The organism is Streptomyces spiroverticillatus (assembly GCA_014650415.1).
GTDB classification, from domain to species: domain Bacteria; phylum Actinomycetota; class Actinomycetes; order Streptomycetales; family Streptomycetaceae; genus Streptomyces; species Streptomyces spiroverticillatus.
In genome coordinates, this window is record BMUX01000004.1 from 459433 (window position 1) to 690118 (window position 230686).

187 protein-coding genes, 3 pseudogenes and 1 riboswitch (2 of these 191 running past the window's edge) are annotated in these 230686 nt (G+C 70.6%); of the genes and pseudogenes, 63 read left to right on the plus strand and 127 right to left on the minus strand.

The genetic code is table 11. From position 1 onward, the window contains the following. On the plus strand, positions 1-440 hold the 3' portion of the coding sequence (locus IE269_RS13475) for a GNAT family N-acetyltransferase (protein WP_189823115.1). It extends 433 nt beyond the left edge of the window; the window shows 440 of its 873 coding nt (coding positions 434-873); its start codon lies beyond the left edge, outside the window; it ends in the stop codon at positions 438-440. On the opposite strand, the gene IE269_RS13480 is transcribed toward IE269_RS13475, so the two are convergent. Then, positions 398-2650 carry an ATP-binding protein gene (locus tag IE269_RS13480; protein ID WP_189823116.1) on the minus strand — a complete coding sequence of 751 codons (2253 nt, stop codon included), beginning with the start codon at positions 2648-2650 and terminating at the stop codon, positions 398-400. The two genes, IE269_RS13475 and IE269_RS13480, sit on opposite strands and share 43 nt — an antisense overlap. A gap of 145 nt (positions 2651-2795) precedes the next feature. Between IE269_RS13480 and IE269_RS13485 the strand changes: the two genes are divergently transcribed. Continuing rightward, a complete protein-coding gene (locus tag IE269_RS13485) occupies positions 2796-3233 on the plus strand; it encodes a hypothetical protein (RefSeq protein ID WP_189823117.1) in 438 nt (145 codons plus the stop codon). An 80-nt stretch (positions 3234-3313) separates the two neighbouring features. On the opposite strand, the gene IE269_RS13490 is transcribed toward IE269_RS13485, so the two are convergent. Together IE269_RS13490 and IE269_RS13495 are read right to left on the minus strand one after the other, a co-directional pair. Beyond that, positions 3314-5605 (minus strand): bifunctional salicylyl-CoA 5-hydroxylase/oxidoreductase, encoded by a 2292-nt coding sequence (locus tag IE269_RS13490; RefSeq protein WP_229897670.1) that lies wholly within the window; start codon positions 5603-5605, stop codon positions 3314-3316. Between the two features lie 95 nt (positions 5606-5700). Then, complete coding sequence (locus IE269_RS13495) at positions 5701-6528, minus strand: enoyl-CoA hydratase family protein (RefSeq protein WP_189823119.1); 828 nt, start codon at positions 6526-6528, stop codon at positions 5701-5703. 236 nt (positions 6529-6764) lie between these two features. Here IE269_RS13495 and IE269_RS13500 point away from each other — a divergent pair, with 236 nt between their 5' ends. After that, positions 6765-7211, plus strand: coding sequence for an ATP-binding protein (locus tag IE269_RS13500; protein ID WP_229897614.1), 447 nt, complete (start codon positions 6765-6767; stop codon positions 7209-7211). 3 nt (positions 7212-7214) lie between these two features. On the opposite strand, the gene IE269_RS13505 is transcribed toward IE269_RS13500, so the two are convergent. The 8 genes from IE269_RS13505 to IE269_RS13540 all read right to left on the minus strand — a co-directional run bounded on the left by IE269_RS13505 (position 7215) and on the right by IE269_RS13540 (position 20591). Continuing rightward, a complete protein-coding gene (locus tag IE269_RS13505; protein ID WP_189823121.1) occupies positions 7215-8624 on the minus strand; it encodes an amino acid permease in 1410 nt (469 codons plus the stop codon). Positions 8625-8766: 142 nt separating this feature from the next. Beyond that, positions 8767-9810 carry an ornithine carbamoyltransferase gene (gene argF / locus IE269_RS13510; RefSeq protein WP_189823122.1) on the minus strand — a complete coding sequence of 348 codons (1044 nt, stop codon included), beginning with the start codon at positions 9808-9810 and terminating at the stop codon, positions 8767-8769. An 85-nt stretch (positions 9811-9895) separates the two neighbouring features. Next, a complete protein-coding gene (locus IE269_RS13515; protein WP_189823123.1) occupies positions 9896-11128 on the minus strand; it encodes an arginine deiminase in 1233 nt (410 codons plus the stop codon). Positions 11129-11283: 155 nt separating this feature from the next. Then, positions 11284-14349, minus strand: a complete 3066-nt coding sequence (locus IE269_RS13520) for a DUF4132 domain-containing protein (RefSeq protein ID WP_189823124.1) — start codon at positions 14347-14349, stop codon at positions 11284-11286. 179 nt (positions 14350-14528) lie between these two features. Continuing rightward, positions 14529-17093 (minus strand): polynucleotide kinase-phosphatase, encoded by a 2565-nt coding sequence (locus IE269_RS13525; protein WP_189823125.1) that lies wholly within the window; start codon positions 17091-17093, stop codon positions 14529-14531. Next, positions 17090-18577 (minus strand): 3' terminal RNA ribose 2'-O-methyltransferase Hen1, encoded by a 1488-nt coding sequence (locus tag IE269_RS13530; RefSeq protein ID WP_189823126.1) that lies wholly within the window; start codon positions 18575-18577, stop codon positions 17090-17092. Before IE269_RS13530 ends, IE269_RS13525 begins: the two co-directional genes overlap by 4 nt. 104 nt (positions 18578-18681) lie before the next feature. Then, positions 18682-19590: a homocysteine S-methyltransferase gene (gene mmuM, locus IE269_RS13535; RefSeq protein ID WP_189823127.1), complete on the minus strand. Its 909-nt coding sequence runs from the start codon at positions 19588-19590 to the stop codon at positions 18682-18684. 77 nt (positions 19591-19667) lie between these two features. After that, entirely contained in the window at positions 19668-20591 is a 924-nt protein-coding gene (locus tag IE269_RS13540; protein WP_189823128.1) for an LLM class F420-dependent oxidoreductase, read from the minus strand. 246 nt (positions 20592-20837) lie between these two features. Between IE269_RS13540 and IE269_RS13545 the strand changes: the two genes are divergently transcribed. Next, positions 20838-21227, plus strand: coding sequence for a hypothetical protein (locus tag IE269_RS13545; protein ID WP_189823354.1), 390 nt, complete (start codon positions 20838-20840; stop codon positions 21225-21227). A gap of 11 nt (positions 21228-21238) precedes the next feature. Here the strand turns inward: IE269_RS13545 and IE269_RS13550 are convergent, their stop codons facing one another. From IE269_RS13550 to IE269_RS13600, 11 genes are all read right to left on the minus strand, one after another. Next, on the minus strand, positions 21239-21775 hold the full coding sequence (locus tag IE269_RS13550; protein ID WP_189823129.1) for a DUF6099 family protein: 537 nt from the start codon (positions 21773-21775) through the stop codon (positions 21239-21241). Positions 21776-21908: 133 nt separating this feature from the next. Then, the gene (locus IE269_RS13555) at positions 21909-22244 is read right to left on the minus strand and encodes a nucleotide pyrophosphohydrolase (protein ID WP_189823331.1); all 336 of its coding nucleotides are present in this window, start codon (positions 22242-22244) and stop codon (positions 21909-21911) included. A gap of 104 nt (positions 22245-22348) precedes the next feature. After that, positions 22349-23503 carry an AAA family ATPase gene (locus IE269_RS13560; protein ID WP_189823130.1) on the minus strand — a complete coding sequence of 385 codons (1155 nt, stop codon included), beginning with the start codon at positions 23501-23503 and terminating at the stop codon, positions 22349-22351. Positions 23504-23559: 56 nt separating this feature from the next. Beyond that, positions 23560-23949 (minus strand): cell division protein SepF, encoded by a 390-nt coding sequence (locus IE269_RS13565; protein WP_189823131.1) that lies wholly within the window; start codon positions 23947-23949, stop codon positions 23560-23562. A gap of 212 nt (positions 23950-24161) precedes the next feature. Beyond that, positions 24162-25505 (minus strand): carbohydrate-binding protein, encoded by a 1344-nt coding sequence (locus IE269_RS13570; protein WP_189823132.1) that lies wholly within the window; start codon positions 25503-25505, stop codon positions 24162-24164. Positions 25506-25681: 176 nt separating this feature from the next. Next, the gene (locus IE269_RS13575; protein ID WP_229897615.1) at positions 25682-26635 is read right to left on the minus strand and encodes a heparin lyase I family protein; all 954 of its coding nucleotides are present in this window, start codon (positions 26633-26635) and stop codon (positions 25682-25684) included. Positions 26636-26825: 190 nt separating this feature from the next. Beyond that, complete coding sequence (locus IE269_RS13580) at positions 26826-28838, minus strand: outer membrane protein assembly factor BamB family protein (protein WP_189823133.1); 2013 nt, start codon at positions 28836-28838, stop codon at positions 26826-26828. Between the two features lie 62 nt (positions 28839-28900). Then, positions 28901-29881 carry a hydroxyacid dehydrogenase gene (locus IE269_RS13585; RefSeq protein ID WP_189823333.1) on the minus strand — a complete coding sequence of 327 codons (981 nt, stop codon included), beginning with the start codon at positions 29879-29881 and terminating at the stop codon, positions 28901-28903. Positions 29882-29916: 35 nt separating this feature from the next. Next, on the minus strand, positions 29917-30843 hold the full coding sequence (locus IE269_RS13590; protein WP_189823134.1) for a carbohydrate ABC transporter permease: 927 nt from the start codon (positions 30841-30843) through the stop codon (positions 29917-29919). Beyond that, on the minus strand, positions 30840-31757 hold the full coding sequence (locus IE269_RS13595; protein WP_189823135.1) for a carbohydrate ABC transporter permease: 918 nt from the start codon (positions 31755-31757) through the stop codon (positions 30840-30842). The genes IE269_RS13590 and IE269_RS13595 overlap by 4 nt, the downstream gene beginning before the upstream one ends. After that, complete coding sequence (locus IE269_RS13600; RefSeq protein ID WP_189823136.1) at positions 31754-33103, minus strand: ABC transporter substrate-binding protein; 1350 nt, start codon at positions 33101-33103, stop codon at positions 31754-31756. Before IE269_RS13600 ends, IE269_RS13595 begins: the two co-directional genes overlap by 4 nt. 273 nt (positions 33104-33376) lie before the next feature. On the opposite strand from IE269_RS13600, the gene IE269_RS13605 reads away from it, so the two are divergent. Beyond that, positions 33377-34480 carry a substrate-binding domain-containing protein gene (locus tag IE269_RS13605; protein WP_189823137.1) on the plus strand — a complete coding sequence of 368 codons (1104 nt, stop codon included), beginning with the start codon at positions 33377-33379 and terminating at the stop codon, positions 34478-34480. Here IE269_RS13605 and IE269_RS13610 read toward each other — a convergent pair. Next, positions 34416-35318 carry an MDR family MFS transporter gene (locus tag IE269_RS13610; protein ID WP_189823138.1) on the minus strand — a complete coding sequence of 301 codons (903 nt, stop codon included), beginning with the start codon at positions 35316-35318 and terminating at the stop codon, positions 34416-34418. The two genes, IE269_RS13605 and IE269_RS13610, sit on opposite strands and share 65 nt — an antisense overlap. Before the next feature lie 291 nt (positions 35319-35609). On the opposite strand from IE269_RS13610, the gene IE269_RS13615 reads away from it, so the two are divergent. Further along, a complete protein-coding gene (locus tag IE269_RS13615; RefSeq protein WP_229897619.1) occupies positions 35610-36614 on the plus strand; it encodes a DUF3800 domain-containing protein in 1005 nt (334 codons plus the stop codon). Positions 36615-36659: 45 nt separating this feature from the next. On the opposite strand, the gene IE269_RS13620 is transcribed toward IE269_RS13615, so the two are convergent. Genes IE269_RS13620 through IE269_RS13635 form a run of 4 tightly spaced genes read right to left on the minus strand, consistent with a single transcriptional unit; the run spans position 36660 to position 46823 of the window. Continuing rightward, on the minus strand, positions 36660-38816 hold the full coding sequence (locus IE269_RS13620; protein ID WP_189823139.1) for a DEAD/DEAH box helicase: 2157 nt from the start codon (positions 38814-38816) through the stop codon (positions 36660-36662). Further along, the gene (gene brxD, locus IE269_RS13625; protein ID WP_189823140.1) at positions 38813-40147 is read right to left on the minus strand and encodes a BREX system ATP-binding protein BrxD; all 1335 of its coding nucleotides are present in this window, start codon (positions 40145-40147) and stop codon (positions 38813-38815) included. Before brxD ends, IE269_RS13620 begins: the two co-directional genes overlap by 4 nt. After that, a complete protein-coding gene (pglZ, locus tag IE269_RS13630) occupies positions 40144-42891 on the minus strand; it encodes a BREX-2 system phosphatase PglZ (protein WP_189823141.1) in 2748 nt (915 codons plus the stop codon). The genes brxD and pglZ overlap by 4 nt, the downstream gene beginning before the upstream one ends. Next, complete coding sequence (locus IE269_RS13635) at positions 42891-46823, minus strand: BREX-2 system ATPase PglY family protein (protein ID WP_189823142.1); 3933 nt, start codon at positions 46821-46823, stop codon at positions 42891-42893. The genes pglZ and IE269_RS13635 overlap by 1 nt, the downstream gene beginning before the upstream one ends. Positions 46824-47089: 266 nt before the next feature. On the opposite strand from IE269_RS13635, the gene IE269_RS13640 reads away from it, so the two are divergent. Next, positions 47090-47953 (plus strand): hypothetical protein, encoded by an 864-nt coding sequence (locus tag IE269_RS13640; RefSeq protein ID WP_189823143.1) that lies wholly within the window; start codon positions 47090-47092, stop codon positions 47951-47953. After that, the gene (locus tag IE269_RS13645; protein WP_189823144.1) at positions 47950-49260 is read left to right on the plus strand and encodes a 7-cyano-7-deazaguanine synthase; all 1311 of its coding nucleotides are present in this window, start codon (positions 47950-47952) and stop codon (positions 49258-49260) included. The genes IE269_RS13640 and IE269_RS13645 overlap by 4 nt, the downstream gene beginning before the upstream one ends. A gap of 7 nt (positions 49261-49267) precedes the next feature. Here IE269_RS13645 and IE269_RS13650 read toward each other — a convergent pair whose 3' ends face one another. Further along, positions 49268-49726 carry an ATP-binding protein gene (locus tag IE269_RS13650; protein ID WP_189823145.1) on the minus strand — a complete coding sequence of 153 codons (459 nt, stop codon included), beginning with the start codon at positions 49724-49726 and terminating at the stop codon, positions 49268-49270. Between the two features lie 161 nt (positions 49727-49887). Here IE269_RS13650 and IE269_RS13655 point away from each other — a divergent pair, with 161 nt between their 5' ends. Further along, positions 49888-50748, plus strand: coding sequence for a helix-turn-helix domain-containing protein (locus IE269_RS13655; RefSeq protein ID WP_189823146.1), 861 nt, complete (start codon positions 49888-49890; stop codon positions 50746-50748). After that, positions 50745-50954, plus strand: a complete 210-nt coding sequence (locus IE269_RS13660) for a DUF397 domain-containing protein (RefSeq protein ID WP_189823147.1) — start codon at positions 50745-50747, stop codon at positions 50952-50954. Before IE269_RS13655 ends, IE269_RS13660 begins: the two co-directional genes overlap by 4 nt. Before the next feature lie 54 nt (positions 50955-51008). Here the strand turns inward: IE269_RS13660 and pglX are convergent, their stop codons facing one another. Continuing rightward, a complete protein-coding gene (pglX, locus tag IE269_RS13665; protein ID WP_229897621.1) occupies positions 51009-54740 on the minus strand; it encodes a BREX-2 system adenine-specific DNA-methyltransferase PglX in 3732 nt (1243 codons plus the stop codon). A gap of 344 nt (positions 54741-55084) precedes the next feature. On the opposite strand from pglX, the gene IE269_RS13670 reads away from it, so the two are divergent. Together IE269_RS13670 and IE269_RS13675 are read left to right on the plus strand one after the other, a co-directional pair. Further along, positions 55085-55639 (plus strand): DUF6932 family protein, encoded by a 555-nt coding sequence (locus tag IE269_RS13670; protein WP_189823149.1) that lies wholly within the window; start codon positions 55085-55087, stop codon positions 55637-55639. Continuing rightward, on the plus strand, positions 55636-56682 hold the full coding sequence (locus IE269_RS13675) for a hypothetical protein (protein ID WP_229897622.1): 1047 nt from the start codon (positions 55636-55638) through the stop codon (positions 56680-56682). The genes IE269_RS13670 and IE269_RS13675 overlap by 4 nt, the downstream gene beginning before the upstream one ends. Before the next feature lie 57 nt (positions 56683-56739). Here the strand turns inward: IE269_RS13675 and pglW are convergent, their stop codons facing one another. Beyond that, positions 56740-61194 carry a BREX system serine/threonine kinase PglW gene (pglW, locus tag IE269_RS13680; RefSeq protein ID WP_229897623.1) on the minus strand — a complete coding sequence of 1485 codons (4455 nt, stop codon included), beginning with the start codon at positions 61192-61194 and terminating at the stop codon, positions 56740-56742. A 248-nt stretch (positions 61195-61442) separates the two neighbouring features. On the opposite strand from pglW, the gene IE269_RS13685 reads away from it, so the two are divergent. Together IE269_RS13685 and IE269_RS13690 are read left to right on the plus strand one after the other, a co-directional pair. Beyond that, a complete protein-coding gene (locus IE269_RS13685) occupies positions 61443-63452 on the plus strand; it encodes a DNA/RNA helicase domain-containing protein (protein WP_189823151.1) in 2010 nt (669 codons plus the stop codon). Positions 63453-63586: 134 nt separating this feature from the next. Next, positions 63587-65494, plus strand: coding sequence for a DUF2075 domain-containing protein (locus tag IE269_RS13690; RefSeq protein WP_189823152.1), 1908 nt, complete (start codon positions 63587-63589; stop codon positions 65492-65494). A gap of 782 nt (positions 65495-66276) precedes the next feature. Here the strand turns inward: IE269_RS13690 and IE269_RS13695 are convergent. Together IE269_RS13695 and IE269_RS13700 are read right to left on the minus strand one after the other, a co-directional pair. After that, positions 66277-67641: a class I SAM-dependent RNA methyltransferase gene (locus IE269_RS13695; protein ID WP_189823153.1), complete on the minus strand. Its 1365-nt coding sequence runs from the start codon at positions 67639-67641 to the stop codon at positions 66277-66279. A gap of 129 nt (positions 67642-67770) precedes the next feature. Beyond that, a complete protein-coding gene (locus tag IE269_RS13700; protein WP_189823154.1) occupies positions 67771-69825 on the minus strand; it encodes an APC family permease in 2055 nt (684 codons plus the stop codon). 241 nt (positions 69826-70066) lie between these two features. Here IE269_RS13700 and IE269_RS13705 point away from each other — a divergent pair, with 241 nt between their 5' ends. Both IE269_RS13705 and IE269_RS13710 read left to right on the plus strand, forming a co-directional pair. Then, positions 70067-70732: a potassium channel family protein gene (locus IE269_RS13705; RefSeq protein WP_189823155.1), complete on the plus strand. Its 666-nt coding sequence runs from the start codon at positions 70067-70069 to the stop codon at positions 70730-70732. Beyond that, positions 70732-71412 (plus strand): potassium channel family protein, encoded by a 681-nt coding sequence (locus IE269_RS13710; RefSeq protein WP_189823156.1) that lies wholly within the window; start codon positions 70732-70734, stop codon positions 71410-71412. Before IE269_RS13705 ends, IE269_RS13710 begins: the two co-directional genes overlap by 1 nt. Before the next feature lie 68 nt (positions 71413-71480). Here IE269_RS13710 and IE269_RS13715 read toward each other — a convergent pair whose 3' ends face one another. From IE269_RS13715 to IE269_RS13760, 10 genes are all read right to left on the minus strand, one after another. Continuing rightward, positions 71481-72263 carry a DUF3159 domain-containing protein gene (locus IE269_RS13715; RefSeq protein WP_189823157.1) on the minus strand — a complete coding sequence of 261 codons (783 nt, stop codon included), beginning with the start codon at positions 72261-72263 and terminating at the stop codon, positions 71481-71483. A gap of 3 nt (positions 72264-72266) precedes the next feature. Further along, positions 72267-72665, minus strand: coding sequence for an OB-fold nucleic acid binding domain-containing protein (locus IE269_RS13720; RefSeq protein ID WP_189823158.1), 399 nt, complete (start codon positions 72663-72665; stop codon positions 72267-72269). 101 nt (positions 72666-72766) lie between these two features. Then, positions 72767-73453: a response regulator gene (locus IE269_RS13725; protein ID WP_189823159.1), complete on the minus strand. Its 687-nt coding sequence runs from the start codon at positions 73451-73453 to the stop codon at positions 72767-72769. Between the two features lie 50 nt (positions 73454-73503). Beyond that, entirely contained in the window at positions 73504-76047 is a 2544-nt protein-coding gene (locus IE269_RS13730; RefSeq protein WP_189823160.1) for a DUF4118 domain-containing protein, read from the minus strand. Between the two features lie 162 nt (positions 76048-76209). Beyond that, positions 76210-76944 carry an ABC transporter ATP-binding protein gene (locus IE269_RS13735; protein WP_189823161.1) on the minus strand — a complete coding sequence of 245 codons (735 nt, stop codon included), beginning with the start codon at positions 76942-76944 and terminating at the stop codon, positions 76210-76212. Positions 76945-77056: 112 nt separating this feature from the next. Further along, entirely contained in the window at positions 77057-77995 is a 939-nt protein-coding gene (locus IE269_RS13740) for an ABC transporter ATP-binding protein (RefSeq protein ID WP_189823162.1), read from the minus strand. Beyond that, the gene (locus tag IE269_RS13745; protein WP_189823163.1) at positions 77992-79137 is read right to left on the minus strand and encodes an FtsX-like permease family protein; all 1146 of its coding nucleotides are present in this window, start codon (positions 79135-79137) and stop codon (positions 77992-77994) included. The genes IE269_RS13740 and IE269_RS13745 overlap by 4 nt, the downstream gene beginning before the upstream one ends. Positions 79138-79444: 307 nt before the next feature. Beyond that, on the minus strand, positions 79445-80209 hold the full coding sequence (locus IE269_RS13750; protein WP_189823164.1) for a DUF3710 domain-containing protein: 765 nt from the start codon (positions 80207-80209) through the stop codon (positions 79445-79447). Position 80210: 1 nt separating this feature from the next. Beyond that, positions 80211-80765, minus strand: coding sequence for a dUTP diphosphatase (gene dut / locus IE269_RS13755; protein WP_189823165.1), 555 nt, complete (start codon positions 80763-80765; stop codon positions 80211-80213). Next, positions 80762-81388 carry a PaaI family thioesterase gene (locus tag IE269_RS13760; protein WP_189823166.1) on the minus strand — a complete coding sequence of 209 codons (627 nt, stop codon included), beginning with the start codon at positions 81386-81388 and terminating at the stop codon, positions 80762-80764. Before IE269_RS13760 ends, dut begins: the two co-directional genes overlap by 4 nt. Before the next feature lie 58 nt (positions 81389-81446). On the opposite strand from IE269_RS13760, the gene IE269_RS13765 reads away from it, so the two are divergent. After that, positions 81447-81896, plus strand: a complete 450-nt coding sequence (locus tag IE269_RS13765) for a DUF3093 domain-containing protein (protein WP_189823167.1) — start codon at positions 81447-81449, stop codon at positions 81894-81896. Positions 81897-81914: 18 nt separating this feature from the next. Here IE269_RS13765 and IE269_RS13770 read toward each other — a convergent pair whose 3' ends face one another. From IE269_RS13770 to IE269_RS13785, 4 genes are all read right to left on the minus strand, one after another. Continuing rightward, on the minus strand, positions 81915-82919 hold the full coding sequence (locus tag IE269_RS13770; RefSeq protein ID WP_189823168.1) for a hypothetical protein: 1005 nt from the start codon (positions 82917-82919) through the stop codon (positions 81915-81917). Between the two features lie 13 nt (positions 82920-82932). Continuing rightward, positions 82933-83229, minus strand: a complete 297-nt coding sequence (locus tag IE269_RS13775) for a DUF4193 domain-containing protein (RefSeq protein WP_185026814.1) — start codon at positions 83227-83229, stop codon at positions 82933-82935. Positions 83230-83642: 413 nt separating this feature from the next. Then, positions 83643-84884 (minus strand): sensor histidine kinase, encoded by a 1242-nt coding sequence (locus tag IE269_RS13780; RefSeq protein WP_189823169.1) that lies wholly within the window; start codon positions 84882-84884, stop codon positions 83643-83645. A gap of 7 nt (positions 84885-84891) precedes the next feature. Beyond that, positions 84892-85545, minus strand: a complete 654-nt coding sequence (locus IE269_RS13785; RefSeq protein ID WP_185026810.1) for a response regulator transcription factor — start codon at positions 85543-85545, stop codon at positions 84892-84894. A gap of 373 nt (positions 85546-85918) precedes the next feature. Here IE269_RS13785 and IE269_RS13790 point away from each other — a divergent pair, with 373 nt between their 5' ends. After that, positions 85919-86089: a hypothetical protein gene (locus IE269_RS13790; RefSeq protein ID WP_189823170.1), complete on the plus strand. Its 171-nt coding sequence runs from the start codon at positions 85919-85921 to the stop codon at positions 86087-86089. Between the two features lie 81 nt (positions 86090-86170). Here the strand turns inward: IE269_RS13790 and IE269_RS13795 are convergent, their stop codons facing one another. Next, positions 86171-86989, minus strand: a complete 819-nt coding sequence (locus IE269_RS13795; RefSeq protein ID WP_189823171.1) for an inositol monophosphatase family protein — start codon at positions 86987-86989, stop codon at positions 86171-86173. Positions 86990-87057: 68 nt separating this feature from the next. After that, a complete protein-coding gene (locus IE269_RS13800) occupies positions 87058-88227 on the minus strand; it encodes a ferrochelatase (RefSeq protein WP_189823172.1) in 1170 nt (389 codons plus the stop codon). Between the two features lie 161 nt (positions 88228-88388). On the opposite strand from IE269_RS13800, the gene IE269_RS13805 reads away from it, so the two are divergent. Both IE269_RS13805 and IE269_RS13810 read left to right on the plus strand, forming a co-directional pair. After that, positions 88389-89636 (plus strand): MFS transporter, encoded by a 1248-nt coding sequence (locus IE269_RS13805; RefSeq protein ID WP_189823173.1) that lies wholly within the window; start codon positions 88389-88391, stop codon positions 89634-89636. Beyond that, positions 89599-90915 carry a D-arabinono-1,4-lactone oxidase gene (locus IE269_RS13810; RefSeq protein ID WP_189823174.1) on the plus strand — a complete coding sequence of 439 codons (1317 nt, stop codon included), beginning with the start codon at positions 89599-89601 and terminating at the stop codon, positions 90913-90915. The genes IE269_RS13805 and IE269_RS13810 overlap by 38 nt, the downstream gene beginning before the upstream one ends. Positions 90916-91056: 141 nt before the next feature. Here IE269_RS13810 and IE269_RS13815 read toward each other — a convergent pair whose 3' ends face one another. After that, positions 91057-91959, minus strand: coding sequence for a hypothetical protein (locus IE269_RS13815; RefSeq protein WP_229897624.1), 903 nt, complete (start codon positions 91957-91959; stop codon positions 91057-91059). Between the two features lie 543 nt (positions 91960-92502). Between IE269_RS13815 and sepH the strand changes: the two genes are divergently transcribed. Then, complete coding sequence (gene sepH / locus IE269_RS13820) at positions 92503-93594, plus strand: septation protein SepH (RefSeq protein WP_189823175.1); 1092 nt, start codon at positions 92503-92505, stop codon at positions 93592-93594. A gap of 68 nt (positions 93595-93662) precedes the next feature. Here the strand turns inward: sepH and IE269_RS13825 are convergent, their stop codons facing one another. Then, positions 93663-94490 (minus strand): sulfurtransferase, encoded by an 828-nt coding sequence (locus IE269_RS13825; protein ID WP_189823176.1) that lies wholly within the window; start codon positions 94488-94490, stop codon positions 93663-93665. 248 nt (positions 94491-94738) lie between these two features. On the opposite strand from IE269_RS13825, the gene IE269_RS13830 reads away from it, so the two are divergent. Then, on the plus strand, positions 94739-95512 hold the full coding sequence (locus tag IE269_RS13830; RefSeq protein ID WP_189823177.1) for a VOC family protein: 774 nt from the start codon (positions 94739-94741) through the stop codon (positions 95510-95512). A gap of 374 nt (positions 95513-95886) precedes the next feature. Continuing rightward, positions 95887-96870, plus strand: coding sequence for a helix-turn-helix transcriptional regulator (locus tag IE269_RS13835; RefSeq protein WP_438817553.1), 984 nt, complete (start codon positions 95887-95889; stop codon positions 96868-96870). Between the two features lie 40 nt (positions 96871-96910). Here the strand turns inward: IE269_RS13835 and IE269_RS13840 are convergent, their stop codons facing one another. The 7 genes and pseudogenes from IE269_RS13840 to IE269_RS13870 form a co-directional block, all read right to left on the minus strand. Beyond that, the gene (locus tag IE269_RS13840) at positions 96911-97171 is read right to left on the minus strand and encodes a hypothetical protein (RefSeq protein WP_189823179.1); all 261 of its coding nucleotides are present in this window, start codon (positions 97169-97171) and stop codon (positions 96911-96913) included. Then, positions 97168-99195, minus strand: coding sequence for a TOMM precursor leader peptide-binding protein (locus IE269_RS13845; RefSeq protein ID WP_189823180.1), 2028 nt, complete (start codon positions 99193-99195; stop codon positions 97168-97170). Before IE269_RS13845 ends, IE269_RS13840 begins: the two co-directional genes overlap by 4 nt. Next, positions 99192-99947: an ABC transporter permease gene (locus tag IE269_RS13850; RefSeq protein WP_189823181.1), complete on the minus strand. Its 756-nt coding sequence runs from the start codon at positions 99945-99947 to the stop codon at positions 99192-99194. Before IE269_RS13850 ends, IE269_RS13845 begins: the two co-directional genes overlap by 4 nt. 52 nt (positions 99948-99999) lie before the next feature. Then, on the minus strand, positions 100000-100929 hold the full coding sequence (locus IE269_RS13855; RefSeq protein WP_189823182.1) for an ABC transporter ATP-binding protein: 930 nt from the start codon (positions 100927-100929) through the stop codon (positions 100000-100002). Positions 100930-100952: 23 nt separating this feature from the next. Continuing rightward, positions 100953-101480, minus strand: a pseudogene (locus IE269_RS13860) (peptidase M50); the annotation flags it as partial. Between the two features lie 240 nt (positions 101481-101720). Next, positions 101721-103421 carry an ABC transporter ATP-binding protein gene (locus IE269_RS13865; protein ID WP_189823183.1) on the minus strand — a complete coding sequence of 567 codons (1701 nt, stop codon included), beginning with the start codon at positions 103419-103421 and terminating at the stop codon, positions 101721-101723. After that, positions 103418-105328 carry an ABC transporter ATP-binding protein gene (locus IE269_RS13870; protein WP_189823184.1) on the minus strand — a complete coding sequence of 637 codons (1911 nt, stop codon included), beginning with the start codon at positions 105326-105328 and terminating at the stop codon, positions 103418-103420. Before IE269_RS13870 ends, IE269_RS13865 begins: the two co-directional genes overlap by 4 nt. Before the next feature lie 192 nt (positions 105329-105520). On the opposite strand from IE269_RS13870, the gene IE269_RS13875 reads away from it, so the two are divergent. Next, a complete protein-coding gene (locus IE269_RS13875; protein WP_189823185.1) occupies positions 105521-106195 on the plus strand; it encodes a TetR/AcrR family transcriptional regulator in 675 nt (224 codons plus the stop codon). Here the strand turns inward: IE269_RS13875 and IE269_RS13880 are convergent. From IE269_RS13880 to IE269_RS13935, 12 genes and pseudogenes are all read right to left on the minus strand, one after another. Continuing rightward, positions 106192-106353, minus strand: a pseudogene (locus IE269_RS13880) (Imm49 family immunity protein); the annotation flags it as partial. The gene IE269_RS13875 and the pseudogene IE269_RS13880 overlap by 4 nt on opposite strands. A gap of 109 nt (positions 106354-106462) precedes the next feature. Continuing rightward, the gene (locus tag IE269_RS13885; protein ID WP_189823186.1) at positions 106463-107101 is read right to left on the minus strand and encodes a hypothetical protein; all 639 of its coding nucleotides are present in this window, start codon (positions 107099-107101) and stop codon (positions 106463-106465) included. Between the two features lie 120 nt (positions 107102-107221). Then, positions 107222-107506: an Imm49 family immunity protein gene (locus IE269_RS13890; protein WP_229897625.1), complete on the minus strand. Its 285-nt coding sequence runs from the start codon at positions 107504-107506 to the stop codon at positions 107222-107224. A gap of 4 nt (positions 107507-107510) precedes the next feature. After that, complete coding sequence (locus tag IE269_RS13895) at positions 107511-107858, minus strand: Imm49 family immunity protein (protein ID WP_189823187.1); 348 nt, start codon at positions 107856-107858, stop codon at positions 107511-107513. Positions 107859-107902: 44 nt separating this feature from the next. Continuing rightward, a complete protein-coding gene (locus IE269_RS13900) occupies positions 107903-108766 on the minus strand; it encodes an immunity 49 family protein (RefSeq protein ID WP_189823188.1) in 864 nt (287 codons plus the stop codon). Then, positions 108763-109509 (minus strand): hypothetical protein, encoded by a 747-nt coding sequence (locus IE269_RS13905; protein WP_189823189.1) that lies wholly within the window; start codon positions 109507-109509, stop codon positions 108763-108765. Before IE269_RS13905 ends, IE269_RS13900 begins: the two co-directional genes overlap by 4 nt. Positions 109510-109535: 26 nt before the next feature. Then, positions 109536-110414: a hypothetical protein gene (locus tag IE269_RS43090; RefSeq protein WP_229897626.1), complete on the minus strand. Its 879-nt coding sequence runs from the start codon at positions 110412-110414 to the stop codon at positions 109536-109538. 401 nt (positions 110415-110815) lie between these two features. Next, complete coding sequence (locus IE269_RS13915) at positions 110816-111685, minus strand: immunity 49 family protein (protein WP_189823190.1); 870 nt, start codon at positions 111683-111685, stop codon at positions 110816-110818. A gap of 12 nt (positions 111686-111697) precedes the next feature. Next, positions 111698-114484, minus strand: a complete 2787-nt coding sequence (locus IE269_RS13920) for a hypothetical protein (RefSeq protein WP_189823191.1) — start codon at positions 114482-114484, stop codon at positions 111698-111700. Beyond that, complete coding sequence (locus IE269_RS13925; RefSeq protein WP_189823192.1) at positions 114481-114894, minus strand: DUF6507 family protein; 414 nt, start codon at positions 114892-114894, stop codon at positions 114481-114483. The genes IE269_RS13920 and IE269_RS13925 overlap by 4 nt, the downstream gene beginning before the upstream one ends. A gap of 207 nt (positions 114895-115101) precedes the next feature. Continuing rightward, positions 115102-115413, minus strand: coding sequence for a pore-forming ESAT-6 family protein (locus tag IE269_RS13930; RefSeq protein WP_189823193.1), 312 nt, complete (start codon positions 115411-115413; stop codon positions 115102-115104). A gap of 31 nt (positions 115414-115444) precedes the next feature. Next, positions 115445-115777 carry a hypothetical protein gene (locus IE269_RS13935; RefSeq protein ID WP_189823194.1) on the minus strand — a complete coding sequence of 111 codons (333 nt, stop codon included), beginning with the start codon at positions 115775-115777 and terminating at the stop codon, positions 115445-115447. Positions 115778-116116: 339 nt separating this feature from the next. Between IE269_RS13935 and IE269_RS13940 the strand changes: the two genes are divergently transcribed. From IE269_RS13940 to IE269_RS13960, 5 genes are all read left to right on the plus strand, one after another. Next, on the plus strand, positions 116117-116374 hold the full coding sequence (locus IE269_RS13940) for a hypothetical protein (protein WP_189823195.1): 258 nt from the start codon (positions 116117-116119) through the stop codon (positions 116372-116374). 11 nt (positions 116375-116385) lie between these two features. After that, positions 116386-117723: a type VII secretion integral membrane protein EccD gene (gene eccD, locus IE269_RS13945; RefSeq protein WP_189823339.1), complete on the plus strand. Its 1338-nt coding sequence runs from the start codon at positions 116386-116388 to the stop codon at positions 117721-117723. Between the two features lie 77 nt (positions 117724-117800). Next, positions 117801-119045, plus strand: a complete 1245-nt coding sequence (locus IE269_RS13950; RefSeq protein ID WP_189823196.1) for a MinD/ParA family ATP-binding protein — start codon at positions 117801-117803, stop codon at positions 119043-119045. 81 nt (positions 119046-119126) lie between these two features. After that, positions 119127-123107 carry a type VII secretion protein EccCb gene (eccCb, locus tag IE269_RS13955; RefSeq protein ID WP_189823197.1) on the plus strand — a complete coding sequence of 1327 codons (3981 nt, stop codon included), beginning with the start codon at positions 119127-119129 and terminating at the stop codon, positions 123105-123107. Positions 123108-123219: 112 nt separating this feature from the next. Beyond that, positions 123220-124668 carry a DUF6177 family protein gene (locus tag IE269_RS13960; protein ID WP_189823198.1) on the plus strand — a complete coding sequence of 483 codons (1449 nt, stop codon included), beginning with the start codon at positions 123220-123222 and terminating at the stop codon, positions 124666-124668. A gap of 33 nt (positions 124669-124701) precedes the next feature. Here the strand turns inward: IE269_RS13960 and IE269_RS13965 are convergent, their stop codons facing one another. The 4 genes from IE269_RS13965 to IE269_RS13980 form a co-directional block, all read right to left on the minus strand. Beyond that, a complete protein-coding gene (locus tag IE269_RS13965) occupies positions 124702-125352 on the minus strand; it encodes a thymidine kinase (RefSeq protein ID WP_189823199.1) in 651 nt (216 codons plus the stop codon). A gap of 63 nt (positions 125353-125415) precedes the next feature. Continuing rightward, positions 125416-126606, minus strand: a complete 1191-nt coding sequence (locus tag IE269_RS13970; protein ID WP_189823200.1) for an alkaline phosphatase family protein — start codon at positions 126604-126606, stop codon at positions 125416-125418. After that, positions 126606-127202 carry a DUF5998 family protein gene (locus IE269_RS13975; RefSeq protein ID WP_189823201.1) on the minus strand — a complete coding sequence of 199 codons (597 nt, stop codon included), beginning with the start codon at positions 127200-127202 and terminating at the stop codon, positions 126606-126608. The genes IE269_RS13970 and IE269_RS13975 overlap by 1 nt, the downstream gene beginning before the upstream one ends. Positions 127203-127266: 64 nt before the next feature. Next, complete coding sequence (locus tag IE269_RS13980) at positions 127267-130275, minus strand: bifunctional acetate--CoA ligase family protein/GNAT family N-acetyltransferase (protein ID WP_189823202.1); 3009 nt, start codon at positions 130273-130275, stop codon at positions 127267-127269. Between the two features lie 149 nt (positions 130276-130424). On the opposite strand from IE269_RS13980, the gene IE269_RS13985 reads away from it, so the two are divergent. After that, positions 130425-130706, plus strand: a complete 282-nt coding sequence (locus tag IE269_RS13985; RefSeq protein ID WP_189823340.1) for an HPr family phosphocarrier protein — start codon at positions 130425-130427, stop codon at positions 130704-130706. A gap of 151 nt (positions 130707-130857) precedes the next feature. Here IE269_RS13985 and IE269_RS13990 read toward each other — a convergent pair whose 3' ends face one another. The 4 genes from IE269_RS13990 to IE269_RS14005 form a co-directional block, all read right to left on the minus strand. Beyond that, complete coding sequence (locus IE269_RS13990) at positions 130858-131517, minus strand: GntR family transcriptional regulator (protein ID WP_189823203.1); 660 nt, start codon at positions 131515-131517, stop codon at positions 130858-130860. Between the two features lie 151 nt (positions 131518-131668). Further along, complete coding sequence (locus IE269_RS13995) at positions 131669-132460, minus strand: M23 family metallopeptidase (protein ID WP_189823204.1); 792 nt, start codon at positions 132458-132460, stop codon at positions 131669-131671. Between the two features lie 14 nt (positions 132461-132474). Continuing rightward, a riboswitch (cyclic di-AMP (ydaO/yuaA leader) is annotated at positions 132475-132641 on the minus strand. Positions 132642-132838: 197 nt separating this feature from the next. Then, positions 132839-134203 (minus strand): M16 family metallopeptidase, encoded by a 1365-nt coding sequence (locus tag IE269_RS14000; protein WP_189823341.1) that lies wholly within the window; start codon positions 134201-134203, stop codon positions 132839-132841. Between the two features lie 47 nt (positions 134204-134250). Further along, positions 134251-135603 (minus strand): M16 family metallopeptidase, encoded by a 1353-nt coding sequence (locus tag IE269_RS14005; protein WP_189823205.1) that lies wholly within the window; start codon positions 135601-135603, stop codon positions 134251-134253. Between the two features lie 273 nt (positions 135604-135876). Here IE269_RS14005 and IE269_RS14010 point away from each other — a divergent pair, with 273 nt between their 5' ends. Next, positions 135877-138330, plus strand: coding sequence for a DNA gyrase/topoisomerase IV subunit A (locus IE269_RS14010; RefSeq protein ID WP_189823206.1), 2454 nt, complete (start codon positions 135877-135879; stop codon positions 138328-138330). 69 nt (positions 138331-138399) lie between these two features. On the opposite strand, the gene IE269_RS14015 is transcribed toward IE269_RS14010, so the two are convergent. Then, complete coding sequence (locus IE269_RS14015) at positions 138400-139536, minus strand: CobW family GTP-binding protein (protein ID WP_189823207.1); 1137 nt, start codon at positions 139534-139536, stop codon at positions 138400-138402. A 321-nt stretch (positions 139537-139857) separates the two neighbouring features. Between IE269_RS14015 and IE269_RS14020 the strand changes: the two genes are divergently transcribed. From IE269_RS14020 to IE269_RS14030, 3 genes are all read left to right on the plus strand, one after another. Beyond that, positions 139858-140331 (plus strand): DUF6082 family protein, encoded by a 474-nt coding sequence (locus tag IE269_RS14020; RefSeq protein ID WP_229897627.1) that lies wholly within the window; start codon positions 139858-139860, stop codon positions 140329-140331. A gap of 292 nt (positions 140332-140623) precedes the next feature. Next, on the plus strand, positions 140624-140866 hold the full coding sequence (locus IE269_RS14025) for a hypothetical protein (RefSeq protein WP_189823208.1): 243 nt from the start codon (positions 140624-140626) through the stop codon (positions 140864-140866). Positions 140867-141013: 147 nt separating this feature from the next. Next, complete coding sequence (locus tag IE269_RS14030; protein ID WP_189823209.1) at positions 141014-142681, plus strand: sensor histidine kinase; 1668 nt, start codon at positions 141014-141016, stop codon at positions 142679-142681. On the opposite strand, the gene IE269_RS14035 is transcribed toward IE269_RS14030, so the two are convergent. The 5 genes from IE269_RS14035 to IE269_RS14055 all read right to left on the minus strand — a co-directional run bounded on the left by IE269_RS14035 (position 142602) and on the right by IE269_RS14055 (position 148988). Beyond that, positions 142602-144200: a solute symporter family protein gene (locus IE269_RS14035; protein ID WP_189823210.1), complete on the minus strand. Its 1599-nt coding sequence runs from the start codon at positions 144198-144200 to the stop codon at positions 142602-142604. The two genes, IE269_RS14030 and IE269_RS14035, sit on opposite strands and share 80 nt — an antisense overlap. Then, complete coding sequence (locus IE269_RS14040) at positions 144197-144658, minus strand: DUF485 domain-containing protein (protein ID WP_189823343.1); 462 nt, start codon at positions 144656-144658, stop codon at positions 144197-144199. The genes IE269_RS14035 and IE269_RS14040 overlap by 4 nt, the downstream gene beginning before the upstream one ends. Before the next feature lie 131 nt (positions 144659-144789). After that, the gene (locus tag IE269_RS14045; RefSeq protein ID WP_189823211.1) at positions 144790-145509 is read right to left on the minus strand and encodes a response regulator; all 720 of its coding nucleotides are present in this window, start codon (positions 145507-145509) and stop codon (positions 144790-144792) included. Beyond that, on the minus strand, positions 145506-146774 hold the full coding sequence (locus tag IE269_RS14050; protein WP_229897629.1) for a sensor histidine kinase: 1269 nt from the start codon (positions 146772-146774) through the stop codon (positions 145506-145508). The genes IE269_RS14045 and IE269_RS14050 overlap by 4 nt, the downstream gene beginning before the upstream one ends. Positions 146775-146870: 96 nt before the next feature. Next, positions 146871-148988 carry a DNA gyrase/topoisomerase IV subunit B gene (locus IE269_RS14055; protein ID WP_189823212.1) on the minus strand — a complete coding sequence of 706 codons (2118 nt, stop codon included), beginning with the start codon at positions 148986-148988 and terminating at the stop codon, positions 146871-146873. Between the two features lie 450 nt (positions 148989-149438). Here IE269_RS14055 and IE269_RS14060 point away from each other — a divergent pair, with 450 nt between their 5' ends. Next, positions 149439-149669 carry a DUF7455 domain-containing protein gene (locus IE269_RS14060; RefSeq protein WP_189823213.1) on the plus strand — a complete coding sequence of 77 codons (231 nt, stop codon included), beginning with the start codon at positions 149439-149441 and terminating at the stop codon, positions 149667-149669. Between the two features lie 477 nt (positions 149670-150146). On the opposite strand, the gene IE269_RS14065 is transcribed toward IE269_RS14060, so the two are convergent. The 7 genes from IE269_RS14065 to IE269_RS14095 form a co-directional block, all read right to left on the minus strand. Then, positions 150147-150977: a S1 family peptidase gene (locus IE269_RS14065; protein WP_189823214.1), complete on the minus strand. Its 831-nt coding sequence runs from the start codon at positions 150975-150977 to the stop codon at positions 150147-150149. A gap of 144 nt (positions 150978-151121) precedes the next feature. After that, positions 151122-152705 carry an RNA polymerase sigma factor gene (locus IE269_RS14070; RefSeq protein ID WP_189823215.1) on the minus strand — a complete coding sequence of 528 codons (1584 nt, stop codon included), beginning with the start codon at positions 152703-152705 and terminating at the stop codon, positions 151122-151124. A 407-nt stretch (positions 152706-153112) separates the two neighbouring features. Next, positions 153113-154000, minus strand: a complete 888-nt coding sequence (locus tag IE269_RS14075; RefSeq protein WP_189823216.1) for a FadR/GntR family transcriptional regulator — start codon at positions 153998-154000, stop codon at positions 153113-153115. Positions 154001-154160: 160 nt separating this feature from the next. Beyond that, entirely contained in the window at positions 154161-155939 is a 1779-nt protein-coding gene (locus IE269_RS14080) for an ATP-binding cassette domain-containing protein (protein ID WP_189823217.1), read from the minus strand. A 246-nt stretch (positions 155940-156185) separates the two neighbouring features. Continuing rightward, positions 156186-157046 (minus strand): NUDIX hydrolase, encoded by an 861-nt coding sequence (locus tag IE269_RS14085; protein ID WP_189823218.1) that lies wholly within the window; start codon positions 157044-157046, stop codon positions 156186-156188. Between the two features lie 119 nt (positions 157047-157165). Next, a complete protein-coding gene (locus tag IE269_RS14090; protein WP_189823219.1) occupies positions 157166-159196 on the minus strand; it encodes a glycogen debranching N-terminal domain-containing protein in 2031 nt (676 codons plus the stop codon). Positions 159197-159318: 122 nt separating this feature from the next. After that, positions 159319-160881, minus strand: a complete 1563-nt coding sequence (locus IE269_RS14095; protein ID WP_189823220.1) for a DUF4192 domain-containing protein — start codon at positions 160879-160881, stop codon at positions 159319-159321. 112 nt (positions 160882-160993) lie between these two features. On the opposite strand from IE269_RS14095, the gene IE269_RS14100 reads away from it, so the two are divergent. Further along, a complete protein-coding gene (locus IE269_RS14100) occupies positions 160994-163213 on the plus strand; it encodes a RecQ family ATP-dependent DNA helicase (protein WP_189823221.1) in 2220 nt (739 codons plus the stop codon). Between the two features lie 253 nt (positions 163214-163466). Further along, the gene (locus IE269_RS14105) at positions 163467-164096 is read left to right on the plus strand and encodes a hypothetical protein (protein ID WP_189823222.1); all 630 of its coding nucleotides are present in this window, start codon (positions 163467-163469) and stop codon (positions 164094-164096) included. 133 nt (positions 164097-164229) lie between these two features. On the opposite strand, the gene IE269_RS14110 is transcribed toward IE269_RS14105, so the two are convergent. From IE269_RS14110 to IE269_RS14140, 7 genes are all read right to left on the minus strand, one after another. Next, complete coding sequence (locus IE269_RS14110; RefSeq protein WP_189823223.1) at positions 164230-164850, minus strand: hypothetical protein; 621 nt, start codon at positions 164848-164850, stop codon at positions 164230-164232. 112 nt (positions 164851-164962) lie between these two features. Beyond that, positions 164963-165673, minus strand: coding sequence for a ribonuclease HII (locus tag IE269_RS14115; protein ID WP_189823224.1), 711 nt, complete (start codon positions 165671-165673; stop codon positions 164963-164965). 220 nt (positions 165674-165893) lie between these two features. Further along, positions 165894-167654, minus strand: a complete 1761-nt coding sequence (locus IE269_RS14120; RefSeq protein WP_229897631.1) for a DUF4153 domain-containing protein — start codon at positions 167652-167654, stop codon at positions 165894-165896. 279 nt (positions 167655-167933) lie between these two features. Further along, the gene (locus tag IE269_RS14125) at positions 167934-168842 is read right to left on the minus strand and encodes an ADP-ribosylglycohydrolase family protein (protein ID WP_189823225.1); all 909 of its coding nucleotides are present in this window, start codon (positions 168840-168842) and stop codon (positions 167934-167936) included. 11 nt (positions 168843-168853) lie between these two features. Next, positions 168854-169513 carry a histidine phosphatase family protein gene (locus IE269_RS14130; protein WP_189823226.1) on the minus strand — a complete coding sequence of 220 codons (660 nt, stop codon included), beginning with the start codon at positions 169511-169513 and terminating at the stop codon, positions 168854-168856. Positions 169514-169629: 116 nt separating this feature from the next. Beyond that, positions 169630-170235 (minus strand): YdbC family protein, encoded by a 606-nt coding sequence (locus tag IE269_RS14135; RefSeq protein ID WP_189823227.1) that lies wholly within the window; start codon positions 170233-170235, stop codon positions 169630-169632. Positions 170236-170268: 33 nt separating this feature from the next. Beyond that, positions 170269-171096 (minus strand): arylamine N-acetyltransferase family protein, encoded by an 828-nt coding sequence (locus IE269_RS14140; protein ID WP_229897632.1) that lies wholly within the window; start codon positions 171094-171096, stop codon positions 170269-170271. A 16-nt stretch (positions 171097-171112) separates the two neighbouring features. Here IE269_RS14140 and IE269_RS14145 point away from each other — a divergent pair, with 16 nt between their 5' ends. Beyond that, positions 171113-172075, plus strand: coding sequence for a DUF1152 domain-containing protein (locus tag IE269_RS14145; protein WP_189823346.1), 963 nt, complete (start codon positions 171113-171115; stop codon positions 172073-172075). Positions 172076-172152: 77 nt separating this feature from the next. Beyond that, on the plus strand, positions 172153-172683 hold the full coding sequence (locus IE269_RS14150) for a TerD family protein (protein ID WP_189823229.1): 531 nt from the start codon (positions 172153-172155) through the stop codon (positions 172681-172683). 79 nt (positions 172684-172762) lie between these two features. Here the strand turns inward: IE269_RS14150 and IE269_RS14155 are convergent, their stop codons facing one another. Further along, the gene (locus IE269_RS14155) at positions 172763-175654 is read right to left on the minus strand and encodes a vitamin B12-dependent ribonucleotide reductase (RefSeq protein WP_189823230.1); all 2892 of its coding nucleotides are present in this window, start codon (positions 175652-175654) and stop codon (positions 172763-172765) included. Positions 175655-175818: 164 nt separating this feature from the next. Next, complete coding sequence (nrdR, locus tag IE269_RS14160) at positions 175819-176331, minus strand: transcriptional regulator NrdR (protein WP_189823231.1); 513 nt, start codon at positions 176329-176331, stop codon at positions 175819-175821. Positions 176332-176923: 592 nt separating this feature from the next. On the opposite strand from nrdR, the gene lexA reads away from it, so the two are divergent. After that, the gene (gene lexA / locus IE269_RS14165) at positions 176924-177709 is read left to right on the plus strand and encodes a transcriptional repressor LexA (RefSeq protein WP_189823232.1); all 786 of its coding nucleotides are present in this window, start codon (positions 176924-176926) and stop codon (positions 177707-177709) included. Positions 177710-177793: 84 nt separating this feature from the next. Here lexA and IE269_RS14170 read toward each other — a convergent pair whose 3' ends face one another. The 5 genes from IE269_RS14170 to IE269_RS14190 form a co-directional block, all read right to left on the minus strand. Further along, positions 177794-179776, minus strand: a complete 1983-nt coding sequence (locus tag IE269_RS14170; protein ID WP_189823233.1) for an ATP-dependent DNA helicase — start codon at positions 179774-179776, stop codon at positions 177794-177796. Between the two features lie 74 nt (positions 179777-179850). After that, positions 179851-181779 carry an IucA/IucC family protein gene (locus IE269_RS14175; protein ID WP_189823234.1) on the minus strand — a complete coding sequence of 643 codons (1929 nt, stop codon included), beginning with the start codon at positions 181777-181779 and terminating at the stop codon, positions 179851-179853. Between the two features lie 90 nt (positions 181780-181869). Continuing rightward, on the minus strand, positions 181870-182655 hold the full coding sequence (locus tag IE269_RS14180; protein WP_189823235.1) for a GNAT family N-acetyltransferase: 786 nt from the start codon (positions 182653-182655) through the stop codon (positions 181870-181872). A 114-nt stretch (positions 182656-182769) separates the two neighbouring features. Next, positions 182770-184794, minus strand: coding sequence for an IucA/IucC family protein (locus IE269_RS14185; RefSeq protein WP_189823347.1), 2025 nt, complete (start codon positions 184792-184794; stop codon positions 182770-182772). A 115-nt stretch (positions 184795-184909) separates the two neighbouring features. Then, the gene (locus tag IE269_RS14190) at positions 184910-186427 is read right to left on the minus strand and encodes a diaminobutyrate--2-oxoglutarate transaminase family protein (protein WP_438817548.1); all 1518 of its coding nucleotides are present in this window, start codon (positions 186425-186427) and stop codon (positions 184910-184912) included. Between the two features lie 302 nt (positions 186428-186729). Between IE269_RS14190 and IE269_RS14195 the strand changes: the two genes are divergently transcribed. Beyond that, a complete protein-coding gene (locus IE269_RS14195) occupies positions 186730-187953 on the plus strand; it encodes a trypsin-like serine peptidase (RefSeq protein WP_189823236.1) in 1224 nt (407 codons plus the stop codon). Between the two features lie 199 nt (positions 187954-188152). Next, the gene (locus IE269_RS14200; RefSeq protein ID WP_189823237.1) at positions 188153-189352 is read left to right on the plus strand and encodes a trypsin-like serine peptidase; all 1200 of its coding nucleotides are present in this window, start codon (positions 188153-188155) and stop codon (positions 189350-189352) included. Positions 189353-189492: 140 nt separating this feature from the next. On the opposite strand, the gene hflX is transcribed toward IE269_RS14200, so the two are convergent. The 6 genes from hflX to miaA all read right to left on the minus strand — a co-directional run bounded on the left by hflX (position 189493) and on the right by miaA (position 197681). After that, entirely contained in the window at positions 189493-190971 is a 1479-nt protein-coding gene (gene hflX / locus IE269_RS14205) for a GTPase HflX (RefSeq protein WP_189823238.1), read from the minus strand. 238 nt (positions 190972-191209) lie between these two features. Further along, positions 191210-192679, minus strand: a complete 1470-nt coding sequence (locus IE269_RS14210) for a M1 family metallopeptidase (protein ID WP_189823239.1) — start codon at positions 192677-192679, stop codon at positions 191210-191212. Between the two features lie 141 nt (positions 192680-192820). Then, positions 192821-195013: a RelA/SpoT family protein gene (locus IE269_RS14215; RefSeq protein WP_189823240.1), complete on the minus strand. Its 2193-nt coding sequence runs from the start codon at positions 195011-195013 to the stop codon at positions 192821-192823. Positions 195014-195175: 162 nt separating this feature from the next. After that, entirely contained in the window at positions 195176-196081 is a 906-nt protein-coding gene (gene dapF, locus IE269_RS14220; protein WP_189823241.1) for a diaminopimelate epimerase, read from the minus strand. 50 nt (positions 196082-196131) lie between these two features. Next, the gene (locus IE269_RS14225) at positions 196132-196635 is read right to left on the minus strand and encodes a hypothetical protein (protein ID WP_229897677.1); all 504 of its coding nucleotides are present in this window, start codon (positions 196633-196635) and stop codon (positions 196132-196134) included. Positions 196636-196742: 107 nt separating this feature from the next. Then, positions 196743-197681 (minus strand): tRNA (adenosine(37)-N6)-dimethylallyltransferase MiaA, encoded by a 939-nt coding sequence (gene miaA, locus IE269_RS14230; protein WP_189823243.1) that lies wholly within the window; start codon positions 197679-197681, stop codon positions 196743-196745. Between the two features lie 182 nt (positions 197682-197863). Between miaA and IE269_RS14235 the strand changes: the two genes are divergently transcribed. Together IE269_RS14235 and IE269_RS14240 are read left to right on the plus strand one after the other, a co-directional pair. Further along, positions 197864-198196, plus strand: coding sequence for a hypothetical protein (locus tag IE269_RS14235; RefSeq protein WP_189823244.1), 333 nt, complete (start codon positions 197864-197866; stop codon positions 198194-198196). Positions 198197-198269: 73 nt separating this feature from the next. Further along, the gene (locus tag IE269_RS14240; protein WP_189823245.1) at positions 198270-198518 is read left to right on the plus strand and encodes an antitoxin; all 249 of its coding nucleotides are present in this window, start codon (positions 198270-198272) and stop codon (positions 198516-198518) included. Positions 198519-198678: 160 nt separating this feature from the next. On the opposite strand, the gene IE269_RS14245 is transcribed toward IE269_RS14240, so the two are convergent. The 4 genes from IE269_RS14245 to IE269_RS14260 form a co-directional block, all read right to left on the minus strand. Beyond that, positions 198679-199395 carry a class III extradiol dioxygenase subunit B-like domain-containing protein gene (locus IE269_RS14245; RefSeq protein WP_189823246.1) on the minus strand — a complete coding sequence of 239 codons (717 nt, stop codon included), beginning with the start codon at positions 199393-199395 and terminating at the stop codon, positions 198679-198681. A gap of 66 nt (positions 199396-199461) precedes the next feature. Continuing rightward, positions 199462-199791, minus strand: coding sequence for a hypothetical protein (locus IE269_RS14250; protein WP_189823247.1), 330 nt, complete (start codon positions 199789-199791; stop codon positions 199462-199464). After that, positions 199791-201299: a tRNA (N6-isopentenyl adenosine(37)-C2)-methylthiotransferase MiaB gene (miaB, locus tag IE269_RS14255; protein ID WP_189823248.1), complete on the minus strand. Its 1509-nt coding sequence runs from the start codon at positions 201297-201299 to the stop codon at positions 199791-199793. The genes IE269_RS14250 and miaB overlap by 1 nt, the downstream gene beginning before the upstream one ends. Before the next feature lie 22 nt (positions 201300-201321). Further along, positions 201322-203007, minus strand: a complete 1686-nt coding sequence (locus IE269_RS14260; RefSeq protein WP_189823249.1) for a recombinase family protein — start codon at positions 203005-203007, stop codon at positions 201322-201324. A 347-nt stretch (positions 203008-203354) separates the two neighbouring features. On the opposite strand from IE269_RS14260, the gene IE269_RS14265 reads away from it, so the two are divergent. The 8 genes from IE269_RS14265 to IE269_RS14295 all read left to right on the plus strand — a co-directional run bounded on the left by IE269_RS14265 (position 203355) and on the right by IE269_RS14295 (position 208122). Further along, positions 203355-203615: a hypothetical protein gene (locus IE269_RS14265; protein WP_189823250.1), complete on the plus strand. Its 261-nt coding sequence runs from the start codon at positions 203355-203357 to the stop codon at positions 203613-203615. Between the two features lie 62 nt (positions 203616-203677). After that, complete coding sequence (locus IE269_RS14270) at positions 203678-204235, plus strand: helix-turn-helix domain-containing protein (protein ID WP_189823251.1); 558 nt, start codon at positions 203678-203680, stop codon at positions 204233-204235. 461 nt (positions 204236-204696) lie between these two features. Next, positions 204697-205035 (plus strand): helix-turn-helix domain-containing protein, encoded by a 339-nt coding sequence (locus IE269_RS14275; protein WP_189823252.1) that lies wholly within the window; start codon positions 204697-204699, stop codon positions 205033-205035. Continuing rightward, entirely contained in the window at positions 205028-205438 is a 411-nt protein-coding gene (locus tag IE269_RS14280) for a hypothetical protein (protein WP_189823253.1), read from the plus strand. Before IE269_RS14275 ends, IE269_RS14280 begins: the two co-directional genes overlap by 8 nt. A 37-nt stretch (positions 205439-205475) precedes the next feature. Then, positions 205476-206408, plus strand: coding sequence for a major capsid protein (locus tag IE269_RS14285; protein ID WP_189823254.1), 933 nt, complete (start codon positions 205476-205478; stop codon positions 206406-206408). A 148-nt stretch (positions 206409-206556) separates the two neighbouring features. Then, positions 206557-206793, plus strand: coding sequence for a hypothetical protein (locus tag IE269_RS14290; protein WP_189823255.1), 237 nt, complete (start codon positions 206557-206559; stop codon positions 206791-206793). Between the two features lie 913 nt (positions 206794-207706). Further along, complete coding sequence (locus IE269_RS43770; RefSeq protein ID WP_438817549.1) at positions 207707-207934, plus strand: FDXHR family putative zinc-binding protein; 228 nt, start codon at positions 207707-207709, stop codon at positions 207932-207934. Further along, entirely contained in the window at positions 207931-208122 is a 192-nt protein-coding gene (locus IE269_RS14295) for a hypothetical protein (RefSeq protein WP_189823256.1), read from the plus strand. Before IE269_RS43770 ends, IE269_RS14295 begins: the two co-directional genes overlap by 4 nt. Positions 208123-208564: 442 nt before the next feature. Here IE269_RS14295 and IE269_RS14300 read toward each other — a convergent pair whose 3' ends face one another. The 4 genes from IE269_RS14300 to IE269_RS14315 form a co-directional block, all read right to left on the minus strand. Then, a complete protein-coding gene (locus IE269_RS14300) occupies positions 208565-208762 on the minus strand; it encodes a hypothetical protein (protein ID WP_189823257.1) in 198 nt (65 codons plus the stop codon). Between the two features lie 66 nt (positions 208763-208828). After that, positions 208829-209671, minus strand: coding sequence for a helix-turn-helix domain-containing protein (locus IE269_RS14305; protein ID WP_189823258.1), 843 nt, complete (start codon positions 209669-209671; stop codon positions 208829-208831). Further along, positions 209661-210185 carry a DUF6879 family protein gene (locus tag IE269_RS14310; RefSeq protein ID WP_189823259.1) on the minus strand — a complete coding sequence of 175 codons (525 nt, stop codon included), beginning with the start codon at positions 210183-210185 and terminating at the stop codon, positions 209661-209663. Before IE269_RS14310 ends, IE269_RS14305 begins: the two co-directional genes overlap by 11 nt. Next, positions 210169-210387, minus strand: coding sequence for a hypothetical protein (locus tag IE269_RS14315; RefSeq protein ID WP_189823260.1), 219 nt, complete (start codon positions 210385-210387; stop codon positions 210169-210171). Before IE269_RS14315 ends, IE269_RS14310 begins: the two co-directional genes overlap by 17 nt. A 411-nt stretch (positions 210388-210798) precedes the next feature. Between IE269_RS14315 and IE269_RS14320 the strand changes: the two genes are divergently transcribed. After that, the gene (locus IE269_RS14320) at positions 210799-211797 is read left to right on the plus strand and encodes a TAXI family TRAP transporter solute-binding subunit (RefSeq protein WP_189823261.1); all 999 of its coding nucleotides are present in this window, start codon (positions 210799-210801) and stop codon (positions 211795-211797) included. A gap of 36 nt (positions 211798-211833) precedes the next feature. Here the strand turns inward: IE269_RS14320 and IE269_RS14325 are convergent, their stop codons facing one another. Together IE269_RS14325 and IE269_RS14330 are read right to left on the minus strand one after the other, a co-directional pair. Further along, a complete protein-coding gene (locus IE269_RS14325) occupies positions 211834-213246 on the minus strand; it encodes a sensor histidine kinase (protein ID WP_189823262.1) in 1413 nt (470 codons plus the stop codon). 6 nt (positions 213247-213252) lie between these two features. Further along, positions 213253-214014 carry a response regulator transcription factor gene (locus tag IE269_RS14330; protein ID WP_189823263.1) on the minus strand — a complete coding sequence of 254 codons (762 nt, stop codon included), beginning with the start codon at positions 214012-214014 and terminating at the stop codon, positions 213253-213255. A gap of 281 nt (positions 214015-214295) precedes the next feature. Here IE269_RS14330 and IE269_RS14335 point away from each other — a divergent pair, with 281 nt between their 5' ends. The 8 genes from IE269_RS14335 (at position 214296) to IE269_RS14365 (ending at position 220734) form a co-directional block, all read left to right on the plus strand. Then, positions 214296-215081: an amino acid ABC transporter ATP-binding protein gene (locus IE269_RS14335; RefSeq protein WP_189823264.1), complete on the plus strand. Its 786-nt coding sequence runs from the start codon at positions 214296-214298 to the stop codon at positions 215079-215081. 83 nt (positions 215082-215164) lie between these two features. Further along, the gene (locus IE269_RS14340) at positions 215165-215995 is read left to right on the plus strand and encodes a glutamate ABC transporter substrate-binding protein (RefSeq protein ID WP_189823265.1); all 831 of its coding nucleotides are present in this window, start codon (positions 215165-215167) and stop codon (positions 215993-215995) included. Positions 215996-216073: 78 nt separating this feature from the next. Beyond that, on the plus strand, positions 216074-216748 hold the full coding sequence (locus tag IE269_RS14345; protein WP_189823266.1) for an amino acid ABC transporter permease: 675 nt from the start codon (positions 216074-216076) through the stop codon (positions 216746-216748). After that, positions 216745-217626 (plus strand): amino acid ABC transporter permease, encoded by an 882-nt coding sequence (locus IE269_RS14350; protein WP_189823267.1) that lies wholly within the window; start codon positions 216745-216747, stop codon positions 217624-217626. The genes IE269_RS14345 and IE269_RS14350 overlap by 4 nt, the downstream gene beginning before the upstream one ends. 225 nt (positions 217627-217851) lie before the next feature. Further along, positions 217852-219501 (plus strand): FAD-dependent monooxygenase, encoded by a 1650-nt coding sequence (locus IE269_RS14355; RefSeq protein ID WP_189823268.1) that lies wholly within the window; start codon positions 217852-217854, stop codon positions 219499-219501. Positions 219502-219572: 71 nt separating this feature from the next. Further along, the gene (locus IE269_RS43775) at positions 219573-219620 is read left to right on the plus strand and encodes a hypothetical protein (RefSeq protein ID WP_387543268.1); all 48 of its coding nucleotides are present in this window, start codon (positions 219573-219575) and stop codon (positions 219618-219620) included. Positions 219621-219724: 104 nt separating this feature from the next. Beyond that, positions 219725-220270 (plus strand): cupin domain-containing protein, encoded by a 546-nt coding sequence (locus IE269_RS14360; RefSeq protein ID WP_189823269.1) that lies wholly within the window; start codon positions 219725-219727, stop codon positions 220268-220270. Between the two features lie 50 nt (positions 220271-220320). Continuing rightward, positions 220321-220734: a rhodanese-like domain-containing protein gene (locus tag IE269_RS14365; RefSeq protein WP_229897636.1), complete on the plus strand. Its 414-nt coding sequence runs from the start codon at positions 220321-220323 to the stop codon at positions 220732-220734. A gap of 100 nt (positions 220735-220834) precedes the next feature. On the opposite strand, the gene recX is transcribed toward IE269_RS14365, so the two are convergent. From recX to IE269_RS14385, 4 genes and pseudogenes are all read right to left on the minus strand, one after another. Continuing rightward, on the minus strand, positions 220835-221635 hold the full coding sequence (gene recX / locus IE269_RS43100) for a recombination regulator RecX (RefSeq protein ID WP_229897637.1): 801 nt from the start codon (positions 221633-221635) through the stop codon (positions 220835-220837). Between the two features lie 3 nt (positions 221636-221638). After that, a pseudogene (recA, locus tag IE269_RS14375) lies at positions 221639-222726 on the minus strand (recombinase RecA). Between the two features lie 269 nt (positions 222727-222995). Further along, a complete protein-coding gene (locus IE269_RS14380) occupies positions 222996-224141 on the minus strand; it encodes an AI-2E family transporter (RefSeq protein WP_189823349.1) in 1146 nt (381 codons plus the stop codon). A 215-nt stretch (positions 224142-224356) separates the two neighbouring features. Beyond that, positions 224357-224551 (minus strand): DUF3046 domain-containing protein, encoded by a 195-nt coding sequence (locus IE269_RS14385; protein ID WP_189823271.1) that lies wholly within the window; start codon positions 224549-224551, stop codon positions 224357-224359. 80 nt (positions 224552-224631) lie between these two features. On the opposite strand from IE269_RS14385, the gene IE269_RS14390 reads away from it, so the two are divergent. Further along, on the plus strand, positions 224632-225573 hold the full coding sequence (locus IE269_RS14390) for a hypothetical protein (protein WP_189823272.1): 942 nt from the start codon (positions 224632-224634) through the stop codon (positions 225571-225573). A 19-nt stretch (positions 225574-225592) separates the two neighbouring features. Here IE269_RS14390 and IE269_RS14395 read toward each other — a convergent pair whose 3' ends face one another. From IE269_RS14395 to IE269_RS14405, 3 genes are read right to left on the minus strand one after another with little or no spacing between them, the layout of a single operon-like run. After that, positions 225593-225901 (minus strand): AzlD domain-containing protein, encoded by a 309-nt coding sequence (locus IE269_RS14395; RefSeq protein ID WP_189823273.1) that lies wholly within the window; start codon positions 225899-225901, stop codon positions 225593-225595. Further along, complete coding sequence (locus IE269_RS14400) at positions 225898-226668, minus strand: AzlC family ABC transporter permease (protein WP_189823274.1); 771 nt, start codon at positions 226666-226668, stop codon at positions 225898-225900. Before IE269_RS14400 ends, IE269_RS14395 begins: the two co-directional genes overlap by 4 nt. 10 nt (positions 226669-226678) lie before the next feature. Next, positions 226679-227554 carry a helix-turn-helix domain-containing protein gene (locus IE269_RS14405; RefSeq protein WP_189823275.1) on the minus strand — a complete coding sequence of 292 codons (876 nt, stop codon included), beginning with the start codon at positions 227552-227554 and terminating at the stop codon, positions 226679-226681. A gap of 91 nt (positions 227555-227645) precedes the next feature. Here IE269_RS14405 and IE269_RS14410 point away from each other — a divergent pair, with 91 nt between their 5' ends. Further along, positions 227646-230686: the 5' portion of a DEAD/DEAH box helicase gene (locus IE269_RS14410; RefSeq protein ID WP_189823276.1), read on the plus strand. The gene runs 1651 nt beyond the window's last position; the window shows 3041 of its 4692 coding nt (coding positions 1-3041); it begins with the start codon at positions 227646-227648; its stop codon lies off the right edge, out of view.

Genomic DNA, 230686 nt, shown 5'->3' on the forward strand with positions numbered 1-230686 from the left:
TGATACCACCGGCCCGGCTGCCCGCGGGGCGGGCCCGGCTCGCGGCACCGGAGGACCGTGGGGTGCTGGTGGACTGGGTGCGGGCGTTCGCCGCGGACACGGGGCAGCCCGGGACCCGCGCGGAGGCCATCGTCGACGAGCGGTTGGCACACGGCGGCCTGACCGTGTGGGAGGACCCGGAGGGCATACCGGTGTCGATGGCCGGCGTCACGCCCCCCGCAGCGGGGATGGTGCGGGTCTCCCTGGTCTACACACCTCCTGAGCTGCGCGGGAACAGGTATGCGGCGGCGGTGACGGCGGACGTGAGCGCGGCAGCGGTGGCTGCGGGTGTGGGCGAGGTGCTGCTGTTCGCGGATACGGCGAACCCCCTCAGCAATCGGATCTACCAGCGTCTCGGCTACGAGGAGGTGTCCACCCGGGTGGTGGTCACGCGGGAGTGAGGCTCGGCGACGGGAGGCGCGGCCTCGCCGGGACGGCGATCGGCGGGGCGGGCACGGGTGGGCGGGGGCTCGGTGGAGAGTTCCTGCTGCCACAGCAGCGTCGTCAGCCGGTCCGTCCCGGCGGCCAGGTGCCTTCGGTAGGTCGTCATGGGCAGGCCGAGCAGGTCGGCGGCCCGCTGCTGGGTGCCGGCCGGGCGGAGAAAGGTGTGGTGCAGGGCGCGGAAGCCCCGGCGGTCGGCGACGGACGCCTCCAGTTGGGCCGCGGCCGTGGCGATCGCCTCCCGCAGCACGGTGGCCCGCTCGCGGGGTCCGGCGTGGGCTGCGCACTGGGTCCGGACCAGTCGGGTGTCGAGCAGCGGGGAGTCGTCAAGGCCGTCCACCCGGTCGAGCCGGCGCAGGGCTTCCCGTACGGCCGCCGCGAACTGGTCCTGGTCCAGGACGGGTTGGTCCGGGAAGGCCGGGGGTGCCGGTGACGGTACGGGGGTGGTCGTGGCTCCCTGGGCGGTGAGCTGCCGCAGCCAGACGTCCCGGGGGTTGCGTCGCCAGTCGTGGACGAACATGCCGTAGGTGATGCCGCCCACGGTGAAGTCCGCCTCCGGCAGCCGGCCGAAGCCGACATAGGCGCACCCCTCGGCCCAGGCGTCCGGGTCGGCGAAGGGCAGCAGGGTGAGGGCGGGGCTGCGGGCGGTCAGGTAGTGGTGGGTCAGTCGCAGGGTGATCAGCAATTGGACGGGAGAGGGACCTTGGTAGATCTCGGCGTCGAGCCAGAAACGTACGAACAGCGCCTGTTCTCCCGCGCGCAGACCTCCGGGGCCTGCCAGCCAGCGGCGTACGGCATGCACGGCCGGATCGTCCACCTCCGCGGCCGTCCCTTCGGGGCCGGCGGCCGTCCCCGGCCCGTCGTGGTCGTTGCCGTCGTTGCGGTCGCCGCCCGAGAGCCACAGCAGTGCGTAGCAGCCGGAGGGCTCCGGGGCTCCCCCGTCGGGCCGGATGGTACGCGCCCGGATCGCGTACGGCTCGAACGCCGGGTGCCCGCGGGACCAGTCGCGCAGGAGGTCCGCGGACTGTGCACCCTCGTGCCGTCGGACCATCGCGCACAGGGCGTCCAGGTCCGCCGGGGTGCCGGGGGCGACGGCCAGCCGGTCGAGTCCGTCGTCGGAGGGCGGCAGGGCCGAGGTGAGCACGGGGCCCACCACCGGGCTCTCCCGGTGCAGATAGGCGTAGTCAGGCAGCACGGCACGCTGCCGGTCCAGGTCGGTTTCGTCGAAGAGCCGGAGGTAGTACGCGCCGGCCCGCTTGCGCAGCTTGGTCCGCAAGTCGGGGTGCCGCCACCGCAGTTCGGCGTCGAGGGCGTCGCGCACCAGGTCGTGCGGGCGGATGCCGTGGCGTACGTGGTCCATCGCCGACAGCGTCCGCAGCCAGGCGAACACGGGGCCCGCGTCCGGTACGTCGAGGAGTTCGGCGAGCAGGGACTCGGTGGTGACCAGGACTTGGGCCGTGGCCTCCAACGCGGTGCGGTGCAGGGGCGAGGGTACGGACTCCAGCAGGCAGTCCAGCAGGGTCCGGACGATCTGCGGCGAGTCGGCGGGCGACAGGTCGCCGGACACTCCCCCGTGCGCCTCGATGTCGGCCGCGAGTGCCAGGGCCAGGGGGTGGCCGCGGGCGAAGGCCAGGATCCGGTTCTCCTCCTGCTGCCCGTGCACCCCGGGCATTCCGCGTCCGCGGAGCAGGCGCAGGCTTTCCTCGGTGTCGAGCGGTCCGAGCCGCAGGCTGTGCAGGAGTTCGCGCCAGGCGGGGTCGACGCGCCAGGCGACCGGTGGGGCGTTGCGTGCCGCCAGGACCGTCACCAGGTCGGGGAGCGGCAGGGTGGGCAGTTCCTGGCGCAGTGCCTCCTCCGGCAGGGCGTCGGCGGCGTCCAGCAGCAGGACACGGCCCGGCCCGTGTGCTTCCGGTCCCCGCTCCGGACCTGTGCCGGGAAGCAGCACGTCGCGGGCGTCCCGCAGCACCGGCTCGTGGCCGCGCTGGGCCGCCAGGTGGGCGAAGTGGTGCAGGAGGGTGGTCTTGCCGATGCCACCGGGACCGTGCACGAACAGCACGGAACCGGAGTTGCGTTCCAGCAGGTCGCCGAAGAGCGCGGACTCCTGCCTGCGCCCCACGAACCCGCGTTCCCGTGCCGCCTCGAACCACTCGCCCGACCGGATGTCAGCCACCTTCCCAGTATGGCCTTCGCGGCCTGGACACAGTGGGGGTGCATCGGACGGAAAGTGGACGCCGATCGGTCTGCAATGCGGCTACCGGCCGCTCGTAGCGTTTCCTGCGTCGGATCGAACAGCCAGCGCAGGAGGCACGGGAACCATGAACACCACGACGATCACGAAGAGCCGCGGGATCCGCACCGCGAGCGGGCGCGGGAAGGCGCTCACCGCCGGTGCCGCGGCGGCCGGGGCAGCCGCCCTCGCCCTGCTGGCCGCGGCCGGCCCGGCGAGTGCCGCCCAGTTCTACGGCGGCACCCTCCACCCCGGCGAGCAGCGCTGTGTGCAGCAGCACGCCGAACACAAGGTGCGGGCGGACGGCACCGCCACCCAGCAGGGTGCCAAGTTCAAGCTCCAGTACCAGGGTGTGACGGTTCCCGGCACCGGCTCCCCGGGCCTGGTCTCCGCCTGGGCGGTGGAACTCCGGGACACCAACGGCACGTTCCCCGGGGCCGGCGACTACACCGCCTGCGTCACGAACAACGGCACGGCGAACACCAACGTCCGTCTCAACCTGAAGACCGACGGGGAGTTCGTCTGAGCGTGCGGGAGGAGCAGGAGGGGTCCGTCCCCGCCCTCACTGCGGCGGGGACGGACCGGCTCGCACCGGGCCGGCCGCTCTCACACCGGTTTCGGACTGTGCAGGCTGAGCCGGGGTTTGGGGCCGTCGGTGCGGCCGGTCGGGGGCTTGCGGCTGCCGGCCCGGTACGGGAGCGGCCAGGGTGCGCCGGGGCCGGAGTAGTCCTGTTCGGCGGCGGCGTGCAGGGTCCAGTGCGGGTCGTAGAGGTGGGGCCGGGCGAGGGCGCAGAGGTCGGCGCGGCCCGCGAGGAGCAGGGAGTTGACGTCGTCCCAGGAGGAGATCGCGCCGACTGCGATCACGGGGACACCGAGGGCGTTGCGGATGCGGTCGGCGTACGGCGTCTGGTAGCTGCGGCCGAACTCGGGGGCTTCGTCGGAGACGACCTGGCCGGTGGAGACGTCGATGGCGTCGGCGCCGTGGTCCACGAAGGCACGGGCGATCTCGACGGCCTCCTCCTCGGTGGTGCCGCCCTCGGCCCAGTCGGTGGCGGAGACGCGGACGGTCAGGGGTTTGCCGTCAGGCCAAATGCCGCGGACGGCGTCGAAGACTTCGAGGGGGAAGCGCAGGCGCCGGGCGAGGGTTCCGCCGTAGGCGTCGGTGCGCCGGTTGGTGAGGGGGGAGAGGAAGCTGGAGAGGAGGTAGCCGTGGGCGCAGTGGAGTTCGAGGAGGTCGAAGCCGCAGCGGGCGGCGCGCCAGGCGCAGGCGGCGAACTGCTCGCGGATGTCGATGAGTCCGGAGCGGTCGAGCTGGGCCGGGACCTGGTTGACGCCGGGTTGGTAGGGCAGCGGGGAGGGCGCGACGAGGGGCCAGTTGGCCTCGGTGTCGGCTGCGTCGAGCGGCTGGTCGATGCCGTCCCACATCAGTTTGGTGGAGCCTTTGCGGCCGGAGTGGCCGAGTTGGACGCCGATGGCGGTGCCAGGGCTCTGCCGGTGCACGAAGTCGGTGATCCGCCGCCAGGCGGTGGCCTGTTCGGGGGTGTAGAGGCCGGTGCAGCCGGGGGTGATGCGGCCCTCGGGGCTGACGCAGACCATTTCGGTCATGACCAGTCCCGCCCCGCCGAGGGCGCGGGAGCCGAGGTGGACGAGGTGGAAGTCGCCGGGGACGCCGTTCTCGGCGGAGTACATGTCCATGGGTGAGACGACGACGCGGTTGCGCAGGGTCAGGTCGCGCAGCCGGAAGGGGGTGAACATCGGTGGGGTGTCGGGCGAGGGGCAGCCGAAGTCCGCCGCGACGGCCTCGGTGAAGGCGCTGTCGCGCAGGCGCAGGTTGTCGTGGGTGACGCGGCGGCTGCGGGTGAGGAGGTTGAAGGCGAACTGCCGGGGCGGCTGGTGGACGTATCCGGCCAGGTCCTCGAACCAGCGCAGGCTGGCGGCGGCCGCCCGCTGCGTCGACTCGACGACGGGCCGGCGCTCGGTCTCGTACGCGGCGAGGGCGGTGGGCAGGTCGGGCTGTTCCTCGATGCAGGCGGCGAGCGCGAGGGCGTCCTCGACGGCGAGCTTGGTGCCGGAGCCGATGGAGAAGTGGGCGGTGTGCGCGGCGTCGCCGAGCAGGACGGTGTTGCCGTGCGCCCAGCGGTCGTTGACGACGGTGCGGAAGGCGATCCAGGAGGAGTTGTTGCCCTTGAGCGCATGTCCGCCGAGTGCGTCGGCGAAGATCTTGGCGCAGCGTTCGATGGACTCGGCCTCGTCGCAGGCGTCGAGCCCGGCGGCCCGCCAGACCTCCTCACGCATTTCGACGATGACGGTCGAGGAGTCCTCGGCGTACGGGTAGCCGTGCAGTTGCATCACACCGTGCTCGGTCTCCGCGATCTCGAAACGGAAGGCGTCGAAGGCGAAGTCGGCGGCGAGCCAGATGTAGCGGCAGCGGTGGGAGGTGATGCGGGGCCCGAAGACGTCGGCGTGGGCCTGCCGGGTGAGGCTGTGCACCCCGTCGGCGGCGATCACCAGGTCGTACGCGGTGGACAGTTCGGCGGTGGGCGGGGCTTCGGTACGGGTGCGGAGGTCGACGCCGAGGGAGCGGCAGCGGGCGTGCAGGATCTCCAGGAGCCTGCGCCGGCCGAGGGCGGCGAACCCGTGACCGCCGGAGGTGAGGCGTCGGCCGCGGTGCACGACGTCGATGTCGTCCCAGCGGACGAACTCGGCGGTGAGCGCCCGGTACACCTCCGGGTCGGCGTGCTCGATGCCGCCGAGGGTCTCGTCGGAGAGGACGACCCCGAACCCGAAGGTGTCGTCGGGTGCGCCGCGCTCCCAGACCGTGACCTCACGGCGCGGGTCGAGCCGCTTGAGCAGGGCTGCGGCATAGAGCCCGCCGGGGCCACCGCCGACGACGGCGATGCGGAGTGGGGGGAGGGAGGCGGAGGGGGTGGGAGGGGAGGGGGTGGGTGGGTGGGGGGAGGGGGGGAGGGGGCCCCCGGAAGTGCTGGTCACCGTCACCGCCCCCGCCACTTCGGTGCCCGCTTCTCCGTGAACGCCGCATGGAATTCGGCGTAGTCCTCGCCGTTCATCAGCAACGCCTGGGTGGCGGCGTCCATCTCGATGGAGGCCGCGAGCGGCATGTCGAGTTCGGCGGTGAGCAGGGCCTTGGTCTGGGCGAGCGCCAGGGCGGGGCCGTCGGCGAGTCGCCGGGCCAGTGCGGCGGCGCGGGCGTCGGCCTCGCCCTCCTCGGTCAGCTCGCTGAGCAGTCCGATCCGCTCCGCCTCCGGCGCGCGCACCGGCTCGCCGAGCATCAGCAGCCGGGTGGCGTGCCCGAGGCCCACGACCCGGGGCAGCAGATAGGCGGCGCCCATGTCGCCGCCGGACAGTCCGACCTTGGTGAAGAGGAAGGCGAATTTGGCCGTCGGGTCGGCGATCCGGAAGTCCGCCGCGAGCGCGAGGACGGCCCCCGCCCCCGCCGCCACCCCGTGCACGGCCGCGATCACCGGGAACGGGCATTCGCGCAGCGCCCGTACGACCTGTCCCGTCATCCGGTTGAAGTCGAGGAGCTGCGCGGTGTCCATGGACAGGGTGGCCCCGATGATCTCGTCCACGTCGCCGCCGGAGCAGAATCCGCGCCCCTCCCCCGCCAGCACCAGCGCGCGCACGGAGCGCTCCCGGGCGAGTTCGGCGAGGAGGTCGCGCAGGTCGGCGTATGCGCCGAAGGTCAGCGCGTTCAGCTTGTCCGGGCGGGCGAGGGTGACGGTGGCGACCCCCTCGTCGAGGGTCAGCCGCAGATGGCGCCACTTCTCGGTGCGCTGGGCGGAGCTGAGGAACGGGCTCATGGGCGCAGCCTCCCGGTGCCGGTGCCAGTCCTTCGAAGCTATCACCGGTCCGTGACTCCCGTCACGAGTACGCGATAGCCGGAGCGCGCGGGATGGGGAATCGGCAGCTCGCGCGCCCAAGGTCCCGTAGGACTGTGGCGCAGGTCCCATCCGTTCGCGGCGAGCGGCCCTACTGGAACAGGCTTTCGCTTCGTACCGTTGAAAGCAGGAAATCTGCTCCCCGAACGGACCTCGCCTTGCCCCCTGCCACCGGCCCCCTCTCCGGCCCCGCCCCCGGCCCCGCCTCCTGGCGCATCGAGCTGCCGCACTCACCGGCCGCGGTGCCGATGGCGCGCGCCCTGATCCGTACGGCACTGGCGGAACTGGAGGCTCCGGCCGCGGACAGCGACACGGCCGAGCTGCTGACCGCCGAGCTGGTGGCGAACGCCGTCGAGCACACCAGCGGCTCCACCCCCATCGAGCTGGTGGTGGAGCTGCTGCCGACGGGCTGCCAGGTCGAGGTGCACGACGGGGATCCCGGCCCGCCCGGCAACCTGGAGTCCTCCGAGGCCGACCAGTGCCCGGACCCCTGGCAGGAACACGGCCGCGGGCTGCTGCTGATCCGCACCCTCAGCTCGGACTGCGGACACCGGCGTACGGATTCGGGCAAGGCGGTCTGGTTCCGCCTCCCCGCACCGCACTGACCCTCAGCCCTCAGCCCTGCCCTCCGCCGCCCCCAGCCGCGAGTGCCGGCGCCCGTAGAGCCCGTACACCAGCGCCCCGACCACGAGGAACGCGCCGAACTGGAGCCACGTCCGCCAGCCCGTTCCGTAGATCAGGTAGAGGCAGAACAGCACGCCCAGCGCCGGCAGGACCGGGAAGAGCGGCACCCGGAAGGACCGCTGGAGGTCCGGGTTGCGGCGGCGCAGCGCGATGACGGCGATGTTGACGACGGCCATGATGGCGAGGGTGCCGATGGTCGTGAGGTTCATGACGACGTCGAGCGGCACGACCGCCGCCGGGATCGCGAACACGGCGGCGACGATCCAGGTGTTGGCGACGGGCGTCGAGGTCTTCGGCGAGATGCGTTCGAAGATCCGCGGGATGAGGCCGTCGCGGGACATCGACATCAGGATGCGGGTCTGCCCGTACATCACGGCGAGCACGACGGACGCGATGGCGACGACCGCGCCGAAGGCGATGATGCCGCCGCCGAGGGTGGAGTCGGTGACCTTGTTGACGATCAGGGAGAGCGCGGCGGGCTTGGAGGCGACGTCGTCGGCGGACATGGCGCCGATGGCGGCGACCGCGACCAGGCAGTAGAGCAGCGTGACCACTCCGATGCAGATCATGATCGCGAGAGGGATGTTCTTGCGCGGGTTCTTGACCTCTTCACCGGCGGTGGTGATCGCGTCGAAGCCGATGTACGAGAAGAACGCGACGGACGCCCCGGACGTGACGCCCATCAGCCCGTGTGCGGCGAACGGCGAGAGGTTGTCGGAGTTGAACGCGGTGAAGGCGATCGCGCAGAACAGGATGAGTACGGCGATCTTCACGACGGCCATCACGGCGGTGGCGCGGGCGCTCTCGCGGATGCCGCGCACCAGCAGCAGTGCGGCGAGCAGCATCACGACGACGGCCGGGATGTTGACGACGCCGCCGTCGCCGGGCGGGCTGGAGAGCGCGGCGGGGAGCTGCCAGCCGACGAGGCTGTTGAGGAGTTCGTTGAGGTACTGGCCCCAGCCGACGGCGACGGCCGAGACCGAGATGCCGTACTCAAGGAGCAGGCACCAGCCCACCAGGAAGGCGATGCGCTCGCCGAGGGTGGCGTAGGCGAAGGAGTACGAGCTGCCGGAGACCGGGATCGCGCCGCCCAGCTCGGCGAAGGAGAACGCGGTGAAGATGCAGGTGATCGCGGCCAGGACGAAGGAGACGACAACAGCGGGACCGGCTTCGGCGACGCTGTCGGAGAGGCCGACGAAGATGCCGGTGCCGACGATGGCGCCGACGCCGAAGCAGACCAGCTGGAAGAGCCCCATGGTGCGCTTCAGGCCATGTCCCTCCAGGTCAGCGCCGGATTCGGCGACGAGGAGGTCGGGTGACTTGATGCGTTGCATGGGGGGTGGTTCTCATCTCTGGTGCCTGTGTGGCAAAGCAAATTGCGACAAAGCAAATGGGGTCCGGGCATGTGCGCCCGAACCCCATCAAGCACCGCAATGGTAACCACTGCACTGCATATTCACCCAATCGGGCGTATTGCTATTCAGTCGGCCCGTTCGCCGCAACGTCGGCCAGCGTCGCGACCAGCACTGCCTTGATGGTGTGCAGCCGGTTCTCGGCCTCGTCGAAGACGACGGAGTGTGCGGACTCGAAGACCTCGTCGGTGACTTCGAGGGAGGTCAGGCCGTACTGCTCGTGGATCTCGCGGCCGACCTTGGTGCCGAGGTCGTGGAAGGCGGGCAGGCAGTGCAGGAACTTCACGTCCGGGTTGCCGGTGGCGCGCAGCACGTCCATGGTCACGGCGTACGGGGCCAGCGCCTCGATGCGCTCGGCCCAGACCTCCTTGGGCTCGCCCATGGACACCCAGACGTCGGTGACGACGAAGTCCGCGCCGCGCACGCCCTCCTCGACCTCTTCGGTGAGGGTGATGCGGGCCCCGCTCTCCTCGGCGAGCTTGCGGGCCTGGTCGACGACCTCCTCGGTGGGCCAGTAGGCGCGCGGGGCGACGATCCGCACGTCCATGCCGAGGAGGGCGCCGGTGACCAGGTAGGAGTTGCCCATGTTGAAGCGGGCGTCGCCGAGGTAGGCGAAGGCGATGCGCTCCAGGGGCTTGTCGCTGTGCTCGGTCATGGTGAGCACGTCGGCGAGCATCTGAGTGGGGTGCCAGTCGTCGGTGAGGCCGTTGAAGACCGGCACTCCGGCGTGTTCGGCCAGTTCCTCGACCGTCGCCTGGGCGTCGCCGCGGTACTCGATGCCGTCGAACATCCGGCCGAGCACCCGGGCGGTGTCCTTGGGCGACTCCTTGTGTCCGATCTGCGAGCCCGCGGGGTCGAGGTAGGTGGTCGACGCCCCCTGGTCGGCGGCGGCGACCTCGAAGGCGCAGCGCGTACGGGTGGACGTCTTCTCGAAGATCAGCGCGATGTTGCGACCGCGCAGCCACTGCACTTCGGTGCCGTTCTTCCGCGCCGCCTTGAGTTCGGCGGCGAGGTCGATCAGTCCGCGGAACTCCGCGGCGCTGAAGTCGACTTCCTTGAGGAAGTGGCGGCCCTTCAGGGAGTGGCGGCCTTCGAGAAATGACGTCATGGGGACGCTCCAGGGGGCGACTGGCGGACTGCGCGGGCAGGATCGACCGCGCGAACACTGAAACTATATACATGGAAGCGCATCACTATACGGCCTCACGTTCGATCGGACAGCTCATGCAGCGCGGTCCGCCGCGTCCCCTGCCCAGCTCGCTGCCCCGGATCTCGATCACTTCGATGCCCTGTTTCCGCAGGTGGGTGTTGGTGGTCACGTTCCTTTCGTAGGCGACGACGACGCCCGGCTCGACCGCGAGGACGTTGCAGCCGTCGTCCCACTGTTCGCGTTCGGCCGCATGCACATCCTGGGTGGCGGTCAGGACGCGGACGGAGTCCAGGCCGAGGGCGGCGGCGATCGCACGGTGCATGTGCTCCGGCGGGTGGTCGGTGACCTTGAGTTCGCGCTCGCCGACGCCGGGTTCGATCGTGTACGAGCGGAGCATGCCGAGCCCCGCGTACTGGGTGAAGGTGTCGCCGTCGACCATGGTCATGACGGTGTCAAGATGCATAAAGGCCCGGCGCTTGGGCATGTCGAGCGCCACGATCGTCTGCGCTGATCCGGCCGCGAACAGCCCTCTGGCCAGCATTTCCACCGCCTGCGGTGTGGTGCGCTCGCTCATCCCGATGAGGACGGCCCCGTTGCCGATGACCAGGACGTCGCCGCCCTCGATGGTGGACGGGTAGTCGCTCTGCCCCTGCGACCAGGTGTGGAAGCTGCCCGCCTCCGGCCCGGTGAACAGGGGGTGGTGCTTGTAGATCGCCTCGAAGTGCACCGTCTCGCGCTGCCGGGCGGGCCAGCGCATCGCGTTGATGGACACCCCGTCGTAGATCCAGGCGGAGGTGTCGCGGGTGAAGAGGTGGTTGGGCAGCGGTCCCAGGAGGAAGTCGTCCAGGTCCATGACGTGGAAGCGCACCGAGGCCGGCTCCGGGTACCGCTCCAGGTACTCCCGCTTGGTCATGCCGCCGACCAGTGCCTCGCAGAGTTCGGCGGCGGGCAGTTCGTCGAACGCGGCCCGCAGGTGGTCGGTGGCGAGCGGCCCGTACTCCTTCTCGTCGAAGACCCGGTCCAGTACGAGCCGTCTCGCCTCCGGCAGTTCCAGGGCGTCGGTGAGGAGGTCGCCGAAGAGGTGCACCTCGACTCCCCGGTCGCGCAGCACGTCCGCGAACCCGTCGTGCTCCTGCCGCGCCCGGCGGACCCAGAGCACGTCGTCGAAGAGGAGTGCGTCCTTGTTGCTGGGCGTGAGGCGCTTCAGTTCGAGGTCGGGTCGGTGGAGGATGACGCGGCGCAGCCGCCCGGTCTCGGAGTCGACATGGAATCCCATGGCCCAATCCTGACCGCCCGGACCCCGCTTCACCCGTCGAACACCGCCTCCGCATCGAACACGTCGCGTCCTGCCCGCCCCCGCACCCGACCCGGAACCCGCCCCCGAACGCTGCCCGGAACCCCCACCCGACCCCGCACACCGCGCCCCGCGCGTCACCCCTCCAGCGCCTGCGCGGGTATGCGCAGGCTCCGCTGCCACACCTCGCAGGCGATCACCGAGGTCAGCGCCCCGTCGAACCGCCGGCGGCACCAGTGGTCGGACAGCCCCGGCAGGTGCCGCTCGACCAGGGACTCCAGCAGTTCCTGGAGGCGCGGGTCGTCCAGCTTGAGGTAGCGGCCGATGCGCTGTGCGGGCGCCTTGTCGAAGTCCGAGGCGCACAGTGCCCTCAGTTCCTCGCCCACCGAGGCCAGCAGCTCTCCGGCCCGCTCGCCGGTCAGCCTCTGGACCGGGCAGGCCGCACCGGCGTCCTCGTCGCCCTCCGTCTTGTGCGTGGTGTCCGCGCACCGGGTGGCGACGGTCTGCGCCAGCACCTGGGCCAGGTCGGTGTCGAGCGCGGTGCGCACCGCCGCCGCGAACGGCTCCGCCGCCCCGCCCAGCACGAACGGTTCGACGTGCTGGATCAGCTCCTGGAACGCCGGCAGCGCGTCCCTGGCGCCCTCGCCGAGCCGCCGCACCTGCCCCTCCAGCAGTGCTGTCGCCCACTCCCGCAGCGGCGCGCATTCCACCAGCCGCGCCGCCGCCTGCGGGAAGACGGCCAGTTCGTGCCGTCCGCCCGCGAAGTGCAGGTCTTCGCGGGCCGGCAGGGTCAGCTCGTTGAGGATCCGCTCACGGAAGACGGGTTCGTCGAGGAGGACGGCGACCTCGTCCGTGCCGTGATCCGCGATCCACTCCACCAGGTGCATGCGGCGCCACCCGGTCCCCTCCGGCTCGGCCAACGGCATGCCCGCCCGGACCAGCGCAACCGCCAGGTCCAGCCGCAGCCCCACCTGCCCGATGCGCGCACCGCGCCGCCGGGTCCCCTCCCACGGGTCGCGGGTCCCGCCCGCCGTGCGGGTCCGCCCGGCGATCGCGGCGAGGACGCCGTCCAGCCCGGCCACCGGCAGCGCCATCTCGGCGTACCCGTGCAGGAACCGGGTCAGCCACCGGTGCGTGTCGGCGAGCGGCAGGGGCTCGCTCTCCCCGGTGAGCCGTTGCAGGACGCCGACGTCCTGGAGGTACGTCAGCCACGCTCCGGCCGCCTGGGAGATCTTGGCCGCGGTCTTGCCGCGCGCCACGGACACGGTCTTCAGCAGGGCAGGCACCACCGCCTCCGGGTCCTCCGCGAGCAGCCTGCGCAGTACCGGCTGCCACGCGTCCCAGACGGCGGGAGCGCACTTGTCCATGGCTCCGCCTCGCAGCAGGGCTTCGAGGATCTCGGTGTGCGTGTCGTCGGCGGGCAGCGCTCCGCCCGCCCCGCGGGTCAGTTCGGCGGCGAAGGCGTCGGGGAGTTCCCGGCCGGACCGGCACCAGGCGAGCACGAGGCTGCGGTAGCACGCCGTGCCCTGCGCGTCCGAGATGCGGGCGGCGACTTCCTGCCGGTGGGCGGTGAGTTCCTTGACGGTGACGGCCCCCAACCCGACGAACTCTTCCATCAGGGCCTGCCGCGCGTCGTCGTCCACCGGCCCGCCCAGCCCCCGTTCGGCCGCGCGTGCCGCCGTGAACAGCGGTCGGGCCATGGCCGCGCTGCCCGCTCCCGCGACCACCCGGACGGCTTCGTCCAGGGCGTACGGCAGCAGGGCGGGGCAGTGCCCGGTGGCCTTGGTGGCGGCCTTGGTGAACTGGTCGGCGGCCCGGCCCGGCTTCGCGGGCGCCAGTTCGGCGCACTTGCGCAGCGGGGTGAGCAGCGCCATCGCCTCGCGGGCCAGTCCGGGGTGCGCGGTGCAGACCCGGGCGAGGAAACCGCGGGGCTCCTTGTGCACCCGCCCCACCACATCGCCGTCTGCGCCCTCGGGGGTCAGGCCGAGGGCGCTCGCGACGACGTCCTCCGCGAGGCCGGCGCGGGCGGTCACGAGCCGCACCAGGCGGTGCCCGTCGTCGAACCAGCCACAGGCATAGCGGCGCGCCGTCAACGGCTCCTGCCCGTCGTCCGCCGCGTCCTGCGCGCTCAGCACGGCCCCTTGGCGGAGCAACTGCCCGTCGGCCGCGCGCTCGACCGGCGGCGCCGGCGGGTCGGCGGGCGCGGGGCCCGTGGCCGCGTACGCGGCGCAGGCCACCAGGAACTCCTGGTAGGCGGCGGTGGAGTCGGCGGGCATCGGGGTGCGCGCGGACGCCCCGTTGTAGGGGTCGTCGTGCTGGTCGTAGATCTCGGCGAGCACCCGGAAGCCCTCGGACCAGGCGACGCGGGGCACCGTGTCGTACGCACCGAGGCCGGTGCGGTCGCGGGCGCCGTCCCAGTAGCAGTGGTTGACGGAGACCGGAGACTCGGGGCCCTGGTAGCGCAGGTCGAGCTGCATGCCGTACGCGCGTCCGGCGACGGGGACGGAGAAGTGGGCGGTCTCCCCGCTGATGCGGCCGCCGTGCGGGGTGATGACGCGTTCGAAGCGGGCGCCGTTGGAGTAGTCGCCGTCCCGGAAGGCGGCGATGCCGTACCGCTTGGGGTCGCGGTGTCCCGGGGTGGCGTCGGGGCGCACCCAGACCGTGCGGTGCAGTTGCTCGATGTGCTGCTCGCCGCCGTAGGTGTCGAGCAGGTCGAGCCACTGGTCGAGGCGTCCGCTGCCGCGCGGGTCGAGGAGCACGGGGTGCGGGAAGGCCAGGAGCGGGTCGGCGAGGGTGAACTCGCCCTCGGGCGAGACCACGTGGAGGGCGTCGTCCGGTCCGATGCCGGTGAGCAGTCCGGCCCGCCCGAAGTCGCTGTCGGAGTACGGGGCCACGACCGCGTACCGCAGGGCGCGCTGCCAGTACGGGTCGCTCCACACGGCGCGGACCAGCGCCGCGGGTACGGGCAGGGAGCGGGCCATCCAGGTCTCGACCCGGGTGCGGGCGTCGGCGGCGTGGTCGGCCAGCCAGTCGCCCAGCGCGGCCAGTTCGAGGACCGCGTCCTCCTTCTTCAGTGCGGGCGGCAGCTTCTTCAGCTCGCGCCCGGAGGCGTTGCGGCAGCGGATCTGCGGGGCCGGTTCCGCGTACACGTCGAGCGTGACCTCGTAACCGCCGAGCGGCTTCCAGTTCTCCTGCTCCCCCATGACGTGCACCCCCGTGCGTCGTTGTGCCTCCCCGGGCGGTCCCGCACGGAACCACACGAGGTGTGATCACCCGCCCGGTTCGAGCGAGTGATCACACCTTACGAGGCAGCACTGACAACGCCCTGCCCACAGCCCGTTTCCGCAGGTGGGAAGCGTTCGGAAGCAAACCGGGCGGCGGTTCAGAGCCTCGGGTCCACCGGCTCCGACTCCAGCGCCAGCACCGCGAACACCGCCTCGTGGACCCGCCACAGCGGCTCGCCCTCGGCCAGCCGCACCAGCGCCTCCAGGCCGAGTGCGTACTCGCGCAGCGCCAGCGACCGCTTGTGCCCGAGGAACCGTTCCCGCAGCTTCGCCAGCTGCTCCGGCCTGGTGTACTCGGGACCGTAGATGATCCGCAGGTACTCGCGTCCGCGCACCTTGATGCCCGGCTGCACGAGCCGTCCCTTGCCGTCGCGCACCAGCGCGTCGAGCGGCTTGACGACCATGCCTTCGCCGCCCCGCCCGGTCATCTCCAGCCACCAGTCGATTCCGGCCTGCACGGACGCCTCGTCGCCGGTGTCGACGACCAGCCGTCGGGTGGTGTGCAGCAGCCCGGTCGGGTCGTGCTCCACCAGCCGGTCCAGCCAGGCCAGTTGGCGGTCGTGCGGAACGCCGGCCAGCGAGCGCCCCTGTACGGCCAGCAGCTGGAACGGGGCGAGCCGCACCCCGTCCAGCCCCTGCGTCGGCCAGCAGTACCGCCGGTACGCCTCGGTGAACAGCCCCGCGTCGGCGGCCCGTTCCCGCTGCTTGGCCAGCAGTTCGTCCGCCCCCTCGACGCCGCGCGCCACGGCGGCCTCCAGGGCGGCGACCGCACCGGGGAACACCGCGCCGGACGCGGCGCCCACGGCGGCGTACTGCTGGCGCAGCAGCCCGGACGCCTTCAGCGACCACGGCATCAGCTCGGCGTCGAGCAGCAGCCAGTCGGTGTCGAGTTCCTCCCACAGGCCCGCCTCGTCCACGGCGGTCCGCAGCCTGGCCAGCACCAGTTCGCTCACCGTCGCGTCGTCGAAGAACGGCCGCCCGGTGCGCGTGTGCACGACCCCCGTGGGGCCGTCCGCACCGAACCGCTCCCTGGCCGCGTCCGCGTCGCGGCAGACCAGGACCACGGCCCGCGAGCCCATGTGCTTCTCCTCGCACACGACCTTCGCCACGCCGTCCGCCCTGTACTGCGCGAACGCCTCGGCGGGGTGCTCCAGGTAGCCGTCCACCTTGGACGTGCCCGTTGGGGCCATCGTCGGCGGCAGGTAGACCAGCAGCTGCGGGTCCACGGCGAACCGGCTCATGACTTCGAGCGCCGCCGCCGCGTTCTCCTCGCGGACCGCGACCCGGCCGTGCTCGCGGGTCTCCACGACCCGCCGCCCGGCGACGTCGGCGAGGTCCAGCGGACGCCCGTCGTGCCCGCCGGGTGCCTCGGTGAGCAGCGGCTTGACCGGTTCGTACCAGACCTTCTCGGCCGGTACGTCGACGAGTTCGCGCTCCGGCCAGCGCAGCGCGGTCATCTTCCCGCCGAACACCGCGCCGGTGTCCAGGCAGATGGTGTTGTTGATCCAGGAGGTGTTCGGAACGGGCGTGTGCCCGTACACGACGGCCGCGCGGCCCCGGTAGTCCTCGGCCCACGGGTAGCGGACGGGCAGGCCGAACTCGTCGGTCTCGCCGGTGGTGTCCCCGTACAGCGCGTGGGAGCGCACGCGCCCCGAGGTGCGCCCGTGGTACTTCTCGGGCAGCCCGGCGTGGCAGACGACGAGGTTGCCGCCGTCGAGGATGTAGTGGCTGACCAGGCCGTCGATGAAGTCCTTGACCTCTTCCTTGAAGCTGTCCTCCTCCTTCTCCAACTGCTCGATGGTTTCGGCGAGTCCGTGGGTGTGCTGGACGTTCCTTCCCTTGAGCCAACGTCCGAGCTTGTTCTCGTGGTTCCCGGGCACGCACAGCGCGTTTCCGGAAGCCACCATTCCCATGACGCGGCGCAGCACTCCGGGGCTGTCCGGGCCCCGGTCGACGAGGTCGCCGACGAAGACAGCGGTACGTCCCTCGGGGTGCGCCCCGTCCTCGTAGCCCAACTTCTGCAGCAGCGTCTCCAGCTCCGAACGGCACCCGTGGATGTCACCGATGATGTCGAAGGGGCCGGTGAGGTGGGTGAGGTCGTTGTAGCGCTTCTCCAGGACGATCTCCGCCGCGTCGACCTCCTCGACGCTGCGCAGGATGTGCACCTTGCGGAAGCCCTCGCGCTCCAGTCCGCGCAGCGAGCGGCGCAGTTCGCGCTTGTGCCGCTGGATGACGTGGCGGGGCATGCCGGCCCGGTCGGGACGCTCGGCGTTGCGGGCCGCGCAGACCTCTTCGGGCAGGTCCAGGACGATGGCGATCGGCAGGACGTCGTACTTCCTGGCGAGCTGGACGAGCTGCTTGCGGCTCTCGGACTGCACGCTGGTGGCGTCGACGACGGTGAGCCGTCCGGCCTCCAGGCGCTTGCCCGCGATGTAGTGCAGGACGTCGAAGGCGTCGCGGCTGGCGCTCTGGTCGTTCTCGTCGTCGGCGACCAGGCCCCGGCAGAAGTCGGAGGAGATGACCTCGGTGGGCTTGAAGTGCCTGCGCGCGAAGGTCGACTTGCCGGAACCGGTGGCTCCGATCAGTACGACGAGCGACAGGTCGGTGACCGGGAGCCTGCGCGGTGCGGTGGTGCTCGGTGCTGCTTCGGCGGTGGTGCTCATGCGACCTTCACCTCCTTCACGTTCTCGGTGTGCTTGTCGTCCGGCGTGACCCTGGTGAAGACCGCCATCTGCGTGGGCGGCCCCACCTCCGCGTCGTCCGGCCCGACGGGTACGAACTCGACGCCGTACCCGTGCCGTTCGGCCACCTTGCCCGCCCAGTCGCGGAACTCCTGCCGCGTCCACTCGAAGCGGTGGTCACCGTGCCGCACGTGCCCGGCCGGCAGGGTCTCCCAGCGGACGTTGTACTCGACGTTCGGCGTCGTCACGATCACCGTGCGCGGCCGCGCGGACCCGAACACCGCGTACTCCAGCGCGGGCAGCCTCGGCAGGTCCAGGTGCTCGATGACCTCACTGAGCACGGCGGCGTCGTAACCGGTCAACCTCTTGTCGGTGTACGTCAGCGAGCCCTGCAGCAGCGAGACGCGCTCGGCCTGCCGCTCGCCCATCCGGTCCAGCTTGAGCCGCCGGGAGGCGATGGTGAGCGCGCGCACGGACACGTCGACGCCGACGATCTCGGTGAACTTCACGTCCTTGAGCAGCGCCTGCACCAACTGGCCCTGCCCGCAGCCCAGGTCGAGCACCCGGCCGGCCCCGGCCGCCCGCAGCGCACCGAGGATCGCCTCACGGCGCTGCTCGGCGAGCGGTGTCGGCCGTTCCGCAGTCTCGGTCTCCTCAGCCACCGCGTTGTCGATCTCCTCGACGGCGATGTCGTCGGCGTCCGCGAGCCGTGCCAGTTCCAGTCGCTGGGTCGCCTGCCGGGTGAGCCCCCAACGGCGCGACAGGTAGCGGGTGGTGATCAGCTTCTGCTCGGGGTGCGAGGCCAGCCAGCCCTCTCCGGCCCGCAGCAGCTTGTCGACCTCGTCGGGCGAGACCCAGTAGTGCTTGGAGTCGTCGAGCACCGGCAGCAGTACGTACAGGTGCCGCAGCGCCTCCGCCAGCCGCAGCTCTCCCTCCAGCGTCAGTTGTACGTAGCGGGAGTCGCCCCATTCCGGGAACTGCGCGTCCAGCGGTACGGGCACCGCCTCGACGGTGCTCCAGCCCAGCGGCGCGAACAGCTTGCGCACCAGGTCCGCACCGCCGCGCGCGGGCAGCGCGGGCACCTCGATGCGCAGCGGCATCGGCTGCTCGGCGCGCTCCGGGCGGGCGTTGCACACCCCGTGCAGGGCGCTCTTGAAGACGCTGCTCAGCGCCACCGCGAGCAGCGACGACGCGGCGTAGGGGCGGTCGTTGACGTACTGTGCGAGCGCCAGGTCGGGCGAGCCGCCACGGCCCTTGCCCTTGCCGCGCCGCACGAGCGCCACCGGATCGACCTCCAGGAGCAGCGCGGCCGTGCAGCGCTCGGCGCTCGCCTCGGGGTAGAGGACGTGCGCCGTGCCGTGGGAGGTGGGGAACGACTGCTTCCGGTCGGGATGCTTGTGCAGCAGGAATCCGAGGTCGGTAGCGGGGCGTTCCGGGGTTCCGGTGGTACTGATCGTCATGAACACACGTCCGAGTATCACCCGGTTCGCCCGCTCCGACCACGGGTTTTAGCAGGCCGCAGCCCAGCCCCGCCGCCCCACGTCCGGGGCCCCGGCCCAGCCCAGCCGACTCAGCCCCGCCGCCCCACTCCCGCCGCCAGCCCGGCGATCTGCTCCGGCCCGACCCGGCAGCACCCGCCGACCAGTCGCGCCCCGTTCGCCTCCCAGCCCCGCACCCGGCCGGCGTCGAAGGTGCCCTCGCCCCGCCAGCCGCGCCCTGCCGCGTCCCACTCCTCCCCACTGTTGGGATAGACGACGACCGGCTTGCCGGTCTCCCGGGCGGCAATCTCCACCGCCCGGTCGACGTCACCGGGCTCGCAGCAGTTCACGCCGACCGCGATCACCTGCTCGTTGCCCGCCGCCAGGGCGAACGCCTCCCCCAGCGGCTGGCCGGCCCGCGTCCCGTCGCCTTCGATGCTGTACGTCAGCCAGACCGGCACCCCGCATCCTTCGACCGCACGCAGCAGCGCCTCGGCCTCCTCGGCGTCCGGCACCGTCTCCAGCGCCAGGACGTCGGGGCCCGCCTCCGCCAGGGCCTCGATGCGCGGCCGGTGGAACCGCTCCAGCTCCGCCACCGACATCCCGTACCGTCCCCGGTACTCACTGCCGTCCGCGAGCATCGCCCCGTACGGCCCGACCGAGGCCGCCACCCACACGGGGTGTTCCGCGCCCTGTGCCGCCGCGCGGGCCAGCGCGACGCTGCGCCGCAGCAGCTCCGAGGCCTCCTCCCGGCCGACGCCCCGCCGGGCGAACCCCTCGTGGGTCGCCTGGTAGCTGGAGGTGATCAGCACCCGGGCCCCCGCCCGCACGTACGCCGCGTGCGCCGCCTCGATCTGCTCGGGGGCGTCCGCGAGCAGCCTGGCCGACCAGAGTGCGTCGGTGAGGTCGCAGCCCTGCGCCTCCAACTGGTTGGAGAGCCCTCCGTCGAGGACGAGGGTCTCCCCGGCGAGCGCGGCGGCGAGCGTGCGGGTGGGTTTCACGGTGACTCCTGCAAGGCGGACAAGGCGAACAAGCCAGACAAAGCAGACGGGGAACGGTGCAGGCGCACCGGCATCCGTCAGTTCAGCTGGGACAGCACCTGCGAGGAGATCAGATCCAGGTGATCGAGGTCGTCCAGGTCCAGCATCTGGAGGTACACCCGGGAGGAGCCGATCTCCGCGAACCGTCCGATCCGGTCCACCACTTCGGCGGGCGAGCCCGCGAGTCCGTTGGCCTTGAGTTCGTCCACCTCCCGTCCGATGGCCGCCGCCCGGCGGGCCACTTCGTTGTCGTCCTTGCCCACGCACGCCACCAGCGCGTTGGAGTACACCAGGTCGCCCGACTTCCGTCCGGCCGCCTCGGCCGCCGCCCTGACCCGGCCGAACTGCCGGGCGGTGTCGTCGAGCGAGGCGAAGGGGATGTTGAACTCGTCGGCGTACTGCGCGGCCAGCCGGGGTGTGCGCACCGCGCCGTGTCCCCCGATCAGCACCGGCACCTTGGCCTGGGCGGGCTTGGGCAGTGCGGGTGAGTCGGTGAGCTGGTAGTGGGTCCCCTCGTAGCTGAAGGTCTTGCCGGCTTCCGTCTCCCACAGCCCCGTCACGATGGCCAGTTGCTCCTCCAGCCTGGCGAACTTCTCCTTGGGGAAGGGGATGCCGTACGCCTTGTGCTCCTCCTCGAACCAGCCTGCGCCCAGGCCCAGTTCGACTCGGCCGCCCGACATCTGGTCGACCTGCGCGACCTGGATGGCCAGCACTCCGGGAAGCCGGAACGTACCCGCGGTCATGAGCGTCCCGAGCCGGATGCGCTTGGTCTCCCGGGCCAGTCCGGCCAGGGTGATCCAGGCGTCGGTGGGGCCGGGGAGTCCGTCGGCCGATCCCATGGCCAGGTAGTGGTCGGAGCGGAAGAAGGCGTCGAAGCCGAGGTCCTCGGTGGCCTTGGCGACGGTCAGCAGTTTCTCGTAGCTCGCCCCCTGCTGGGGCTCGGTGAAGATGCGAAGATCCATGACTTCATCCTGCACCTTCGAACTGCCGTCAACCCCGTTGGCCTCATCTGTCCCCCATCTGCCCGGTCGGGTGAAAATTCGTCCTCGTGGGGGTCCTCGCACTGCCGTGTCAGTGACCGGTGATCCCAGCACTCGTTTGCTCGGGCGGAGCCGGACAGCCCGGCCCGCGCGCCGACGACCGTTGTCGGGGCGTTGATAGCAACACCGCCCTCCCCCAGCGGGAGGGCCTGGGCCGAGGAGGCCGCCATGTCCCAGGAAGCCGTGCCCGAACAGGCCGCGTCCGCGAATCCGGTACCGCAGTCCGTACCGGGCCAGCAGGCCGCCCCGAAGGGCCTGTTGCAGCAGATGGAGGAACTGATGGCGGCGCTCACCGCCGACCTGTCGCAGCTCGACGCCGATCTCCAGACCACGGGCGACCGCCCGTCGACCAACGCTTCCACCACCGAGAGCCACCGGGAGGAACGCGACGGCCGCCACGACGAGGGCCGCTACGGCGAAAGCCGGCCCAAAGACTCCTCGTACGGCGACAGCCGGTACGGAGACGGTCAGTACGGAAGCGGCCAGTATGTGAGCGACCGGCCCGTGGAGGGCCGCTACGACGAGCGTCGCCCCGGCGACCTCGGCCGGTCCTACTGACCGGACCAGGGTCATGACGGCCCCGCCGCCGAGTCATGGGCCGCGCCCTGCAGTCTGCCGTTCTCCCACACCGTGAGCCGGCGCAGCAGTCCGCGCACCCGGTCGTTCGACTCGTCGGCGGCGTCGATCGCCTCGATCGTCTGCCAGTAGAAACCACCCTCGTCGGCGGCACAGGCGACCCCGACCAGTGCGATGCCCACCTCCCCCAGCAACCCGCCGAGCTCGTCCAACGCGCCCCGCGCATCGGGGACTTCGGTGAGGCGTGCGGCCCTCGGCCCGGGATCGGGAGGTTGCCCGACGCCTAAGCCGGACCTCTCCTGACCGCCGGTGCTCAGCGTCGGCCAGTCGATCGTCCCGCACCCCCGGCCGCCCGCCTCGCTGAGGCCCTGCGCCTCGCCCCGGAGCTCCGGCGGTCCCTTGACGGCCAGCATCCCGCCGATCGCCTGGGTCAGCGCCTGCGCCTGCCACGCCTCCGTGAGGATCTCCAGCGACGCCTGGCTCTGCGCCAGCGCGTGTCTGCTGACCCTGACGAGTCTCACCGCGTCCATCAGCCACCCCCGTTACCGTCCCGCTGCCGTCCCACTCACTCCTCAATTCACTACCCAGAGTGAGGGGAACGGGCCCGGAAAGCCAGGGCTATGCGGAAATCTGTGGACACTCAAGCGGTTGTGGACATCGTCGTCACTCCGAAGAGTGACGAACTCCGCTTTCCGGGACGGGAAACCGCGTCTCGTTCCGCTCGATCTTGGCGGCGAGCGCCGCCAGCGGATCGATCCCCAGGACCTCGCAGAACTGCAGCAGATAGGCCAGCACGTCCGCGACCTCGTCGGCGACGCGGTGCGCGGACTCGGGCTGCTCCATCACGCGGGCGGACTGCTCGGGCGTCAACCACTGGAAGATCTCGACGAGTTCGGAGGCTTCGACGCTCAGCGCCGCGGCCAGGTTCTTGGGCGTGTGGTACGGCCCCCAGTCGCGGGCCGCGGCGAACTCGACCAGCCGCCGCTGGAGCGCCGCCACATCGGGCACCGCCCCCGCCGCCGCGGCCGCCACGTCCACGCCCGCGCCCGAACCGCCCGCGCCCCGCACACCGTCCACGCCCGCCACCGTCCTCGCCTCGTCGTTCACGCCCCCAGGTCTACCACCGCCGCCCCCTCCACCCCGCGCACGCCCGAGGCGTCCGACACGGTGCCGACGAGCCTGATGTGCCCCCGCGCGCACATCCTCCCGGCCAATTCCCCCAGCGCCCGCGCCTGCCGGGCGTCCAGCCCCCGGTCGAACCCGTCGGCCAGCACCGCGAGCGCCTGGTACGCGTCCGGCACCTCGGCGACGTACGCCATGTCCAGCACCTCCGGCCCGGTGAGCAGGACGAGCGCGAACGCCAGGTACCGCAGTTCCCCGTCGCCGAGCCGCCCGACGGGCGTCACCCCGCGCGCGCCCCGGTCCAGCACCGCGCGCACCGTCCGCCCCGCCAGATCTTCCGTCGCCAGGCCCTCCACCCGGCCCGCGCACCCCTCCTTCGCCGCCGCGACGAGCGCCCCGTACCGGATCCCGCACTCCTTGCCCGTACGGCGCAAGACCGCGGCCAGGTTGTCGCAGCCCCGGCGCAGCAGTGCCTCCTCCACCGGCACCGGTGCCCGCATCCGCTGGGGCTGCGGGTCGCACACGTACACCGAGCGCAGCGCGACGAGCACCTGTTCGGCGGCGGCCAGCACCTGCCTCTCGCCGTCGGTGCGGCCGGCCACGCGCAGCGGCAGGAGTGCCGTGGCCAGCCGGTCGTCGGGCAGCGGTGCGCGCGTCACGGACACCGCACCCGCCGTGTGCCAGGCGGCCTGCACCGTGCGCCGGCGGGGGTCGCGCAGCACGGTGGTCAGGAGTTCCCTCCCCTCGCACGTCAAACGTTCGCTGACGATGCGGAGTTCCGGCTCCGCCTGAACGGCCAGATCCAGCCGTACGGGTCCGGCGGGGCCGTCGACGGTGCAGCCGATCCGGAAGCCGCGTCTGCCCTGTTCGTCGGGGAGCGCGGTCTCGGGGACGCGGGCGGACGGATCGGGGAACACCTCGTCGAGGACGTCCCCCGCACCCAGGCGGGCCAGGGCGTCGTACATCTCCAGGACGGTCGTCTTGCCGCTCCCGCTCGGCCCCGCGAAGAAGGTCAGCGGGCCGAGCGGGAAGACCGCGCCCCGGTGCGGGCCGAAGGCGGAGAGCCTGAGTTCGGTGACCGTGGGGCGGTGCGGGCGGAGGGGGACGGGCGGGCGTAAGGGCGAAGGCACAGTCATGATGCGGACGCTATGCATCCGCATCGATGACGAACCGTTACGCCTGTACGGCCTTCCTACGAACGGGGGACGGCGGCCGCCTCGACGCCCTCGACCTCCATGCCGACGGGGGCGAGCAGGAAGACATTGCGGTCCACCCGGTGCATGCCGCTGCCGAGCCCGAAGACCACACCGCTGCTGAAGTCCAGGATGCGCTTGGCCACATCCGTCTCCGCGCTGGTCAGGTCGAGGAGCACCGGAATCTGCGCGATCAGGTACTCGGCGACCTCCCGGGCGTCCGAGAACACCTGCACCCGCAGCACGACCATGCGCCGCTGCTCGACCTCCTCGTACCCCTGGGGCACCGTGCGGTGGTCGGTTCTGGACGGCCACTCGTTGCGGCTGCGCAGCGGTACGACCTGGGCGAGCCCTTCCCACTGCTCGTCGGTGACGTCATACCTGCTCACCGGACCACCCCACCCGCGCGCTGTATCTGCATCCGGCAATTCTGACGCCCCTCACCCGTACGGCCTACCAGCGACACGGTACGGAACGGGATCTGTCGCACCTGCCCGAGGGCTGCCATCAGCACAGTGGTCCGACACCGTGACGCTCGGTGCCGGACCACTGTTCTCACGCCTCATGCGCGTACAAGCACTCCCCTACGCGTACGAAGCGGTCATGCGCGCTGCCACAGGGCGGGCACGTTCGGGGGCTCCCACCCCGGCTGTGCCTGGTGCCCCTGGAGGCAGCGGTACGTGGCTCCGCCGTACGTCACCTGCGCGCCGGTGGCGTAGACGGTGCCCGCGGCCCAGGTCCCACCGGGCTCACCCGGGCCCGGGCCGGGACCTGGACCGGGGTCCGTGGTGGTCTTGAGGGTCAGACCGTACCCCTGGAGCAGGGGGTTGATCGGCTGGTAGAACGTGGTCCCGCCGGAGCGGCAGTCGCCGGAGCCGCCGGAGGTGACGCCCTGGGCCTGGCTGCCGGAGATGAAGGAGCCGCCGGAGTCACCGGGCTCGGCGCACACTGTCGTACGCGTGACACCACTGATGGTGCCTTCGGGGTACGTCACGCTGGTGTTGTGCTGCTGGATGGTGCCGCAGTGCCAGCCGGTGGTGGAACCGGAGCGGCAGACGGAGGCGCCCACGGCGGCCTGTGTGGAGCCGGCCACCTGCACGTTGCTGCCTGCGACGTTGGGCGTCGAGGTCCAGTTGGCGTTGGTGGCGACCCAGGCGGTGTCGCGGCCGGGGAAGGTGGAGGCCTGGAAGGAGCCCTGGGCGGCCTGGTTGTAGCCGGTGGTGGTGGTTCCGGCCCGGCCGCAGTGCCCGGCCGTGGCGAAGCCCTGCTGAGTGCCGCGGGTGATGGCGAAGCCGACGGAGCAGCGTCCGCTGCCGTTCATGTAGTAGGCGTCGCCGCCGCGTATGTCGTACAGCGGACGCGGCTGCTGCACGGACTTCTCGTACTTTACGGCGGTCGCGTCCACCCCCGCCGCTGTCACCAGCGCCTGTGCCTCGTTTTGGCTCCGCGCCTGGAGCGTCACTTTGTTCGCCCTGACGTCCACGTAGCGCACGGGCACCGCTGTCGCAGCGGCACCGGCAGCGGCCTTGTCGAGCTGCGCAAGGGTGGCGTCGAGCTGCTTCAGAGTGTGCTGTACGACCAGGGCACGGGCGCCCAGTGCCCTGATGGAGCGGACATCGGCGGCATCGGTGGTGGCGACCATGAGCGTGGCGGAGTCGGCACCCTGCACCCAGGCGCCGGCGAAGTCCCGGCCCAGCGCGTTCTGCAGGCGGCCCGCGACGGCACCGGCCTCGGCCTCGTTGGCGAGCCGCGCCCTGGCCTGTCCGGCGGTGACGCCGAGGTCGCGCTGCATGGCGCGGAGCAGTTCGGGGGACGCCTGGCCGACGCCCAGGGTCTCCGCGGCGGTGGACGGAGCGGCGTTTGCGGAACCCGGTAATCCGGCCAGCACGAGCGCACCGACCGCGGCGAAAGCGGCACAGGCCGCCTTGGCGTGTCTGTGGAGCATGGGGGATCTCCTCGGTCTCAGGTGGGTACCGAGACCATAGGACTAGACAACCTCGGTGAGGGAGCTGCCAGTTGCCCCCTCGGTCCGTGTTATGGGGTCGGGAATGCGCCACGTGCCGGGCCCCTCGAGCCACCCTCGCGGGCGGAACGCGGGCCCGGCGACCGACCGGTGCGCGCTCAGGGCAGCTCGGTGACGCGGATGTTGTCGTGGTGGACGATCCGGGTCTTCACGCAGCCCCGCTCAAGGCTCGAATCCGGCCGGTACAGCCCCCACTTGAGGTAGCCGTGTTCGGACGGGTTGACCGGCAGCCAGGTCGTGGTGCGCGTGTAGACCTTCTTCAGCTGGAAGGCCTTCTGGCCGGGGAGCAGGGCGGACACCTTGTAGTAGCCGGTGTCGTCGTCCGCCCAGCGCACGTCGATGCGAAAGCGCATCCAACGGCCGATGTACGGGCGGTAGTCGGCCACCACCGGGGTCTGCCGGTCGAGGCCCGGGTTGCGGAAGAGGATCGCGTTCCGTTGGGCGCTCAGGAAGAAGGAGGGCGGGTTGGAGTTGGCGGGCTTGGCCTGGAAGAGGATGTCGCCCGAGACCGGGTCGCCCTCCTTGTACGCCTGCCAGTCCTTGAGCAGGACGCTGAACTCGTAACGGCGTTCGTCGCCCACCTGGAAGCGGCCCGCGGGCACCCTGTCGGTGGCGCTCTCGCTGCGCGGCGCCCCGTTGGACACGTAACCGTCGTCCCCCAGTGTCACCTTGTGCATGATGCCTCGGCGGCTGCCGGAGCCGGGGCTGATCACGCCTGCGGCGTCCGGGGCCGTGGCGTTGGTGGCGGCCAGGCCCGGTATTCCGGAATCGGGCGTGCCGCTCTCGTAGGTGACGTCGAGCAGGGCCTTGTGGGGCCGGTGTGCCGCGCTCTTGGTGGCTGGAGGGGGCGCCGGCCGGGTGCGGGCCGGTCGCGTGGGGGTCGGCGAGACGGGGGCGCGGGTGGCGTCGGAGTGGACGGTCGGCTCGGTGGGCCGGATGGACGAGGCCTGCGGTGGCGACGAGGCGTCGACGGTCTGCGCGGCACATCCCGTGGCCAGCAGGGAGCCGGTGAGGCCGAGTGTGCAGGAGAGTGTGACCAGCGGCTTTCGCATGGGGACTCCTCAAGGTGGTGTGGGGGGGCGGACGGCCCTCGGCTCCGTCCGGATCGGTCCTCGGCTCCGTCCGAATCGGTCCTCGGGGTCCGTCCGGATCGGCCCTCAGATCCGTCCGGATCGGTCCTCGGCTCCGCAGCCGTGGGGGTCACGGAGCCCGGACCAGCGCGATCACGCCAGAAAGCGGAATTCAGAATCCGGGACGGTCGGTGATCTGGACAAGGTTGCGGCCCCGCATCGTGTACAGGCGCCCCAACTCGTCATTGGCCAGATGAGAGCCGCTGTACCAGCCGCCGTTGATGTCGGGTACGACGACGGAGACGGCAAAGGTCCTCGGGTGGAAGCGGAATACGGTCGTGTCCGAGACCCCGTACACGACCCCCTGGTTGGTCACCATCGCCGCATAGCCCTTGCTGACCGCCGTGATGTCCGCGCGGTGGATCAGGGTGCGCGTACGAACGTTGATGACGAAGAAGCCTCCCTTGCGCGAGATGCCGTAGAGGTGGCGGCCGCGTAGCGCGAGGGCGGCGATGCCCGCGGTCTGCTGGGGGTCGATCCGCCAGAGTTCCTTGCCCGCCACCGGGTCGAAGGCGACGACCGTGGCGTAGGGGGTGGTCTTGGTGTTGTTGTCGCCGCCGAGGTAGGCCACGCCGTTCTTGGCGGCGACGCCCCGGACGCACTGCCCCGCGTCGATCGGGTTCACGAAGCAACGGGACGTGCCGGTCCTCGGGTTGTACGTCCAGAAGGAGCCGCCGCCCTCGGTGTCGGACTCGGCGCCGACCAGGACGAGACGATGGGTGTCGTCCCAGGCCACGTCGGCGGGCCGGTTCTGTGCGGCGGGGAAGGAGGCGACCTTGCGGATCGGGTCGAGGCGGCGCGGGTGGTAGGCCCAGATGCCTTCGGAGCTGTACTGGCCCGTGTAGAGGGTGTCCCCCACGACGATGGCGTCCTTCGCCTCGCCCGGCGCGCGGAGGTACGCGACCTCCCGGCGACGCAGGTTGTGCCGGGCGATCGTGCCCGTACCGCTGATGTAGACGTTTCCGCCGCCCGCCGCGATGCCCATCACCGTCTGCGGTGACGCGGGCGCGCCCGCCTCGGCCAGTTCGGTGACCTCGGCCTTCTTCGCCTTCGGATCGATCTCGGCGACGAACCCGAAGGCGGACGTGACGAGGATCTTGCCGTCGCGGCTGTCCACACCCCAGATCTCGCCGAGCGCGGGCCCCTCGAACTCCACGGGTGCCACGGTGCGGGTGGCGGTGTCGTAGGCGAGGAGCCCCGTCTCGTTCGCGAAGTAGATCCGCCCGTCGGCGGCCGCGAACTTCTTCGCGGTCTTCCCGGTGGAGCTCGCCACTTCGTACCGTGACAGGTCCGTCAGGTCCATGACAGCCACCTTCGAGGGCTCCGTCGAACCGGCGGTGCCCACCGCCAGCCGGTCCCCCACGACCGCCAGTTCGCGGACCGCCGCGTCCCCCCGCAGCTCGGCGGGGGTGACGTCGGTGAAGGCGCGGGAGGTCCTGTCGTACGCGAAGAGGACCGCCTTGCTGGCACCGCCCCCGGCGTGCAGGGTGCTGCCCGCGCCGAAGAAGACGGTGTCCCGGGTCGCGGCGACCGCCAGCGCGGTGGTGGCGTCGGGGCTCGGGCTGCCAAGTTCGGCGAACTCCTTCTTCGCCGGGTCGTACTCCCACAGGGCGGGGGCTGTCGCGCCGCCGCTGCCGACCGCGTACACGGTCCCGTCGGGTGCGACGGCGAGGTCGCGGACGTCGCGGTCCTTGATCCGGCCGAGGGCGGTGGCCGGTGTGCCGAGCGCCTTCAGGTCCCAGCGGTAGACGTATCCCGCGCCCGCCGCCTTCTGGAGCACCCCGGCGTAGACGTACGCGCCCGTCGGATCGGCGGCGATGGCCTGGACGGAGTGGCCGGTGGCCAGGGAGGTCTCGCCGACGACCTTGCCGGTCGGCACGTGGAAGGCGATGATCTTCGCCGCTTCCAGGTTGCGGGAGCCGATGTACAGAATGTCGCCGACGAGCACGGCGCTCATCAGGGAGAACCTGACCACCGCCGGTCCCAGGTCGACGATTTTCGTACGGTGTTGATCGGCGGGGGCTGCTGCGGAGGCGCCCGCTGTGGCGAGGCCGGTGGCGGCGGCCAGACCGGCCACACCGCCGGCGCGCAGGACGGACCGCCTGCTCATGTGCTCGCTGTTCATGACACACCTCTCCTGTTGCTCTACGGGGGGGGATCACTACGGGGAATGCGGAGGAGGCCCGGTTACGCCTGGACCTTGAGGGACTGCCGTGTCACCGGCGCCAGCGGCGGAAGCCCCGCCGCGTACCGCTCCAGCTCGGTCAGTGCGGAGTCGGCCATGGTGCGGGTCTCCGAGCCGAGCGACCCGGCGATGTGCGGGGTGAGGACCACATTGGGCAGGTCGTACAAGGGGCTGGTGTCCGGCAGCGGTTCGGGATCGGTGACGTCCAGGACGGCGTGCAGCCCGGCCCGGCAGGCGTCCTCCAGGGCCGCCGTGTCGATCAGGGCGCCCCGGGCGGTGTTGATGAGCACCGCCGCGGGCGGCAGCGCGGCCAGCTCGTCGGCGCCGATCATGTGCCGGGTCTCGGGCAGGGACGGCGCGTGCAGACTGAGTACGTCGGCCAGCGGCAACGCCTCCTCCAGGCGCGCCGGTTCGGCCCCCGCCGCGACGATCTCGGCGGGGTCGGCGACGGGGTCGACGACCAGGACCCGGGCCAGGTCCAGGGCCCGCAGCAGGGCGGTGACCCGGCGGCCGATCCGCGAGAAGCCGACCAGGACGACAGTACGGTCGCGTCCGCTCAGCTCGCCCCGGTCGTCGCGGTAGCTCCAGTCGCTGCGGAAGCGGCGCGCGTCGGCGGCGAGGAAGGGCACCTTCTTGAACGCCCACAGGACCGCACCGAGGGTGAAGTGGGCGACGGGCTCGACGTTCGCCCCTGCGGCGCTGGTGACCAGCAGCCCGCGGTCGAAGGCGGCGGGCGGCACGTGGTTGCGTACCGTACCGGCGGCGTGCAGGACGGCCCGCAGGCGCGGGGCGGCAGCGAGCACCGACTCGTCGAGCACCGGGCAGCCCCAGGAGGTGACCAGCACCTCCGCCTCGGCGAGCCGGGCGCGGACGACGGCGGAGTCGAGGTCGGCGGCGGCGACCGGCCGGCCGAGGGTGGCCGTGGCGCGCAGCCGCTCCCACTGCGGCGGGCCGAACTGGGTGCGCCGGGTCGCGTCGTTCATCAGCAGCAGCGTCTCGGGTCTGCGCACGGGGCCGGTCACTTGACGCTCCCCGCGGAGATGCCGCTGCGCCACTGCCGCTGGAGGACGACGAAGGCCACGATCAGCGGTACGACGGCGAGCAGGGACCCGGTGATGACGAGCGGGTTGTAGTCGGGGAACTGGAGGGCGCGGGTGCTCCACTGGTAGATGCCGAGGGCCATCGGGAAGAGCTGCGGGTCGGTCAGCATGACCAGCGGGAGGAAGAAGTTGTTCCAGATGGCGACGAACTGGAACAGCAGGATCGTGACGAAGCCGGGCATCATCATCGGCAGCGCGATGGTGAAGAAGATGCGCAGCTCACCGGCCCCGTCGAGGCGGGCCGCCTCCAGGACCTCGTCCGGGACGGCCGCGTCGGCGAACGTGCGGGCGAGATAGACGCCGAAGGGGTTGGTCAGCATCGGGAGGAACACGGCCCAGAAGGTGTTCACCAGGTGCAGGTGCGAGGCGAGCAGGTACAGCGGCAGGGCGAGCGCGGTGGGCGGCACCAGGACGCCGGTCAGGGTCACCGAGAGCAGCAGCTTCCGGCCGGGGAAGTCGAGTTTGGCGATGGCGTAGCCGCAGGCAGTGCAGATCAGCGCGCCGAGAACGGCGCCGAGTCCCGCGTACAGCAGCGAGTTGCGGATCCAGTACCAGAAGACGCCGTCCTCGCGGGCGAAGAGGTCGCTGAGGTTGGTGAAGAGATGGAAGTCGGCGAACTCGAAGGCGCTGGTGGCGGAGAAGTCGCCGACGGACTTGGTGGACGAGGTGACCAGCCAGATCAGCGGCAGCACGCTGTAGAGCGTCGCGAGGACGAGGATGCCGTGCACGGCACCGCGCGAGGTCCAGCGCCGGGCCTTGTCCGACCCGCCGTCACCTCCCCTTCTCTGCGCGGGAATTGACCGTACGACTGGGGGCCGTGGCGTGGTCGTCGTGGGGGCGCTCATCGGGACCTCCGGGCGGACAGCCGCATCACCAGTGCCGAGAGCAGGGCCGAGGCGAGGGCGAGCAGGACGGACGCGGCGGCGGCGCGCCCGTAGTCGTTGTTGGTGAAGGCCGCTTCGTAGATGTAGAGGCTGGGGGTCCAGGTGCTGGTCACGGTGCCGGTGAAGGTGCGCAGCACCATGGGCTCGGTGAACAGTTGGAGGGAGCCGATGGTGGTGAACATCAGCGCGACGAAGACGGTCGGCCGGATCATCGGGATCTTGATGGAGAGTGCGGTACGGATGGCTCCGGCACCGTCGGCGCGGGCGGCCTCCAGCACTTCGCGGGGCACGGCCTGCAGCGCCGTATAGAAAATGATCACGTTGTAGCCCATCCACTGCCAGGTGGCCATGTTGACGATGGAGGACAGGACGCCGCCGGAACCGAGCGGGTCGAAGGGCAGGGCTTCGTTGAGCGGTCCGATGTTGGGGCTGTAGAGGTAGCCCCAGATCAGTCCGGCGATCACTCCGGGCACGGCGTACGGCAGGAAGACCGCCAGCGACCAGATCTGGCGCAGTCGTACGGTCGCGGAGTTCAGCAGGAGCGCGATCAGCAGGGCTCCGCCGAACATTACCGGGATGTGGATCAGCGCGTAGAGCGCGATGTTGCCGAGTGCGGTGTGGGCGGCGGGGTCGGTGAGGACGTGCGTGTAGTTGGCGAGGCCGGTGAAGACCTGGCGGTAGCCGTCGAATCCGAGCCCGCTGAGGCGGTCGGTGAACAGGCTGAGCCAGAGGGCGTATCCGATGGGTACGAGGACGGTGCACAGCAGCAGTACGGCGAAGGGGGCGGCCAGGGCGGCGCCAGTGAAGCGGCGGCGGGGGCGGCTGGGGCGGCGCAACTCCCCCGCTTCTTGCTGCGAGTTGACGGCGATGGTCATGCCCGGCCCCCGTTCCTGACGGCGAGCCCGCGCTCGCGCATGGTGGCGACGGTCGAGGACTGCAACGTGTGCAGGGCCCGCGGAATGGTGGTGCCGCCGGTGGGAACCGGAGCGAGCACGTCGGCGATCGAGGAGAAGACGCTCAGCGAGGTGGGCCCCCACGTCCAGTCGGGGACTCGGGTCGCGGCCCTGTCGAATACGTCGAAGAGCGGTTCGCCGGCGAAGAATTCGTTCTTGTACGCCTCGCGGGCGACCTTGCGGCTGGGCAGGTAGGCGGGCGAGGGGAAGGTGACCTTCGCGCCGATCCGGGGAACGGCGGGGTCGGTGCTGAGCCAGCGCAGGAACGTCAGCGCCGCCTCGGGGACCTCGCTCTGCGCCGCGACGGCGAAGGCGGAGCCGCCGAACGCGCCGTTGACGGCCTTGTCGCCCCAGGTCGGCAGGGTGGTCACGGCCCACTTGCCCTTGGCGGTGGGCAGGGACCTCTTCATCACGCCCACGCCCCAGGTGGCGCCGAGCATGCCCCAGAGGCGGCCCTGGTGCAGGGAGGAGATCCAGCTCTGGTCGGCGGTGGGGGTGTGGGCGACCTTCCCGGAGGACACCAGGTCCTGCCAGTAACCGGCCATGCCCATGGTGCCCTTGGTGTCGATGCCGACCTGCCAGCTGTCGCCGGCGACCCGCCACCAGGGGTCCCCCGCCTGCCAGGCCATCCCGGCGAAGAAGGCGCCGTCGTTGAGGGGGAAGGTGGTGATCCGGGCGCGCGGGTCGGTCCTGCGCACGGCGGCTGCCGCCTCCGCGAACTCCTCCCAGGTGCGCGGCACTTGAACGCCCGCCTTGTCGAACAAATCCTTGCGGTGGAAGAACGCCATGGGGCAGAAGTCCATCGGCACGGCCCAGGTCCGGCCGTCGGGGCGCACGCTCCGCCAGGCGGCAGGGAGGAAGCCGTCGGCAAGGTCGGCCACGTCGTCGGTCAGGTCGCGCAGACCGCCGGTGGTCACGATCTGCGGCAGCGCCTGGTACTCGGTGTGCAGGATGTCGGGGGCGTTGTGCGCGCGGATCGCATTCGTCTGCTGGGCGTATCCGCCGGACGTTCCGGCGGCAATGACGCTCAACTCGACATGAACGTCACGCTGGGAGGCGTTGAAGGCGGCGACGTACTGATCCATGCCGGTAAGCCAGGACCAGAGTCGTACGCGGGTGGCGCCGGAGGAGCTCTGGGAACATCCGGTGAGCGTGCCGCCCGCGAGGGCCGCGACGCCGAGTCCGGAAGCGGCACGGAGCAGCGACCTCCTCGACCGAAGTGTCCGAGAACTGCCGCCTCCGGCGTCGGACGAGGTGCCGAACACCATGGGTTTCCTTTCACGCAAGGGTCACGCAGTGCGGTGTTCGCACACTTCAGCCCCCGGCGCGGGCCACGGTCAACGATTCCGAATCGAATCGATCAGGATCGATAGAAAACGAAGCCAAACGAAGCCAGACATCAAGCCACCACCGCACACCTACGCCCCCCTTCACCCCTTCCCCCGCAACAACCCCGTGCGATAGAACAGGGCTTCACGACCGAAAGCCGAACGATCGAAAACGATCGCAAGACGGCAGCCGACGAAACCGGGAGAGTCCGCATGGCACTGGCGTCGGAGCGGCAGGAGCTGATCCTCGCGCTCGTACGGCAGTCCGGCACCGTGCGTCTGGCGGACCTGGTGGAGCGACTCGGCGTGACGGCGGTGACCGTCCGCCGCGACGTCACGCTCCTGGCCGACCGCGGCCTGGTGCAACGGGTGCACGGCGGAGTCACCCGCCCCTCCCACCCGACGCCCTCGGCCCCCACCCGCCCCTCCGGCCACACCTTGATCGGCATGGTCGTCCCCACAGTCGAGTTCTACTGGCCCTCGGTCATCAAGGGGGCGCAGGGCGCCGTGGCCGCCGCCGATGGCAGACTGGCGCTGCGCGCCTCCGCGTACGACGCGCGGGAGGACCGGCGCCAGGTGGCCGGCCTCCTCGACCGCGGGGCCCGCGCCCTGCTCGTCGCGCCCACCGTCGCCGGGGACGCGGGCGCGGACCTGCTGCGCTGGCTGGGCACCCTCCCGGTCCCCGTCGTCCTCGTCGAACGCCTGCCGCCGCCCACTCTGCCGACCCTCGCCCTCGACGCGGCAACAACGGCCCACGACCTGGGCGCGGGCCTGGCCGTACGCCACTTGGTCACCCTGGGCCACCGCCGCATCGCCTTCATCACGGCCCGCTTCAGCCCCACCACTCACGCCCTGCGCGAGGGCTGGCGCACCTCCGCCGCAGCCCTCGGCCTGGAAGCCCCCACCGACCTCGAATTCGAGGTACCCCCCTACGGCTCACGAGGCTGGACCGACACCTACGACGACGTCCTGCGCCGCTGCCGCGAGGCCAGGGCCACCGCCCTGTTCATCCACTCCGACGGCGAGGCCATCGGCATGGTCGAACGCGCCCGCGACCACGGCCTCTCCGTCCCCGGCGACCTGGCCGTCGTCTCCTACGACGACGAGGTCGCGGCCACCTCCGACCCACCCCTGACCGCGGTCCGCCCCCCAAAACACCAACTCGGCACCACGGCCGCCGACCTGGCCCTCTCCCGCCTGACCTCCCCACCGACCCGCCCGATCCACCGCGTCCACCTCTGGCCCACCCTGGTCATCCGCGCTTCTTGCGGGGCGCCGGGGCAGGAGGGGGCAGAGGGGGACGCGGTCTCCGGGTGAGGGCGGTGAGCATCGTGGCGATGAGGGCGACGCCAGCGAGGAGGAGAGCGGTGCCCACGACGAGAGCAAGTGAGAAGCCTTGCGTCGCGGCGTGCAGCGGCCCTGTCCAGTTGACCAGGGTGTCGCGGCAACGGGTGACGAGGACCGCCAGTCCCACCGCGCCGCACACCTGTTGCACGGACGTGACGACGGCCGATCCGAGACGGGCGTCCTCCTCGGTGGTGGCGGTGAGCGCGGTGACCGTCAGGGCGGGCAGGCTCAGGCCGCAGCCGACGCTCATGACGAGCATGCCGGGCAGCACGCCGGACGCGTAGGCGTCGCCGGGCGCGATGCCGGACGGCAGGAGCAGCCCGGCCGCGCTGACCACGAAGGAGACGACGAGGGTTCGGCGCGCGCCCAACCTGATCACCGCGCCGGAGGAGCCCCACATACCGACAAGCATTCCGGCGCAGTAGGGGAGGTAGACGAGACCTGCCGTGATCGAGCCGCAGCCGAGCACAGTCTGCAATTGGATCATCACCATGAAAGCCATCGCGTAGCAAGCAGCGGAGGACCGCCGGCCCGCGCCGTTGACGACGACGCGGGTCCGGAAGGACAGGAACGACAGCGGCACCAGGGGCTCGGCCGTGCGGCGCTCGACCACGAGGAAGGCGACGGTCAGCACACGGGCGAGGAACAGCGGCCCGACCACGGCCGTCTCGCCCCGGCTGGACTCCCCGGCCCGGAGCAGACCGTAGACAAAGGACAGGGCGGCGCCGGTGCCCAGCACCGCACCGAGTGCGTCCGGGCGGACCCGGCTCTCGCCGATCAGGCGCAGCACGAGCGCGAGCACGGCCACGGGCAGGTTGCCGAGCCAGTAGGCCTTCGGCCTACCCCGTCCTGGGGGGCGCACGGGGGGCACCGGCAGCGGGTCTTCATCCCGCCCTGCATCTCCTGCACGCCCCAGGCCAACGAGGATGGCTCAGCCGGCAAGTTCGGCCAACGCAGCAGGCAGGTACCCATGAGTCGGGGAAGCCACCTGCTCTCGAAGACACCGGTCCCGACATTGCCTCGAGGTACCTGCTCGATTACGCTGCGATCAGAACGAACACCACTCTGCGACCCGGCCTTGCCGGGCGTGGAACCTCCTATGGCCGTCCCCCAAGGATTTGGGGTCGGCCATAGCTGTTTGTGCTTCAGGGGGAACGTCTTGCACCTGTGCTACCTCGACGAGTCCGGGACCGGGCAGGTACTCAACCCTGCAGTGGCGGACTCGGTCCCGGTCATGGCGATCGGCGGCTTCACCGTTCCGGAGAGTCAGCTCAAGGCCCTTTCCTGGGACTTCATCGCACTGAAGAAGAAGTTCCGGCCCGAGCTCTGCAAGGTTCCCACCCTGAGCGAGGTCGTCCATCACGAGATCAAGGGTGAGACGATCCGCAAGTCCTTCCGTCGGCGTGGCCGCAACCAGCGGCGGATGGCGCATGGCTTTCTCGACCACCTACTGACCATCCTGGAGCAGCGCGACTGCCGGGTCATGGCTCGTATCTGGGTGAAGCAGGACGGTGTCGTCAACGATGACACTGCCATGTACGCAGCATCGGTGAACGCGCTGTGCAGCAACTTCGAGCACTTCCTCGCCGAACGGTCCAGCAGCGGAATTGCCATCCTGGACAGCCGCAACCCCAGCGACAACACCGGCAATGTGCACTGCGTGACGACCAGGAAGTTCGCCAAGGGCGGCGACCCCCTGCCACACCTCCCCGAGTCCCCCGTCTTCGGCCACAGCAACACCCACCTCGGTCTGCAGATCGCCGATCTCTTGGTGAGCGCAGTGTTGGCGCCCGCCGCCGCCGTGACCTATGCCGGGGACCTGGCAGCCGTCGGCAATGTTCACTGCGACCCGGGATTCGTGGACGTACGCGACCGGCACTGCCCCCGAATCGCCAAATTGCAGCACCGCTACGAGTCGCCGACGGGGAAGTGGACCGGAGGAGTGGTGGTTTCCGACGCACGTGGCCACCGTTCTGCCGGCAAGCTCTTCACACCGACCGTCCCGTCGGTGACCACGCCCTCGACCGGTGTCCCCCCTCAGGGTTCCGCGCTCGACCTGGCCACTGCGGCAGCGTTCCCTGGACCGGATTCTCCCTCTTCGTAACCGGGCAGGAAGCTGAGCGCCCTGCTGAACCCGAGGTCGTGAGGATCAGGCGGGTAGGCGGGTGAACCGTACGCTCTCCTGTAGTGCGGCAGTGGCGCCCTCCAGGTCGGCCAGCCGCGCCGCCAGGGTCTTCTCCGCGAGTCGGGGCGGCAGCGCTGCACTGAATTTCAGCCCCCGCAGGGCCTGTTCGTGGACGGACGGCAGACTGAGCCGACCGGTAGCATCGGCCACTGCCTCCTTCCACCGCTGCGGGGTGAGGTCCGCACGCAGCCGGACCCAGCAGTCGTTAATGCGCTGAGCCGGGTCGGAGACGTCCGACAACGTGGCAGCCAGGGTGGCATTGGCCCGGTGGCCTGCCCATGTCCACCAGCGCAGGTCCTCGTTCGCCCTGCGCACAATCAGAGTGCCTGCGGGGTGTACGTACTCCATAAACCGCTCTCGCGCTTCAGTAAGACACCCCTGTGCCCGCCCAGTGAGGTCTACCTCAGGGTCTGTGCCGAGCAGTACGTCCCTGGCGGCGCGCGTCAGTTCCCAGGACGTCGCGCGGACGAACCCAAGTCCGCCCCACTTCGCCTTCCCGCCGCCGTCGACGAGTTCGACAAAGCAGCGGCGCCGGTGCCAGTCGATGTAGGTGACCTGCCAGCTGCGTCCTGCGAGCAGAAGCCTGCGCGGGCCCTGGACCTCCTCGGTCAGGAGAGTCGGATCAGTGCGGCCGATCTCGGTCAGTCCGCTGAGGACGGTGAACTCTGGTGCGGCGGTGAAAACCGCGGTGAGGTCCATGAAGTGTCGGTGTCCGAAGCGCCGTTCGGCCTCGGGGCCGATGAACAGCATTCCGCCGTCCTGGTCGAGATAGCCCTCGTCCACCAGGTGTCGGACGATCGGCTCGGCGCCCTGCCCGAACGGTCCGAGTCCCGACCACCATTCCTGCCATAGCTTGTCTCCGACCTGGTGCTCCTGCAGGCAGAGTGCCAGGATCTGCTGGGCGACGATGTGCCGGGGTTCGGGCGGGGCAGCGACCGGTTCGACCCATCCGCGCGACCACTGGAGAAGCAGTGCGGCGGCAGCGAGCAGCCCGTCCTCGCTCAGGGCAAGGAACAAGCAGTTACGGGTGGTGCCCGCACGCCGTCCGGTCCTGCCAAGGCGTTGCAGGAACGAGGCGACGGTGGCCGGTGCGTCAAGCTGGATGACGCGGTCCAGGTCTCCGACGTCGATGCCCAGTTCCAACGTGCTGGTCGACACGATGACGCAGTCGCGTGCTTCGGCAAATGCCTCCTCCGCCCTGCGCCGCTCGTCGACGGACAAGGAGGCGTGGGAGAGGAAAGTCGTGACCGACTTGGCCCGCAGCTTCTCCCCCAACTCCTCGACCAGCCGCCGGGACTCACAGAAGACCAGCCGCTTCTCACCGCGGTGCAGGGCTGCGATGACGGTGGCCGCATTATCCACCGAGCCGACATAGTCCAGCTGAATGTCGCCGGGCGGCGGGCCGGGTGCGATCTCGTCTACGGGGGTACGAAGGTGGGGTGCGACCACTCTCGCCGGGCGGTTGTCCGCTCCTGATCCCTGGAGCCAGTGCAGCAGTTCGTCCGGGTTGCCGACGGTCGCGGAGAGGCCGATCCGCTGGAGGGGGCGGCCCACGACACGTTGCAGACGCTCGAGTACTGCGAGCAGATGCCAGCCGCGGTCGTCGCCCGCGAAGGCATGCACCTCGTCCACCACAATGGCGTTGAGGCCGCCGAGGAAGGTGCGGTGGTCGACGTTCGTGCTGACCAGCATCGCTTCGAGCGACTCGGGCGTGGTCAGCAGGATGTCGGGGCGGCCCACGAGGATCTTCTTGCGTGCACCGGCCTTGACGTCACCGTGCCACAGCGCTGCCGTCCTGCCGATCCAGCCCGTGTAGGCCTCCAGGCGCGGGAGCAGGTTGTTGAGGAGCGCCTTGAGGGGGCACACATACAGCACCGAGGTACCGGACCAGCGCTCCGCGGTCATTCTCGACAGCAGAGGAAACGTCGCAGCCTCGGTTTTGCCGCCTGCCGTGGGTGCCAGCAGTACGGCGTCCTCGCCGACGAGCAGTGGGGCGATCGCCTCTTCCTGGAGCGGTCTAAGTCCGGGCCAGCCTAGAGTGTTGACGATGTGGTGGACCAGTACCGGGTCGAGGTCGTCGATGCCACGAACGGCAGGTCCACCCCCCACCGGCCCGCTCATGGCAGTTCCAGTTCGATGTCGTCGGCCCCGGTGGCCGCGGCGTTGCGCTCGACATCATTGAGTTCCGTGTCGGAAACGGTCAGTGCGTAGTGCCTGCGCGGGTCGAAGTCGTCGTGCTCGTCCACCCTGTCCAGTACGTCGGCCACCAGCTTGCGCAGGAAGATCCGTGGCGCGACACCGACCTTGCCGCCGAGATTGCCGGTGATCGCATTGGCGAGTTCGCCGACGTAGGCGTCGTCCACCCGGTCCTTGATCCGGTCCGGGTGGTGGGCCACTCCTTCGAACAAATCCCTTACATTGCGCCCCAGTTCACCAAGTCGCTCCAAGTCGAAGCCGGTGAGCCTCAGTTGGACTGCGCGGGGCGAGTCGAAGCGGGCGTCGGTGGTGAAGTCGGTGGCAAGCCGCTGGGCCAGCGGGGGCAGTCGCTGGATGCCCTGCTGTCCGTCGTAGAAGGCCGGGGTGCCAGTGATGACCAGAAAGAGGCCGGGGAATCGCCCGGCGTCGATCTCGTCAAGGAGCTGGCGCAGTGCGTTCAGCCCTTTCTCGCGTACGTCGCCACGGACCCGCTGCAGTGTCTCGATCTCGTCGAGTACGAGCAGCAACCCGGGGTGGCCACAGTCACGGAGCACGGTGAGGAGACCCTGTAGGAAGCCCAGGGCTCCGAAGTGGTCCAGGTCTCCGCGTACTCCGGCGGCGCGCCGGGCGGAGGCCGCGACGGACTTCTGTCCGCCGAGCCAGGCGATGAGTGCTTCGGCGGTGGCACCGTCACCTGTGGTGACCGCTTTCCGGTAGCCGCGCAGAGCTGCCGAGAAGGCCGGGGTGGTGCGCGCCACGTCGGCGAGCCGCCGTTCCATCAGGGCATCCACCGCGGCGGCCAGCGCCTCCGCGTCGTCCTCGTCCACTTCGTCGGAGTCGAGGACCTCGTCCTCGAGGCTGTAGAGCCAGGAGTCGATGATCGCGCGCAGGGCGCTCGGCTGGTGGGTGGCGGTCGTCAGGCGTTCCGTCAGCCGCCGGTAGACCGTCTCCAGTCGGTGCAGTGGGGTCTCGGTCTCGGAAATCTGTACTTCGGCGGTGGCCAGCCCGGCCCGCTTCGCCCGCTCGGCCAGCCAGCGGGCGAAGAAGGTCTTGCCGGACCCGTACTCGCCGCGGATCGCATGGAAGGCGGCGCCGCCTCCCTGGACTGTGGCCAGGTCGTCGTCGAGTGCACGGGTGAAGCGGGTGAGCCCCACGGCGAACAGGTCGAGCCCTGCCTGTGGGACGGTGCCCCGCCGGAGCGCGTCGATGACTTCACGGCGGCGGGCGGCGCTCACGTGCTGGGGGGCCGTGGTCACGACCGGCCTCCTTCCAACTGGAACTGTGTACGCAGCAACTGCGCGTCGAGCCGCACGGTGTGACCGGAGTCGATGAAGCCGAGCACCGGGTACCCCTCGACGTTCAGCAGCCGCTGCAGGGTGGCGATGAAGCCGTCGATGTTGCGTTTGACGCGGCCCGTCGCGGAGATCGCCGCCGCGAGCGCGGCAGGCGACATGGTGCCACCCGCGTCCGCGAGCGCGTCGATCACCGCGATCACGACCGACCGGTCCGGTTGCCTGCGTACATACGCGGCCTGCGCCACGTACACATCACTGCCGACGACTCGGGCGCCCAGGGTCTCCGGGGCCGGGATGTGCTGGACCTCCGCCTGCGTAAAGAGGCCCTCACCTGCCTGTCCGGCCCGCTTGCGCGAAGGCTTGGGCGTGGGCAGTGTCTCCTCGGCAGGCGTCTCCTCGGGTACGGCACCCCGGTTCCACCACTGCGGCGTCACGCGTTCCCTCGGGAGCACCTCCCACCCCTTCGGCAGCATGTCCGGGGCAGGCAGCAGCACCAGCAGCGGCACCGTTACCTCGGCCAGTGACGCACCGCCGTGGTAGCCGGCCTTGCGCGGGGTGTAGCGGATGTCCTCGTGCCAGGGGGCGACGATCGTCCCCTGTCCCTCCAGTACCCGCGGACCGCTCAGCACGATCTCGCCCGCTTCGGCGACGGTGCCCGTGCGCCAGCGGGACGATTCGGCCCCGGTCGCCCTGGTAGGTCCGTGGCCGGCTCCCCGTTCCAGGACGTGCCCGTGGTCTGCGACGAGGAGTACCGGTCGCCCATAGGCCTTGGCCGCCGAGAGCAGCTCGCGCAGGAAGGTGACGTCGTTGATCCGCCACTGGGTGCGGGCGCCCTGCTGCCCGTGGTCGAGTGCGTCGTCGATGGTGTTCAGGACTACGCCGACGACGGAATTCGAGGCAAGGGCCGAGACGAGTTCCTCGGTCAGCCGATGTCCCGAGGGGCCGCCGATGGATGCCTTGTGCACCAGGACCCCGTCAGTCCTGTGCTGTTGCTGCCAATACGCGGCGAACCCGGCACTTTCCTTCGACTGCCCGCCCGTGACCGCGGTCCCCGTGAGCAGGGAGGCCCGGCTGATCCTGGTGACCGAGGGCAGCATGGAGACCGCGGCCAGCCGCTGCGCGCCCAGCCCGTCCGTCGACGGGCTGGGCGCGGCTTCGATCCAGCCCTCGCGCTCCGCCTCGGCCCCGATCTGCACGGCCGCGGCACTGCTCATGCCGTCGAGCAGCAGAATCAGCGGACTTGCACTCCGTCCGAGCAGCGGTGCTGCCGCTTCGGTCAGTACGTTCTCCACCAGCAGGCACCCGCCCGGGTTCTGTGCCGCTGCGGTCTTGGTCCACCGTGCGAGACGTACGGCGAACTGTTCGTCGAGTACGTCGCGACGGGCGCGCGCTGTGTCATGGAGGGTTCGGTACGCCTGGTCGGTGACGGCGTCCCCGACCGGGTCCCCGGCCCAGAGCATGTTCAGCGCCCGGTCGACCCAGCCCCATTCGGCGAGGTGCCGGCGGACTCCAGAGGCCACCGACTCCACGGGCTGCTGCTCGGTGGCCAGCCAGCGCGCGATGCGTACGGCCATCTCGGCGACGGCGATCCGGTCCTCGTTGAGGGTGGCGAGCGAATGCCCGCGCAGCTCGGTGAGAGCAGCTTCGGCTGTCCCGGAATCCCCAGCCAACTCGGCTGCAACGTCACGCAGTTGGGCGGTGAAGCTGGACAGCAGGAAACGACTGCCACGCAGCGCCTGGGTGAGTCCGGCCTCGGCCGCGAGCCGGTCGGCCTTGTCGATCACCGAGAACGCCCGCTGTTTAACCCCTTCGCTGTGTCGCGCTTCAGCAATCCACCGGGTGAGGGTACCGGCCACCGCATCGCTAAAGGCCAGAATGTCGGCCCTGCGTACTTGTCCGAAGAGCCCTCCCACGGCCAGCACGGTGTCGGCACTCGTCGCCGGGTCGGCCATGGCCGACCCGAGCAGCCCACGAGCCATGGCGTCCTGACCGCGCCCCGACTCGATGAGCGACATCAGTACGGGGACGGCGGCCCCGGCCGTCTCGCCGAGCCATTCCTTGAGCCGACGCCGTTCGTCGTCGTGGAGTTTGAGGAAGCGCGCTGGTCCTGCCGAGGTGCGGGACCAGGCGAGCATGGCGTCCGCATCGATACCGAGGCCTGCGGTGGTCTCACCGGGTCCCGCCCGGTCCAGTCCGAGGCGCGCGACGGCCAGGGCCCGTACCGCGACGTCCCGGGTCAGCAGGGATCCGGGGCGCTGCCAGCCCTCGTGGGGTTCGGCGTCCAGGAGTGCGTCGAGCAGCCACTGCTCGCCGTACAGCCGGGGGTCGAGTTCCTTAACGCCGAAGCGCTGCTTGACGATCTCGGCGTTCTCGACGGTGAGGGCACGCCGCTTGACCGCATGCCCGCGCACGTCCCAGCCGAGCTGCTCGTCACCGACCCCCGTGGTCACCACCAGCACATCCGCGTCGCGGCTCGGGTCGGACCTGTGGCGCTGCCAGGCATCCACGACGCCGAGCACCGAGTCCTGGTCGCTGACGTACACCCGACGCGACTCCCCGCCGATTTTCACGGTGAAGGCATCGGAGGCCTTGCCCGGGTAGCGACCGTGCACGAGCATCAGGCGCCGCTCGCGCAGGCTTTGCGCATAGGTGTCGAGGAGCGCCTCGATGGTGAGCCGGTTGATCTGGGGCGGGGCGGCCGGCATCAGGCTCCGTCTCCTTCGCCCTGCTGCTGCTCAGTACCAGAAACTGGCCGCCAGGCGATTTCGATACGTACGCCGGGATGCTCGGCAGCGTACCTGCGGATCTCGTCCCCCACGTCGGTGATCGCGTCGGACAGCGCGGACTCCAGCCCGGTCAGGTGGGCGGTGTCCAGGACATGAGGCGCACTGGGTCCGCGTACCGGAGCATCCTGCCGGACCGGGGCCTGCCTCGTCTCGTCCGGGTCGGGTAGGTGCGCAGGACCGGAGCTGATCACGGGGGTGCCGTGTTGCGTCAGGCTGACGTCCTGCGGCCGGAGCGGAGCGGGGGTGGTCGGCTGGGCCACGTTCGCGAGACGCGCCGCCTCCGTCACCAGTGCGACGGATTCCTCTTGCAGTCGTTCCAGCACCGGCACAAGGGACTTGGTGTGCTCGTGGTCGTTGACCGCCTCCTGCACCGCGGAGATCAGCCGCTCCGCCCGGTCGCCGACTCCGTCGGCGCGCTGGGCAAATCCCCGGATGCTCTGCAGCAGGGACCAGTTGGTGGCATCCAGCGCTGCGAGGACTTCGGGTGCCTGCTTGATCGCAGCGCCCAGTTCCCGGTCGGTCACGTCGTACAAAACCGCCGCCAGCTCCTTCACCAGCGCGGTTCCGTCGCCAGTACGGGCGAGCCGGGCCAGTAGGTCGGCGGCAGCCCGCATGGAGCGCATCCGGTCGGCCTCCGGGCCGGTGACCCCGAGGTCGGCGCCGTGCTTGTCGAGCGAGCGCCGCACGCCGCCCACCGCCGTCTCGTGCGCCTTGAGGATCGCACGCACGTCCGTCTCCAAGGCAGCGACGTTGCGGGCGAAGAGCACGGGCTGGGCGGAGACCCCGAAGATCGCCCCGGCCCGGGTGCGGGCCGTGGCGAACTGTTCCTCGGTCGGCAGCTCGACCGCCCGCAGCCCGAATCCGGTGCCGATCCGCTCCAGTTCGGGCGCGGGCACGGGGGTCATCTGGTGGACCCATGTCCGGTCGTCGAGCAGCGCGTAGGTGGCGATGATCAGGCTGGTGATGTTCTTGTCCAGGCCTTCGAAGCCGAGTTCCGCGATCCAGCGGCGGATGTCCTCGACGGCCAGCTCAGGGCCGGCCTTGGCGTCGGCCGCCTTCTGGTTGATCTTCAGCCGCCAGTCGTTGACCAGGTTCAGCGGCCCGTCGTGCACCTCGCCGAGTCCGAGCGGATGCACGATCTTCTTGACGACGCCCAAGTGGTGACGGTCGACGACAACCCGCCGCTCACCGAGCTTCATCGCCTGCTCGATCCACTCCAGGGCCGTCTTCAGCTCCCGGGTGGTGACGGGCTTGCGGGTCAGCGCAGGGTCGAAGTCGGGATGCTTGGGGTAGAGCGCACCGAACATTCCGTCCGCGAGGGCGAACAGATTCTGCTCGAAGCTCAGCCCCGCCTCCGGCCTGGGCCTGGAGTACCGGGGCTCCAGGGACCACACATGCTGGTTGTCCGGCACCTCCGCGCCGACACTGCCCGGGTCCGGCTTGCTGATCCCGTACAACTGCTGCAGCACCGCGACCAGTTGGGAGGTCAGGTTCTCGCTCTGCGCCTGGAGCTGATGCCTGATCTGAACCCGCTCGTCCGCGGACTTGGTGGCCGTGTGGTCGTCGAGCCGATCCCGCTCCAGCAAGTAGTTGATCTTGAGCAGCCGGCCGAGCTGGTTGCCCTTCTGCTCGGAGAAGAAGTCCGGCAGCCAGATGATGGTGTGCGCATACTTCCCCTCCTGCTTCATCTTCTCGATGCGCCGTACGTCGTCGCTCGGGAAGTGCTTGTCGTCGAAGGGGTAGTCCAGAACGAACCGGATGTTCCCCTCGGTCAGCGGCTTGAACTGCTCGTCGGGCAAATGCGGGTCACAGACATTGCCGAAGACGAACTCGGCGGCGCGTCGGGTACCCCTCCAAACGATCTCGCGCTCGCTGACGAAGGGCTGCGCATCGCCGATACCCAGCTCCGCCCACAGCTTGTCCTTGACCCACTGCCGACGCTTTCCGAGGCCGTCCGCGCTGCCGACTTCTTCAAGCAGCGGCTCGATGTCGAGATCCGACAGATGCAGGTGGAAGACCGGGTCGGCGCTGCCCTCACTCCTCAACTCACCGAACTCTCCCTGGAGTTCTCTCAACCGCTTGGCCGCCACGGACCCCGCAGATCCGAGCCGCACCTTGATGGACCCGTGGTTGAGGGCAGCAAGCCGCTCTCCGGTGAGCCGTGCCAGGGCTGGGACGTTCGGGGCGAGGGCGGCGAGCAGCAGTGTCTTGATGAGCCGCTCGTCCCCCTTGAAGAGCGGGTTGTCCACCGACCCGTACTTCTCGAGGAGGTGCGCCACCACCCGCGAGTAGAAACGCTTGGCGGTCTCCGCCTCCTTGCGCAGCCGTGCCGTGAAGGCCTCGCCCGTACCGTCCAGGATGACGTCCCACAGATCACCGAGCGGAATCAGCTCGCCCAGCTTCAGGTCGTGCCTGCGCCGGGACAGCGTCTCCTGGACCAGCTTGAGACCGGTGCGCTCGCGCTGCAGCGCGCCCGCCAGCTCGACCAGGACGTTGAGGAAGGCGGGCGAAAGCGGGTAGACGTCCCGGAAGTCGTCCCAGGAGGCTTCGGTACGTCCGTTCGCGTCGAGCAACACCTGCCGCACTTCGTCCTTGGACGACTCGACCGCCGCGAAAGCCGACTCCCGGGCAGCCTCCATCCCCGGCTTGGGGGCGAGCACCCGGTGCTTGATGATCTCGATGAGGTTGCTGTCCTCGAGGTCGACGACGTCGATCCGGCCCGCGAGGTACTCGACCTGCTGCTCCAGGTTCTGCACATCCGCACCGGCCACGTCGGACCCGATGAGCTGGGAGAGGTCTCGCTGGCGGGAGATGAAGGAGATGATCGGCACCGGCCGGTCGCTGTCCCCCGACTCGATCAGTTTGACCAGCTTCTGCACCTGGTCGCGTACGAAGTCCTGGTCGCCCATGTGCGCCTGCAGCCACAGGATCAGCTCGTCCAGGAACAGCACGATGCCGTCGTAACCAAGCAGCCGGGCGTGCCGGGACACCACGGCGAGCCCGTTCTCCAGCGGTACGAAGGCGTCCTTGTCACCACGCGCCCCGGTGGCGTACGCGGCCATCGGCCCCGACAGCAGCGCGGAGACGAGCGCCTCGCGGTGGGGGTCACCGGCGGGGGCGTCGAAGGCGCGGTTGAGGTCGTCAGAGCTCCATGTGCCGGGGTCCCCCACCTCGGCGGCCCCTGTGAGACCACTGGTGTCGAGGTCGCTGGTGTCGAGGTCGCTGGTGTCGAGGTCGTCACCGTCGTCCTCGTACGCGGCGGCTGCCCTGCCACTGGGCGTGACCGCAACCCCGCCCGAGCCCAGCCACCGCGCGAACTTCCCGTCATCCGCCAGGAATTCGCGCTGCTTGCGCGCGTCCGCGAGCGCCGAGTCCGCCCGGTAGACGGCCGGTGTCGGCTTGTCCGGGTGAAGCTTTCGTACGGTCGCCACATAGCCGCCGAGCAGCGCCGAGTCCAGGTCGGCCGCGCCGACCAGGTGGTAGGGCACCATCAGGAACTTCTTCTGCCGCAGCCAGTCGTCGTGCGGGGCGATGACCTCCTGGAGCCGTTCCTTGCGGCGGGCGGTGCCATTGTTGTTGAGCACCGCGTGCAGCACGGTCAGGAAGTGGCTCTTACCCGAGCCGAACGAACCATGCAGATAGGCGGCGTGCGAGCTGCCCGTGCGAACCGCGGCCCCGACGAGTCCGAGCGCCTTCGCGAACGCTCCCTGCAGCTGATCCGTGACGACGTACTCCGCCACCCGGGCGTCGGTCTCGGTGAAGCCTCCGGACAGCTCCACCTTGAAATCGCCGGCATGGACGTCTTCCTTGATGTCGATGACATCGCGCAGGAAGAGCTCGCTCGTAGACATCAGGGCTCTCGTTCCTCATTCGGCTTCGGCTGGGACGCACCTGCCCCACACGTGGGGGCAATGTCCCATCCTGCCAGCCAGGACGCCCTGGTGACCTGTTCAGGGGCGGATCTCTGCGACGGGCCGGTCACCCTGTGTATCCCCCTTCGTCAATCCCTCACATTCTGTGACGTCATCTGAAGTTTGGCCGAGTCGCGCCCTGGCTGTACAGGCCATCCACTGCTGCACTGGAAACCGGAGTCGGCCTAATCGGGGGAGGCGGCACCATGGGCACGTCCTCACGCTGGGAGGGTCCGCGCTGGAAGGGGCTCTACCAGCGACTCGCCACGTGGGATCCCGAGCGATCGGATCCCGGCGCTACGGCCGCTGCCGCGATCGATGCTCTGCACGATGCCTGCCAGCAGGACCCGGACGCGTTCGGCCTACAGGACGCGGCCTCGGCCGCCGGAGCCCGGCTGAGCGATGCCATGCAGGTGCTGGCGGAGTCCGGTCCCAGCGGCCTCCTCGACAAGATCCCGCCCGACGGAGATCTCGAGCCGTACGGGGCGGAGGAGCCCCGGCCCGAGTGGCCGGACCCGGCCGACGCCTTCGTCGCGGAACTCACCCGACGGGTGGCGGGCGACGGGACCACCGTGGTGGATTCGGCCCTACGGCGTGCGGTGGCGGCCTCTGCCGGGCGGCTCCTCGCGGTGCATCCGGAGGTACGGGAAACTCTGCACGCACCATCCGGCCCGCCAGCGGGAGCCGGGTTGGCCAGCGACCTGCTCTGCCTCCTCTACCGGTGGTTCTTCGCCGACCTGATCACTGAATTCTTACGTACCGTCATCGCCGAGAAGATCAAACTCGCGGTTCCGGTACTCCTTGCCACTGACCCGGAAGGACAGATCTCCGACTTCGTGGCCGATCGGATCCTCGCCCTCATACCCAACCCGTGCGAGGAAGCAGCGGAAGACTCGGTCGCCGAGGCCGTCCCGCCCACCGAAGAAGGCGAGCCGCCGGAGTCCATCACCCCGGCCCCCTCGGCCGAGAACCCCCTGTCCGAGGTGGCCCGGCGCCTGGTCCCCGGCACCGTCGGCAAGATCCTCGGCCTGGCCATCGATACCCTCGGCGAAGAGGAGCCCCCCGCATGACCCAGGTTCCCGCCCCGAACCACTTCTGGTGGCGTGCGTACGACAGCGAACGGCCCTCCGGACTCCAGTGGCACTCGATCGGTGAGACCGCGTTCCAGGAGCGGGAATCACGAATCGAAGGCAAGGAGTGGCTGTTCCGCCCGCCTCCGCTCTGGGCCGACGACCTCCTCCGTATCGCCCGAGCCGCATTCCTCACGGACAAGCTCGTGAACCGCACCCCCACCGAAGACCGCTGGACACGTCGCCTCCGGCTCTCGGTGCCGGTCTCGGACCCGGATCTCTGGGCCGACGCGGCGGCACGACTCATACCCGCCCTCCTGCAGACCCTCACCGGAGACCACTGGGAGATCACTCTTCGCGCAGCCCGCCCCTCGCACCGGACGGACCCGCTCTGGGACTACGAACAGTCGCGGGCCCACGAGGCCGCCCTCTTCTCCGGCGGCCTGGATTCCCTGAGCTGGGCCGCCCAACGTGCGTCCGTCGGCGACAACGGTCGCTTGTTGCTCGTCACCTTCATCGAGAAGAACCTCGAGTCGGTCCAGAGCAGCGCCTACGACGCCGTGCACACACTCGCCCGGGAGTCGGGCCGCCACCTGCACCCGGTTCCCCTCGGTCAGACCCCCGGCGGCTCGGACGGCTCCACGGTGGAGCAGTCCTCCCGCCCCCGGGGCCTGCTGTACGCGGCGGCGGCCATCCGTGCGGCAGCCGCCAACGGGGTCACCACGGTCCAGATCCCGGAGAACGGCCAGCTCGCCCTCAACCCGCCCTTGACCTCGGCCCGTTCGTCGGCCTTGTCCACCCGCTCCGTGCACCCGAGGACCCTCCACCTCCTCAACACCCTCATCAGGTCCGTCGACGGCACTGTCACCGCCGAGAACCCCCTCGCCCGCCTCACCAAGGGCGACATCTGCCGCGCCGCACTGGATTCCGGCCTCCCCCGTACGGCCCTGGAGAACACCCTGAGCTGCGGTGCCTCCCCCTTGCGCCTCAACGGCCGCCCGTACATCAACTGCGGCACCTGCTTCCCCTGTCTCATCCGCCGCTCGGGCCTGCTCAGCGCGGCGGGCGTGGACGACACGTCGTACGAAACAGCTCCCTGGCTGCCGGGCACCTCCGCCAAACGCACCGAGCACTGGCGCGCCGTCCAGCAGTGGTTGGCCCGCTCGTACTCCGCACTGGACGTGATCGGCGACGTACCTCTGCCGCCCGGAACCCACACCCACGAGTGGCTGGACGTCATCAAGCGCGGCCGAGGCGAGCTACAGGAGCTGGTGCGGTGGGCGTTGGAGGTGTCGGAGGTGGCGTGAGGCACTCTCACTCACACCCCTTGCACCCCACCGCCCCTGGAACAATGGACACTTCAGCCCAGATCGACTTGCCGACCGGGCGCTCACTGACACCCCACTCCCTCGCGATTTCCTGTACGAGCAGCAGCCCTCGCCCCGATTCCTCCTCTGGCGGCGGCGCGACGACCGCGCCCGGGGACGGCGGCTGCTGTTCACCGCGAGCATCAGCGACTTCGATGCGGATCGTGTACGGGCAGAGCTGGAGCCGGAGTTGGAAGTCCCGGCCGGGTACCCGGCCGTGGGTCGCGGCGTTGGCGGCCAGCTCGGCGACGACGAGGGTGACGGCATCGGACACATCGCTGCCGAAGGGGATTCCCCAGTCGTCGAGTTGCTGCGTCGCGAGTCTGCGGGCGAGGCGGGCGCCGCGGCGGGTGGCAGAGAAGCATTGGGTGAAGTCGCCTGTGGGGGTGGAGATTTCATCGTTCATGCAACAGAGCGTGACCGTGCCGCTCTAGCCTGAATAGGGCCGATACCGGTACGTGGTGCGTTCTGTCCGGGCGCACCGGGTTCGTGTCCGGTCGGCCGGGCGTGACGACAGGGGTACGGACGTCGTTGGTCGCGGTTCGCAGGGTGATGGAGGTGGTGCGGATGACGGTCGGGGCAGGCCAGTCGGGCAGCGGAACCGAGGACCAGGACGCGGGAGAGGACGAGGGCGCGGCCGAACTCCTCAAGACGGTCGGCAAGCAGCTCAAACTGTGGCGCGAGCGAACCGGCCTGACGCAGGCCGAGTTGGGAACGGCGATCGGATACAGCGAGGAACAGGTGTCGTCGGTGGAGCGGGGACGGCGGGCACCGAAGCCGGAGTTCCTGGATGCGGCGGATGAAGTACTGGGTGCGGGTGGGATGTTGGCGGCGTTCAAGGAGGATGTGGAGCGGGCCAGGTATCCGAAGAAGGTCCGGGATCTGGCGAAGCTGGAGGCGGAAGCGGTCGAGATCGGCGCGTACAGCGACCACAACATCCAAGGGCTGCTGCAGACCGAGGACTACACCCGCGCGCTGTTCCCCATGCGCCGACCGCTCCTCGACGAGGAGAAGATCGAACGCGAGGTTGCCGCACGCCAGGCACGTCTGGCGATCTTCAACCGGTGGCCCGCCCCCATCCTGAGTTTCGTCCAGGAGGAGTCGACACTGCGGCGTCCGCTCGGTGGCAAGATGGTACTGCGCGGTCAACTCGAACACATTCTGGAACTCGGCCAGTTGCGCAATGTCGAGATCCAGGTAATGCCTACGGATCGTGAAGATCACGCGGGCATGGGTGGTCAGCTCCGCCTGTTCGACTCTCGGCGGGGACCTTCAGTAGCCCACCTAGAAGTTCAGCAATTCAGCCGCGTGATCTCTGATCGCCAAGCGGTCCAGACGCTGCAGACCCAGTATGGGATTATCCGGGCGCAGGCTCTCACACCACGGGAGTCACTGGACTTCATCGAGAAACTCCGGGGAGAGACATGACAACCAGGCCCTCTGCCGACACCACCGACGGGCTGATGTGGCTCAAGAGCAGCTACAGCAGCAATGAAGGCCCCGACTGCGTGGAGATCGCCGACTCTACCGGCGCTGTCCGCGTCCGGGACTCGAAGAACCAGCAGGGCCCGCAGCTTGCCTTCGGGCGGGCGGAGTGGTCGGTGTTCGTCTCGTACGCAGCAGATCGCACCTGACGACGCATACATGGGTGGCCCCGAACTGCTCGGGGCCACCCACCACCTCAACTACTACTCGCCAAGCTCCTGCTGCTCGGCATCGGCCGCCCTCTTCTTCGGTGCAACCTTCTTCTTGGCCCGCGACTTCTTCACTGGCCGCCAAACCCGCAGGTCAGCCTCACTGACCTGGTGATTGGCGCACAGCTCCTCGAAGTACGCCTGGTACTCGTCGGCCGGAACACCTTCCCACTCCTTGTCGAACTCCCCGTGCCACTGCCGCACCCAGGGCATGACCTCCAACAGCCCTGCGAGCAAAGGCTTGATCCGGTCGGTGTCCCAGCCCCCCTGCTTCGTCCGGTCGTCGACCAGATTGAACAGCGCCTGCGCCTGATCCTTGTGATCCCAGCCGGCCCACCCGAGCAACACGGTCGGATCACCGTCCGGGCTCGCCTCCAGGTAGGAAATGAACCGCTCCTTGGGCACATCGAGCTTGCCCCGGTTCGACCAGTACGAGTGCTTGATGAAATCAGCACCCTTGTACTTCGGCGGCACGGGGATATCCAGCCGCTCCCCAGTACGGTCCTCCTCGCGCTGCAACTCCCATACCTGCTCCCACTGTTCGCGATTGCGGAGTCCGGAGTCCTTGTAACGGAGAGCAGCCAGATACGGGACGTGCTCGTCCGCAACAACCTCGGCGAGTACGTCAGCGAGAGGCAGGTCAGGCTTATCCATGTGGTCGGCGGCGTAGAGCTGAGCGACGGAGTTGAGGTCGGCATCGCCCCGAAGGACGTCGGCGAGCTGGCTCACGGTCAGCGTGCGCGGTTGCTTGATCCCGTCCCGCAGGGCGAACCAGACCTTCGACTCCGCAACTCGGTCGAGAATCCACGTCCGCAGAGCCGTCTTCTCCCTCTTCTCCCAAGAGTCCCCCGACCAACGCCGCTTGCACTCAGGACGCTCGATGAGGGCAATGTCCTTGCGGGAGTTGATGATGTCGATCCGAGCCTGAACGATGTCGCGGTACCAGTCGGGCCAATGAGTCGGAATCTCCGTAATGGCAGTCGCCCCGTGCCGCTCAAACCAAGCAGTCTCGGCCTCGCCTGCGGCTACCTTCCGCGCGAGCACAATCTCGAACGCCCGCTCCCCAAGGCGGACTTCAGGCATAGTCGTCGGCGCTGGCGAGGGGTCTACCGTCCGGGCCACGTCGGCATCAGAAAACAACCCGTACAGCCCATACACATGCCAGTCCAACTCCTCTTGGAGAGCAATCATGCGGTGCCAGGTACGAGTGTTGTCAGTGCGGGCTACATCAAAGCCCAGGCGAGTAGGCGTGGCGAGATCTGAAACGACAGATGGCTCAGACTTCGCGAGTTGCTGCGCACTGGAGTCAAGGAGTCGCGCCAAAACAAGCGGCAACCGCGAAGGGAGAGGAAACTCCTGAAGCTTAGTTCCGGTAAATTCATATCGGTCGATCCACGCTTCCGGCGTCCACCTATTTCCCCCACCACTCGAATTATCCGTCCCTCCCTTAGCCTGGCTTACCTGCTTCAACCAGAAGCAGGCGGTCGACGAGTTGAGCAGCCCCAATAGTTCCAGGTACTGATCCTCCCCAGCCCCCTCCGGCAACTTGATCACCGGCGCGCTCTGCTTGAAAACCTTCCCACCTCGATCAAGCACAAAATGGTTATGTGTTGCCACAAACGCAAAAGCGATCCCCAGCGGAACAGAGTACCGCTCCGGATGCCAACGGCTCCACTCATACCAAGTCAGCCCAATTTCCTCATGTGTACCGCCCGGCTCTCGACGAACTCTCAACAGCGATCTACCCATCCACAGAATTCGAGCAGATACCGCATCACTGAGGTCGGCCACCAGATCATGTGAGTACGGAAACAGCGCCTCCGTTTCCGGAACAAGATCCCAGTCCCGGATCACCGTTCCTTCAACGAGCGGCACAAATCGCGAATTCCCTACACCATACCTAGCCCAACTGCCACGGGGAGCGAAATAGGACTCATCAGAACCAGTATGCGCAGTGCGACCAATCAGTTTGACGCGTGACCCCAACAAGGTGCCGTCAGGAGTGTGAAGGCTGGCAAGCACCGCCGCTGCCCCGCCGCCGCTGAGCGACCACGGCGCCTTCGCTAGGTTTTTTGCCTGAAGATTTTCGGAGGAAACCCATTCAGACTCAGTTCCGGGACGATTCACTTGCTCGACAATCGCCCGCCAGACTGCCCCACGAGTAGCATCCTTGGGCTGCGACGGCTCGCCACGGATGCCGAGCACAGCCCGTACAGAACGTCCATCACTGGGAATTCTATTTCGTCCAACCAGGATGACAGTCGGCGTTCCGTGACCTGGAATATAAGCGCCAGAAGTATCGATAACATGGGAAAGCTCTGCACGTCCCCAGAAAAACTCCTCGATGAGCTTCTTGCCGAACTCGCGCTTCATAAATGAATTTGCCGTGATCTGCCCAACAAATCCGCCACCACCTCCGATACCTCCTGTCCCTCTTTTGGCCAACTCGAAAAGGCGCTGCGCAAATGGCACCGACAATGCGTACTGCCCAGAACAGGCATCATAGGAAAGCTTATAATTCGCCTTCTCCTGATTATCCTTTACGGTGATGTACGGAGGATTCCCCACCACCACGTGATACGAAGCTCGCCCCAGAAGATCCGTACGTTTGGCGAACTCCCCCACGTCCTCCGTCGCGTACTCGAACGCCTCCTCACGCCCGTTAACATCCCCTGCAAATAGCGTGTCCAGGTCCGTCTGGATACCCGCAGCTCCACGCCCGTGCAGCAGTGAATCCCCTACCGCCACATTGATCGGGAATGCTGGCGCCTCCGCCAAGTTCGCCGCCCCTGCCGCCTTCATCGCCGCAACTAGCATCCGGAACCGGGCAATCGATGCCGCAAACGGATTCTTGTCGCAACCATGAACCGATTCCAGCGCCCTCCGCACCAGCACCCAGTCATCCGTATCGGGCTCCGTATCCCGCCACTTCTCCACCAACCGCCCGAAGATCCCCAGCAAAAAGTGCCCTGACCCACACGCCGGGTCGATTGTCCGTAGCCCACCCTCCGGAGCCAGTCCGAACTCGTCAATCGCAGGCTTAAGCGTGAGGTCGAGGATGAATTCCTCAACAAATGCCGGAGTTTGGAGCAATGCATACGTATCACGCGCATGCTCGCTCAAGTCCTGATAGAGGTCACCCAAGAACCGGGTGTCCCACTCCGGGTCCGTGAAGTCGTACGCAATCTCGCCGTCCGCCCCACGCCGCCGCCAGAACGCCAACAAGTCCGTCGCCGCCTCGTAGCTCGGGGTGAGCCCCCACAGCGGATTGTGCGCCCGGTCGAAAAGCCCCGCCGCCGTCTCATTCGAATCCACCAGGTGCTGGAACGCCTCCTCCAGCCAGTCCCGGTTGTTCAGATGCGGCTTCTCCCGGAAGAACGCCTCGTGCCGCTCTTCCGCGTCCCTCAGCCGATCCCCCGGACCCGCCAGGAACGGCCACTCGATGAGCCCGTTGTCCTCACAGAACCGTACGAAGACACACCCCAGCACCCAAGCTGCCGCCGCCTGCGTCACCCGCTCGTCCCGCCAGGCCCCATACGTCGCCGCCGTCCGCTTCCCCTCACGGGCCCTCGCGTACTCGGCCTCCAGGTGCGTCCGGAACTCCTCCACCGAGCCACTGCGCTCCCGCAGATCGTCCTCCAGGACCGTGACCTGCTTCTTCAGGTCCTTCACCAGCCCCTTCAACCGCTCGGCCCTGTCCACGCCCGCGTCCGCACCCGTCGTCACTCTTCGTATTCCTCTCGCACCCACTGCGGCATCCACCACAAATCCGGCGGCTCGACCACCAATCCTGCCAGCCCCGGTCACCTTCCGGCCTCGATCCCAGCACTCCAGCCCGTTGATCAGAGCGGCGCGGTGTCTCTGAGAGTGCAGTCCGCCAGCAGGGACGACGCATGAGGGGGTGGTCCACATGAGGCAACCCGTACGACAAGGCCTGGAACTTGCCCCCTCCTCCCCTGTACCAGCAGCCTCCGTGGCATGACCACGCACCCACCTCTACCTCTCTCCTGCTCCCCCGGTTAGCATCCGGTCAGCATCAAGATTCACAACACCCTGGGGGCGGTGGCACAGTGGGCTATCTGCCTCTGCTGGACAACACGACCGGACTACTGCCGCCTGGCCGGTACGCGGCAGACCTCCAGATGCTCAAATCGATCTTCGTGTCGGGTCCGGGCTTCGCAGGCTCCACCACTCGCGCAGAACTGTGGAACGAGTGGGAGAACCACCGCAGCACCGTGGAAGCCATGACGGGCAACATAGCCCGCATCTGGATAGCGGGCAGCTTCATAAGCAGCACACTGAATCCGCAGGACATCGACGTGACCTATCTGATTCCGCCGGATGCTTATGACCAGATGGACTCCGAAACCGTTGATTTCCTGGACCAGCTCACGGATCGCGCGTGGTGCGTCAGCCATGACATGCGTATCGACTCCTACGCACTCCGGCTCCCGGACGAAATGGAGTTCTGGACGATAACCCCCAGCCTGCTCACTCCTGAATCAAGTCAGGCATTCCGCGACATCGGACTCTACGATGAGATCTGGCAACGCACCCGCGCCAACTCTCACGGACCGGGGTATGCCGGAAAGCTCCGACGAGGGTATGTGGAGGTGCAGCTGTGACCGCTGCCTCCCGACCCGACCCGAGGGACCCCGAAGCGGTACGCCGCTGGATGCGGGCGAACCGTCGTGAACCCACCGACCGGCCCATCCCCCGCACCCCCAGCGAACTCGCGGAGTCCCAGCACCGCCGCATGCTGGAACGCCTCGGCCCCCCGCTCCAGTCCCTCGAAGGGGACGGACAGCTCCTCGGCACCCGCCGCCCCATCCGGCGCCGCATGGACATCGCCCTCACCGGCAGCTCCACCGACCAGCACACGGTCCGGCTCGACGTCCTCGCCCCGCTCCTCAGCCACTTCCAGTCGTCGGTGACCGCCATCGCCCAGGCACTGGACGGCCGGCCGACCACGCACGCGCCGATCCCCGGCGCCATCCGCGAAGCGACCGCGCTCAGCGCCGCGGCCACCTTCCCGTCCTCCTTCGGCGTGGTCCTCTACGGCCCGCAGAACGACGGCACGGATGGCGGCATGAACGGCGGCGGTACGCACATCAGCAGTATGGACTCCGACAGCACGGATGGCTCCGAGCCACTCCTCGACCGCGCCGTCGGAGCCGTCCTCAACCTCTCCGACGCACCCCAATCATCGGTTTCGGAGGAGGAGCTGGACCAAGATCTCAACGAGCAGCTGCTCCCGCTGGGGGCACGGGCCCTGAAGCACCTGGGCTCGCTCACCCAACTCCTGGACGAGAAGAACGTCGGCCTGCGCATGACCTGGCACACCGAGAGCGGCCGAGCCCGGCTGTCCGAACTGAGCCCCCTCCACGCGGAACGCATCCGCTTCGTCTGCGAGCACAGCACCTACCGCCAGGCGGAGATCGTCACGATCATCGGCTGGCTCGGCGGGGTCAGCGCCCTGCACGCCAACGCCGAGATCCGCACCGACAGCGGACAGGTCATCCGCGCCAAGACCGACCGGTCCGTGGTCCGTCGCCTCGGCGACCACTTCACCCACCGCGTCGAGGCCAGGGTCGAAGTCACCACGGTCCACTACGCCGGCGGCCGCGAACGGAAGATCTACACGATCCTGGACCTACGCAACATCTGATCGCGAGAGCAGGGGTCGGGTGCGGGCCCAGGACAGGGTCCGCACCCCACTACTCAGCTACTCGCCGCCGCCCGGAGTCGAACCCCGCAATTCGTCCAGGAACGTCGAGTCCAGGTGCGTCCGCTCCCCGTCGCTGCCGATGTACTCGACCGTCCGCCCGTCCACATGCGGCTCCTGCCCCCGGGTCTCCACCGGGCAGAGCAACCACAGCCCGTGCGGGTCATCGGTCGGGCGGCGGGCCGCGTGCTGGAGCTTGATCAGAAGGTCCCGGCCGCCCTCGTCCCAGTAACGGGCGAGCAGCCCGGCGTCGTACAGGAAGAGGATCGTGCGAGGCTCGGCCGCCCGCTCCACGAGCGAGGTCTCGATGTGGGCCCAGACCGTGCGGGCATAGGCGGCGAGGCCCTTGGAGATCTGGCCGCTGCTGGAGAAGCGTGCGTCGACACCGAGCACCTTCTCCCAGGCCTGGCCCTTCGCCTGTGCCAACGCCCGGAATTCGGTGAGGAATTCGCTGCTGAGGTCGACCCCTACGACGGGGTACGCGGCGGCGAGGGCCTCCGCAACGCCCGGCAGTCGGGTGCCCCTGACGGTCACGGCCAGGAATCCGCCGCGTCGCGTCGCGGAGTCCAGGCGTGCCTTGATGGTGGCGTGCGGGTCCTCGAGCGCGGGGCCTTCGGCGGTGGGTGCCAGGCGGGTGGTCTCACCCGTCGAGGTCCAGGACGGCTCGGGGACGGTGCTCGGCGGGAAGAACTTGTCCTGCTCGGCATCGAATTCGAGGGAGAATCGGGCCTCGCGCAGCGCGTCCTGCAGGTCGGGGTGGGTCGGCTCCGCGCCTTCCGCGAGGAGGGCGAGATCGGGGAAGCGCGCCCGAAGGCGGTTGTTCAGTTCGGCGGGGGTGATGCCGGTGTCGCGACGGACGCCCGCGCCGGCCTGGGAGACGCGCAGGGCACGCTCCAGGCTCAGGTCGTACGGGTACAGCTCCAGACGCGGGCTGGCATGGACTCTCGGTGCGACTGCCGCCGCCAGTGCGACGAGGCGGGTGTCGGCGAGCGGGTCGAGGCCGTCGGGCGCAGGGACGCCGCGCAGGGTGCGGATGACGACGGCCCGGCCGGGCAGGGGGTCCTCCAGGGCGAGTCTGTCCGCCTGCTCGCCCAACGCGGCGGCGTAGCCGACAAGTTCGCTGGGTGCAGGGTCGGTGGTGCCGGGCAGGGACTCGGCGGCGACCAGGACGGTGTCGCCGCGACGGTGCCAGGCGAGTCGGGGCTCCGCCAGTTCGGTCTCGTCCTCGCCGGTGTCCCCCTCCCCGTCTCCGTCCCGCTCGCCCACCCAGGCCTCCGCTTCCACAGCGGCCCGCACGACGGCGAGTGCCTTGGCGAGGGTGCGCTCCTCGGTGTCCGCTCCAGCGCCGTGCTGTATCCGCAGCTCGACAGCGAGTTCCTCGGCGGTCATCACCCTGCCCGCCGCCTCGACGACCTCGACCAGGGTGTCGCGCACCGGCTTCAGCCAGCCGGTCTCGCACCACTCCTTGATCGCGGAACGGTGGTGGCGGGAGACCGGTGGCTGCTGGATGCCGATGCGCCGGGCGACACGCGCTTGGACGGGCCAGGGGCCGAGCGGCGAAAGGCCGCCGTCGGCGGGCGGCAGGCCCAGGGTGAGACGGATGACCTCGCCCCTGCGGGAGCCCTTGCGTCCTGCGGGAGGGGTCAGCAGCGCGGCCATCTCGTCGACGGGAAGCACGGCGCGCGGATCGTGCGGCGCGGTTTCTTCGGACTCCGCCCCGGACCGGGGCTGGGGAGTCAGCACGGAGACAGCCGACGAGGCAGGACGGTTCAGCTCGTCCGCCCACTGCTTGCGGCGGCGGTTCAGTTCCTTGCGTACGAGTGCACCCGCACCCCGCGCCTTGGAGATGATGTACGGCTGGATGGCGAGGAGTTCACCGACCGTGCTCGCGCCGAGCCCGTTCGCCACGGAGATCGCACGCTCGGTGAGACCGGACGCAATGAGGGGGGTATCGAGCTCGGCGGCCCGTGCGATGGCGTCGCGACTGTCCCCGCCCTCGACGGCCGCGTCGAGGGCACCGGGGGTGGTGACGGGGGCACTTGCGTCGGCCGCCCGGAAGATCTCCGACCACGCGTCCCGCATCTGCCGCAGCGTGTCGAAGCGACGCTCGGTGTCGCGGTGGAGCGCGCGCCGGAAGAACTCGGTCAGCCCGTCACGCAGCGCCTCCTCGAACAGCTCTGAGGCGACGGAGAGTTGAGCCTCGTCGTTGGCGACCGGATCGACATGGCCGCCGCCCCACAGAGGGCGCTCGCCACTGGCCATCTCGTGCAGGGTGACGGCGGCGGCGTACCGCTCGGCGTGGTCGTCGTAGTGGCCGCGGCGGACCGAGTCGAGGAAAGGGTCGAGGTAGCCGCGCGTGCCCGCCTTGATGTCCCGGTCGGAGGCGTCGGCGAGCGAGAAGTCGAAGAGCTTCAGCTGCCAGGCTCGGTCGTCGCGCCGGTGCAGCCCGAGGTTCTCCGGCTTGAGGTCGCGGTGCCGTACGCCCCGGGCCGCGAGCTGATCGAGCGCGGTGAACAGGTCGCCGCCGTACCGCTCCAATTCGTGGTACGAGAGCTTGCCGTCGGCCCGCAGCCGGGCGCCGAGGGTGCGCGCGCCCGCGTACTCCAGCTCCAGGAAGGTGCGCCCGCCCAACTCGCGGGGTCCTCCTTTGAGTTGCACCACATTTCCGCCGCCGACCAGTTCCAGGGCACGAGCCTCGGCGCGCAGCCGCTCGGCCTTGGCCTGGTCCAGGGCGACTTTGAAGACCCGTTCCTCGGTGCGCGACTCGCCGTCCTCGTCCTCGACGACCCGCTCGACGAGGAGAGCCCGGGCGGTGGCGCCGGTGCCCAGGACTCGGCGTACGGACCACTCCCCGTCGAGAGACTGACCGGGGAGCGCAGTCAGCGGGTCGAGTTCGGCGACGGACTGCTGTTCGGGGACCGCGTTGCGCTCCTCGGCCTCGTCGAGGAGGTCGAGGAAGCGGTCGACGGTCTCCAGCCGGTCGACGGGGTCGCGTCGGGTGGCCCGGTGGATGAGGTCGTCGAGTTCCTCGGAGAGACCGTCCGCGACGGCGATCAGCCGCAGCCCGGAGTCGACGCGCAGCCGCTCGCGCAAGGCGCTGCGCCGCTCGGCGGGCGGCTGGCCGGTCAGGATGAAGTACGAGACCGCCCCCAGCCCGAAAACGTCGAGTTCGCCGGGATCGGGGTAAGCCTGGTCGCTCTCCGGAGCCAGATATACCTGGGCGGCATCCTCGATGAGACCGGGATCGAAGGTGGCGTTGCCGAGCGAGCGCAGCAGGGTCGCGTTGGTGTCGAAGTCGCGGGCGGCCGTCTGCCAGTCGGTGATGCGTAGCTCCGGCCGGGAGCCGTCGGGGCGGGCGGTCACATAGACGGAGCGGGCGGCGAGCGCCCGGTGGTAGAGCGACCGGCTGTGCGCGTGCCGTACGGCCTCGGCGAGCTGACGTACCAGGTCGAGGCGCATCTCCGGAGTCAGCCGGCCCCCATGGGTGGCGAGGTACTGGTCGAGGCGGAGGTCGGTCTCACGGTGCCGGAAAAGGATCGCGGGACCCGCTTCGTGCTCGCGGATCTCCACCGCGGCTGCGATACCGCGGTGGGTGACACCCTGGAGGACCTGGTACTCCCTGCGTGCCGCTCGCTCGGTCGTCCGCTTCGCCACCTCGTCCGCCTGCTGGCCGACGAGGTAGATCCGTACCCGCCCCTCCTCGTGCGCCAGCCCGTCGACGCGCTCGGCGAACCGGTCCTCCCAAGAGGGACCGGCATCCAGCGGGTGTGGGCGCATCCGCCAGGCCTCACCGAACTTCAGATGCGAGGTCGACTGCTTGATACCGATGGCCTTGAGCAGCCGGGGCAGCTGATGGCGGGCAAACTCCTCGGTGATGCGCTTCTCGGGCCGTCCCGGCGGCAACCCCAGGAAGTCCTGCCAGATGCGCGGGAGACCGCTCGCACCGTCGTCCCGCCCGAAGACCCTGATGCGCTGAACGTCGTCGAGGTGACTCTCCAGGTCCGGGGCGGACAGGAAGATCGCCGGCTCGATGCGCGGAATAGGACTACTGATCCTCAACTTGCGCGCGGCCCACTGCAGTTGGGACTTGAGGTCCTTGGACTTCGAGTCATTGAAGTGCAGCGGGTTGGTGATCGTACGGGTGCGGTCGGAGCTGTGGAAATTCCAGGTCGAGCCCGAGTTGTCCAGGCGTCCCGGATGACTCTTGATCTCGACCAGGTACAGCCCGGCCGGGACGGCGATGAGCAAGTCGCACTCGTTGATGCGGCCGGACTGCGCGGTAAAGGAGAAGGTGGCCCAGGCCCGGTACGGCTCGGCCGCCGGCATCAGCCGACGTACATGATCCAGCGCGTCCTGCTCCCAGGGGTACGGCGAGGTCCGCTCCTGGTTCCACTGATGTTCCGGCCGCGGCGGCGGGCCCGGCTTGAGTACCGGGGGTGTGCTTCCTGCCGTCACGATCTCCGACCTCCGCGGTGCCCAGCACGTACCTGTGCGTATGCCCTGCCATGAAAAACCCTGCTTGAGCCTACCTCGCAGAACTCCTGCCCCTCCCTGAACCGACTGCCGCGGCCCCATGTCCGTTTTCCGCGAGAGCTTGGCGCGATCCGACCCACCACCCAGAAAATCGGGCTAGCGTTCCCTCGTCATCGCGGCCCGCCAGGCTTCCGTTTTCAGGACACGCCTCCACCCGCACGAGCTTTCGCGTGCCGTGGGAGAAGTCCTTGCCGTTGTACCTGCTCCGGGAACCCGCTTCCGCTTTGGTCAAGGAGATCGAACGACAGCCCGGGATGAGCCACCGCCCGCTGACCGAGCGCCTCATTCAGGCATACAAGGACCAGCACAAGCGGAGCACCAAACCGGATGACGAGGGCACACCCCCAGGAAAGACCCTGGTCGAGGCGTGGGAGAACAGCCTTCCGTCGGTGATTGACGCCCTCCATGAGCTCGGCCTGGACGATGTAGAGGTCTTCATCGAGTTCGGGCTTCCGCACACGGACGGAGACGTCGACATACTGCTCGCAGGCGTACACCCTGGTAGCGGTATGCCCTCCTACGTGCTGATCGAGCTGAAACAGCAGCGGAAGGCGACGGTGCACCCCGAGCGGTCGGTCGCAGTCGATCTTGGCTACTCAAAGTGGAAACTGCACCCCGTCCGGCAGGTGCAGAAGTACTGCCACTACATGGTTCAGTACAAGGCCGTACTGAACGGCAAGCCGGATAGTACGGCGGGCGCTGTGCTCTTGCACAACGCTCACGACGATGATGTGCGAGGGCTCTTCGAGCTCCCAGCCAGCAACCATGGCCGGCTCTACACCGCCGACCGTTTGGCAGCGTTCCGAAGGTTCTTGGGCGCAAGACTGGCCCCGCGATCCGGTGCTGAAGCGGCGCAGGCTCTCGTCGATTCCGCCGACCGCCCACTGCCGAAGATCACCGACGTCAACCAGCCCCTGCATGGAGGGTCCGCCCACCTGTTCGAGTTGCTGGATGATCAGGAACTCGCGCACCAAGACGTCCACGAGGCAGTTCAACGTGTACGCAACGGCGGAACCAAAGAAGTGATCATCGTCCGCGGTGGCCCCGGCAGCGGCAAGAGCGCGATCGCTTTGGAGCTGAGGCGCACCTTGGCCGCAGCCGGCCTGGATGTCCGACACGCGTCCGGCGCGAAGGCCCTCACGAAGACGCTGCGAGAAGGCCACATCCAGCAGGCTCCGCCCCGGATGAAGGGGAAGTTCGACCGGGAAGCCACCAAACGGTTCACCTATTTCAACCAGTTGAAGAAGCTCCCTTCGGACAGCTGTGACGTGGTGATTTGCGACGAAGCACACCGGATCCGTCGACACTCCATCGACCAGTACACGCCGCGAGAGGAGCGGGAGAACCCACGCCCACAAGCCGATGAGATCATCGAAGCCGCCCGTGTCCCCGTGTTCCTCCTGGATGACTGGCAGTCCCTGAGGCCGGGCGAGGTCGGCACTGCGGAGTACCTGGCGGAACGCGCCAGAGCGCTCGGGCTGAAGCACACCCTGATCGACCTCGGCGGAATGTTCCGGGCCCAGGGCAGCGCGTACTACCGGGACTGGGTGCTGCGACTCCTCAGCGTGGGCATCCGCACGCCTCAGGCCTGGGTCCCGGACGGCCGCATGCAAGTAGAACTCGCTGAAACGCCCCAGGAAATGGAGGACTTTCTCTCCATGCGACGGTTCGAAGGGGCGAGTACCCGGATCGTCGCGGGCTTCTGCTGGCCCTGGAGCAAGCCCGACGACAACGGCGAGCTGATTCCCGACGTCACGCTCGGTGAGTGGCGGAAGCCCTGGAACGTCAAGCCGGGATTCGCTGTGGAAGGGGCACCGGACGCCGAATTCTGGGCCACGGACCCCCGCGGATCCCACCAGGTCGGCTGCGTCTACACCTCTCAGACCTTCGAGTTCGACTGGGTGGGCGTCATCCTTGGTCCTGACCTGCTATGGCGGGAAGGCCAGTTCGTCACTAATCGAACGGCGACCTTCGACCCCGAACTGAAGCCGAAGGGCATCGCCCAGGCCGACATCGAACGATGCATCCGCAACGCATATCACGTCCTGCTGACCCGCGGGATTATGGGAGTCGTCGTCCACTCCACGGACGAGGAAACGCGAGACGCATTGCGTGGGCACCTGATCACATCGGTGCAGCATCCACTGCCCAGCAGCATGCGCAAGATCGTCCAGCACTGACGTCACGAACCCAGCGGTGGGCCCATGAATCGTTTCGGTAGCATTCGATCAATCATTCATGCGGCCCGCCGGGCTTCCGCAGCAGGACATGCCCCCACCCGCACGAGATACTTCGTGCTGCCTGGGGGCATGTCTTGCTGCTTCGTGACTCGGCCACTGCTGTTGCTGCGCGACTCCTCGAAGGGTCACTGCCCCTCCACTTGGTCGAGCGGTTCACTCACGTACATGGGCATCGTCCCGGCGCCTCGGAGGTGCGCTCCTGGGAGCGCAGTCTTCCCGCCCTCACAAACGCTCTCCTCGATGCCGGGCTCGGCCAGGTCGAAGTGCTCATCGAATTCGGGCTTCCGCTCACCAGCAAGCGCGCGGACGCCGTACTCGCCGGAGTGCACCCGAAGACGGGAGAGCCGTCATACGTCGTTGTCGAGCTCAAGCAGTGGAGTGAAGCACACCCCGACGACGACATCGACCCTCTACTGTGCCGCGTCGACGGGTACCCGCGACCGGTCCTGAACCCCATTGAACAAGTACGCGGCTACTGCGACTACTTGGTCGCCTTCAATGGAGCACTCACACAACACCCCGAGCGCATCTCAGGTGCTGCATACCTTCACAACGCCACTGCGTTCGGCGCCGCTGGTCTGGACGAGGTGCCGCTCGACGAACGGGGCCGATTGTTCACGGCCGACCGCCGGGGCGGATTCCTCACCTACCTGCAGACGAAGTTGGCACCCACCTCGGGAGCAGCGGCGGCCGACGAGTTGCTGGCCGCCAAGGTTGAACCGTCAAAGCAGTTGCTGAGCGTTGCCGCACAAGAGGTACGCGAACGCGAGCAGTTCGTACTTCTCGACGAACAGCGGATCGCGTACGAGACAGTGCTGAAGGCAGTGAACCGAGCCCGTGCATCCGACCACAAGGAGGTCGTCGTCATCACCGGCGGCCCCGGAACTGGCAAGAGCGTCATCGCACTGTCGGTGCTCGGCGAAATGTACCGGCGTGGTGTTCCGGCTTTGCACGCCACTGGTTCGCAGTCGTTCACCAAGACCATGCGCAAGGTAGCGGGCACGCGCAAACCGGAAGTGCGCGAGCTCTTCAAGTACTTCAACAGCTTCGGGGCCGCTGAGCGCAATAGCCTTGATGTGTTGGTGTGCGACGAGGCCCATCGAATCCGGGAGACCTCGGCCAGCCGCTTCACTCCGGCGGCTCAACGGACAGGAAAACGACAGCTCGAGGAGCTGATCGATGTCGCACGCGTACCCGTCTTCCTCCTGGACCAACACCAGACGGTACGGCCCGGCGAAACAGGAACAGTCGAGGAGATCGAGGCCGCGGCAGCCCAGAAGGATCTTCGCTGCAATGTAGTGGCGCTGGACAGCCAGTTCCGCTGCGGCGGCAGTGATGCGTACCTGCGGTGGGTGGTCCATCTGCTCGCCCTCGAGGACAACGGCCCGGAACTCTGGGAGCCAGACGGCCGTATGGAACTCGAAGTCGTCGACTCCCCCTCCGCGATGGAAGACTTCCTGCGGGCAAAGCAGGCGAAGGGATACACCGCCAGAATCTCAGCCGGCTTCTGCTGGCCTTGGTCGGACCCCAAATCCGGAGAACCGCTCCCTACCGATGTGCGAATCGGAGACTGGCTGCGCCCATGGAACGTCAAAGGGGACCGGTCGATCATGGGGGCTCCGCCCTCTGCTCTCTGGGCCACTGATCCAGCTGGTTTTGGTCAGATCGGCTGCGTCTATACGGCACAGGGTTTCGAGTACGACTGGAGTGGTGTGATCATGGGCCCTGATCTGATCTGGAGGGAGGACGCTTGGGTCACCGACCGCACTGCCTCCAAGGACCCCGCGTTGACGAAGCGGAATGGCAAGGTTGCGACTCCGGAGGGGGACATCAATCGGTTGATCCGCAACACCTACAAGGTCCTGCTGACACGCGGCATGGTCGGAACCGTCATCTACTCAACCGACTCGGAGACCCGCGCCAAACTCCGCTCGCTGCTTCACCCCGAGGTGCAGGCGACCAGTTCGGTTCAGCCGGCCTGACCGTTGGGGTGGACGAAGGCAGCCGGGTAGACGAGGCACCCGGGGCCTCGCTACTGATCGGTCGATGCACTTGTGGCGGACCATTGGCAACGAAGTCACCTGGTGCGCCTCCTGTCCGCGGAGCGCTGCCATCCATCACGCCGTCACCGCAGAGTGGCAGCGCATAACAAAAGATCCACCACTGAAGGCCACCGCGATCAGGTCCGCTCCGGGACCGCGCGGTGGCTTTGGCAGGGAATCCGCGCATCAAGTGAGCATCGCGCCGAAGCGCACGTACGCGGTCTGCCCCCTCCGCCTCGCCCTCCAGGAAGGCGGATCCCGTAGCCTCCTGGCGGAGAGCTGCACACGCGGAAGCAGCTCTCCCACTGCGTGCGCGGCATCTTCCAGCCGTAGCGTCCGGAGAGCACCTTTGATCAAGAATTCAGGCGCTCTACGCTTCCTTCGGCACCCGATTCCTGATCGCCCGACGGCACAAGCTTCCTACAGTAGGCCGACCGCTCCCGTTACCCCGTACCTCTGTACGCTGCTAAGCAACTGGGCTTCGACCATCCCCCTACCGACGACCGAAACACCCTTGCTCGCAGACGGGCGGCCGACCGCGCAGAACATCATTTCGGCAAGGCGGTACCACACGTACGAGCTAGACCACCCAGAAGGAACATCTCTCGAACTAGCAGGTCAGGCGCCCTCCGCAGGCCGTTCAAGGCCCGCGAGGCGCCCCACATGGTGTACTCAAGGGAAAAGGTCGACCGGCCCAGCCGAGATCTAGGAGAGACCGCAGGTCAGTCGTCCTTCTTCACCGGCTCCAGAATCGCCACACACTCCACGTGATGCGTCATCGGGAAGAGATCGAAGACCCGCAGCGTCCGGACCTTGTAGCCGCCCTCCGCGAAGTACGCCAGGTCGCGGGCCAGGGCCGCCGGGTCGCAGGCGACGTAGGCGATGCGGCGGGCGCCCAGGGTGGAGAGGTGCTTGACCGTCTGCTTGCCGGCGCCCGCGCGGGGCGGGTCGAGGACGATCAGGTCGGTTTCCGTGATGCCCGTGCGCGGGAGGACGGACTCGACCTTGCCCTGCTCGATGCGGACGTTCGGCATGGAGGCGAGGTTGTGGCGGGCGTCCTCCACCGCGCGCTTGCCGGATTCGATGCCCAGGACCGCGCCCTGGTCGCCGACGCGTTCGGCGACCGAGCCCGCGAAGAGGCCCACGCCGCAGTACAGGTCGAGGGCGGTTTCGCCCTTGCGGGGCATCAGGCCCTGCATGACGGCGCGCATCAGGGTGTCGGCGGCCTGGGGGTGGATCTGCCAGAAGCCGCCCATGCCGACGCGGTAGGTGCGGCCGTCGGCGCGCTCGCGGACGAAGGCGCGGCCGTGGACCTTGTGGACGCTGCCGTCCTTCTCGTGGACGCGCAGGACGGAGACCGGCTTGTCGAGTTCGACGAGGGGGAGGCGGCCGCCGGGGGTGGGGGTGAGGACGACCTGGCGGTCGTGCGAGCCGGTGGCGGCGATGGCTTCGACGGAGGCCATGCCGGGCCACTCCCGCTTCTCGATGCCGAGTTCGGAGACACCGGGGGAAGCGATCATGCAGTGGTCGACGGGCTGGATGTCGTGGGAGCGGTGCTTGCGGAGGCCGACCGTGCCGTCCGGGGTGATGGCGTACTGGACGCGGGTGCGCCACTGCGGGACCTGGCCGGCCGGGAGTTTGTCGCCCTCGGCGGGCATGACCGTGCCGTCCCAGCCCGCTTCCTCGGGGGTCAGGCCCGCGAGGCGGAGCAGCTGTTCGGCGACGACGTCGCCCTTCAGGCGGCGCTGGGCGCCCGGCTTGGCGTGCTGCCAGTCGCAGCCGCCGCACTTGCCGGGGCCGGAGAAGGGGCAGGGGGCCTCGACGCGGTCCTTGGACGGGTCCAGGATCGTCACCGCGTCGGCGCGCAGGAAGCGGGCGCCCTCGTGGCCGTCGGTGACGCGGGCGATGACCTTCTCGCCGGGGAGGGTGTGGCGTACGAAGAGGACCTGGCCCTCGGAGGTGCGGGCGATGCAGTGGCCGCCGTGGGCGACGGGGCCGACCTCGACCTCGTACTCCGTACCGACGAGGGAGATCTGGGGGGCCGCCTGCGCGTCGGTGCCCTTTGATGCCTTGGATTCGGACTGCATGGTGGGGTGGCTCCAGAGGATCAAAGGGGTGGGACGGGACCGGCACGCGAAACGGCCGGACAACAGCCCACCAGTCTACGTGGGTGTTGTCCGGCCGCACGACCAAGGCAAGCCTGAGCGCCGACAGGCTCAGCTCTTGGTGGATTCCTTCGTGGTCTCGCGGGGCGGCCGCGCCACCGGTCCCCGTCGCACCGCTCCCGGCGCGTTCCAGTCGGCCCGCTTCTTGGCGCGCTTCTTGGCCGCCTCGGAGGATTCCAGCTGGTAGGGGACGGAGGTCACCATCACGCCGGGGGTGAAGAGCAGGCGGCCCTTCAGGCGCAGGGCGGACTGGTTGTGGAGCAGGTGCTCGTACCAGTGGCCGACGACGTACTCCGGGATGTAGATGGAGACCACGTCGCGCGGGCTCTCGCGGCGCAGGCCCTTCACGTACTCGATGATCGGGCGGGTGATCTCGCGGTACGGGGAGTCGAGGATCTTGAGGGGTACGTTGATGCCGCGGCGTTCCCACTCGTCGCGCAGGGCCTTCGTCTCGGCCGGGTCCACGCTGATGGAGAGCGCTTCGAGGCGGTCGCTGCGCATCAGCTTCGCGTAGGCGAGGGCGCGCAGGGTCGGCTTGTGGACCTTGGAGACCAGGACGATGGAGTGGACCCGGGAGGGGCGCAGGCTGTCGTCGGAGGGGCCCTCGGCGGCGGCGATCTCCTCGGCGACCCGGTCGTAGTGCTTGCGGATCGCGGTCATCGTTCCGTAGAAGATCACCATGCCGAGCAGGGCGACCCAGGCGCCGTGCGTGAACTTGGTGGCGAGGACGACGACCAGGACCAGGCCCGTGAAGGACGCGCCGAAGGCGTTGATCGCGCGGGAGCGGATCATGCGGCGGCGCTCGGCGGGCTTGCGCTCGGACTTCAGGTGCCGGTTCCAGTGCCGGACCATGCCGATCTGGCTCAGCGTGAAGGAGACGAAGACGCCGACGATGTAGAGCTGGATCAGCTTGGTGGAGTCGGCCCCGTAGAGGACGACCAGGAGGATCGCCGCGCCGGCGAGGAGCACGATGCCGTTGGAGAACGCGAGGCGGTCGCCGCGGGTGTGCAGCTGGCGGGGCAGCCAGCGGTCCTGGGCGAGGATCGAGCCGAGGAGGGGGAAGCCGTTGTACGCCGTGTTGGCGGCCAGGAAGAGGACCAGCGCGGTGGCGGCGGCGAGGAGGATGAAGAAGAAGGTGCCCTCGCCGAAGACGGCGGCGGCGACCTGGGAGATCACCGGGTTCTGTACGTAGGCGTCGCCGACCGGGACGCCGTCGCGGACCAGGTCGTGGGCCGGGTTTTCGGCCATGCGCACGCCGGTGTTCATGGCGAGCGCGATGATGCCGCAGAACATGACGACGGCCAGGCCGCCCATGAGGGCGAGCGTGGTGGCGGCGTTCTTCGACTTCGGCTTGCGGAAGGCGGGGACGCCGTTGGAGATCGCCTCGACGCCGGTGAGGGCGGCGCAGCCGGAGGAGAAGGCGCGCAGGAGGAGGAAGACGAGGGCGAAACCGGCCAGGCCCGGGTGTTCGGGCTTGATCTCCAGGTCGGCGGTGGGGGCGTTCATGTCGTCGCCGGTGAGGGCGCGGTAGGCGCCCCAGGCCAGCATGATGAAGACGCCCACCACGAAGACGTACGTCGGGATGGCGAAGAGCTTCCCGGACTCCTTCATGCCGCGCAGGTTGAGCACGGTCAGCAGGGCGATGACCGCGACCGCGCAGAGCACCTTGTGCTCGACGACGAACGGGATGGCCGAGCCGAGGTTCTCGATGCCGGAGGAGATGGACACGGCGACGGTCAGCACGTAGTCGACCAGCAGGGCGCTGGCGACGGTGAGGCCGGCCTTGGGGCCGAGGTTGGTGTTGGCGACCTCGTAGTCGCCGCCGCCGCTCGGGTACGCGTGGACGTTCTGCCGGTAGGAGGCGACGACCGTGAACATCAGGACGACGACCGCGAGTGCGATCCACGGGCTGAAGTGGTACGCCGAGACACCCGCGATGGAGAGCACGAGCAGGACTTCTCCGGGCGCGTAGGCCACGGAGGAGAGGGGGTCTGAGGCGAAGACGGGAAGTGCGATGCGCTTGGGGAGGAGCGTTTCTCCCAGCTTGTCGCTGCGCAGGGCCCGGCCGATCAGGATCCGTTTGGGCACGTCGGTCAGTTTGGACACGTCGAGGATCGTAAGCGGTCGAACGGGCGTGGCCCACCCGCCCCCGCCGGGCCTCCGGGAATCTCCGAAAGCTCCTTTGCCAGGCCTTGAACTTCTCGGACCGGCCTCTGACCAGTCACTGACCGGGGGTCCCCGCGGCACACCGCACGTGTGTAGCTTTGGCGGCGGTCTGCGACTCTTGTGAGTCCGACGAAAAACACACGAAACAATTGATGGACTCTTAACGGCCGGAAGGACGGACGTGCACGTCGTCATCATGGGTTGCGGGCGAGTGGGAGCCGCTCTCGCGCAGACTCTGGAGCAGCAGGGGCACACGGTCGCCGTGATCGACCAGGACCCCACGGCCTTCCGCCGTCTGGGTTCCGGGTTCGGTGGCCGCAGGGTCACCGGGGTCGGTTTCGACCAGGACACCCTCCGCGAGGCGGGCATCGAGGACGCCGGTGCGTTCGCCGCCGTCAGCAGCGGCGACAACTCGAACATCATCGCGGCCCGGGTGGCCCGCGAGATGTTCGGCATCGAGAACGTCGCGGCGCGCATCTACGACCCGCGCCGGGCGGAGGTCTACCAGCGCCTGGGCATCCCCACGGTCGCCACGGTCCGCTGGACCGCCGACCAGATGCTGCGCCGGCTCCTGCCCTCGGGCGCGGAGCCGCTGTGGCGGGACCCGAGCGGCGGTGTGCAGCTCGCGGAGGTGCACACCTCGCCCGCCTGGATCGGGCACAAGATCAGCAAGTTGCAGGAGGAGACGGGCGTGCGTGTCGCGTTCCTCACCCGGCTGGGCGAAGCGGTTCTGCCGACTTCCCAGACGGTGCTGCAGGAGGGCGACCTCGTGCACGTGATGATGCGCACGGACGAGATCGAGAAGGTCGAGGCGGCCTGCTCGCTCGGCCCCGAGGAAGGTCACTGATGAGGGTCGCGATTGCCGGGGCCGGCGCGGTGGGGCGTTCCATCGCGGGCGAGCTGCTGGAGAACGGGCACGAGGTGCTCCTGATCGACAAGGCGCCGACCGCCATCTCGGTGGAGCGGGTGCCGATGGCGGAGTGGCTGCTGGCCGACGCCTGTGAGATCACCTCGCTGGACGAGGCGGCGCTCCAGCGCTGCAACGTCGTGATCGCGGCGACCGGCGACGACAAGGTCAACCTGGTCGTTTCCCTGCTCGCGAAGACCGAGTACGGGGTGCCGCGCGTGGTGGCCCGCGTCAACAACCCGAAGAACGAGTGGCTCTTCAACGAGTCCTGGGGCGTCGACGTGGCGGTGTCCACTCCGCGTCTGATGTCGGCGCTGGTCGAGGAGGCGGTGAGCGTCGGCGATCTCGTACGGCTGATGCGCTTCAGCCACGGCGACGCCAACCTGGTCGAGCTGACGCTGCCGCCGGAGTCGGCGATCGCGGGCACGCAGATCTCCGAGGTGGAGTGGCCGATCGACACCTCGCTGGTGACGATCATCCGCGGCACGCGGGTGCTCACGCCGACGCCGGAGGAGACCCTGGAGCCCGGCGACGAGCTGCTGTTCGTGGCCGCGCAGGCGCGCGAGGAGCAGTTGGAGGACCTGCTGTCGGTGCGCCGGGAGGATGCGCCGAAGGGCTGAGGTCCGGTTACGTCGAAGGGGGGCGCCCCGCACTCACCGGTGCGGGGCGCCCCCCTTCGACGTAACTCTCAGGCCTCGCGGCGGTGGGCGGCGGCGGCCGCCTTCCGGGCCTCCTCGGCCTTCTCCTCGGCCTCCATCTCCGCGAACACGTCGATCGGCGCGGGAGCCTTCGCCAGGAAGATCCAGGTCAGCCAGACGGCCAGCAGGAACGGCGGGATCTTCAGCGCGATGGCCACCCAGCCGAACTTGGTGGTGTCGGCCCACCAGTACAGCGGGAAGAGGATCGCGCACTTGGTGAGCAGGATGACGCCCCAGGCGTAGCTCGACTTCGTGTACGCCTTCTTGCGGCCGGGGTTGCGGGTGCGCCAGGAGAGGTTCTCCTTGAACACCGGGCCGAGCATCACGCCGATCAGCGGGAAGCCCGCGGCCGCCGAGATCAGGTAGGCCAGCGAGAGGCCCAGCGTGTAGAGCATGCCGGGCAGCATGAAGTCCTTGGCGTTGCCCGTGATCAGCGCGAAGGCGATGCCGAAGGCGACCCCGAAGACGCCACTGAAGGCGTGCTTCACGGTGTCCTTGCGGACCAGCCGGACGGCGACCAGCAGCAGCGACACCGCACCGGCCGCGATCGCCGAGATCTGGAGGTTCTTGTTGATCGTGAAGATGGTCACGAAGAGCAGGCCCGGCAGGACCGTCTCCACCATGCCGCGCACGCCGCCGAAGGCGTCGAAGAGGGCCGCCTCGGTGACGGCCTTGTCCGCTGCGTTCTGCGGGGGCGCGTCGGCGGGGACGACGTACGGCTGGGCGGCGTCGTCGGGATGGCGGGGTGTGGTCGGCTTGTCGAAAGACGTCACCGGCTACTCCTGTCCGAGCGGTCGGAGTTCGTATTTGGGGTTGAAGAGCACCCGGCGGCCGTGGCTCATGGAGATCCGGCCGGAGGCGATGAGCTTGCGGCCGGGTTCTATGCCGACGATGGAGCGGCGGCCCAGCCAGACGACGTCCAGCGGCGCGGTGCCGTCGAAGAGCTCGGCCTCCAGGGCGGGCACACCGGCGCGCGGGCGCAGGGTGACCGTGCGCAACGTACCGGTCACCTTGACGATCTGGCGGTCGTCGCAGGCCGATATGGGGGTGCAGCCGACGGCGTGGGTGTCCTCCTGGAGCTCCGTGCAGTGCAGGTCCTCCTGGGAGCTGGACAGTCGGTCGAGCATCCTGCGGAACCGCCCGGTCGGCTTCTCGGGGCGAGGTACGGCACTCATACGGGAAGCGTACCGGGGACGGGACCGGTGGGGTCACCCGCCGTAGTCACGATCTTTCCCGGCCCTCGGGCCCGGCCGCGCGGGACCGAGGGCCCGGGGGCCTACCGCTCGAAGCGGTACCCCATCCCCGGCTCGGTGATGAAGTGGCGCGGATGTGCCGGGTCGGTCTCCAGCTTGCGGCGGAGCTGGGCCATGTAGACCCGCAGGTAGTTGGTCTCGGTGCCGTACGAGGGCCCCCAGACCTCCTGGAGGAGCTGCTTCTGGCTGACCAGGCGGCCGGTGTTGCGCACCAGCACCTCCAGCAGGTGCCACTCGGTGGGGGTCAGGCGTACGTCGCGGCCCTCCCGGTGGACCTTCTTCGCAGCGAGGTCGACGGCGAAGCCCTCCGTCTCGATGAGTACGTCGCCCTCCTCGGCGGCACCGACGGGTTCGGCCCTGCGGACGGCGGCCCGCAGCCGGGCCAGCAGCTCGTCCATGCCGAAGGGCTTGGTGACGTAGTCGTCGGCGCCCGCGTCGAGCGCCTCGACCTTCTCGTCGGAGGTGTGGCGGGCGGAGAGCACCAGGATCGGCACCCGGGTCCAGCCGCGCAGGCCCTTGATGACCTCGACGCCGTCCATGTCGGGCAGGCCGAGGTCGAGCACCACCACGTCGGGGTGGCGGGCGGCGGCGAGCTGGAGGGCGGTGGCCCCGTCGGGGGCCGCGTCCACCTCGTACTTGCGCGCCTTCAGATTGATCACGAGCGCGCGGACGATCTGCGGCTCGTCGTCGACCACGAGCACCCGGGTCATGGGGGTCTTCCTCACTGCTGTCGGGGCATGCAAAGGATTCGTGCGTACGTTCATGACAGGACCTGCGCCGGGAAGTCCGGCCGGACCGGGGCCTGGCCGGGGGCGACCTTGAGGGTGAGCACCATGGTCATGCCGCCGCCGGGGGTGTCCTCGGCGGTGAGGGTGCCGCCCATGGCCTCCACGAAGCCCCGGGCGACCGCGAGACCGAGGCCGACTCCGGCGCCGCGCGGGGCGTCCCCGTACCGCTGGAAGGGTTCGAAGATGCGGCCCTTGCTGTCGTCGGGGACGCCGGGGCCCCGGTCGGTGACGCGGACCTCGACGCGGTCGCCCAGCGCACTGGCGGCGACGGCGACGGGGATGCCGGGCGGGCTGTACTTGACGGCGTTCTCGACGATGTTCGCGGCGGCCCGCTCCAGGAGGCCCCGGTCGACGGCGACCATCGGGAGCGTTTCCGGGATGTCGAGCTCGACGCTGTCGTCGGGGACGCCGACCAGGGCCATGGGGATGACCTCGTCGAGGTCGGTGACGCGGATCAGGGGAGTGACGGCGCCGGTCTGGAGGCGGGACATGTCCAGGAGGTTGCCGATGAGGTGGTCGAGGCGGTCGGCGCCCTCCTCGATGCCGGCCAGCAGTTCCGCCTCGTCGGCCTCGGACCAGGACACGTCGTCGCTGCGCAGCGAGGTGACGGCGGCCTTGATGGAGGCGAGGGGGGTGCGCAGGTCGTGGCTGACGGCGGCGAGGAGCGCGGTGCGGATGCGGTTGCCCTCGGCGAGGCGGCGGGCCTCCTCGGCCTCGCCGACCAGGCGCTGGCGGTCCAGTACGACGGCGGCCTGGGCGGCGAACGCGGCGAGCACCCGGCGGTCCTCGGCGGGCAGGACCCGCCCGGAGAGGGCGAGCGCCATGTGGTCGCCGACCGGCATGTCCACGTCGGCGTCCTCGGGGCGTTCGGCGGGGCTGGGGCCCAGGCTGCCCGCGCAGGTCCACGGCTCGACGTCGCTGGCCCGCTCCAGGAGGGCGACGGACTCCATGGCGAAGGTCTCGCGGACCCGCTCCAGGAGGGCGTCGAGGGTGGTCTCGCCGCGCAGGACGCTGCCCGCGAGGAAGGAGAGGATCTCGGACTCGGCGCGCAGCCGGGCGGCCTGGTGGGTGCGCCGGGCGGCGAGGTCCACGACGGAGGCCACCGAGACGCCGACGGCGAAGAAGATCGCGATGGCGACGATGTTCTTGGGGTCGTCGACGGTGAGGGTGCGGGTGGGCGGGGTGAAGAAGTAGTTGAGGAGCAGGGAGCCCGCCGCCGCGGCCGCGAGGGCGGGCAGCAGGCCGCCGAGGAGGGCGGCGACGACGGTCAGGAAGAGGTAGAGCAGGACGTCGTTGGCGAGGCCGGGTCCGTTGTTGATGCTGGTGAGCAGCAGCGTCATCAGGACCGGTCCGAGTACGCCGACGAGCCAGCCCGCGAGGATGCGGGTGCCGCCGAGCCGGGCTCCCCGGGCGACGGGCAGGCCGCGTCCCTTGGCGACCTCCTCGTGCGTGACGATGTGGACGTCGAGGTCGGGGCCGGAGTCGCGGGCGACGGTCTGGCCGACGCCGGGGCCCAGGATGTACTGCCAGGTCTTGCGGCGGCTGGAGCCGAGCACGATCTGGGTGGCGTTGACGCCGCGGGCGAATTCCAGCAGGGAGCTGGGTACGTCGTCCCCTATGACGTGGTGGAAGCTGCCGCCCAGGTCCTCGACCAGGGTGCGCTGGACCGCAAGCTCCTTGGGGGAGGCGGCGGTGAGGCCGTCGCTGCGGGCGACGTAGACGGCGAGGATCTCGCTGCCGGAGCCCTTGGCGGCCATGCGGGAGGCGCGGCGTATCAGGGTGCGGCCCTCGGGGCCGCCGGTGAGGCCGACGACGATGCGTTCGCGGGCCTGCCAGGTGGAGCGGATGTTGTGCTCGCCCCGGTACTGCTGGAGGTACTCGTCGACCCGGTCGGCGACCCACAGGAGGGCCAGTTCGCGCAGGGCGGTGAGGTTGCCGGGGCGGAAGTAGTTGGAGAGGGAGGCGTCGATCTTGTCGGGCTGGTAGATGTTGCCGTGCGCCATGCGGCGGCGCAGCGCCTGGGGCGACATGTCGACCAGTTCGATCTGGTCGGCGCGGCGGACCACCTCGTCGGGGACGGTCTCGCGCTGGCGCACTCCCGTTATCGACTCGACGACGTCGCCCAGCGATTCCAGGTGCTGGATGTTGACCGTCGATATGACGTCGATGCCCGCCTGGAGGAGGGCTTCGACGTCCTGCCAGCGCTTGGCGTGGCGGGAGCCGGGGACGTTGGTGTGCGGCAGCTCGTCGACCAGGGCGACGGCGGGGGCGCGCTCCAGGACGGCGTCGACGTCCATCTCGGTGAAGGTGGCGCCCCGGTAGACGAGGGTGCGCCGGGGCACCTCTTCGAGGCCGTGCAGCATCACCTCGGTGCGCGGGCGGCCGTGGTGCTCGACGAAGGCGACGACGCAGTCGGTCCCGCGCTCCACCCTGCGGTGGGCCTCGGAGAGCATGGCGTACGTCTTGCCGACGCCCGGTGCCGCACCGAGGTAGATCCGGAGTGTCCCGCGTCCCATGGCCCCATTGTCTTTCGAAAGCAGCGGTGCGCGCTGCGGCGGCGGTGTGGTGGTGCACTGCCGCCGCGGCTTCGTGCGCTGCTGTCGACCTTAAGGCCAGCGAAGGGGACGTTTCGGACAGGGTGCAGGCGGGAGGGGTGCCTTGACGCGATTCTGATGCGCTCAGTCGGCGTCGACTATCCGCCCGTCGCGCAGTTCCATCACCCGGTCCGCGAGGCCCAGGAGCTGGGCGTCGTGCGTGGCGACCAGCGCCGTCACGTTCTCGCTGCGGACCACCGCGCGCAGCAGTTCCATGACCGCGAGGCCGGTCTCCGCGTCGAGCTGGCCGGTGGGCTCGTCGGCGATCAGCAGGGCGGGCCGGTTGGCGAGCGCGCGGGCGATGGCGACGCGCTGCTGCTGGCCGCCGGAGAGCTCGGTGGGGCGCTGGGTGGCGTGGTCGGCGAGGCCGACCAGGGAGAGCAGCAGGGCGACCCGCTCCTCGCGCTCCTTGGGGTCGGTCTTGCGCAGCCGCAGCGGCACCCCGACGTTCTCGGCGGCGCTGAGGATGGGGATCAGGCCGAAGGACTGGAAGACGAAGCCGATGCGGTCGCGGCGCATCTCCAGCAGTCCGCTCTCGCCGAGGGAGCCGATGTCGGTGCCGTCGACGACGATGCTGCCGCCGTCCGCCTTGTCGAGGCCGCCGACGAGGTTGAGCAGGGTGGTCTTGCCGGAGCCGGAGCGGCCCTTGAGGGCGACCAGCTCGCCGCGCGGCACATCGAAGGAGACGCCGCGCAGGGCGTGCACGGCGGCGGCTCCGGAGCCGAAGGACCGGTGCAGGTCCTTGACGCGGACCATGGGGTCCTCGGCCAGTGCCGTGGCCGTACCCGTGCCGGTGGTGGTCTCCGTGCTGTCGGTCATCGCCCGCTCCCCCGCTCGTACCGCTGACGTTCGTCGTGCTGTCGCACCACTGCCGAACTGCTGTCCGTGCGCTCATTGTTGCCCATGGGTTCGACAACGGACCCACCGCCGGTCAATTTCCTTGATCCCCGGGGGGAATCGTCCCGTCCGCCCACACCCCGACGTGGTCGGTCTCGGTGGTCAGCCGGACCCGCCCGCGCAGCCCGTACCGCTCGATGTGCTCGCGCGGCAGCTGGAGCCGGCCCACCCGGTCGAGCACGGCGAACTCCTCGCCGTCCGCCGCCCCGTGGGCCCGCAGTGTCTCGGTGGCGGTCCGGCCGTCGCGGATGCGCACGGTGCGCCGGACCTGGTCGGAGACGAGGGGGTCGTGGGTGACGACCAGGACGGTCATGCCGAGTTCCTCGTTGGCGCGGCGCAGCGCGGCGAAGACCTCCTCGCCGCTGGCGGTGTCGAGTTCGCCGGTGGGCTCGTCGGCGAAGAGCACGCGCGGGCTGTTGGCGCTCGCCACGGCGACGGCGACGCGCTGCTGTTCGCCGCCGGACATCTGCTGCGGGCGGCGGTCGCGGCAATATCCGATGCCGAGCGCGTCCAGGAGTTCCTGCGCCTGCGGGGCACGCTTGCGGCGCGGTACGCGGGCGTACTTCATCGGCAGGGTGACGTTCTCCAGCGCGGTGAGGTACGGCAGCAGGTTGCGGCCGGTCTGCTGCCAGACGAAGCCGACGGTGCTGCGCCGGTAGCCGAGGCGTTCGGTGCGCCCCATGGACAGCAGGTCGTGGCCGGCGACCCTGGCGCGGCCTGCGGTGGGCAGGTCGAGGCCGGAGAGGATCGACAGGAGCGTGGACTTGCCGGAGCCGGACGCGCCCACAAGGGCCACGCACTCGCCCTCGTCGACGACGAGGTCCAGGCCCTGGAGGGCCTGCACCTCCACGTCCTCGGTGCGGTAGACGCGTACGACGTTGTCGCAGACGATCAGCCCGTCGTCGGCGGCGGGGACCGCGCCCGCCCGGGCGCGCTCCTCCAGGGTGCTCAGGTCTGCGGCTGTGCCGGTCATGTCTGTTCTCCCAGTCGCAGTACGGCGCCCAGCTTGCGGCGCCTGGCCAGGGCGGTCTCCACGGCCACCGCCGCCGCCACCAGCAGCAGGAACCCGCCGCCCAGGAGCGCGAAGGCCGCGTAATCGGTGCGCAGTTCGGGGTCGAGCGCTCCCCCGGTGAAGCCGCGCAGGTCCAGGGCGTCGCCCAGCAGTCCGGGCAGCAGCAGCCCGAGTGCGCTGCCGCCGATCGCGGCGGCGGCCACCATCGGCAGCAACTGCACCAGGTTGAGCGCCCCGGTGGCCCGGTCGCCGAGCCCCATGGTGCGCAGCCGGGCGGCGGTGCGGCCGCGTTCGGGGGCGGACAGCAAAAGGTCGAGGACGAGGGCGATCAGGGCGAGGAGCACGGTGAGTACGGTGCACAGGCGGTACGCCGTGGTGAGGGCGGCCAGCAGTCCGTCACTGTCGATCGAGGCCTCCTCCTCGGCGCGGACGCGCAGGGTGCCCAGGGCGGAGGTGTCCGCCGCGCGGGGCACCAGCGAACGCAGCACGGGGGCGTCCAGGTGCGACCCGAACAGCAGCAGTGCGGACCTGCCCGCGGTGCGCGGGCCGAGCGGGCCGAGGGCGGCCGTGTCCGCCAGCACCAGGGGCGCGGCCGACTCTCCGCGCACGGGCCCCAGTGCGTCGTCCCGGACGGCACCGGACGGCACCGGCCCCACCACGCGCAGGCGCAGGTCGACGCCGCGTACCTGGGTCCGGTACGTGCCTCCTTGGCGCAGTTCGGGTCCCGCGAGCACCGGTACCTCCACCGCGACGGTGACGTCGTCCCGCTCCTGTCCGCTTCCGTCGATCACCCCGAACTCCGACTGGAACCCGGCGGGAGCCCGCAGCACCGACCAGGTCCGGTGCGCCACCCCGGCGAAGGTCTGCCCGAACGCGGCCCGTACCGCCGCGTCCCGGCGGGCGTCGACGCCGGCCGGGATCTCCCCGGGGCGGTTTCCGAGAACGCTGACGGCCGCCCCCTGGTCGGCGGCGATCCGACGCTGGACTCCACTCTCGACCGCGCGCTCGGTGAGTGCCGCGAGGGCGGCGAGAACGGTCGCCGCGAGCAGTACCGCGACGGAGGCGGCGCCGAGCACCAGCGCGTGGTGCCTGGCCCAGCGCACCAGGACCGGCGTCCTCCCGCGCCGCCGCCCGCCGTGAGCTCCCGCGGCCCCGGGAGCGCTCCCACTGGCGGCAGAAGCCGCCCGATCGGCGACCGCCTCGGCCGCCCCGCCCGTACCGCGTCCCCCCTGCACACCCACCGGCGCGTCCTTCCCCCGTGTGCTCGGCACCGTACGGGAAGAGGTGTGCGTACGACAATGAGCTTGCCGTCAACTCCCGTTCGGGCCAAGGGAATTGACGGCGAAACGGCCGGTGGCCCGCACCCCTTGCGGGAGTGCGGGCCACCGGCCGTACGAGAACGAGGAGAGATCAGCGGACCTCGGTGATCTCCGGCCCGCGCTGCAACTGCCCCATGCCGCCCGAGAAGCGGGACTCCGCCTGCTCCTCCTGCTGGACGCCCTCGGCGACCATCTGGGCGTCCTCGGGGAGCTTCAGGACGATCGGGTCGCGGGGAGCCATCGGCCCCTCGCCCCGGACGACCACGGTGTCCAGGAAGATCTGCTCCAGCACGCCCGCGGCCTCGGGCTGCACCGCGCCCTGCCCGGAGATCACTCCGCGCAGGAACCAGCGGGGCCCGTCGACGCCGACGAAGCGCACCAGCTGCACCCCGCTGTTGCCGTCCGGCAGCTGTACGGGGACCTGGGCGCGCAGTTCCCAGCCGAGCGGGCCCTCGACCTCGTCGATGTGGCCGCCCTGGCCGGTGATGCCGGTGGCGATCTCCTCGCGGACCTCGCCCCAGATGCCCTCCTTCTTGGGGGCGGCGAAGGCCTGGAGCTGGATGGCGCTGTCGCGCAGCACGACGGTGGCGGCCACGATCGCGTCGCCCGCGACCTCCACGCGCAGTTCCATGCCCTCGACGCCGGGCACGAAGATGCCGCCCAGGTCGACCCGGCCCTCGTCGGGCGAGGTGACCTCGGAGACGTCCCAGGGGCCGTCGGGGCGGGGGGCCGGCGGCAGGTTGACCCGCTGCGGCTCACCGTCCGCGCCCTCTGCGGATTCGACCTCTTCGGCGACCTGCTCGGTCACGCCCGCCTCGTCCTCGGCGGATTCGCTCTTCTTGCGACGTCCGAACACGTCACTGTCCTTCCCGGTCGGCAACGACCGAAGCGTAGGAGTTCCCACCCAATGAATCTGTGGCGTCCGCGTCGTCCACCGGACCGCCCGTCGGGTCGCCCACCGCGGCATGACCGCCGGTGGACCCGAAGCCCCCCTCGGCCCGTGCCGAGCCGGGAAGTTCCGCGACCTCGTGGAAGCGGACCTTCTCGACCTGCTGGACGACCAGTTGGGCAATCCGGTCGAAACGCTCGAACCGCACGCTCTCGCGCGGGTCCAGGTTGACCACGATCACCTTGATCTCCCCACGGTACCCGGCGTCCACCGTCCCCGGGGCATTCACGAGCGCCAGACCGCAGCGGGCGGCGAGCCCGGAGCGCGGGTGCACGAAGGCCGCGTAGCCGTCGGGCAGCGCGATGGAGATGCCGGTGGGCAGCACGATGCGCTCACCGGGGGCCAGTTCGCAGGCCTCGGTGGTGACCAGGTCGGCCCCGGCGTCACCGGGGTGTCCGTACGACGGAAGCGGCACGTCCGGGTCCACCCGCCGGATCAGTACGTCTACGGGGATACGGCTCATGGGTTCACCTCGAAGGCGCGGGCGCGCCTGACCTGATCGGGGTCGGCCATGGCCGCCTGGATCTCCTCCGGGCGGCCGTTGTCGATGAAGTGGTCGACCTTGACTTCGATGAAGAGGGCGTCCGCACGGACCGCGACGGGCCCCTCGGGGCCGCCGATCCGTCCGGTCGCCGTGGAGTAGATCTTGCGGCCGTGCACGGCGGTCACCTCGGCGTCGAGGTGCAGGACCGTGCCGACGGGTACGGGGCGGACGAAATCGGTCTCCAGCCGTCCCGTCACCGCGATGACCCGCAACAGCCACTGCAACGACCCGAGCGTCTCGTCCAGCGCGGTGGCCAGTACGCCGCCGTGCGCGAGCCCGGGGGCGCCCTGGTGGGCGGGCTTGACGGTGAATTCCGCGCTCACCCGCACGCCGGGCCCCTCGCCCGCCCGCGCCTCGAGGTGCAGCCCGTGCGGCTGCCCCTCGCCGCACCCGAAACAGTGCTCGTAGTGCGCGCCGAGCAGCTCGCCCGGGGCCGGGGCGTCGGGGTGCCGGACCGGGGCTATGGCGTCGGCCGGGGGCGTCAGGGCCGAGGATCCGGCCGGGCGTCCGGGAGTCGCCTCCCGGGGGTTGTCAGTGCTCACAGGCGCAGACCTTACCCGCGTACGGATACGCAGGTCGCGCCGTGCCAAGCTAAGCGGTATGCAGTCCTACGAAGAACGCCTGACCGCACCCCGCTCCTGGTGGCTCATCACCGTCGGGGTGGGCATCGCGTGCGGGTTGATGCTGCTGCCGCTGGGCACGCTGCCGATGCTGGGCGCGGTGGTCGTCGGCATCCTGCTGACCGGTGCGCTGGTCAGCAGTTACGGATCGGTGCGGATCAGGGTGGTGGCGGGCTCCCTGGTGGCCGGGGACGCCCGCATTCCGGTGTCCGCGCTGGGCGACGCCGAGGTGCTGGACGCCGAGGAGGCGCGTGCCTGGCGCACCCACAAGGCGGACCTGCGCGCCTTCATGCTGCTGCGCAGCTACATTCCGACGGCGCTGCGGATCCCGGTCACCGACCCGGACGACCCGACTCCGTACGCCTACCTCTCCACCAGGCACCCGCAGGCCCTTGCGGACGTGCTGAAGTCCGCACGGGTCACGGACTAGCCCCGCACGGGTCGCGGGCTAGCCCTCCAGCTCCTTGCGGGCCGCCTCCAGCTCCCTCAGCTCGCGGGCGTGGTCCAGGGGCGGCAGCTCCGGCAGCGCGTCCCAGGGGACCTGCCGGGTGCGCAGGTCCTTGCGGATGTGCTCGGCGAGCTTCTTGGTGTCGCGGCGGTTCATCACCGCGCCGACGGCGGCGCCGACCATGAACGGCATCAGGTTCGGCAGGTTCCGGACCATCCGCTTCATGATCTGCTGGCGCAGCTCGCGCTTCATCTGCCCGCCGAGCGCCGCGTTGAGCGTGGTGGGCTTGGTGATGTCGACGCCGCGTTCCTCGGCCCAGGAGCCGAGATAGGCGATGGTGCGCTGCTTGAGGTTGCCGGGCGGGCGCTGTCCGTAGACCTCGTGGAGTTCCGCGATGAGCTTGAGCTCGATCGCGGCGACGCCGGTGATCTCGGCGGCCAGCTCGGCCGGCATGGCGGGCGGTACGGGCATCATGGCGGCCGCGCCGATGCCGGCGCCCACGGTGGAGGTGCCGTTGGCGGCGCCCGCGACGAGCTTGTCGGCGAGCTGCTCGGGGGTGAGCCCCGGGAACTGCTTGCGCAGGGTCGCCAGGTCGCGCACGGGCACGCGGGGGGCGTTCTCGATGACGCGGTCGGTGAGGTGGGCGAGGGCGGCCTTCGCGCCTTCGCCGCCCTTGCGGACGCCGTTCTTGAGGGCGGGCACGCTGCTCTTCAGCGCGGGAACGCCCTTCTTGAGGGCGGGGACGCCCTTGGTGAGAGCCGCCAGGCGCCGGGTCCCGGTCACGGACCCCTTCGAATCGTCGAGCGGGACCGGAAGGTCCTGCCCTTCGCTCTGTACGCCGGCGGCTTCTCCGGGAGTGCCGTCCACCGGGTCGGAGGACGGCACGGGGGCGGAGGACTCGGCGGACGCCTGAGCAGCGTCCGTCGGGCCGGTTCCGCCCTGTTGTGCCTCCGACGCCTTCTTGCGCCGGAAAGGCCGCTTCCTGAACGGTGTCGCGCCAGTCACGGCCGACCCCGTCCTAGTCGCAGTCGCGGCAGATCGGCTGGCCGTTCTTCTCGCGGGCCAGCTGGCTGCGGTGGTGGACCAGGAAGCAGCTCATGCAGGTGAACTCGTCGGCCTGCCGGGGCAGCACACGGACGGACAGTTCCTCGTTGGAAAGGTCCGCGCCGGGCAGCTCCAGGCCTTCAGCCTGCTCGAACTCGTCGACGTCGACGGTCGTGTTCGACTTGTCGTTTCGCCGTGCCTTGAGTTCTTCGATGCTGTCCTCGTTGAGGTCGTCATCGGTCTTACGTGGGGTGTCGTAATCCGTTGCCATGTCGCTCTCCCCCTCTGGGTGGTTGCGGTGTCTCCAGCGCAGTAACGCGTGAGAGGCCGGACTTGTGCCCGACCTGAGGCGGAGATTTTGCCTCACATCAAGGTCTGTTACTCAATCGACACCTCAGACGCACTCCGCGGAGTGATCGTCTTGGATGGCGATCGGGACCGTACACGGTCCGAATGTCGCACCGCCCGTGCACCACCCCGTGTACTTCCCGTGATCCCACCCCCCGGAAACCCGGACTTTTCCCGGTTTTACGGAGGATCGATGATCACGGAGAGTAGGTGGTCGGAAAATGCGACCTGTGATCGATCACACACGGAACTGTCGGGTTTCCATCCCGAAAATTCCGCTTAAAGCGAACACACTGACGGCTTCACCAGTCGTCCTGCTCCCGGGTCCGAAGGAACTCAGACCGGAAGCGTCACACGCATGACGAGGCCGCCGCCCTCGCGAGGCTCCGCGATGATACGGCCTCCGTGAGCCCTCGCGACGCTGCGCGCGATGGACAGACCCAGGCCTACGCCCTTGTCGCTGCCCGTGCGCTCGGTGCGCAGCCTCCTGAACGGCTCGAAGAGGTTGTCGATCTCGTACGCGGGAACCACTGGACCCGTGTTCGAAACCACCAGCACCGCCTGTCCGTGCTGGATCTCGGTGGTGACCTCGACCCAGCCATTGTCGGCCACGTTGTACCGGACCGCGTTCTGAACCAGGTTCAGCGCGATCCGCTCCAGCAGCACGCCGTTGCCCTGGACCACCGCGGGCTGCCGCTCCCCGCGCAGCTCCACGCCCTTGTCCTGGGCCTCGCCGCGGGCCTGGTCGAGGGCCCGGGTGGCGACCTCGGCCAGGTCGACGGGCTTGCGCTCGACGATCTGGTTGTCGCTGCGGGCCAGCAGCAGCAGGCCCTCCACCAGCTGCTCGCTGCGCTCGTTGGTGGCCAGCAGGGTCTTGCCGAGCTGCTGGAGCTCCACCGGGGCCCCGGGATCGGAGAGGTGGACCTCCAGGAGGGTCCGGTTGATCGCGAGCGGTGTGCGCAGCTCGTGGGAGGCGTTGGCGACGAAGCGCTGCTGGGCGGTGAAGGCGCGCTCCAGCCGGTCCAGCATCTCGTCGAAGGTGTCCGCGAGCTCCTTCAGCTCGTCGTCCGGGCCGTCCATCTCGATGCGCCGCGTCAGGTCCGTACCGGCCACCCGGCGGGCAGTGCGGGTGATGCGGCCCAGCGGCGACAGGACGCGGCCCGCCATCGCGTACCCGAAGGCGAAGGCGATGACGCTGAGGCCGACCAGGGCGAGCAGGGAGCGGTTCAGCAGGTCGTTGAGGGCGTCCTGCCGCTGGCCGCTCATGCACTCGCGCAGCATCGTGTTCAGCTGGGCGTTGTTCTGCGCGTCGCCGATGGAGGGGCAGCTGTGGCTGGAGAGCCTGGCCGGGCCCGAGATCTGGAAATCGGGGTAGGCCGTGCCGTCCCGCAGCGCCTGCGCGGTCAGCAGGTAGATGATCGACAGCAGCAGGATGCCCGCGATCAGGAACATGCCGCCGTACAGCAGGGTCAGCCGTATCCGGATCGTGGAGCGGATCCACGGGAAGGCCGGTTCCGGCTGGCGGGGGTCCCAGGAGGGCTTGGGCGGTGTTGCTGGTGGGGCGGGTGTGGTCTTCACCGCCGCCTCAGATCCGGTAGCCCGAGCCGGGCACCGTGACGATGACGGGGGGCTCGCCGAGCTTGCGGCGCAGGGTCATGACGGTCACCCGTACGACGTTGGTGAAGGGGTCGGTGTTCTCGTCCCACGCCTTCTCCAGGAGCTGCTCGGCGGAGACCACCGCACCCTCGCTGCGCATCAGCACCTCCAGCACCGCGAACTCCTTCGGGGCGAGCTGGATCTCCCGGCCGTCGCGGAAGACCTCGCGCCGGTTGGGGTCGAGCTTGATGCCGGAGCGCTCCAGCACGGGCGGCAGCGCGACGGTGGTACGGCGTCCCAGCGCACGCACGCGGGCGGTCAGCTCGGTGAACGCGAAGGGCTTGGGCAGATAGTCGTCGGCGCCGATCTCCAGGCCCTCGACGCGGTCGCTGACGTCGCCGGACGCGGTCAGCATCAGGACGCGGGTGGGCATGCCCAGCTCGACGATCTTGCGGCAGACGTCGTCGCCGTGCACGAGCGGGAGGTCGCGGTCCAGGACCACGACGTCGTAGTCGTTGACGCCGATCCGCTCCAGGGCCGCGGCGCCGTCGTACACGACGTCGACGGCCATGGCCTCCCGGCGCAGTCCGGTGGCCACCGCATCGGCGAGCAGCTGCTCGTCCTCGACGACGAGTACGCGCACGTCGGGTCCTTCCTGTGGTGCCCGCGAGAAGGTCCTCCGGGCAGGGGTGTGTGGACCTCCATCCTGCCCGTTTCAGCCGTAAACCGGCTGTAAGGCGGCTTGCGGGGCGCTCGGGCGGGCGGGCGGCCGATGACCGGCGGGCGACCGGAGGCGCGACTTCCATGATTCTTGGGGCAGTTGAGGTTTCTCCCCCGCCGGGCGTGGGGAGGACGTCTAAACACCCGCGATCACGCCCCGTATGTGGCGCGCCACAGCCCGCTCTGTCCCCCCGGGGACGGTCCAGAGGGAATGCGCCGACGCCGACGGGGGTGCGTGTGATCGAACACCCTCGGCACACCCCCGTGCCACCGACCCATGACGAGGGGGCGCACCCATGGACGCTTTCACCACCAGTCTCCTGAAGCGCATAAAGGACACCGAGTCGGACCTTTCCAAGGCCCGTGCGGCCGGCGACGACTTCCTCGTGGACGTCGAGCAGGAAGAGCTCGACGACCTGCACCAGCTCGCCGCCGAACACGGCGTGGAGATCGACATCGCCGCGTAGCCGGCGTCACGTCTCACGAGCGGAGGGGCTCGATCCGGTACGTCGCCGGATCGAGCCCCTCCGTCATGCCCGGGCGGTGCGTCAGTCGTGCCAGGCGCCCAGGTCCTCCAGCAGTGCCTGGAGCGGGGCGAAGACGCCCGGCGATGCGGCGACCGTCAGCTCGGGCGAGGCCGGGCTGTCGGGCCTGGCGCCGGTGAGGGCGCCCGCCTCCCGGGCGATCAGGTCGCCGGCCGCGTAGTCCCAGGGGTTGAGCCCGCGCTCGTAGTAGCCGTCGAGCCGCCCGGCGGCGACGTCGCACAGGTCGACGGCCGCCGAACCGCCGCGCCGGATGTCCCGGAAGCCCGGGATCAGCCGTCCGGCGATCTCGGCCTGACGCTTACGGCGCTCGGCGAGGTAGCCGAAGCCGGTGCCGATCAGTGCCTGGTCGAGGGGCGGGGAGGGGCGGACGGCGAGCTTCCGGCCCGCCCCCGCCGGGCCGTCCGCGTACGCGCCGCCGCCGAGCACCGCGCGGTACGTCTCCCGGCGCATCGGGGCCTCGACGACGCCGACGAGGGTCTCGCCCCGGTACTCGGCGGCGACCGAGACGGCCCAGGTGGGCAGCCCGTACAGGTAGTTGACGGTGCCGTCGAGCGGGTCGACGACCCAGCGCACCCCGCTGCTGCCCTCGGTCGCGGCGCCCTCCTCGCCGAGCACGCCGTCGTCGGGCCGGCGCTCGGCGAGGATTCCGGTGATCAGCTTCTCGGCGGCGAGGTCCATCTCCGTGACCACGTCCACGGAGCTGGACTTGGTGGCCGCCACCCCGAGGTCGTCGGGCCGCCCGTCCCGGAGCAACTCCCCGGCCCGCCGGGCCACTTCGAGCGCGACTCCGAGCAGTTCGGCCTTCAGGTTCTCGTCGTTCACGGTTCTCCCCTGGTGGTGGGTTGCTGTTCCTGCATCCAACGGTCCGGCCCCGTCCGCGCACCCACCCCTCACACGTAGGGGCTGTCCGCCCCCGCCGCCGCAGGCTTCACCGCCCGTGAGGGGCAGCAGCCGACCGGGCACAGGTCGTGGCTCGGCCCGAGCGCCCCGAGCGCACAGGGGCGAACCGTCACGCCCCGCTCGACAGCCGCCCGCTCCAGGACCAGTTCCCGCACCGCAGCAGCGAACCGCGGGTCCGCCCCCACCGTCGCCGACCTCGCCACCGGCAGCCCCAGCTCCGCCGCCTTCGCCGTCGCCTCCGTGTCCAGGTCGTACAGGACCTCCATGTGGTCGGACACGAAACCGATCGGCACCATGACGACCGCCGGTGCCCCGGCCCCGTGCAGCGCCTCCAGGTGGTCGCAGATGTCCGGCTCCAGCCACGGGATGTGCGGGGCGCCCGAGCGCGACTGGTAGACCAGCTCCCAGGGGCGCTCGGCGACCCCGGTCGCCTCCCGGACCGCGTCCGCGATCAGCCGCGCCACGTCCAGGTGCTGGGCGACGTACGCACCGCCGTCCCCGTGCGCCTCCACCGGGCCGGAGGTGTCGGCCGCCGCCGTCGGGATGGAGTGCGTGGTGAAGGCGAGGTGGGCGCCGTCGCGCACCGCGTCCGGCAGGTCGGCCAGGGACTTCAGGACGCCGTCGACCATGGGTGCGACGAAGCCGGGGTGGTTGAAGTAGTGGCGGAGCTTGTCGATCCGGGGCGGCTGAAGGCCTTCCGCGCGCAGCGTCTCGATGGACTCCGCGAGGTTCTCCCGGTACTGGCGGCAGCCCGAGTACGAGGCGTACGCGCTGGTGGCGAGGACCGCGATGCGGCGCCGGCCGTCGCGGGTGATCTCGCGCAGGGTGTCCGTGAGGTACGGGGCCCAGTTGCGGTTGCCCCAGTAGACGGGGAGGTCCGCGAGGCCGTGCTCGGCGAAGTCCTTGCGGAGGGCGTCCAGGAGGTGACGGTTCTGCTCGTTGATCGGGCTGATGCCGTCGAAGAGGAAGTAGTGCTGCCCCACCTCCTTGAGGCGCTCCTCGGGGATGCCCCGGCCGCGCGTCACGTTCTGGAGGAACGGGACCACGTCGTCGGGGCCCTCGGGGCCGCCGAAGGAGAGCAGCAGCAGGGCGTCGTAGGGGGTCGCGTCGGACGCTGCGAGGAGCGTGTCACCGGGGACCGTATCGGGCTGATCAGGCATACGTCGATCCTGCCACCCGCCTCCGACAGGCCCGCACCCGACACAGATCACAGTGCCGGTGCGGCGTTTCGGTACGTAACCTGTACGAAAACCTGTACGAACCATTTACACGTGTTAACGGCGCCGGCCCCCAGAGCGCGCCTGATCGGCGGAACCTCAAGTTGTCCAGTCCCTACCGCGCCATATTCGCCGCCCCCGGCACCAAGAGCTTCTCGGTGGCGGGGCTGCTCGGCCGGATGCCGCTGTCCATGATGGGCATCGGCATCGTCACGATGATTTCCCAGCTCACCGGCCGATACGGCCTGGCGGGCGCCCTCTCCGCCACCCTCGCGATGTCCGCGGCCGTCTTCGGCCCGCAGATCTCCCGGCTGGTCGACCGGCACGGCCAGAGCCGGGTGCTGCGCCCGGCGACGCTGGTGGCCGCCGTCGCCGTCGCGGGCCTGCTGGTCTGCGCCCAGCAGGGCGCCCCCGACTGGACGCTGTTCGTGTTCGCGGCGGGCGCGGGCACGGTGCCCAGCGTCGGGTCGATGATCCGGGCCCGCTGGGCGGCGATCTACCGCGACTCCCCGCGTGAGCTGCACACCGCGTACTCGTGGGAGTCGATCGCGGACGAGATCTGCTTCATCTTCGGGCCGATCGCCTCGATCGGGCTGTCCACCGCCTGGTTCCCGGAGGCGGGTCCGCTGATCGCGGGCGTGTTCCTGCTGGTGGGTGTCTTCTGGCTGACCGCGCAGCGCGCCACCGAGCCGGTGCCGCATCCGCGCGAGCCGGGCAAGAAGGGCGGCTCCGCACTCAAGTCCCGGGGCCTGCAGGTGCTGGTGGCCACGTTCGTCGCCACGGGTGCCATCTTCGGCTCGATCGACGTGGTCACGGTGGCCTTCGCCGAGGAGCAGGGCCACAAGGCGGCCGCCAGCCTGGTGCTGGCGGCGTACGCGCTCGGATCGTGCCTGGCGGGAGCGGTGTTCGGGCTGTTGCACCTGAAGGGATCGCCCACGAAGAGGTGGCTGCTGGGTGTGTGTGCGATGGCCGTGAGTATGATCCCCCTCCAACTGGCCGGGAACCTTCCGTTTCTGGCCGTGGCGCTCTTTGTCGCGGGCCTCGCCGTCGCACCGACGATGGTGACCACGATGGCCCTCGTCGAGCAGCACGTACCCCGCGCCAAACTGACCGAGGGCATGACCTGGACCAGTACCGGTCTCGCCGTCGGCGTCTCGCTCGGCTCGTCCGCCGCAGGGTGGGCCGTCGACGGGATGGGCGCCGACGCGGCGTACGTGGTGTCCGTCGTGGCGGGAGCTCTCGCGGCCGCGGTGGCGTTCCTGGGGTACCGCCGGCTGGGCAGGCCGGCACCGACTCGGGGAGGGCACGGCGCCGATGAGCGACACCACGAAGACGAGCACCGCCTGGCGTAACTGGTCGGGCACCGTCACCGCCCGCCCCGCGCGGGCGGTGACTCCCTCGTCCGTCGAGGAGCTGGCTGACGCAGTACGTACTGCCGCAGCCGAGGGCTTGAAGATCAAGCCGGTGGGCACCGGCCACTCGTTCACCGCCATAGGGGCGACCGACGGCGTGCACGTCCGTCCCGACCTGCTGACCGGCATCCGCGACATCGACCGCGAGGCCGGCACGGTCACCGTGGAGGCGGGCACTCCGCTCAAGCGCCTCAACGTGGCGCTGGCCCGCGAGGGCCTGTCGCTCACGAACATGGGCGACATCATGGAGCAGACGGTCGCGGGCGCCACCAGCACCGGCACCCACGGCACCGGCCGCGAGTCCGCCTCGCTGGCCGCCCAGATCACGGCACTTGAGCTGATCACCGCCGACGGCCGGATCCTCACCTGCTCCGCGAAGGAGAACCCCGAGATCTTCTCGGCGGCCCGGATCGGGCTGGGCGCGCTCGGCATCGTCACCGCGATCACCTTCGCCGTGGAGCCGGTCTTCCATCTGACCGCGCGCGAGGAGCCGATGGGCTTCGGCCAGGTCACCTCGGAGTTCGACGCACTCGTGGCCGAGAACGAGCACTTCGAGTTCTACTGGTTCCCGCACACCGGCAACTGCAACACCAAGCGCAACAACCGCACCCTGGGCCCCATCGACCCGCCCGGAAAGGTCGCGGGCTGGATCGAGGACGAGTTCATGTCCAACGGGCTCTTCCAGGTGGTCTGTTCGCTCGGCAGGGCCGTGCCGCGCACGATCCCCGCCATCGCCAAGGTCTCCAGCCGGGCCCTGTCCGCGCGGACCTACACGGACATTCCGTACAAGGTCTACACGAGCCCGCGCCGGGTGCGCTTCGTGGAGATGGAGTACGCGATTCCGCGCGAGGCCACCGTGGAGGCGCTGCGCGAGGTGCGGGCGATGGTCGAGCGCTCGCCGCTGAAGATCAGCTTCCCGGTGGAGGTGCGCACGGCCCCGGCCGACGACATCGCGCTCTCCACCGCCTCCGGCCGCGACACCTCGTACATCGCGGTCCACATGTACAAGGGCACCCCGTACCAGTCCTACTTCACCGCCGTCGAGCGCATCATGACCGCCCACGGCGGCCGCCCGCACTGGGGCAAGATGCACACCCGCGACGCCGAGTACCTCGCGGACGCCTACCCGCGCTTCGGCGAGTTCACGGCACTGCGCGACCGCCTCGACCCGGACCGCCTCTTCGGCAACGACTACCTGCGGCGCGTGCTGGGCGACTGAGGCCCCTGAAGGGGCCGCTGACGGGCCGTTACGGGTCCGGGCGCGGGCGGGGCCGGGCGGCGGCTCCACGGCCTCGCCCGGCCCCGTCCATCCTCGCGCGGCCCCGTCGGCAGGCGCCCGCCCGGGCGGGCGTACGCCGTCTCAGGGCGCCGAACGCTCCGTATCGCCCGCCGCGGCCCCCGCCGGCGCCTGCTGGCGCCCCTGGGCGCCTTCCGCACCGCTCTGCTCGTTGTTGCCGCCCTGGTCCCCGCCCGGGTCCGGGGCCTTGGTCGGCGGCGGGGGCTTGGGGGTCTCGCCGCCGGTGGTGCCGCCGTCGCCCGTGGTGCCGCCGGTGCCGGTGGTGGGGTCGGGGGTCGGGGTGGGGTCCGGGTCCGGGGTCTGCTTGCCGCCGGAGTCGCCGGGGTCGGGCGACTGCTTGCCGCCGGAGTCCTTGCCGGGGGTCTGGCCGGTGCCGCCCGTCGTGCCCTTCTCGGGGGTCCCGGTGGCGGGGGGCTGGTCGGCGGGCGGGTCCTTCTTCTCGCCGCCGCCGCGCACCGCGCCGCCGAAGGTGGTTCCCGTACCGCCGCCCACCCGGTTGTCCGAGACCAGTTCGTACGTGGTGATCCCACCCATCGCGACCGCGAACACCACCGCCGCCCCGATCGCCGACCGCTTCCAGCCCCGCACCCGCGTGCCGTGCACGGTCGCCTCGGTGAACTCGCCGTCGCCGGGGACCTGCCCCTCCCCCAGGCCCGTCGGCACCTCGACCGTCCGCAGCACACGCGTCGCGTCGTCCACGTGCGGCTGACGGCCCTTCGGCTTCGCGTGGACCGTGACCTCGCGGAGCTGCTCGCCGGTGCGTTTGAAGAAGTGCTGGAAAATCGTTCCGCCACTGGTGGCGACGACGCTGACCACGCCCGCACCGATGACCGTTCCGTACACGCCCAGCTTGGACGCCAGCACGGCCGCGACCACCGCGGCCACGGCACTGCCCGCGACCTGCGCCACGCTCAGGTCGATGCGGCGCTTTGCCGGTTCTTCACCGGTATCCGGCTTCTTGTCCATCCCCTACCTCTGTTTGCCCTTCCGTTCCACCTTGCTACAGGAAGGGACATTTGGGCGAAGTGAAAAGTTCCGCTTCTGATCTTTCTGTGAATCAGGACACCCGAGGGCGTCAGTACGCCACCCGCGGGGCAGAAGCGCGCTCACAAGAGTTGACGGGGGGCGACCCGCGCGGAGGTGTGACAACTCCCGTGCCGGGGGAGAACTTCGACGGCGCGCCGGTCCACCCATGTGGCCCGAATGGAGTAGTGTGGCGAGCCCTGGATCCGGTCTCCCCCATGGGCGTCCGGACCCTTCGGGAGGGGGCCGAACGGCACTCGTAACCGGCGGCGCCGCGGCATCGAACGGGTACCTGCTACACAGGGTGACCAATGGTCACTTTGCGTCGACAACAGGTCACCGTGCCATAACGGCGAACGAGGGCGCAACGCCCGACACGCCGGGCAACACGGCAAGGTAGTGGCAGGCTGCACCCGGGCAGGCCACACTCGACTAGCGGAAGCAGCGACGCACGTGACGTCGGCAGGCACCACCCGGGAGGTCCCCATGCCCGAACTGCGTGTCGTGGCCGTCAGCAACGACGGCACACGGCTGGTTTTGAAGGCTGCGGACAGCACGGAGTACACGCTTCCGATCGACGAGCGACTGCGTGCCGCCGTCCGCAACGACCGCGCCCGACTCGGCCAGATCGAGATCGAGGTGGAGAGTCACCTCCGCCCTCGCGACATCCAGGCGCGGATACGAGCAGGAGCCTCTGCCGAAGAGGTCGCCCAGATGGCCGGTATCCCGGTCGACCGGGTGCGCCGCTTCGAGGGGCCCGTGCTCGCCGAGCGCGCCTTCATGGCCGAGCGCGCCCGGAAGACGCCCGTGCGGCGTCCCGGCGAGAACGCCGGACCCCAGCTCGGCGAGGCGGTGCAGGAGCGGCTGCTGCTGCGCGGCGCCGACAAGGAGACGGTCCTGTGGGACTCCTGGCGCCGTGACGACGGCACCTGGGAGGTCCTGCTCGTCTACCGGGTCGCGGGCGAACCGCACTCGGCGAGCTGGACCTACGACCCGCCGCGCCGGCTGGTCGCGGCCGTGGACGACGAGGCGCGCTCGCTGATCGGCGAGAGCGACGATCTGCCCGCGGCTCCCGAGCCCAGCTTCCCGTTCGTGCCCCGGATCGCCCGGCTGCCGCGCGACCGGCCGCTGGACCGGGCCCTCGACCGTTCCCTGGAGCGGCCGTTGGACCGCGCCCTGGACCGGCAGTTGGAGCGGCCCGCGCCGCCGCCCGCCATGGAGGCGGACGACGGCCTCTCCGAGCGCGACTCGCTGACCAGCCTGCTGGAGGCCGTACCGAGCTTCCGGGGCGACATGGTGGTGCCGGAGCGTCAGGTTCCGCCGCCTCCGCCGGAGCCGCCGTCGGCGATCGACGCGGACGAGCCCGAATCCGTACCGGAGGAGCCGCCAGCGGCCGCCGGGGCGGGTGCGGCGTACGCGGACGTGCTGATGCCGCGTGCCGTGGCGGGACACCGCGACCGGCTGGTGGGCACGACGGACCGTCAGGCGGAGGCGGACGGTGTGCGTCCGGGCCGCAGGGCCGCGGTGCCGAGCTGGGACGAGATCGTCTTCGGCACGCGCAGGAAGAAGCAGGAGTAGACGGCGGGTACGTCGTCGTGAGGAGGGGTCCGTACGTTTCGTGTACGGGCCCCTCCTCGGCGTCTGCGCTACTGCGGGTCGGGGCCGGTGGCGACCGGCCGTGACGCGTCGGAGGACCACTCGGACCAGGACCCCGCGTACAGCGACGCCTCGACGCCCGCGAGCTCCAGGGCCAGCACCTGGTGCGCCCCGGAGACGCCGGAGCCGCAGTACACGCCGACGGCCGGTGCCTCGGTCGCGCCGAGCCCGGCGAACCGCTCCGCCAGCTCGGCGGCGGGCCGGAAGCGGCCGTCGGCGGCGGCGTTCTCGCTGGTCGGGGCGGAGACGGCGCCCGGGATGTGGCCGCCGATACGGTCGATGGGCTCGACGTCGCCCCGGTAGCGCTCGGCGGCGCGGGCGTCCAGGAGCAGGCCCTCGCGGGCGAGCGCGGCGGCGGCGTCCGCGTCGAGGAGGCCGATGCCGCCGGGCTTCGGCCGGAAATCACCCTCGGCGGGGGCCGGGACCTCGGTGCTCAGCCCGCCCGTCCAGGCGGCCAGCCCGCCGTCCAGGACCCGTACGTCCTGGTGCCCTGTCCAGCGCAGCAGCCACCAGGCGCGGGCGGCGGCCCAGCCGAGCCCGCCGTCGTACACGACGACCGGGGTGCCGGCCGAGACGCCCGCGCGGCGCATCACCGCGCCGAAGGCCTCCGGGTCCGGCAGGGGGTGGCGGCCGCCGGTGCCGGGCGGGCCTGCCAGTTCCGCGTCGAGGTCGACGAAGACCGCGCCGGGCAGGTGCCCGGCCTCGTACTCGGGGCGCAGGTTCGGGCCGCCGAGCTGCCAGCGGACGTCGAGGAGGACGGGCGGACGGGGTCCTGCCGACTCGCTCGCGAGGTCGGCTGCGGAGATGATGGCGTTCATGGGGGCCATCCTCGCGCAGCGCCGCGCCCGGCCGTCACTCCCTGCCCACGGTCCTCTCGTCACAAGCTCTCGTAACGAGGTGGAAACGAGACGCGCGGCGCGGCCGGGGCGCGCTCCGCGCCGGGTGGTGCAAGCATCTGCACGGGGCACGAATCCGTTCCGCAACACACGGGCGCGAATCCGTACCGCACAACGGCGTGCACGCCCCGATCCCGTACGGCCACCACGAATGGTCCGAGGAGAAGTGAATGACCGAGGCTGCCGCACGGCACACGCCCGGCACCCCCTGCTGGGTGAGTCTGATGGTGCACCAGCTGCCCACCTCCCAGGAGTTCTACGGAGCGCTCTTCGGCTGGGAGTTCCGGCCCGGCCCCCAGCAGCTCGGCCCGTACGTGCGGGCCCTGCTCGACGGACGGGAGGTGGCGGGCCTCGGCCAGCTGCCGCCCGAGAGGCATCTGCCCACCGCGTGGACGCCGTACCTGGCGACCGACGACGCGGGGGCGACCGCGCAGGTGATCAGCAGCAGCGGCGGCACCGTCGCGGTGGGGCCGCTGGACGCGGGCGACGCGGGGCGGATGGCGATCGCCTCCGACCCGGCGGGCGCGGTGTTCGGGCTCTGGCAGGCGGCGGACCACCTGGGCGCGGCGATCGCGGGCGCACCGGGGACGCCGGTCTGGAACGAGCTGGTGACCCGGGAGACGTCCAGCATCGTGAAGTTCTACCAGGCGGTGTTCGGGTACGACGCGGAGGCGGTCGTCTCGGCCGACTTCGACTTCACCACGCTGCTGCTGGACAAGAAGCCGGTGGCGTCGCTGCACGGCGTGGGCAACGCACTCCCCCGCGACCGGGGCGCGCACTGGATGACGTACTTCGAGGTCGAGGACGCTGACGAGGCGGCGTCGCTGGTGCGCGACCTGGGAGGGCATGTCCTCCAGCAGCCCCGGGAGACGGTGAACGGCCGGGCGGCGGTGGTCGCGGATCCGGAGGGGGCGGTGTTCACGGTCGTACGGTCGGGGAACTGATCCGGCGGCCCGGCGGCGGCGCGCGAGCCGCCGGGCCGCAGCACCCCCGGGCCGGCGAGGTGCACGACCCCTTTCCGGGGGCGACCGCACATGGTCGAATGAACCCGGCCACACCTTCGTGCGCCGCCGGGGTCCCTTGCGGATTTCCCCCAACCGGTGGGCGGCGTACGGTCTTCGCTCCCGCGAACGGGCCGGGGCGTCGAACAGCACCCGGACACAACCTTTTCTGGACACACACATCTACACTGTTGTAGAAATTGACCGGAAGCGCGAGTTCGACCAACTCCGTCGCGACCAGCCCGATGGCCGCGGAACCATCCACTGCCGCCGGGTCACACCTTGCAGGGGGCAGGGCAGACTTGGCCGAGAATGACATGTCCGTGTTCGGGGTTTCCGCCCTGGAAGAAGAGTTCTACCGGCATTTCCTGAGGAATCCGGGCACTCCGGCCGACGATGTGCATCTACTGCTGCACACGAGTGCGGACGAGGCACAGCGGTGTCTCGACCGGCTCAGGACACTGGAGTTGCTGCACCCGGCGCAGCCGGACGGTTCGGTCCTGCCGGTCGATCCCGAGATCGCGACGGCCCGGCTCACCGACATGCGGCTGCTCGAACCCCATCAGGAACTGCAACGCGTCACCCGCTCCCGGCACGTGGTGGACGGGCTGCGCGCGGAGCAGGTTTCGCAGCCGCGCACCTCCGCGGGCATCGAGCAGCTGGAGGGGCTGGCGGACATCCGCAACCGGATCGACGACCTGGCCTTCTTCGCCCGCAACGAGATCCTGGCGGTGGAGACGTATCCGAGGCTGTCGCCCGAGAACATCGCCCGGTCCCGGCCACTGGACCTGCGGTGTCTGCGACGCGGCGTTCGCATCCGCAACGTCGTCGTCAGGGTGGCCCTGGAGGATGCCGCGACCGCCGCCTACCTGCGAGAACTGGCCGCCCACGGGGCGGAGATCCGGGTGACGGGCGAGACCACGGAACGCATGCTCGTGTACGACCGCAGCACCGCGCTCGTGCCGCTGGATCCGCAGAACACCGCGCGGGGCGCCCTGCTGGCCCACAAGAGCGGGCTCGTCACCAACATCATCGCCCTCTTCGAGAAGATCTGGGACGCGGCGGAGGATCTCGCCCAGGCGACGGCGGCCATGAGCGGAGCACCGGCCTCCGGGCTCTCCGAGCGGGAGCGGCTCGTCCTGGTGTCCATGTGCACCGTCGGCAAGGACGAATCGGGAGCGCGGGAACTGGAGGTGTCCGTACGTACCTACCGGCGGTACGTCGCCGAGCTCCTGCAGACCCTCGGAGCGAGCAGCAGGGCGCAGGCGGCCCTGCTGGCGCGCGAACGCGGGTGGATCTGAGGGCGGGGGCCGGTCCGGCGGCGGGGACCGGTCGGGGTGGTCACCCCTGTTGGGCCCAGCCGCACAGGGCGGTGTCCGCGAACACCCCGGACACCGTGCGGTGCACGTCCGCCCGGTCCGCCGTGTCCCCCGGCACGATCCGCAGCCGCACGTGGTCGGTGCCGACCTCGGCGGTGCACGACCAGTGCGCGGGGAGCAGGCCCATCAGCCGGATCGCCGTGGTCGCGCCCGCCGGGGCGGTGCCGTCCCGGCGGACGGCCGCCACCTCCACGTACCGGGCGAGGTCGTTGTTCGTCGTCATGCCGCGTCCTTGGGGTCGCTCGGGGCGGCCGGGGCCGCGAGGCGGTGCAGTGCGGCGGCGGCCATCGCCGTGATGCCCGTGGGCAGGGCCGTCCGCACGTCGGGGGCGAAGTCGGGCGCGTGGTTGGCCGGGACCGTGGTGCCCGCGGCCCGGGCGGAGCGCCACTGCCGGGCACCCGTCACGCCGAGCAGCCAGTAGGCGAGCGGGACTTGACCGGCACCGAACCAGGGGAAGTCCTCCGTGGCGGTCAGCGGCGGGGCCAGGGTCACCCGGCTCCCGCCGAACAGTTCCTCGTGCACCCGGCGCAGGGCGGCCGTCGAGGGCGCGTCCGGGGTCAGGACGGGCGAGCGGGCGGTGACGAGGAACTCCGGTTCCGCCGGGCATCCGGAGGCCGCGCACTCGCCCCGTACGATCCGCTCCACCGCCGCGACGGCGCGGGCCAGGGCGGCGTCCGAGAAGGCCCGTACGGACAGGCTCAGTTCGGCCCGGTCCGGGATCACGTTGGCGCGCTCGCCGGCCCGCAGGGCGCCGACGGTGAGCACCACCTGCTCGGCGGGGGCGGTCTCGCGGGAGACCACGGACTGGAGCCGCACCACCGCGCCGGCAGCGGTCAGCACCGGGTCGACGGTCAGGTGCGGGGTGCCGCCGTGGCCGCCGCGCCCGTGGATGACCACGTCGACCGTGGCTCCGGCGGACATCAGCGGGCCGGGCCCCGGGGGGGCGACCGTGCCGGCGGGCAGCGGGGCGGTGTGCTGGGCGAGCACCAGGGCCGGCGTGCCGAAGCGCTCGTACAGCCCGTCGGCCAGCATCGCCCGCGCGCCCTCCAGGGTCTCCTCGGCGGGCTGGCCCACCACGACGACGGTGCCCCGCCAGGTGTCGCGGGTGCGGGCCAGCAGGGCGAGTGCGCCGGCGGCCGCGGCCAGGTGGAGGTCGTGGCCGCAGGCGTGCATCACGCCGGGCACGGTGCTGGCGTACGGCAGCCCGGTGGTCTCCTGGACGGGCAGCGCGTCCAGTTCGGCGCGCAGCATGACGGTCGGTCCTGCGCCGTTGCGCAGCACTCCCACGACGCCCTGGCCGCCGCCGACGCCCCGGGCGACGGTGGCGCCGTGGTGGGTGCCCGCGTACCGTTCGAGCCCTTCCAGGAAGGCCAGAGTGCGGCTGGTGCCGTAGCTGTTGGCCTGCCCGCTCCAGGTGATGTCGTTGAGTCCCGCGTAGCCGCGGACGAAGTGGGTGCCGGCGACGGGGGCCGTGGTGGTGGAGGCGGGATTGATCCAGGTGTCCGAACCGAGCGCGCCGCAGACGGGGTTGGCGAGCGCGGTCGTCGGCAGCGGGTAGGAACCCAGCGAGCGCCCCCGGTAGCCGTCCGGGTCGGCCTTGGGCGCGGGCCCGAGCACGATCCGCGCGGCCTCCTCGGTGTCCGGTCGCTCCTGCACGCAGGACGGGCACAGCGGTTCGGGGAGCAGCGGGAAGGTGGCGCTGGCCAGGGTCACGAGGTCGATCCGGGTGACCTGGGGCAGGTCGCGGTCGGCGTCGCTCGCGGTGGCCGGTGCCGGACGCCCGCCGGGGAGCATCGCCCGGCAGGCGGCCCAGACGGCGTCCACGGCGTAGGCGGTGAACACCGGCCAGGCGGTGGCGCCGTGCGGCTCGTGACCGAGTTCCAGTGCTTCGCGTTCCGAGCGGCTGCGCAGCCGCTGCCAGCGCATCGCCAGGCACTGGCCGCAGGCCAGGACCGCGTCGCCCGAGCCGCCCCACGGGCCGATCAGTACGGCCCGCGAGGTGAGCTGGACGGTGGCTTCGGGGCGGATCGCGGCGTACGGATCGGGGTGGCCGAAGCCGAGGCTGTCGGCTCCGCCGAGGGGTACGACGAGGGGCTCGGGCAGGTCCGCGGGGGCGCCCGATGCCCGGTGGCGGGCGGAGAGTTCGTACTGGAGCAGGGAACGGGCGGCCTCGAGGGGCGCGTCGGCCGGGGTGCCGGAGGCGGCCGGTGCTGTCCGGGTCGCCGGGTGGGTCGTCGTGGTCGTCATGACTTGTCGCTCCAGCGGAAGGTCTTGAGGGCGATCGCCCCGACGACGACGGCGACGGCCGCGAGCACGCCGCAGGCCAGAGCGATGTCCGCGCCGGAGCCGCTGCCGGTGAGGGCGGCGGACACCCCGTCGTTGAGGTAGTACAGCGGCAGCGCGTGGGCCAGCGACTGCGTCCAGCCCGGCATGGCGTCCAGCGGGAAGAAGGAGCCGGAGAGGAACGCCATCGGGATCATCAGGCAGTTGGCGACGGCGGCGACGGCCTCGGCCGTCTTGGCGTACGTACCGACGATGACGCCGACGGCGAGGAAGGCGGTGATGCCCAGGGCGAGCACGGGAAGCGCCAGCGCCCAACTGCCGGACAGGCTCAGCCCGAACCACGGCAGTACGGCGACCGCGACGAACAGCACGGCCTGGACGAGGCCGATGGCGAGGGCGAGCAGGTAGCGCGAGCCCAGCACGGACGACAGCCGGACGGGCGTCATCCGGATGAGCCGCAGGATGTCGTCGCGGCGCCACTGCATCAGGACGAATCCGACGCCGAAGACGGCGGCGTTGGCGATGCCCCAGGACAGGACGCCGGGGGCGATGTAGTTGATGTACGGCTTCCCGCTCTGCTCGACTTCCTTGCCGGAGAAGATCAGCCCGAAGACGACCAGGAAGAGCAGGGGAAAGGCGAAGGTGAAGAACAGGGTGGTCTTGTCGCGGGCGTAGGCCCGGTAGCCGGCCGTGCTCAGTGCGGCGTATGCGCTCATGGTGGGGTGGTTCTCCGTATCCGTTGCGGTCGGGTGCCTTGGCGGGGCTCGGCTACGACTGGGCCGTGGCGGCGGTGAGTTCGAGGTAGACGTCTTCGAGGCTGGCGGTCCTGGTGCGGACGCCCTTCAGACCGGTGATGCTGTCCACCGCGGCCAGGACGGGGCCCGAGTCGAGGGTGTCCAGCACGATCGTGTCGGCCTCCTGGGTGGCGCCCAGCACACCGGGGATGGCCTGGGCCGCGGCCAGCGTGAGCCGTCCTTCGGGCACCAGCAACTGGGTGGTGGGGCTGCCGCCCGCGACCAGCTTGGCGGGGGTGTCCAGGGCACGGATCCGGCCGTTCATCACGATGGCGACCCGGTCGCAGAGCGCTTCGGCCTCGTCGAGGTGGTGGGTGGTGTAGACGATGGTGCGGCCCGCGCCCTTGAGGTCGCGCAGCACCTGCCACAGGGCCCGGCGGGCCTGCGGGTCGAGGGCGGCGGTCGGCTCGTCGAGGAAGATCAGCTCGGGGTCGTGGACGAGGGCGGCGGCGATGGCCAGGCGCTGGCGCTGGCCGCCGGAGAGGTCCTCGACGCGGACGCCGCCCTGTTCGGTCAGACCGACGGAGGCCAGTGCGCGGTCGGCGGCCTCCCGGTCGGCGTCGTAGAGGGCGGCGACGGTCCGCAGGTGCTCGTGTGCGGTGAGGCGGACGAAGAAGGCCGAGGCCTGGGTCTGGAGGCCGATGCGGGGCAGCAGCTTCACGTTGCGCGGCCAGGGGCTCTGGCCGAGGACGGAGACGGTGCCGGAGTCGGCCCGGCGCTGGCCCTCCATGATCTCGACGAGGGTGGTCTTGCCCGCGCCGTTGGGGCCGAGCAGTCCGAAGAACTCGCCGCGCGGCACGGTCAGCGAGATGCCGTCGACGGCCTGGGTGGATCCGTACCGCTTGTGCACGGAGTCCAGGACGATCGCCGCGCCTTCCTGGGCGGCGGGAGCGGTGGGGCGCATGGGGGTCTCCTTGTTCACGCGGCTCACGCCGACGTCAGCAGATGTTGGATCACCGCGGCGACGGCCGCGGCGAGGACGGCCAGGACGAGCAGCGAGCCCAGCCCGTAGGCGGTGTAGACGGTGCGGGCGCGGCGCGGGTAGGCGGCCGCGGCCGGGTCGCGCCGGAGGGCGAGCCGCAGGTAGGCACGGCTGGAGGTGGCCAGTTCGGTGGCTCCCGCCCACTGGCTGACGATCTTGTAGCCGTCGAGCGGGGGCAGCGGGACCAGCATGGTGAGCGCCTGCACGCTGCCGAGGAACAGCAGTCCGGCCAGGGCGTCGTGGGTGGGGCGGTCGAGGGGTGCGAAGAGCCACAGGGCGAAGAAGGGCAGCAGGAACAGCAGGTTCATCACGGCGCCCGCGACGGCGGTGGCGATGCGGTGCCAACGGGTGCGCAGATAGAGGTAGTTGTCGACCGTGCAGTACATGATCAGTACGGGCAGCCGCCAGCGGAGGCCTATTTCGGCGACCGCGGCCGCGCCGCCGGCCGAGATTCCGGCGATGCCGAGGGCGAGTGCCAGCACCACGGCGGCGCCTCTGCGTCCTGCGGGCTTCCTCGACTGCGTGAATCCGTTCATCGTTCCCCCTGGAACTCCGCTGTGGCCTGCTCCGCCGGGACGATGGCGTCCCGGCGAGAACGACGATGCCAGCGGAGAGGGAGGCAGAACGGGCGGAGCGTTGTCAGGATCCTGAAGCGGGCCTTCAGCTTTGTGCCAACACCCGCAGGGTCCGACGGGGGTGGAGGGGGGCGGTGTTCACCATCGTACGGTCGAGAAGTCGGCGTAACGGCCGCCCTGTTGGAGCAGGTCGTCGTGGCTGCCCTGTTCGACGATGCCGCCGTTGTCCAGGAAGACGACGTGGTCGGCGCGGCGGACCGTATGCATCCGGTGCGCGACCATCACCACGGTCCGGCCCGCCATCAGGCGCTCGATGCCCTCCTGCACGGCCGTTTCGTTGACCGGGTCCAGCGCGGAGGTCACCTCGTCGAGCAGGACGACCGGCGCGTCCTTGAGCAGGGCGCGGGCGATGGAGACGCGTTGGCGTTCGCCGCCGGAGAGACGGGCGCCGCCCTCGCCGACGTGGGCCGCCCAGCCGCCGGGAAGGCGTTCTACGACCTCGTCCAGGCGGGCCGCCGCGGCGGCGTCCCGTACCTCCGCGTCGGTGGCGTCGGGACGGCCGAGGCGCACGTTCTCCTCGATGGTGCCGTCGAAGAGGTGGACGTGCTGGAAGACGATGGCGAACTGTGCCATCAGCACGTCCGGGTCGATCCTGCGTACGTCGACGCCGCCCACCCGGACCGCCCCCGCGTCGACGTCGTGGAAGCGGGCGAGGAGTTGCAGCAGTGTGGACTTGCCCGCACCGGAGGGGCCGACGACGGCGAGCCGCTGCCCTGCGGGCACGGTCAGGGAGACCCGGTCCAGGACGATGCGGTCCGCGCCGTGCCGGAAACTCGCCGCGTCCAGCTCCAGGTCGTGACCCTGCGGCGGGACGGGGTCGGCGGGGACGGGCAGCGGTTCGGTGCGCAGGACGGTGTCGAGTTTGGTCAGTACGGTGCGGGCGGCCCGGAGTTGGCCGCCCGCGTCGGTGAGGGACAGCAGGGGGTCGGCGCAGCGGGTGGCGAGCACCAGGATCGTGAGGACCTCGGCGACCCCGACGCTGCCCGCGAGTGCGAGGTAGGCGCCGAGGGCCAGCAGCCCGGTGAAGACCGCCTGCACGGTCAGGCCGAGGCCGACAACCCCGGGCAGGGCGGCCAGGGTGGAGCGGCGGGTGGAGCGCTGGACCTCCTGGAGCGCGTCGTCGAGCAGGTCGAAGCGTTCGGCGGTCCGGCCGCCCGCCCGCAGGACGGGCTGGGCCCTGAGGTATTCGACGACCCGGTCCGTGGCCTCCACGTCGCGGCGTTCGCGTTCCTCGTCGGTGGCGGCCGACGCACGCGATGTCCAGACCTGCACGGCGGCGACGAGGGGTGCGGCGGCCAGTGCGGCGAGCCCCATCTGCCAGTTGAAGGCGAGCATCACGGCGACCACGGTCAGCGGGGTCACGCTCGCCGAGACGAACGGCCACAGCAGGTGCGCGATCACCGACATCGCCTGAAGGACGCCCCGGCCTGCCAGCACGGACACCTCGCCGACGCGTCCGGCGGCGTACCAGCCGATCGGCAGCCGGGCCAGGTGGTCGCCGAGGCGGTGGTAGAGGCCGCTGAGCAGGGTGGTGCCGACGCGGAATCCGGCCAGGTCGCTGACGTACCGCAGGACGGCGTAGCAGGCGACGGCCGCGCCGAAGGCGAGCAGCCAGGGCCGGGCGTCGGCGGGGGTGGGGCCGAGGAGTTCGCGCAGGACGGGGACGAGGAGGGCGTAGGACAGGCCCTCGGCGACGGCGGTCACCGTCATCAGGGCGAGGGTGCGGCGCACGGGCGGGGCGTAGTCGTCGCCCAGCACGCTGAGCAGGGTGCGGATCATCGGGGCTCGTCTCCTCGCGGTGCGCGGGTGGTGCCGGCCGAGCGGTGGTCCCGCCAGAAGGCGGCGAACTGCCCTTCGGCGGCCAGGAGTTGGGCCGGGCTGCCGCTCTCGACGATCCTTCCGCCGTCGAGCATGACGACGGTGTCGGCGTCGGCGACGGTCTCCAGGCGGTGGGCGATGACCAGGACGGTGCGGTCGGCACCCAGGGTCGACAGGGCGTGGCGCACGGCCTGTTCGGTCTGCGGGTCGGCGAACGCGGTGGCCTCGTCGAGCACCAGGACCGGTGCGTCGGCGAGCAGGGCGCGGGCGAGGGCGATCCGCTGCGCCTCGCCGCCGGAGAGATGCGCGTCCTCGCCGATCACCGTGTCGTAGCCGCGCGGGAGTTGGCGGATGCGCTCGTGGATGTGGGCGAGCTTCGCGGCGCGTACGACGTCGGCGCGGTCGGCGTGCGGGACGGCGAGGGCGATGTTGTCGGCGAGGGAGGCACGCAGCAGACGTACGTCCTGGAAGACGAAGGAGACCGTGCGGTACAGGTCGCGGGCGGCGATCTCGCGCAGGTCGACGCCGCCGACGCGGACCGAGCCGTGCGTGGGGTCGAAGAAGCGCGGCAGGAGCTGGACGAGGGTGGACTTGCCGCTGCCGGAGGGGCCGACGAGGGCGGTGACGGTGCCGGGTTCGAGGGTCAGGTCGATGCCGCGGAGCACTTCGTGGGCGCCGTCGCCGCTCTCATGCTCGTCCCCGTTCTCATGCTCGTCCCCGCTCTCATGCTCGTCCCCGCTCTCGTACTCGTACTCGTACGAGAAGCGGACGTCGCGCAGTTCCACCCGGTGGCCCCGGGGTGCGAGGGGACGCTGCGGCTCGGGCAGCGGTTCGGTGCCGAGAACGTCGCGGATGCGGCCGACGGCGCGCCGGGCGGTCCGCAGGTCGTCGAAGCCGTGGCCGAGGGCCGCGAGCGGTGCGGTCAGACCGAGGCCGAGCAGCAGGAAGGGCACCAGGTCGGCCGGTGCCAGGCTGCCGCCGGTGATCAGGACGGCCCCGCCGGTGAGGACGGTCAGCAGTACGAAGGGCGGCGAGAGCGCGAACTGCATGGCGGCGGCGGGCCGGGACACACCCCGCACCCAGCGCACGAAGGTGGCCACGAAGTCGTCCGCCGCGCTGCGGAACGCGGCATGGGCGCGCCCCTCCCCGCTGAAGGTCTTGACCACGGAGATGCCTTCGACGAACTCGACGACAGTGTGGGAGATCCTGGCCGTTCCCGCGTCGAAGTCGGCCTGCTCACGGGTGCGGGCCGGGGTCATCATCAGCGGTACGAAGGCGAGGGCGAGCACGATCGGGATCAGCGTGACGAGCGTGAGCCGCCAGTCGACCGCGAAGAGGTAGACCAGCGAGGCCAGCGGCACCAGGAACGCGGAGACCAGCTCGCCGGGCGTGTGGGCGATGAACGGGTGCACGGCCCCGACGTCCTCCCCCACCACCTTCGCCAGTTCGCCGGTCCTGCGCCGGGAGAACCAGCCGATCGGCACCCGGCCGAGCTGCGCGGCGAGCTGCCTGCGGAAGGCCAACTGCACGCTCCCGTCCAGGACATGGCCGATTCCCGAGGACGCGCCCGTGCACACCAGGCGGACGAACAGGCCCGCCGCGCCCAGGAGTACGAAGTTCTGGACGTGGCCGGAGTCGGGCGGCCCCGGCGCCAGGAGCGTGCGCGCCAGCTCGACGACAGCGAGGAGCGGGGCGAGGCCCGCGAGGGCGCCGAGCACCTGGAGGGCCACGAGGGCGGCGAACCGGCCCGCGTACGGGCGGAGGAGCGAGGTCAGCGCCGGTTTCGCCACGCGTTCCGGGAGCGGAGCCCTCGGCGCTCCTAACGCGGCTTCGGGCGGCTTGGGTTCGGCGGAGGCGACGGCAGCCATCGGGCTCCCCTTCCAGGGGTCTCGTGGGTCACGCGGGTCACGTGGGTGTGAGCGCGAGGAGGTCGATCCACTTTCTGTACGCGTAAACTATACGCGTACAGAAAGTAGACCTCCAGACGGTGGCGCAGGACGGGGACCACACGTCCGCGCGTACGCTGGGGGCACCCCCGAGCAGCAGAGGAAGCGAGATTCGTGCAGCCCACACCCGCCCCCGGCAGCGCCGGCCGTCCGGGCAGGGTCGGCCGGCCGCCCCGGCTCTCCCTCGACGCGATCCTCGAAACCGCCGGGCGCATTCTGGAGACGGAGGGGGCCGCGGCGCTGTCCATGCGCCGTCTGGCCAGGGAGCTCAACAGCACGCCGATGGCCCTGTACCACCACGTACAGGACAAGGACGAGCTGCTGATGCTGCTCCTGGACGTGTACGCCGACGCCATTCCGCGCCCCGAGCTGCCGAAGGACCCGCGCGAGAGGCTGTCGTACTGCGCGCACATGTTCCACGACATCCTGGCGGACCGCCCGTGGATCGTGGAGGTGCTGTCCTCCGACGCCTTCGCGAGCGTCTCGGCGATGTGGATCGTGGAGGGCGTGGTCGACTCACTGGTCGAGTGCGGGCTCACCCCGCAGGACGCGGCGCAGGGCTATCGCGTCATCTGGACCTACACCGTGGGCGAGTTGACCCTGCGCCACCGCAGGCGGCCCGAGCGGACCGCGCCCACGCGGCTCGACCTCACCATGGCGTCGCTGGACGCGCGGGAGTACCCGAGGCTCGCGGCCTTCGGGTCCCGCTGGAACGAGGTGACGTCGGCGGACGACCACCGGCGCGGCCTGGAGGCCGTGATCAACGGGCTGCTCGCCGAATTCCGCTAGGCGTCGACCTCGCCCACCCAGCCGAATTCCAGCAGCCCCTTGGGCAGGTACTCGGAATTCACTGCGACGGGGAAGCCATTGTCGTGGGCCATGCAGGCGAGGGCGAGCGGGCCGAGGGCCACCAGTCCGTCGCTGTCGAGAGAGCGCGCCTCGTCACTCGTCCAATACTGGGTTCAGGGCTACTTGCGCTTGCCATTATTGGAGTCTTCCGGTCGAGCGCATCCATGAACTGTCAATCCCCCTGCACTGGCAGCCGACAACATAGTTCTACAACTGATCAGTGAGGTCGGGGCCCCGACCGTCGATTACATCGGGTTCCCCGATTCCGTAGCCTTGGGCCCGACCGAAGTACGTGGCTTCGCCAGGGTCCGCCTTACCGAGCAAGGCATCGAGCTCCTGCAGGGCACTCGCAAGGCGTGGCGCATTTCGTTCTTGGACTTCTGGGTGAGGGAATCCACTAAAATCGAACCGGCCCCAGATGTCGTGGAATACAGAAAGATCTGCGGACAGGGACCTTTCATCTGGGTCCACACTGATCCGAACCAGTTCGTACTCACGGTTCTCCGCACCCGTCGCATCAATCCAGGTACCAAATCCCGAGATAGTTATATTTCCGACCTGGGCTTCCGGAAATCCGATGGGACGACTTTCTCGGATCTGCTGAGCAAGCTTCTCCACGTCGAACCCACCCCTGAAGTTGAGTTGAGTGGACAGCCCAATGCCCCCAGCCCCGTGGACGTACCACGGCCATTTCAGAGCAGTCGGCTCCAACAGACCGTGCTCGCGAAGGGGTACAGACATCCGCGCCGCCGTCATCAAAGCCGACTCCAGCCCGGGAGGAGCGAAGTCATCGAGCTCCCATTCCCAGGACGCACATTCCCTAGGAGTTCTGAGGAGTTTGGACATGATGCCTTCCTTACGCTATCGGGCTCAGATGTCGATCTCACCCGTCCAGGCGAAGTTCAGCAGCGCCTTGGAAAAGTGCTCAGAATCGATCTCAATGGGGAAACCGCGGTCCCGGGCCAGTCAGGCCATGGCCAACGGGCCGAGTGCCACGAACCCATCGCTATCCATCGCCATGTCGTCGTCGCCCAAACCCCGGTAGGACTTGTGCCACTTGGTCGCGTCCACCAACGCCTGGTTGAACTGGGCATGGTCCCCGCGCAGATAGCAGATAGCAGATAGCAGATAGCAGATAGCAGCAGAAGAGTTGATCGGCGGATACAGCACCAGCGACATCAGAGTCTGACCGGCATGCACGGCGGAGTCCGGGCAGGTGCCGTCCACGGCGACAACCAGCTGAGTGCTCATCCCTTCATTGCCCAGCCAGGAAGGCTGGAGAACCGGCGTATACGCGAAGCTGAGGCCCAGAGGCGGGAAGTTGCCATTCCTCCTCCTTGATCCGGCACGTCACCATGCTGCCCTCGGGCGCCGTAGCCATGGCGAACCGAGCGGAGCCCCGCTGCATGGCGGTGCCCCAGGCTTCCCAAGACTCGAGCTCCTCGGCATCCGGGTCCAGCTCGCAGCTCGTCTCGGCCACGATCAGCGTGGTATCGAGCACACGCCCATGGGAAATTTCCGACCGCTCGATATCCTCCAGAAGGTCGTCAGCATTACTCGCAAGTGCTTCCACACCTGCTGCCGTTCTGATGCCGCGCACCAAGCTCGCGGGGTATTCATGCCGGGAGCTTGAATCAATTTACCTCCTCAGGTGGGAAATTCGCCGAGCCAGCTTCGCTGGAGGAGGTGCTTGGGAATGTATTCGGACTCGACGTTGACCGGGAGCTCTCCGTCGTAGGCCAGGCAAGCCACGGCCAGCGGACCCAGGGCGATGCTGCCCCGTCGATCCGATGCCCGGTCCTCGTTGAGGGTCCAGTACATCCTGTGCAGCTTCAACGCCTCTTCCAGCGCGGGGCCGAAGCCCTCAACGTCCCTGCGGACAAAGTGGTAGAAGAGGTTGATCGGCGGATAGAGGATCCCCTGCAACAGGTCCCGCGGAGCAATCTGCGCCACCGACGGATCCGACATCTCCAAAGCGGCCGTGAGCTTCTCCACCAGACCCGGCCGACGCAGCCAGTAGGTCTGCAGGACATCCACCCAGTGGTAGATGTACTCGTCGTACTCCCCCTCCGGGGCACGCAACCGCTCCAGCGGAATCTCGCACAACTGAGTCATCCGCTCCTGCTCACGGCAAATCACGGCCAGCCAGAACGCCGTCAGCCAACTCCCGGCGCTCGCGGTGGACAGCGGCCCGACGGCGGGAAGACTCCGCACCTCTTCGCCGATGCGGCACTCGACGGCACCCTCACTGACTCCGGTCACCGCGAAGAACGCAGAACCGGCCTGCATCGCCTTGACCACCGCCTCCCACGTCTCGGCCTTCGCCGCACGCGGATCGATGACACTGTGGGCATACATGGACAGGACCGCGGTGTCGAACACCGAGTCGATCGTGGCAGTCGACCCCGCAAGGCGACCGATCTCCCAGGCAAGGTAGTCGTCCAGCTGCGTCACGTACTCATGGACGTCGGGCCCTGTCGGCAGATCGTGCCGGGCAATCACTACGGTCACGGAAGAGTTCCCTTGCTGATGTCGAACCGGCGGTATCGCAGACCAGTGTACGTACCTGCGTTCTTCTCACCCTTGACAACTATGTATTCCAACTTCTTTGCTTCAATTGCCTCTTCCAAGGCCTTCAGCGCCTTGAACTCACCGCGCTCCTTCAGGCACCGCCGAATGTCGTCGAAATATTCACGGCTGCCCTGAGATGCCCGCCTGCCGTCCGCCAGGTTTCGGGCACCGAGTTCCGTACGGAAATTGCTCTTCGCCTCGATGACGACAACTCGACCGTCTTTGTGTGCCCACATCTGATCGAACTGGTCATTCCCGTTCCTCGGGCCGATGAGTGGCTGTCGCTCGAAGTCCGGGTATCGTTCGGCGACAAAATGGTGCTCGGCCGCCTTCTCCCCAAATTCTTCGGTCAGCTCTCCCATCTGGGTGTGGGATTCCTTGTACGTTCCCTTGGCCTCTCCCCAGAGTCCGGCCGATTCGGGGGTGCTCAGAGCATCGTGGGATTTCCCGGCATCGGCCTTCCATTCCTCGACGATTTTGTCCCACTGGATGGCGAAGTGACGTGCCTGCGCGGCCTCGTCCAGCACCTTGTACCTGGCGGGGTCCGTCACCGTCCGCTCACCCATGGAGATGTAGTCCGCGTCGAGGTAGTGCGGCTTGGGTGGCGGTGGAACCTTGTGAGCGAGGACCCACGGGCTGTTCTCCGTCAGCCGGGTGAGCTGAGGCCCGGTGACACGGCTCAACTCGGCGACTCCGCACGCCCCGGGGGCTACGTCCCCGACCACTCGCCCCACATGGGCCACGACGCCCCGTCCGGCCCCGACAACACTCCGGGCCGCGGCCCCGGCGATACCGGAGCACGCGGTGGTGCCCGCGATCTCACGGGGGGCGGCATGTTGTCGCCCAGCCGTACCACGTCGTCGAGTTGGCTGCTGCCCCCGGGAACGGCGCGCGTGGTGTCCGCGCCGACCGAGACGAGGACGGGCTCGGCAGCGGGGACCTCCGCGCGGGACGTGTCGACGGAGGGCTCCGTGCGGGAGGGGGCTGCGGGGGTCTCCGCTCGCGCAGCCGCGCTGTCGACGGTGTCGACAGGGGCGTTCTTGGCCTCGGCGAGGACTTCACCCCTGCCCGTGATGATGTCCCCGTTGGGGGTCAGGTAGGCGTCCGAGTTGGGGTCCTTGATGGAACCGGCCGGGACCGCGTCGTCCGTGAGGGTGTACGTGCCGTTGGGCTGTTCGACGGCGCCCTTGGGGGGTGTCGCGTCGGCGGGGAGGGTGACCGTGCCGTCGGCGTTGCGGAGGGTGCCTTCGGGGAGTTCGATGACGCCCGGCGGGAGGGCGGCGTCGGCGCGGCCCAGGTCCTTGAAGCCCGCGAAGAGGTCGCGGATCTTGGTGCCGCCGTAGACCCCCGCCTTGAAGACGTACGTGGCGGGGTCGATGATGCGGCCCGCCTTGCCCGCGACGGAGAGGGCCTTGGCGACCGCGCCCGCCTTGCCCGCCCCGCTCACGCCCGCACCCACGCCGCCGGTGAAGACCGTGGTGACCACGTTGAAGGTGACCGCGCCCGCCGCGCGTCCGGGGTTCGAACCCCACTGGTCCCAGGCGACCAGGGCCTTGCCGGTCTCCTTCAGCGCGGTCTGCGAGTCCATCAGCCACTTGCGGGTCGCATCGCCGCCGACCAGGGCCGGGACGATCGCGCCGGCCGGCGTCCCACACCGACCCGTTCAGCAGCCACTGCATCCGGTCCGGCGTTGCGTGCCCGGCCCGCTCGGCCAGCGTCCAGCCGTTCTTCTTCGGCAGCTGCGCCAGCAGCCCCTCGATGAACTGCGTGAACACCAGCCGAGGTTCCGGCCGGTTGAACAAGAACCCCAACGAGCCGGCCAGCCCCGCCAGTTCCTCACGCCACTCGGCTATCAGCTCAGCCGTCACATCCCGCATCAAGCCCGGTCAACGACACCCCCGGGACAACGTCACAAGATCTCCGGCTGTAGTACTTGGAGGCCGTGATCGACGGGCTCCTCGCCCGGGTCTGAGGGCGGATGCGAATCCGCTAGGCGTCGACCTCGCCCACCCAGCCGAATTCCAGCAGCCCCTTGGGCAGGTACTCGGAATTCACTTCGACGGGGAAGTCATTGTCGTGGGCCATGCAGGCGAGGGCGAGCGGGCCGAGGGCCACCAGTCCGTCGCTGTCGAGAGAGCGCGCCTCGTCACTCGTCCAATACTGCTTGTGCCACGTGAGCGACTCGGACAAAAGGGTAGTGAACTGCTCCGTCTCCCCGCGGTTGAAGAGCTGAAACAATTCCAGCGGCGGATACGCGATCTTCAACAGCAGGTCCGCGTCGGCGTACCGCGCAGCTGCGGGTTCGGTTCCCTCAACTGCCGTGACCAGCTTGCCCCACATTTCATCGGAACGACGGAACCAGTAACTCTGGAGGGCTTCCACCCAGGCATAGATGTACTCGTCGAAAACGGCACCCGAATCCCGGAGGAGTTCCACCGGAACACGCATCAGCCGGTCGAGGCGTTCATTTTCCCGGCAAACGGTGGCCAGGTAGACGGACGTCACCCACGCTCCCGCATGGGTATAGCCCGTCGGTCCGGTGGAAGGAAGAGTCTGTTCCTCTCCGTTGACCCCGATTCGGCACGTGACGCTGCTCTCCGTGGAAACGGCCGCGTCGAACAGCGCGGAGCCGACCTGCATCGCCGTGATCCACGCCTCCCACGTCTCGAACTTCTCCACCTCGGGATCGACGGCGCACCGCAGTTTGGCGACCGTCAACGTGCTGGCCAGCGCCCGGGAGCGCGACATCTCGGACTCGCCGAGCCGGTCGATGATCCGGCGGACGCTCTGCGTGAGCCCAGCGAGGTCCGCACTCCCGGCTTCCGCAGGAAAGTCGTGACGAGGAACGCTCGTTACCACTGACTGTCTCCTCTAGTAGATCTTGAGATGGTCCAGCACGGCACCATCGTACGATCCGTTCTTTTCCCTGGCCGTGACCAGGACGTACTTCACCCTTTTGTTCTCCAGCGCGTCAAAGAGGTCATCCGCCAGGAGCCTTTCCGCGCCGCCCCGGTCCCACATCTTCTGGAAAATCGTCTGGAGGTAGGGATGGGTGCCCTGTTGCACCATCATGCCAGCCGCCGGACCGGCACCGTGGCGGGGAGGATTCAGCGTCGCGGCCGGCCCCTTCTCCTCGACGACCAGATAACTTCCGTCGGATTTCAGTTTGTACAGCGCGTCCAGGGCGTCGGCACCGTTGGCCGTCTTGGGGAGGTCAATCCATTCCGCGTCCTTGAACAACGTGGGAATGGCATGGAGCCTGGCCGCTCCCTCACCCAGCCTTTCGGCGTGCTGACTGTTGTTCGGGGTGTCCTTGAAATGCTCGACGTAATCCTCGCGCGCGGACACGAGATCACTGTGCGCCGCCGCCGGAGGATTCTCCGACTTGAGGGCGAGCTCGGCATTGGTGAGTTCGAGGCTCAACCGCCGCCCCTTCGCAAGCTCATGCAGCTTGGGGAGGTGGCGGGCATCTGCGGTGCTCGGCGCGAGCGGCTTCCGGTCGTACTTGAATTCGGTGGGTCCGTGCGGAATCTCGGACTTGGCCACGAAGGTCCCGTCGTCCAGCTTCCGCAGGATGGGGAGATGGACGCCGTCGACCTTCGCCTGCCGGGACACCCGGTGACCGTCCGTGTGATAGTGCGCCCGCCGCCACGCCGGATCGTTGTTGGCCAGCCACACGTGCTTGTCCTGAAGCGCCTTGAGCTCGGCCGGAGTCAGCCTTCGCTCCGCGGTGCCACTGCGGTCCCCCGTCGCGGCGCCGTCGTCCGGCTGGTTCTCGGCGTTCCGGGACAGGTCCGCGGCACCGTCCGGTGCGGCGTCGTCCGCGCGGCTCAGATCGTCCGGGTACCCGCCGCCGGGACCACCGCCGCCCGGGCCGTCGCCGTGCGGCCCGCCGGGAGCGTCGGGGCCGGTGGCCCCGCCACGGGGCAGATCGCCGGCGCCGTTGCCCGCGAGATCGCGGGCTCCTCCCCTGGTGAGGGTGTCGCCCGGGGAGGTGCCTCCCGTGCCTCCCCCGCCGCCGGTGCCGTCATGCCCCATGCGGGGCGGGTGGTCGGGCACGTTGCCGCCCGTACGCGCCGTGTCGCCGAGCTGCCCACTGCCCTCGGGGACGGCGCGCGTCGTGTCCGCGCCGACCGAGACCAGTACGCGCTCGGGATCGGGCACCTCCGGGGCATCCGCGCGCGCCGTGTCGCCGGTCGGCTCCGTACGGGAGGTCGCGGCAGGGGTGTCCGTGCGCGTCGCCGCGTTGTCGACGACGTCGACGGGGGCGTTCTCTGCCTCGGAGAGGACCTCGCCCTTGCCGTTGACGACGTCGCCCTTGGGGGTCAGGTAGGCGTCGGAGCCGTCGGTGGCCTTGATGGAACCGGCCGGGACCGCGTCGTCCGTGAGGGTGTACGTGCCGTTGGGCTGTTCGACGGCGCCCTTGGGGGGTGTCGCGTCGGCGGGGAGGGTGACCGTGCCGTCGGCGTTGCGGAGGGTGCCTTCGGGGAGTTCGATGACGCCCGGCGGGAGGGCGGCGTCGGCGCGGCCCAGGTCCTTGAAGCCCGCGAAGAGGTCGCGGATCTTGGTGCCGCCGTAGACCCCCGCCTTGAAGACGTACGTGGCGGGGTCGATGATGCGGCCGGCCTTGCCCGCGACGGAGAGGGCCTTGGCGACCGCGCCCGCCTTGCCCGCCCCGCTCACGCCCGCGCCCACGCCGCCGGTGAAGACCGTGGTGACCACGTTGAAGGTGACCGCGCCCGCCGCGCGTCCGGGGTTCGAACCCCACTGGTCCCAGGCGACCAGGGCCTTGCCGGTCTCCTTCAGCGCGGTCTGCGAGTCCATCAGCCACTTGCGGGTCGTGTCGCCGCCGACCAGGGCCGGGACGATCGCACCGGCCGGGACCACGATCATGGCGATACCGGTGGCCAGTTTGGCCAGGCCGGTCCAGGCCTCGCCCGCCTTGTCCCAGCCGTCCACGCCGACCAGGGTGCCCAGACCCTTGACGGTGCCCCAGACGCCGTCGACGACGACACCGGTGGCGAAGTCCGCGACGTACTCGTAGGACTGGTACCAGCGGACGGACTCGACGACCGGGTCGCCCCAGGGAAGCCCCTTGGCGCCCTTCAGGTCGTCGGCCCGGTAGCCGTACAGATGGTCGCTCTTGGAGCCGTCGTTGAGCTTGTACGTCTCGCCGCCGACCAGATTGACGATCTTGGAGTGGCACTCGATCTCGGCGGTCCAGAACGCTTCGAGGGTGCGGGCGATCTCGTCGCGCCGGTCGTTGTTCTCCTCGACCTTGTCGCCGTCCTCGCGCCAGGTGTCGTCGGCCGCCGCCGCGTTGGCGAACGCCTGGGCGTCGGCCTTGAGCTCGGCCAGGCGCTTGGCCAGCGGCCGTACCGCGGTGGCGTACGTGTCCAGGGCGTCGGCGACGGTGCCCAGGTCGGTGCCGATGTCGTGGGCGGTGGTGGAGACCGGCGCGGTGGTGGCGAACAGCCGGTCCGCCTCGGGGGCCTGGTAGTAGGCGGACAGCCCCTGGAAGGCGGTGTGCGTGCTCTTGCCCTGGGCGGCCAGCTGCGTGCCGTCCTTGCGCAGGGCGGTGACCTGGCGTTCCAGGGTGGCCAGGTTTCCGGTGAACTGCGGGATGCCGGACGGGGAGACGGGAGTGGAGTCGCTCACTTCGCGGCGTCCTTCCGGGCCTTGTCCAGTGCGGCCTGCACGTCCGGGTCGTCGAACGCCTCGCGCTGCTTGGTCGCGGCCATCTGCAACTGCCCCTGGTTGTACGCCTGGGTGGCCTGGAGCGCGCCGGCGATGGAGTCCTGGGAGCGCAGTGCCAGGTAGAAGAAGTCCTTCTGGCGTTTGGCCATGAACTCGTTCAGGCCCGACGCCACCAGACCGCTCGCGGCCTGCTGCCCCGGGGCGGCCTTCTCGCCCGGGAGCGCGTCCTCCCGCACGGTCCCGGCGGCCTGGCCCGCCTCTTCCATCGCCGTACCGATCGCCACGCTCGTCCTGCCCATCGACTCGGCGGCCTTACGGGTGTTCTCCAGCACCGTCTGCACACCCGAGGGCTTGATGTCCCACGCCGTCATTGCCCCACAACCCCCTGTGGCAGCGGATTCCCGCCGCCCGTTCTGCCGATACGTTGATGCGCGCCGCAGTCTCCGCGCCGCGAAGGCCGGCTCTTGTGAAGGCCGGCTCTCCGGAGGCCTACGCCACGAAGCCTTCGCACCGCGCACGGCGGCAGCGAAGGCGGTGGTCGTGGCTGCGGCCCTCCCGTGGTGGCCCGGCCGATGGCGTCAGCCGATGTTGTCGACGGCCGCCTTGGCCCTGGAAAGGGTCTGCTGGGCGGTGCCGTCGTTCTTCTCCAGCGTCGACTTCAGCAGCCGGATGATGGAGCGGACCTCGTTGGAAGCGCGGTTCCAGCGCAGTTCCTTGCCGTGGTACTCGTCCGAGACGCCGTCGGCCTGGAAGTCGGACATCGCCGCCTTGACCTGCCGGTCGCGGTCGCTGATGACCTGTTCCAGGCGGCCGATGACCGCCTGGATGTTGAGCTGCGCGTCGGAGGACGCGGTGGTGTCGTAACTGTTGCGGTCTGCGTTGCCGGCCATGCTGAGTCTCTTCTCCCCGTCGGTGCGTCGGTCAGCGGCCGCCGAAGCGGGCGGCGTCGAAGTTGGCGGCGGCCATGTTGGAGCTCGCGTTGTCCGCGTGCTCGCCCTCACCCGCGGTGAAGGCTCCGTCCATGCCGGCCTGGCCGCCCAGGATCGAGGAGAGCGCGCTGTTGAGCGCTGCCGTGATCTCGTCCGAGTTGGCCTTGAACCGGTCGAAGGCGGCCTTGCCCGCGCCGTTGAACCTGCCCTCCAGCGGTTCCGCTGCGGCGATCAACTGCTGGATCAGGCTGCCGAGATCACGGCTGGACGCCTGTGACTGGGTCGTCAGACCCGAGAGAACCGTCGATCCCATGTCGAACTTCATCCGGCCAACCCCCGTGCACTCGCTGCTCTTCATCACCGGTGGCACTCAGGACCCACGTACCCCATGCGCCTCTCGCGCCACCATCACCGGCGATCACGCTCGCATGCCGTCGTCGCCCGTGCAAGCCCGTACCGACCGCTTGCAGAAAGGAAGTTGATGCCCAATACCACGGGATTATGGACGCCCTGTGAAGGTTCCGGGAGGCCGAAGTGAGGTGAAACGTCCTGGCTGCGTACGGTCTTGAGCGGTCCGCCGTACCCGCGTTGTACGGCGTCCTCACGGATGACTTATGTTGCAGAGGCGAAGTGAAGGGATTCTGCGACGGGGCGGGGCAGCTGCATGGCCAGGGATTACGACAGTCAGCTGCTGGAGTCCGTGTCGGTGCGCCGGCGCCGGCTGCGGGACGCCCTGCTCTTCGGTGCGCAGCGCGCCCGGCGCAGTGCCGACGAGCGGCTCGGCAAGGTGTTCGCCGGGATCGCCGTCGCGGCCGTGCTCTGCGCGGGCTGCATCGGCTGGTCCTTCCTCCAGCACACCCTCGCCCAGCAGAAGGCCGAGCAGCAGAAGCAACAGCAGCGGCAGGAGCGGCAGTTCAGGTGACGAACACGGCAATGACCTCCCGCGCGCAGCTGAGCCGGGTGACCCTGGTGGGCGAGCGGCGGCGGGCGGACACCGTCCTGCCCTCCGACACTCCGATCGGCCAGTTGCTGCCCGACATCCTCCAGCTGCTCGACGACCGGGCCGCCTCCCGGCCGATGACCCGGCAGCTGGTCACCTCCGACGGCGGGGTGCTGCCCTTTGACAGCACCCTGGCCTCGGCCCGGATCTCCGACGGGGCCGTGCTGCGGCTGGTGCGTGCGCATGCCGCGCCGCCGGCGCCGATCGTGCACGACGTCACCGATGAGGTCGCCGACGACCTGGATCTGCGGGCCTGGCGGTGGCGGCCCGCGGCGCGGCGGTTCAGTGCGGGGGTGGCCACGGTCGTCTTCGCGGTGATCACGGCGCTGCTCGCCCGGGGCGAGTTCGACCCCGGGCAGGTGGCCCGGGTGCTGGTCGGCGCAGCCGTGGTGTTCGCGGTGGTGGGTGCGGTCGTCGGCCGGACGGGCAGGGGCGGCAAGGGGCTGGTGACCGCGCTGCTCGTCACCTCCGGGGTACTCGGGGTACTGGCGGCCTGGACGGCGGCGGACGCGTACGCCTGGGGCGCCCCGGCCCGGCTCGCGGTGGTCGCCGCCGCGCTGGTCGTGGTGCTGTTGCTGCTCGGGATGTTCTCCCCGCTGGGCCGGGGCGGGCTCGTCGGGGCGGGGGCGGCCGCGGCGCTGACCGGCCTCTGGCAGGCCGTGGCCGCCGTGCAGGACGATCCGGCGAAGACCGGCGCGGTCATGGCCGTGCTGTCGGTGGTGCTGCTCGGGATGCTGCCGCGGCTGGCGCTGATGGGTTCGGGGCTGACCGGTCTGGACGACCGGCGCTCGGCGGGCAGTTCGGTCAGCCGTCACCAGGTGGCCGCTGCGCTGGCCGCCACCCACCGGGGTCTGGCGCTGGCGACCGTGGTGCTGGCGTGTTCGGCCGCCGGGGCCGGCTGGCTGCTCACGCTGGCCGCGCCGACGTACTGGACGGTGCTTCTGGCGGTGTGCACCACCGTGGTGCTGCTCTCCAGGGCCCGCGCCTTCCCGCTGGTCGCGGAGGTGGTGGTGCTCTTCGTCGCCGCCGGGGTGCTGGCGGTGCGGCTGGTGATGCTCTGGATGCGGCACACGCAGGGGTTCGCTCCGCTGCTGGTCCTGTGCGCGGGCACGGTGCTGCCGCTGCTCGTACTGACGGTGCAGCCGCCGGAGCACGTGCGGGTACGGCTGCGCAGGGTCGCGGACCTGGTCGAGTCGATCGGCGTGGTGGCGCTCTTCCCGCTGGCCGTCGGCGCCTTCGGGATCTACGGGCAGTTGCTCGACAGGTTCTGACCGGCCTCGTCGGGGCCGGTTTCGTACGAAGTCACAGCGGCGGCAGAACACCAGCGGCAGCGGGGAGAGGGACGGACATGCCGAACGGCACCAACTGGCAGGGCGATGTGCTGCGCGACCTGAGAGGTACGAGTACGGGCGAGGCCCCGCCCGGCCCGCGCGAGGCACCGGGACCGGCTCCCCTGGACCACGCGCACGCACACCCCGCCACTCCCCCGACGACCGCACGGGCGGCCGGGACGCGGGACGACGAGCCCGCGCAGGGCCCCTCGGCCCCGGACCACGAGCCCGCCCGAGGGCCCGGACCGCTCGGCCCCCCGCCCCGGGACACCCCCGCCCAGAGCCCCCTGGCGCACGCCCAGAACCAGGCCACCCGTTTCGTACCCCAGCCGCACCCGCCGACCCCCGAGTCCCGGCCCGCCGTGGACCGGGCGCTGGCCGCCGCCGGGCGCAAGCCGCAGCGCGGTGAGCCCCTGTTCGGGCGGGCGCTGCGAGCGGTGCGGCGGACCGTGGCGTCCTCGGCGGCGGCCGAGGTCGCGGCGGCCGGGCGGACGGCACAGGAGTTGCAGCAGCCGGTGATCACCGGGCGGCAGATCGTGGTGACCTCGATCCGGGGCGGCGCGGGCAAGACCACCGTCGCGGCGCTGCTGGGCAAGGCGTACGCGCACTACCGGCAGGACCCGGTGCTGCTCCTGGAGGCCGATCCGGCGCTCGGTACGCTGCCGTTGCGGCTCGGGGTGGAGTCGCTGCGCTGGACCGCCGGGGACATGGCGCGGATCGTGCAGCCGCAGATGTCGCTGCTGGACGTGACGGGCTACCTGGTGCAGCTGCCGGACAACGCCTGGCTGCTGCCGGGCAGCCGGGGCCAGGTCGGGGCGATGCTGGACACACCTGCGTACGAGAAGATCATGGTCTCGCTGCGCCGCTACTTCGGGGTCACGGTGGTGGACTGCGAGACGCTGCCCGCCGAGGTGGCCCGTACCGCGCTCTCCGCCGCCCAGGCGCGGGTCGTGGTGGTGCCCGCCACCCTCGAAGGCGTGGCCAGTACCCACGCGGTGCTCCAGTGGATGGCGACGCTGCCCCCGCACGTGGTGACGGGCACCGTCGTCGTCCTCACCGAGCAGACCCCGCGCTCCGGCGTCGACACCGGCCGGGCCGCCCGGGAGCTGGAACAGCTCGGGGTGCAGGTCCGCCTGCTGCCCCACGACCGGCACCTGGCGGGCGGCGGCGCGATCCGCACCGAACTGCTCGCCCGCTCCACCCGCGAGGCCGCCACCCGTATCGCCGCCGACGTCCTGCGGCTCTCCCGGAGCCGGCGCTGAGCCGGGACCGGACCGCCCTTCGACGACCACGGCCGGACCGCCCCCGGCACCGACGATGACGACGACCAGGACCGGACCACGATGACCACCCGCCTGATCCACCGCCCCGCCAGAACCACCCGCCCGCCCGTCGCGGCCCCCTCCCGCAGCATCGAGGCCCCGCCCAACCTGCCCGAGGGCAAGATGGGCAACATCGCCACCTCGCTGCTGCCGGTGGCGGGCGTGATGTCGTCCGTGGTGATGATGACGGTGCTGCGCAACAGCCAGTTCGCGGCGATAGGCGCGCTGATCCTGGTGGTCACCGTGATCGGTTCGGTGGCCCTGGTCTTCTCGCAGAAGGGCAAGGCGCAGCGCACCCGGCGCACCCAGCGCGAGGCGTACCTGGAGTACCTGGAGGACCTGCGCGAGGAGCTGGCGGGCGAGGAGCGCGAGCGCCGGGAGCGGGCCCGGGTACTGAACCCGCCGCCGGACGCCCTCTACGACCTCCTGCGCGATCCGGCCCGGCTGTGGGAGCGGCGGCGGGTCGACAGCGACTTCCTCCAGGTGCGCCTGGGCACCGGTGAGATGCCGGTACGGGACCTCACGCTGACCGAGCAGGGGTCCTCGGTGCTCACCCCGCCCGACCGTTTCATGCTGAACGAGGCGTCGGCGCTGATGGCCCGCTTCTCCTCCGGCACCGAACTCCCGCTCACCGCCCCGCTGGACCGGGCCGGGAACATCAGCGTGATCGGCCCGCGCGAGGACTGTCTGCGCGTGGTGCGCACCCTGCTCGTGCAGACCGCCGTCACCCACGCGCCCGACGACGTGGCGCTCGCGCTCTCGGTGCCCGACGAGCGGGTGGCGGACTGGGAGTGGGTCAAGTGGCTGCCGCACGTACTGGACGCGGAGAGCTGGGACGGCCCGGTGGCCGCCCGCCGGATCGCGTCCTCCCCGCAGCGGCTGGCCCGGCTGACCGCCCACTGGCTGCGCCGCCGTGCCTCCTACGCGGCCGAGGTGCGCCGGGGGCTGTCCGGCAAGGACGCCCTGGCGATGAGCCCGCGGATGCTGGTGGTGTGCGACGGGTACGGCGAGGACGCCGTCGAACTGCCGCGCCCGGACGAGGCGGTGGGCCTGCGCGAGATGGGCGTGAGCGTGCTGCATCTGCTCGCGGAGCGGGTGCAGGAGCCGGGACAGGTGTCGGTACGGATCACCGTGGACGGCGACCGGGTGAGCATCGAGGACCTGCGCGGCCCGGAGCCGGTCCTCGCGCACGGCACCGCCGACGAGATGCCCCTGCCCGCCGCCGAGGGCCTGGCCCGGATGCTCGCCCCGCTGCGACTGTCCGCCGAGTCCCTGGCGGACGCCCCGCTGTCGGGCCCGGTGGACTTCGCCGGACTGCTGGGCGTCGACGACGTGGCCGACCTGGACCTGGACCGGCTGTGGGCGCCGCGTGGTGAACGCTCCTTCCTGCGGGTGCCCATCGGCGTCGGCGACTCCCACGAGCCGGTGCTGCTCGACCTGAAGGAGTCCTCCGAGCTGGGCATGGGCCCGCACGGGCTGTGCGTGGGTGCCACCGGCTCCGGCAAGTCGGAGCTGCTGCGCACCCTGGTGCTCGCGCTGGCCGCCACGCATCCGCCGGAGGACCTGGCGCTGGTCCTGATCGACTACAAGGGCGGTGCCACCTTCGCTCCGTTCGCCGAACTCCCGCACGTGGCCGGGGTGATCACCAACCTGGAGAACCAGGCCGGGCTGGTCGAGCGGGTGCACGCCTCGCTCGCCGGCGAGGTCAAGCGCCGTCAGCAGGTCCTCAAGGACGCGGGCAACGTCGCCGACATCGGTGACTACGCGGCGCTGCGCGCGGGCGCGCGCCCGGACCTCGACCCGCTGCCGCACCTGTTCGTGGTGATCGACGAGTTCGGTGAACTCCTCACCGCCAAGCCGGACTTCATCGACCTCTTCCTCTCCATCGGGCGGATCGGCCGTTCCATCGGCGTCCATCTGCTGCTCTCCAGCCAGCGCATCGAGGGCGGCAAGCTCAAGGGCCTGGACACCTACCTCTCCTACCGCCTGGGCCTGCGCACCTTCTCCGCCGAGGAGTCGCGCACCGTACTGGACACCACCGACGCCTTCCACCTGCCGCCGCTGCCCGGATTCGGCTACCTCAAGGTCGACACCTCGGCGTACGAACGCTTCAAGGCGGGTTACGTCTCGGGCGCCTACCGGGGCCCGGTGCTGCGGGAGAGCGAGGAGACGGGTCCGCTCGCGCTGGGGTACGGGGCCTTCAACACGCTCGACGGGCCCGGCACCGGCGCGGACGCCGCGCCGCAGGAGCCCACGGTGCGCCGCCGGGAGAGCGGCCCCACCGAACTGTCGGTGATGGTCGGCCAGTTGACGGGAGCCGCCGCTCCGGTGCGCCGTATCTGGCTGCCCCCGCTGCCCGAGGCGGTCCCCCTCGACGCGATCGCGGGCCCGCTCGAAACCGGCGCCGACGGCACCCGGCTCGCGCAGCGCCGCGGACCGCTCCGGGTCCCGATGGGGCTGCTGGACGACCCGGCCAGGCAGTGGCAGGGCCCGTGGTACGTGGACCTGACCGTCGCGGGCGGCCATGCCGCGCTCATCGGCGGCCCCCAGTCCGGCAAGACCACCTGGCTGCGCACCCTGGCCCTGTCCCTGGCGCTGACGCACACCCCGCAGGAGGTCGGCATCTACGGCCTCGACCTGGTCGGCGGCGGGCTGACCGCGCTGGGCGGGCTGCCGCACGTCGGCGGCATCGCGGGCCGCGCCGACCGCGAGCGGGCCGCCCGCACGGTCGAGGAGGTCCGCACCATGCTGGCCGAGCGCGAGGAGCTCTTCCGGGAGCACGGCATCGACTCCGTGGAGCAGTTGCGCGACCTGCGCGCGGCCGGCCGCCACCCGGAGCTGCCCTGCACCGACGTGGTGCTGCTCGTCGACGGCTTCGGCGCGCTGCGCGACGACTTCGAGGCGCTCGACGACGCGGTCACCGACCTCCTCAAGCGGGGCAGCGGGTACGGCATCCACGTGGTGGCAGGAATGCTGCGCTGGAACGACGTGCGGATCGCCACCCAGTCGGCCTTCGGCACCCGTCTGGAGCTGCGGCTCAATGACCCCTCCGAGTCGAGCGTGGACCGCAAGCTCGCCGAGACCCTCTCCCCCGAGGAGCCGGGCCGCGTCCTCACCGACGGCAAGCTCTTCGCCCAGACCGCCCTGCCCCGCGCGGACGCCGTCGCCGACGCCGCCGGGCTGGGCGCCGTACTGGAACGCACCGCGCACACCCTGCGGGCCACCTGGCCGGGTGAAGTCGCCCGCCCGGTGCGGGTGTTGCCGCACCTGCTGGAGCCGCATCTGCTGCCGGGTCCGGCCGCCGAGCCGCGGCGGGTGCCGTTCGCCCTGGACCAGAGCGCGCTCTCGCCCGTGCACCTGGACCTGTTCGGCCGCGACCAGCACCTGCTGGTGATGGGCGACAGCGAGTGCGGCAAGACCAACCTGCTGCGCGCCGTCGCCCAGGGGCTGATCGAGCGGCACGGCGAGGACGACCTGGTGTTCGCCGTGATGGACCCGCGGCGCTCGCTGCGCGGGGCGATCCCGGAGGAGTACCGGGGCGGCTACGCGTACAACACCAAGCTCTGCACTGCCCTGTCCGCCGGCATCGCCACCGAGCTCGCCAAGCGGATGCCCGACGACGCGGCCGGCGACGAGGAGACGGAGCCGGGCAGTTGGGGCTCGGGCCCGCGCATCGTCGTCCTCGTCGACGACTACGACATCCTCACCACGGCAGGCCAGCAGCCGCTGGCCCCCTTCCTCCCCTACCTGCCCTCCGCGGCCGACATCGGCCTGCACTTCGTCCTGACCCGCCGGGTCGCGGGCGCCTCCCGGGGCCTGTACGAACCGGTGGTGCAGAGCCTGCGCGAGAGCGGCGCCGCCGCCCTGGTGATGTCCGGCGACCGCGGCGAGGGCCAGCTGTTCTCCGGCGTGTACGCGTCGCAGCAGCCGGCGGGGCGCGGGGTGCTGGTGCGGCGGGGGGAACCGCAGCGGCTGATCCAGACGGTGTGGACGGGTGGGTGAGCGGGTGTACGGGGCGGCTGCCCGCCCCCACGCCCGTACCCGCACACCTGCGCACCCACGCACCCTGACCCGCACTCGCACTCGCACTCGCACGACAAGGACCTTCGCCCCCATGACCACGGACGTCGTCGCCCTCACCCCGAAGATGCCCGACCCCTGGAGCGTGCTCGCGGGGCTGCTCTCCGGCGGCCCGGACCGGGAGGTGCGGCCCCATGCGGACGGGGCCGTCGTCCAGCTCTGCGACGAGCGGGGCCGCCCCCTCCTGTCCGTCGAGGCGCCCCTGCTCATCCAGGTCGAGGGCGAGGCGGAACGTCTGCTGGGCGCCGACGCGCCGCCGGTGCCGTTCTGGTGGACGGAGGCCCGCGCCACCACCGGGGTCCCGGAGGCGGAGGACCTCGCCGGAACCTTCGCCTCGCGCATCGCCGCCCTCAACCGGGGCAGCGTGTGGCCCCCGGAGGCCGCCCGCCCCCTCGACGTGGTCGAACCCGACGGGGCCACGAACGCGGACTCGGGACCGACGCTGGCCCCCGCCGACGCGCAGCCCGCCGTGGACGTGCTGACCGATCAGGTGGCCGTGGTCATCCAGGACCGCCCGGTGATCGCCATGACCGCGTGGCTCTCCGGCGCCCTGACCGCCACCGCCGCCCAGGGGCTCGGTCTGCAGATCGTCACCCCGCCGGGCACCGCCCTCTCCCCGGCGGTCCGCCCTTCCGTGAGCCGCGCACCGTCGCGCTGGGTGGTCCAGGACGAGGAGTGCGGTTACTACGACGGGCTGACCGGGGCGGTACTGAGCTGGCGGCAGGGCATGTTCCGGCCGGTGCCCGGCGAGGAGGGGCCCGAGACGGAGACCCCCGAGACCGCACAGTCGGCTCCCGTGGCGAACGCCTTCCGGCAGGTCGCCGAAACCGGCGAACGACAGCTCACGCTCTCCTTCCGGACGGTCCACCCCGCCGACGACCGGCTCGTCCTCGGCGGCCCTCTGGAGGCGGTCTTCCAGGCGCTCACCGGCCGCCCCCCGGCGGGCTGGGGAACCGCGGAACCCGCCAACTCCCCCTGGTCGCTGCGGCAGCTGACGGACCTGGCGCGCAGCCGGGCGCCCGAGCCGACCTGGTTCGTGGTGACCGGTGCCCCCGACCGGCCGGCCCTGGCCACGCTGCGCGTCCACCGCACCACCGCGGGCGTCGAGCAGGACATGACGGTCACCTTCGGCTACGGCGCCGACGAGCACCCGCCGCTGGACGCCCTGCCCGCCGCCGCCGAGGCCCTGGCCACCCGCCACCACCTGGTCTCACTCCTGGCCCAGATCCGCAAGGCCCCCCGCGACCTGGCCGTCCGCCCCCGCTTCGAGCCGCCCGGCGCCCCGGCCGGCTTCGCCGTCGGCCCCGACGAGGTCCGCGCGATGCCCGGCGACCGAGCCCGCCGCACACCACTCGCCACCGCCCCCCTCCCCCTGGGACCGGCAACCCGCCCCGGCCTCTACTACCCCTTCCGGGCCGACCCCGCCGACCTGTCCGGCTGGCAGGACCTCGCCCGCCTGCTGACCCACCTCAAGGGCGAGTGACCCAGCCCCACCCCACCGGAACCATCCCAGCCCTCATCCCGCACTGACCGGCAGCACATCCGGCGACAGCGCGCCCGCATGGGCCGAAGCACTCGTCATCCGGCGACGGTGGTGACGACGGCACAGCACCTCGTAACCGACGTCCTCCGCAGGCTGGTTCACATCACCCACCACAACCTGCTCCCCCTCCACCACCATGACGCCGCCCACCGTGCGCGCATTGTGCGTCGCCCGCGCCCCGCACCAGCACATCGCCTCGACCTGCAAGGTCTCCAGCCGGTCCGCCAGCTCGATCAACCGCTGCGACCCCGGGAACAGCCGCGTCCGGAAATCCGTCGTGATCCCGAACGCGAAGACGTCCAGATCCAAGTCGTCCACGATCCGCGCGAGCTGATCGATCTGCTCCGGCGCCAGGAACTGCGCCTCGTCCACGATCACGTAGTCGACCTTGCCGCCCCGCGACACCTCATCCACCACATACCCGTACAAATCCCTCCCGGGCCCCGCCTCCACGGCCTCCGTCACCAGCCCCAGCCGCGACGACAACTTGCCCTCACCGGCCCGGTCGTCCCGCGTGAAGATGACGCCCTGGAGCCCGCGCGCGGAACGGTTGTGGCCGATCTGGAGTGCCAGGGTGCTCTTCCCGCAATCCATGGTTCCAGAGAAGAACACCAGCTCGGACATGAGGAGTTGAGCCTTTCGGGCCGTGAGGGAAGTAAGAGAAGTGAGAGAAAAGGGGAGGGAAGGTTACGAGCGGACTTCGAGGAGCGGGACGTGCTGCTCCACCGGGGTCATCGAGCCGTGCATGCCGACCATCGAGGACTCGCCGGGCTCGTTGCGCGAGGCGGTGATCACCACGTCGTCGTGGGCGGCCGCGACGACGTCGCCGATCCGGCCGTGGACCCGCTCGTCGACGTACGGGCCGAACCAGCCCAGCTCGATCGCCTCGTCGCGGCTCGCCACCCAGAACTGCTCGCCGAGCACCTCGCGCCACACGGCGAGCACGTCGCCGGACGCGCCCGGGACCGCGTACACGTGCCGGGCCCGGCCCTCGCCGCCGAGCAGGGCGACGCCCGCGCTCAGCTCCCAGTCCTCGTCGAAGTCGATGCGGGACTGCTCGTCGAAGGGGATGTCGATCATGCCGTGGTCGGCGGTGACGTACAGGGCGCTGCGCGGCGGCAGTTGCTCCGCGAGGCGCTGGGCGAGGCGGTCGACGTGCATCAACTGCCCGCGCCAGGCGTCGGAGTCGACGCCGAAGCGGTGGCCCGCGCCGTCGACCTCGCTGTAGTACGTGTAGACCAGCGACCGGTCCCCCGCCGCCAGGTGCTGCGCGGCGAGGTCCATCCGGTCCTCGCCGGTCAGGCGGCCCTGGAAGGTGCCGCCGCTCAGCGCGATCTTGGTCAGGGGGGTGTGCTGGAAGTCGGGGGACGAGACCTGCGCGGTGTGCACGCCCGCCGCGTCCGCGAGCTGGAAGACCGTGGGGTACGGCTGCCAGACGTGCGGGTCGGTCCAGGGGCGCCAGCGCAGCTGGTTCATCAGGGCGTTCGTGTCCGGGTCGCGGACGGTGTAGCCCGCGAGACCGTGCACGCCGGGGGTCAGGCCCGTGCCGACCGAGGCGAGCGAGGTCGCGGTGGTGGCCGGGAAGCCCGCGGTGATCGGGCGGCCGGTGCCGCCGCGCGAGGAGGCGAGGAGCGAGTGCAGGTACGGAGCCTCGTCCGGGTGCGCCTTGATCTGTTCCCAGCCGAGACCGTCGATCAGGAAGACACAGTTCCGGTCGGCGGGCGTCAACTCACCGATGGAGGCGGTCGTTCCGGGTACGTCCATGCCAGCGGCCAGCGTCGGCAGCAGGTCCGCGAGGGAGCCGGAGCCGTACTCCGGGACCGGCGCGGTGTCGAGCGCGAGCGGGACGGGGTCCTGCCAGGCGGCGGGCAGCGCCATCAGCGGGCGGAGGAGCCGGTCGCGGCCGTCGCCTCGGACAGTGCCTGCGCGAAGACGAGGGTCTGCTTGACCGTGTCCGGGCCGTCGCCGGCCTCGCTGACGCGCAGGCTCAGGTCGTCGGCGGTGGAGCTGCCGGTGTAGCCGTGGTCGGCGTCGCAGTTGGGGTCGCCGCAGGCGGCGGGCTCCAGGTCCAGGCGGGCGACCGCGCCCCAGCCGATGGTGAGGACGACCTCGCGGGGCAGGGTCCCCGGAACGTACTTCTCCGGATTGGCCACGACCCGGCTGACCACGACCGAGGAGATCCGGCCGATCTTCACGGACTCGGTGGAGGTGGTGGCGTACGGCGTCGGGGAGCTGGTGTCCGCGTTCTGCTCGTCGGTGTGGCTGACGATGAAGCGGGTGCCGGTGAGGACCAGGACGGTGACGTGACGACGGACCTCGTTCGAGTCGAACGTGGTCTCCTGGTGCACGAGGTACGACGAAACGGCCTCCGTGCCGACAGCGGCCTCCACCGCCTCGGCCACCAGAGCCGGGTAGTAGCCGCTGCGCTCGATCGCTGCCCGCAGCCCCTGGGTCGTCGTACCGGTCTTCGCCATGCCTTCCATCCTACGGGGCCCGGGAGGGCGGATGTCCCTTGCGGCGGGGGTGGGACCTGGGGACTCAGTAGCTCGGGAGGCGGCGCGGGCCGAGGTCGTCCCGTACCGCAGGAGGGGCCAGCCGTACGGTCGCGCCCAGCACGGACAGTCCGTCGGGGGCCACGACCACGGGTTCCAGGGCGACGCCGACCACCTCGGGATGGTCGTCGACCAGCCGCGAGACGCGCAGCAGCAGCTCCTCCAGAGCTGCGGTGTCCACGGGTGCGGAGCCGCGCCAGCCGAAGAGGAGGGGGGCGGTCCGGATCGACCGGATCAGCTCCGCCGCATCCCGGTCGGTGGCCGGAACGAGCCGGTGCCCGGTGTCCCCGAGCAGCTCGGAGGCGGCCCCGGCCAGCCCGAAGGACAGCACCGCGCCGACCGCAGGGTCGATGGCGGCCCGCACCACGGTGTCCACCCCGCGCGGGGCCATGGCCTGCACGACCAGCAGCAGCTCCTCGGGCTTGCCGAGGGCGTCGGTCAGCTCGGCGTACGCCCGCCGCAGGTCGTCCTCGTCGGCCAGGTCGAGTCGTACGCCGCCGAGGTCGGGCCGGTGGCGCAGATGCGGGGCGGTGGTCTTCAGGGCCACCGGGTAGCCGAGCCGCTGCGCCGCCGCGACGGCCTCGTCCGGCCCGGGAGCGGGCAGGGCCCCCCGCACCTCGATCCCGTACCGCCCGAGCAGCTCCCGCGCGGCATCGGCCTTGAGCGGCAGCCCGCGCGGGTCGCCGTCGGCGGCGAGCAGGGCGTCGATCTGCGCGGCGGCCCCGCCCTCGTCGATGTCCTCGTACTCGGGCACCTTCCCCGGCTCGGCCGCGTCCCGCCGCCACTGGGCATACCGCACCGCCTCCGCCAGCGCCCGTACGGCCCGCTCGGCGGCGGGGTAGGCGGGGATGCGACGGGGGGCGGGGGCTCCGGTCGGGCCTCCGCCGGACGTCGCACTTCCGGGGGGCGGCGCACCGGGGGCGGACGGCGGGACCTGAGGGGCGGAGGCGGTGGCTGCTGGCCGGTCCAGGCCCGACGGGGCGGTCGGGGCTGCCTGCGCCGCGGGTCCGGTTGCGGTGGTCGGGGTGGCCTTGACCTGCGGCTTTCCGGCGCCCGCTGCCGCCGGGTCCCTGCCCGGGGCCGTGCTGGTCGCCGCCGCGAGGGCCTGTGCCAGTTCGCCCATTTCCACGTGGACCACCGCGACCGGCTTCGCGGGGGCCGTGGCCGCCGCCTCGCGCAGGGCCGTGGCGAGGACCTCGCCGTCGCCGGACTCCGTGGTTCCGGACTCGCCCATCCACGGGATGGCCGTGACGATCACCGCGTCGCAGGCCGGGTCGGCGAGCGCGGCGGCCAGGGCCTCGCGGAAGTCGGCCGGGGTGGCGGCCGTGGTCAGGTCGCGCGGCGGGAGCGGACGCAGCCCTTCCGTCAGGCAGGCGTCGTACGTGAGGAGGCCGAGGGACTCGGAGTTGCCGAGGATGGCGGTGCGCGGGCCGCGCGGCAGGGGCTGGCCGGTCAGCATGAGCCCCGCGTCGACGAGTTCGGTGACGGTGTCCACGCGTACGACTCCCGCCTGGCGGAAGAGCGCGGAGACCGTGGCGTCCGGAATGCGCGCCACCGGTACTGCATGGCCGGGCGGCGTACTGCCGCTGTGGCGCGCCCCCTTGACCACCACGACCGGCTTCGAGGCGGCCGTACGGCGGGCCAGGCGGGTGAACTTGCGCGGGTTGCCGATGGATTCGAGGTAGAGGAGGACGGCGTCGGTGTCCGGGTCCTCGTGGCAGTACTGGAGGAAGTCGTTGCCGGAGACGTCGGCCCGGTTTCCGGCGGAGATGAAGGCGGAGACGCCCGCACCGCGCCGGTGCAGCCCCGAAAGGAGCGCGATGCCGATCGCCCCGGACTGGGCGAACAGACCGATCCGCCCGCGGTCCGGCGGGCGGGGCGCGAGCGAGGCGTTGAGGTGCACGGCCTCGGAGGTGTTGATGATGCCGAAGGCGTTGGGCCCGATGATCCGCATCCCGTACGAACGCGCCCTGCGCACCAACTCCCGCTGCCGCTCCCGCCCTTCGGCCCCGCTCTCGGCGTACCCGGCGGCCAGCACGACCAGCCCCTGCACCCCGCTCTCGCCGCAGTCGGCGACGACGTCCAGGACCTTGTCGGCGGGGACGACGACCACCGCGAGGTCCACCGGGACGCCGATCTCCGCGACGGAGCGGTGTGCCGGGACGCCTTCGAGTTCCGTGGTCTCCGGCGGGAGGGCCGCATTCACCGCGTACGTACGACCCGTGAAGCCCGCCGCGAGGAGGTTGCGCAGCACCGTGCGCCCCACGGACTGCGGGGAGCGGCCCGCGCCGACGACCACGACGGAGCCGGGCGCGAGGAGCCGCTGCACGGAGCGGGCCTCGGCGCGGTGCTCGCGGGCGCGCTGCACGGCGAGGGACCGGTCGGTGGGCTCCAGGTCGAATTCGAGGTGGACGACGCCGTCCTCGAAGGAACGCTTCTGCTGGTAGCCGGCGTCCGTGAAGACCTTGATCATCTTGGAGTTGGCGGGGAGGACCTCGGCGACGAAGCGCCGGATGCCGCGCTCGCGGGCGACCGCCCCGATGTGCTCCAGGACGGCGGAGGCCACACCCCGGCCCTGGTGCGCGTCCTGGACCAGGAAGGCGACCTCGGCCTGGTCGGCGTCGGGGCCCGAGGCGGGCAGGCCGTCGGCGTTGATGCGGTCGTAGCGGACCGTGGCGATGAACTCTCCGCCGACGGTGACGGCCAGACCCACCCGGTCGACGTAGTCGTGATGGGTGAATCGGTGGACGTCCTTGGCGGACAGCCGGGGGTAGGGCGCGAAGAAGCGGTAGTACTTCGACTCGTCCGAGACCTGCTCGTAGAAACTGACCAGCCGGTCGGCGTCCTCGGTGGTGATGGGCCTGATCCGCGCCGTGCCGCCGTCGCGGAGCACGACGTCGGCCTCCCAGTGGTCGGGGTACGCGTGCTCCGGCGCACCGGTCACCTGATCCGCGCCGCCGTTCACCTGATCCGCATCGTCCGCAGCCTTGGCCATGGGTGCAGCCTACGACTCGCGGGCACTCGGAGAGCGGGGCAGTCTGGTCCTGTTCGGCCCGTCCCGTTCGGGACTTTCGCCGGGCAGAGCAGCCCGCACCACGTGAGAGACTGGTCTAGACAACCAATAAGCACATGAAGGGCAACACCATGGTTGAGCGCCGCGTCACCGTCGGCTGGGCCGAGGGCCTGCACGCCCGCCCCGCCTCCATCTTCGTCCGCGCCGTCACGGCCACCGGCGTCCCCGTCACCATCGCCAAGGCGGGCGGCAACCCGGTCAACGCCGCGTCGATGCTGGCGCTGCTGGGCCTGGGCGCGCAGGGCGGCGAGGAGATCGTGCTGGCGTCCGAGGCCGAGGGCGCGGACGCCGCCCTGGACCGTCTCGCGAAGCTGGTCGCCGAGGGCCTGGACGAGCTCCCCGAGACCGTCTGAACCCCTGCGGCCCCGTGAGGTCGCGCCCGTACGGGCGAATTCTTGTGAAGCAGAAGCCGCGGCATCCCGAATTCGGGGGCCGCGGCTTCTGCCTTTTCCGAAGAATTCCGGGTCACGCGAATAAGCCCGACCCCTTTATAGGGCCCGCATGTTAATTCCGCCCGCCCGTCACGTTGACGGCATGTTGCGGAATCCTCATGCGGTACGCCGCCACCGCCCGCTCCGCGTGCCGCGCGGTCAGCGCCCTCGCCCGTTCGGCGTCGCGCCGGGCCACCGCGTCCACGATCGCCCCTCGTTCGGCCCAGAGCTCGACGGGCCGCTCCGGGCGCTCCACGACGTACATCCAGGCGATCTTGTGCTTGAGCTGGGTGAGCAGCGCGATCAGCCCGGGGCTGCCGGACGCCTGGGCGAGCGTCTCCTGGAACCAGCCGCCGAGCGCCGCCAGATCCGCGGTCTCGGGCCGCCGCACCCGCTCCTGCCCCAGCCTGACCAGGCCCCGGAGCACCTTGAGGTGCGCGTCGGTGCGCCGCACGGCCGCCCGGGCCGCGCCCAGCGGCTCCAGCAGCGTCCGCATCTCCAGCAGGTCGGCGGCCTCCTGCGGGCCCGGCTCGGCGACGCAGGCGCCCGCGTGCCGCCGGGTGGTGACGAAGCCCTCGGCCTGGAGCGTGCGCAGCGCCTCGCGCACGGGGACGCGCGAGACGCCGTACCGGCGGGCCAGCACCTCCTCGGTGAGCCGGCTGCCGCGTGGCAGGACACCGGAGACGATGTCGTCGCGGATCGCCGTACACACCGAATGCGCGGGAATACGCATGCCCGGATCTCCGTCCGCCCGCCGAATTGTTTCCGTCAACTGTATTGCAGCGGCGGTGAATTACGGAAGGAAATCCCGAAGGGCCGGTGTCCGGGAACGAAAAATGCCCCGACTCGCGGGGAGTCGGGGCACTTCCGTGCGGCGGTCGCGGTCAGACGCTGACGCCGTGCTCGCGCAGGTACGCGACCGGGTCGATGTCCGAGCCGTACTCGGGCGAGGTGCGGGCCTCGAAGTGCAGGTGCGGGCCGGTGGAGTTGCCGGTCGAGCCGGACAGGCCGATCTGGTCGCCGGAGCCGACCGACTGGCCGACCGAGACGTTGATCGAGGAGAGGTGGCCGTACTGGGTGTACGAGCCGTCGTTCATCCTGATCACGATGTTGTTGCCGTACGCACCGCCCCAGCCGGCCTCGACGACCGTGCCGGAGCCGACGGCGACGACGGAGGAGCCGGAGGAGGCGTGGAAGTCGACGCCGGAGTGGCTGCCGGAGGACCACAGGGAGCCGCCGGACTTGTAGCTGGTGGAGACGTACGAACCCGCCACCGGCAGACGGAAGGTGTTGAGGCGCTTGCGCTCGGCCTCGCGGGCGGCGCGCTCGCGCTCCTCGCGCTCCTTCTTGGCCTTCGCCTCGGCCTTGCGCTTGATCTCGGCCTTGCGCTCGGCCTCCGCCTTGCGGGCGGCCTCGGCCTCGTCCAGCGCCTTCTGCTGCGCGTGGGCCTGCTCCTCGATCCGCTGGGCCACGGTCTCGGCGGAGTGGTCCAGGGCGACGGCACGGATGGTGCCGGTGTCCTCCGCGGCCAGGTCCTGCTCGGCGGCGATGGCCTGCGGGGCCAGCGTTCCGATGACACCGGTCGTGGTGAGGGCGGCGACTCCGGCGATGTTGGCGCTCTTGCGCGACAGCACGGAGGGACGCCGGTGCTTCCCGGCGGCACGGGTGAACGCCATGGAGTGGCTGTGTCCTTTCCTTCCTTCTCGCCTACCGGGTTAGCTGACGGGTTCGGAGCAGGAAGGTCTCCTACGGGCCCCACCGCCTCGACGGCGATGGCGTCCGATTCACCCCAGGGACTTCATGTGGGTCCCCGGCTCCCCAGGCTCGCGCCTGACGGGGACTCGGCGATGACTGCCCGGTGCCGCGGTTGCGGCGCACTCTGACGGACAGCCGGGTCGACGCTAAGCGGCCGTACTTTCAATCTCCAAACAGATGACCGCTTTTGTGAAGAGGCCCACACGGCAGACAGGCAACCTCCCCAATAAATCGGACATACGGGAGGACCCCGACGACTCGGGAGTCATCGGGGTCCTTCTTGTCATGCTTTGTACGGGTCAGCTGACGACAGTGACTTCGCCGATGTTCAGCGCCCGCACCGGCTCGGCGATCCGCGAGGCGTCGCCGACCAGGACCGTGACGAGCCGGTCCACCGGGAAGGCGTTCACCACGGCTGCCGTGGCCTCCACGGTGCCGGTCGCGGCGAGCCGTGCGTACAGCTGGGCCTGGAAGTCGTCGGGCAGGTGCTGCTCGACCTGGTCGGCCAGCGTGCCCGCGACGGCCGAGGCCGTCTCGTACTTGAGCGGGGCGACACCCACCAGGTTCTGCACGGCGACGTCGCGCTCGGCGTCGGTGAGGCCCTCGGCCGCGAGCGTCCGCAGGACCTTCCACAGGTCGTCCAGGGCGGGCCCGGTCGACTCGGTGTCCACGGAGCCGCTGATGGCCAGCATGGCGGCCCCGGTGCCGTCCTCGGAGGAGCGCAGCACCTGCCCGAAGGCGCGCACGCCGTAGGTGTAGCCCTTCTCCTCGCGCAGGACACGGTCCAGGCGGGAGGTGAGGGTGCCGCCGAGGCAGTACGTGCCGAGCACCTGGGCGGGCCAGACGCGGTCGTGCCGGTCCGCGCCGATGCGGCCGATCAGCAACTGCGTCTGGACGGCGCCGGGCCGGTCCACGATGACCACGCGGCCCGAGTCGTCGGCGGTGACCGGGGCGAGGGGGTACGGGGCCGCCGTGTTGCCCGTCCACGCGCCCAGGGTGTCGGCGAGGACCGCGTCCAGGTCGATGCCGGTCAGGTCGCCGACGACGACCGCGGTGGCGGTGGCGGGGCGCACGTGCGCCTCGTAGAAGGCGCGCACGGCCGCGGAGTCGATGTTCCGAACCGTCTCCTCGGTGCCCTGACGGGGGCGCGACATGCGCAGGTCCGCGGGGAAGAGCTCGTGCGAGAGCTGCTTGGCGGCCCGCCGGTTCGGGTTGGCCGCCTCGTGCGGGAGCTCGTCCAGCCGGTTGCGCACCAGGCGCTCGATCTCGCCGTCGGCGAACGCCGGGGCGCGCAGGGCGTCGGCGAGCAGCCCGAGCGCCTTCGGCAGCCGGGAGACCGGGACTTCGAGGGAGACCCGCACGCCCGGGTGGTCGGCGAACGCGTCGAGCGTGGCGCCGCAGCGCTCCAGCTCGGCGGCGAACTCCTCGGCGGAGTGCTTGTCGGTGCCCTCGGTGAAGGCGCGCGACATGATCGTGGCGACGCCGTCGAGGCCCTTCGGCTCGGCCTCCAGGGGGGCGGCGAGGAAGACCTCGACGGCCACCAGCTGCTGTCCGGGGCGGTCGCAGCGCAGCACGGTCAGCCCGTTGGACAGCGCGCCGCGCTCGGGGGCCGGGAAGGCCCACGGGGTGGCGGGGCCCGGCTGCGGCTGCGGGTGGAACTGCATCTCGCTGGTCACGGCTGCGCTTTCGCCGGTGGTGGCTGCGGTCTCCGTCACTGGTCCGCCCCTTCCTGCTCGTCTTCTTCCTGTACGTCGTCGGAGGCGGCCAGCGGTTCGTACACCAGCACCGCCCGGTTGTCCGGGCGCAGTCGGGCCTGGGCCACGGCCCGTACCTCTTCGGCGGTGACCTCCAGCACACGGTTCACCGCGGTGAGCGCGAGCTGCGGGTCGCCGAACAGGACGGCGTACCGGCACAGTTCGTCGGCGCGGCCGGCGACCGTGCCCAGACGGTCCAGCCATTCGCGCTCCAGCTGGGCCTGGGCGCGCTCCATCTCCTCGGCCGTGGGGCCCTCCGCGGCGAACCGGGCGAGCTCCTCGTCGACGGCGGCCTCGATGGCCGCAACCTCCACACCGCCCGAGGTCTTGACGTCCAGCCAGCCCAGCGAGGGGGCCCCGGCCAGGCGCAGCAGGCCGAAGCCCGCCGCCACGGCCGTCTGGTCGCGTCGTACGAGACGGTTGTGCAGCCGGGAGGACTCGCCGCCGCCGAGGACGGTGAGCGCCAGGTCCGCGGCGTCGGCCTCGCGGGTGCCGTCGCTGGGCAGCCGGTAGGCGGCCATCAGCGCACGCGCCGGGACCTCCTCCTCGACGACCTCGCGCAGTTCGCCGCCGATGACGTCGGGCAGCGAGCCGTCGCGGGGCGGCTGCTTGCCGTCGTGCCCGGGGATGGAGCCGAAGTACTTCTCGACCCAGGCGAGCGTCTGCTCGGGGTCGATGTCGCCGACGATCGACAGCACCGCGTTGTTGGGCGCGTAGTAGGTGCGGAAGAAGGCGCGGGCGTCCTCGAGGGTGGCCGCGTCCAGGTCGGCCATGGAGCCGATCGGGGTGTGGTGGTAGGGGTGCCCCTCGGGGTACATGAGGGCGGTGAGCTTCTCGAACGCGGTGCCGTAGGGCACGTTGTCGTAGCGCTGGCGGCGTTCGTTCTTGACGACGTCGCGCTGGTTCTCCATGGACTCGTCGTCGAGCGCGGTGAGCAGCGAGCCCATCCGGTCGGCCTCCAGCCACAGCGCCAGCTCCAGCTGGTGCGCGGGCATGGTCTCGAAGTAGTTGGTGCGCTCGAAGCTGGTGGTGCCGTTGAGCGAACCGCCGGCGCCCTGCACCAGTTCGAAGTGGCCGTTGCCCTTGACCTGGGCGGAGCCCTGGAACATGAGGTGCTCGAAGAGGTGTGCCAGGCCGGTACGGCCCTTGACCTCGTGGCGCGAGCCGACGTCGTACCAGAGGCAGACCGCGGCGACCGGGGTCAGGTGGTCCTCGGAGAGGATCACCCTCAGACCGTTGGCAAGCCGGTGCTCGGTCGCGCTGAGGCCGCCGGAGCCGGCCTGCGCTGTGGCCGTGTGACCCATGGGCATGTACGTCCCTTCGATCGCGTATGAGACAAGTCCTGCAATTAAGTCCTGCCACTGTATGCAAGCGCACTGACAGTCCGCGAAGTTCCCGCACTCTCCGAGCTTTCGTTCCCCTCCCGCCGGCTCTTCTCCCGTACGGCCCCACGACCGGTACGGACGGGTCGAGGTCGGCGTTGTCAGTGGGGCGGTCCACAATGGTCCGCATCAGGAACCCCCCGCTTCCGCACGACCAGTCCAGCAACCGCCGTTGAACAGTGAGAAGGAGCCGCGCCCGCGATGGCCCGCCGCAGCACGAAGACCCCGCAGCCTGACGAGGCGTTCGAGGAGAAGATCCTCGACGTCGACGTCGTCGACGAGATGCAGGGCTCCTTCCTTGAGTACGCCTACTCGGTGATCTACTCGCGCGCCCTGCCGGACGCGCGGGACGGCCTCAAGCCCGTACACCGGCGCATCGTCTACCAGATGAACGAGATGGGCCTGCGCCCCGACCGGGGGTATGTGAAGTGCGCCCGCGTCGTCGGCGAGGTGATGGGCAAGCTGCACCCGCACGGCGACGCGTCCATCTACGACGCGCTGGTGCGCATGGCGCAGCCGTTCTCGATGCGGCTGCCGCTGGTCGACGGGCACGGCAACTTCGGCTCGCTCGGCAACGACGACCCGCCGGCCGCGATGCGTTACACCGAGTGCCGGATGGCCGACGCGACGTCGCTGATGACGGAGTCGATCGACGAGGACACGGTCGACTTCAACCCGAACTACGACGGCAAGGAGCGCGAGCCCGTCGCCCTCCCGGCCGCGTACCCGAACCTGCTGGTCAACGGCACCACCGGCATCGCGGTCGGCATGGCCACCAATATGCCGCCGCACAACCTGGGCGAGGTCGTGGCCGCCGCCCGCCACCTGATCAAGCACCCGGGCGCCGACCTCGAGACGCTGATGCGCTTCGTGCCGGGCCCCGACCTGCCGACGGGCGGCCGGATCGTCGGCCTCGCCGGCATCAAGGACGCGTACGAGAAGGGCCGCGGCTCCTTCAAGATCCGCGCCACGGCCGCCGTGGAGAACGTCACGGCCCGCCGCAAGGGCCTGGTCGTCACCGAACTGCCCTTCACGGTCGGCCCCGAGAAGGTCATCGCGAAGATCAAGGACCTGGTCGGCGCGAAGAAGATCCAGGGCATCGCGGACGTCAAGGACCTCACCGACCGCTCGCACGGCCTGCGTCTGGTCATCGAGATCAAGAACGGCTTCGTCCCGGAGGCCGTCCTCGAACAGCTCTACAAGCTGACGCCGATGGAGGAGTCCTTCGGCATCAACAACGTCGCCCTGGTCGACGGCCAGCCCCTCACGCTGGGCCTCAAGGAGCTCCTGGAGGTCTACCTCGACCACCGCTTCGAGGTCGTACGGCGTCGCAGCGAGTTCCGCCGCACCAAGCGCCGGGACCGGCTGCACCTGGTCGAGGGCCTGCTCGTCGCGCTCATCGACATCGACGAGGTCATCCGCCTCATCCGCTCCAGCGACAACTCGGCGCAGGCCAAGGAGCGCCTGATCGAGCGCTTCGGCCTCTCCGAGATCCAGACCCAGTACATCCTGGACACCCCGCTGCGCCGCCTCACCAAGTTCGACCGCATCGAGCTGGAGTCGGAGCGCGACAAGCTCAACGGCGAGATCGACGAGCTGACCGGAATCCTGGAGTCCGACGCGGAGCTGCGCAAGCTGGTCTCGGCCGAACTGGCCGCGGTCGCGAAGAAGTTCGGCACCGAGCGCCGCACGGTCCTGCTGGAGTCGGGCGCCTCGGCCGTCGCCACGGTCCCCCTGGAGGTCCCGGACGACCCCTGCCGCGTCCTGCTCTCCTCCACGGGCCTCCTCGCCCGTACGCCCAACGGCGAGCCCCTCGCCCTGGACGACGCCCGCCGCACCAAGCACGACGTGATCGTCTCGGCGGTCCCCGCGACCGCGCGCGGCACCGTCGGCGCGGTCACCTCGTCGGGCCGTCTGCTGCGGCTGGCCGTCATCGACCTCCCCCAGCTCCCGGACACGGCCTCCGCGCCCAACCTCTCGGGCGGGGCCCCGGTCGCGGAGTTCCTCTCCCTGGACGCCGACGAGACCCTGATCTGCCTGACCACCCTGGACGAGTCCTCACCCGGCCTCGCCATCGGCACGGAACAGGGCGTCGTCAAGCGCGTGGTCCCCGACTACCCGTCCAACAAGGACGAGTTGGAGGTCATCACCCTGAAGGACGGCGACCGCATCGTGGGCGCCCAGGAACTGCGCACGGGCGAGGAGGACCTCGTCTTCATCACCGACGACGCCCAGCTCCTGCGCTACCAGGCCGCCCAGGTACGCCCGCAGGGCCGCCCGGCGGGCGGCATGGCCGGCATCAAGCTCGGCGCGGGCGCCAAGGTGATCTCCTTCACCGCCGTCGACCCGGCCGCCGACGCGGTCGTCTTCACGGTGGCGGGCTCCCGGGGCACGCTCCTCGGCGACGCCGAATCCTCCGCCAAGCTCACCCCGTTCGACCAGTACCCGCGCAAGGGCCGCGCCACGGGCGGCGTCCGCTGCCAGCGCTTCCTGCGCGGCGAGGACGTCCTGATGCTGGCCTGGGCGGGCGCGGCCCCGGCCCGTGCCGCCCAGCAGAACGGCACCCCGGCCGACCTCCCCGACCTCGACCCGCGCCGCGACGGCTCGGGCACCCCGCTGCCGAAGCCGGTGGCTGCGCTGGCGGGGGCGGTGTAGGGGCACTTTGCCCGTACGGGTCGGGGGTGCGGGGCGATAGTGCCCCGCACCCCCGACCCGTATCCGCCCCTAGAACTCGTCGGAGGAGTCCTCGGGGAACGCCTCTTCGGACTCCTCCGGGGACTCTTCCCCGGGCTCCTCCGCCTGTACGTACCTCAGCACACCCCACATGGCACGCTCCGCCGGAGTGTCCGCACCGGGCGCGACGTCCCGTGCGCCCGGCTCCCCGACGCACCCGGCAAGCCGCTCCCGCAACACCTGGCCGTCCGTCCCGGACCCGATCAGCACGAGCTGCGTGAGCCGCTCCTCACCGGGCCCCCACGGCTCCGGATAGAACCGCAGGAACCGCCCCACCGCGTGCACCGCATACCGGTTGTGCGCATCGGCGGCGCCGAAGTCGACGTACCCCTTGATCCGGTACAGCCCCTCGGGCCGCGCGTCCAGAAATCCCATGAGCCGCCCCGGATCCATGGGCACGTCCGAGACGAAATCCACGCTCTCGTACGACGCGTGCACGTGCTCGGAGTGATCGTCCTCCGCACTCCCCTCGACCTCCGCGCGCAGATCCTCGAAGCTCAACTGCCAGCCGTCCTGCCGGTGTTGGTCATCGGTCCGCCGGTTGAAGAGCACTTCCGGATCGATCCGCCCGTACTCGGCGCAGATCAGGGTGCCGCCCCCGACCCCGCCCAACTCCTCCTTGAGCGCGTCGAGCTCCCGCTCCCCCACCCGGTCCGTCTTGTTCAGCACAACGAGATCCGCGATGGCCAGATGCCGCACGATCTCCGGATGCCGCACCCTGGTCGCCCCGAACTCGGCGGCGTCCACCACCTCGACGAGCCCCCCGTACACGGCATGCGGGTTCTCGCTCGCCAGCAGCATCCGCACCAGTTCCTGCGGCTCCGCCAGCCCACTGGCCTCGATGACGATGACGTCCATGCCCACCGCAGGGTCGGTCAGCTTCTCCAGATACACATCCAGCTCACTGGCATCCACCGCACAGCACAGACACCCGTCGCCGAGCGAAACGGTGGAATCCCCCAGCTGTCCCGCCACCGCCATGGCATCGATCTCGATCGCCCCGAAATCATTGACGATCGCCCCGATCCGGGTGCCACGACTCCGCTTGAGCAGGTGATTGAGCAGCGTCGTCTTCCCGGACCCCAGAAATCCGGCGAGGACGACGACGGGGATGTGTTGCCTGGACATGGTCCCGATCGTAAACGCACCGGCCCTGCCGGGTTCCGGCACTCCGATCGTGCCCCGAGCCGGGTCGCCCCTTTTTGGACGGGGCGGGCAGTGAACGATTGTTAGCGCCACCCAACGGGCACATATGCGAGTAGGGCGCCCGTTGCCACGACACGTCTCTGGACGTCTCTGCCTCCGTGCGCCTCTGCTCCGCCTTCCGCCGACCGGAGCCGCTCGGCACTCTGGAGGCGGGACACGCAGTCAACGACCGCCGGCCGGCCCGTAGTCCACGTCCGCCCACCCGGTGCTCAGTGCGGTCGCCTGTGGATTTCGGGGGTTGGGATGGCTAAGCACGGACAACAGCGGGGGGTCGTGGTGGGGCTCGTCCTGGGGACGACTGCCTTCACCGCCATGCTCATCCAGCAACGGCAGATTCATCGGCGCATCGCACTGACCGCCCAGCGGCAACTGCAGCTTCAGCTCCAGTGCAAGGCGATGGCCGACCCACAGCTCGCCGCCGTGCTGGATACCTACGAGGAGGACATTCCCGCAGACCAACAGCGGCAGTTCCTCTTCGCCAACGCCCTCTACGGCAACATCCTGCACGACTGTCGCGTCGGCACGATGAGCATCGAGGAAGCGCTCGGGCACCTCAGAATCACCTGCCAGAGCAAAGTCTTCCGAGCGTACTGGGACGCCACGGAACACCACAGGGCGAGCCTGCCGTACGACTCGCAGGAAGCAGCCATGGGCAGACTCGTGGACGAGATCGTCACCAGGGCGAGCGAGGAGGGCGATCAGTGGTGGATCGCGTGAGAGGGGAACCGTAACCGCGCCACGCCCCTGTGCGAGTGACACCGTGCACCCATGCGCCTCCCTGTGCGCCGGTGTGTGCCGGATGGGGCCCCAGGGACGGGACGGCACTCGCGCGCGCCCGTCGGCCCGCAACATCCCACAACGCACGTGAGTGACCTACGACACTTCCGGTACATTACGTGCCCAGCGGCATCGGCCTGCACTCACACCCAAAGATTGCCGCGCCGCCGCCCTTGCGTGTGCAAAAGGTGCGTGCAAGCCACAAATGAACTGGAACAGTGGACTCCCGTTGATGAACCCAGAAATCGTCCGCAGGATCGGTGCTTCCCCCCAGGCACGAGGCAGCGCGACAGGCCAGACATGCCCCGACATCTTTGAGTTGAGCGACGGGAACTTCGCGGTCATCGGGACCGAGTCGACGGCCGTCCTCGACGACAAACTCCCGGCGGACGCGGGACGTGCCGACTACGAACGCATCGTGGTCATCAGCCGCGAGACACTGATCCGAGCGAAGGCCGACATCCCCGACGCATAAGTGCCGACCGGCCGGGCGCAAAGTTGCGGACCGGCAGTCAGGACCAGATGGGCCCCCTTTCGCCCGAGCGGCGTTGCGGGGCCCATTCCCTTTGCGCTCCCCCCTCTCACGCATGCCTCAGCAGCACGTCCCCTACCGTTCGTACCCATGCGCATCTCCTGGCCCCAGCGCGTCGTCTCCCAGTTCCTGCTCCTCCAACTGGCGATCGCCGCCGGCATCACCGTCCTCGCCACCGGGCTCTTCCTCGCGCCCCTCGGGGCCCAGCTCGACGATCAGGCGATGCGGCGGGCGCTCGCCATCGCGCAGACCACCGCGTCGCCCCGGGTGGCGCAGGACCTGCTGCGCTCCCCCGCCGCCCCCGGCGGCCCCGTGCAGGCCGAGGCCGAGCGGATCCGGCGGGCGACCGGGGCCGAGTACGTGGTGATCATGGACCGGCGCGGGGTCCGCTGGTCGCACACCGCGGTCGCCCGCATCGGCCGGGTCGTCTCGACCGACCCCAGCGACGCACTCGCCGGGCGCGAGGTCATGGAGATCGACAGCGGCACGCTGGGCCCGTCCGCGCGCGGCAAGGTCCCCCTGCGGGACCAGGCAGGACGGATCGTCGGCGCGGTCTCGGTGGGCATCGAGTACGACAGCGTCCGTGCCCGGCTCCTCGCCGCGATCCCCGGGCTTCTGGCCTACGCGGGCGGCGCGCTCGCGATCGGCGCGCTGGCCGCGTACCTCATCTCGCGCAGGCTCCAGCGGCAGGTCCACGACCTCGCCTTCTCCGACATCGCCGCCCTCCTCGCGGAGCGCGAGGCCATGCTGCACGGCATCCGGGAAGGGGTCGTGGCGCTGGACCCGGCGGGCCGGGTGCGGCTGGTCAACGACGAGGCCAGGCGCCTGCTGGGCATCGGCGACGAGGCCACCGGGCGGCCCCTGGACGAGGTGCTGGGCGAGGGCCGCACCGCCGACGTCCTCGCGGGCCGGGTGTCGGGCGAGGATCTGCTGACCGTACGAGGACCCAGGGTGCTGGTCGCCAACCGCATGCCCACCGACGACGGCGGCGCCGTGGCCACCCTGCGCGACCGCACCGAACTGGAGCAGCTCGGCCGCGAGTTGGACTCCACCCGGGGCCTGATCGACGCCCTGCGCGCCCAGGACCACGAGCACGCCAACCGGATGCACACCCTCCTCGGCCTCCTCGAACTCGGCATGCACGAGGAGGCGATGGACTTCGTGACGGAAGTGGCGGGGGTGCACCGTGCGACGGCGGAGGAGTTCACCGAGCGCGTCCACGATCCGCTGCTCGCCGCACTGCTGGTGGGCAAGGCGACGGTCGCGGCGGAGCGGGCGGTGGTACTGCGCCCGGCGGCGGAGACGATGCTGCCGGACCGCCTGGTGGACCCGCGCGGGCTGGTCACGGTGGTCGGCAACCTGGTGGACAACGCGCTGGACGCGGCGGCCGGTTCACCCGAGGCCTTCGTGGAGGTGGCGCTCTACGCCCGGGGCCGGGAGGTCGTGCTCCGGGTGACGGACAGCGGCCCCGGGGTGCCGGAAGCCCAACGCGAGTCGATCTTCACCGAGGGCTGGACGACCAAGGAACTCCCCGCGCACGGGAAACGAGGGCTGGGACTCGCCCTCGTACGACGCCTGGCCGAACGGCATGGCGGCAGCGCGCGGGTCACTCAAGCCCCTGGAGGGGGAGCGGAATTCACGGTGGTCCTCCCGGAGGGCATCTCCAGCCCGCCCACCCCTACGCCGCCCCCGCCCCCGTCAACGACCGCACCTCCGTCTCCGCATGCTTCGCCGCGTCCGGCACCTCGTGCGAGGTGACCGTGCCCAGCCAGCCCGCCAGGAAGCCCAGCGGGATCGACACGAGCCCCGGGTTCTGGAGCGGGAAGAACTGGAAGTCGGCCCCGGGGAACAGTGACTCCGGACTGCCCGAGACCACCGGCGAAACGATCACCAGCAGCACCGCAGGCACCAGCCCCCCGTAGACCGACCAGACCGCCCCGCGCGTGGTGAACCCCCGCCAGAACAGCGAGTACAGCAGCACCGGCAGATTCGCCGACGCGGCCACCGCGAAGGCGAGCCCTACCAGGAACGCCACGTTCAGGTCCTTCGCCAGCAGACCCAGCGCGATGGCCACCACACCGATCCCGCCCGCCGCGACCCGGGCGACGGCCACCTCGCTGTACGGCTTGCCGCGCTTGCTCCGGCTGCGCAGCGACGCGTACAGGTCGTGGGCCACGGAGGCGGAGGAGGCCAGCGTGATCCCGGCGACGACGGCGAGGATCGTCGCGAAGGCGATGGCTGCGACGACCGCGAAGAGAACCGTTCCGCCTGCGGAACCCGCACCGCCGCCCAGGTCGTGGGCGAGCAGGGGGACCGCCGTGTTGCCCGCCGCGTTCGACGCCCGCACCGTGTCGGAGCCGAGCAGGGCGGCGGCGCCGAAACCGAGGACGATCGTCATCAGGTAGAAGCTGCCGATGAGCCCGATCGACCAGACCACCGACCTGCGGGCGGCCCGCGCTGTGGGCACGGTGTAGAAACGGGACAGGATGTGCGGCAGGCCCGCCGTACCGAGCACGAGGGCGAGCCCGAGGCTGATGAAGTCGAGCCGCGCGGTCCAGTCCCCGCCGTACCGGAGGCCCGGCGCGAGGAAGTCCAGCCCGTGCCCGCTGCGCGCGGCGGCGGTGGTCAGCAGCTGGTTGAAGTCGCCCCCGAAGCGCACCAGGACGAGCACGGTGAGCGCCAGGGCGCCCGCCATGAGCAGGACGGCCTTGACGATCTGGATCCAGGTGGTGGCCCGCATCCCGCCCAGCGTCACGTACACGACCATCAGCGCGCCGACGCCGACGACCGTCCAGGTCTGGGCGGCTCCGCTGCTGCCGCCGAGCAGCAGCCCGACGAGCGAGCCCGCGCCGACCATCTGGGCCACCAGGTAGAGCACGGACACGGTCACCGAGGAGGTGCCCGCCGCGATCCGCACGGGCCGCTCGCTCATCCGGGAGGCGACGACGTCGGCGAGGGTGAACCGGCCGCAGTTGCGCACCAGTTCGGCGACGAGGAAGAGCACGACGAGCCAGGCCACCAGGAAGCCGACGGAGTAGAGCATCCCGTCGTAGCCGTAGAGGGCGATGAGGCCGGAGATGCCGAGGAAGGAGGCGGCGGACATGTAGTCGCCCGCGATGGCGAAACCGTTCTCCATGGGGCTGAAGAGGCGTCCGCCGACGTAGAACTCCTCCGCCGAGCCGTGCCGGTTGCGGCTCACCCAGGTGGTGATGGCGAGCGTCGTCGCGACGAAGGCGCTGAAGAGCAGCAGCGCCAGGGTCTCGTGGCCGTGGTTCACCTGCCGCCGCCTCCGACCTCTGTCAGCCGGGTCAACTCCTGGGTGTCCCAGCGCAGTTCGAGCGCGGCCCGGTCCCGGCGCAGCCGGGCGTGCCGGGCGTACGCCCAGGTCAGCAGGAAGGTGGAGAGGAACTGGCCGAGGCCGGCGACCATGGCGACGTTGACCGCGCCGGCCACCGGGCGGGCCATCAGGCCGGGTGCGGCGGTGGCGGCGACGACGTACGCGACGTACCAGGCGAGGAAGGCGAGGGTCGCGGGGACGACGAACCGCCGATAGCGGCCGCGCACCTGCTGGAAGGCGGGGCTGGCCTGCACTTCCAGGTAGATCTCGGCGGCGCTGGGGCCGCGCTCCGGGGCGGCGTGGGACTGCTGCGGCACGGCGGAAGACCGGGCTGCCGTGCCGTCGAGTTCCCCCCAGCCGGAGGCGAGCGCGTCGTACCACGGGTCGTCGAACCGCATCGCTGCGGCGTCGCGCCCTTCGTGCTTGTCCACCGAACAACTCTCCTTGTCCGCGGCCGGACTGGTCCGCGCGCCCCAGGATGGGCAGACCGGAGAGATCCCCGGATCGGCAATCCCCTTCCTTCACCCCATTAGGTGACGTCTGCACCGGGCAGGTCCGTGCGGGGCGGCCGGGCGAGGCCCTGCCGGTACGCGTAGCGGACGGCCTGTGCGCGGTCGCGCACGCCGGTCTTCCCGAAGAGGTTGTTGATGTGGGTCTTCACGGTGGCGGACCCGATCCGCAGCCGCCGCGCGATCTCCGCGTTGGGCAGTCCTTCGGCGATCAGCTCCAGCACCTCGGCCTCGCGCGGGGTGAGCCCGTCGGGCAGTTCGCCGGCCGCGAAGGTTCCGTACGCAGGGGGCTCGGGGGCGGTGACCTGCTCCAGGAGCCTGCGCTGGACGGCGGGCGAGAGCCTGGCCTGCCCGGACATCACGTCCCGCACCGCCCGCACGATCTCCTCGCCGTCGGCGTCCTTGGTGAGGTAGCCGCGCGCCCCGGCCCGCAGCGCGGGGAAGAGCCAGTCGTCGTCGGCGTAGGTGGTGAGCACGACGACCTGGGTCGCGGGGTGCCCTTCCCGGATCCGCCGGGTCGCCTCCACCCCGTCGCAGCGGGGCATCCGCAGGTCCATCAGTACGACGTCGGGGGCGTGCACGGCGACCAGTTCGACGGCCTCCTCGCCGTCCCCTGCCGAGCCGACCACCTCGATGCCGGGCAGCAGTCCCAGCAGCAGCACGATGCCCTCGCGCACCATCGCCTGGTCGTCGACGACCAGCACCCGCACCGCGCGCCCCTCAGCAGAGTCCCCGCTCATACCGGCATCCGCAGTCTCACCACGAACCCCTCCCCCTCGGGCCCCGCCTCCAGGGTGCCCCCGAGCAGTTCCGCCCGCTCCCGCATTCCGAGCAGACCGTACCCGCCCCCGGTCGCCGCCAACTCCCTCCGCGCGTCCGTCTTCCTGAGCCCGGGGTCATCGGCCCGCCGCGCCGCCCCCAGGGGCCGGGCGCTCCCGCCCGGCTCCCTGCCGTCCCGGCGCCCCGAGTCCCGTATCTCCAGGGCGACTTCGCGGCTTCCGTACTCCAGCAGGATGCGCGGCACGGCCCCCGGCGCGTGTTTGCGTACGTTGGTCAGGGCCTCCTGGGCGACCCGGCGCAGGGCCTGGGACGCATCGGCGGTCAACTCCCGGCGGGGGCCGATCACCTGGACGTCGGCCCGGTCCAGGGCCGCCATCTCCCGCAGGTAGTCCTCGACGGGTGCCATGTCGCCGCGCAGTGCCGAGAGCGCCTGCCGGGTCTCCGCGAGCCCTTCGCGGGCCATCCTGCGGGCGGCGACCACCCGCTCCAGCACACTGTCCCGGAACGGGCCCTCCGGTTCCCGCTCGACCAGCAGCCGGGCCGCCTCCAGGTGGACCACCTGCGCGGAGAGGCTGTGGGCGAGGACGTCGTGCATCTCCCGGGCGATCCTGGCCCGTTCGGCGAGCGCGGCCGTCTCGGCCTCGGCCGCGCGGGCCACCCGCTCCTGCGCCAACAGCAGGAAGCCGGAGCCCCGCGCCTGCGCGTCCAGCCGCAGCATGTACCCGGTGACCAGGACGCCGAAGCTGACCACCAATTGCTCCCGCAGGCTCACGTCGCCGAGCCTCGACATGCAGGTCACGAACACCGCGCCCATCGGTACGCCGACCGCCAACGGCAGCCGCACCATGGCCTGCACCACGCAGACCACCAGCAGGATCGCCCCGGACGTCTGCGCGTCCACCGCGTAAGCGGACACGGCGAGCAGCGCCACGGACACGAGCACCCCGACCGAGGGCAGCAGCCGGTGCCGCAGGGTCAGCCGGTCGTACAGTTCGGCCGCGCCGACGACCGCGAGCAGCGCGAGCGGCGGCACCACGACGGCGACACCGTCGAAGACCTTGGTCGCGTACGCCTCCAGCAGGAACCAGGCGCCGATGCCCAGCCACATGGCGACGTCGATGACCATCCGCACCCGGGGCACCCCGATGCGCGTCAGGGCCTCCTTGGCGGGCCAGGCGGTGAGTGCGCCGCCCCAGCGGGTCGACTGCGCCGTCTGCGTTTCCATGCCTCGACGGTACGGAGCGAAAGTCCCCCGCGAATCGGAGCGTGGGTGGAGCTTTCGGCTCCACCCACGGGTTGACTCAGCTGCCGGGCATCCGGATCAGGCGTCGATGCGCGACCTGTCCAGCGTGGCCGCCGCGCTGGTGATGAACTCCTTGCGCGGCGCGACCTCGTTGCCCATGAGCAGGTCGAAGACGCCTTCGGCGGACTCCAGGTCGCCGATGTTGATCCGGCGCAGCGTGCGGTAGCGCGGGTCGAGCGTGGTCTCCGCGAGCTGGTCGGCGTCCATCTCGCCGAGGCCCTTGTAGCGCTGGATGTCGTCCTTGTACCGGACGTTCTTGCGCTGGAACTCCAGCAGCGTCTGCCGCAGTTCGTTGTCCGAGTACGTGTAGACGTACTTGTCCTGGCCCTTCTTGGGCTGGACCAGCTCGATCCGGTGCAGCGGCGGAACCGCCGCGAACACGCGCCCTGCCTCCACCATCGGACGCATGTACCGCTGGAACAGCGTCAGCAGCAGGATGCGGATGTGCGCGCCGTCGACGTCGGCGTCGACGAGGAGCACGATCTTGCCGTAGCGGGCGGCGTCGATGTCGAAGGTCCGGCCGGACCCCGCTCCTATGACCTGGATGATCGCGCCGCACTCGGCGTTCTTCAGCATGTCCGAGACGGACGCCTTCTGAACGTTGAGGATCTTGCCGCGGATCGGCAGGAGCGCCTGGAACTCGGAGTTCCGCGCGAGCTTGGCGGTGCCGAGCGCGGAGTCTCCCTCGACGATGAAGAGCTCGCTGCGCTCCACGTCGTCGCTGCGGCAGTCGGCCAGCTTCGCGGGCAGCGAGGAGGACTCCAGGGCCGTCTTCCGGCGCTGGGCGTCCTTGTGCTGACGTGCGGCGATACGGGTGCGGGCGGCGGCGACGACCTTGTCCATCACCGAGCGGGCCTGCGCCTTGGCGTCGCGCTTGGTGGAGGTCAGGAAGCCCTTGAGCTCCTTGGCGACCACGTTGGCGACGATGCGGTTGGCGGCGGAGGTGCCCAGCACTTCCTTGGTCTGGCCCTCGAACTGCGGCTCCGCGAGGCGCACCGTCACGACCGCGGTGAGCCCCTCCATGGCGTCGTCCTTGACGACGTCGTCCTCGGCGACGCGCAGCAGCTTGGCGGAGCGGAGCGTCTCGTTCACCGTCTTGGTGAGGGAGCGCTCGAAGCCGGAGACGTGGGTGCCGCCCTTGGGGGTGGCGATGATGTTGACGAAGGACTTGACCGTGGTGTCGTACCCGGTGCCCCAGCGCAGGGCGATGTCCACGGACAGCTCGCGGGTGACCTCGGTGGGGGTCATGTGGCCGCGGTCGTCGAGGACCGGGACGGTCTCCTTGAAGGTGCCCTGGCCGGTGAGGCGCAAGACGTCGCAGATCGCCTTGTCCTGCGCGAGGTACTCGCAGAACTCGCTGATGCCGCCGTCGAAGCGGAACGTCTCCTCGCTCTTGCCGACGCCCTCCAGGTCCCGCTCGTCGCGGACGACGATGGTCAGGCCGGGCACCAGGAACGCGGTCTGGCGGGCGCGCTGGTAGAGCGTGTCCAGGGAGAGCTTGGCGTCCTTGAGGAAGATCTGCCGGTCCGCCCAGTAGCGCACGCGGGTGCCCGTGCGGCCCTTGGGGACGCGCTTGCCCTTGCGCAGGCCGTTGCCCGGGTCGAAGGGGGCGTCGGGGCCGGACTCGGTGAAGGTGCCGGGGACGCCGCGGCGGAAGCTGATCGAGTGCGTGACGCTGCGGTCGACCTCGATGTCCAGGCGGGCGGAGAGCGCGTTCACCACGGAGGCGCCCACGCCGTGCAGACCGCCGGAGGCGGCGTAGGAGCCGCCGCCGAACTTGCCGCCGGCGTGCAGCTTGGTCATGACGACCTCGACGCCGGACAGGCCCGTCTTGGGCTCGACGTCGACCGGGATGCCGCGGCCGTTGTCCTGGACCTCGACGGAGCCGTCCTCGTGGAGGATCACCTCGATGCGGTCGCAGTAGCCGCCCAGGGCCTCGTCGACGGAGTTGTCGATGATCTCCCAGAGGCAGTGCATCAGGCCGCGGCTGTCGGTGGACCCGATGTACATGCCGGGGCGCTTGCGGACCGCCTCAAGACCTTCGAGGACGAGCAGGTGCCGCGCGGTGTAGTTGGAACCGTCACGGTCCGCGCCGCTCAGCAGTGCGGTGGACGGGACGGTCGTATCGGCGGTCACGCGGTTCGCTCCTCGCTGAATTTCAAATGGGCCCCGATGGGGTACGGGGTCGGCGTCGGTCGCCGCTCAGAGGGTAACGGGGCCTGGTAGAGCGGGTGTAACGCCACCCTCGGGAAAACTCATGCTAGTCCAGGGGCGTACACATGTTCGATCCCTCGATGGAGTGAAGCACATGTCACGTTCCCTTCCGGGCATGAACCATTTAGGCTCCGGGCACGTCCTCATGAACAACCCGGCAATCCAGCCGGTGGGACGTCCCACCAAGACAAGCCAGCAACGCGAAACCGTAAAGCGACGCAATACGGCTCATTCGCCGCCAACCGGCAACAGACAACCACTCCGGAAGACCTTCGGAAGAAGTTTCAAGAAAAAGCCACGAGCGGGAACGTTTTCGGCCTGGTTGGATGTTGACCCTGGTACGACAGCTCGTCGAGCTAGAGAAGAGGCGACGTGACTACTGTTCTGACCCCCGCGAGCCCCCTGACGGCCGCTGACCGATGCGACCGCTGCGGCGCCCAGGCATACCTGCGCGTTCTCCTGGCCAGCGGCGGCGAACTGCTCTTCTGCGCCCACCACGGTCGCAAGTTCGAGCCCGAGCTCAAGAAGATCGCCGCGGAAATACAGGATGAGACGGACCGGCTGACGGTCACGCCTCCGTCCTCTGAGGACGACGAACGCTGACGCCCTGAGAGCGTCCACGACGAGCCGAGGACCGGGTCCGGACCGGTCGACGGGCGGCTTCCCCCGGGTGTGCGGGGGAAGCCGCCCGTTCTCGTACGCAGGGGCCGTCCGGACGCTCACCACGGGTCCCGTCCGTTCTCGTACGTACGCGTCCCACGCAGCGGTACGCAGAGGGCTCGTCCGGCGCGCAAGCGCCCCCGTGCCGCCCTCCGGGGCCCGCACACCGCGCCCCGGAGGGGCACAGGCCCCTCCAGCGCCCGGAGCGCCCACACAGCGGCGGGGCCGGACCCCGGCAGCCCCTCCGGCACCCGCCCCACCCGCTCACACCGACGGCCCCGGCGCCTCCTGCGCCGGGGCCGTCCGCCGTGCGGGCGACGCGCGCCCCGTTCGGCTCTGCACGGGCCGCCCGGACCCGTATCGGACCCGATCAGCCCCCTCGCGGGCCCCTTTCGGGCCCGCCCCCGTCCGTACGGACCCTCAGAGCTGCCCCTCCAGTGCCCGCGCCAGCGCCGAGATCCGCGTGTACACCCCCGGGCTCTCCGCCTGCCCGCACCCGCTCCCCCACGACACCAGCCCGATCAGACGGCCCCGCGCCACCAGCGGCCCCCCGCTGTCGCCCTGGCAGGCGTCGTGGCCGCCCTCCGGGTCGCCCGCGCACAGCATCGTCGCCGGGAGATACGTTCCGTCGACGTTGCCGGGGTACGCCCGGGTGCACGCCTCGTCGGACAGCACCCGCACCTTCGCCGAGCGCAGGGAGCTCGCGTACGCCCCGCCGCCCGTGGTGTCGCCCCAGCCGTAGACCGTCGCCGCGGTGCCCGGGTCGGTCAGGCCGCCGTCCGCCGGGGCCAGCCGGATGACGTACTCCTCGGGCAGGGCCGCCGACAGCGTCAGCACCGCCAGGTCGCCGGAGTTCGACAGCGGCTCGTACGACGGGTTCACCCAGGTCCTGCGCACGGCGATCTCGCGCCCGCCGGTGCCGCGCAGCTCTCCGCGCCCCGCGACGACCTTGAGGTCGCGCACCTCGTCCAGCGGTACGCCCAGCACGTCGCGGCCCAGGCAGTGCGCCGCCGTCACCACCTTGGTCGGCGCCACCACCACTCCCCCGCAGAACTGTCCCGCCCGCATACCTCCGAACCGGTCACGGCTGGCCACCGCCACTGCCCACGGGCTGTCCGTCACCTTGACGGTCTGGCCCCCTATGACCACGCCGTCGGCGGCCGCCGGGCCGGACGCCGCCAGCGGCAGCACGGCCACGGCGGCGGTCAGGGCGAGGGCCCCGGTCAGCGATCTGGTGAAGGGTCGACGCATACGTCCTCCTGACTCAGGGGTGAACACCGCACACCCAGAGTCATCCAGCGCCGTATCCCCCGCACCCGCGCGGGCACGCCCCGGGCCCGGGTCCCGTACGAGACGTACGGAAGGAACCCGGGCCCGGTGGCCGACTCGAACAGCTCAGTCGAGGTAGTCGCGCAGGACCTGCGAGCGCGACGGGTGACGCAGCTTGGACATCGTCTTGGACTCGATCTGGCGGATGCGTTCGCGCGTGACGCCGTAGACCTTGCCGATCTCGTCCAGCGTCTTGGGCTGCCCGTCGGTGAGCCCGAAGCGCATGGACACGACACCCGCCTCGCGCTCGGAGAGGGTGTCCAGGACCGAGTGCAGCTGCTCCTGGAGGAGCGTGAAGCTCACCGCATCGGCCGGAACGACCGCTTCCGAGTCCTCGATGAGGTCGCCGAACTCGCTGTCGCCGTCCTCGCCGAGGGGGGTGTGCAGGGAGATGGGCTCGCGGCCGTACTTCTGGACCTCCATGACCTTCTCGGGGGTCATGTCGAGTTCCTTGGCCAGCTCCTCCGGGGTGGGCTCGCGGCCCAGGTCTTGGAGCATCTGGCGCTGGACACGGGCCAGCTTGTTGATGACCTCGACCATGTGCACCGGGATGCGGATGGTGCGGGCCTGGTCGGCCATGGCGCGGGTGATCGCCTGCCGGATCCACCACGTCGCGTACGTCGAGAACTTGTAGCCCTTGGTGTAGTCGAACTTCTCGACCGCGCGGATCAGGCCGAGGTTGCCCTCCTGGATGAGGTCCAGGAAGAGCATGCCGCGCCCCGTGTAGCGCTTGGCGAGGGAGACGACGAGGCGGAGGTTGGCCTCCAGGAGGTGGTTCTTGGCGCGCCCGCCGTCCTGGGCGATGATCTCCAGCTCGCGCTTGAGCTTGGGGGCGAGTTTGTCGGAGTTGGCGAGCTTGTCCTCGGCGAAGAGGCCGGCCTCGATGCGCTTGGCGAGCTCGACCTCCTGTTCGGCGTTGAGGAGGGGGACCTTGCCGATCTGCTTGAGGTAGTCCTTGACCGGGTCGGCGGTGGCACCCGCGACCGCCACCTGCTGCGCGGGGGCGTCGTCCTCGTCCTCGTCCGAGAGCACGAAGCCTTTTGACTCGGGGGTCTCGGCGCCCTCGCCGCTCTCCTCGTCGTCGCCCGCCCTGGCCCCGGCCTCCTCGACCGGCTCGTCGCCGTCCGCGGACGCGTCCTTCTTCGCTGCGGTCTTCTTCGCCGCCGCCTTGCGGGTGGTGGTCTTCTTCGCCACGGCCTTCTTGGCGGTGGTCTTCTTCGCGGCGGCCTTCTTGGCGGGAGCGGCGGACGCGGTCTCGTCGGTGGCGACGTCCACGGAGTCCACGGCATCCGCCAGGGTGGCGGCGGCGGCAACTGTCTTGGGTGCGGCGGTACTTGCCGCGAAGGTCCGGGGCACGGTCCGCTGGACCGGACTCCTGGGCACCGGGTTCTTCGCCTGGGTGGTCTTGCGGGCGCGCTTGGGCGGCTCCGCGGCAGTGACCATCAGCATCACACCCTCTTCCTCAAGGATCTGGTTGAGGCTGCGCAGGACGTTCTTCCACTGGGTCGGCGGAATCCGGTCAGCCTCGAATGCCCGACGCACGTCGTCGCCGGCGATCTGCCCCTCAGCCTTTCCCCGCTCGATGAGCGCCAACACGGACGCGGACTCGACGATCTCCGGCGGGAGCGTACGGGATGTGCTGGCCGACACGAACAACCTCTCGGAACGATGGAAATGGCGTCCGACCCCGCCCGCTGAAGGGCCTGAGCCGACGACCACCGGCTGGGGATGATGCACCGGCGGACCGGGCGAGAACCTGGGACCGTCTGCGATGCCGCGAGCGGCCTCCGCATTCACTCCTCGGCTGTCACCTCTTAGGTCATCGCGGGATCCGACGGAGTGTTACGCCTCAATCTTGGTGGCCCGAGTCACAGGCGGCGTGCGCCGCACGGGCGTTGTGCGGCGCCCACGACGGGCACCCACAGTCGTGTCGCCGAACCCGAGGGGTCCGGCGACACGGAGGGCGTACGGCCGCGGGGGCACGGCAGGGAGGAACTGCTGTCGGTGGTACGGGAAGACGGTGGTTACGGGTAAGGGCCGGCCGGAGGCGCGGGCCGTCAGTGCTCGCGCGGAGCCGGAACGACGCGCTCCACCTCCGGGTGGACGGTGAGGAGTTGACGCATCGCGGCCTCGGCCCCCGAACCGTCGCCCGCAGCAAGGGCGTCAGCGATCCGGGCGTGGTGGGAGAGGGAGGCATCGGTGGGCCGGTCGCAGCCGACGATCGGACCGCCGGACACCTGAAGGGCGGCCGAGACGATGCCGGAGAGGTGCTCCAGCATGCGGTTTCCGGCGAGCTGGATGAGCAGGGAGTGGAATTCGGCATCGGCCCGGGAGAAGGTCAGGGAGTCGCCCTGGGCGAGGGCGTGCCCCATGATCTCGACCATGTCGCCGAGGCGCTGCTGCATGTCGTCGCGCCCGTGTCCGGCGGCGAGCCGGGCGGCCAGCGGCTCGATCGTCCAGCGCAGCTCGGCCAGTTCGCGCCGCTGGTCGTCGCGCTGCGGGCCGAAGGCGCGCCATTCGATGATGTCGGGGTCGAGCAGGTTCCAGTCGCTGACCGGGCGGACCCGGGTGCCCACATTGGGTCGGGCGCTGACCAGGCCCTTGGCCTCCAGGACGCGGAGGGACTCGCGGACGACGGTGCGGGACACCTCGAACCGCTGGCCGATCTCCTCGGGCACGAGCGGGCGGTCGGCGCCGAGGTCGCCCGAGACGATCATCTGGCCGAGCTGCTGGACGAGTTGGCCGTGCAGTCCGCGGCCGCGGTTGCCGGCCGCGCGGCGGCCGACCCGGCCCAGGTCGGATTCGGGACTGTCCCACCCGAGGGGACCGACGCGGTCGGCGCCGGACACCTCCGCGTAGGGGTAGCGGTCGAGGTCGCCGGGTCCGGCGAGACCAGAGTCGACGGAGCGGGCGGCGGTCATCATGGTGTGCGCAAGGGTACTCACGGAAGAGTTGTCGGCGTCCGGCTCCTGCCCCTTGAGGTCTTTGGTGAAAAGCACACGAAAGGGTGATCACCGCCCTCTCTTCAATTGACGCCTTATCGGAAAGAAATGGGCGCCCTAGGGGGAGTTGTGGGCGATTCGACGACTCGACGTCAGGATGCGGTCACCAACGGGCCTTGCGGCGAAGGCCCGTGAGCAGATACGTGCACAGGAGCACAGGGATCGACAACGCCATTGCGGCGCCCACGGGTTGGGCGAGAATGCGCATCGCGGCCAGCAGCCACTGGTCGGCCTCCGCCGGAATCCGGATCCACATCAGCTCCCGCAGCCTGCTCGGGAGTCCGGACATCGAACGTGCTGCCGGTCCGGTGAGCAGGTGCTGTACGGCGGGGGCGACGGCGACCGGCACCGCGAGCACGGCGGCCAGACCCGCCGCCGCCACTCGGAACACCCCGGCCCCCAACAGCCCCGCCCAGGCGCACCCGACGCCGAGCGCCGCCCAACTCGCCGCCTTGGCGGGCAGACCCGCAGCGGGCAGGGGTGTCGCCCCGGCTCCGTACAGCAGTCGTACGAGGAGCAGGTTCACGGCGACGGTCAGGGCGGCGAGGAGCAGGGCGAGGCCTGCGGAGACGGTGAGTTTGGCGAGGAGGAGGCCGAGGCGGCGGGGTGAGGTGCCGCGGGAGGCGGCGAGCGCCGGGTAGCGGAACTCGTCGCCGAAGGAGAGCGCCCCGAGCAGCCCCGCCGCGAAGGCCGCGGGCGGCAGGGGCAGCAGTGCGGGCCAGGCGGCGAGCGCTGCGGGCAGGGGTGTGCCCCCGGTGTGCACGAGGAGGACGGCGAGGGCGGCGGAGACGGCGAGGGCGGTGGCGGTGACGAGGGCGGTGCTGCGGGTGCTGAAGGTGCGGCGCACTTCGTAGCGGAAGGGGCGCAGGGGGCTGCGGAGGGGGCGGAGGGGGATGGTGGGCTCGGCAACGGGGTTGCCGGGGGCGGGAGTTGTGGTCGGTGCGGCGAGTGGTGCACGGCTCTCGCCGGGGGGCGTGGAGGGTGCGGTCTGCGCGGGGGTACGCCGGGGGCCCATGTCGCCGATCTCGTCGGCGAGTTGGTGCAGGAGGACGTTGTGCCGGAAGGCGGTGTCGCCGACTTCGGCGCAGGTGCTGCCGTACACGGAGAGCCGGTTGCCCTCCTCGGGGACCACTTCCACGGAGCGGCGTGCCACCCGGGCCTCCTTGTTGAGGAGGGCGCCGAGGCGGACGGCCTGCGGGGTGCGGACGGCGACGCGGGGGCGCAGGCGGGTGCGGGCGAAGTCGACGGCGGCCTGGTCGGCGACGAGCCGGGCCTCGTCCAGGGTGACGACGCGGTCGGCGGTGCGGGCGGCCTCCTTGGCGTCGTCGGTGGTGTAGAGCACGGTGCCGCCGTGCGCGGCGTGGGCGCGCAGGAGTCCGTGCAGCCAGCTGCTGTCGCGCGGGGAGAGTCCGGCGGCGGGTTCGTCGAGGAGGAGGGTGTGCGGGTCGGCGAGGAGTGCGGAGGCGAGGCCGAGGCGGCGGTCCATGCCGAGGGAGAGGCTGCCGAGGCGCTGTCCGCCGAGTCCGGTGAGGCCGACGACGTCGAGGAGGGAGTCGGCGCGCGCGGCAGGCACTCCGGCGGCGGCGCAGAGCATCCGGAGCTGACCGCGTGCGGTGCGCGAGGGATTGCCGGGTACGTCGCCGAGCAGTGCGCCGACCTCGCGGGCCGGGTGGGCGACGCGGTGCAGGGGGCGGCCGCGGAAGTACGTGACGCCACGGCCCTGTTCGAGGCCGAGCATGAGGCGCAGGGCGGTGGTCTTTCCCGCGCCGGGGGCGCCGAGGAGGGCGGTGACGGTGCCGGGGCGGGCCTCGAAGGTCAGGTCGTCCACGGCGGGCGGGCGGGCCCGGCGCGGCGTGCTGGTGAGTCCGATGGCCTGGAGCATCGCTTCCCTCGCGTCTCGTGCGTCTCCCGCGACGCCCGCGGCTCCCCGCGGTGGAGGGAACGCTCGGCGGCCGAGGCGGGTACCGCAGCAAGATAACGCGACATTTCGGACTTTTTGTGGAGGCCCAGGCCCGGGAGGCGCGGCCCGGGGGCGGGGGCGTGGATGGGGGCATGGACGGGGGAGCGCGGACCGGCGGCGTGGCTCGGGGCCGCGATGCCGGTGTCCGCCGGTGCCCGGGTGCGCCCGTCAGACCTCGGGGCGCAGCATCGGCGGATTGAGTACGGTCGCGCCGCCGGCCCTGAACAGCTGTGCGGGGCGGCCTCCCTGACGGGTCGTCGTCCCGCCGGAGGGGACGAGGAAGCCGGGGGTGCCCGTCACCTTACGGTGGAAGTTGCGGGGGTCCAGGACCACTCCCCACACCGCCTCGTACACCCGGCGCAGCTCGCCGACGGTGAACTCGGGCGGGCAGAAGGCCGTGGCGAGCGAGGAGTATTCGATCTTCGAGCGGGCCCGCTCGACGCCGTCGGCGAGGATCTGCGCGTGGTCGAAGGCGAGCGGGACCGCCTCCTCGTCCCGGCCGAACGCGTCCTCGTGGCCGAGCAGTGCCTCGACCGGGGCCCAGCGGGCACTGTGGGCGTCGCCGCCCGCGCGGGGTGCGGGGAGGTCGGGGGCGAGGGCGAGGTGGGCGACGCTGACGACTCGCATGCGGGGGTCGCGCGCGGGGTCGCCGTAGGTGGCTAGCTGCTCCAGGTGGGCACCCTTGCCGAGCGCGGCCGGGGGATCCTGGGCGGGGGCGGTCGCGGGTGGTGCGGCCGGGGGGTGCGGGGCGGCTCCGGCCGTCGCGGCGGGGTGTGCCGCGGGGGCGGAGGGTGCCGTGCGGGTGGACAGGGCGATCAGGCCGGTCTCCTCGACCAGTTCGCGGGCGGCCGCCGTCGCGAGGTCCTCGTCCTCGCGGACGAAGCCGCCGGGCAGCGCCCACCGGCCCTGGAACGGCGGCTCTCCACGGCGTACGACCAGCGCGCAGAGCGCGTGCCGGCGGACGGTGAGCACGGCCAGATCCACGGTGACGGCAAAGGGCGGGAAGGCCGACGGATCGTAGGGCGACATGCGGCGATCATAGTCGTCTGCCTGACGATAAACAGTCCCTTCGTCCGTCATGGTCATCCCCCTTTCGTCCGTCGTGTCGTCCGTCGTGGTCATCTCTCGTGTCCCTGCGCCGGTCATGATCACACCCCGAGCTGGAGGCCGTCGGCGGCCTCCTCGACCATGCCGAGGCCGAGCCTGCTGACCCTGGCGGCAAACGGCTCCCCCGCCACCCTCAGCCCGGAGAGCTGGAGGGCGCCCAGCGGGGCACTGTTGAGCGGGGTCAGCCGGACGGTGCCGGCGGGTGCGTCGGGGCGGATGCCCACGAGGGTGGCGAGCAGGTGGACCGCTGCTGCCGCCGACACCGCCGCCGGGCGGCACGCCGCCGGGTGCGGGAGTGGGGAACTGTCGGCGGTGCGCTGCTCCCCCGCGTACATCTCCGGCAGCCGGTAGCCGAAGGCCTGGGCCGCGTCCAGCAGCCCCCGCAGCAGGGAGCCCGCCTCCTTCTCGTAACCGGCGGCGGCCAGCCCGGAGACCGCGACGGCCGTCTCGTGCACCCGGACGGCGCCGCTGCGGTGGCCGAACGGGTTGTGCCCGGCCTCCTTGGCGCCGAGGCCGCGCAGCCCCCAGCCCGAGTCCATGGACGGGCCGCCGAGCAGTCGGGCCAGTTGCTCGGTCTGCACCTTGTCGAGCAGCCCCGGGGCCGACCGGCCCGCCCCCAGCAGGCCGGTGTCCAGGAGGTGCGCGGTGCCGCCGCCCAGGAAGGGGACGGGGCGGCCGTCGGCGGCCAGGGCCGCGGCGGGCCGGCCGCCCGCACGGTCCTCGATCCAGAAGTCCTCCCGGAACGCCCGGCGCAGGGCCGTGGCCCGGTCCCGCCACCGGTCGGCACCGGGGCGACCGCAGGACTCCAGGAGATCCGCGCCGAGCAGGGCCGCCCGGTGGGCATGGGCCTGGGTCTCGGCGCGGCGCAGTCCCACGGGCCCGGGGTCACGGAGGTAGCCGTCGTCGCCGAGCGCGGTGCTCAGCCACTCCAGGCAGCGTTCGGCGGCGGGCAGCAGCTCCGCGAGGTCCGGCTCGGGCATCCCCCAGCGCCGGGCCTCGGCGAGCACCACGGGGAAGGCGAGGGTGGCCTCCAGACCGGTGCACCCCGGCGGCAGGTGCGGTCCGGCGTCCCGGAACGGACCGGGAATGCGGCCGTTCCCGCCCGCCTGGGTGCGGGCGAGCGTGCGCAGCGTGGCCGCGGCCAGCCGGGTGCCCAGGGGAAGCGCCATGCGTACCGCCCAGAGGGCGTCGGCGGGGGCGAGGCCGCAGCGCCAGGGGATGCCCGCCGCCGGGTAGACGTCGGAGGGGTGGGTGGGGTCGCGCATCAGGAGGGACCTGAGGTCGTCGACGCCGGTCCGCAGCAGGTCCCGTACGCGGGGGTCGTCGCCCTCGGCGCTCACCTCGGGCAGCGGGCAGCCTCCGGTCTTGCCGGCCGAGCGCACCGACCGCTCGCTGCGCACGCGCAGTTCGAGGGTGCGGGAGCCGCCGGGCGGCAGTTCCAGCTCCCAGCGCAGCAGTCCGGCCGAGGCGAGGGCGTCGCCGGGCGGCGGCTCGGCCGTCACCACGGAGTGCACGGGTCCCGCCGTCCAGCGCATTCCCGAGTCGTGGACGCTGGCGGGCAGTTCGGGGCCGGGGCGGCCCGCGCCGATGGCTCCCAGGTCGGCGAGGTCGGTGCCGAGGGTGATCTCCACCGGGATGCGCAACGGGCGGGGGGCGGAGCTGCGCAGGGTGATCCGCTCGCTGCCGTCGGCGGTCCGCACCCGCTCCACCATGATCCCGGGGTCGGGGCCGCCGTCGCCCTGGGTGCGGACCACGGCCACGAACCTGGCCCGGTCCGCCGCCACCGACCGGCCCTGCACGGCGACCGGTTCGCGGCCCGCGACCCGCAGCACACAGCGGGAGAGCAGCCTGCGGCCCGACTGGTAGAAGCCGTCGAGCCCGTGCCCGGTGAGCTGTCCGTGGTCGGCGGAGAGCGCCAGGGAGGGCAGGTCGGCGCAGACGATCATCCCGTGTGCGGCGGGCAGGGCGGCCGGCGGCCCGGCGGCGGGTGCGCCGCCGGGGGCCGGAGCGGTGCGCCGGGGCGCGGGGGGCGTGCCTCGGGCGGCGGAGGACGGCGGGACGGTGAGGGCCATGCGGTGCCTTCTCTGCGCTCCGGGAGGTGGTGAGGGTTGTGGCGGCGCGGTGAAAGCGGTGCCGCCACTCAGGTGAACGGCGCTGTGGGCGACGGGGTCACGGCCGACCGGGCACCGGCCCGTCATCGCCCGCTCCGCGCACCGCGCCGCATCCGGGGCGGTGCACCCCTGCGCCCCGCCCCGGGACGGGCGGGCGGCCCTGCGACCTGGCGGTCTGCGGTGCGTGCGCCTCCCCTGCCGGAGGGCAGCCTTCCGCTCGGCGAGGACGCACGTCGAGCGACGGACGTACGGCGCGTGGCGGAGGCACGAGGAATGCGCGTGGCGGATGCACGGGGCATCTTCCTGCGGGTGCTGCTCAGGACGTTCCCGCCGGTGCTGCTGAGGACGTTCCCGCCGGTACTGCTCAGGACATTCCCGCCGGTGCCGGCCGGGGCGCCCCTCGGAGGGCCCGGTACCGGCCCGCCGCTCCGACCCACGCGCTCCCGGCGCAGGCAGGCGCGCAGTTTCTCCGGGTCGAAGCCGTCGTTGCAGGCCTGGTGGAGGAGTTGGGCGAAGGTGTAGTGCCGGTCGACCTCCAGGGCGAGGCCGAGTGCGACCCGGGCCTCGGGCTCGTCGCCGGTGGACCAGGCGACCCACCCCGCGAGGGTGAGCGGCGGGGCCGCGTAGGTGGCGTACGGGCCGACGCACCGGCGGGCGAGCAGGCGCCACAGCCGCAGCGCGTGGGCCGCCTCGGGGCCCTCCATCCACTCCGCCAGCAGGTCGCGGGTCTCGCGGTCCTGGAGGCCGTGGAGGACGGCGCCCGCTTCGGCGTCGGTGATCAGGGCGTCGTCGGCGCTGTCGGCGTCCTCCCAGGAGCCCCTGGGCGGCGCGGTCCGGCCCAGGCGGCGCAGGAGGGTCCTGGCCAGGACGAGGGTTTCCTGGCCGACCTGCCGGCTGGAGGCCTCGGTGAGCATGCGGGACATCACCGCGCTTCCCGCGTCGTCGAGGGCGCCGACCGTCTCCCGGATGCGCTCGGGCGCCCTCGTGCGGGAGGCGAACCTGGCCTTCATCTCGCGCAGCGTCCCGCGGACCTGGATTCCCGCGTAGGCGGCGGCCGCGGCCATCACCGAGGTGCCGGGCAGGGCCAGGACCGTACCTTCGGACGGGCAGCAACGACGGTCGGGGCAGCAGTACGACCAGAAGCGGCCGTCGGAGACGCAGAGCGCTTCGAGGACGGGCACGTCCAGCGCCCCGCAGGCCAGCCGCAGCCGTTGGGCGAAGGCGCGCAGCCGCTCCATGACCTGTCGGCCGGTCTGCCCCTCCCCCGGGTCCTGGCAGAGGAAGACGACGACGCCGTCGGGCCGGCCGCCGCGCCGTTCGCTGTTGGACATCAGGCATTCGGCGAGGTGGGAGGCGACCGGCGCCCATTCCTGGGGCGACTTCGGGATGCCCACCCGCAACCGCCCGCCGAACCGGCCGCGCGGGCCGTGCAGGGCGACCAGGACCACGGAGTCGGAGGGGTGGAAGCCCAGCAGGTAGGGCAGGGAGTCGGCGAGTTGGGCCGGTCCGCGCAGCGTGACCTGGTGCTGCTCCTCGGCGCCGCCCTCGGCGGAGCCCGCCGGGAGGGAGCCCGTGCCTGCGGACAGGTCCGCGGTGGGACCGTGGGAGAGATCGCGATTGCCGCTTGCGTCACTGTTCGTGTTCATGCCGCTACTTTCCGACGCCCGCCCCGATCCTGAAAACCCCTGTGGATAACTTTGTCCACAGGCCCGGGCGGAGCGTTCGCGCTTTGTCGGTCCCATCGGGTTGCATGGGGGCATGACCCACCCAGACGCCTCGGGCTCCCCCGACGCCACTTCGCACCTCACCGACCTCACCGACCGCTCGGACCTCCGCGCCGCCGCCGATTCCGTGCTCGCCCGTCTCGTCGGCGACCCGAGCGGCACGGCCCGGCTGCGTGAGGACCAGTGGCGGGCCATCGAGGCGCTGGTCGCGGACAAGCGCCGGGCGCTGGTGGTGCAGCGGACCGGCTGGGGCAAGTCCGCGGTGTACTTCGTGGCGACGTCACTGCTGCGCGCGCAGGGCAGCGGGCCGACCGTGATCGTCTCTCCGCTGCTGGCCCTGATGCGCAACCAGGTCGAGGCCGCGGCTCGCGCGGGCGTCCGGGCGCGCACGATCAACTCCTCCAACCCCGAGGAGTGGGACACCGTCCAGGCCGAGATCGCCGACGGCACGGTCGACGTCCTCCTGGTGTCTCCGGAACGCCTGAACAATCCCGATTTCCGGGACCATGTCCTGCCCAAGCTGTCCGCCGCCACCGGTCTCCTGGTGGTCGACGAGGCGCACTGCATCTCCGACTGGGGCCACGACTTCCGCCCCGACTACCGGCGCCTGCGCACCATGCTGGCCGAGCTGCCGGCGGGCGTGCCCGTGCTGGCCACCACCGCCACCGCCAACTCCCGGGTGACCGCCGACGTCGCCGAGCAGCTCGGCACGGGTGCGGGCACGGACGCGCTGGTGCTGCGCGGCCCGCTGGACCGCGAGAGCCTGAGCCTGGCCGTCCTCCAACTCCCGGACGCCGCCAGCAGGTTGGCGTGGCTCGCCGACCACCTGCACGAGCTGCCGGGCTCCGGGATCATCTACACGCTGACCGTCGCCGCCGCCGAGGAGGTCACCGCGTACCTGCGCCAGCGCGGGCACACGGTCGCCTCGTACACCGGGCGCACGGAGAACGCCGACCGGATGCAGGCGGAGGAGGACCTGCTCGCCAACCGGGTCAAGGCACTGGTGGCGACCTCCGCGCTGGGCATGGGCTTCGACAAGCCCGACCTCGGTTTCGTGGTGCACCTGGGTTCGCCGTCGTCCCCCATCGCGTACTACCAGCAGGTGGGCCGTGCGGGCCGAGGCGTGGAGCATGCGGAGGTGCTGCTGCTCCCCGGCAAGGAGGACGAGGCGATCTGGAAGTACTTCGCCTCGGTGTCCTTCCCTCCCGAAGAGCTCGTACGGCGCACGCTCGACGCCCTCGCGCACTCCCCCAAGCCGCTGTCCCTGCCCGCCCTCGAGCCCATGGTGGACCTGCGGCGGACCCGCCTGGAGGCGATGCTCAAGGTCCTCGACGTGGACGGCGCGGTGCACCGGACCAAGGGCGGCTGGACCTCCACCGGACAGCCCTGGGTGTACGACGCCGAGCGGTACGCGTGGGTCGCCCGCCAGCGCCAGGCCGAGCAGCAGGCGATGCGGGAGTACGCGGCGACGACGGGCTGCCGGATGGAGTTCCTGCGCCGCCAGCTGGACGACGAGCAGGCCGCCCCGTGCGGCCGGTGCGACAACTGCGCGGGCACCCGCTTCAAGGCGGAGGTCTCCGACGCCGCCTTGGACGCGGCGCGCGGCGAACTGGGCCGCCCCGGCGTGGAGGTGGAGCCCCGCAAGATGTGGCCGACCGGCCTGCCGGCCGTCGGCGTCGACCTGAAGGGCCGCATCCCGCAGAACGAGATCGCCTTCCCCGGACGGGCCCTGGGCCGTCTTTCGGACATCGGCTGGGGCAACCGGCTGCGTCCGATGCTCGCCGCACAGGCCCCGGACGGACCGGTGCCGGACGATGTGCTGAACGCGGTGGTGACGGTGCTCGCCGACTGGGCGAAGGGCCCCGGCGGCTGGGCGTCGGGGGCGGCGGACGCACCGCCCAGGCCGGTGGGCGTGGTCACCCTCCCGTCGTACCGCAGGCCCGCTCTCGTACGGTCGTTGGGCGGCCGGATCGCCGAGGTGGGCCGGATGCCGTTCCTCGGTTCGCTGGAGTACGCCCCGGAGTCGGCCGGGGCGCCGCTGCCGCAGGCCAACAGCGCGCAGCGGGTGCGTTCGCTGCACCAGGCGCTGGTCGTGCCGCCCGAGTTGGCGGAGGCGTTGAGCGCCGCCGGGGGGCCGGTGCTGCTGGTGGACGACGCGTCCGACACCGGGTGGACGCTCGCCGTTGCGGCGCGCATGCTGCGCCGGTCCGGAGCGGAGGGGGTGTTTCCGCTGGTCCTCGCCGTTCAGGGGTGACCGGGCCGTTCAGGGGGACCGGGTCTCTCGCGCGTGACCGAGGAGTCGGGAGCGGCCGTACTGGGCAGGGATATCAGTGTCATATCCACAGAATCCGGTCGGCCGTCCCAATTGCTCGTTGCCGCATCCCCTCGCGCCAGGAAGAATTGGAAGCGCTCCCGCACGGTTCTGATGTGGTCCGCAAGGGCTGTGCCGTGGTGCGCCCCCACCCGCCCTTGCCCGCAGTCGTGGGCGCGTACGCGAAGGGAGGACCGTGACCTTCGGATTCGCTCCGTCCCCGAGTTCGCTCAGCCCGAAGTCCGCCGATCCGGCCGGTCGCCTGGGCCGCACGCTGGAGCCGGCCGAATGGGCGTCGGCGGGAATCCCCCTGCTGCGCAACCCCCGTGAGGTCGTGAGCGGCCTGCACGCCCGCCATCTCCCCGGCCCCTCCACCGCCGTCGTGGCCGTGCTCGACACCGAGGAACGACTGACCGCCAGCGCCTCGTTCGCCCGCCGCTCCACCCCGGCGGACGGCTGGGAACTGCGCAACGCCCTCCTCGCCCACCTGCGCCGGGTCGTCCCGCACGACCTGCGCCGCCGCACTCCGGTCCGTACCGCCGTACTGCTCTACTGCCGCGACGGCGACGAGCGGTGGACGGAGGAGGACGGCGCCTGGATGTGGGGACTGCGGGACGCCTGCACCCTGCACGGGCTGCGCTGCGGGGCGTACATCACACTGACCCGCGGCGGCTGGCAGGTGCTGGGCGAGGGGCGTGGCGGCCGACGGCCGTTCGCGGGGTCCCGTCCTTCGGGGCTCGCGGAGTCACTGGCCGAGCCCGATCCGGCGCCGCAGCGCACCGGCGGCGGTGCCGCGGCGGCCCTGCGCCGGGCCGCCGCCCGCTAGCGACGGCGCGTCACCTCAGCGCTGACGATCGCAGCGCTGAGGACCGCAGCGCTGAGGACCGCAGCGCTGACGCGTCACGACGCGAAGGTCCCGTCCGCGGGTTCACGGGCGGGACCCTTCACCTGCGTACGCCTCAGACGCCCGCGCCCAGCGCGGAGTTGACGCGCTGCGGGTCGCCGCAGACGATCAGCAGCGTGCCGGCGCGCTCGCGGGCCACCGCCAGCATGCGGCCCAGGTCGTCACCGGACGCGTCGTTGACGGCGACGATGACCACGGGGCGCTGCGCGGCCCGCTCGGCGGCCTTGGCGTCCGCGTAGAAGACGTCGTCCTTGGCGTCGTGCTGCGCCCAGTAGGACGCCTCACCGAAGGACAACTCGTGGGCGGCCCAGGGATGTTGGTCACCGGTGGTGAGCACCAGCACCTCGCCCGGCGCGCGGCCGGAGTCGAGCAGCAGGTCCACCGCCTCCCCCGCGGCGTCGAGCGCGCCGTTCGCGGGGGCCGGGATCAGCTGGATCTGGGTCGCGGCGTCGGCCTGCGGTGCGGCGGGCTGTGCCGCGCGCGGGGCCGGGGGCCGGGGGGTGTGCGTCCGCTGCGCCGGCGGACCGGGACGGACGGCGGGACCGGGGCGCGGCACCGCCGCGGGACGCGGGCCGGGTACGGGGCGAGGGGTCGGCGCGGTGCGGCTGGCAGCCGGGGTGGCGCGGGGACCCTGGGCGCTCTCGTGAATCTGGGACTCCTGGGGGATGAGAGGCATGAGTGGGATATCTATCAAACGCCGGTGCGGTCAGGCATCAGCGGGTAGTACATCAGTGCGACGCGCGGGGCGGGCGGGGCCTGAGCGGCTGCCTGCCCGGCGGCGCAGGCAATCAGAAGTCGAAGCCGAGTTGGCCCCCGCTTTCCAGTGCTGCGGCCTCTGCCGAGGGCCGGTGCTTCTTGAGGTGCCGCCACTGCGGGAGTCCGTCGAGATAGGACCAGGAGAGGCGGTGGTGCGCGGTCGGCCCGAGTTCGGCCAGGGCCGCCTGGTGCACGGGGGACGGATAGCCCGCGTTCGCCGCGAAACCGTACGGCGCGCAGCCGCCGGCCTCCGACTCCAGCTCGGCCATCATGGCGTCCCGGCTGACCTTGGCGATCACGGAGGCGGCCGCCACCGCGATGCAGGACTGGTCGCCCTTGATCACCGTACGAACCTTCCAGGGAGCCCCGAGGTAGTCGTGTTTCCCGTCGAGGATGACCGCATCCGGCCGTACCGGCAAGGCATTTAGCGCACGTTCGGCGGCGAGCCGCAGGGCTGCCGTCATGCCGAGGGCGTCGATCTCCTCGGGCGTCGAGTGGCCGAGTCCGTACGCCGTCACCCAGTCCTGGAGCACCGGCAGGAGTTCGTCACGGCGCTTGGCGGTGAGGAGCTTGGAGTCGGTGAGTCCGGCGGGCGGGCGGCGCAGGCCGGTGACGGCGGCGCACACGGTGACCGGTCCGGCCCACGCTCCGCGCCCGACCTCGTCGACTCCGGCGACTGTCCGGGCACCGGTGGTGGCGCGCAGCGAGCGCTCGACGGTGTGTGTGGGTGGTTCGTACGGCATGGCGCCAGCCAGAGTACGCCGCCGGACCCGGCCCGCGACACCCCGGACCCGGCATGCTGCGGACCGGGGCGAAGGGCGTACTGCGGACCGGGGCGGAGGACGTGCCGGGGACCGGGGCGGCGAGCGCGCTGCGGGCCGGGCGGAGGACGGGAGGGCCCCCTCCCTCACCGCACCGGCCCGCCGCTTCCCGATTCGCTTCCGCACACCGCACGGGGTGGTGTCAGCGGTAGTCGTCGCCGTTGTCGCCCACGGGGAGATCGCGGCACTGGGCGGCCCGTTCGTCGAGCGGGCGCTCCTTGATGAGGTCGAGCGCACGCTGTTCGCCGCGGCTGGTGGCGTACCAGGGGGCGTCGGCGTCCAGCCCTTCCCTGATCGCGTCCAGCGCACAGCTGCGCAGCGGTTCGGGCAGCTTGTCCAGCGCGGGCACCGCGTCCGCGGACAGGTCCTGGAGGTACTCGACGTCGATGGTCCGGTGCTTCTCGTAACGGGCGACGTTCCGCTCCGCGACCAGCGCGTCCGGTGAGACCAGCCCGAAGGCGAGCACCGCCGCCCCGGCGCTCGCGGCCACCGCGCGGGGCAGCCAGCGCGCCCCGAAGACACCGGCGGCCATGATCAGGACGATCACCACGCCGAGCCACAGTTCCATCGCGGCCACGGAGATGCGCAGCCGGGTGAGCCCGTAGGCGTCGACGTACATGTTCATCCGGCTGAGCGCGGACGCGACGACCACCAGCGTCAGCAGGCACAGCACACCGAGCACGCAGCGCACCAGCAGGTGGTCGCGCGCGCCGCCGCGCGGGGCCCAGCGCTTCGCGAAGGCAATCACAACGATCGTCAGCAGGGTGGCCCAGAGGAGCTGCCAGAAGCCCTGCCTGGCGTACTCGGCGATGGGCAGGTCCGTCTCGTCGAGCACCGCTTCGTAGCCGCGCAGCAGCACCGCGAGCTGCACGCCGATGAACGCGGCGAACAGCAGATTGAGCACGATCAGCGGAACGGCCCATTCCAGACGCTTGCGGGCGCGGCCGGGCTTGATCTTGGCCTTGTCCCACTGGTGCGGGGCGGCGGCCGTGCGGGCGGCGGCGAGCGCGCCGATCAGCCCGAGCAGGAAGAGCAGGAACCGCCAGGGCCCCTCGCCGACCGAGACGTCCGGCACGAGGTCGCCCAGGAGCTTGGCGAAGGCGGCGTCGGCGCTGACGAACAGCGCCCCGAAGACCACCAGCAGGCCGACCGCGATCGCGCCGGTACGGATCACCGGCCCCCAACGGTCCCGCGAGCCGCTCGCCCGCTCCCGCACACCCCGCCACCCCCAGCGCACGCCCGGGACCAGCGACCCGACGATGCCCACGGAGCCGATCAGCACCCCGGCCCAGGAGCGGCTGCCGTGCAGCGCCAGCGAGCCGAGGGCGAGCGCGGAGAGGACCGCCAGGAAGGTGGGCCAGCCCGCGTCCCGCAGCGCGGGGATCGCGAGGAGCGCCAGCCCGCCGAGCCCCCAGACCAGCGTCCAGGGGCGCAGGCGCCGCCCGGCGGCCTGGGCGGCGAAGTACGCGCCGAGGGCGGCGGGCACGGCGACGATCAGGAGGTTCGGGCCGAGCCCGTCGCCGAGGAACAGGGCGCTCAGCAGGGCGGTCGCCAGCACCGCCCACAGGGAGGCCGCGCGAATCCGTGCGGGGGGTGCGGGGCGGACTCCCGCACGCCAGGCGGGCGGTTCCTGGGCCTTCTTCTGGCGCTGCTGCTGCCAGTGCTGGTGCGCCTGCCACTGCTGCCACTGCTGCTGTTGCCGCATCTGGAGCGCGGACTGCGGCTGCATGTAGGCGGCGGTCTCCGGCGGGTACTGCTGCAGGTACGCCGGTACGGCGGGGGGCTCCGGTACGGCGTCCTGCGGACCGGCGGCGGGTGTCGCGCCCGCGCGGGCGCGCGCCTGGGCGGCCTCGCCCTCGGACAGTGCAGGTGACGGTATCGACGGTTGTGCGTCGTCAGGCACGGGACCCCCTCCCGACCGGGTGCGTCGCGCCTCGCGCGGTACGCGGTGGGCGGGCCCCCGGTGTCTCTGTGAGCGCACGCCGGTGATGATCAACGCGGCGGCGTGGCCGTCAGAGTAGCCCGGGGGCGCCGGCCTTCCGCCGTCGCCCCGGGGATGCGGACGAAACCGTGACAGCGGCCCGCACGAACGTGACAGCGGCGGCCCACGCAGAAGGGGCCGCACGCACGAGGGGCCGCACGGACACTGTCCGGCGACCCCTGTGCGTACGGGAGGAGCGGTTCAGACCGCCCGCTCCGCCAGCCACTGCGGCAGCGCCTCGGTCTGCTTCAGCCAGTGCTCCGGCGGAGCACCGGCACTGGTGCTCGCGAGCACCCCTGCGACGATGGCGCAGTTCGTGTCGACGTCTCCGCCCACCTGCGCGGTGCGCCAGAAGGCGCCCTCGAAATCGCCCAGCCCCCGCGCGGCGGCCCACAGGGCGAACGGCACGGTGTCGTGCGCACTGGTGCGCCTGCCGCAGCCGAGGACCGCTGCGACAGTGCTCGCGTCGTCGTAGTCGAGCATGTCGCGCGCCCTGCGCAGTCCGGCTCCCACCGCGCTGCGCGGGACGAGTGCGATGACGCCGTCGAGCAGTGCCGCCGGCGTCGGCGGTCCGGCCGGGTCCGCGGCGAAGGCGGCAGCGGCGGCGACCGCCATCGCGCCCATGACCGCTTCCCGGTGCTGGTGGGTGACGTAAGCGGAGATCTCGGCCTGGTGGGTGGCCTGCTCCGGGTCGTCGGCGTACCAGGCGCCCAGCGGTGCGATCCGCATCGCGGCGCCGTTGCCCCAGGAGCCGCGGCCGTCGAACAGGGCGGCGGCCAGTTCCCGCCAGTCGCCGCCCTCGCGGATCAGCCGCAGCATGCGGTTGACCGCAGGACCGTAGCCGCGGTCGAAGTCGTGGTGGTCGGCGAAGGAGCGCGCGAGGGCGTCCTGGTCGATCCGTCCGTGCCCGGCGAGCACGGCCACCACGGAGGCGGCCATCTCGGTGTCGTCGGTCCACTGCCAGGGTCCTTCGGGCAGTTCCCGGCGCTTGAGCAGGGGGTAGTTGGCGGGTACGAAGAACTGGGAGCCCAGTGCGTCTCCCACGGACAGCCCGCGCAGGCTGTCGAGCGCGCGCGTCAGGCGCGGGTCGGAATCGGAGTCAGCGGTCATCGCTAGGCACTCTAACCGGTGGCCCCGTAGGACTCCGGTGTGCACCAGTGCTCGAACGGCCGGTCCAGTGTGTACCGCCCGTCCTCCCCCAGCTCCAGCACCCGCATCTCGGCGTTGCCCGGGTTCGACAGGGACTCGAATTCGGCGACCGGCCAGTGGAACCAGCGCATGCAGAACAGCCGCATGGTCAGCCCGTGCGTGACGATCAGGACGTTCTCCGGGTGGTCCTCGGCCTCGAAGCTGCGGTAGAGGCTCTCCAGGAAGGCCCCCACGCGGTCGTAGACGTCCGCTCCGGACTCCCCCTGGGCGAAGCGGTAGAAGAAGTGCCCGTAGGCGTCCCGGTAGGCCTTCTGGAGGCGTACGTCGTCGCGGTCCTGCCAGTTCCCCCAGTCCTGCTCGCGCAGGCGGGGCTCCTCGCGGACCCGGACCCGCTCGGGGTCGAGGTCGAAGGCGCGGAAGGTCTCGTGGGTGCGCCGGTAGGGCGAGACGTAGGCGCTGATCCGCTCGTCGCCGAAGAGCTCCCGGAGCCGCTCGCCGGCCCTGCGGGCCTGCTGCCAGCCGGTGTCGGTGAGTCTCAGGGCGTGGTCGGGCTCGCGCTCGTAGACGGTGTCATCGGCGTTGCCCTCGGATTCGCCGTGCCGGACGAGGACGATGCGTCGCGGTCGTGCCATGCCGAAACCCTAGTTCGAAGGCGCGGGGCGGGCTCGACCGGCCTGCCCCTGCGCCTCCATCCGGCGTACGACAGGCCCGTACGCCGAGGAGCGGCCACACCGTCGCCGGGGAGCGGTCACACCGTCCAGTGCGCGTCCAGGTCCACCACGTCGCCCGTCAGCGCCGCCACGTCGGCCTCGGTGTCCGCCCGCAGCGACAGCCGCTCCGCACTCTCGGCGCGGTACTTTCCGCGCTCGGCGGCCGACTGCCACATCGACAGCACCAGGAACTCGTTGCCGGGCGCCTCCCCGAACACTCCCCGCAGCATCCCCGGCGAGCCCGCCATCGCCGGGTTCCACACCTTCTGCTGCATCAGCGCGAAGTGCTCCACCCGCCCCTCGTGCACCTTGCAGTGCGCGATGCGCACCACGTCGGCGTCGGTGAAGCGCGGCTCGAAGCCCGTCTTCACGTCGAAGCGGTACTCGAAGAGCTTGACCTGGATGTCCTTGTACGTTCCGGACTGGCCCGCGGCGAGCCTGTCGTGCGAGCGGGCCATGAAGGAGTCGTAGAAGGCGCGGCTCTCCCAGAAGGCGAAGACGTGGGCCACCCCGTCCTGCCCTCTGCTCCAGCCGCCGCCCTGGCCCCGGAATCCGGGTTCGCCGAGCAGCCCCGCCCATTTCCGCTGCCCCTGTTCAAAACCTCGACGGTCGACGACAGTGCAGCGAATCCACTTGACCAGCACCGCGCCATCGTACGGCCCGAAGGGTGGCGCAGGTCACCCCGCGGCGGGGTGCACCCGGCGGATCGCGGCCCGGTCCTCGACCCCCAGTTCAATCCCGAACACCTCGGCGAGAAGACCGTCCAACTCGTCAGGGGCGACGGGGCGTTCGTCGAAGCTGCCGTCCGCCCTCCCTGTCCGCAGGGCGTCGGCGACGAAGCCGTAACGGGAGTCGGGGGCGATGTGATGGGCGACGACCTTGCCCACGAAGCTGGAGCGGGGGTGGGTGGAGCTGTAGTGGTTCATCAGCTCGAAGTCGACCGGGTGGAGCGTCTGCGGCGCGAAGGCGTACAGATCGACCCACCCCTGTGCCCGCAGCGACCGCAGTACAAGGATTCCCTCGCCCTCCTCCGCGACCGCGAAACTCCACCCGTCGCTCTGCCGCACCTGCGCCCCGGCGCGCAGCGGCACCGGCTCCAGCGGCCCCTGCCACCCGAATCCGGCGTCCACCAGCCACTGTTCATCCTCGACGGTCACCGCGAGCACGGCGTGCGTCACGGGCAACAGGGCATCCCCGCGCGTACGGTTGCGCGCACCACGCCCGGCGACCTCGAACCCGATCCGCTCCAGTACGGCGGCCAGCAGCGAGTTCTGCTCGTAGCAGTAGCCGCCGCGCGCCCCCGCGACCATCTTCTGCTGAAGCCTCTTGAGGTCGAGGGACACCGGGCGCCCCAGTGCGACTTCCACGTTCTCGAAGGGAATCGCCCGCACGTGCGCCCGGTGCAGCGCGTGCAGCACCTCCACGGTGGCCGCGAGCTCCCCTGCGTATCCGATCCGCGCCAAGTAAGCGTCCAGATCGACCTGTTCCCCACCCCATGTCGTCATGGACACAATGATCGCCATGACCGCGCTGCACACCAATCCCCTTTTCGCCCGCCTGGAGTCCGCCCGGCACGTCCTGGTGGCGGGTGCGGGCGGAGGCTTCGACGTCTACGCCGGACTGCCGATCGCGCTCTCCCTGCTGCACCAGGGCAAGGACGTCCACCTGGCGAACCTGACCTTCGCCGCCGTGGAGGGGCTGCCCCTGGAGGACTGGCTCGCCCCGGACGTCGCCGCCGTGACACCCCGGTCGGCCCTCCACCAGACGTACTTCCCCGAGCGCACCCTCGCGCAGTGGCTGGAGCTGCACGGCTACCCGAGCACCGTGCACGCCCTCGCACGCACCGGTGTGCAGCCGCTGCGGGCCGCGTACCGGGCGCTGATCGAGCGGTACGAGATCGACGCCGTGGTCCTCGTGGACGGCGGCACGGACATCCTGATGTGCGGCGACGAGTCCGGGCTCGGCACCCCGGAGGAGGACCTGACGAGCGTCGCCGCACTGGCCGACCTCGTGGACCTGGTGCCCGAACTCCTGGTGGTGTCGGTGGGGTTCGGGGTGGACGCGTACCACGGAGTGAGCCACGGACTCGTACTGGAGAACATCGCGGCGCTGGAACGCGACGGTGCGTACCTCGGTGCGTTCTCCCTGTCGCGTACGACGCGGGAGGGCGCCCTGTACGTGGACGCCGTGGCGCACGCGCAGCAGCACACGCCCGAGCACCCGAGCATCGTCAACGGGCAGATAGCGGCGGCTGTGCGGGGCGAGTTCGGGAACGTGCGTTTCACGGCGCGCACCAGTGGCAGCGAGTTGTTCGTCAATCCGCTGATGTCACTGTGCTTCGTTTTCACGCTGGAGGGCCTCGCGCACCGCTGCCGCTATCTCGACCGCATCGAGAACACGCACCTCATGCGCCAAGTGAGCAGCGCCATCGCGGAGTTCCGCGACGACGTCACCTGGCGTCCGCCGCGCCGCATCCCCCACTGACTCCCTGGGCGGCGACTTGTCGCACCCGGTGCGTCCTGTGAGGATCGGCGGACGACTGGAAGCGGAGGGACATCACGGTGAGCAGCTTCAACAAGGGCATCCGGAAAGCCGAGGTCGCCCTCAAGTGGGACCCCAACCCGCTCGGCGCCCCCGCCGCCGACCTCGACATCGTCGCCGCCGTGTACCGGACGGAGAGCCTGTACGAGGACCCCGCCTACCTGGTGCACTTCGGCAGCCGCTCCCCCGACGGCACGATCACCCTGCACCGGGACAGCAAGACGGGTCAGGGCTTCGGCGCGGACGAGCAGATGACGATCGAACTGGAGCGTCTGTCGCCGGAGTACGGGCGGGTGGTGCTCGGGGTGGCGATCCAACAGCGCGACAGGCGCATGGAGTTCGGCGACATACAGAGCACCTCGATGCGCGTGACCGAGGGCTACACCGAGCTTCTGACCAGCGACTTCGTCACTGTTGCGCGGGCCACCGCAGCCACTGTCGCGGAGTTCGTACGGGAGGCCGACGGGAGCTGGGACATGCACGAGACAGTGCGCGGTTTTGACGCGGAACCGGAGGAGTTCACCCGGCTGATGGGAGTGCGGCAGCGCTGACACAGCAACAGCAGGAAGGGCGGCACTCCTCCTCAGGAGTGCCGCCCTTCCGCTACCCGTTCAGGGCGTCAGCCGTGGTTCAGCTGCAACCGCTGGTCGAGCCGCAGCCCTCGCAGATGTAGCAGGAGCCGGCGCGCTGCATCTTCGTGCCGCAGGAGAAGCACAGCGGGGCGTCGGCGTTGATGCCGAGCTGCATCTCGACCAGTTCGGCCGAGGTGTGCGGGGCGTTCTGCTTGACGACCGGAGCCGGGGCCTCCACCTTGGGGGCGGCGGCGACCGGGGCCAGCGGCGCGGACTGCGACAGGCCCTCCACGTCCAGCTCGTCCTCCTCCAGCGACGGCTCGTACGAACCGGTGTCGAGGTGGCGCTGACGCTCCTCGGCGGAGTGGATGCCGAGCGCGGAACGCGTCTCGAAGGGCAGGAAGTCCAGCGCCAGGCGGCGGAAGATGTAGTCGACGATCGACTGCGCCATCCGCACGTCCGGGTCGTCCGTCATACCGGCCGGCTCGAAGCGCATGTTGACGAACTTCGCGACGTACGTCTCCAGCGGGACGCCGTACTGGAGGCCCACCGAGACCGCGATGGAGAAGGCGTCCATCATGCCCGCGAGGGTCGAGCCCTGCTTGGACATCTTGAGGAAGACCTCGCCGAGACCGTCGTCCGGGTAGGAGTTGGCGGTCATGTAGCCCTCGGCGCCACCCACCGTGAAGGAGGTGGTGATGCCCGGGCGGCCCTTGGGGAGGCGCTTGCGGACCGGACGGTACTCGATGACCTTCTCGACGGCCGTACGAATGGTGTCCTCGGCCTTGGCCGTGACGGCCTCCTTCTCCTTCTCCTTGGTCTTGGCGGAGAGGGGCTGGCCGACCTTGCAGTTGTCGCGGTAGATCGCGAGCGCCTTGACGCCCATCTTCCACGCCTCGAAGTAGACCTCTTCGACGTCCTCGACGGTCGCCGTCTCCGGCAGGTTGACCGTCTTGGACAGCGCGCCGGAGATCCAGGGCTGGATGGCGGCCATCATGCGGACGTGGCCCATCGCGGAGATGGAACGCTCGCCCATGGCGCAGTCGAAGACCTCGTAGTGCTCGGTCTTCAGGCCGGGGGCGTCGACCACGTTGCCGTTCTCGGCGATGTGGGCGACGATCGCCTCGATCTGCTCCTCCTGGTAACCCAGGCGGCGCAGGGCCTGCGGGACGGTGCCGTTGACGATCTGCATCGAGCCGCCGCCGACGAGCTTCTTGAACTTGACCAGCGCGAGGTCGGGCTCAAGGCCGGTGGTGTCGCAGGACATCGCGAGACCGATGGTGCCGGTGGGGGCGATGACCGAGGCCTGCGAGTTGCGGAAGCCGTTCTTCGCGCCGAGGCGGATGACGTCCTGCCAGGCCTCCGTGGCGGCGGCCCAGATCGGGTTGTCCAGGTCGTCGACGTGCACGGCGGCCGCGTTGGCGTCGGCGTGCTGCTTCATGACCTGCTGGTGCGGCTCGGCGTTGCGGGCGTAGCCGTCGTACGGGCCGACGACCGCGGCCAGCTCGGCGCTGCGCTTGTACGACGTACCCGTCATCAGCGAGGTGATGGCGCCGGCGAGGGCACGGCCGCCATCGGAGTCGTAGGCGTGGCCGGTCGCCATGAGCAGGGCGCCCAGGTTGGCATAGCCGATGCCCAGCTGGCGGAAGGCGCGGGTGTTCTCACCGATCTTCTCGGTGGGGAAGTCCGCGAAGCAGATGGAGATGTCCATCGCGGTGATGACCAGCTCGACGACCTTGGCGAAGCGCTCGGACTCGAAGGACTGGTTGCCCTTGCCGTCGTCCTTGAGGAACTTCATCAGGTTCAGGGAGGCGAGGTTGCACGAGGTGTTGTCCAGGTGCATGTACTCGCTGCACGGGTTCGAGCCGTTGATGCGGCCGGACTCCGGGCAGGTGTGCCACTTGTTGATGGTGTCGTCGTACTGGATGCCCGGGTCGGCGCAGGCCCAGGCGGCCTCGGCCATCTTGCGGAAGAGGGACTTGGCCTCGACCTCTTCGATGACGTCGCCGGTCATGCGGGCGCGCAGGCCGAACTTGCCGCCGTTCTCCACCGCGCGCATGAACTCGTCGTTCACGCGGACCGAGTTGTTGGCGTTCTGGTACTGGACGGACGTGATGTCGTCGCCGCCCAGGTCCATGTCGAAGCCCGCGTCGCGCAGGGCGCGGATCTTCTCCTCCTCCTTCACCTTGGTCTCGATGAAGTTCTCGATGTCGGGGTGGTCGACGTCGAGGATGACCATCTTGGCCGCGCGGCGGGTGGCGCCGCCGGACTTGATGGTTCCGGCGGAGGCGTCGGCACCGCGCATGAAGGAGACCGGACCGGAGGCGTTGCCGCCGGAGGACAGGAGCTCCTTGGAGGAGCGGATGCGGGAGAGGTTCAGGCCGGCGCCGGAGCCGCCCTTGAAGATCATGCCCTCTTCCTTGTACCAGTCGAGGATCGACTCCATGGAGTCGTCGACGGCCAGGATGAAGCAGGCGGAGACCTGCTGCGGCTGCGGGGTGCCGACGTTGAACCAGACGGGGCTGTTGAAGCTGAAGATCTGGTGCAGGAGGGCGTACGCCAGCTCGTGCTCGAAGATCTCGGCGTCCGCCGGGGAGGCGAAGTAGCCGTAGTCCTCGCCCGCCTTGCGGTACGTCTTGACGATCCGGTCGATGAGCTGCTTGAGACCGGTCTCGCGCTGCGGGGTGCCGACCGCGCCGCGGAAGTACTTGCTGGTGACGATGTTGACCGCGTTCACCGACCAGAAGTCGGGGAACTCGACGCCACGCTGCTCGAAGTTGATCGAGCCGTCGCGCCAGTTGGTCATGACGACGTCACGATGCTCCCAGACCACCTCGTCGTACGGGTGCACGCCCGGAGTGGTGTGGATGCGCTCGATACGCAGACCCTTGCTGGCCTTGGAACCCTTGTTGCGGGAACCTCGTGCCGGGCCGCTCGTCGTCTCGGTCATGCCGCCTCCCATATCGGGCTAAAACGCCCAGAAGTACCCAGTTCTTCCCAGGGCACGGTGTGTGTCGTGTTGCCCCGGCCGTCGCGCACGGCAGCCGTGACAGGTCTTGAAGTTCTTGTGTGCCGCCTGCTCGTCAACCGGCGAGAGGCGGAGCGGGGGCCGGACTAGTCGGCGGCCGCCGCAGGCACGGGAACCGACGGATTGCCGCCCGCCCCGTTCTCCTGGGCAACGGGCCGCTGGTCACGGAGTTCCGTGATGGCGGCCTCGAAGTCCTCCAGCGAGTCGAACGCCCGGTACACGGACGCGAAGCGCAGATAGGCGACGACGTCCAGCTCCTGGAGCGGGCCGAGGATGGCCAGACCCACGTCGTGGGTGGTCAGCTCGGCACTGCCGGTGGCCCGGACCGCCTCTTCGACCCGCTGGCCCAGCTTGGCGAGGGCGTCCTCGGTGACCGGGCGGCCCTGGCACGCCTTGCGCACGCCGGAGATGACCTTCGTACGGCTGAAGGGCTCGGTCACCCCGCTGCGCTTGATCACCATCAGCGAGGCCGTCTCCACCGTCGTGAAACGGCGGGAGCAGTCGGGGCACTGACGGCGCCTGCGGATCGACGTCCCGTCGTCCGTGGTGCGACTGTCGACCACTCGACTGTCGGGGTGCCTGCAGAAGGGGCAGTGCATGGTTCCAAGGCCTCCTTCGCGGCACGTCTGAAGAGCTTCGCCAGGTCGCGTGGCGGACCCTCGAAGCAGCTCCCAGCATAGTCGATCCCGAGCCCCAGGCGGACCACGGACCACAACTTGTGGGCGGCTGGAGCGATCCAACCACTAGATCTGGGGTTTCGGCGACTCTTCGCCCCTACGCGCGTGTCGCACCGCAAAGCGGCGGAAAGCCGCGGGGAGGGGCACCCGAGGGGCAGTGGGCGTCGACCGCCCACGAGGGTACGGGACGCACGGCACGGAGCGGGATTCCGCTCCCTCGGACGGCTCATCGGGGAGAGGTGCGACACCTCGCGGCGCGATGTTCGAGCGGGCGGCCCCCGAGCGGGACACAAGGAGGAAGGCTACCGTAATGAGCCGAATTGCCGTTCGGGCCCTTCGGCCACGGATCCAGGGACCCGTGGCCGTTGATCACCGCGGAACCCTCGTTCCATACACCCATCCGTACGAATAGGGCAGCCATTCTGCGGTTTTTCACTCGAACGTGTGTTTGGCGCAACCTTTCGAAAGCTACTACCGTTGTCCGGTCAGGGAGACCATTCGAGAGGGGCCGACCATGACCACCACCGCGGACAGCGCAACGATCGCCGCCCAGGACCGCTCCCAGGGCCGACTTGAGCCGGTGCATGCCATGAATGACGCGACCACGAACTCCGAGGGCGCCAAGCCCACCCGCTCGCTGCCCGGCCGACCTCCGGGCATCAGGGCGGACAGCTCGGGCCTGACCGACCGGCAGCGCCGGGTGATCGAGGTGATCCGGGACTCGGTGCAGCGCCGGGGATACCCGCCGTCCATGCGCGAGATCGGGCAGGCGGTCGGGCTCTCCAGCACGTCCTCCGTCGCCCACCAGCTGATGGCTCTCGAACGGAAGGGCTTCCTGCGCCGCGACCCGCACCGCCCCCGTGCCTACGAGGTGCGCGGCTCCGACCAGCCCAGCACCCAGCCCACGGACACGGCCGGCAAGCCCGCCGCTTCGTACGTCCCGCTGGTCGGCCGGATCGCCGCCGGTGGCCCGATCCTCGCCGAGGAGTCGGTCGAGGACGTCTTCCCGCTCCCCCGCCAGCTGGTGGGCGACGGCGAGCTCTTCGTCCTCAAGGTCGTCGGCGACTCCATGGTCGAGGCCGCGATCTGTGACGGCGACTGGGTGACCGTGCGCCGCCAGCCCGTCGCGGAGAACGGCGACATCGTGGCCGCGATGCTCGACGGCGAGGCCACCGTGAAGCGCTTCAAGCGCGAGGACAACCACATCTGGCTGCTTCCGCACAACGCCGCGTACCAGCCGATCCCCGGTGACGACGCGACCATTCTGGGCAAGGTCGTCGCGGTGCTGCGGCGTGTCTGACGCCCGCCGCGGTGATGTGAGAGGGCCCCGGGACCACTGAGGTGGTCGCCGGGGCCCTCTCGCTCGCCTGCGCGGATCCGGCGGCTATGTGCCCTCCGCCTTCGCCGCCGCGTCGATCGCGGCCAGCGAGCGGCGTACCTGATTGCGGTCGACGGTGTACCAGAAGTCCGGCATGGAGGCCTTGAGGTAGCTGCCGTACCGGGCCGTGGCCAGCCGCTGGTCCAGCACCGCCACGACGCCCTTGTCGCCCGTGGCCCGGACGAGTCGGCCGGCGCCCTGCGCCATCAGCAGCGCCGCATGCGTCGCGGCCACGGCCATGAAGCCGTTGCCGCCGTTCTCCTCGACCGCCTTCTGGCGGGCGCTCATCAGCGGGTCGTCGGGGCGCGGGAACGGGATCTTGTCCATCACCACGAGCTGGCAGCTCGGCCCGGGCACGTCCACGCCCTGCCACAGCGAGAGCGTGCCGAACAGACAGGTCTGCGGGTCGGCCGCGAAGCCCTTGATCAGCTCGCCGAGGGTGTCCTCGCCCTGGAGCAGGATCGGCATGTCGAGCCGCTCGCGCAGCGACTCCGCCGCGGTCTGGGCCGCCTTCATCGAGGAGAAGAGGCCGAGCGTGCGCCCGCCCGCCGCCTCGATCAGCTCGGCCAGTTCGTCGAGCATGTCCTCGCGCCCGGCGTCCCGGGTGGGGCGGGCCAGGTGCTTGGCGACGTACAGGATGCCCTGCTTGGGGTAGTCGAAGGGCGAGCCGACGTCGAGGCCCTTCCACTCGGGGAAGTCCTCGCCGTGCTGCCCCTCGGGGGCCAGGCCCAGCGAGGCGCCGACGCCGTTGAAGTCGCCGCCCAGCTTGAGGGTGGCGGAGGTGAGGATCACGGAGCGCTCGGTGAAGAGCTTCTCGCGCAGCAGCCCGGAGACGGAGAGCGGGGCGACGCGCAGGGACGAGGTCCCGTAGCGGTCGTTGCGCTCGAACCAGACGACGTCGTACTCCGAGCCGTTCGCGATGCGCTCGGCCACGCCGTGGATGTTCTCCACCATGGCGAGGGCCTGCTTGCGGACGGCGTCCTCGTCGGTGACGGAGCGGTCCTTGGTGGAGCCGAGCGCGGAGATCACCGTGCGGGCGGCGTCGCGCAGCGCCATCAGCGCGTACCCGAGGTCCTCCGGGATCTCCTCCAGGCGGCCGGGCAGGGCCAGCTCCATGACTCGCTCGAAGCTGTCGGACGCTGTCAGGAGGGCGTCCGCCGCCTTCTCGTTGACGATCTTCGCGGCGCGCTTGACGGCCCGGTTGACCTGCGTCGGGGTCAGCTCGCCGGTGGCGACGCCCGTGACCCGGGAGACCAGTTCGTGCGCCTCGTCGACGATCAGCACCTCGTGCTGCGGCAGGACGGGCGCGCCCTCGATGGCGTCGATGGCCAGCAGCGCGTGGTTGGTGACGACGACGTCGGCGAGCTTGGAGCGCTCGCGGGCCGCCTCGGCGAAGCACTCCGCACCGTACGCGCACTTGCTGGCGCCCAGGCACTCGCGGGAGGAGACGGAGACCTGGCCCCACGCCTTGTCGGAGACGCCCGGAGTGAGGTCGTCGCGGTCGCCCGTCTCGGTCTCGTCGGCCCAGTCGCGCATCCGCAGCAGGTCCTTGCCGAGCTTGCTGCTGGGCCCGGTGGACTCGTAGCTCTCGATCGGGTTGAAGAGGCCGTCCTCCTCGTCCTGCGGGGCGCCCTCGTGCAGGCGGTGCAGGCACAGGTAGTTCGACCGGCCCTTGAGCATCGCGAACTGCGGGGTGCGCCGCAGCAGCGGCTTGAGCGCCTCCACCGTGCGCGGCAGGTCACGCTCCACGAGCTGGCGCTGGAGGGCCAGCGTCGCGGTGGCGACCACAACGCGCTCGCCGTGGGCGAGGGCCGGCACCAAATAGCCCAGGGACTTTCCGGTGCCGGTGCCCGCCTGGACGAGCAGGTGGGAGTTGTCGTCGACCGCGTCGGCGACGGCCTGGGCCATAGTGACCTGGCCAGGCCGTTCCACACCGCCGACGGAGGCGACGGCGGCGTGGAGGAGCTCGGGGAGTGAGGGCTTCGTCATAGCCCGACCACCCTACGACGCACCACTGACAACGACGGTCACAGCCGGTTTCCTGGCCGCCGCCCTGGCGAGCCTCACAGCCGGTGCAGCGGGTTGGGCACGGTGCCGTGCACGGTGGCGTGCGGGCGGTGCGGGCGGTCCCGGTAGCCGTCGGTGTGGAGCCGGTTGCGGTTGAGGCAGAGCCGCTCCAGCCGGGGTGCGAGGAGGTCGAACATCTCGAAGCGCTCCTTGAGTTCGGGGAAGCGTGCCTGGTACCGGAGGATTTCAGCCCGTACGAGTGACCAGAACTCCGCCTCGGAGACGCCCAGTTGCTCCTCGCACAGCGGCGCGAGATAGCGGTACACACCGATGAAGAGCCCGGACTGAATGAACTGCGGCAGGAAGGACGCCGGTTCGGTCAGCAGGGTGGCGCGTACGTCGTCGGGCATGGCGTCGCGTTCCGGCAGCGGCTCCTCGCTGACGTTGACGTCGTCCACGAAGTCCTTGATCGCGAGGCGGACCGGGACGTCGTGCGCGTCGTAGACGACGATGGCGTTCTCGCCGTGCGGGGAGAACACCGTGCCGTACCGGTAGAGGAAGTGCAGCAGCGGCGGCAGGGTCGCCGCGAAGAGGCGGCGCAGCCAGCTCTCGGCGGGCAGCCCGGAGCGGTCGACGAGTTCCGCGACGAACGCCCGCCCGTCGGGGTCGGTGTGCAGCAGCGCGGCCAGGGTGCGGGCCCGTTCGCCGGGTTCGAGGCGGCCTTCGAGGGGTTCGCGCCAGATCGCGCCGAGGAGTTCCTTGTACTGGTACGGGGCCTCCGGCAGGTGGTCGTACACCGGGTGCTCGACGGCCACCGAGGCGACCTCGCCGAGCAGCACCACCCGGCACTCCTCCTTGAGGTAGGCGTCCGTGTCGTACAGCCCTTGCATCCAGGCGGTGACGGCGGGCGCGGCGACGGTGCGTTCGGTGGGCAGGCCGCGCCAGACGAGGGTGTTGAGGACGGACAGCGGCAGTTTCACGGTGTGCCGGTCGGGGCGGCTGACGTTGAGGAACGTACGGATGGACTGCTGCGGCAGCCTGCTGTCACCGTCGGCGGGCAGGGGGACGATCTCGCCTCGCGCCACTGCTGGTGCGAAGAGCGGCAGGATCGCCTCGTCCCACTGCCAGGGGTGCACGGGCAGACAGAGGTACGTCTCCGGATTCAGGCCTCTGCCCCGGAGGGTGTCCGCGAAGCACGCGCGCGTGTCGGCGTCGAGCTCCTGGGCGTACAGCTGCTGGGGGTCGGCGAGCGAGGGGATGCCCTGGTAGCGGGCGAGGGTGGTGCTGACGGCGATCCACGGGAGTCTGACCGGAGTGCGGCCCTCCGGGGCCCAGGCGGCGGTGTCCTCGGCGGAGAAGCCGACGCGGCCCTTGTTGAGGACGAGCCAGGGGTGGCCGGTCTGGTGGCCCTCCAGCTCGGCGTAGGAGAGCTCGGCGAGGCGGGCGGAGCTGACGGCCGTGTGGTCGAGGCGGGCGTCGGCGGCGAGGGTGGCGGTCAGCTCGCGGACGAGGTGGCCGAGGGTGGCGCCGTCGAGGTCGAGGAGGCGGCGGGCGAGGACCATGAAGCGCACGGGGTCGTGGAAGGGGCGGCGCTCGGGGTGGTCGTGGTCCTGGAGCTCGATGGTGTCCGGGTCGACGCGCCAGCTGCCGTAGGAGCCGCGGCGGGCGCGGAAGGACAGTATTTCGCCGTTGTCGAGGCGGAGGGTGTGGGGTGTCCATGCCACGGGGTGCGTGGGTTCCTCGGCGGGGTGCGCGGGTGCGTCGGCGGCGGGGATCGGCTCGATGATCTCCTCGTACGCGAATTCCGCGAGCGTCTTGGCGAGCAGCCGGCCGGCCGCGCGCTCCCAGAGCGCGCCGGTGAGCTCGGGCGGGGCGAGCAGCACCGGCGGTGGTGCGGGGGCCTGGTCCGGTGCTCCGGTGCCGGGCGGAGGTCCGGCCTGCGCCGGGAGGGGGGTGGGCGTCGGGACGGGGAGGGGCTTCGACACGGGGACTCCTCGGGGTGGGACCGATGCGGAACGAGCAGTGCGAGACCGGTGGTGCGGGGCGAGCGGGACGGCGCGCGGGCAGGAGGGCGGCTAGGCCTGCGGCCGGGGGGCGCGGTCGCGGATCATGAGCGCGGCCGTCTTGTCGGGGAGGTCGACGTCGGCGTCGCGCCGGAAGCCCGCGCCGAGGAAGGCGCGGACGGAAGGGGTGTTGCGGACGTCGGGTTCGGCCACGACACGGGAGCACGTCGGCCGGTGGTCCAGGACGAGACCGGCGACGGCCCGCAGGAGTGCCGTACCGAGGCCCCGGCCGCGGTCGGCGCCGTCGCCGAGGAGGAGGTGGACTCCGGTGTCGTGCGGGCGGGCCGGGTAGTGGCGGGCCAGCGGGTCGAGGTCGGCCCGGTAGATCTCCCAGTAGCTCATCGGTACGCCGTCGAGGACGCCCAGGCAGGGCACGCTGCGTCCGTCGCCGTCCAGTTGGGGGCGCAGATGGGCGGCGGTGACCTCCTCCGGGCCCGCCAGTTCCCAGAAGGCGGCGACGGCGGGGTCGTTCATCCACCGGGTGAGGAGCGGCAGGTCGGCTTGGGGGTCCACGGGTTGCAGCCGGAACTTGCCCACGGGGGTGGCGGTCGCCGGCCAGTCCGCGACCGAGTCCAGCAGGTCGTCCTCCTGCGCAACCCCGAACCTGGCGACGAACTCGTCGGGCAGCCGGAGCTCCAGGGTGTCCTCGTTGCTCGGCCTGGCGAGGTCACTGGGCCTCCCGAGGTCGTTCGGGCTCCCGAGATCGCTCGGCCTCCCGAGGGCGCCGGGGTCGGCCGGGGAGGTGCTGCGGGGAGCCGGGTCGGCTCCGCCGTCGGTGCTCGCTTCGATGGGGGGCACGGCGGCGCTCCTCTCAGCGGGCCGATGGGGTGGCCGGCCCGCGGCTGGAATGGGTGCGAAGTGGGGGAACTTTCCGGTGGGGGCGGGGCGTTGGGACGGTGAGCGAGCTGTGGGTCAGGGGCGGAGGGGGTTGGTGAGGGTGACGTAGACGGACTGGGTGTCGACGGGGCCCACGAGCTCGTCCAGGCCGTGCAGCCGGGTGAGCAGGTTGGCCTTGCAGCGGAGCGTGGGCTTCTCCAGGAGCTGGGCGGGCAGCGTGGACCCGAGCCCGGTGGACTTGCCGAGGAACTGGCGCAGCGCGGCGATCAGCACGCGTTCGTCGGCGAGACGCTGGGCGCCGAACGCGCCGATCAGGCCGAGGATGTTGTTGATGCCGAGGTAGTAGGCGAAGCGTTCATCGGTAACGGCGTCGCTGACGAAGGTGTCGCTGTGCTCCCCGATGCCGGGCAGCCGGGATTCGAGGGCGTCGCGGTGGGACTCGCGGAAGTAGTAGCCCTGGTTGTCGCGGTAGCGGCCGCCGACCGGCCAGCCGTCCTGGTCGAGCAGGACGAGGGTGTTCTGCTGGTGCGCCTCCAGGGCGACGCCGGCCTGTCCGTCGAGCCAGAGCACGGGGCGCACGACCTGGTCGAGGTAGCGCAGGAACCACTCGGCGGAGACCGCTCCCGCGGGCTTTCCGGTACGAGAGGCCAGTCGCGCCACGCAGTCCGCGAGCCGGGAGTGCATTCCGGTCCGGCCGGGCCAGGGGCGGGGCGCGGTGAGGCCCGCGAGGCAGACGGCGTCGTCGGCGGGTCCGAAGGGGTTGTGCCGCAGGACGACGTCCAGGCCCGGGACGGGTTCGCCGTCCGGGGTGTCGACGGCGAGCCAGGCCGGGTCGCGGACGATGTCGAAGCCGGGGTGGGCGGCGTGCCACTGCTCGGCGAGGCCGCCGCGCAGCAGGCGGTGCACTTCGACGCCCCGGTGGAGTTCCTTGCGGAGGTTCTCCCGGCGGGAGTTGGTGATCCGTACGCCCAGCGAGAGCTTGAGCATGGCCGCGGCGCCCGGCCGGTGCACGGTGCGCACGGAGGAGGTCGGGTGCCAGTCGTCCCCCAGGGGGCCGAGGTCGTGCAGCAGTCCTTCGTCGAGGAGTGCGGCGACGGCGGGGCGCAGCGCCGCCTCGCGCGCCTGCCACGGGTGGAGCGGAAGCGGTACCGACCCTTCCGGCAGCTGTGGGTCGCCGGCCAGCCGGGTGGCGAGCTGCTCGGCCTTGAGGGTGCGGCCGCGCTCGGTCCACGCGGAGTCCTGGGCAAGCACGGAACGGTCGACGGCCATCCAGTGCAGCGGGAAGGAACCCCGCAACTCCGGTGAGTAGAGCCGCGCTTCGGCCTCGGAGAGCCCTTCCCGGCTCTTGGGCGTGGGGTGCGTGGGGTGGCCGAGCAGCAGCGACTGTTCGGCGGTCAGGAAGAGGTCGGCTTCGGCCCTCGGGCCGGGGTCGGCGCGCCGGTCGGCGAGGAAGTCTGCGGTCCTGCGCACCGAGTCGGCGACCCGGCCGACCAGGTCGGCACCTTCCGACGGGGTGCCTGCTTCCGACGGGGTGCCCGCTTCGGACGAGGTGTCTGCTTCCGACGGTGTGCCTGCGGAATCCCCGGGCGCCGTCTCCCGTCCGAGGAGCGCGGCGAGGGTCACCGCGTCGACGGTCGGGGCGTGTCCGGGGCCGCTCGCGAGCATCGGCATCCCGAAGCGGTGCCAGCCGGCGACGGACCAGTAGCGGACGGGCACCAGGAGCGAGGTCCCGGTGTTCGCCAGCGGGATCCGCAGGGTGCTGCCCTGGGGGCGGGGCACGCCGGTTTCCCGTACCCAGCAGCGCAGGAGGTTCTCGACCGCCGCCGCGTCCGCCGCCGTCCGCGGGTCGGGGTGGTCGAGGAGGTCGGGACGCGGCCGCAGCGGGGCGGGCTGCGTCCCGTGCGCCTTGGACAACTGCCGCGGGACGGTGACGGGCTCGGCCGGGACCGGCTCGCAAGGGACCGGCTCGCAAGGGACCGGCTCGCAAGGGACCGACTCGGCCGCCGCCGTGGACGAGTCCGGGACGTCCGGCCCGGTCCCCCGGCCTGCTGCGGCATCGACGGCCTCACCGGCTGCCTCTGCGCCGACATCTGCGCCGATTTCTGCGTCGGCATCTGCGCCAACGGCTTCGACTGCGGTGTCCTCATAGGTGTCGGATGCGGGAGTGGGGTTCACGGAGGGCTTCCTTGTGAGGTTGTTCCGGCGTCGGCCGCTGTCAGCACGGTGTGCCGGTGGTTTCCTGGCGGTACTGCTCCTGGCCGCACGATTCCGGGCCGCGCGGCCCGCGACGGTGCTGCGCGCTCTCGGCGGCGGCGAGCGCGTCGGCGAACCGGTCCAGCACCGCGACGGCCTGTTCGTCGGTGAGGGTGAGCGGGGGCAGCAGCCGTACGACCGCCGAGTGCCGGCCGCCGACCTCGACGATCAACCCGCGCCGCAGACACTCCTGTTGCACGGCGGCGGCGAGTGCGGGTGCGGCATCGGCCGGCCTGCGCTCCGTGTCCTCGTCGCCCGCACCCGCACCGGCCCCGCTCTCGGGATCGACCAGCTCGACGCCGATCATCAGCCCGCGCCCCCTGACGTCACCGATCACCGGATGCTCGGCGGCCAGCGCGCGCAGCTGCGTGAGCATCCGCGCGCCGAGGCTCCCCGCCCGCTCCGCGAGCCCGTTCTCCCGTACGTACCGCAGGGTGGCGGCCCCTGCGGCCATGGCGAGCTGGTTGCCCCGGAAGGTGCCCGCGTGCGCGCCGGGCTCCCAGGCGTCGAGTTCGGCCCGGTAGACGATGACGGCCAGCGGCAGACTGCCGCCGATCGCCTTCGACATGACCATGACGTCCGGCACGATCCCACTGTGCTCGACCGCCCAGAACGCCCCCGTCCTGCCGACGCCGGTCTGCACCTCGTCCACGATCAGCGGAATCCGGCGGTCCGCGGTGATCTCCCGCATCCTCCGCAGCCAGCCGTCCGGCGCCGGGATCACGCCGCCCTCGCCCTGCACCGGTTCGAGGATCATCCCGGCGGGCCGCGGCACCCCGCCCTTGGGGTCGTCCAGCAGGCTCTCCGTCCAGCGCGCGCCGAGCGCGGCCCCCCGCTCGCCGCCGGTCCCGAAGGGGCAGCGGTAGTCGTACGGATAGGGCAGCCGCGTCACGCGCACGCCCGGCGCACCGCCGGACGCGTCGAGCGCCCCCGCGGTCATCCCGTGGTAGGCGCCGGTGAACGACAGCAGCCCGGTGCGGCCGGTGGCGGTGCGCACCAGTTTCAGCGCGGCCTCGACGGCGTCGGTCCCGGCCGGTCCGCAGAACTGCACCCGTGCGTCGGCGGCCAGTCCCGGCGGCAGGGTGGCGAACAGCTCGGTGGTGAAGGCGTCCTTGACCGGGGTGGCCAGGTCCAGGACGTGCAGCGGGGCGCCGGAGTCGATGACCTTCTTGATCGCTTCGAGGACCACCGGGTGGTTGTGCCCGAGCGCCAGGGTCCCGGCCCCGGAGAGGCAGTCGAGGTAGCGCCGCCCGTCCGCCCCTTCGATGGTCAGCCCGCGCGCGCGTACGGGCACGATCGGCAGCGAGCGCGCGTACGTCCGGGCGGCGGACTCGCGCAGCGACTGCCGCCGCAGGATGCCCTCGTGAGCCACCGTCGGCCGGTCGGCGGCGGGCGGACCGCCGGGCGGAACGGCCGCAGCCGGTTGCGCGACGACACCCGGTTGTGCGACGACTGCCGGAGCAGGTTCGGTCACGGCCACGACTGCTGGTCCTCCCCCAGGTGTTCCTTTTGTGCGGAATGGCGCACCTTGCCCCGCAGGGTTGAACGCCGACCGGTTATCCCTCGTACGTACCAACGACAGTGACCCCGAAGGATCACGGGCAATCAGAAGATCCTTCCGGCGGGGAACCGCGGCCCTGCCGTTGGCCGTCCCCAACCTCACCGGCATAGTGGTGGCGGTCTCCGGCACCCGTGGACATCGCCGGCCACCACGCCGGTGTCCACGCTCCCGGTGCCGTACCGCCACACCCGTCACGTTCGAAGTCCCAGGGGGATCAAGAGATGCGACCCATACGCCCGACCCGCACCGTTCGCCAGGGGAGGAGCGCGCGTCGCGGAAGTGCGCCCTTGATGTCCGCCGCAGGACTCGTCGCCGCGCTCGCTCTGACGGTCACGGCCTGCGGGCCGACCGAGGACGGCGCCGCCGGCACGCCGACCGCACCGGCGACCGGTTCGGCGGCCACGACGGGTGGTTCGGGCGACGACAAGATCAAGATTCCGGACGATCTCAAGGACCGGCTCAAGGAGCACGGGATCGACCTGGACAAGTGGAAGAACGGCGACTGGAAGAACTGGAACAAGGACGACTGGCTGCGCGAGGCCGAGGACTTCGTCAACCCGATCATCGCGGGCCTGTGGAACCCGGACCGCATGAAGGACGCGGACAAGCAGCCGCAGAAGCCCGTCGACAATGACATCTCGGGCGACAAGGGGGTCACCGACCCGATCCCCGCCCGCCTCCCGGCGAAGGCCGCCAAGGCTCCGTACCACTCCGCCGCCCCCGAGTCCGGGCGGTTGCTGTTCGACGGCCCCGAGGGGTCGATGTCCTGTTCCGCCACGGTCGTGAAGGACCCGGCGCACCCGGGCAAGTCCAACCTGGTGTGGACCGCGGGCCACTGTGTGCACGCGGGCGCCAAGGGCGGCTGGTACCGCAACGTCGCCTTCGTCCCCTCGTACAACGACCAGGCCCGCCGGGTCTCCGGGGAGACCACCCGCGAGCAGATCGCGCCGTACGGCGTGTGGTGGGCCAAGAGCGCCGACACCTCCGCCCAGTGGATCTCCCAGGGCGGCCCGACCGGCGGCGACGGCGCCCCGTACGACTTCGCGGTGCTGAGCGTCACTTCGGAGAAGGGCGGGGGCAAGTCCCTGGAGGAGACGGTCGGTTCGGCGCTGCCGGTCGAGTTCAACGCACCGGCCGTACCGAAGATCGCGAGCATGGAGGCGACCGGCTACCCGGCGGCGCCGCCCTTCGACGGCGAGCGCATGTACCAGTGCAAGGACAAGCCGGGCCGCCTGGCGATCAAGCCCGCGCAGCCCACGATGTACCGCATCGGGTGCAGCATGACCGGCGGTTCGTCCGGCGGCGGCTGGGTGGCGCAGGGCCAGGACGGCAAGCCCGCGCTGGTCTCCAACACCTCGATCGGCCCGGTCACCGCCGGCTGGCTGGCCGGCCCGCGGCTCGGCCCCGAGGCCAAGGCCGTCTACGAGAAGGCCGGTTCGCGCTAAATGCGTCACCGCGGGCGCACCTTCGGGGTGCGCCCGCACGGGCCTGCGGCCCACGCCGCGCGGGCCCTTCTGCTACCTTCCCGCACGGCAGTTCCGTACATGACACCTCTGTGCATGGCGCATCCGCACACCAGGCACTTGTGTATGACGCGCTCATGACACCTCTGCACATCCGGTACATCCAGGGGGAAACATTTCCATGCGATCCATACGTCCGCTGCTGGCCGCCACCGGCCTCGCCGCGGCACTCGCGCTGACGGCCACGGCCTGCGGCCCCACCGAGGACAAGGCCTCCGGCGGCGGCGACAAGGCGTCCGCCCCGGCCGCCTCGACGCCCGCCGGGGACGCCTCCGCGGGCAACAGCGACATCGCCCTTCCCAAGGACCTCGCCGACAAGCTCAAGGAGCACGGCGTCGACCCCGAGAAGTGGAAGAAGGGGGAGTGGCAGAACTGGGACAAGGACAAGTGGCTGCGCGAGGCCAAGGACTTCGTCAACCCGGTCATCGAGGGCCTGTGGAAGCCCGAGCGGATGCGCACCGCCAAGGACCCCGCGAAGACGATGGCCGCCGGTGACCTCTCCGGCGGGCAGGGCGTCAGCGACCCGACTCCGCGCCCGGTGCAGGCGCAGCGCGAGAAGACTCCGTACACCAAGCACGGCGCCCCGGTCGGGAAGCTCTTCTTCGACTCCCCCAAGGGCCACATGGTCTGCTCCGGCACCGTGATCAAGGACGTGAACAACCCGGGCAAGTCCAACCTCGTGTGGACCGCCGGGCACTGTGTGCACGCGGGCGCGGCGGGCGGCTGGTACCGCAACCTGATCTTCGTCCCGGCGTACAACAACAACGCCCTGTCGCCCACCGCCCTCCAGGCGGCCCCGCCGCAGGAGGAGGCACCCTACGGCGCCTACTGGGCGGACTGGGTCGCGACCTCCGGCGAGTGGATCCAGGGCGGCGGTCCGACCGGCGGCAACGGCGCTCCGTACGACTACGCGGTCATGCACGTGAAGCCCGAGAAGGGCGGCAAGTCGCTGGAGGAGACCGTCGGCACCGCCGTGCCGGTCGACTTCAACGCGCCCGACACCCGGCGGATCAGCGCGATGGGCGCGTGGGGCTACCCGGCGGGCCCGCCCTACGACGGCTACGTGATGCACAAGTGCGTGGACCGTCCGGGCCGGCTGTCGCTGAGCCCGTCCACGCCCTCGATGCACCGCATCGGCTGCACCATGACCGGCGGTTCGTCCGGCGGCGGCTGGTTCATGAACCGTGCGGGCGGCGGCCTCAGCCTGGTCTCCAACACCTCGATCGGCCCGGTGACGCACGGCTGGCTGGCCGGCCCGCGACTGGGCAAGGGCGCGGAGCAGATCTACACGATGATGAGCAAGCGGTACGGCAAGAGCTGACGCCGTCCGGCAGACAGAAGGCCGGTGGCCCGCACCCTCGTGACGAGGGTGCGGGCCACCGGCCTTTGCGCATGTGCACGGTACGAGGCCGAGCCGCGCAGCCCGAGGGCCGCGCGGCGTGCCTCAGTGCGGGTGGGTCCTCAGTGCGCCGTGGGGATGAACGTGGCGAACTCCGCCGCCAGTTCCTCGTGCACCCGCGCCTTGAGCAGCGTGCCCTCCTCGGTGTGCTCCTCGGAGATCACCTCGCCCTCGGCGTGCGCCCGCGAGACCAGTGCGCCCTGGATGTACGGCACGAGCACCTCGATCTCGACCGAGGGGCGCGGCAGTTCGCGGTCGATGAGCTGAAGGAGCTCCTCGATGCCCTGGCCCGAGCGGGCCGAGACCGCGATGGCGCGCTTCTCGATGCGCAGCAGCCGCTGGAGGACGACCGGGTCGGCCGCGTCCGCCTTGTTGATCACGACGATCTCCGGGACGTCGAGCGCGCCGACGTCACGGATCACCTCGCGCACGGCGGCCAGCTGCTCCTCCGGCGCCGGGTGCGAGCCGTCCACCACGTGCAGGATGAGGTCGGAGTCGCCGACCTCCTCCATGGTGGAGCGGAACGCCTCGACGATGTGGTGCGGCAGGTGCCGCACGAAACCGACGGTGTCCGCCAGCGTGTAGAGCCGCCCGCTGGGCGTCTCGGCACGGCGCACGGTCGGGTCGAGGGTGGCGAACAGTGCGTTCTCCACCAGTACGCCCGCGCCCGTGAGGCGGTTGAGCAGCGAGGACTTGCCCGCGTTGGTGTACCCGGCGATGGCGACCGAGGGCACCTTGTTGCGCTTGCGCTCCTGGCGCTTGAGCTCGCGGCCGGTCTTCATCTCCGCGATCTCCCGGCGCATCTTCGCCATCTTCTCGCGAATGCGGCGCCGGTCGGTCTCGATCTTGGTCTCACCGGGACCACGGGTGGCCATGCCGCCACCGCCGCCGCCACCCATCTGACGGGACAGCGACTGACCCCAGCCGCGCAGACGCGGCAGCATGTACTGCATCTGTGCCAGGGCGACCTGCGCCTTGCCCTCTCGGGACTTGGCGTGCTGGGCGAAGATGTCGAGGATCAGGGCGGTCCGGTCGACCACCTTGACCTTGACGACGTCTTCGAGGTGGATGAGCTGGCCGGGGCTCAGCTCACCATCGCAGACCACGGTGTCGGCGCCGGTCTCCAGGACGATGTCCCGGAGCTCCATGGCCTTGCCCGAGCCGATGTACGTCGCCGGGTCGGGCTTGTCGCGCCGCTGCACGACACCGTCGAGCACGAGTGCTCCGGCGGTCTCGGCGAGCGCCGCCAGCTCTGCGAGGGAGTTGTCCGCGTCCTGCGCGGTCCCCGAGGTCCACACACCGACCAGCACGACGCGCTCCAGGCGCAGCTGCCGGTACTCGACCTCGGTGACGTCCTCGAGCTCGGTGGAGAGGCCGGCCACGCGGCGCAGTGCGGCGCGCTCGGAGCGGTCGAACTGGTCGCCGTCCCGCTCTCCGTCGATCTCGTGGCTCCAGGCGACGTCCTCTTCCATCAGGGCATCGGCCCGCAGGCTGTCTGTGATGTTGTCGTTCTTGGAAGGGGAAGAAGTGGAGGGGGTCATTGGGTCCTAACGTCGTGGTGTCGATGTGTGGAAGAGCCGCAGGCCTCCCCTCGAGGGGAGACCGAAAGGCCCCGTCGACAGTCACAACGCGTAACGGTCCCGGATGATTCCCGAAGGACCCCGGTGATTCCCGATAGCTTTCCGGAAGCGGATCTTCCGCTCGGCCGTGCCGTCGACCCGTCGATGGTCGCACGGCACGGCCCTGTCGTCACACGGGTTTATCGCCCGCCCCGGGTGCTCAGCGGTGGCTCTCCGGGCCCTCCGCGGCCGCGCTCCGCCACTCCGAGTGCCCGGGCATCGGCGGGGTCTTCTGTCCGTACAGCCACGCCTGGAAGAACCCGGCCAGATCACGCCCCGCGACCTCGGAGGACAGCTTCACGAAGTCGGACGTGGTGGCCACCGCGTCGCGGTGCTCGCTCACCCAGCGCCGCTCCACCGTCTCGAAGGCCTTCTCGCCGATCTCCTGGCGCAGTGCGTACAGGACGAGCGCGCTGCCCTCGTAGACCACCGGCCGGAAGATGCTGATCTTCTGGCCGGGCTGGGAGGGCTTCGGCGCGGCCGGGGGGCCGCCCGCCCGGCGCCAGCCGTCGGAGCTCGCGTAGGCCGCCTTCATGCGCTCCACGAGGGGGCGCTCCTTCTCCGCGTACAACGCCTCGTACCACGTGGCGTGTCCCTCGTTGAGCCACAGGTCGGACCAGGAGCGCGGGGAGACGCTGTTGCCGAACCAGTGGTGCGCCAGTTCGTGCACCATGATCGAGTCGACGTACCACTCCGGGTAACCGGCGCCGGTGAACAGCGACCGCTCGAAGAGCGACAGCGTCTGCGTCTCCAGCTCGAAGCCGGTGTCGGCCTCGGCGATCAGCACTCCGTACGTCTCGAAGGGGTAGCGCCCGACGCGCTTCTCCATCCACTCCAGGTGCGCGGGCGTCTTCTTCAGCCACGGCTCCAGCTTCTGCACGTCGGCGGCCGGGACGACGTCGCGCACCGGCAGCCCGTGCGGCCCCTTCCGGTGCAGGACGGCGGACTTCCCGATCGACACCTGTGCGAGTTCCGTCGCCATGGGGTGGCTGGTGCGGTACGTCCAGACCACGGCCCCCTGCGGCTCCTTCACCGCACGCGGCTTCGCGGAGGGCAGTCCGTTGGCGACGACGGTGTGCTCCTTGGGCGCGGTCACCCGGAAGGTGAAGTACGCCTTGTCGGAGGGGTGGTCGTTGCAGGGGAAGACCCGGTGGGCGGCGTCCGCCTGGTTGGCCATGGCGAGCCCGTCGCCGGTGCGCACCCAGCCGCCGTCGGAGACCTTGCCGACGGGGTTGCTGGTGTGCTGGACGGTGATGACCGTGCGGCTCCCCTTGTGCACGGGTTTCGCTGGCGTGATCACCAGGTCCTCGCCGGAGGTGGCGTACTTCGCGCGCGTGCCGTTCACCTCGACGGACTGCACGGTGCCGTGCGCGAAGTCGAGGTTGACGTGCTCCAGCGTCTGGGTCGCCCGCGCCTCGATGCGCGTCACGGCGTTCAGCGGCTTGCTGTTGTCGCCGCCGTAGGTGAGGCCGATGTCGTACGAGAGGACGTCGTACCCGGGGTTGCCCAGGTGCGGGAAGAGGGTGTCGCCGATCCCCAGGGGGACGGGCGCGGGCAGGACCGCGCCGACGAGGGAGACGGAGGCGACGGCCAGCAGGGCGGCACGCAGGCGCCGGGAGGTGAGCAGCATGAACTACCGCTATCAGCGCCGAAGTCCGCAGGCGGGGACGGCACGCGCCGCACCACTCGAACGGGGTCGGACCGGCCGCGGGGCTGACCCGGGCGGTCGCCCCGCGCGGTGTCAGGCCGTCGCCGGGTGCCGGACCCGGCCTCAGGCCGTCGCCGGGTGCTGGGCGCGGCTGACGTCGTACACGCCCGCGACCTCCCGCATGGCGCGCATCAGCGCCGGAAGCACGGCGGCGTCGGTGAGTTGGAGGGTGTACGTGTGCCGCACCCGCTGCTCCGAGGGCGGCTCCACGGTGGCGGAGACGACCTCGGCACCGGCCGTGGCGATCGCCTCGGTGAGATCGGCCAGCAGGTGCGGGCGACCGAAGGACTCGGCGACGAGGGTGACGCGGAGGTCCGCGGTGCCCTGCTGCCAGCGCACCCCGACCGGCTCCCGCCCCAGCGCCCGCATCCGGGCCACGGCGGCGCAGCCCTCGCGGTGCACGGTGACGACACCGCCGCGCACGACGAAGCCGAGCACCTGGTCGGGCGGTACGGGCGTACAGCATCCGGCGAGCCGCACGCTGGCGTCCGGCAGATCCGCCACCGCGTTCTCCACGACGGGCCGTGAAGCGCCCTCGGGGGCCGCTGGAGCGCCCGGCAGCGCGGGGGCGGATCCGGTGGCCCTGGCGGTCTCCGCGTCCGGCTCCGGGGCCTTCGGCGGCCCCGCGTCGTGCGCGCTGTCCGGGTCGGCGAGCCAGCCCGCAATGGCGATGCGGGCGGCGGGCGTACGGGCGTGCTCCAGCCAGTCGGGCGAGGGGCCCGACGCGGCGTCGTGCGCGAGCAGCAGCTGCACGCTGTCGCCGTCGCGCAGCACCGTGCTGAGGGTGGCCAGCCGGCCGTTGACGCGGGCGCCGATGCAGGCGTGCGCGGCCTCCCCGTACTGCGCGTACGCGGCGTCCACGCAGCTCGCCCCCGCGGGCAGTCCGAGCGTGCCGCCGTCGGAGCGGAACACGGTGATCTCGCGGTCCTGTGCGAGGTCGGCGCGCAGGGACGTCCAGAAGGCGTCGGGGTCGGGGGTGGACTCCTGCCACTCCAGGAGCCTGGAGAGCCAGCCGGGCCTGGTGGGGTCGGCGCGCTCCCCGTCGGCGGCGGTGTCGCTGCCGTCGGGCTGTGCGTACGGATTGCCGAGTGCGACGACGCCCGCTTCGGCGACCTTGTGCATCTGGTGCGTACGGATGAGGATTTCGGCGACCGCACCGTCGGCGCCGGCGACGGCGGTGTGCAGCGACTGGTACAGGTTGAACTTGGGCGAGGCGATGAAGTCCTTGAACTCGGAGATCACCGGGGTGAAACAGGTGTGCAGTTCGCCCAGCACCGCATAGCAGTCGGCGTCCTCGCCGACCAGGACCAGCAGCCGACCGAAGTCCGTGCCGCGCAGTTCGCCGCGCTTTCGCGACACCCTGTGCACGGAGACCGAGTGCCGGGGCCGGACGACGACTTCGGCGCTGATGCCCGCCTCTTTGAGCACGCCCCGTACGTTCTCCGCGATGGGGGCGAGCGGGTCGCCCCCGGCGGCGTTGCCGTCGATCAGCGCACGGGTGCGGGCGTAGTTGTCAGGTTCGAGGATCGCGAAGACGAGGTCTTCGAGTTCGGTCTTGAGCGCCTGGACGCCGAGCCGCTCGGCGAGCGGGATGAGGACGTCGTGGGTGACCTTGGCGATGCGTGCCTGTTTCTCGGGGCGCATCACGCCGAGGGTGCGCATGTTGTGCAGCCGGTCGGCGAGCTTGATCGACATCACGCGTACGTCGTTGCCGGTGGCCACCAGCATCTTGCGGAAGGTCTCGGGCTCGGCGGCGGCCCCGTAGTCGACCTTCTCCAGTTTGGTGACGCCGTCGACGAGGAAGCAGACCTCGTTGCCGAACTGCTCGCGCACCTGGTCGAGCGTCACCTCGGTGTCCTCGACGGTGTCGTGGAGGAGGGAGGCGGTCAGTGTGGTGGTCTCGGCGCCCAGTTCGGCCAGGATCAGCGTGACGGCCAGCGGGTGTGTGATGTACGGCTCGCCGCTCTTGCGCATCTGGCCGCGGTGCGAGGACTCGGCGAGCACGTAGGCCCGGCTGAGGATGGACAGGTCGGCGTCCGGATGGTGGGCGCGATGCGCCTCGGCCACATGGGCGATCGCGTCCGGGGTCCGGCCGCGCGCGGCGGGACCGAGCAGCGCGGCCCGGCCCAGCCGCCGCAGGTCGATCCTGGGACGGCCGCGCCTGCGACCCTGCGCGGCCCTCGGGAGTGCCGCCGGCTGGGTCAGCGGGCGGAACTCGGGGGACACACCGTTGGGGTTGGTGGCCTCTGCACTCATGGGCACCTCCGGCAGCCTCGACCGGCGGTGGGCGGGTGGGGGCTCCCCCTGCCTTCGTCGGGAGTGTCCCGTCCGGGCCGGTGCTTGATGCTATCGAGCCCACCATGCGGTCCTGACCGGGTCCCGCCCGGCGTGAACCGGATCACCCATTCGAGCGAACGTTCAGGCGTGGCCGTTTTGCGCCGCTTCCAGCCAGGACGGGTCGATCTGCCCCTCGGCGACGATGACCGCGGGGCCGGTCATCTCGACGGTGCCGTCCGGCCGCTCGGTGATCACCAGACGTCCGCCGAGCACGTCCACGGTGTACGTCACGGGAGTTCCGGTGGCGGCCGGGTCGGCCCCGTCGCGGCGGGCGGCGGCCACCGCGACGGCGCACGCGCCGGTGCCGCAGGAGCGGGTCTCCGCGGCACCGCGCTCGTGCACGCGCATCGCGACGTGACGCGGGCCCCGGTCGACGACGAACTCGACGTTCACGCCCTCGGGGTAGACGCTCGCGGGGCTGAACGGCGGAGCGGCGTACAGGTTCCCGGCATGTGCAAGGTCCTCGACGAAGGCGACCGCGTGCGGGTTGCCCATGTTGACGTTCGTGGCGGGCCACTCGCGGCCGTCCACAGCGACGGTGACGGCGCCCTCGGGCAGGGCCGCGCGGCCCATGGAGACGGTGACGTCGCCGTTCTTGTCGAGGTGGACGTGCTTGACGCCTCCCCGGGTGGCCACGGCGAGGTCACCGCCGTCGGTCAGCCCGACGTGCTGGAGGTAGCGGGCGAAGACGCGCACGCCGTTGCCGCACATCTCGGCGACGGAGCCGTCCGCGTTGCGGTAGTCCATGAACCACTCGGCCTCGTCGGCCATCGCCCGCGCCTCGGGGTGCGCGGCGGAGCGCACGACGTGCAGCAGTCCGTCGCCGCCGATGCCGGCCCGGCGGTCGCACAGCCTGGCGACGACGGTCGGCGGCAGATCCAGGGCGTTCTCGAAGTCCGGAACGATCACGAAGTCGTTCTCGGTTCCGTGGCCCTTGAGGAAGGCGATGGGTGCGGGGGCGGCGGGTGCGGTGGTCACGCGGTCCATCGTACGGGGCGGGTCCGACAGCCGATCTTCGGCCGCCCACGGCCACGGGGTCAGCGCAGCCGCGCCACGCGCCAGATCGCCAGGGCGACGAGCGCGACGCACACCGCCGCGTACAGGAACGCCACCCGCCAGTTGGCCCGGCCGCCCGCACCCTTGGCGGGCAGTCCCGGCCAGGTGTAGCCGACGCGGCGGGCGGCCATCATGCCCCAGCCCGCCGCACAGCAGCTGATCAGCAGTCCGAGCATGGCGACGACCGCGCCGCCGTCGCCGATCTCGAAGGCGAGCGGGAAGGCGAACATCAGCGAGCCGACGGCCGCGAGGCCGACGATGGGGGCGAGCTGCCAGATCCGCAGGCGCCGCTGCGGGCGCAGCTCGACCTCGACCTCCGCCTCGGGGGCGGGCAGTCCGGGGACCTCCGGGATCTCCGGCACGTCGGAGTGGTCTCCCGGCAGCCGGGACTGGTCCTCGGGTCCGTCGGGACTCAGTTCTTCGGGCCCGTCAGGACTCAACCGCTCCGGTTCTTCCTGTGCTCTGTCGCGAGGGCCGGCCTCCATCGCCACGCGCCCTCCCCACTCGGACTCCAACGGTCGATCGAAGCTCGATGATGGCACGCGCACGGGCGCCCCAATGACGGGCGGAGCGTCCCGATGCCATCACGTGATCAGGCTGTGACCGCTCGTTCGAGCAACGCCAGCGCCTGGTGCGGGAGTTCCGTGCGGTGCTCGGCCGCGCCGCTCAGCCAGTGGACCCTGGGATCCCGGCGGAACCAGGAGTCCTGGCGGCGTGCGAACCGCTTGGTGGCGCGCACGGTCTCGGCCCGTGCCTCGTCCTCGGTGCACTCCCCCGCGAGGGCGGCCAGCACCTGCTGGTACCCCAGGGCGCGCGAGGCGGTGATGCCCTCGCGCAGCCCTTGTGCCTCCAGGGTGCGCACCTCTTCGACGAGTCCCGCCTCCCACATGCGGTCCACGCGCGTGGTGATGCGTTCGTCGAGTTCGGGGCGGGCCACGTCGACGCCGATCTGCACGGTGTCGTACACCGACTGGTGGCCGGGGAGATTGGCGGTGAAGGGGCGTCCGGTGATCTCGATCACTTCGAGGGCGCGGACGATGCGGCGGCCGTTGCTGGCCAGGATCGCGCGGGCCGCGTCGGGGTCGGCGGCGGCGAGCCGGAGGTGGAGGGCGCCGGGCCCCTCTGCGGCCAGTTCCGCCTCCAGGCGGGCGCGCACCTCGGGGTCGGTGCCGGGGAACTCCATGACGTCGATGGCGCCCTTGACGTACAGACCGGAACCGCCGACGAGCACGGGGGTGCGGCCCTCGGCGAGGAGGCGGTCGATCTCCTTGCGGGCGAGGCGCTGGTACTCGGCGACGTTCGCCGTGGTGGTGACGTCCCAGATGTCGAGGAGGTGGTGCGGGATGCCGCCGCGTTCCTCGGGCGTCAGCTTCGCGGTGCCGATGTCCATCCCCCGGTAGAGCTGCATGGAGTCGGCGTTGACGACCTCGCCGCCGAAATGCCGGGCGAGGGCGACGCCCAGATCGGACTTTCCGGCCGCGGTGGGACCGACGACGGCGATGACCCGCGGTGCGGGAGCTGCTGTTCTCACCGCCCCAGTCTCGCAAACCCAAAGGACTGTCCCCGAACGAGCGACGTGACGGCACACGTCCGGGTTCGTTGCCTGTTGCGAGGTTCCGCACGCCGGTTTACGCACCGGTTTCTCCGGGCGGCGCAATGGGACGCACCGGAAAGCGCGGTATTTCGCCCACACGAGTACGTTATGGAGTAGTTATGGGCGTTTTTGCAATGTTCCGCCGCAAGTCCAAGGATGCCGCAGAGGCGTCAACCGAGGAGGGGCAGACCGCCACTCCGTCGGCCGACGCCCCCGCGGCCGCTGCGACCGCGGAGAAGGCCGACGAGGCGACGCCCGGAGCCCAGGCCGCCGAGGCTGCCGAGGCTTCGGACGAGCCTTCGGCGGAGGTCTCCGCAGAGGCCGCGAAGGACGCTCCGGAGGCCGCCGACGCGGAGGCCGGGGCGGACGACGCGGAGGGGATGGAGGTCCCCAAGCAGCAGTCCGCGGACGAGGCAGCGGACAATGAGGTCGGCGAAAGCGCCCGCAAATAGCCCGGAATCGGCTCCGGCATCACGGACCGGCCCCGGGCCCGAACCGAAGAATCCCCACGAGGGAAGGTGACCCATGGGCTTCCTGGACAATTTGAAGGCCAAGCTGGCTCCGGCCAAGGAGAAGGCCGCGGACCTCGCGCAGCAGCACGGGGGGAAGATCGAGCAGGGCCTCGACAAGGCGGCTCAGGCGGTCGACTCCAAGACCAAGGGCAAGTACAGCAGCCAGATCCAGTCGGGCACGGGCAAGGCGAAGGACGCCCTGGACCGCCTCTCGACCAAGGACGACGGCGGCACTCCGCCGCCTCCGCCGCCGGCTTCCTGACCCGCCGGCGCGCTCACGGGAACGGCCGCGGAACCATTTCGGTTCCGCGGCCGTTCCCGTGGTACGAAGCGCACCTTGGCAACTCCACAAGGCAGCAGACAGGGCGGTCCGGGCAGCCCGACCGGGACCGGGCCGCGGTCAGGACGAGGCCGCGGTCCGGTCAGGACCAGGCCGCCACGAAGTAGCCCACGCCGTACGGCGCCTCCTCGTACAGCAGCTGCCCGCCCAGGCCCGTCCCCTCCGCGGCGCCCGCGAGCACCTGCCAGGGGGCGCGTCCGGACACCTTCAGGAGGTACGCCAGGTCCTCGTCCAGCGCGAGCAGGGCGGCGGTGTCGGCGTCGCCCAGCGCCCGGGCGGCCCCGGCGTCGAAGCCCTCGGCGCGCTCGTCCAGGTAGCCGGGGGCCTTCAGGGTGCGGCAGGCGCTGCCGTCGCCCATCACCAGGAGTGCGACCCGGTCCGCCCGCCGGGCCAGCTCCCGGCCCGCTTCGGCGCAACGGGCCGCTTCCAGGGGTTCACCGACGCCCAGGCCCTCGACGGGGGCGCCCCGCCATCCCGTACGGCCCAGGAGCCAGGCGCCCACCGCGAGCGAGTCCGGCAGGGGCCTGGCGGCGACTCCCTCGGGGGTGTCCGCGCCGAGGCGGACCTCCAGGTCCACCCCGAAGCCGGAGAAGCTCCCCCGAGCGCCCTGGGGGTGCGGTCCGCGCCGGTCCTGCCCGGCGGGTCCGATCACGACGAGCAGGTCGGGCCGGGAGGCGGCGAGCACTCCCAGCGCGTCCGCGCAGGCGTCCCGGGCGGCGTCCAGTTCCGGCGCGGCACCGGAGGCGACCTCGGGGACGAGCAGCGGCGGACAGGGGCATACGGCGGCGGCTACGAGCATGTGCGGCAGCCTAACGCGAGGCCGGGCGTCTCCCTCGGGCTCCTGCGGGCTCTCGCGGGCCGGACGCTAGAGCGGCCCGGAGTCCCACTCCAGCTCGTGCACCGCGAAGCGGTACGGATAGGACTGGCCAAAACCGCCCTCGCCGACCAGCAGCCACCCGTCGGACGTCCGGTAGCGCCGGACCCGCTTGGCGCGCATGGGCATCCGGGGCCGGTACTCCAGCACGAGGCCCCGCAGGTGGTTCAGCGCGTCCTCGTACGTGCCGTCGAAGGTGCCGAGCAGTTCCAGCGGCACGGGCTCGCTGTGCCCGTTGACGACCGGCTTCTCCACCATCAGCGCCCAGCGGGCCACCCGCCCTCCCGGGCCGGTGGCCGGCATCGCATCCCCCGTGATCATCAGGCGATGCTGCATCCTCCGGTGGCTGCGGGCAAGGGCTCGGGCACGCCGATCTTCGGCAGCCCGAGCATGACGCCGGGGCCCTGCTGGGGCTCGGCGTTGCGCTTCTCCCAGGCGTCACCGGCCCGGGTGCGGCGCACGGCCGTGGCCTCGCCCTCGGCGAGCAGGTGGTGCGGGGCGGCGTAGGTGATCTCGACGGTCACCACGTCGCCGGGGCGCACGTCCTGGTCGGGCTTGGTGAAGTGCACGAGGCGGTTGTCCGGAGCGCGCCCGGACAGGCGCAGGGTCGCGCCGTCCTTGCGGCCCTCGCCCTCGGCGACCATGACGTCCAGGGTGCGGCCGACCTGCTTCTTGTTCTCCTCCCAGGAGATCTCCTCCTGGAGGGCGACCAGACGCATGTAGCGCTCCTGGACGACCTCCTTGGGGATCTGGTTCTCCATGGTGGCCGCGGGCGTGCCGGGGCGGATGGAGTACTGGAAGGTGAAGGCGTTGGTGAAGCGGGCCTCGCGGACCGTGTGCATCGTCTGCTCGAAGTCCTCCTCGGTCTCGCCGGGGAAGCCCACGATGATGTCGGTGGAGATGGCGGCGTCCGGCATCGCGGCGCGCACCCGCTCGATGATCCCGAGGAAGCGCTCCTGGCGGTACGAGCGGCGCATCGCCTTGAGGATCGTGTCCGATCCCGACTGGAGCGGCATGTGCAGCTGCGGCATCACGTTGGGCGTCTCGGCCATGGCGGCGATCACGTCGTCGGTGAAGTCGCGCGGGTGCGGCGAGGTGAAGCGCACGCGCTCCAGGCCCTCGATCCTGCCGCAGGCGCGCAGCAGCTTGCTGAAGGCCTCGCGGTCGCCGATGTCGGAGCCGTACGCGTTGACGTTCTGCCCGAGCAGGGTGATCTCGGAGACGCCCTCCGCGACCAGGGCCTCGATCTCGGCGAGGATGTCGCCGGTCCTGCGGTCCTTCTCCTTGCCGCGCAGGGCGGGCACGATGCAGAAGGTGCAGGTGTTGTTGCAGCCCACCGAGATGGAGACCCAGGCGGCGTAGGCGCTCTCGCGGCGCGTGGGCAGCGTCGAGGGGAACGCCTCCAGCGACTCGGCGATCTCGACCTGCGCCTCTTCCTGGATGCGTGCGCGCTCCAGCAGCACCGGCAGCTTGCCGATGTTGTGCGTGCCGAAGACGACGTCGACCCAGGGGGCCCGCTTGGTGATGGTGTCGCGGTCCTTCTGCGCCAGGCAGCCGCCGACGGCGATCTGCATGCCGGGCCGCTTGGTCTTCATCGGCGCGAGCCGTCCGAGATTGCCGTACAGCTTGTTGTCGGCGTTCTCCCGGACCGCGCACGTGTTGAAGACGACGACGTCGGCGTCACCGTCGGCCCCTTCGGGCGCACGGACGTATCCCGCGCCCTCCAGGAGGCCCGACAGGCGCTCGGAGTCGTGGACGTTCATCTGGCACCCGTAAGTGCGCACCTCGTACGTTTTCAAAACTGCATCCTCAACCGCGCCGCTGCTCACTCGTCCAGAGTACGGGCAGAGATCAGGCAGCCAGCGCCTGAGCCGCTTGGACGGCACGGGCCCGGTACTCCTCACCCACGATGACGTGGAACTCGGACGCCCCGCCACGCGGAGCAACGGCGTACAGCTTCGTCCCTGACTCGACAAGCCACTGTCGACGCCCCGACCAGTCCAGCCGCGCCCAGAGTTCCCGACACGTCTCCCCGGTGCCCTCAACGGCCCACGACGCCTCGCGCTGCGGCAGCGCTGCCAGCCGCTTGCGACGCTCCCTGAGCTTGCCCATGCGGGAGAGGTAGACCGCCTCGTCCTCGTCGTCCCAGTCGGCCGCCGCGTCCTTCTCGTCCGTGAGCCGCTGGATAGCGTCCCGGCACTGTGCGAGTTCCTCTGTGTGGTCCTCACCAGGGATGAGCGTCCGCCGGGTGACCTCAAGGTCCCCGACTTCCGAAAGCAGCGTCTCTTCGAGAATCGTTTCAAGGTCATCGGCGGTCATGGCCGTACCGGTGCACGTCTTCTTCACGAGGTTCTCGCAGCGGTGGTAGCGGTAGTCCTTCCGGCCGCTGGCAATGGTCCGGCTGGCACGCCACTGGTACAGCTTGCCCGGCTTGGCCGGGCCGTGGACACGGTCCCTCGGGCAGTCGCACCGCTTCTTGCCGGTGGCGGTGCACCCCTCAAGATGACGCCGTACCGGGTCAACGAGACCGCAGTCCGGAGACAGGCAGAACCCCACGTCGAGAAGCGGCCCCGCCCCGGTGGTGCGGGTGCGCGGCTTGATAGCAAGCCGTTCTTGGATCTCCGCCCACTCCGACTCGGTGACCAACGCCGGACCGACCTTGACCGGCATCCCGTCGTCACCACAGACAAGTTCCCCATCGTGACTCATGAAGCCCCGGATGGTGTGGGACGTCAGGAAGTTCCGGATCGTCTCGGGGCACCATGCCGCCCGTTCATCACGGGCAGGCTTGCCACGCTGCGCCCGCTTGTAGTCGGACGGCGCGAGAACGTCCGCCCGCTCGAAGTTCAGGCACAGACTGTTCATGGAGTCGCCAGCCCGGATGCGGCGAACGATGTGCTGGCCGTTCTCGAACGCCGACGCCTCCGCACCTTCGAGTGCGTCCGTGTCGAAGTCGACCTGTAGCCCCTCCCCCGGCGGACAGTCACAGGCGTGCCAGGAACAGCCATCGACGTGATCCCGAGCCGGGACGGTCTTGTATCCGTAGACAGGGTCACCGCCGGACCAGCGGCCGTATCGACGCATGGCCAAGCGGGCATCCAGTACGCGCGCCTTGATGGTCTCCAACTCGAACTGAGCGACTGCCGCGAGGATGTTGGCGACGAGCTTCCCGATGTTGGATGACAGGTCGATCTTGTCGTCAATGCACACCAGGGTCACGGCCGACTCTTCGGCCCAGGCGCAGAGGTTCGCGAAGTCCTTCACGGACCGTGCAAGCCGGTCCAGCTTCCAGCAGACCAACATGTCGAACTCGTCCGACTTGGCCAGCCACGGCCCCAGCTCCGGCCGGTCCCACGGGCTGATCTTGGCCGATACGCCGACGTCGACGGCCCACCCAACGATCTCGCAGTCGTAGAGACGTGCGTATCCCTCGATCTTCTCCTTCTGCCGCTCGGGCGACGTGCTCTCATCTGTCTCTTTGGACAGGCGAATTACGCCAACTATCCTTTGCCGCTTACCACTTGCCGGATTGGTCACTACTTGCCTTGCTCGTGCTTCGTTTTGGAATGCGCGGAGGCGCAACCACAAGGCTAGCAAGAAGGGACTTTATTCCTTTTGGATCAGGACCTTGTCCTCCGCCGGCTGGGACCAATTCCCCTGCGGGAAGCGGCGCTTCGCCCCACCCGTTCGGGGGGCCGATTTCGTAGCCTTGGAAGTGGAGGACTGATTCGGTCCGCCGGAGAACGCCGACTCATCCAACTAGGGCGATTGCAAGATCGCACAGGATGAGCCGGTACAGATCGACCTTGGGTCGGTATCTCGACAGGTGACCCCTGCCGCAGATGCCGACCTTTTTATGTGCCCGACCGAGAGACGTTCCACCAATGACCACTCCCCCGCATCACCTAATCCAGTTCCACGGCGAGCCGATCCATTCGGACCCCGGATTCGTCCAGGCATGGACGTACGGCGACCTGACAGCCGTCTCCGTCGCCGCAGCACTCGGGGAGGACAACCCCCTCGTACACCCCTGGAAGCGCGCGTGGACCGCCGGAGCGGTCGTGACTGATGTCATCGACTACGACGCCGAGACCTTCGTTGGCGGCTCCCGCCGGAACGTCGTCTACCGCACCCCCATCACCTGACCAACTCAGCAGAGACAGAGGAGAAGTTGAACATGCAGTGCCCTTGCGGTGCGGACCACCCGATGATCCCGAAGGACCGAATCCGAGTCGCTGGCGAGCAGCGGACCAATGTGCTCGTGTGCCCCAAGATCAGTGGACTGAGCGGTGTCGGCGCAGCGGGCATCCGACTGGTCGTCGACGCGGTGACCGACGCGCCCCCGGCAGACCCTGTGACCCACTGCTGCGGCGTCCCTGAGCATGTCCGGGAGCACGCCCCCGGCTGCCTCGTCGACGGACAGCCCGTCACCCCTCCAACGCACCCCCGGACCCCGAAGGACGAGAACGAACACCTGTGGGCACTGCTCAACTGGGACAAGCCGAAGAACTGGATCGGACCCTTCTCGGTGGTCGTGGCCGTCTCGAAGATGGCCCACTCCCGGAATGGTGAGGCTCAGGTCTCCCGGAGCACGCTGGCCGCGAAGGTCGGCGGCTCTGAGCGATCCGTGAGTACGTGGCTCGATGCTGCCGAGAAGGCGGGGTGGCTTGTCTGCGTCAGCTCGAAGAAGCCCGGCAAGGGCGGTAAAACGGAGATGGGTCGCTACCGGCCGACTATCCCCACCGCCCATGAAAGGGCTGCATAGCGGCTATGCAGCGGCTGCACACAGAAACTACAAAAAACTACATACCTATAGAGGTGTGCAGTGGCTGCATAGGCCACTGGGAGATAAAAGAGCCGCCCCTACTGGGGCGGCCTTTCCCCTACCCCTATCCCATCCGATGCAAGAACGAACCTAACCGCCTGACCACCCGCCATCGAGTGTTGCAAGTCACCCTTCGAAGGCGACGCTTTTAAGGATTCGTCAACCCCCCCTACAGGAGTGAGGGAGGTCACGACCTCAACGTGCCTCGAATCTCGGAATGTGGCTCCCCCTATAGAAGTGAGGGGAGTCACCGATCGGATTGTGCGGTTTTCTCGCACATCACCCCCCTTACATAGATGAGGGAAACATCAGAAACCCTCGTAAGACTTCAGGCCCCCGGTGGGGCCTTTTTTGTTGGCCCACCACATTGCGTATTCGCAATCCACACAGGAAGGACAGTCATGTACTGCCCCACGCGCTCAAAGGCGCGCCGAGAACGGCTCGGACTCACCCGCAGGCAGCTTGCCGACCGCATCGGCGTCCACGAGGTCACCGTGTGGCGTTGGGAGTCTGGAGAGGTCGGCCCGAGCGCCGACAACTTCGTTCGCCTCGCTCATGCGCTCCGCATCCCGTTCGCCTCGCTCCTGGCACAGGTCGACGACGACGCGATGGCGACCGGCGCACTGATCGCCGCTGAGATCGGTCGTGCCCGTTCCTGCGCGGCTGAGCCGACGATCCGCACGCACGCCGACGCTGAGGCCCGGCTGATCGCGGACAAGGTGCGTGGTCGCCGTGGCTGAGTCCAGCATCCCGACCCCGGCGGAAGTGTTCACCCCGGAACTGGTCGCCACGAACAAGCTCAGGGCCGCTCTGGAGCCCTCCGAGCCGCCCGCCACTCCCGAGCCTCCGGCGGGGCCTGCCGACGTCGTACAGGCCACTCCTGACCCTCTCGCGGAGGCTCAGGCACGGATTGCCGAACTGGAGCGTGCGGCGCTGCTGCGGGATCACGGCATCCCTGCCGAGTACGGCGATCTTGCGTCCACGCCCGAGCAGGCTTCGAAGCTCGCTGCGCTGATCTCCAACCAGCGCCCGGAACTCCACAAGACCCCTGTCGAGAACCTCCAGAGCGGCGCATCCGCGACCGGTGAACCCCTCGGCGGTTGGAACACCGATGCGGCATCCATCGCCGCATTCATGCGCTGATCTACAGCGCCAACTCATCTAAGAAAGCAGATCACTTATGTCCATCTCCCCCGGCAAGATTGCCGTCTCCGACGTCATCGCTTCCGCTGCCCTTGAGGCCCTGAATCAGAAGATCGTCATCGGCAACCTTGTGAGCCGTGACGCCGAGACCGATTACGTTCCGGGCGTCGGCTCGACCGTCAACGTCCGCATCCCGACCAAGCTCACCGCCCACGACGTAGCGCGCGGTGGCGACATGCCCTCTGACTCGCTGGACGAGAAGGTCATACCGGTGACACTGGACGTTCATGCCGTCTCGCAGGTTCACAGCAACGCCCATGACGTAACCCTGGACATCAAGAACTACGCCAAGCAGGTCGTCGGCCCCCAGGTCGACGCCGTGGCCGGTCGCATCGAGAAGCGCATTGCGGCTGAGCTGGACAAGGTCGTCAAGGCCGATGGCACGACAGCCAAGGATGCTCAGGGACAGCTCATCGCGAAGCCGGTGGAGCACAAGCCCGCCGACGCGTTCTCGAAGGCTCTCATCGCCGCTGGTGAGGTTCTGGACGGCAACGACGTCCCTCTTGAGAAGCGCATTCTCGTGGTCAACCCGAAGTTCCGCGCGGCGATCCTGTCTGACCCGCTGCTGGTGGCGGACCACAACGCCGGAACCCCTGAGCTGATCACGGACGGCGCGAGCCGACTGGCGACGAACTACATGGGCAAGCGGTACGGCTTCGACGTCTACCTGTCCACGGCGATCACGGGTGCCGTGGCGTTCACGGCCGGTGCGTTCACCCTGGCGAACGTCGCCCCTCGCTCGAACGTGGGTGGCGCTCAGGGCCGACAGGTCAAGGATGGTTACGCGCTGCGGCACGCGACGGGCTTCGACCCGAAGAAGGCTGCGGACTTCTCCCACCTGGACGCGTTCTGTGGTGCTGCGGTCATGGACGCGAAGCGCTGCATCGGCATCACCGTCAAGGCTGCCTGAACTCCCAACTCCCGCCCCGCGTAAGGGGAGCCCTCCAGGCCGGCTGCGGCCCCCTGGGAGCAACTCCCCTTGCTCGAAAACCTAGTTGCCCCGGATGCCCACGTCGGCGTCCGGGGCTTCTGTTTCCCCAACTCTCATGGAAGTACAGATGATTTCCCGCATTGATCAGGCTGCCGATCAGGTGGCCGAACTGGAGTCGGCGAAGGGCCGCGCCGAACGCGCGCTCTCGGCTGTCCTGGCATCCGTTACCGGCTCGTTCGTCTCCACCCGCGAGGACCCCGAAGTCTGCATGTTCCGGCTCGCCCTGGACGGCATCGAACGTGATCTCGACAAGGCTCGCGCGAACCTCGCGGCCCTCCGGTTGGCGGCCCACCGTGCCTCGTGAGATCGGCCCGTGCCTCCGTCCCGACTGCAACGGTGTAGCCGTGACCGGTGAGGACAACCGGCACCCTGGCGCGCCAGTCACGCTGTACTGCTCCCTGCGCTGCCGGAAGCGTATGCAGGCCCGCCGGGCACGGCTGAGGCTCCGTGTACGACGAGACCTCAACGGGGGCTCCCGTGCCTGAGCACTCGGACGGGCCCCACGTCCCGGAGGGTCCTGTCACGGGCCCGGGAATCGTAGGGCAGTGCGTGAGGAGCGGTTGCACCTTCCCCCGCCGCACCAGAGGCAACAGCAACGGATGTCCGAAGCCCACATGTTCCACGGCCTGTGATCTGTGGCGGGATGCAGACCGGGGATATCAGGAAGGGGGGTTCTACAACGGGCCCCTTGCCAGGACCGAGGTAGCAAGCAGGCTCAAGACCATTGACGTGTTGTTGAGCGTGCGTGAATCACGTGATGAACTATTGTCGAACTCCTCGTTCGACTTCCTGCACGAATGTCGACACATCCTCAAGCGTGAATCATCTTGAGTTAATTTGAATTATTTCGACTTCGAATTAATCTGAAATGAATTCATCGTCACATTGATTATCATCACGCCTTCCCCGCGATCTAGATCGAACTTGACTTCCGGTCTGATCTCTGATTATTCCGCCGACCGAGCGGGAGTGGAGGCGACAGGCCACGGATGATCAAGCAGATGTCACGGCCGAAGGGTGGGGATACCCCCTTGGCCCTCTTTCTCCAGCCTGCTGCGGGTTAGCCATCCCTTTTCTGTACGGGTTACCAGGATTCTCCCCCTGGGCCCGTGAACCCTTGTCCCGACTGGCCAAGGTCCCATTTCAAGCTCTGGGCGCGATCACGTGTGTACCCACGCACGCGAGGAGCGCCCTTTTTCATGCCCGAAGGAATACCGATGAAGATCACCCATCCGAAGTGTGGGAAATCCTGGTCCGGCCAGAAGCCAGAGCACTGTTCAGCATGCTGTGAGACATTCGGCGGTACCGGCGCAGCGGACATTCACCGCGCTGGAACGTACGGGGTGGACAGGAAGTGTCTGGACCCTGCGAACGTCGCTCTACGGCTTGATGCGCGAGGTATTTGGGTGCGTTCCGGGTCACTCTCGAAGGCGGTTGTTCGATGACCAAGTACAACCCATGTCGAGTTCCGCTCGAAACCGATCTCGTCGACCTTCGAGAATTCCTCGCCGAGATCGAATGCGTTACCGGTAACCGACGCACGACCCTGGAGTCCGACAACCGGTTCCGGTGGCGCGTCTCTGGTGCGGTGAAGCAGCTCCGCGAAGCGGCTGAGTTTGCCGCGAAGGTCTGACCTACGAGTGGCACTAGTAGGTTGTCGCCCCTCTGAAGTCCAGCCCCACCATAGCCCGTGCCCGCTCGCCGGCTGCGGACTACTACGAAGCCGGGTCGTGGATGGCATGAGAGAACCCCACCAGCGGGAGCGGTGCGCCGACGCACCATTGCCGGGGTTGCTGGTGGGGTCCTTCTCGGGGTGCCGATCACACCCCGCCCGGTAGCGCTCTATCGGCGTAGGGAACTACCGGGAGTCTCTAAATCTTGAATACGGTCCGTGCAGGGAGAATCCATTCAAGGCCGGTCTTTTCGTCTCGCACGAACGCTGTAGGCCGAACCGTCCGCTTCCACGGAAGATCCGATGGATCTGCCCAATCCTGCATAACCTCTTTGAGGACGCCTACTCGCCCCCGGTCGTCTTCGACTCGCTTCCCGATGTCCTGCTTCGTGACCGACATGGGCTAGCACTCGTCCGCGTCTCGGTGGTTGCGGATTTCGCGGGCAATGACCATCTTTTCTTCGAGGGTCTCAGCCTCTCCGAGTTGCTTCGAGAGTGCCTGGCACACACCACTGCATTTGGGATTCGGGTTGCACTCCAGTAGATACCAGTCAATCGGCAGCTCTACCGGCTTTTCCTGCACGCCGTTGTGCGCTCTCATGCTCTGTCCCCTCACCACCGCTGCGTGTGGGAACAGTGTCGTCCTGATGACGACGTGATCCAATGTTTATTGGTGTTGTCGGGTAAAGATCATGGACCACTCATTCAGAAGGTCTCGGCACTCGTCCCCGAACACCGCGAACCCCTCGTACGACTCGAAGTCATTCCGGTACGCGGATACGTCCCGATGGTCCCTCAGCATCAATGCGCCGGTACCGGTCTCCACCGTGGCTAGTCTCCGGTCGTAGACCGTGAACGTGTTCAGCGGTCGTTCCGGGATGTAGCCAGCCAACGGAATGACCCCAAGACGCACGTTTGGGATTCGGGAGACTGAAGCCAGCCGGTCAAGCTGCATGGCCATTTGCAATGGGGGCAGTAACGGCCATCGAACGGCTTGCTCCGTCAGTAGGAACGTGAACGACTTGGACGCTTCATAGAGAACGCTCTGACGTTCCAGCTTCTTCGCCACAGTCTTCGACTGGTCGCCGGGAACGTCGGCAATGCTGGCACGGACGTAATCGGGGGTGGCCAGTAGCCCCGTGATCATCGAGAGCAGGAAGAAGCGAAACTCTGTGGTCGCTGCTTCGAGCCTGGCTAGCTCATTCTGTTTCTTGTCCAGCCCCCGACGACGTGAGTTCCAATGATCCTGCCACTCGGTGTTTGCCGACCGCGCAAGGGCGAGTATCTCGGCTCTGAGCGTCCCGGACGCTTCCAGGGCGGTAAGGATGATCTCAACGTCAATGATGGTCGGGGTGAGCTTCCCACCCTCGATGTTGCTGATCTTCGTTTGGGACATGTTGCAACGCTGAGCGAGCCGGGTCTGAGTCCACCCGGCCCGCTTGCGCTCATTCTTCAAGACTGCCGCTAGGTCCGTCCGTGATTGGCCTAGCTGCTCAGGTTCAAGCGTCAAGACCCTTCACGTACTCCTCAAAGGGCACCGACTCGACTACTGCGATGCGCTGGTATTCGATGAACGGTGCCGGGTCTCCCTCGAATACTTCCCGGTTGATCTGCCTACCGTCGGAGTGGTAGTTCATCAACACCACTTCGGAACGGTCAAAGCACCAATAGTCCTGTACCCCTTCAAGAGGGTTAGCCCTGTCGGTGACGTCGAGAATTCGGATCTGTTCACCGGCCAGCGAATGAGCCTGGTAGTAGTGGTGGAACTCGAACCGGAGATAGTCGGACAGTGGCCGGGTGACGATGTGGACGCGCCCTTGAACACGTCCCTCCGCCGCCTGTCGGCGTAGCCGGTCGGTGTACTCGTTCGAGACCCCGCGGGGGTCGATTCGGGCCCCGGCCTTGAACGCCGCGAACTCCTCCGCCTCCTGCGGCATGAGGTACTGCGGCAGGGTCTCCAATCGCCAGGCTTCCCGCCTGAAGCCCTCGAAGCGGGCGGCCCACTCCTCACCAGCCAAGAGCACGGAAAGCCTCCCTGAGCGTCTCTTCCGGGATCTCTACGAGCCCTTCCCCGTGCGGGGCCGCGAATGCCTGCGACACGTCGCCCTGCACTACGAACGAGCCGGAGGCCGTCCGGTAGACGTTCGGGCAGTCGTCCTTGCCGCACGGTCCGCCGCCGTTGCCGTTTCCGTTGCCTGTCAGTCGGGTCAGTTCCTCACGAGCCATGGCTACGAACCCCCTCGCACAGCCCCCTGCGGGCCGGTCGCCATGACGGTACGAGCGGGGCGGGCGGGACGTCCATGCGCGGACGCCAATATTCGCGTTGTCGGGTAAAGCCAAGCTGCCTGCGGGCCTGTCCCGCTCCCGGTGCCCGATCCCCCACCGTGCGCCTTCCCGTCGCCCTGCGGGGCGTACAGCGCCGTTCCTGCCCATGTCAGCACGAAGCCCCCGCCAGCGTTGGCCGACGGGGGCGATCACGTGTTTGTGAGAGTGGTGAGGTCTAGGTGCGCACCTCGTATGTCTTCTCGCTCATCTCGCCCACCAGGGTACGGGGCCCGCCGGGTGCGGGGTGTCGCGCGGGGGCCGGGGGCGGTTGCCTCTGGCCGGGTGGGGCGGTGAGCTGGCAGGATCGCGCGCATGCTCCCCTCGTTCTCCCGCATCGGTCGCCGTCGTGCCCTTCAGGGGGCGGTGGCGCTGCTCGCCGTGTGCGGACTGCTGCTGTGGTGGCTGCTGCCGTCGCGCACACCGTCGCCCGAGGGGCGGATCACCTTCAGTACGGGGGTGCCCACGGGGGTGTACCAGCGGTACGGGGTGCTCCTGGAGGCGGCGCTGCGGCAGCACATGCCGAATGTCGGGGTGACGCTGCGCACCAGTGAGGGTTCGCAGCAGAACCTGCAGCGGGTGGCACAGGGGGAGGCCGATTTCACGGTGGCGACCGCCGACGCCGTGGCGAAGTACCAGCGCGACCACGGCGAGGGGGCGCGCCGGCTGCGCGGGTGTGCCCGGCTGTACGACGACTACGTGCAGCTCGTGGTGCCGACGGGCTCCACGGTCCGCACCGTCGCCGACCTGCGGAACAAGCGGGTGGCCGTCGGGCAGAAGGGCTCCGGGGTGCGGCTGGTGTCCAACCGGCTGCTCGCCGCCGCCGGTCTCGACCCCGAGCGGGACGTGCAGCCGGTGTCGATAGGGATCGACACGATGCCGGGCCGGCTGGAGAAGGGCGACATCGACGCCTTCTTCTGGTCGGGCGGCCTGCCCACCAGCGCGGTGCGCGATCTGTCGGAGCGGATGTCGGTACGTCTGGTGGCGCTGGGCCCGGAGCTGGTGGACGCCCTGCAGCGGCCCGGGGACATCACCCGCTACTACCGCTCCGCGGTGATGCCCGCCGACGCGTATGCGCACGTCAGCAACAAGGCGGCGGTGCCGACGGTGGCGGTGGCGAATCTGCTGGTGACGACGGACCGTACGGATCCCGACCTGACCGAGCGGTTCACGCAGACGGTGATCGCCAGCCGGGACCGGATCGGGCGCGAGGTGCACGCGGCGCAGCTGGTGGACCTGCGGACGGCGATCTACACCGATCCGCTGCCCCTGCACGACGGGGCGGCCCGCTACTACCGGTCCTCGAAGCCGTAGCGCTCAGGGCTGGGGGCCGGGGGGTACCCGTAGCGCTCAGGGCTGGGTCCGAGGAACGGTCACCGTCACGCGCAGACCGTGGGGCTCGTTGGCGTCGTACGCGATCGTGCCGCGGCCCGCGAGGAGCAGCGCCCGGGAGATCGAGAGACCGAGGCCGGAGCCCTTGATGTTCTGGTGACGGTTGCTGCGCCAGAACCGGTCGCCGACCCGGGCGAGCTCGTCCTCGGTGAGCCCGGGTCCGCCGTCCGCGACGACGACGGTGCAGGTGTGGCCGCCGGGGGCGACGGTGACGGTGACCTCCTCGCCGGGCGGCGTGAACTTCAGCGCGTTGTCGATCACCGCGTCGAGCGCGCTGGAGAGGGCGACGGGGTCCGCCCACGCGGTGACGGCCTCGGGGCCGCTGCGCAGCAGACGTACCCCCTTGTCGTCGGCGAGCGGGGCCCAGGCGGCGACGCGTTCGGTGGTGAGTTCACCGAGGTCGGTCAGCCGGAGGTCGGCGGGGGCGTGTTCGGCCTGGGCGAGGTCGAGGAGGTCGTCCAGGACACGGGCGAGGCGCTTGCCCTCGGTGCGTACGGAGGCGATCTCCTCGTTGCCCTCGGGGAGTTCGAGGGCGAGCAGTTCGATGCGCAGGAGGAGGGCGGAGAGCGGGTTGCGGAGCTGGTGGGAGGCGTCGGCGACGAAGGCGCGCTGCTGTTCCAGGACGTCCTCGACGTTGTCGGCCATCTCGTTGAACGAGCGGGCGAGGCGGCGCAGTTCCGGCGGGCCGCCGGCCGGGGCGACCCGGGAGTTCATCCGGCCGGTCGCGATGTCGTGGGTGGCCGCGTCCAGGACCCGTACCGGACGCAGCACCCAGCCGGTGAGCCGGAAGGCCGCCCCGATGGCCACGAACAGCGCGGCGAACTCGCCCGCCGCGATCAACAGCCAGTCGTGCAGGATGCGCGAACGCAGGTGCCCGGTGGGTGAGTCGGTGACCACCACCGCCACCACGTCGCCGTCCCGCACCACCGGCGAGGCCACCACCAGCGTGTGGTCCTGCCACGGCCACACCTGCGGCGGGTCGTGGCTGCGGCGTCCGGCCAGCGCCTCCTGGAAGGCGTCCCGGGCGAGGTCGCCCGCCGCGGTCACCTTCCAGTCGGCCGGGGCGGCGGCCATGGCGTCGCCGTTGCGGTAGAAGACGCCGACCCGGATTCCGTACACGTCCTGGTAGCGGTGGAGTTCGGTCTCCAGGGTGGTGCGGCGCTCGTCCTCGACCGCGGTGTGCAGGTCGGCGGCCGTCGGGCCGTCGGTGACGTACTGGGCGAGGGCGGCGAAGCGCGCGGTGTCGTCGATGCGGTCGATCACCACTTGCTGCTGCTGTGCGGCCGCCATCCGGACGGCGAGCGGGAAGCCGAAGGCGATCAGCATGCCGGCGAGCAGGATGATCAGGAGCGGGAGGAGGCGGGTACGCACGGGGAGTTACGTGTTCCGGGGCGCGTCGGCGTCGGGCGCCTGCGGAGTACCCGGGGAGCCCGGGGTGCTCGGCGCGACCAGCCGGTAGCCGACCCCGCGCACCGTCTCGATCAGGGCGGGCATCCGCAGCTTGGAGCGCAGCGAGGCGACGTGGACCTCCAGGGTGCGCCCCGTGCCCTCCCAACTGGTGCGCCACACCTCGCTGATGATCTGCTCCCGGCGGAAGACGACGCCGGGGCGCTGGGCGAGGAGCGCGAGGAGGTCGAACTCCTTGCGGGTGAGCTGGACGGCCGTACCGTCGACGCTGACGCGCCGGGTGGGCAGTTCGATGCGTACGGGTCCCAGGCAGACCGTCGTGCCGGCGGCCGGTGCGGGCGCGTCGCCGGTCGTGGTGCGCCTGCTCACCGCGTGGATGCGGGCGAGGAGTTCGCCGGTGTCGTACGGCTTGGTGACGTAGTCGTCGGCGCCGAGGTTGAGGCCGTGGATGCGGGAGCGCACGTCGGCCCGGGCGGTCACCATGATCACCGGGGTGCTGGTGCGCTTGCGGATCTTGCCGCAGACCTCGTAGCCGTCCTGGTCGGGCAGGCCGAGGTCGAGCAGGACGACACCGAAGGGCTCCTGCTCCTGGGGGGTGCGGTCGTCGGGGAGGAATGCCTGGAGGGCCTCCTCGCCGTTGCGGGCGTGGACGACCTGGAAGCCGTGCCGGGTGAGGACCGCGGACAGTGCGGCGGCGACATGGTTGTCGTCCTCGACGAGCAGCAGTCTCATGTTCCGGTCCCCCTCCCCTGCGTCCCTGTTCTGGTGTGTGACCACAGGATTTCCGATGTGTGGCCCCAGGGCATCCACGCCGATCCGGCCACGCTGCGTCAAGGCCCTTCCCGTTACGGGCTTGTTCCGTTATGGAGCCGGTATCCCCATCCCGTGCCCTGTTCACGCAGAGTGTCCGGTTGCGGCCGGATCGTTATGCTCAATTTCCGCTCAGATGTAATGACGCTGGTAGCACTGGGTGACTAGGGTCCTCCCAACCGAGGAGGACGGAGCAAAAGCCGATGAGCGGAGTTTCAGTGACCAAGGGCGTCGAGGACGCGGCACCCGCGTCGGGCGATCTGGTCGTGCTGAGCAACGTCAACAAGCACTTCGGCGCGCTGCATGTGCTCCAGGACATCGACCTGACCATCGCCCGTGGCGAGGTCGTCGTCGTCATCGGACCCTCCGGGTCCGGGAAGTCCACGCTGTGCCGCACGATCAACCGCCTGGAGACGATCGACTCGGGCGACATCAGGATCGACGGGAAGCCCCTGCCCCAGGAGGGCAAGGAGCTGGCGCGACTGCGCTCCGACGTCGGCATGGTGTTCCAGTCGTTCAACCTCTTCGCCCACAAGACGATCCTGGAGAACGTCACGCTGGGCCAGATCAAGGTCCGCAAGACGGACAAGAAGACCGCGGAGGACAAGGCCCGCGCCCTGCTGGACCGGGTGGGCGTCGGCGCGCAGGCGGACAAGTACCCGGCACAGCTCTCCGGCGGTCAGCAGCAACGCGTCGCCATCGCACGGGCGTTGGCCATGGAGCCGAAGGTCATGCTCTTCGACGAGCCCACGTCGGCGCTCGACCCGGAGATGATCAACGAGGTTCTCGAGGTCATGCAGCAGCTGGCGCGCGACGGCATGACCATGGTCGTCGTCACGCACGAGATGGGCTTCGCCCGCTCGGCCGCGAACCGGGTCGTCTTCATGGCGGACGGCCGCATCGTCGAAGAGGCCACGCCGGACCAGTTCTTCAGCAACCCTCGCAGTGACCGGGCCAAGGACTTCCTGTCGAAGATCCTGCACCACTGACAACTGCCGTTCACCGTACGACCGTTGCCAGGCGGGATACGGCTCCGACGACCAACGCTCTAATGACGTAAGGGATGTTCACGATGAAGCTCCGCAAGGTCAGCACCGCCGTCGTGGCGGTCGCCTCCCTCTCTCTCGCACTCTCGGCCTGCGGCGGCGGTGGCGCCGACAAGGGCAAGGACGGCGACAAGATCGTCATCGGTATCAAGTACGACCAGCCCGGCATGGGCCTGAAGACGCAGGACGGCAAGTTCACCGGCTTCGACGTCGACGTGGCCCGTTACGTCGCCAAGGAGCTCGGCTACTCCGAGGACAAGATCGAGTTCAAGCAGGCACCCTCCGCCGAGCGCGAGAACCTGATCAGCAACGGTGACGTGAAGTTCGTCGCCGGTACGTACACGATCAACGACAAGCGCAAGGCGAAGGTCGACTTCGCGGGCCCGTACTTCATGGCCCACCAGGACCTGCTGGTCCGCGCGGACGAGACCACGATCACCAAGGTCGAGGACCTCAACTCCAAGAAGCTCTGTTCCGTCACGGGATCCACCTCGGCGCAGAACGTCAAGGAGAAGCTGGCCCCCAAGGCCGACCTGCAGACACTCGGCGGCTACTCGGAGTGCCTCAACGGCCTGGAGAACAAGACCGTTGACGCCCTGACCACCGACGGCACCATCCTCGCCGGCTACGCCGCGCAGAAGGAGAACCAGGGCAAGTTCAAGCTGGTCGGTCTCAAGCTGAGCGACGAGCCCTACGGCATCGGGCTCAAGAAGGGCGACAAGGACCTTCAGAGCAAGATCAACGCCGCCCTGGAGAAGATGCAGAAGGACGGCTCGTGGCAGAAGGCCGTGGACGCCAACCTGGGCCCGGCCAACTACAAGGCCGACCCCGCCCCGGCCATCACCGAAAAGGGCTGAGCCAGCAGTGACTGACGCGCCGTCGGCTCCGGCCGGCGGCGCGCGCCACGATCCAACAAGGAGAGATCGCGGGGCATCGTGTTCGATTTTCTTAGTTCCGGGCGGTACGACCTGCTCGGCGCCTTCTGGGTGACGGTCCAGCTCACCCTCTACTCGGCCGTCGGCTCCCTCATATGGGGAACCCTGCTGGCCGGAATGCGGGTCAGCCCCGTTCCTCTGATGCGGGGCTTCGGCACCGCGTACGTGAACCTCGTCCGCAACACGCCGCTGACGATCATCATGGTCGGCTCCCTCCTCGGCCTTTATCAGACGCTCGGCTTCAAGCTCGGGGCAGACCTCTCCGCAGACATCGGTTTCCGGCTGGCGGTCCTCGCGATGGTCGCGTACACCGGAACCTTCGTCTGCGAGGCACTGCGCTCGGGCATCAACACCGTCCCGGTCGGCCAGGCGGAAGCGGCTCGCGCGATGGGGCTCAGCTTCGTTCAGGTACTGACCCTCATCGTCCTTCCTCAGGCGTTCCGTTCGGTCGTCGCTCCGCTGGCGAACGTGCTGATCGCACTGACGAAGAACACCACGGTGGCCTCGGCGATCGGTGTGGCCGAAGCATCGTTCCTGATGAAGAACATGGTCGAGAACGAGACCGACGCGCTCTTCGCCGTCTTCGCCCTGATCGCTCTCGGGTTCATCGTTCTCACCCTGCCCACGGGGCTGTTGCTCGGCTGGGTGTCCAAGCGAGTGGCGGTGAAGCGATGACTTCCGTTCTGTACGACGCCCCCGGGCCCAGCGCCAAGCGGCGCAACATCATCTACACGGTCGTCTTCGTCGTCGTCTTCGCCCTCGCGGCGTGGTGGCTGCTGACCGCCATGGCGGAGAAGAACCAGCTGGACGGGGAGAAGTGGAGCCCGTTCGTCGCGGACTCCAAGGTGTGGACCACCTTCCTGCTGCCCGGTCTGGTGGAAACCCTCAAGGCCGCGGCTCTGTCGCTGGTGATCGCGCTGCCCCTCGGAGCGGTCCTGGGCATCGGCCGGCTCTCGGACCACACCTGGATCAGCGCCCCTGTGGGCGTGGTGGTCGAGTTCTTCCGGGCCATCCCGGTGCTGATCATGATGGTGTTCGCCAGCCAGCTGTTCATCCAGTTCACCAGCATGGACTCCGAGGTCCGCCCGCTGTGGTCCGTGGTGACCGGTCTGGTGCTCTACAACGCCTCGGTGATCGCCGAGATCGTACGGTCGGGAATCCAGTCCCTGCCCACGGGGCAGACGGACGCGGCCAAGGCGATCGGCATGCGCAAGGGCCAGATGATGGTCTTCGTGCTGGTACCGCAAGCGGTCACCGCGATGCTGCCCGCGCTGGTCAGCCAGCTCGTGGTCATCGTGAAGGACACCGCCCTCGGCGGTGCGCTCCTGGGCTTCAACGAACTGCTCTCCCAGGTGCGCACCATCACCGCGAACTACGGCTCCAACACGATCGCGGCACTCACCGTGGTCGCCATCCTGTTCATCGTCGTCAACTTCGCATTGACCTCCTTCGCGAGCTGGCTGGAACGTCGCCTGCGCCGCGCGAAGAAGAGCGGCGGGGCGAAGGTCGACCTGAATGCGATCGAAGCCGGCGGTGGCGGCGTCAGCACCTGAGCCCGCACATGCTCCGCAGACGGGCCGACCTCGCCACAGAGGTCGGCCCGTTGCTCATCTCCAAGGACAATTCACCAACGAAACACCCCACTCCCGAAGGACTCGCCTCCGTCACTTGACGCAAGCACCTGCAGTGGGTTGCATACGTTCTGTGATCGAGCACCGTGTTTCCACTGCCTCTTGTGCAGCTTTCCGCTTGACCGTACGGAGCGGAGGCGTCGCCCCGTGGACCCGGTGATCGTCGTCGGCGCCGGACCGGTCGGGCTCGCCCTCGCCCTGTCCCTCGCCGCGCAGCAAGTCCCCTCCGTCGTCCTGGACGAGGGCGACGGCACCCAGGAGGAGCGCACCGCCCGGACCGTCGTCCTGCGCCCGGACACGGCCTCCCTCATCGAGCGGCTCGGCTGCACCGACGCCCCGGCCGAGGGGGCTCTCTGGGCCGCGTGGCGGTCGATGCGGCGCAAGCAGGTCGTACGGGAACTAACGCTCGGTGACCACGGGGAGTTCCCGGCCCCCCTGCACCTCCCGCAACACACCCTCACCCACGGCCTGTACGCCGCCGCCGAGGCACACCCCCTGATCGAGCTGGCGACCCGCGCGCGCGTGGACACCATCGAGCAGGACGCCAAGGGCGTCACCGTGCACACCCGCGAGCCGGGTTACCTCTACTGGCGCGGCAGTTACCTCGTCGGCTGCGACGGCGCCCGCTCCACCGTCCGCAAGCTCCTCGGCATCCGCTTCGCCGGTCGTACGGCAGTGGAGCGGCACGCCGTAGCCGCCCTGCGCGCCGAACTCCCCTGGCCCGAGACCGCTTTGCTGCACCGTCAGCCGCCCTGGCGCGGCGCGGGGCCAGAGGTGACGGCCCGTCCGCTCCCGGACGGCGTGTGGCGCCTGGACTGGCTGCTGCCGCCGCGCGGCGACCTGGTGACACCGGACGCCCTGGTGACCCGTATCCGCGACACCCTCGCCGGGTGGTGCGGCACGACCCCTCCGTACGATCTGATCGACACCGGCGTCTACACCCTGCACCACCGTCTCGCCCAACGCTGGCGCGAGGGACGCTCGTTCCTCGCGGGCGACGCGGCGCACCTGCTGGGCGCGCTCGGCACGCAGGGCGTCGACGAGGGGCTGCGGGACGTCGAGAACCTGGCGTGGAAGCTGGCGCACGCCTTCCACCACGACGCCTCCGAGGAACTCCTCGACAGTTACGAGGCGGAACGGCGCACCAGTGTCGCCTCCCGGCTGCGCGCCGCCGACCAGGTGCTGCCGATACTGCGGGGCGGCGGCGGTCTGCGCGCGGTCCTGCCGGGCGCGGGCAAGAGCCACGACACGCTGCTCACCGACGGCCACCTCGGCAACGGCGCACTGGGCGCCCTCCCGTCGTACCCGCACTCCCCCCTCGCCCCCCCGCCGCCGTCGCCGGAGGCGCGGGCCGACGTGGACACCGCTGTCGGTGCTCCGGTCGCGGACGTCGTGGTGACCGCCCCCGACGGCACCGCCGTACGCCTGTGGGAGCGGCTCGGGCAGGGACATCTGCTGGTGGTGCTCGTCGCACCCGGCACCGGTGTCTGGGACCGCCGGCACTGGATGTCGGCGGGGGTGATGCCACGGCTGGCGTCAGCGGTCACCGCACTGCCGGTGCCGGCGGAGCTGCTCGTCGCCGAGGGCTACCCGGGGGCGACGGCGCACACCGTCCTTCTCGTACGCCCGGACGGGCATCTGGTCGCGGCCTTCGACGGGGTGCATCCGACAGAGCTGTACGCGGCGGCGGACACGGCGCGCGGGGGCGCTCCCGGGGGCCCCGAGGCGCACGAAGAGGCTCCGGACGCTTCCGCGCACACCGACCGTCACACCGATCGGACCGCGGACGTCAATTGACCGGCCCGGGCTCGCATGGTGTACTCCGGATCATGCGTGACACCGATGTGAGCCTGTGGCGGAGGGTCCATATGGACCTGGTCCGCTACGCGGGCTGCGTCTGTCGCCCGTCCAGCTGATTCGCCCCTTCCTCCGCGCGGTGTGCCGACTCCCGGCCGTCGACCCTCGGGTCCGGCCGGTGAGCCGCCCGTGCGTCCTCGCGAACTCATCGGACGGTCTCTCCGTGTCTCTTCCCGCACCCGTGCACACTCCTGCCTCCGCCGTCTTCCCGTCGGCCGGGCCCTCTTCCGCCCAACTCCTCGACTTCGTACGGAACATCGCCTCCGACGCCGACCTGGTGGCGTCCCTGCCGCTCGACCCGGAGGGGCGCACCTGGGTGCGCCTCGACGGGCCCGGCGGCAGCGAGGCGTGGCTCATCGGCTGGCCGCCGGGCACCGGCACCGGCTGGCACGACCACGGCGGCTCGCGCGGCGCGTTCGCCACGGCCTCGGGCGGCCTGACCGAACAGTCGCTGGCCGTGCGGCTGCCCACCGAGGGGTGGAAGACCCTGGAACTGGCCGAAGGCGTCGACAGGGAGCGGCAGTTGAGGCCGGGGCAGGGGCGCGCCTTCGGGGAACACCACGTGCACCAGGTGCTCAACGAATCCACCCGCGAGCACGCGATCTCGGTGCACGCCTACTACCCGCCGCTGCCGCTGATGCGGCGCTACAGCCGCACGGGCGCGGTGCTGCGCCTGGAGCAGGTGGAAGTTCCGGAGGAGTGGCAGTGACGGGAGAAGCGGCAGTGGCGGGAGGAGCAGCAGTGGCGGGAGGAGCGGCAGTGACGCACACCGAAGAGACGGGGTCCCCGGTGGGGATCGACGAACTGCTGGAGCGGGTACGGGTCGGGCTCGACCGGCTCGGTCCCGCCGAGGCGCAGGAGGCGGCGGCCGCCGGGGCGCTGCTGGTGGACATCCGGTACGCCGCCCTGCGGGAGCGGGACGGGCTGATTCCGGGTGCGCTGGTGGTGGAGCGCAACGAGCTGGAGTGGCGGCTCGACCCGCAGGGCAGTCATCGGGCGGCGGAGGCCACGGGGCACGACCTGCAGGTCGTGGTGATCTGCAACGAGGGCTACGCGTCGAGCCTCGCGGCGGCCTCGCTGCACCAGCTCGGTCTGCACCGGGCGACGGACCTGGACGGCGGCTTCCAGGCGTGGCGGGCGGCGGGGCTGCCGGTGGTGCCGGGCGAGGACTGACCTGTCGTACGTGACAAGAGTCACCGGGGCCGCCCCGCGGACCCCCTGACATTCAGGGGGTCCGACGGAAGGGTTGCGCCGGAGCGAGGGGCGGTGAGGGTCAGAACGGCTCGTAGTCCAGGCCGTCCGTGTCCTCGCCCTCCTCCTCCAGTGCCTGCCTGACCACCCGGATGGCCAGGCCTTCCGGGTAGCCCTTGCGGGCCAGCATTCCGGCCAGGCGGCGCAGCCGCTTGTCGCGCTCCAGCCCCCGGGTGGAGCGCAGCTTGCGGGCGACGAGCTCGCGGGCTGTCGCCTCCTCCTGGTCGGAGTCGAGCTGCCCGACGGCCTCGTCGATCAGCGCCGGGTCGACGCCTTTGGTGCGCAGCTCGCGGGCGAGCGCCCGGCGGGCCAGGCCCTTGCCGTGGTGGCGGGACTCGACCCAGGCGTCCGCGAACGCCGCGTCGTCGATCAGTCCCACTTCCTCGAAGCGGGACAGCACCTCGTCGCTGACCTCCTGGGGGATCTCCCGCTTGTGCAGGGCGTCCGCCAGTTGCTTGCGGGTGCGCGGGGTGCCGGTGAGCAGGCGTAGGCAGATGTTCCGTGCCTGCTCCGCCGGGTCCTGCGGGGGTTTCGGCGCACCGTCCCGGGTCTCCCCGGGGCCGGAAGCCCCCGGGCCCCGCGAGGAGCGGGCTCCCCGGGTGCCTCTGCGGCCCCGTCCGGACTCCCCGAACCCCTCACGGGCTCCGGTCCCCCCGGTCTCCCGGGAGGACCAGGGAAGCCGGGGAGGCCCCTCGGCCTCCCCCGCTCCCCCCGCGCCGCCGTCGGCCGCGGGGGTCCTGCCGTACCCGGCGGGGGCGTCGTGTCCGCCGGATACGTCGTCGGTGCTGCCCGGCCAGTCCCCCCAGTCCGTCCTCCGGGTCACGGACTAGCTCTTGGCCGCTGCGGCCTTGGCCGTCTTGGCCTTGGTCGCCGGGGCCGGTACGGACTTCGCGTCGGTGGCGGCGGCCGCCGCGTCCGCGCCGGGCTCGCCCTCCGGGGCATCCGTCTTGGGCTTGACGCCGACGCCCAGCTTCTCCTTGATCTTCTTCTCGATCTCGTCGGCGAGGTCGGGGTTGTCCTTCAGGAAGTTGCGGGCGTTCTCCTTGCCCTGGCCGAGCTGGTCGCCCTCGTACGTGTACCAGGCGCCGGCCTTGCGGACGAAGCCGTGCTCGACGCCCATGTCGATCAGGCCGCCCTCGCGGCTGATGCCCTGGCCGTAGAGGATGTCGAACTCGGCCTGCTTGAAGGGCGGCGCGACCTTGTTCTTGACGACCTTGACGCGGGTGCGGTTGCCGACCGCGTCCGTGCCGTCCTTGAGGGTCTCGATGCGGCGGATGTCCAGGCGCACCGAGGCGTAGAACTTGAGCGCGCGGCCACCGGTCGTGGTCTCCGGCGAGCCGAACATCACGCCGATCTTCTCGCGGAGCTGGTTGATGAAGATCGCGGTGGTCTTGGACTGGTTGAGCGCACTGGTGATCTTGCGGAGCGCCTGGCTCATCAGCCGGGCCTGGAGGCCGACGTGCGAGTCGCCCATCTCGCCCTCGATCTCCGCACGCGGCACGAGCGCCGCCACGGAGTCGATGACGATCAGGTCGAGCGCGCCGGAGCGGACCAGCATGTCCACAGGATCAGGTTGTCCGTGTCGACGCCGAGCGCCTTGGCGTACTCGGGGTCGAGCGCGTGCTCGGCGTCCACGAAGGCGACGGTGCCGCCGGCCTTCTGCGCGTTCGCCACGGCGTGCAGCGTCAGCGTCGTCTTTCCGGAGGACTCCGGGCCGTACACCTCCACCACACGGCCGCGCGGGAGACCGCCGACGCCCAGTGCGATGTCCAGGGCGGTCGACCCGGTGGGGATGATCTCGATGGGGTCGTTCGGCCGGTCGCCGAGCCGCATCACGGCACCCTTGCCGAATTGTCGTTCAATCTGTGCGAGCGCGGCGTCCAGCGCCTTCTCGCGGTCGGTGCCTGCTGCCATGGGTTCCACCCGATTTGCTTGAGTCGATCGCTTCACGTCAATGACGCTAACGCCTGCCACTGACAATCGGCCTCGGCGTCGCCCTGACCTGTGGATAACCCGGTGGGGAGCCCCGGGGTCACAGGGCCGGAACACCAATGAGAATGGATGTTCGATTTTCGTGTCAAGCGAGCCACGCGGCACCCGCCGGACGGCTCACGCTCCCGCCCGACAGCCCCGCCGGACGGCTCACGACCGGCGGGGACGACCTCTCGGGAGGGCCCTGCGGCTCAGACGTCGTCCCCCGCCGGAGGCGGCGGCGTCTCGTCCCGGTCGCGTCGCAGCGCGCCCCGGACGCGGGCCAGGACCGGCGCACGGCGGCTGCGGTGGCCGTGCACCCGGGGGTCGTCGGTCACGTCGTACCGCTTCACGTACGCCCCGAGGAACGCCTGCAGCGTGGCGACGGCCGGGATCGCGATGAGCGCGCCGACGGCGCCCATCAGCGCCGTCCCCGCGACGACCGAGCCGAAGGCGACGGCGGGGTGGATGTCGACCGTCTTCTCGGTCAGCTTGGGCTGGAGCAGGTAGTTCTCGAACTGCTGGTAGATCACCACGAAGCCGAGCACCCACAGCGCGTACCAGGGGTTCACCGTGAACGCGATCAGCATCGGCAGCGCACCGGCGAGATAGGTGCCGATGGTCGGGATGAACTGCGAGATCAGCCCCACCCACACCGCCAGCGCCGGCGCGTACGGCACATCGAGGATCACCAGCAGGATGTAGTGCGCGATGCCGGAGATCAGCGCCATCAGGCCGCGCGAGTAAAGGTAGCCGCCGGTCTTGTCGACGGCGATCTCCCAGGCGCGCAGCACCTCCGTCTGCCGGGCGGGCGGCAGCACCGAACACAGCGCACGCCGCAGCCGGGGCCCGTCGGCGGCGAAGTAGAACGAGAACAGAAAGATCGTCAGGAGCTTGAACAGGCCCCCCAGTACGGTCGTCGAGACGTCCAGGACACCGCTCGCACTGTTCTGCACGTACTTCTGCAACCAGTCGGAGCGCAGCAGGCTGTCCTGCACCTCGACCCTGGAGAGCTCGGTGTTGAAGGTGTGGTTGACCCAACTGATCACCGAGTCCAGGTACTTCGGGAACTCGTCGACCATGTTCAGGATCTGACCGGCCAGCATCGACCCGAGCATCACCACGAAGCCGATGCCCGCGATCATCACACCGAAGAACACCAGGAAGGTGGCAAGGCCCCGGCGCATCCCCCGGGCCGCCATCCGGCCCACCGCCGGCTCCACCGCGAGCGCCAGGAAGAAGGCGATCACGATGTTCAGGAGCAGCGCGATCAACTGGTGGAAAGCCCAGTCGCCGAGCTGGTAGCAGGCGAACAGGGCGAGCGCGAGCACCATCGCGCGCGGCAGCCAGCGGGGCATGCGAGCCGGTCCGGTGGGCGCCGCCGCAGGGGGCGCGGTGCTCGGCGGGACGGGCGACCCGGCGTCGGTGTACTGGGCTTTCGCGCGGTCCTGGGCGGTCTCATCAGTCGGTGCCACGGGGCCAAGTGTCACTCATGAGTGCGACAAGGACGTACCCGTGTCACCTCATAGAGGGTGCGTCATCCGCTCCCGGAGCGGTGCGCCGTCCACGAACGTCAGCGCTTGTCGTACGGGACGTCCATCGTCCGGCACACGACCTGCCACACGCTCTTCGCGTCCCAGCCCGCGTCCAGCGCCTCGTGCACCGTACGACCGCCGAGTTCGGACATCACGTGGTCGCGGGCGAAGGAGTCGGCATATGCCTCGCCGAAGTGCGCCGCCATGCGCTCCCAGAAAATCGTCAACCGCATGACATCAGTATCGCGCCCCTGAGAGTGCAGCCGGGCCCGCACCTCTTGCGGGGAGCGCTCCGCACCCTCACCGTCGGCACATGGCTGGAAATGGAGCATCACCCCCCGGGGCGACCCCCCACGTGTCTCCCCTCGCCCGCGCCGCGCACTTCGTCTGGCTGACGGCCCGGGTCCTGGAGCAGCGCCGGTTCGCCCACCACTTCCTCGGCGGCGGCGCGGATCCCGTCGAGACGGCGCTCAACGCGTACCAGGGCGAGGACGGCGGTTTTGGCCACGCCCTGGAGCCCGACCTGCGGGGCCCGGTGAGCCAGCCCCTGCACACCGCGCACGCACTCCGGGTGCTGGAGTCCGTGGGCCGGTGCGGCGGCACGCGCGTGGAGCGCATCTGCCGCTATCTGACCGACGTGTCCACCAAGGAGGGCGCACTGCCCGCAGTGCACCCCTCGCAGCGGGGCTACCCCGCCGCGCCGTTCGTGCCGGTCGTGGACGACCCTCCGGGCGAGCTGCTGGCGACCGGCCCGGTGGTGGGGATGCTGCACCGCAACGAGGTGTGGCACGCCTGGCTGTTTCGCGCCACGGACTTCTGCTGGGCGGCCGTCGAGGCGCTCCAGGAGTCGCATCCGTACGAGATCCAGGCCGCCGTCGCCTTCCTGGACGGCGTGCCGGACCGCTCCCGCGCCCAGGCTGCGGCGGACCGGCTGGGGCGGCTCACACGGGCACAGGGGCTGGTCGTGCTCGACCCCGCGCGACGGGACGAGGTGCCGGTGGCGCCCGGATACGCCCCGGGCGAGCACCATTTCGCGTACGACTACGCGCGCACCCCCGATTCGCTGGCGCGCGGGTGGTTCACCGACGAGGAGATGGGGCGCGCGCTCGACTTCCTGGCCGCCGAGCAGCAGGAGGACGGTGGCTGGCCGGTGCGCTGGCGGGCCTGGGCTCCGGGCAACGTGCTGGAGGCGCGCCCCCTCGTCACCCTCGACGCACTGCTGACCCTGCGGGCGTACGGCAGGGAGATCGGCTGAGGAGCGTCTGTGGGCCCACTCAGCCGCCCAGTGCGCGCACTCCCGCGGTCACGGCCACGGCAGCGCCGACGACCACCAGGAACGGTGCGCGCAGCACCAGTGCGAGGGCCGCCGCCGCGAGGCCCGCGCCCCGGGCGTCCAGCACGAGCGTCTGTCCGGTGGCGAAGGTCTGCTGTGCGGTGAGTGCCGCGAGCAGGGCGACGGGCAGCAGCGCGGAGAGCTTCTGCACGAGCGGACGCTCCAGGGCGTTCGCGGGCACCAGCAGTCCGAGCAGCTTCACGAGATAGCAGCCCACCGCTGTGGCGATGATGGCGATCCAGACGCTCACTGTGCTGCCCCCTTGCCTTCGGCGCTGTCACTGTTGTCACGGCGCTCGGTGCGCCCCTTGAAAAAGAGCACCAGCGGTGCCGCCAGCGCTGCCACCAGCACCGGTGCTCCACCCGGCAGCACGGGCAGCAGCCCGAGCATCACCACCACCGCGACACCGGCGACGGTGCGTTCCGTGGTGGAGCGCAGCATGGGTGCCAGCAGCGCCAGGAAGACGGCGGGACCTGCCGCGTCCAGACCCCAGGCGTTGGTGTCACCGAGCGCCTCGGCCCCCAGCGCCCCGAGCAGGGTGGTGAGGTTCCACAGCACATAGAGGGTGACGGCGGTGACGGTGAAACCGATACGGGCGCTGCGCCGGGTGGGCTGCGCCAGCGCCACGGCGGCCGTCTCGTCGATCACCCCTTGTGCCGCGAACGGGCGCACCAGGCCCGGCAGCGCCAGCAGCTGCGACAGGCGCAGCCCGTAGAAGGTGTTGCGCACCCCGAGGAAGAACGCGCCCGCCGCCGCGGTGAGCGGATTGCCCCCGGCCGCGAGCGCCCCCACGAGGGCGAACTGCGAGGCGCCGGTGAACACCAGCAGGCTGAGCGCACAGGTCTGCGCGACGGTGAGCCCGGCACCGGCCGAGGTGACGCCGAAGGCGAAGCCGGAGAGGCCCACCGCGACGCCGACGCCGAGTGCGTCCCGTACGACGGCGGCATCGGGCTTGGGCTCGCCGGCGGGGGCGCCCCGGGTTGTGCGTATGTCTGCGGAGGTTGTCTGATCTGCCACGCCCAGGACGCTACGAGGGGCAGGCGCCCCCGGTCTTGTACGTTCTTGCACGCTCGCGCCGGTACGCCCCCGGCGGCACCCCGACGATGCGGGTGAAGTGCCGGTTGAGGTGCGGCTGGTCGGTGAAGCCGACCATGACGGCGGCGTCGGCGGGGGCGGTGCCTGCGTTCAGGAGGTGCTGGGCACGGCGCACCCGCGCGTTGGTGAGCCAGGTGTGCGGAGGCATTCCGTAGGCCGCCTTGAAGGCGCGCAGCAGCGCGAAGGGGCTGGTGCCCAGCTCCCGGGCGAGGTCCTCCAGCGACGGCGGTTCCGTCATCCGGTCGACCAGGATCTCCTGGGCCAGTGCCGCGGTCCGGGCGGCGGCGGGGAGGGGGCCGCGGGTGGGCAGGGAACGGCCGTGACGACGCAGCATCCGGGCGATGGCGATGCGGAACACGCTGTCGGCGGCGAGCGCGTTGCCCTCCTCGGCCGCACGGTGCACCTCGTGGATGAGCCGCGCGGTGTCGGGGTCATGGACGATCGTCTCGGCGAATCCGACGGTGCCGCGCAGTGTGGTGGTCTCGGCCGCGACGTCGGCCACGAGTTCCTTCGCGGGGTAGAGGGTGGCGTACGACCAGCCCTCGGGGACTCCGGCGTGCGCCGCGTGCGGCACCTCCGGGTTGATCATGACGACGCTGCCCGGCACCGCGCTGATCGTGCCGTCGGGCATCCGCACGTCCTCGATGCCGCGTCGTACGGCGCCGAGCACGAAGCCCTCGTGGCTGTGGCGCGGGAAGGTGTGCCGGACGTAGCGGGCCCGCAGCAGGTCGAGGCCCGGCACCCCGGCGTACTGCCAGTGCCGTGCCCACTCGCCCTCGCGCTCGGTGGCCGTCGAACCCCTCTCCATCCGACCATTCTGCGCCTGCCCGCCAAGCCGCTGACCTGCGTGTCCACAGTCCGGACCGGGGATTGTCAGTGGCGGGGTGCACGATGGGGCCATGGTGAGGACCGCGCTCGACTCGTTCTCCCCCGCGACCAGGGGCTGGTTCACGGGGGCATTCCGGACGCCCACGGCCGCGCAGGAAGGCGCGTGGCGGGCCATCGGGGAGGGTTCCGACGTGCTGGTCGTCGCCCCGACCGGCTCGGGCAAGACGCTGGCCGCGTTCCTCGCCTCGCTCGACGCGCTCGCCTCCACTCCCCCGCCCGCGGAGGCGAAGAAGCGCTGCCGGGTGCTCTACATCTCTCCGCTGAAGGCCCTGGCCGTCGACGTCGAGCGCAACCTCCGCAGCCCGCTGACCGGCATCCGCCAGGAGTCCGTCCGCCTCGGCCTGCCCGAGCCGGACATCAGGGTCGGCATCCGCTCCGGCGACACCTCCCCCGCCGACCGCCGCTCGATCGCGAACAAGCCGCCGGACATCCTCATCACGACCCCCGAGTCGCTGTTCCTGATGCTCACCTCCTCCGCGCGCGACGCCCTGGAGGGCGTGGAGACGGTGATCCTCGACGAGGTGCACGCGGTCGCGGGCACCAAGCGCGGCGCACACCTGGCGCTGTCGCTGGAGCGCCTGGACGCGCTGCTGCCCCGGCCGGCCCGCCGGATCGGCCTGTCCGCGACGGTCCGCCCGGTGGACGAGGTGGCCCGGTACCTGTCCCCGCAGCGCCGGGTCGAGATCGTCCAGCCACCGTCCGGCAAGGTCTTCGACCTGTCGGTGGTGGTGCCGGTCGAGGACATGGGCGAGCTGGGCGGCGCACCCGCCAAGGACGACGACCAGGGCGACAAACCCTCCATCTGGCCGCAAGTGGAGGAGAAGATCGCCGACCTCGTCCAGGCGCACCGCTCGACGATCGTCTTCGTCAACTCCCGCCGCCTCGCCGAGCGCCTGTGCAACCGGCTGAACGAGATCGCGTACGAAAGAGCCACCGGCGAGGCGCTCCCCGAGGGCGGCTCACCGGCCGAGCTGATGGGGCAGGCGGGCGCCGCCCAGGGCGCTCCTCCCCTCCTCGCCCGCGCGCACCACGGCTCGGTCTCCAAGGAGCAGCGCTCCCTCGTCGAGGAGGACCTCAAGGCCGGCCGCCTCCCGGCCGTGGTCGCCACCTCCAGCCTCGAACTGGGCATCGACATGGGCGCGGTGGACCTGGTGATCCAGGTCGAGTCGCCGCCGTCCGTTGCCTCCGGCCTCCAGCGGGTGGGCCGGGCCGGCCACCAGGTGGGCGCGGTGTCGACGGGCGTCGTCTTCCCCAAGTACCGGGGCGACCTGGTGCAGGCGGCCGTGGTCACCGAGCGGATGCGCTCGGGCTCGATCGAGTCCCTGCGCGTCCCGGCCAATCCCCTGGACGTGCTCGCCCAGCAGCTCGTCGCCATGGTCGCGCTGGACTCCTGGCAGGTGGACGACCTGCTCGCCCTCACCCGCCGCGCCGCCCCCTTCGCGTCCCTCCCCGAATCGGCGTTCACCGCCGTCCTCGACATGCTCGCCGGGCGCTACCCCTCGGACGCCTTCGCCGAGTTGCGCCCCCGCGTCGTCTGGGACCGCATCGCCGGTACGGTCACAGGCCGCCCGGGAGCGCAGCGCCTCGCCGTCACCTCCGGCGGCACCATCCCCGACCGCGGTCTGTTCGGCGTCTTCCTCGCCGGGTCCGACCCGAAGAAGGGCGGCGGCCGGGTCGGCGAGCTGGACGAGGAGATGGTGTACGAGTCCCGCGCGGGCGACGTCTTCACCCTCGGCACGACGTCCTGGCGCATCGAGGACATCACCCGCGACCGCGTCCTGGTCTCCCCCGCCCCCGGCGTCCCCGGCCGGCTCCCCTTCTGGAAGGGCGACCAGCTGGGCCGTCCGCTCGAACTGGGCCGCGCGCTCGGCGCGTTCCTCCGCGAGATCGGCAACCTCAAAGCCGACAAGGCCCGCACGCGCCTCCAGGACGCGGGCCTGGACGACTGGGCCGCCGACAACGTCCTGTCCTACCTCGACGAACAGCGCCGCGCCGCAGGCCACGTCCCCGACGACCGCACCATCGTCGTCGAGCGGTTCCGCGACGAGCTGGGCGACTGGCGGGTGGTCGTGCACTCCCCGTTCGGCGCACAGGTGCACGCCCCGTGGGCGCTGGCGCTCGGAGCCCGCCTCTCCGAGAAGTACGGCATGGACGCCCAGGTGATGCACGCCGACGACGGCATCGTGCTGCGCCTGCCCGACGCGGACCTGATGGGGCTCGACCTCATGGGCCTCGACCCGCTCGACGCCCCGGCTCCCGCCAAACCCCTGGGAACCGAGTACGACGACAACCAGGCCCCCATCGGTGCCGCCGACACCCTCTTCGACGCGGGCGAGGTCGCCCAGATCGTCACCGACCAGGTCGGCGGCTCCGCCCTGTTCGCCGCCCGCTTCCGCGAGTGCGCCGCCCGCGCTCTGCTGCTGCCCCGCCGCAGCCCCGGCAAGCGCACCCCGCTCTGGCAGCAGCGCCAGCGCGCCTCCCAGCTCCTCCAGGTGGCCTCCGAGTTCGGCTCCTTCCCGATCGTCCTGGAAGCCGTCCGCGAATGCCTCCAGGACGTCTTCGACGTACCCGGCCTGACCGAGCTGATGGGCGACATCGAGGCCCGCCGGGTCCGCCTGGTCGAGGTCACCACCCCCGAGCCATCCCCCTTCGCCCGCTCGCTCCTCTTCGGGTACGTCGCCCAGTTCCTGTACGAGGGGGACTCCCCCCTCGCCGAGCGGCGCGCGGCGGCGCTCTCCCTCGACTCCCGCCTCCTCGCCGAACTCCTCGGCCAGGCCGAGCTGCGCGAACTGCTCGACGCCGACGTCCTGACCCAGCTGGAGCAGGAGCTCCAGTGGCTCACCGAGGACCGCCGGGTCAAGGACGTGGAGGGCGTCGCCGACCTGCTGCGGGTCCTCGGCCCGCTCACCACCGCCGAGTTGACCGCCCGGGGCGCGGACGCCCAGTGGCCCCGCGACCTCGCCGACGCGCGCCGCGCCATCCAGGTCCGTATCGCCGGAGAGGACCACTGGGCAGCCGTCGAGGACGCCGGCCGCCTGCGCGACGCGCTGGG

Excerpts from the sequence above, each read along its gene's own strand:
- IE269_RS14215 (WP_189823240.1), bottom strand. The coding sequence starts at position 195,013 with ATGAGTGCAGAGGCCACCAACCCCAACGGTGTGTCCCCCGAGTTCCGC.
- IE269_RS13830 (WP_189823177.1), top strand. The coding sequence starts at position 94,739 with ATGACCGAGGCTGCCGCACGGCACACGCCCGGCACCCCCTGCTGGGTG.
- IE269_RS13550 (WP_189823129.1), bottom strand. The coding sequence starts at position 21,775 with ATGGACGCGGTGAGACTCGTCAGGGTCAGCAGACACGCGCTGGCGCAG.
- IE269_RS14340 (WP_189823265.1), top strand. The coding sequence starts at position 215,165 with ATGAAGCTCCGCAAGGTCAGCACCGCCGTCGTGGCGGTCGCCTCCCTC.
- IE269_RS13640 (WP_189823143.1), top strand. The coding sequence starts at position 47,090 with ATGGGCACGTCCTCACGCTGGGAGGGTCCGCGCTGGAAGGGGCTCTAC.
- IE269_RS14330 (WP_189823263.1), bottom strand. The coding sequence starts at position 214,014 with ATGAGACTGCTGCTCGTCGAGGACGACAACCATGTCGCCGCCGCACTG.
- IE269_RS14045 (WP_189823211.1), bottom strand. The coding sequence starts at position 145,509 with ATGAGCGGGGACTCTGCTGAGGGGCGCGCGGTGCGGGTGCTGGTCGTC.
- IE269_RS14315 (WP_189823260.1), bottom strand. The coding sequence starts at position 210,387 with ATGGCTCGTGAGGAACTGACCCGACTGACAGGCAACGGAAACGGCAAC.
- IE269_RS13720 (WP_189823158.1), bottom strand. The coding sequence starts at position 72,665 with ATGAGTGCCGTACCTCGCCCCGAGAAGCCGACCGGGCGGTTCCGCAGG.
- IE269_RS14130 (WP_189823226.1), bottom strand. The coding sequence starts at position 169,513 with ATGGCACGACCGCGACGCATCGTCCTCGTCCGGCACGGCGAATCCGAG.
- IE269_RS13935 (WP_189823194.1), bottom strand. The coding sequence starts at position 115,777 with ATGAAGTTCGACATGGGATCGACGGTTCTCTCGGGTCTGACGACCCAG.
- IE269_RS13800 (WP_189823172.1), bottom strand. The coding sequence starts at position 88,227 with ATGCCTGATCAGCCCGATACGGTCCCCGGTGACACGCTCCTCGCAGCG.
- IE269_RS14335 (WP_189823264.1), top strand. The coding sequence starts at position 214,296 with ATGAGCGGAGTTTCAGTGACCAAGGGCGTCGAGGACGCGGCACCCGCG.
- IE269_RS13865 (WP_189823183.1), bottom strand. The coding sequence starts at position 103,421 with ATGATCCGCACCCTGCTCAGCGTGCTGGGCGACGACTACGCCCCGCCC.
- IE269_RS13605 (WP_189823137.1), top strand. The coding sequence starts at position 33,377 with ATGGCACTGGCGTCGGAGCGGCAGGAGCTGATCCTCGCGCTCGTACGG.
- IE269_RS13615 (WP_229897619.1), top strand. The coding sequence starts at position 35,610 with ATGGCCGTCCCCCAAGGATTTGGGGTCGGCCATAGCTGTTTGTGCTTC.
- IE269_RS14015 (WP_189823207.1), bottom strand. The coding sequence starts at position 139,536 with ATGTCCAGGCAACACATCCCCGTCGTCGTCCTCGCCGGATTTCTGGGG.
- IE269_RS13765 (WP_189823167.1), top strand. The coding sequence starts at position 81,447 with ATGCAGTCCTACGAAGAACGCCTGACCGCACCCCGCTCCTGGTGGCTC.
- IE269_RS13650 (WP_189823145.1), bottom strand. The coding sequence starts at position 49,726 with ATGAACGATGAAATCTCCACCCCCACAGGCGACTTCACCCAATGCTTC.
- IE269_RS14380 (WP_189823349.1), bottom strand. The coding sequence starts at position 224,141 with ATGCCCCGCTGGCTGCCGCGCGCGATGGTGCTCGCGCTCGCCCTGTTC.
- IE269_RS14025 (WP_189823208.1), top strand. The coding sequence starts at position 140,624 with ATGAACCCAGAAATCGTCCGCAGGATCGGTGCTTCCCCCCAGGCACGA.
- IE269_RS14095 (WP_189823220.1), bottom strand. The coding sequence starts at position 160,881 with ATGAACACGAACAGTGACGCAAGCGGCAATCGCGATCTCTCCCACGGT.
- IE269_RS14080 (WP_189823217.1), bottom strand. The coding sequence starts at position 155,939 with ATGCTCCAGGCCATCGGACTCACCAGCACGCCGCGCCGGGCCCGCCCG.
- IE269_RS13840 (WP_189823179.1), bottom strand. The coding sequence starts at position 97,171 with ATGACGACGAACAACGACCTCGCCCGGTACGTGGAGGTGGCGGCCGTC.
- IE269_RS13980 (WP_189823202.1), bottom strand. The coding sequence starts at position 130,275 with ATGGCCAAGGCTGCGGACGATGCGGATCAGGTGAACGGCGGCGCGGAT.
- IE269_RS13810 (WP_189823174.1), top strand. The coding sequence starts at position 89,599 with ATGAGCGACACCACGAAGACGAGCACCGCCTGGCGTAACTGGTCGGGC.
- IE269_RS14210 (WP_189823239.1), bottom strand. The coding sequence starts at position 192,679 with ATGCTGCTCACCTCCCGGCGCCTGCGTGCCGCCCTGCTGGCCGTCGCC.
- IE269_RS13975 (WP_189823201.1), bottom strand. The coding sequence starts at position 127,202 with ATGGCGAAGACCGGTACGACGACCCAGGGGCTGCGGGCAGCGATCGAG.
- IE269_RS13960 (WP_189823198.1), top strand. The coding sequence starts at position 123,220 with ATGACCACGGACGTCGTCGCCCTCACCCCGAAGATGCCCGACCCCTGG.
- IE269_RS13655 (WP_189823146.1), top strand. The coding sequence starts at position 49,888 with ATGACGGTCGGGGCAGGCCAGTCGGGCAGCGGAACCGAGGACCAGGAC.
- IE269_RS13600 (WP_189823136.1), bottom strand. The coding sequence starts at position 33,103 with ATGGTGTTCGGCACCTCGTCCGACGCCGGAGGCGGCAGTTCTCGGACA.
- IE269_RS14000 (WP_189823341.1), bottom strand. The coding sequence starts at position 134,203 with ATGCAGTTCCACCCGCAGCCGCAGCCGGGCCCCGCCACCCCGTGGGCC.
- IE269_RS14290 (WP_189823255.1), top strand. The coding sequence starts at position 206,557 with ATGATTTCCCGCATTGATCAGGCTGCCGATCAGGTGGCCGAACTGGAG.
- dut (WP_189823165.1), bottom strand. The coding sequence starts at position 80,765 with ATGAGCCGTATCCCCGTAGACGTACTGATCCGGCGGGTGGACCCGGAC.
- sepH (WP_189823175.1), top strand. The coding sequence starts at position 92,503 with ATGCCCGAACTGCGTGTCGTGGCCGTCAGCAACGACGGCACACGGCTG.
- IE269_RS13930 (WP_189823193.1), bottom strand. The coding sequence starts at position 115,413 with ATGGCCGGCAACGCAGACCGCAACAGTTACGACACCACCGCGTCCTCC.
- IE269_RS43770 (WP_438817549.1), top strand. The coding sequence starts at position 207,707 with ATGAAGATCACCCATCCGAAGTGTGGGAAATCCTGGTCCGGCCAGAAG.
- IE269_RS14110 (WP_189823223.1), bottom strand. The coding sequence starts at position 164,850 with ATGCCTCTCATCCCCCAGGAGTCCCAGATTCACGAGAGCGCCCAGGGT.
- IE269_RS14250 (WP_189823247.1), bottom strand. The coding sequence starts at position 199,791 with ATGATCACGGGGGATGCGATGCCGGCCACCGGCCCGGGAGGGCGGGTG.
- IE269_RS13695 (WP_189823153.1), bottom strand. The coding sequence starts at position 67,641 with ATGCAGTCCGAATCCAAGGCATCAAAGGGCACCGACGCGCAGGCGGCC.
- IE269_RS14090 (WP_189823219.1), bottom strand. The coding sequence starts at position 159,196 with ATGGCCCTCACCGTCCCGCCGTCCTCCGCCGCCCGAGGCACGCCCCCC.
- IE269_RS13725 (WP_189823159.1), bottom strand. The coding sequence starts at position 73,453 with ATGACCCGGGTGCTCGTGGTCGACGACGAGCCGCAGATCGTCCGCGCG.
- IE269_RS13660 (WP_189823147.1), top strand. The coding sequence starts at position 50,745 with ATGACAACCAGGCCCTCTGCCGACACCACCGACGGGCTGATGTGGCTC.
- nrdR (WP_189823231.1), bottom strand. The coding sequence starts at position 176,331 with ATGCACTGCCCCTTCTGCAGGCACCCCGACAGTCGAGTGGTCGACAGT.
- IE269_RS14200 (WP_189823237.1), top strand. The coding sequence starts at position 188,153 with ATGCGATCCATACGTCCGCTGCTGGCCGCCACCGGCCTCGCCGCGGCA.
- IE269_RS13970 (WP_189823200.1), bottom strand. The coding sequence starts at position 126,606 with ATGGCGCTGCCCGCCGCCTGGCAGGACCCCGTCCCGCTCGCGCTCGAC.
- IE269_RS14040 (WP_189823343.1), bottom strand. The coding sequence starts at position 144,658 with ATGCGGTTCGACGACCCGTGGTACGACGCGCTCGCCTCCGGCTGGGGG.
- argF (WP_189823122.1), bottom strand. The coding sequence starts at position 9,810 with ATGACGTCATTTCTCGAAGGCCGCCACTCCCTGAAGGGCCGCCACTTC.
- IE269_RS13540 (WP_189823128.1), bottom strand. The coding sequence starts at position 20,591 with ATGGATCTTCGCATCTTCACCGAGCCCCAGCAGGGGGCGAGCTACGAG.
- IE269_RS13520 (WP_189823124.1), bottom strand. The coding sequence starts at position 14,349 with ATGGGGGAGCAGGAGAACTGGAAGCCGCTCGGCGGTTACGAGGTCACG.
- IE269_RS13775 (WP_185026814.1), bottom strand. The coding sequence starts at position 83,229 with ATGGCAACGGATTACGACACCCCACGTAAGACCGATGACGACCTCAAC.
- IE269_RS14295 (WP_189823256.1), top strand. The coding sequence starts at position 207,931 with ATGACCAAGTACAACCCATGTCGAGTTCCGCTCGAAACCGATCTCGTC.
- IE269_RS13635 (WP_189823142.1), bottom strand. The coding sequence starts at position 46,823 with ATGTCTACGAGCGAGCTCTTCCTGCGCGATGTCATCGACATCAAGGAA.
- IE269_RS13885 (WP_189823186.1), bottom strand. The coding sequence starts at position 107,101 with ATGTCCAAACTCCTCAGAACTCCTAGGGAATGTGCGTCCTGGGAATGG.
- IE269_RS13545 (WP_189823354.1), top strand. The coding sequence starts at position 20,838 with ATGTCCCAGGAAGCCGTGCCCGAACAGGCCGCGTCCGCGAATCCGGTA.
- pglZ (WP_189823141.1), bottom strand. The coding sequence starts at position 42,891 with ATGCCGGCCGCCCCGCCCCAGATCAACCGGCTCACCATCGAGGCGCTC.
- IE269_RS13580 (WP_189823133.1), bottom strand. The coding sequence starts at position 28,838 with ATGAACAGCGAGCACATGAGCAGGCGGTCCGTCCTGCGCGCCGGCGGT.
- eccCb (WP_189823197.1), top strand. The coding sequence starts at position 119,127 with ATGACCACCCGCCTGATCCACCGCCCCGCCAGAACCACCCGCCCGCCC.
- IE269_RS13815 (WP_229897624.1), bottom strand. The coding sequence starts at position 91,959 with ATGGACAAGAAGCCGGATACCGGTGAAGAACCGGCAAAGCGCCGCATC.
- IE269_RS13485 (WP_189823117.1), top strand. The coding sequence starts at position 2,796 with ATGAACACCACGACGATCACGAAGAGCCGCGGGATCCGCACCGCGAGC.
- IE269_RS14240 (WP_189823245.1), top strand. The coding sequence starts at position 198,270 with ATGGGCTTCCTGGACAATTTGAAGGCCAAGCTGGCTCCGGCCAAGGAG.
- IE269_RS13590 (WP_189823134.1), bottom strand. The coding sequence starts at position 30,843 with ATGAGCGCCCCCACGACGACCACGCCACGGCCCCCAGTCGTACGGTCA.
- IE269_RS14285 (WP_189823254.1), top strand. The coding sequence starts at position 205,476 with ATGTCCATCTCCCCCGGCAAGATTGCCGTCTCCGACGTCATCGCTTCC.
- IE269_RS13825 (WP_189823176.1), bottom strand. The coding sequence starts at position 94,490 with ATGAACGCCATCATCTCCGCAGCCGACCTCGCGAGCGAGTCGGCAGGA.
- IE269_RS13850 (WP_189823181.1), bottom strand. The coding sequence starts at position 99,947 with ATGAGCGCATACGCCGCACTGAGCACGGCCGGCTACCGGGCCTACGCC.
- IE269_RS13965 (WP_189823199.1), bottom strand. The coding sequence starts at position 125,352 with ATGTCCGAGCTGGTGTTCTTCTCTGGAACCATGGATTGCGGGAAGAGC.
- IE269_RS14300 (WP_189823257.1), bottom strand. The coding sequence starts at position 208,762 with ATGAGAGCGCACAACGGCGTGCAGGAAAAGCCGGTAGAGCTGCCGATT.
- IE269_RS14270 (WP_189823251.1), top strand. The coding sequence starts at position 203,678 with ATGATCCCGAAGGACCGAATCCGAGTCGCTGGCGAGCAGCGGACCAAT.
- IE269_RS13575 (WP_229897615.1), bottom strand. The coding sequence starts at position 26,635 with ATGCGAAAGCCGCTGGTCACACTCTCCTGCACACTCGGCCTCACCGGC.
- IE269_RS13870 (WP_189823184.1), bottom strand. The coding sequence starts at position 105,328 with ATGGCTGCCGTCGCCTCCGCCGAACCCAAGCCGCCCGAAGCCGCGTTA.
- IE269_RS13585 (WP_189823333.1), bottom strand. The coding sequence starts at position 29,881 with ATGAACGACGCGACCCGGCGCACCCAGTTCGGCCCGCCGCAGTGGGAG.
- IE269_RS13845 (WP_189823180.1), bottom strand. The coding sequence starts at position 99,195 with ATGACGACCACGACGACCCACCCGGCGACCCGGACAGCACCGGCCGCC.
- IE269_RS14235 (WP_189823244.1), top strand. The coding sequence starts at position 197,864 with ATGGGCGTTTTTGCAATGTTCCGCCGCAAGTCCAAGGATGCCGCAGAG.
- IE269_RS13925 (WP_189823192.1), bottom strand. The coding sequence starts at position 114,894 with ATGACGGCGTGGGACATCAAGCCCTCGGGTGTGCAGACGGTGCTGGAG.
- IE269_RS14155 (WP_189823230.1), bottom strand. The coding sequence starts at position 175,654 with ATGACCGAGACGACGAGCGGCCCGGCACGAGGTTCCCGCAACAAGGGT.
- IE269_RS13710 (WP_189823156.1), top strand. The coding sequence starts at position 70,732 with ATGAGGGTCGCGATTGCCGGGGCCGGCGCGGTGGGGCGTTCCATCGCG.
- IE269_RS13790 (WP_189823170.1), top strand. The coding sequence starts at position 85,919 with ATGGACGCTTTCACCACCAGTCTCCTGAAGCGCATAAAGGACACCGAG.
- IE269_RS13595 (WP_189823135.1), bottom strand. The coding sequence starts at position 31,757 with ATGACCATCGCCGTCAACTCGCAGCAAGAAGCGGGGGAGTTGCGCCGC.
- IE269_RS14350 (WP_189823267.1), top strand. The coding sequence starts at position 216,745 with ATGACTTCCGTTCTGTACGACGCCCCCGGGCCCAGCGCCAAGCGGCGC.
- IE269_RS14170 (WP_189823233.1), bottom strand. The coding sequence starts at position 179,776 with ATGACGAAGCCCTCACTCCCCGAGCTCCTCCACGCCGCCGTCGCCTCC.
- IE269_RS14115 (WP_189823224.1), bottom strand. The coding sequence starts at position 165,673 with ATGCCGTACGAACCACCCACACACACCGTCGAGCGCTCGCTGCGCGCC.
- IE269_RS14140 (WP_229897632.1), bottom strand. The coding sequence starts at position 171,096 with ATGACGACATGGGGTGGGGAACAGGTCGATCTGGACGCTTACTTGGCG.
- IE269_RS14050 (WP_229897629.1), bottom strand. The coding sequence starts at position 146,774 with ATGGAAACGCAGACGGCGCAGTCGACCCGCTGGGGCGGCGCACTCACC.
- IE269_RS13560 (WP_189823130.1), bottom strand. The coding sequence starts at position 23,503 with ATGACTGTGCCTTCGCCCTTACGCCCGCCCGTCCCCCTCCGCCCGCAC.
- IE269_RS13505 (WP_189823121.1), bottom strand. The coding sequence starts at position 8,624 with ATGCAACGCATCAAGTCACCCGACCTCCTCGTCGCCGAATCCGGCGCT.
- IE269_RS14030 (WP_189823209.1), top strand. The coding sequence starts at position 141,014 with ATGCGCATCTCCTGGCCCCAGCGCGTCGTCTCCCAGTTCCTGCTCCTC.
- IE269_RS14020 (WP_229897627.1), top strand. The coding sequence starts at position 139,858 with ATGGCTAAGCACGGACAACAGCGGGGGGTCGTGGTGGGGCTCGTCCTG.
- IE269_RS14065 (WP_189823214.1), bottom strand. The coding sequence starts at position 150,977 with ATGCGTCGACCCTTCACCAGATCGCTGACCGGGGCCCTCGCCCTGACC.
- IE269_RS14100 (WP_189823221.1), top strand. The coding sequence starts at position 160,994 with ATGACCCACCCAGACGCCTCGGGCTCCCCCGACGCCACTTCGCACCTC.
- IE269_RS13940 (WP_189823195.1), top strand. The coding sequence starts at position 116,117 with ATGGCCAGGGATTACGACAGTCAGCTGCTGGAGTCCGTGTCGGTGCGC.
- IE269_RS13985 (WP_189823340.1), top strand. The coding sequence starts at position 130,425 with ATGGTTGAGCGCCGCGTCACCGTCGGCTGGGCCGAGGGCCTGCACGCC.
- hflX (WP_189823238.1), bottom strand. The coding sequence starts at position 190,971 with ATGACCCCCTCCACTTCTTCCCCTTCCAAGAACGACAACATCACAGAC.
- IE269_RS13990 (WP_189823203.1), bottom strand. The coding sequence starts at position 131,517 with ATGCGTATTCCCGCGCATTCGGTGTGTACGGCGATCCGCGACGACATC.
- IE269_RS13735 (WP_189823161.1), bottom strand. The coding sequence starts at position 76,944 with ATGACCGACAGCACGGAGACCACCACCGGCACGGGTACGGCCACGGCA.
- IE269_RS13740 (WP_189823162.1), bottom strand. The coding sequence starts at position 77,995 with ATGACCGGCACAGCCGCAGACCTGAGCACCCTGGAGGAGCGCGCCCGG.
- IE269_RS14195 (WP_189823236.1), top strand. The coding sequence starts at position 186,730 with ATGCGACCCATACGCCCGACCCGCACCGTTCGCCAGGGGAGGAGCGCG.
- IE269_RS14320 (WP_189823261.1), top strand. The coding sequence starts at position 210,799 with ATGCTCCCCTCGTTCTCCCGCATCGGTCGCCGTCGTGCCCTTCAGGGG.
- IE269_RS13730 (WP_189823160.1), bottom strand. The coding sequence starts at position 76,047 with ATGGGACGCGGGACACTCCGGATCTACCTCGGTGCGGCACCGGGCGTC.
- IE269_RS14145 (WP_189823346.1), top strand. The coding sequence starts at position 171,113 with ATGACCGCGCTGCACACCAATCCCCTTTTCGCCCGCCTGGAGTCCGCC.
- IE269_RS13620 (WP_189823139.1), bottom strand. The coding sequence starts at position 38,816 with ATGAGCGGGCCGGTGGGGGGTGGACCTGCCGTTCGTGGCATCGACGAC.
- dapF (WP_189823241.1), bottom strand. The coding sequence starts at position 196,081 with ATGGACCGCGTGACCACCGCACCCGCCGCCCCCGCACCCATCGCCTTC.
- IE269_RS14275 (WP_189823252.1), top strand. The coding sequence starts at position 204,697 with ATGTACTGCCCCACGCGCTCAAAGGCGCGCCGAGAACGGCTCGGACTC.
- IE269_RS14005 (WP_189823205.1), bottom strand. The coding sequence starts at position 135,603 with ATGCCCATGGGTCACACGGCCACAGCGCAGGCCGGCTCCGGCGGCCTC.
- IE269_RS14405 (WP_189823275.1), bottom strand. The coding sequence starts at position 227,554 with ATGGAGAGGGGTTCGACGGCCACCGAGCGCGAGGGCGAGTGGGCACGG.
- IE269_RS14010 (WP_189823206.1), top strand. The coding sequence starts at position 135,877 with ATGGCCCGCCGCAGCACGAAGACCCCGCAGCCTGACGAGGCGTTCGAG.
- IE269_RS14245 (WP_189823246.1), bottom strand. The coding sequence starts at position 199,395 with ATGCTCGTAGCCGCCGCCGTATGCCCCTGTCCGCCGCTGCTCGTCCCC.
- IE269_RS14385 (WP_189823271.1), bottom strand. The coding sequence starts at position 224,551 with ATGCGGTTGACGATTTTCTGGGAGCGCATGGCGGCGCACTTCGGCGAG.
- lexA (WP_189823232.1), top strand. The coding sequence starts at position 176,924 with ATGACCACCACCGCGGACAGCGCAACGATCGCCGCCCAGGACCGCTCC.
- IE269_RS13570 (WP_189823132.1), bottom strand. The coding sequence starts at position 25,505 with ATGCTCCACAGACACGCCAAGGCGGCCTGTGCCGCTTTCGCCGCGGTC.
- IE269_RS13890 (WP_229897625.1), bottom strand. The coding sequence starts at position 107,506 with ATGAGCACTCAGCTGGTTGTCGCCGTGGACGGCACCTGCCCGGACTCC.
- IE269_RS13525 (WP_189823125.1), bottom strand. The coding sequence starts at position 17,093 with ATGAGCACCACCGCCGAAGCAGCACCGAGCACCACCGCACCGCGCAGG.
- IE269_RS14225 (WP_229897677.1), bottom strand. The coding sequence starts at position 196,635 with ATGGAGGCCGGCCCTCGCGACAGAGCACAGGAAGAACCGGAGCGGTTG.
- IE269_RS13995 (WP_189823204.1), bottom strand. The coding sequence starts at position 132,460 with ATGGCGTTCACCCGTGCCGCCGGGAAGCACCGGCGTCCCTCCGTGCTG.
- IE269_RS14265 (WP_189823250.1), top strand. The coding sequence starts at position 203,355 with ATGACCACTCCCCCGCATCACCTAATCCAGTTCCACGGCGAGCCGATC.
- IE269_RS14125 (WP_189823225.1), bottom strand. The coding sequence starts at position 168,842 with ATGACCGCTGACTCCGATTCCGACCCGCGCCTGACGCGCGCGCTCGAC.
- IE269_RS14085 (WP_189823218.1), bottom strand. The coding sequence starts at position 157,046 with ATGTCGCCCTACGATCCGTCGGCCTTCCCGCCCTTTGCCGTCACCGTG.
- IE269_RS13950 (WP_189823196.1), top strand. The coding sequence starts at position 117,801 with ATGCCGAACGGCACCAACTGGCAGGGCGATGTGCTGCGCGACCTGAGA.
- eccD (WP_189823339.1), top strand. The coding sequence starts at position 116,386 with ATGACCTCCCGCGCGCAGCTGAGCCGGGTGACCCTGGTGGGCGAGCGG.
- IE269_RS14390 (WP_189823272.1), top strand. The coding sequence starts at position 224,632 with ATGGCTGGAAATGGAGCATCACCCCCCGGGGCGACCCCCCACGTGTCT.
- IE269_RS13835 (WP_438817553.1), top strand. The coding sequence starts at position 95,887 with ATGTCCGTGTTCGGGGTTTCCGCCCTGGAAGAAGAGTTCTACCGGCAT.
- IE269_RS13495 (WP_189823119.1), bottom strand. The coding sequence starts at position 6,528 with ATGAGCCCGTTCCTCAGCTCCGCCCAGCGCACCGAGAAGTGGCGCCAT.
- IE269_RS13645 (WP_189823144.1), top strand. The coding sequence starts at position 47,950 with ATGACCCAGGTTCCCGCCCCGAACCACTTCTGGTGGCGTGCGTACGAC.
- IE269_RS13515 (WP_189823123.1), bottom strand. The coding sequence starts at position 11,128 with ATGGGATTCCATGTCGACTCCGAGACCGGGCGGCTGCGCCGCGTCATC.
- IE269_RS13855 (WP_189823182.1), bottom strand. The coding sequence starts at position 100,929 with ATGCGCCCCACCGCTCCCGCCGCCCAGGAAGGCGCGGCGATCGTCCTG.
- IE269_RS43090 (WP_229897626.1), bottom strand. The coding sequence starts at position 110,414 with ATGGACTCGCAGACCGCGCTGAAGGAGACCGGCAAGGCCCTGGTCGCC.